Raw genomic sequence first — 228,772 nt, 5'->3', positions numbered from 1 at the left:
ACGTGCAGCCACACCGTCGTCGAGGTGGTCACCGACGACATGCCGTTCCTGGTCGACTCCGTCACCAACGAGCTGTCCCGTCAGGACCGCGCGATCCACGTCGTCGTCCACCCGCAGATGCTGGTGCGCCGTGACGTGACCGGGAAGCTGCTGGAGGTGCTGGACGCCGCGCCGGGCGACGCCTCCGGTGTGCCGCACGACGTGCTGGTCGAGTCCTGGATCCACGTGGAGATCGACCGCGAGACCGACCGCGACGACCTGAAGCAGATCACCGCGGACCTGCGCCGGGTCCTGTCCGACGTCCGCGAGACCGTCGAGGACTGGCAGAAGATGCGCGACGCCGCGCTGCGCATCGCCGACGAGCTGGCCGCGACCCCGCCCGCGCTGCCCGAGCAGGAGGTCGGCGAGGCCTGGGAGCTGCTGCGCTGGCTCTCCGAGGACCACTTCACCTTCCTCGGCTACCGTGAGTACGCGCTGACCACGGAGACCACCCCCGAGGGCGAGGAGGACGTGCTCACCGCCGTCCCCGGCACCGGCCTGGGCATCCTGCGCTCCGACCCGCAGCACCGCGTGGAGGAGTCCGAGAGCGGCCAGGCGGTCTCGCCGTCCTTCAACCGGCTGCCCGCGGACGCCCGCAAGAAGGCCCGCGAGCACAAGCTGCTGATCCTCACCAAGGCCAACAGCCGTTCCACCGTGCACCGCCCGTCCTACCTCGACTACATCGGGGTGAAGAAGTTCGACGCCGACGGCAACGTCGTCGGCGAGCGCCGCTTCCTCGGCCTGTTCTCCTCGGCCGCCTACACCGAGTCCGTGCGCCGCGTGCCGGTGATCCGCCGCAAGGTGCAGGAGGTGCTGGACGGCGCGGGCTTCTCGCCGGACAGCCACGACGGCCGCGACCTGCTGCAGATCCTGGAGACCTACCCGCGCGACGAGCTCTTCCAGACCGGGCCGGACGAGCTGCGCGAGATCGTCACCAGCGTGCTCTACCTGCAGGAGCGCCGCCGGCTGCGGCTGTTCCTGCGCCAGGACGAGTACGGCCGCTACTTCTCGGCGCTGGTCTACCTGCCCCGCGACCGCTACACCACGGGCGTGCGGCTGCGGCTGACGGACATCCTCAAGGAGGAGCTGAACGGCGTCACCGCCGACTTCACCGCCTGGAACACTGAGTCGGTCCTCTCCCGGCTGCACTTCGTGGTCCGCGTCGCGTCCGGCACCGCGCTGCCGCACCTGACCGAGCGCGACGTCGAGCGGATCGAGAACCGGCTCGCCGACGCGGCCCGCTCCTGGGCGGACGGCTTCGCCGAGGCGCTGACCTCGGAGTGCGGCGAGGAGCGCGCGGCCGAGCTGACCCGCCGCTACGCGCACGCCTTCCCCGACGGCTACCGCGCCGACTTCACGCCCCGCGCGGCCGTCGCGGACCTGCAGCACCTGGAGCGGCTGGGCGGCGAGGACTTCTGCCTCAGCCTGTACGAGCCGGTCGGCGCCGCACCCGACGAGCGCCGATTCAAGATCTACCGCACCGGCGCCCCCGTCTCGCTGTCCGCGGTGCTGCCCGTACTGCAGCGCCTGGGCGTCGAGGTCATCGACGAGCGCCCGTACGAGTTGCGCCGCGCCGACGGCACCCGCGCCTGGATCTACGACTTCGGGCTGCGCATCGACCCCTCGCTCGGCGACCTCGGCGACGACGCCCGTGAGCGCTTCCAGGACGCCTTCACCGCGACCTGGACCGGGCAGGCCGAGAACGACGGCTTCAACTCGCTGGTGCTGCGCGCCGGCCTGTCCTGGCGCCAGGCGATGGTGCTGCGGGCGTACGCCAAGTACCTGCGGCAGGCCGGCACGGCCTTCTCCCAGGACTACATGGAGGACACCCTCCGCAACAACGTCCACACCACCCGGCTGCTGGTCAACCTCTTCCAGGCCCGGCTCTCCCCGGACCACCAGCGGGCCGGCAGCGAGCTGACCGACGCCCTGCTGGAGGAGGTGGACGCCGCCCTGGAGCAGGTCGCCAGCCTGGACGAGGACCGCATCCTGCGCTCCTTCCTGACCCTGATCAAGGCGACGCTGCGCACCAACTACTTCCAGCGCGCCGACGGCGGCAGGCCGCACTCCTACGTGTCGATGAAGTTCGACCCGCAGGCCATCCCGGACCTGCCCGCGCCGCGCCCGGCGTACGAGATCTGGGTGTACTCGCCGCGCGTGGAGGGCGTGCACCTGCGCTTCGGCAAGGTCGCCCGCGGCGGCCTGCGCTGGTCCGACCGGCGCGAGGACTTCCGTACCGAGATCCTCGGCCTGGTCAAGGCGCAGATGGTGAAGAACACCGTCATCGTGCCGGTCGGCGCCAAGGGCGGCTTCGTCGCCAAGCAGCTGCCGGACCCGTCCGCCGACCGCGAGGCGTGGCTGGCGGAGGGCATCGCGTCCTACAAGACGTTCATCTCCGGTCTGCTCGACGTCACCGACAACCTGGTCGGCGGCCAGGTCGTGCCGCCGGCCGACGTGGTCCGCCACGACGGCGACGACACCTACCTGGTGGTCGCCGCGGACAAGGGCACCGCGTCCTTCTCGGACATCGCCAACGAGGTCGCCACCTCCTACGGCTTCTGGCTCGGCGACGCCTTCGCCTCCGGCGGCTCGGTCGGCTACGACCACAAGAAGATGGGGATCACCGCCCGCGGCGCGTGGGAGTCGGTCAAGCGGCACTTCCGCGAGATGGGCCACGACACCCAGAGCGAGGACTTCACCGTCGTCGGCGTCGGCGACATGTCCGGTGACGTCTTCGGCAACGGCATGCTGCTCAGCGAGCACATCCGGCTGGTCGCCGCCTTCGACCACCGGCACATCTTCATCGACCCCGTGCCGGACGCGGCGACCTCGTACGCCGAGCGCCGCCGGATGTTCGAGCTGCCGCGCTCCTCGTGGGCGGACTACGACACCAAGCTGATCTCGCACGGCGGCGGGGTCTTCCCGCGCAGCGCCAAGGCGATCGCGCTGACCCCGCAGATCCGCAAGGCGCTCGGCATCGACCAGCCGGTGGCGAAGATGACCCCGGCCGACCTGATGAGGGCGATCCTCAAGGCCCCGGTGGACCTGCTGTGGAACGGCGGCATCGGCACCTATGTGAAGGCCGCCACCGAGACCCACCCGGACGTCGGCGACAAGGCCAACGACGCGATCCGTGTGGACGGCGGCGAGCTGCGCGTCAAGGTCGTCGGCGAGGGCGGCAACCTGGGCCTGACCCAGCTCGGCCGGATCGAGTTCGCCCAGTCCGGCGGCCGGGTCAACACCGACGCGATCGACAACAGCGCCGGTGTGGACGCCTCCGACCACGAGGTCAACATCAAGATCCTGGTCAACGCGGTCGTCGCCGACGGCGACATGACGGTCAAGCAGCGCAACTCGCTGCTGGCCGAGATGACCGACGAGGTCGGCTCCCTGGTGCTGCGCAACAACTACGCGCAGAACGTGGCCCTGGCCAACGGCATGGCCCAGTCCGCCAGCCTGCTCCACGCCCACCAGCGCTACCTGCGCAAGCTGGTCCGCGAGGGCAAGCTGGACCGGGCCCTGGAGTTCCTGCCCTCCGACCGGCAGATCCGCGAGCGGCTGAACGCCGGTCACGGCCTGACCCTGCCGGAGATGGCCGTCCTCCTGGCCTACACGAAGATCACCGTGGCGGAGGAGCTGCTCGGCACCGGCCTGCCCGACGACCCGTACCTGCGGCAGCTGCTCGACGCGTACTTCCCCAAGGCGCTGCACGAGCGGTTCCAGGGGCAGATCGACGGACACGCGCTGCGGCGCGAGATCGTGACGACGGTGCTGGTCAACGACACCGTCAACACCGGCGGCACCACCTTCCTGCACCGCTTCAAGGAGGAGACCGGGGCCACCACCGAGGAGATCGTGCGGGCGCACACCGCGGCCCGCGCCATCTTCGCCCTGGGCGGCATCTGGGACGAGGTGGAGGCGCTCGACACGGTCGTGCCGGCGGACGTCCAGACCCGGATCCGGCTGCACTCGCGGCGGCTGGTCGAGCGGGGCACCCGCTGGCTGCTGAACAACCGGCCGCAGCCGCTGGCGATCGCCGAGACGATCGACTTCTTCCGCGAGGGCGTCGCCACGGTGTGGGCGGTGCTGCCGAAGCTGCTGCGCGGCGCGGATCTGGAGTGGTACGAGTCGATCCACGACGAGCTGACCGGCGCGGGCGTGCCGGAGGAGCTGGCGACGCGGGTCGCCGGGCTCTCCTCGGCCTTCCCGACGCTCGACATCGTCGACGTCGCCGACCGGACCGGCAAGGACCCGCTGGCGGTCGCCGAGGTCTACTACGACCTCGCCGACCGGCTGCAGATCACGCAGCTGCTCGACCGGATCATCGAGCTGCCGCGCGCCGACCGCTGGCACTCCATGGCCCGTGCGTCGATCCGCGAGGACCTGTTCGCGGCGCACGCCGCACTCACCCAGGACGTGCTGTCCGTCGGCAACGGCTCCTCCACCCCGGAGCAGCGCTACCAGGCGTGGGAGGAGTCCAACAGCGCGCTGATCGGGCGTGCCAGGACGACCCTGGACGAGATCCAGGGCTCGGAGACCTTCGACCTGGCGAACCTGTCGGTGGCGATGCGGACGATCCGCTCGCTGCTGCGCGCCCGCCGCTGACGCGTACGACCGCGACACGACGACGGCAGGGGCCGGGGAGCACGCTCCCCGGCCCCTGCCGCGTGGCGGGGCTCAGCCGACCCGGTACAGCCGCTCACCGGTGCGCGGGCCCTGGGCGACCTGGACGCCTCCCGGCGGGGCGGGCTCGCCGGGCGCGGTCATCACCCACTTCACGTGGTAGCGGCGGGCGATGTCCAGGCGCTGGTCCACGGGCGTGGAGGGGGCCAGGTAGGCGCGTACGTCGGCCTCGCGGCGCTCGCGGTCGGCCGCCGTGGTCGACGGGTCCGGCCAGGCCGGTGAGACGAGGAACGCGCCGTAGGCCGGCATGACGTGCGTCGGGTTGTACCCGTCGGTCAGGAGGACGTCGCCGGCGGCGATGTGCTCCTGCGCCCACAGGTAGCTGGGCCAGGTGCTCAGCCGCTGCAGGTGCAGCGCGGGCGGGACGTAGCGTGCCGGGACGACCGCGCCCGCCTGCGCGAGCAGTCCCGCGCAGGCCGCGACCGCCGCCAGCGGCGCCAGCACGCGGCGCAGCCCGGTCCACGGCGGGGCCTCGGCCAGCTCGATCGCCAGCGCGAACTGCAGTGGCACCAGCAGCAGCCCGAAGATCCGACCGAAGGAGTAGGAGCCGCTGAGCCAGCCGTAGGCGGCGACGGCGCAGTCCGCGGCGAACATCAGCACCAGCGGGTCGAAGCGGTTGACGCGCAGCCGGTACAGCAGGGCCGGCAGCCCGGCCAGGGCCAGGCCGTACCACTGCCACAGGTTCGCGTACAGCCGCTGGTGGACGTCGTCGACGGTGGGGTCGCCGAGGAGGGAGGAGAGGCTGAAGTAGGGCCACCAGGCGGCGACGGCGAAGGCGACCGCGCCGGTCAGCGCCCAGCGGCCGAGGACCCCGGCGGCGACCGGCATGCGCTGCATGCCGATGACGATGGCGAGCACGCCGATGACGGTGCCCATCGCCGTGAAGGGGTGCACCAGCAGCACGGTCCCGACGAGCAGCCCGAGCCAGGCGTGCAGCCAGGTCCCCGCGACGCCGCGCCGGGCCGCCCGCGCGGTGAGCGCCCACACCCAGAACGTCACGCCGACGGCGAAGGCGCTGGGGTAGGTCAGTCCCCTGATCATCGACTGCAGGCCGAGGAAGCCGCTCCACTCCTTGTACTGCGGCCCCCACAGCAGCACGAACGCGGCGAGCGCCAGCACCGGCGCCCAGCGCCGGCGGCTCAGTTCCCGGGTGAAGGCGCCGATGCCGGTGACGATCAGCGCCAGGTTGACCGGGCCGCAGCCCTTGAGCAGTTGCCAGCCCGGTACGCCGGTCAGCTTCGACAGCAGCCCCAGCACCACGGTGTACGGGGTGAAGTAGGGGCTGCCGGTGCCCGGCACGTCGAGCAGCGGGTTGGCCGGGTGCAGCCAGTCGGCGGCGATCCGCTCGATCGCGGCGGCGTGCTGGCCGAAGTCGGAGGCGAGGGGGGACTGCCAGGTGCGGTAGGCCACCACCGCCCAGAAGAGGGTGCCGAGGATCAGGTACGGCGTGGGCCGGCGCGCGTCCCGCAACTCGTACGCCTGGGTCCGCCAGTCCCGCTGGGTCAGCACGCCGGTCACCGCAGCCCTCCCGGCCCTCGTCCGCTCGCCACCTCGTCCCCTCGATGCTTGATCGTGAGGGGCGCCGCTGCATCCCGGCGGGGCCCGTATGGGGCGTCGCCAGGGCTGCGCTACGGCTGCGCGGCGGCCTCCTGCGGCCCGGAGCGCGGCTCCGCGGGCGGGGCGGCGCCGGCCAGGAGCGCCGGCGCCGGTGCGGGGGCGCGGGCATCCAGGGGCACGACGGGCAGCGGCTCGGTCTCGCCGAGGAAGACCCGCCGTACGACCCGCTCGGCGGCCCGGCCGTCGTCGAAGGCGCAGAAGCGGCGGCGGAACGCGGCCCGCAGCCGGGCCGCCTCCGGGCTGTTCCAGGTGCCGTCGCGGAAGGCCGCGATCAGCTCGTCGTCGCTGGTGGAGACCGCGCCTGGGGTGTCGCCCGGGGCGCCGGACAGCAGGTCGAAGTAGACGCCGCGGCTGGCCCGGTAGACCGGCCAGTCGTCGGCGTGGACGACGATGGGACGGTCGAGGAGCGCGTAGTCGAACATGATCGACGAGTAGTCGGTGACGAGGGCGTCGGCGGCCAGGCACAGCTGCTCGACCGATGGGTGCCGGGACACGTCGACCAGCAGCCCCTCCTCGTGCAGCGCCTTCAGCCGGGCGTCCTCGCCGTGGAAGTAGTGGATGCGGGTCAGCAGGACGAAGTCCTCGCCGAGCGCCCGGCACACCCGCTCCACGTCCAGCCGCGGCACGAAGTTCCGCTGGTAGTCGCGGGTCGTCGGCGCGTACAGGACCGCGGTGCGCCCGGGAGCGATGCCCAGGGCCGCGCGGGCGTGGGCGACCTCGGCGGCGCCGGCCGTCAGGAAGACGTCGTTGCGCGGGTAGCCGGTCTCCAGGTGCTGCCAGGAGGAGGGGTAGACGCGCTCCCAGATCTCGCTGGAGTGCGGGTTGGAGGACAGGCTGTAGTCCCAGCGGTCCACCCGTTCCAGCAGCCGGCGGAAGCTCATGCCCTTGGCCGAGGCGGGGTAGCGCTGCTGGTCGATGCCCATCTTCTTCAGCGGGGTGCCGTGGTGGGTCTGCAGGTGGACGCTGCCGGGCCGCTTGCGGACGTCGTTGGGGAAGTTGACGTTGCTGATCAGGTACGTCGCCCGGGCCATCAGCCGCCAGTAGCGCCGGGTGCGCGGCACCACGTAGTCCACGCCCTTGGGCACCCGCGGCACGTCGGACTTGCGGACCAGCCACACCCCGTGGACGCCCGGGGCGATCTCCCGCGCCTTGTGGTAGATCGCGGCCGGGTTGCAGAACACCCCGCGGTCCCAGTACGCCGAGTACACCGCGAGGTTGGGGTCGAGCGGCCGCCGCAGGTGGTAGGCGTACAGGGCGGCCTTGGCCCGCTGCGTGACCTGCCGGCGCAGCGACCGCCTGCGCCGGGTCAGTTCCTTGCGGGCCCCGCGCGGTACGTCTCCCAGGCGGGCCAGCAGCCAGCTGCCGCGGGCCAGCCGCGCGTAGCCGAGGGCCTTGTCGGCGGGCGGTGCGAAGCCCTCCGGGACGTGGCGGGCGTACCAGCGGGCCGCGAGCCGGAAGAACTCGCCGCGCAGCCGCGGCGGGATCCGGTCGGGGTTGCCGAGGCAGAACAGGAAGTGGCTGACGGCCCGTTCGAACAGCATCGGCCGCAGTGGCGCGAGGTGCTCGCGGCCGGGCGCGTCGAGGAACTCGAAGAGCCGGGTGTACTGGTCGAGGATGACGAAGTGGTTGCGGCCCGGGCTGCGGGTGCTGGCGCCGCTGCGCCGCTGCCGGTACTCCAGCACCACCCGGGCCAGGCAGGAGATCCGCTCGGCGCTGAGCATCGTCTTGTAGGAGACGAGGGCGTCCTCGTAGATGCCGTCGCTGAAGGAGAATCCGTGCTCCCCGTAGAAGGCGCGGCGGTAGACGCGGTTGGAGGTGATCGCGAACAGCCGCAGGAACTCGGGGCGTTCGGTGATCCGGAAGACATCGGTGCCGGCCGAGGCGAGCAGTCCCCCGAAGACGCTCTTCTCGGCGGCCTCCCACCAGTAGGTGCGCACATGGTCGAAGTAGAGGATGTCCGGATCGCCGTCCTGCTTCAGCCGCTCGGCGACCGCCTCCAGGGAGCCGGGGGCGAGGGTGTCGTCGCCGTCGAGGAAGAGCAGGTAGTCGCCCGTGGCGCGCTCCGCGCCGGTGTTGCGGGCCCGCCCCACGCCCTGGTTCTCCTCGTGGTGCAGCGCGATCACCCGCGAGTCGCGTGCCGCGTACTCGTCGAGGATGCGGCCGCAGTGGTCCGGCGAGCGGTCGTCGACCGCGATCACCTCGAGGTCGGGCAGTGACTGCGACAGCACCGAGTCGAGGCAGGCACGCAGATAGCCCTGCACCTGGTGGACCGGGACGATGACGGAGAAGCGGGGCATGTGGATCCTGGGTTCCCTCAGGGGCGGTGACGGTCGGGTTCGAGCAGCCGGTCGACGGCGCGGGCCGCCGCACCGCCGTCGTCGAGGTGGCAGAAGGTCGCGCGGAAGTGGGCGTACGCGTCGGCGCTGTGCCGTGCCACGGTGCCGAGGTCGCGCAGCGCGCCCGCCAGTTCGGCGGTCGACTGCAGGAGCGGGCCGGGGGCCTGGGCCTCGAAGTCGGGGTAGAAGCCGCGCAGGGTGTCGCGGAAGTGCTCCAGGTCGGGGACGAGGAAGAGCATCGGGCGGCCGGTGTTGGCGAAGTCGGCCGCCGGTGACGCGTAGTCGGTGACCAGGACGTCGGCGGCCAGCAGCAGCTCCGCCACGTCCGGGTGGGAGGACACGTCGCGCACGAACCCGGAGCGCGGGGTGCGGACGCGGTCGGCGACCAGGGGGTGCGAGCGGAAGAGCAGCACATGGTCGGCGCCCAGGGCGCGTTCGGCCTCCTCCAGGTCCAGGTACGGCGACATGCGGTAGTGCTCGGCGTCGTACGCCAGGTCGTCGCGGCGCGTCGGCGCGTACAGCACGACGGTGCGGTCCCTCGGGATCCGCAGCCGGTCGCGCAGCGCGGCGGCGACCTTGTCGCGGTCGTCGGCGAAGAGCACGTCGGTACGGGGCAGTCCCGTCTCGGCGACCGGGCCGTCGTAGCCGAGCGCGGCGCGCAGCAGCGGGGTGCTCTGGGCGTTCGGCGACAGCAGCAGGCTCCACTGGGCGCCCGGGTCGCGCGGCGGGCGCGGCAGGTGCACCAGGTCCGCGCACAGGGTCCCGGCGAGGTCCCGGCCGGTCCGCTTGAGGGGGGTGCCGTGCCAGGTCTGCAGCACGGTCTGGTCCGGACGGCGCACGAACCACGCCGGCAGGTGCGTGTTGGTGACGACGTAGCGGCAGCGGGCGAGCGCCTCGTACCAGGCCGCGCTGTGCAGCACGACGGGCCGTGCGGTCGCCGGCGGGGGAGCCTGGCCGTCCCTGACCACCCACAGGTGCTCCAGGCCGTCCGCCGCGCGGCGGCGCAGCAGTTCCTCGTGGACGGCGCGCGGCGAGTCCCCGTACGCCCGCCCGTCGAAGGCGCTGTAGAGCACCGCCTCGCGGCGCGGCAGGCCTCGGGTGCGGGGGTGGTGGTTCTCGCGCAGCACCCGCTGCCGGTACGGGCCGCGCTGCGGCTCGGGCACCGTGGACCGGGCATCGAGGAACAGCCGGTCGTGGAAGCGGCGGTCCACCGAGAAGGACTTGCCGCCCGCTTCCGCCGTCATCGGCAGCGCCTCGAAGACCCCGGGCGCGACCCGCACCGCCGCTTCCGTGCCGGCCCCGTCGCGCAGGTGCAGGTACCAGCGGCCGGCGGGCAGCGGGACGGTGCCGGCGAGGGACTCCAGCGTCCCGGGCCGCAGGGTGGCGGTGAACCGGCGCCCCTCGTGCGGGCCCGGCCCCTCCTCCGGTGGACGCGGCAGCGGCGGGATGGCGCTGGACGGCGGCGGGAGGCCGGGCCGCCGTCCCGGTACGCCGTCGGCCTGGACGGCGACGGCGTGCTCCACGCGGTGCGTGCCGTGCCGCAGCACCAGTTCGGCCGGGCCGGGCGCGGAGCCGGGGGCGAGGCGGCCGGCGACGACCAGGGCGCCCTCGGCGGTCCAGCCGATGGCGTCGGCCAACGGCTGCGGGGTGCGGTCGCGCAGCACCAGCTTCCCCGACGCCTTCGCCTCCACGAGCAGCCGCCGCGGCGTCCCCCCGAGGCGGGGGTCGGTGCCCAGGTCGTAGTGCCCGGCGGGCAGGGCTCCGTCGAGGTGGACGGGGTCGGCGTGCCCGGGGCGCAGCAGGGCGACGTCCCAGCTGTCGGTGTCCTCGGGACGGATCTCCTTCGGCCCGGCGTCCAGCGCGGGCCGGGCGCCCGCCAGGTCGGCGAGGGGCACGCGGGCCCGGCGGACGCCGTCGTCCGCCTCCCCGGAGGCCAGGGGCTCCAGCGGGTACTCCAGAACGGTGGGCGTCGCGGAGTGGGTCAGCCGTACCGCCGTGGCCTGTGGCGCGCCCGTGAAGTCCAGCTCCACCGAGGTGCCGTCGGCGGACGGCCGGTGCGCGGACAGCCGCCGCACCTCCGGCTCCACCGACAGGTGCAGCCGGCCCTGCCGGTAGTACGGCACGAGCCGCATGCCGCCGCCGGCCGCGTACGACGGCGGGGACGCCCCCGAGCCGGCGTCCGCGGCCCGCAGCCCCGCCCTGCGGATGACCCCCTTCGCCGCGACGACCACCCCGAGCCGCCAGCGGCCGCCGGCCCGGGGTTCGCCCTGGCGGCGGCCGGTGGTCAGCCGCGCCGGGTCGATCGTGATCTCGAAGCCCGACCAGTCGTAGCAGTGTTCCTCCTGGCGCGAGTTGAGGGTCGCGGCCGGCTCCTGCCGGATCCTGACCGGCAGCAGCACCACCTTCGCCCGGCGGCCGTGGCCGTGGACGGCGACGGCGGTGATGTGCGCGGCACCCTTACGGTCCGCGTCGATGTTGCGCAGGTAGGCGTAGCCGCGCAGGACGAGCCGGCCGTTCTCCCGCACCACCTCGCGCACCCGCGCCCGCACGGGGAAGTCCGCGCGCCGCAGCCGGGCCGCCGCGGCCGGCAGGGCGATCCGGCCGCCGTCCGCCCGGCGCAGCACCGCCCGCTTGCGCAGCGGCGGGCCGGCCACGCCGAAGCCGGCGGAGTTGCGCTGCTCGTGCTCGAGCACCGCCAGCAGGTCGTCGAGGCGGTCCTTGAGAATCAGGTGCCACTTGATGCGCAGCCCGGCGGGCAGTTCCGGGAAGAGGGTGGGGTCGACCCGGGTGAGCCAGTCCCGGCAGCGCTCCATGAAGACCCGCCGGTACTCGGGGCCGGCCATCGGGAGGGCGTCGATGAAGTAGAGCAGGTCGTCGGTGAGGACCGAGCGGTCGTAGGCCCGCTTGAAGGAGGTCCAGCGGGTGCGGGCCGGGTCGCCGAGGAAGCGGCTGACGTGGTCGACGGCGGCGATCCGGTCGCGTACGCCCTTGACGTCGGTGCGGCGCCGGGTGATGGAGCCCTCGCGGATCCGCCAGTAGTACACGTGTTCGTGGGCCACGTCGACGGCGTCGGCGAGGAAGTGCGCGGGGATGGTGAGCGGGGTGTCCTCGTAGAGCACGCCCTCGGGGAAGGCGAGGCGGTGCCGATCCCAGAAGGAGCGGCGGAAGACCTTGTTCCAGGCGACCCGGTCCGACAGCAGGCTCAGGTCCCGGGTGATGTGGGTGCCGGTGACGGTGCGGGTCATGTCCCGGTGCTGCCAGGCCTGGCTGCGGCCGTCGGCGGTCAGCCGCCACACGTTGCCGGTCGCGAAGTCCGAGCCGGAGCCGTCCAGCAGCCCCACCAGGTTCTCGTAGGCGCGCGGCGGCACGATGTCGTCGCTGTCCAGGAAGCAGAGGTACTCGGTGCGCGGATCGGCGTGCCGGGTGCCGGTGTTGCGGGCGTGGCCCAGTCCGCCGTTGTCCTGCCGGACGAGGCGGAAGCGGGGGTCGCGGTCGGCGAAGTCCTGGGCGATCCGCGGACCGGAGTCGGTGGAGCCGTCGTCGACCATGACCACGTCGAGCGCGTCGAAGGTCTGCGCGGCCACCGAGCGCAGGCATTCCTCCAGCCAGCTCTCGACGTTGTGGACCGGAACGACGACCGTGAGGCGGGGCGTGAGCGACACCATGGTGACGTGGCCCTTTCCGGACGAGGGCGACAGGGGCGTGCGGTTCAACTCGCGACCGCCTCCTCGGTCACCTCGCCTGCGCCTTTCGGGTGATCCACCGGGCGCGGGGGGCCGGTCCTGCTTACCCTCGGCCCTATGCCTCGGTTCAGCGTGATCGTCCCGGTATGGAAGGCACAGGGCTACGTCCGCGCGTGCCTGGAGTCGGTGCTCGGGCAGCGGTACGCGGACCTGGAGCTCATCGCGGTCGACGACTGCTCGCCCGACGGATCGGCCGCCGTCGTCGAGGAGGTCGCCGCCGCCGACCCCAGGGTGCTCCCGCTGCGGCAGCCCCGCAACGCCGGCGCGGGCCCGGCCCGGGACGCCGGCGCGGCCCGTGCCAGCGGCGACTACCTTCTCTTCCTCGACGCCGACGACCTCCTCGCGCCCGGCGCCCTGGCCGCCCTGGACGCACGGCTGCGGTCCACCGGCGACCCGGAGGTCCTGCTCTTCGACCACGACCGGCTCGACGTGTGGGAGCACCGCACGGAGAGCGGGGACGGGCCCTTCCTGCACGCCGCCGCCCTGGCCGGGCACGCCGTCTTCCGGGCCACCGAGCGACCCGAGTGCCTGACGGTCCTGCCCGCCGCCTGGAACCGGGTGGTGCGGCGCGACTACTGGGCCGGCTTCGGTTTCGGCTCCGGACCGTACGAGGACGTCCCGGTGGCGTACGAGATGCTGCTCGCCGCCCCGCGCATCGCCTGCCTGGACCGGATCTGCGTCACCTGGCGCGGACGCCGCCACGGCAGCTTCTCCAGCACGCCGGGCCCGCAGCACCTCGCCCTGGCCGACCGGTACGACACCCTGCTGGCCCGGCACGACCTGCCGGTGCTGCGCGCCGAGCGGGACCGGCGGCTCACGGCCGTCCTGGACGACCCCGGGCGGCTGCGCCCGCAGGACCGCGCCGCCTTCTTCCGCCGCGCCGGGCTGCCCGGCACCTTCGCCGCCCACCGCGCCGCGGAGCTGCGCGCCCACGCCGCCCGGCGGCTGCGCGCCCGCCGCAACGCCGCCGCCCGCGAGGCGTACCGAGGCTGGTACGCCCTGGAGCGCCGGCGCCCGCTCGACGACCACCTGGTGGTGTACGCGGCGTACTGGAACCGGGGGGTGCTGTGCAGTCCCGCCGCGATCTACCGCAAGGCCCGCGAGCTGGCCCCGCAGCTGCACGGGGTGTGGGTGGTCCGGCGCGGCGCGCAGGACGCGGTCCCCGAGGGCGTCGACCGGGTGGAGGCGAACTCGCGCCGCTACTGGGAGCTGCTGGCCCGCGCCCGCTTCCTGGTGAACAACGCCAACTTCACCGGTGAGGTCGTCAAGCGCCCCGGCCAGGTCTACCTGCAGACCCATCACGGCACCCCGCTCAAGCACATGGGCATGGACCTGCGCGCCCACCCGGCGGTGGCCAAGGGCATGAGCTTCCGCCGGCTGCTGGACCACGCGGACCAGTGGGACTACTCGCTGTCCTCCAACCCCCACTCCAGCGAGATCTGGGAGCGGGTCTACCCCGGCGGCTATCTGACGCTGCCCACCGGATACCCCCGCAACGACGCCTACTTCACGGCCGGCGCCGACGACGTCCGGCGGATCCGGGCCCGGCTGGGCATCCCGGACGGGGTCAGGGCGATCCTGTACGCCCCCACGCACCGCGACTACCAGCGGGAGTTCGTCCCGCAGCTGGACCTCGCCAGGCTGTGCCGGGCACTGGGGCGGGAGTACCTGGTGCTGGTCCGCGCGCACTACTTCCACTCCGGGGCCGGCCCCGCGGCGCTGCCGGAGGGGGCCCTGGACGTCTCCGCGCACACGCCGCTGGAGGAGCTGTGCCTGGCCTCCGACGCCCTGCTCACCGACTACTCGTCGCTGATGTTCGACTACGCGAGCCTGGACCGCCCGATCGTGGTGCACTGCGCCGACTGGGAGGTCTACCGGGCCGCCCGCGGGGTCTACTTCGACCTGGTCTCCGGGCGCCCCGGCGACACCCCGGGCGTCGTCGCCCGCGACGAGGCCGCGATCGCCACCGCCTTCCGCTCCGGGGCGTGGTCCTCGCCCGGGGCCGCCGAGCTGCGGGCGGCCTTCCGGGCCCGCTTCTGTCCCTGGGACGACGGCCGCGCCGCCGAACGCGTCGTACGGCGGGTGCTGCTGGGCGAGCCCGACCTGCTGCCCGTCCTCAAGCCGGACGAGCGCACCCCCGCCCCGCCGCCGGGCTGAGGGCTCAGGGGCGGGCCGGCGGGGCGGGGGTGCGGCGCTCCAGGGGGAGGACGGCGGGCTCCCCGCCGTCCTCGCCGAGGAAGACGCGGCGTACGACCCGCTCGGCGGCGTGGCCGTCGTCGTACGGGCAGAAGTGGGCCCGGAACGCGGCCCGCAACTGGGCGGAACGGGGGCCGCGCCAGGTGTCGGTGGTGAGGATCGACAGGAGCTCGTCCTCGCTGCGGGCGACCGGCCCGGGGGCTTCGGCGGTGATGTCGAAGTAGGTGCCGCGGGCGGCCCGGTAGGCCGTCCAGTCCCCGGCGTGGACCACGATGGGGCGGTCGAGACCGGCGTAGTCGAACATCAGGGGGGAGTAGTCGGTCACCAGGGCGTCCGCGGCCAGGCACAGCTCCTGGACCGAGGGGTGGGCGGAGACGTCCAGCACGGTGTCCGGCAGGCCCTCGGGCAGTGTGGCCGTACCGGCGTGGCCGTCCGGCGCGCGGTACAGCACCACATGGCCGGGGCCGAGTTCGCGGGCGAGGCGGACCAGGTCGACGGGCGGGTGGAAGCCGCGCCGGTAGTCGCGGTGGGCGGGGGCGTAGAGGATCGCGGTGGACTCCGCCGGGATGCCGAGGTCGGCGCGGATCCGCCGTACGTCGTCGGCGTCGGCGCGCAGCAGGACATCGTTGCCGGGGCGGCCGTGCTCCAGGGTGGTGTAGCCGGCGGGGTAGGCCCGTTCCCAGACCACCGTCGAGTGCCGGTTGGCGGACAGGCAGAAGTCCCAGCGGTCGGTGTGGGCGAGCATCCGGGCGAAGTCCCGGCCCGCCGAGGCGGCCGGGTGCCCCTGGAGGTCCAGGCCCGTGCGACCGAGCGGGGTGCCCTGGTGGGTGTGGAGGTTCACCTGGCCGCGCCGCTTGCGGTAGGCGTGCGGGAAGTTGACGTCGTTGACCAGGTAGGCGGCGCGCGCCAGCGCCGTCCAGTAGGCGGGTGAGCCGGGCTGGAGCCGGCGTACGCCGCGCGGCAGGGTGTGCGCGTACGCCGGGGTCGTGATCCACGCGGTGCGCAGGTGCGGCGCCAGGTCGCGGACGGCGGCCTCCAGGGCGGCGGGGTCGCCGCCGTAGCCGCCGTAGCGGCAGGCCGCGAAGACCGCGAGGTCCGGGTCGAGGGGGCGGTGCCGCTGGATCCGGTAGTGCAGCCGCAGGCCCGCCTCCCGGGCCGCCCGGGCGGTGTCCTTCGCCAGTCGCCGCAGCCTCCTGCGCAGCGTGTTGGCGGCGCGCACGGCGTCGAAGACCTGCCGCGCGCCGAGCCGTACGAGCAGCCGCCGGGTGCGGCCGGGGACGCCGTGCGGGCGGGGGCCGGGCTCCTGGGGCTGGTAGCGGCGGAAGTGGAGGCTGCAGCGCTGGAAGTACAGGCCGCGGGACGAGCGGGGCAGCCGGCCCGGTGTGTTGTAGACCGCCAGCAGGTGGTCGGTCATCCGGCCGAAGAGGGCGGGCCGCCAGCCGTCGAGGGCGGGGTTGCGGTCGAGGAAGGCGAAGACCCGGTCGTACTGGTCGAAGACGTCGAAGTGCCTGCTGCTGGTGGTGCGCAGGATGCTGCCCCGGCGGCGCTGCCGGTAGAGCACGCAGACCCGGTCGAGCACCGCGATGCTGCGGGCGGCGAGCAGCAGGGGGTAGGTCCAGGCGACGTCCTCGTACCAGCCGGGCGGGAAGGCGGCGTCGCAGCGCTGGACGAACTCGCGCCGGTAGGCCTTGTTCCAGGCGACCGGCAGCAGCCGCAGCAGCTCGGGGCGGTCGTCGAGGGGCCCGGCGGGGCGGCCGTCCTGGGCGAGCAGCGCGGCACGCTGGTTGCGTACGACGCGGCCGTCCCAGTAGGTGCGGGCGTAGTCGTAGACCAGCATGTCCGGCTCGGCGGTCTCCTTCAGGCGGTCGGCGAGCGCCTGCAGGGAACCGGGGGCGAGGGTGTCGTCGCTGTCGAGGAAGAGCAGGTAGTCCCCGGTGGCCCGGGCCGTTCCGGCGTTGCGGGCCGGGCCGAGGCCCACGTTCTCCTTCAGGTGCAGGACGGTCACCCGGCGGTCGCGTGCCGCGAAGGCGTCGAGGATGGCACCGCTGGCGTCGGGGGAGCGGTCGTCGACGGCGATCACCTCGAAGTCCGAGAAGCTCTGCCCGAGCACGGACTCCAGGCACTCGTGCAGGTAGGCCTGCACCTTGTGGACGGGCACGATGACGCTGAACCGGGGCAAGGCAGCACATCCGTAATGTCGGCTTACGCGGCGTATGCCCGTTATATCCCGGGCATGCGCCGCGTACGGCGACCCGTCCGGCGACGGAGTGTTGCCTCCTGACCTGCGGTGCTCTGCGGGGCTACTTCACGGCGCCCGCCATGACGCCGGAGACGAACTGGCGCTGGAAGGCGAAGAAGACGACCAGCGGGACCACCATCGACACGAAGGCCCCCGGCGCCAGGACGTCGATGTTGTTGCCGAACTGCCGGACCTGCTGCTGCAGCGCGACCGTGACCGGCTGGGAGCCGGTGTTGGAGAAGATCAGCGCCACCAGCATGTCGTTCCACACCCACAGGAACTGGAAGATGCCCAGCGAGGCGATCGCCGGGCCGCCCAGGGGCATGATCACGCGGGCGAACAGCCGCAGCTCGCCCGCGCCGTCCAGCCGCGCCGCCTCCAGCAGCTCCCGCGGGATCTCCGCGAAGAAGTTGCGCAGCAGGAAGACGGCGAACGGCAGGCCGAAACCGACGTGGAAGAGCACCACGCCGATGATGTCGCCGAAGATCCCGATCTCCCCGAACAGCTTCGCCACCGGGATGAGCGCGATCTGTACCGGCACCACCAGCAGCCCCACCACCAGGAGGAACAGCCAGTCCCGCCCCGGGAACTCCATCCAGGCGAAGGCGTAGCCCGCCAGCGCCCCGATCACCACCACCAGCACCGTGGCCGGCACCGTGATCAGCGCGGTGTTGACCAGCGACGAGGTGACGGCGTCATTGCCGAGCAGCTCCCGGTAGTTGGTGACGGTCAGCTGCGAGGGCGCGGTGAACACCTTCCACCAGCCGGAGTCGGCGATGTCCACCGGCCCCCGGAAGGAGGAGATCAGCAGCCCCACGGTCGGCATCAGCCAGAACAGGGCCACCAGCACGAGGAGGACCCTCAGCACCCCGCCGCCGGTGCGGGCCACGACCCGCGAGGCGAGGGACTGCCGGGCGGCGGCCGGAACGGCCCGCGCCTCGGCCGGTTCCGCCGGTTCCGCTGTGCCTGCGACGGTCGTCATCGTCGGGCCTCCCTGCGCAGTCGGCGGATGTTGAAGACCATGACCGGGACGACCAGCAGCAGCAGGATCACACCGATCGCGCTGCCCACGCCCTGGTCGTTGCCGGCCCCGAAGGAGGACAGGTACAGCTGCAGGGCCAGCACGTTGGCCTCGTCCTTCGAGGTGTCGGGGGCGACGATGTAGACCAGGTCGAAGATCTTCATCACGTTGATCATCAGTGTCACGACGACCACGACCAGCACCGGAGCCAGCAGCGGCACGGTGATCCTGCGGAAGACCTGCCACTCGTTGGCGCCGTCGATGCGCGCCGCCTCCATCAGCTCCCGCGGCACCCCGGCCAGCCCCGCCGCGATGAGCACCATGGCGAAGCCCGCCCACATCCACAGATAGGCCCCGATGATGGCGGGCGTCACCAGGGTGGGGCCGAGCCAGTCGACACCGTTGTACGGCTCCGCGAAGTTCGAGGCCGGAAGCCGCAGCCGGGCGCCGTCCGCCGAGGCGGGCAGCGAGAAGGTGCCGTCGGCGCCGGAGGTGGCGGAGGCCACCACCCGTCCCTCCCGCACGGCCTCGACCCGCACCCCCTCCAGCGCCTTCTCGCCGGCGTCGATCATCCCGGGCTCGCCGCCCCCGCCCGGCTTGAAGTCCAGCCACACGGTGCCGGTCACCCCGGGCCCGGCGGCGGCCTGCCGGGCGTCGGCGGTGCCCGCGGGCAGCTTCGCGGCGGGGACCCCGATCAGCGGCAGGCCCACCGCCGTCCCGTCCCCGGCGGCGTCCCGGGTGGTGTACGAGCCGCCGCCGGACGCCGCCAGAGCGCCGTTCGGCCGCGGCCGGGCCCCCGGGTACGCCGAGGACTCGGCGAAGGTGTCGTGGACGCCGACCACGACGGCGTTGGCCGCGCCGCGCGCCGGGTCCTGCTCGTACACCAGCCGGAAGATGATCCCGGCCGCCAGCATCGAGATCGCCATCGGCATGAAGACGACCAGCTTGAAGGCGGTGCCCCAGCTCACCCGTTCGGTCAGCACCGCGAAGACCAGCCCGAGGGCCGTGGCCAGCACCGGCGCCACGACCACCCAGACCGCGGTGTTCCGCAGCGCCGTCAGGGTGCTGTCGTCGCTGAAGACCGAGGCGTAGTTGTGCAGGCCCACGAAACCCGAACCCGCCTTGTCGAACAGGCTGCGCCAGGTGGTGTACCCGATGGGGTACACCACCAGCGCGCCCAGCAGCACCAGCGCGGGCAGCAGGAACAGTCCCGCCACCCAGCGCCGGGTGCCCATGACGCTCCTGCCCCCGGCGGAGGGCGTGCCGCCGTGAGCGGCCGGCCCCTTCGCCGTGGCCGCCGTCGCCATCGCGGCCGCCTAGCCGGCGTACGCCTTGGCGGCGTCCGCCTCCAGCTTGGCCTGCGCGCCGGCGACGTCGGAGGGATTGCGCAGGAAGTCCTGCAGGTCCTTCCACTCGCCCTTGCCCGCGGTCCCGCCGAAGGCCGCCGGGGCCTGGTCGGACATGTCGAAGCGGAAGTCGTCGCCCGCCGCGACCAGTCCCTCCGCGATCGATCGGGAGACCTCGTCCGGGTAGGCCGACAGGTCCAGCGACTTGTTCGGCGAGACGAAGCCGCCCGAGGAGGCCCACACCTTCGCCGCGTCGGTGGAGGCGAGGAAGGTCAGCAGCGCCTGCGCGCCCTTGGTGTCCTTCAGCGCCACGCCGACGTCACCGCCGCTGACCACCGGCGCCTTGCCGGAGCCCACCGCGGGGAAGGGGAAGACCCTGGCGTCCTCGCCGACCTTCGCCTTGGTGTTGTCCCCGATGAACGCGCCGACGAAGTCGCCCTCGTAGACCATGGCGGCCTTCGGCGGGTTGCCGGTGAAGGTCTGCGTCACCGACTTCGGGAAGTCGGTCTTGAGCGCGCCGCTCTGCCCGCCCGCGATCAGGTCCTTCTTGCCGAAGAGCCGGGCGAGGGTGGTGAGCGCGTCCTTCACCGAGGGGTCGGTCCACTTGATCTTGTGCTCGGCCAGCTGGTCGTACTTCTCCGGACCGGCCTGGGAGAGATAGACGTTCTCGAACCAGTCGGTGAGGGTCCAGCCGTCCGCGCCGCCGACCGATACCGGGGGAGTGCCCGACTCGAAGAGGGTCTCGGCGGTCTGGAGGAAGTCCTCCCAGGTCCCCGGCGGTTCGGAGATCCCGGCGTTCTCGAAGGCCGCTGTGTTGTACCAGACCAGCGACTTGTTGGCGGCCTTGGCGTAGACGCCGTACTGCTTGCCCTCGTACGCGCCGAGGTCCTTCCAGCCCGCGCTGAAGTTCTTGTCGAGCTGCTCCTGGACGTCGGAGGAGAGCGGCTTCAGCCAGCCCTTCTGGGCGAACTGCCGCAACACGCCGACCTGCGGCAGGAACGCCACGTCCGGCGGCTGGCCGCCCTCGATCTTCGTGCCGAGGAAGGTGGAGACGTTGTCGCCGGTCGGCACGAAGCCGACCTCGGCCCCGGTGCGCTTGGTGAACTCGTCCAGCACCTTCTGGAAGTTCTTCTGCTCCGGCCCGGTCCACACCGCCGCGACCTCGAGCTTCTGGCCCTTGAGGTCCGGCAGCGAGACGCTCCCGCTCCCGCCGGAACTGCTCCCTCCGCCGTCGGGGGTGCCCTTGTCGTCGTCGCCTCCGCCGCACCCGGCGGCCGTCAGCGCCAGGGCGGCCGTCGCCACGACGGCGATGACCGTCCGGCGTGTACCTCGCGTGCGCCTGCTGGATGTCCGCATCTGCCTGCCCATCCCCTCAGCGCGGACCCGCGCCGCGGTGGCAGCCCGCCGCATGGCCGTGGCAGCTGCGCCGGGCGTCCCGTCCCCGCGTCATCCGCTGTTCCGCGTTCAGTCCTACGCCCTGTCTGATAACCGCCGCAATAGCGCCTCAGCGCACGGCGGTTGGATCGTGACCGTCATGTGACCGGCCGTTCGGACGGGGGCGGGGCACCGGGGCGGATCAGAGCAGCGGCGGCACCGGATCGGCCGCCGCGGACTCCGCGGCCCGCTGCAGGGCACTGGCCAGCAGGGCGAGGTCGGTCGGGCCGTTGCCCAGTTCGCGGACCGGGCGGCGGGCCGGCGGATCGCCCATGCGGTCCCACTCCAGCGGGACCACCGTGGGCCGCAGGGTCGCCGTCCGCGGGATCCGGCCACTGACCCGGCCTGCCTGGAAGGCGGTGACGCCGCCGTCCGGCCGGCGCAGGTAACCGCGGCCGGGCAGGCCGTCGTCCACCGTCGCCGGATCCTCGACGGCGACCAGCAGCGCGGCCGACTCCGGCTCCTCGGTACGCAGCGCGATGCGCAGCCGCGCCGAGTCGTCGGTGTGGGTGCCCGCGGTGCGCTCGGGGCGGCCGGTCGCGGCGACCAGGTGGACGCCCAGGCGCTCGCCGTCGCGCGCCACGCTCTCCAGGGCGCGGACCACCGATCCCGCGGCGGGCCGGCCGGGGCTGCCGAGGGCGGGGGCGACCAGTACGTCGAAGTCGTCCACCACGACGACCAGCCGGGGCAGCGGCTCGGTGGTGCGGGTCCGCACCCGCACCGCGCCGCGCACCTGGGGGTCCGCCGCGGCGGCCGGGGCGTGGCCCGGCTCCGCCTGGCGCGGCACCACGGGCAGCCGGCGGCGCTCGTGCCACTGCCCGAAGTCGGCCCCGTCCAGCAGCTCGTCACGGCGCTTCAGCTCGGCCGTGAGCGCCTGCGCGAACTCGCGCATCCGCACCGGGTCGCAGGCGGACAGATAGGTGGAGACGTGCGGCAGGTCGGTGCAGGTGCGCAGCCCCTCGCCGCGTTCCGTCCCGGCGCCGTCGACGAGGACGAGGGCCAGCCGGTCCGGCCGCTCGCCGGCGGACAGGGCGGCGGCCACCGAACGCAGCAACTCGGTCTTGCCGGAGCCCGCCGCGCCGCCGACCAGCAGATGCGGTCCCTCGGCGACCAGGTCGACCAGGACCCGGCCCTCCGGCCCGGCGCCGAGGACGGCCGCGGCGGAGCCGCCCGAGGGGGCGGGCCCGGCCCAGCGGGTGGTGATCTTCGCGGGGGTGGCGAGCGCCAGGTCCAGCTCGTCCAGGAGCCGTGCCGTGGGCGGCAGGGCGGAACGTGTACGGCCCGGAGCGGCGTCGCCCTCGCGCAGCGGGGCGAGGGCCCGGGCGAAGCGCTCGGCCCAGGCCGCCGACACCGCCTCCATCGTCATGTGCTCGGGGCCGTGCGGCTCCATCCGCAGCGTCGTCGCGACGTCGCCCTCCAGCACGGCGACGGCGCCGCAGCGGGCGGCCAGCCGCTCCGGGCTCTCGGCCAGGCACAGCAGGTGCACCCCGACCGACGGCCCGGCGGCCGCGATACGGCCGGCGGCCTCGCGCAGGTAGGCCGAGCCCGGGTCGCCGTCCACCACCAGCAGCGTGTACGGGCCCTCGCGGCGCGCCGCGGCCTCGGCCACCTCCTCGGGGGTGGCCGTCGCCCAGCCCGTGCCGAGCGGGCCCTCCTCGATGCGCCGGACGACCTCGGTGACACGGGCCTCGGCCTGCTCCCGGTCCGAGGCCGCGAGCAGCCGGCAGTCCTGGCCGTGCGCCGGGCGCAGATGCGGCAGCCAGTACAGCCACCCCCACTCCTCGGCCCGCTGTTCGGCGGGACGGGAGCGGTCGGCGCTGATCAGGACGACCTCCAGCGCGCCGGGCGGATGCAGGGCGCACAACTGGGCGATCACCGAGCGGGCCAGCCCGGACAGCCGGGGACGCGGTCCGGCGAGGCCCAGCACATGGGTGTGCGGGTCGCGCAGGTCGACGGTGAACGGTACGGCGGGCAGGGTCCTGAAGCCGTCCTCGGCGGTCAGGTCCGCGGTGCCGAGCCGGACCGTGAGCAGGTCGGGATGGCCGAGGGCGCGCTCCCACAGCCGCGGTCCCGGCCCGAGCGCGGTGAGCAGCACGGCCGCCGGATCGGGCCAGCGCTCGCGCAGCGCCGCGGCGTCGGCCCGGTCGTACGTCGTCCCGCCGCCCTCGTGGCCGTCGGCGCCCGGGCCGCCACGGCCGGCGGTCAGGCGCCTGGCCCAGCTCCCTATCGCCCCGGCCATCCGGCTGCCGGCCTCCGCGGCCCGCCCGCCGCCGCGGCGGCCCTGGGGCAGCGCGACGGCGCGGGTCTGCTCGGACAGGCCGCGCTGCGGGGTGTCCCGCCGGACCGGGGCGCCCGGTGCGGCCTCCGCCCGGTCCTCCCCGGGCACGGGCGCGGCACGGGTGTCCGCGCCGACGCTCCCGGACCCGGTGCCGGTGGTCGTCGGGCCGTCGGAGGGCGCGGCGGCGCGCGGGCCGGGCCGCTCGGCGGCGCCGTCGGCGGGGTGCGCGGGCTGCCAGGTCGCCACGCGGCCGGTGTCCGGCCAGGAGGTCGGGGGGAGGGTCACCTGGAGGTGCCCCTCGGCGTCCGGGATGGCGGGGATGGAGGCGGGCGGCGGAGGGGCGGCCGAGCCGGGGGGCGCCGGCTCCAGGCGGAGGGTCGACTCGCCGATCCGCAGCAGCGCGCCGGCGGGGAAGGGGACCGCGCGCTCGCCCACGGGAGCGCCGTCCAGGGCGGTGCCGTTGGTGGAGCCGAGGTCGGCGACGGTGACCCGGCCCTCGCCGTCGACCGTGACGGCGCAGTGCAGCCGGGAGACGTCGGGGTCGTCCAGCGGCACGTCCGCGTCCACGGACCGGCCGACCCTGATCCGGCCGCCCTGCAGCAGGTGGACGCCGCCCGCGTCGGGCCCGCCCACGACGTGCAGCCGGGCGGCGGCCGCCGCCCGGCCGCCGTCGTGCCCGTCGGCGGGCGCGTGCAGCGACAGGACCGCGCCGTCGAGCAGCGGCGGCACCCCGAGGACGGCGGTCGCCGGGTCCAGTCGCTCGGCGCCCGCGTAGAGCGGGGGCGTGGACTTCCCGGCCCGCGCGGGCTGGCCGGAGCCACCCGAGCCGGACGCCAGGGCCCCGGCCACCGCACCGAGCGGGGTGCCCGCCGGCGCGGTGACGAGCACGTCGCAGGAGCGCGCCGTGCGGCCGCCGCGCGGCCCGAGAACGGTCAGCCGGATCTGCATCTCCGTCCACGGTCCCTTCTGCCCGGATCCACCGCGGCGCGGGCCCCCGACCCCACCCCGCCCTGCCCGGGACGTCGACACGTACAAGAGCGGACCGGCGGGCTCCCCTTGCTCAGCTGGACCAGCTTGCTCGGCGATACGCGATCCGCGACACGCATCCTCCCACCCGCCGCCGACAGCTCGCCGCCGGTGCCCATCTTTGCGATCTTGAATGGTCAGTATTGGGCAGAAAAAGCAACCAAACGACCGTACCCCGCGTCCTAAGCCCACACACGCCCCGTACCGGAACGCAGCCCCGCTCCCACGTGGCGGCACTACAGTGGGCGAGACAGGCCACGGACCAGGCCAAGATCCAGGGAGCGCGAACGTGCGGCCGGTAGGCAGCAGATACGAACTGGTGGAGCCGCTCGGGCGCGGAGCCACGGGCACCGTGTGGCGGTCCCAGGTGCGGGACACCGGCGAGACCGTCGCGATCAAGGTGCTCAAGGAAGAGCTGGCGAGCGACCCCGACATCGTCATGCGCTTCCTGCGGGAGCGTTCGGTCCTGCTGCGGCTGCGCCATCCGCACATCGTCCGGGTCCGCGACCTGGTCGTGGAGGGTGAGTTGCTCGCCCTGGTGATGGACCTGATCGAGGGCCCCGACCTCTACCGCCATCTGCGCGAGAACGGCCCCTTCTCGCCGGTCGGGGCCGCCCTGCTGACCGCCGCCGTGGCCGACGCGCTGGCCGCCAGCCACGCCGACGGTGTGGTGCACCGCGACCTGAAGCCGGCCAACGTCCTGCTCGCCACCGTCGCGGGCCCGGACGGCACCCAGCAGATGCACCCGATGCTGACCGACTTCGGCATCGCGCGGCTGGCGGACTCACCCGGCGTCACCCGCACCCACGAGTTCGTCGGCACGCCCGCCTACATAGCGCCGGAGTCGGCCCAGGGCCGTCCGCAGACCTCGGCCGTGGACATCTACGGCGCCGGCATCCTCCTGTACGAACTGGTCACCGGGCGCCCGCCCTTCAGGGGCGAGAGCGCGCTCGAGGTGCTGCACCAGCACCTGAGCGAGGAGCCGCGCCGGCCCTCCACCGTGCCCGAGCCGCTGTGGACGGTCATCGAGCGCTGCCTGCGCAAGGAGCCCGGGGAGCGGCCCAGCGCGGAGAACCTGGCGCGCGCCCTGCGCGTCGTCGCGGCGGGCGTCGGCGTGCACTCGTCCCCGGCGCAGTCCGAGGCGGCGCTCGGCGTCGCCGCGCTGCTCGCGCCGGACCCGTCCCCGGCCACCGTCCCGGACACCCCGCTCGTCCCGCCGGACGCCGCCGACCCCACGCAGGTGCTGCCGAACCGGTCGCCCGTCGGCGGGTACGACCCGTACGACCCCAATGCCGCCACCAGCGTCCTGCCCGCATCCGCCGCGGGCGCGGCCGACGCGACCCGGGTGATCCCGGGCGGCTCGGCATCGGCCGGGGCCGGCGACGGCACCCGCGTGATGCCGCCGGTGCCGGGCGGGCCGCCGGACTCCGGTGCCCCGCAGGGCCCGCACCCGTGGGAGTCGCAGCTCAACCGCGCCCGTGCGCGCGCCGAGCAGACCGAGATCCAGTACCTGGACCCGGAGCAGGACCCGCTGCGCCGCAGGCCGCGCCGGCAGGCCTCCCAGCAGCCGCAGTCGCAGCCGCCGCAGTCCCCGCAGGGGTACCAGCAGCAGCGGCCGCAGCAGCCCCAGTACCGGCAGCCGGCGCAGCCCGGCTACGCGCCGCAGCCGCATCCGCAGCAGTACGCCCAGCGGGCCCCGCAGCCGCAGCCCCAGCAGTACGCGCCGCGGCCGCAGCAGCAGCCCGCGCCGCGCTACGAGCAGCCGCAGCACCAGCGGTACGAGCCCCAGCGCCCGTCCGCGCCGGAGCCCGCCCCGTATCGCGAGCCGCGGCAGCGCAGCGCCAACCCGATGAAGATCCCGGGCCTCGGGTGCCTCAAGGGCTGCTTCACGATGATCATCGTGCTGATCGTGATCGTGGTGCTGGTCTGGTACCTCACCCCCGTCCCGGAGTGGCTGGACACCGGGAAGAGCCTGTGGGGCACCGTGAGTGACGGTGTCGGGGACTTCTGGGACTGGGTCTCGGGCCTCGGCGGCTCCTCGGGCGGCTCGGGGACCTCCGGCGGCACTCCGTAGGACCGCCGCGCACCCCTTCGGGGTCGGGCACGGCGCCGGGCACCGCCCGCGCAGTGCCGTCCCGCTGGGCCGGTGCCGTCAACGCCAACTGGCCCACCGTCACCTCCCCGTGGGGCCGGTGTTGGTGATTTGTCGACTTCTGGAGGGTGATTTCTCCCGGAGAAGCCGCACTCACCCCCGACAGGTTCCCCCAACCGGCTCGCATCCGCGTAGCTTTGTCGCCAACACGACGGCACGTCGGAGGAGTCGGAGCAGCCTTGGGACGGAAGATCGGCAGCCGCTACACCGCGCACCAGGTGCTGGGGCGGGGTTCCGCCGGCACCGTGTGGCTGGGCGAGGGCCCCGAGGGCCCGGTCGCCATCAAGCTGCTGCGCGAGGACCTCGCCTCCGACCAGGACCTCGTCGGCCGCTTCGTCCAGGAGCGCACGGCCCTGCTGGCGCTCCATCACCCGCACATCGTCGGCATCCGCGACCTGGTGGTCGACGGCTCTGACCTCGCGCTCGTCATGGACCTCGTCCGAGGCACCGACCTGCGCTCCCGGCTGGAGCGCGAACGCAGGCTCACCCCCGAGGCGGCCGTCTCCATCACCGCGGACGTCGCGGACGGGCTGGCCGCGGCCCACGCCGCGGGCGTCGTCCACCGCGACGTCAAGCCGGAGAACGTCCTGCTGGACTCCGCCGCCCCGCCCGGACCGGGCGGCGCGCCTCCGGCGCTCCTCACCGACTTCGGCATCGCGCGGCTGGTCGACTCCCCGCGCCGCACCCGGGCCACCCGGATCATCGGAACCCCCGACTACCTGGCCCCGGAGATCATCGAGGGCCTGCCGCCGCGCGCCTCCGTCGACATCTACGCCCTCGCCACCGTCCTGTACGAACTGCTCGCCGGCTTCACTCCGTTCGGCGGCGGCCACCCGGGCGCGGTACTGCGCCGGCACGTCACCGAGTCGGTCGCGCCCCTGCCGGACCTGCCCGACGAGTTGTGGCAGCTGCTCTCCCAGTGCCTCGCCAAGGCCCCGGCCTCGCGGCTGAGGGCGGCCGAGGTCGGCGCGCGGCTGCGCGAGCTGCTGCCCGCCCTCGCCGGGCTGCCCCCGCTGGAGGTGGACGCGCCCGGGGACCACCACGGCGAGGAGGTGTACGACCGGGAGTCCGGTTCGCTCGCCGAACCCTACGACCCGCCGGCCGACCAGCCGCGCGGCGCCGTGCCCCTGGTCCGCGGCTCGGCACCCGACTCGACACGCGACACCCACACCAGCATCAAGCTGCCCTCCGCGGAGGAACTGGCCGGCGGCCGGCCCGCCGCGGTGCCCGGCCAGCACGCCAGGCACCGCCACCGCGCCGTCCCCGACGCGCTGCAGCGCCGCCGCGTCAAGATCGGCGCCGCTGCGGCCGCCGCGCTGGTCGTCGGGCTCGGCGGCTGGGCGATCGCGTCCTCCGGCTCCGACGACGGCGGCGGCTCCAACAGCCGCGAGGACAAGCCGTCCGGACAGGCCTCGACCACCCCGACCGCGCCCACCGGCGCCGCCGCCTCCCCGCAGGGCGCCGTCAGCACCCCGGCGGGCACCACCGCCGAGCAGGCCGCGCTGAGCTGGTCCGGCTACACGGCCCTGCCCCGCTTCCCGGACCGCGGCGTCCACCCGGTCGGCGGCCCCCGCGCGATCTCCGTGTCCGGGACGACGCACGTCTTCACCCGGGGCAGCGACAAGAACGTCTGGTACCTGGCCTCCGGCACCTGGCACCGGCTCACCGGGATAAGCGTCGCCGACGACCCCTCGGTCGTCTCGTCGCGCGCCGGGCAGCTGGACGTCTTCGCCCTCGGCACCGACCACCGGGTGTACCGGCGAACCCTGAGCGGCGGCGCCTGGAGCGACTGGTACCAGGTCGACCAGCCCGCCCGCTTCACCACGACGCCCGCCGCCGCGTCCTCCGCGCCCGGCCGGATCGACCTGGTCGGCTGCTCCGGCGGCGACCTCGTCACCTCCTCCTGGGTCGAGGGCCGCTGGAACGCCTGGGCGCTGGTCCCCACCGCGGGCCGGGTCACCGCCGCCCCCGGCCTGGTCTCGGCCGCACCCGGCACCCTGGACGCCTTCGCCGTCCGCAAGGCCGACGGCGCCGTGCTGCGCCTGCCGTACGTGAACGGCGCGTGGCGCCCCTCCGAGATCGTCACCGGCCTCGACGCCACGGGCCGCCCCGAACCCGCCGTCTCCGGCGGCCGGCTCTTCGTCCTCGCCCCCGCCGACGACGGGGCCCTGGCGGCCGCCGTCTCCGACGGAGGCACGTGGGCGGCGGTGCCGCTGTCCGCCAGCACCCCCTCCCACCCCGGGCTGACCACGGCGGACGACACCCTGACCCTCTACCTCCGGCGCGCCGACGGCACGCTCGCCCACGCCTCGGCCCCCGTCCGGGCCTGAACGGCGAGGGGCTCAGGCCCGTCGGCCCGGCCCGCCCCGGCGCACCGGAGCGGCAACGCGCGGCGTGCCGGTACGCTGGGGGACGTGGCAGTCCTGGATGTATCCGAAGAGCTCAAGTCCCTCTCGTCGACCATGGCCTCGATCGAGGCCGTTCTGGACCTCGACAAGCTGAGGGCCGACATCGCCGTGCTCGAGGAGCAGGCGGCGGCGCCGTCGCTGTGGGACGACCCGGAGGCGGCGCAGAAGATCACCAGCAAGCTGTCGCACCTGCAGGCCGAGGTCCGCAAGGCCGAGGCGCTGCGCGGCCGCATCGACGACCTCGGAGTGCTCTTCGAGCTCGCCGAGGCCGAGGACGACGCGGACACCCGCGCCGAGGCCGAGACCGAGCTGGAGTCGGTGCGCAAGGCGCTGGACGAGATGGAGGTCCGCACCCTCCTGTCCGGCGAGTACGACGCCCGTGAGGCGCTGGTCAACATCCGCGCCGAGGCGGGCGGCGTCGACGCCGCCGACTTCGCGGAGCAGCTGCAGCGCATGTACCTGCGCTGGTCCGAGCGGCACGGCTACCCGACGGAGGTCTACGAGACCTCGTTCGCGGAAGAGGCCGGCATCAAGTCCACGACCTTCGTGGTGAAGGCGCCCTACGCCTACGGCACCCTCTCGGTCGAGCAGGGCACGCACCGCCTGGTGCGCATCTCGCCCTTCGACAACCAGGGCCGGCGCCAGACGTCCTTCGCGGGCGTCGAGGTGCTGCCGGTCGTCGAGCAGAGCGACCACGTCGAGATCGACGAGACCGAACTGCGCATCGACGTCTACCGCGCCTCCGGCCCCGGCGGCCAGGGCGTCAACACCACCGACTCCGCGGTCCGGATCACGCACATCCCGACCGGCATCGTGGTCTCCTGCCAGAACGAGCGCTCCCAGATCCAGAACAAGGCGAGCGCGATGAACGTCCTGCAGGCCAAGCTGCTGGAGCGGCGACGCCAGGAGGAGCAGGCCAAGATGGACGCCCTCAAGGGCGACGGCGGCAACTCCTGGGGCAACCAGATGCGTTCCTACGTTCTCCACCCGTACCAGATGGTCAAGGACCTGCGGACGGAGTTCGAGGTCGGCAACCCGCAGGGCGTCCTCGACGGCGACATCGACGGCTTCCTCGAGGCCGGCATCCGGTGGCGCAAGCAGCAGGAGCAGGGCGCCGGGGTCTGACGCTCCGTCATCTCCCAGGGATCATCACAACTGCCGCCCGATGGGTGGCAGTTGTGCGCTTTGGGTCACAGCACCATAAGCAACCGGGTGGCATAGTCGGCCAATCCCGGCATTGCGCTTGGAACGGCCTTGACGACGCTGTGAAATCTGGGAATCGTGATGCGCGGCATGCGTATGACTGGGGCGCGAGCGAACGGGGGCGAGCGCGGCCGGTGGCTCAGGCCCCGGCCTTGAACGTGCACCGCCCCGCAGGACGCTCCCCCTGTGACGCTGCTCCATTGACGAGAAGCTACTGGGGGTAGTTGCCAGATGAGCATGAAGAACACACGGCTGCGAGTGGCGCGTATAGCCGCCGCCGCGGTGATCGCGAGCGGTGCCTCGCTGACCGCCGCGGGCGCCGCCCAGGCCGTCGGCCTGGACATCGGCCTGAACGCCGGCGAGACCGAGGTCAGTGTCGGCGTCAACCTCGGTGGCGAGGAGACCGACGGCGGCACCGACGCCGGTACCGATGCGGGCGCCGACGCGGGCAACAGCATCTCTGGCGTCGACGCCGGTACGGACGCCGGTGCCGATGCGGGCGCTGACGCCGGTGCTGACGCCGGTGCTGACGCCGGTGCGGACGCTGGTGCGGATGCGGGCGCTGACGCCGGTGCGGACGCTGGTGCGGATGCGGGCGCTGACGCCGGTGCGGACGCCGGTGCCGACGCCGGTGCGGATGCGGGCGCTGACGCCGGTGCCGATGCGGGCGCTGACGCCGGTGCTGACGCCGGTGCTGACGCCGGTGCGGACGCCGGTGCCGATGCGGGCGCTGACGCCGGTGCTGACGCCGGTGCGGACGCGGGCGCGGACGCGGGCGCGGACGCGGGTGCCGACGCCGGTACGGGTGACAACGGCGGCAACGGCGACAACGGCGGCAACGGGAACGGCGGCAACGGGAACGGCGGCGGCAACGGCGCCGGCGGTTCCGGGACCGGCGGTTCCGACGGCGACGGCACCACCTGCACCCTCGACGGGGACAGCGTGACCTGCGCCGACAACACCAACACCGACAACGCCGGCAGCAGCGAGGTCGTCACCCAGGGTGACACCACGGAGGAGCTGGCCGAGACGGGTGCCGGCGACAGCCTGTTCCTGCTGGTCGGTGCCGCCACGATGATCGCGGGCGGTGTCGGCTTCCGCCTGATGCCGCGCCTGGTCGGCGGCGGCCGCAACACCGCCGTCTGAGGCCCGGGCCCGGACGGCAGCGCGCACCAGGGGCCCGCACCGCATGCGCCACATGCGGTGCGGGCCCCCGCATGTCCACGGAGGCCCGGGAACGCCGCAGGGGCCCGTAGCGCCGAGCGCCGCGGGCCCCTGTTGCATGCCGTATGTGTGTGCCGCGCTACACGGCGGCCTCGTGCACCACCCACGCCACCGCGAGCAGGGCGACCAGCAGAGCGATCAGGGCCGCCGGGGAGACGGCCGCGAAGGGGTTCTCCTGCTGCATGCGGGCGCGGTTGGCGCGGCAGACCGCGCAGCGGCCCTCGCTGACGGGGCCGGCGCAGTTGGCGCACACCAGTCGGTCGACTGTCATGCCGTCGCCTCCTCCCAGGCGGCCAGGCGGCCGCTCGATGAACAACGCGCGACAGGGGCGGTACGTTCCCGAGCCCCCCGACCACTGTGCCAGTTCCCGGGACACCCGGCGCGTCCCGCGCGATTCCCGCGACTCCGAAGAGTTACAGATGTGGCCAATGCCTGCTTTGTCCCCCGGTGGTCTGTGAATAAACCCGTCATCCCGGACCGCGGACTGCGCGGGCCGCGGCCATTCGCGTAAGGTCGCCTCCGATCCCCTGTATCCGGAGTGCGACCGTGATCCGATTCGACAACGTCACCAAGACTTACCCCAGGCAGAACCGTCCTGCACTTCGGGACGTGTCGCTGGAAATCGAGAAGGGTGAGTTCGTCTTCCTGGTGGGCTCCTCCGGCTCCGGGAAGTCGACCTTCCTGCGGCTGATCCTGCGCGAGGAGCGCACCGACACCGGCATGGTGCACGTGCTCGGCAAGGACCTGGCGCGGCTGTCCAACTGGAAGGTGCCGCAGATGCGCCGCCAACTGGGCACCGTCTTCCAGGACTTCCGACTGCTGCCCAACAAGACGGTTGCCGAGAACGTGGCCTTCGCCCTCGAGGTGATCGGCAAGCCGCGCGGCACCATCCGCAAGACGGTCCCCGAGGTGCTGGACCTCGTCGGCCTCGGCGGCAAGGAGGACCGCATGCCGGGCGAGCTGTCCGGCGGCGAGCAGCAGCGCGTGGCGATCGCCCGGGCGTTCGTCAACCGCCCCATGCTGCTGATCGCGGACGAGCCCACGGGAAACCTCGACCCGCAGACCTCCGTGGGCATCATGCGGCTGCTGGACCGCATCAACCGCACCGGCACCACCGTGGTGATGGCCACCCACGACCAGAACATCGTCGACCAGATGCGCAAGCGCGTCATCGAGCTCGAGAAGGGGCGACTGGTCCGCGACCAGTCCCGCGGCGTCTACGGCTACCAGCACTGAGCCGGGGCCCCGCCCTGCACACCGCAGCCTTCTGAAAGGACAACATGCGCGCCCAGTTCGTGCTCTCGGAGATCGGCGTCGGCCTCCGGCGCAACCTCACCATGACCTTCGCGGTCATCGTCTCCGTGGCCCTCTCGCTCGCGCTCGCCGGCGGCTCGTGGCTCGCCCGCGAGCAGGTCGACTCGATGAAGGGCTACTGGTACGACAAGGTCCAGGTGTCGATCTTCCTCTGCAACAAGAACGACGCCAAGACCGACCCCAACTGCACCAAGGGCGCCGTCACCGAGGAGCAGAAGCAGGACGTCGAGAAGCAGCTCAAGGCGCTGCCGCTGGTGGACAAGTACTTCCACGAGAGCGCGGAGGACGCCTACAAGCACTACAAGGAGCAGTTCTCCGACTCGCCGCTGGCCGACTCGCTCACCCCGGACCAGATGCAGGAGTCGTTCCGGGTCAAGCTCAAGGATCCGACGAAGTTCCAGGTCGTCGCGAGCGCCTTCCAGGGCCGCCCCGGCGTCCAGGAGGTGCAGGACCAGAAGGCCCTGCTGGACAACCTGTTCGGCCTGCTCAACGGCATGACGCTGGCCGCGCTGGTGGTGCTGGCGTTCATGCTCGCGGTGGCGATGATGCTGATCGTCAACACGGTGCGGGTATCGGCCTTCAGCCGCCGCCGCGAGACCGGGATCATGCGGCTCGTCGGCGCGTCCAGCTTCTACATCCAGATGCCGTTCATCATGGAGGCCGCCTTCGCCGGCCTGGTCGGCGGTGGCCTGGCCTGTCTGATGCTCCTCGTCGGCCGCTACTTCCTGATCGACCACGGCCTGTCGCTGCAGACCAAGGTGCCGCTGATCAACTTCCTCGGCTGGGGCGAGGTGGCCCAGGTGCTGCCGCTGGTGCTGGTGGTGGGCATGCTGATGCCCGCGCTTGCGGCCCTGATCGCGCTGCGCAAATACCTCAAGGTCTGATGCGCGCCAAGGGCGCTGTACGGCCAACTTTCCGTACAGCGCCCGCTTCTCGCCTAGACTGCCCGACGTGCTGAGCCACTGTCCGCCCGGGAGACCACGTCGCCTGTGCCGCGCCGCGGCGCTGACGCTGGTCTTCGGCGCGGTCCTGGCGACCGGTGCCGCGGCGGGCTCCTTCGGGGACCTCGGCAGGGGGTGGCGGACGCCGCCCCACTCCCGCATCCCGGCCGGCACGGTCGCCGACACCGACGAGATCGCCGAGGCGATCGCGGAGGGCAAGGTCGGCCCGCAGGCCGCGGAGGCCCTGGTCAGCCGGAGCGGCGACCGCTGGTCCTCCTTCTACACGGCCCAGGAGTACGAGGGCTTCCAGCAGTCCCTGGACGGCCGGTACGTCGGGGTCGGCCTGTGGGTGCGGCGCACCGAGGACGGCCGCATCGGGATCGACCGCGTCCAGTCCGGCAGCCCCGCCGCCCGGTCCGGTGTGCACGCCGGCGACCGGCTGACGAGCATCGACGGCACCGAGGTCACCGGCCGTCCCGTCACCGAGGTGGTCGCCCGGCTGCGCGGTTCCGACTCCGCCGGGACGCCCGTCTCGCTGGGCCTGCGGCGCGGGACACGCTCCTGGGAGATCTCCCCGCGGCGCGCGCTGCTGCCGACGGAGTCCGTACGGGTCCGGCATGTCCCCGGCGGCGTCACCGTCGTCACGGTGGACGCCTTCACCAAGGGCGTCGCCGAGCAGGTCGGCCGTGCGCTGGCCGGCCGGCCGGGTCACGAGGGCATACTCCTGGACCTGCGCGGCAACTCCGGCGGCCTGGTCACCGAGGCCGTCGGTGTGGCCTCCGCGCTCCTGGACGGCGGCCTGGTCGCCACGTACGACGTCCACGGCAGGCAGCAGGCGCTGTACGCCGCCGACGGCGGCGACACCGACACCCCGCTCGTGGTGCTCGTCGACGGCGGCACGATGAGCGCGGCCGAACTGCTCGCCGGCGCGCTCCAGGACCGCGGGCGCGCCGTCGTCGTGGGCTCCCGCACCTTCGGCAAGGGCTCCGTGCAGATGCCCAGCCGGCTGTCGGACGGCTCGGTCGCCGAACTCACCGTCGGCCACTACCGGCTGCCCGCGGGCCGTAGCGTGGACGGCCGCGGGGTCGAGCCCGATCTGTCGGTCACCGGCGGCGCGGACGCCGAGTCCGAGGCCCTCGAGGTACTGGACGGCCTGGGCGCGCCGGCCCGCTGACCGGTGCGCAAACCGGTACCCCCCGCCCCGCCGAGGTGCGACAATAGCCGCGCTATGGCAAAGGAAACGGGTCGCAAGCTGATCGCGCAGAACAAGAAGGCGCGGCACGACTACCACATCCTCGACACCTACGAGGCGGGCCTGGTGCTCACCGGCACCGAGGTGAAGTCGCTGCGCCAGGGACGCGCCTCCCTGGTCGACGGCTTCGGCCAGCTCGACGGCGGCGAGGCGTGGCTCCACAACGTGCACATCCCCGAGTACACCCAGGGGACGTGGACGAACCACTCGGCACGGCGCAAGCGCAAAATGCTGCTGCACCGGGCGGAGATCGAGAAGCTCTTCCAGAAGTCGCAGGAGACCGGTCACACGATCGTGCCGCTCGCCCTGTACTTCAAGGACGGCCGGGCGAAGGTCGAGATCGCGCTGGCCAAGGGCAAGAAGGAGTACGACAAGCGGCAGACCCTGCGCGAGCAGCAGGACCGCCGCGAGGCCGACCGGGCCATCTCGGCGGTACGCCGCCGGCAGCGCGGGCAGTGAACGCCGCCCGCGCCGCGGGCGCGGGAATGCGCTGGCCACCGTGCGCGTTGGTCACGTACGATGGCATCAGCACCACCGGACGGTGACCGCCCGGTGTGCAGCTTGAAAAATCAACATGGGGATGATCGGTTTCGACTGGGGATGTCGAAGCAGGGGAAGCGAGCCGAGGAAGCGGCAATGATCTCGTAAACCATATGCCGAAAACAATAATCGCCAATAACAAGAGCGATTCCTCCGCCTTCGCGCTCGCTGCCTAATTAGCAGCTAGCCGAAGACTCCGCGGAGTGTCAGCCCGGGGCTGTTCCCGACCCGGATCCTGGCATCAGCTAGGGGACTAAACCACTGAGTCCGGCCACGGGGCTCGGTGGGAAATCAAACAGTGGCTGGGCCTGTCGGCGGCTTGTCCGCGTGACTGCCGGGGCCGAGAAAAGCACAGCGGACTGCGCTCGGAGAAGCCCTGGTTCCGCACCACAGGACGCGGGTTCGATTCCCGCCATCTCCACTGACCCGACGGAAGGCGATGCCTGCCGCGCTCCGCGCGGCAGGCATCGCCTTCCGTCGTTTCCGGGTAGGTCCGGCAACGGTCTTCGGACGGCCCGTGGATGCACCGGTCACGTCAGTCCCGGCGCCGGGCCGCGCGCAGGGAGAGCGCCGCGACCAGCGCGGCGGTGGCCGCCGCGACCGCTGGTATCGCGTACGCGGGCACCGCGCCCCGGTGCTCCACGACGGACCCCGCCCCGAAGGAGCCCGCGGCGATGCCGCCCAGCAGGGCCGTGACGGCGAGCGTCATCCCCTCGTTGAGGCGGCCCGGCGGGACCCGGCGCTGGATCAGGGCCATCCCGTTGATCATCGTGGGCGCGGTGGCCATGCCCGCCAGGAGCAGCGCGGGGGCGAGCAGCCACAGGCCGCCGAGGGCCGCGGCGGGCAGCGGGCCGAGCATCAGGACGGCCATCAGGGCGACACTCGCCGCGAAGCGGCCGCCGTCGGTGCCGCGGGGTCGGCGCAGCCCGTAGAGCAGGCCCGCCGCGCAGGAACCCGCCGCCTGGAGGGCGAGCACCGCCCCGGCGGCGCCGCGGTGCCCCTGGGAGTCGGCGAAGGCGATCGTGGTGACCTCCAGGGCCCCGAAGACGGCTCCCGTCGCCAGGAACGTCAGCAGGACGGCCGGCACCGCGGCCCGCCCCGCACCCGTCCCCGCGGCTGACCCTGACCCTGACTCGGGCCGCGGCACCGGCGGCGGTTCGGTGCCGCGCTGCGCGGCGAAGAGCAGGATGCCGCCGAACAGCAGCAGCGCCCCCGCCAGCGTGCCGGCCTCGGGGAACAGCGCGGTGCACAGGAAGGCCGCGAGGACCGGGCCGAGCATGAAGCAGACCTCGTCCGCCGCCTGCTCGAAGGAGTTGGCGACGTGCCGGGCCCGCTCGTCGTCCCGGTACAGGTGCGCCCAGCGCGCCCGCGCCATGCCGCCGGTGTTCGGCGTCGTCGCGGTGGCGGCGTATGCGGCGAACAGCGTCCAGACCGGGGCGTGCAGCCGTACGCACACCGCCAGCGCGAGCGAGCCCAGCGCGGCGAGCCCCGCGGCCGGCACGGCCACCCGGGCCTGGCCGAGCCGGTCGGTCAGCCGGGCGGTCCAGGGGGCCACCACCGCCGTCGCGGCGAGCCCGGTGGCGGTGACCGCCCCGGCCAGCGCGTACGAGCCGTACGCCGCGGCGATCATGACGACCGCGCTGACGCCGAACATCCCCATCGGAAGCCGGGCCAGGAGGTTCCCGGTGGTGAAGGCCCGGGTGCCGGGCAGGGCGAAGAGCCGCCGGTAGGGGGCGGCGAGGGCGGGCGCGGTCATGCGACCACCCTCCCGGGACGCCCCCGGTGCGGTCCAACACCTGATCAGCGCCCACTGACGCGTTCCGGATGTGAATCGCGGACGTGTTCAATGGGCGGATGCCGCACGCCATCGACCCGCGCCTGCTCAGGGCCTTCACCGCCGTCGCGGAGGAACTGCACTTCACCCAGGCCGCCGCCCGGCTGCACGTCGCCCAGCAGGCGCTGAGCCGGGACGTCCGGCGGCTGGAGCGCGAACTGCGGGCCGAGCTGTTCGTCCGTACGACCCGCTCGGTGCGGCTGACCGCAGAGGGGGAGCGGCTGCTGCCGTACGCCCGGCGGGTCCTCGCCGCCCACGACGAACTTGCCGCCGCCTTCGCCCCCGCCGGCCGTCCGCTGCTCGTCGACATCGGCGCGCCCGTGGGCACCGGCCACCGCGTGCTGGCCGCCGCCCGCGCCGCCGCACCCGAACTCGAACTGACCGCGCGCTTCCACAGCGGGCTCACCGGCGCCGCCGCCGGGATCCTCGCGGGCCGCCTGGACGTCTCCTTCGGCCGCGCGGCGGGCCTGGCACCCGAGGTGCTGGACCGGCTGGAGCACCGACCGGTCCGCCACGAGCGGATGGCCGTCCTGCTCCCCGCCGACCACCGGCTGGCCCCGCTCGCCGAGGTGCCGCTCGACGGGCTCGCCGGGGAGTCCCTCTACGCCGCCGCCGGGAACCCGGACACCGCCGAGTGGACGGACCTCGCCCGGCGCCTCTTCCGGGGCCGGGGCATCCTCGTCGCCGCGCCCTTCCCCGCCATCGACGGCCCGGAGGAGTTCGTCCGCCTGGTGCGCAAGCACCGCTGGCCCGTGCTGGCCAGCACCGAGTTCATCGACCTGCCCGGCTTCGTCCTGCGCCCGCTCACCGGTCCCGTGCCGCTCGCCCCGGTCTCCCTGGTCTGGCGGCGCGGACTGCGCCACCCGGGACTGGACGCCCTGCTCGGCGCCGCGCGGCGGCTCGGCGCGGAGGAGGACTGGCTCGCTCCGCCCGATGGCGCCTGGCTGCCGGAGCCGGACGCGCGCGTCATGGCGCCCCCGGCGCTCACAGGGGGACCGGGCACCGGGTGAGAGCAAGGTTGCGTGACGGTCACCTCGGGCCATCGGGCGGAAACGCGGTGTTCCTACCGTCGTGGACATCACCCGACGAGCGACATCAGGGCCTGGAGGCGTCATGACTGCCGCGAGCACCACAGCACGCAAGGGCGGCCGCTGGATCGAGCGGTGGGATCCGGAGGACGAGGAGTTCTGGGAGTCCGACGGCCGCCGGGTCGCCCACCGGAACCTGCTCTTCTCCGTCCTGTCCGAGCACGTCGGCTTCTCGATCTGGACGCTCTGGTCGGTCATGGTGCTCTTCATGGGCCCGGAGTACGGCATCGACCCCGCCGGGAAGTTCTTCCTCGTCGCCATGGCCACGGCGGTCGGCGCCCTGGTCCGCGTCCCGTACACCTTCGCCGTCGCGCGTTTCGGCGGCCGCAACTGGACCGTCGTCAGCGCGCTCATGCTGCTGCTGCCGACGATCGCCGCGGCCGTCGTCATGGAGCCCGGCACCTCCTACGGCACGTTCCTCGCCGTCGCCGCGCTGACCGGGGTCGGCGGCGGCAACTTCGCCTCCTCCATGACCAACATCAACTCCTTCTTCCCGCTCCGGAAGAAGGGCTGGGCGCTCGGCCTCAACGCGGGCGGCGGCAACATCGGCGTGCCCGTCGTCCAGTTGGTGGGCCTGCTGGTCATCGGCACCGCGGGCGCCGGCCACCCCAGGCTGCTGCTCGCCGTCTACATCCCGCTCATCGTGGTCGCCGCAACGCTCGCCGCCCTGTCCATGGACAACCTGGCGCCCGTGCGCAACGACACGGGGGCGGCCGCGCTGGCGGTGAAGGACGGCCACACCTGGATCATGTCCTTCCTCTACATCGGCACCTTCGGGTCCTTCATCGGCTACAGCTTCGCCTTCGGGCTCGTCCTGCAGAACCAGTTCGCCCGCACCCCGCTGCAGGCCGCGTCCGTCACCTTCGTCGGCCCCCTGCTCGGCTCGCTGGTCCGCCCGGTCGGCGGACGTCTCGCGGACCGCTTCGGCGGCGCGCGGATCACCCTGTGGAACTTCCTGGCGATGGCCGCCGCCACCGCCGTGATCGTCCTCGCCTCGGCGCAGAAGTCCCTGGCGCTGTTCTCCGTCGCCTTCGTCGCCCTGTTCATCCTGACCGGCCTCGGCAACGGCTCCACCTACAAGATGATCCCGGGCATCTACGCGGCGAAGGCCGCCGCGATGGGGCTGACCGGCGAGGCCGCGGCCTCCTACGGACGGCGGCTGTCCGGCGCCGCGATGGGCCTGATCGGCGCCGTCGGCGCGCTCGGCGGCCTCGGCATCAACCTCGCCTTCCGGCAGTCCTTCCTCACCGGGGGCACCGGCACCCCGGCCTTCGTCACCTTCCTGGCCGTGTACGCGGCCTGCTTCGTGGTCACCTGGGCCGTATACCTGCGCAGGCCGGCGCCCGCCCCCGCCCCGGCCGCCGGGACCGGTGCCGTGGCCGAGCCGGAGCCGCGGCTCTCCTACGCGGAGGTTTAGCCCCGGCGAACCGCGTAACAACGGGGAAATGAACGCGAACCCGGACCGTCACCGGGGCTTGGAACCATGCGCGCAACGGGGCGCACGACTCCGGGACCCGGGACGGTCCCCGGCCTCCGTTGCACGTGTACCTCCGGCGGAGCGAGGCAGAGCCATGCAAGTGCGACACCCAGACGTCCTCCCCCTGGCGGGCTTCACGGTCGGCGTCACCGCGGCCCGCCGCGCCGACGAACTGTGCGCCCTGCTCGAACGGCGCGGCGCCGTCGTCATGCGGGCCCCCGCGCTGCGGATCGTCCCGCTGCCGGACGACACCGAACTGCTCGCGGCGACCAAGCGGCTGCTCGACCGCGGCCCCGACGTCGTGGTCGCCACCACGGCGATCGGCTTCCGCGGCTGGATCGAGGCCGCCGACGGCTGGGGCCTCGGCGAGGCCCTGCTGGAACGGCTGCGGCACGTCGAACTGCTCGCCCGCGGCCCCAAGGTGCGCGGCGCGATCCGCGCCGCAGGGCTCAGGGAGTCCTGGTCACCGGCGTCCGAGTCGATGGCGGAGGTCCTCGACCGCCTGCTGGACGAGGGCGTCGCCGGCCGGCGCGTCGCCGTCCAGCTGCACGGGGAGCCGGTGCCCGGCTTCAGCGAGGCCCTGCGCGCGGCAGGCGCCGAGGTCGTCGGCGTGCCCGTCTACCGCTGGATGCCGCCGCAGGACATCGGCCCGCTCGACCGGCTCATCGACGCGGCCCTCGTACGCGGGCTGGACGCGGTCACGTTCACCAGCGCCCCAGCGGCGGCCTCCCTGCTGGACCGGGCCGAACGCCGGGGCCTGCGCGGTGAGTTCCTCGACGCCCTGCGCCACGACATCCTCCCGGCCTGCGTGGGCCCCGTCACCGCGCTCCCCCTGGAGGCCCACGACGTCCCCACCGCCCAGCCCGAGCGCTTCCGCCTCGGACCGCTCGTCCAACTGCTCGCCGCGGAGCTCCCGGCGCGGGCGCGTCCCCTGCCCGTCGCCGGACGGCGCCTGGAGATCCGCGGCCACGCGGCCCTCGTCGACGGCGAGCTGCGCGCCGTCCCCCCGGCCGGGATGGCCCTGCTCCGCGCCCTCGCCCGGCGCCCGGGGTGGGTCGTCTCCCGGGCCGACCTGCTCCGGGTGCTGCCGGGGGCGGGGCGCGACGAGCACGCCGTCGAGACGGCGATGGCGCGGTTGAGGGTGGCGCTGGGGACGCCGAAGCTCATCCAGACGGTGGTGAAGCGGGGGTACCGGCTTGCGCTCGATCCGGCCGCGGACGCCAAGTACGCCTCCGCGTGACCCGGAGTGCCCCTTGCGGCCGTTGCTTGTGTGCGGGTTGTTCGCGCCTGCGGGCGGCTGCGCCGGGCTGTCCGGTCGTCGTCTGCGGGTCGTTCGCGCCTGCGGTGGGCGCCCACCCGCCCGCCCTCCCTCCCCCAGCCTTCGGCCGGGGGGACCCCCATCCGGCGCGGTCAGTGACCGCCTCGTTGCGTACGTTGTGGGGTCGGTGCCGCGTCGGCGCACTCCCCCAACCTTCGGCCGGGGGGACCCCCACAACGCTCGCGGTTCGGCCCTACGTCGTTCGGCGCCCGGGTCCGCCGCTCGTCGTTTCCGGGCGCACCCCGCCACACCCCCTCCGGTGTGTTGGGGCGCCTGACGGCCGGTGGGGGTGAGTAGGGCACTTGCGGCCACCCGGGTCCGGCTTCTGACCCCCCACTGGCCGTTGGTCGCCGAACGATACGGAGGGGGCGGGGGAGTTGGGGGCACCCCCGGCCGAAGGCTGGGGGAGGGCGGGAGGGCGGGGGAGAAACCCCGACAGCAACCACAACGGGCCCGCACACGGCGACACGGGGCACCCCGGGCCCTTCGGGAAGGCACGCGCCGAGTGGGCGGGACACGCCCGGTTGGCGTACGGTGACAGGCTGCCCCGTTCGCCGGGGCGGCGCGCGCTGCGCGTGACGTACCGAAGAACAAGAAGGGGGTCCTGCGTGGCAGCGGTCCGGGACACGGAGATCGCGGTCGAGCAGACGCATCTGGACCGGGTGTACGACCGGCTCGAGGAGAAGATCCACGAAGCCGAGTTCCTGATGGACGACGCAGTCAAACGCGGCCAGGTCGGGACGCCGGGCGCGCTCGCGGAGCGCGACGCACAGGTGTTCCGGGCGGGGCTGCATCTGAACCGGCTGAACTCGGAGTTCGAGGACTTCCTCTTCGGCCGGATCGATCTGCTCCTGGGCGAGGACGGCAAGAAGGGCCCGGACGGTGCGTACACCTCCGTGGAGCCCGCCGAGGACGCGATCCGGCCCGACGGGACGGCGGCGATCGCCGAGACCCTGCACATCGGCCGGCTCGGCGTGCTGGACGCGGACTACGCGCCGCTGGTGATCGACTGGCGGGCCCCGGCGGCGGCGCCGTTCTACCGGGCGACCCCGGTCGCGCCCGGCCGGGTCGTGCGGCGGCGCGTCATCCGCTCCAAGGGCCGCAAGGTGCTGGGCGTCGAGGACGACCTGCTGCGCCCGGAGCTGACGACGGGCCTGCCCGTGGTGGGGGACGGCGCGCTGATGGCCGCGCTGGGCCAGGCGCGCAGCCACACGATGCGGGACATCGTCTCCAGCATCCAGGCCGAGCAGGACGAGGTGATCCGGGCCCCCGCGGCCTCGGTCACCGAGGTGGCCGGCGGTCCCGGCACGGGGAAGACGGCCGTGGCCCTCCACCGGGCGGCGTACCTGCTGTACCAGGACCGGCGCCGGTACGCGGGCGGGATCCTGGTGGTCAGCCCGACGCCGTTGCTGGTCGCGTACACCGAGGGCGTGCTGCCCTCGCTGGGCGAGGAGGGCCAGGTCGCGATCCGCGCCGTGGGCTCGCTCGTGGACGGCGCCGAGGCGACGACCTACGACGATCCGGCGGTCGCCCGGATCAAGGGCTCGCTGCGGATGCTGAAGGTGCTGCGCAGGGCCGCCCGCGGGGTGCTGGAGTACGGGGCCGGTCCGGCGCGGTGCCCGGACCGGCTGCGGGTCGTGGCGTTCGGACGGCGGCTGGAACTGGACGCCGAGGAGCTGTCGGGGATCCGGCACGCCGTGCTGGGCGGGACGACGCCGGTGAACCTGCTGCGGCCCCGGGCCCGCCGACTGCTGCTGGACGCCCTGTGGCGCAAGGCCGGGCGCCGCTTCGACGATCCGGAGCTGGCCGCGGAGGAGCGGCAGGGCTTCGACGAGGACATCTCCACCGAGCAGGAGTTCGTGGACTTCCTGGCCGCGTGGTGGCCGGTGCTGACCCCGCGCGGGGTGCTGGCGGCGCTCTCCGACGAGAAGCGGCTGGGGCGCTGGTCGCGGCGGGTCCTGTCACCGCCCGAGGTGCGCCGGGTGGCGCGCTCGCTGCGCCGGCTGGACGTCGGGGGCAACGGCGCGCTGTCCGTGCACGACGTGGCGATGCTCGACGAGCTGGAGGCCCTGCTGGGCCCGCCGCCGAAGGTGCGCAGCCGCGAGGCCGATCCGCTGGACCAGCTGACCGGACTGGAGGAGGTCACCACCTTCGCCGACCGGATGGCGGGCGGTCGGCGCAGCCGGCAGGACCGGCTGGACGCGGAGCGCACCGAGTACGCGCACGTGATCGTCGACGAGGCGCAGGACCTCACCCCGATGCAGTGGCGCATGGTGGGCCGCCGCGGCCGTGCCGCGACCTGGACGGTGGTCGGCGACCCCGCGCAGAGCTCGTGGACCGACCCCGACGAGGCGGCCCTGGCCCGTGACGAGGCCCTGGGCACGCGTCCGCGCCGACGCTTCACGCTCACCGTGAACTACCGCAACCCCGCCGAGATCGCCGACCTGGCGGCGAAGGTGCTGGCGCTCGCCATGCCGGGCAGCGAGGCGCCGCGCGCGGTGCGCTCCACGGGGCTGGTGCCGCGGTTCGTGGCGGCCGCCGACGGGAGTCCCGGCGAGGCGGTCCGCGCGGAGGCGGAGCGGCTGCTGGACGAGGTCGAGGGCACGGTGGGTGTGGTCGTGGCCATGGGCCGCCGGGAGGAGGCCAGGGGCTGGCTGGCGGGGCTGGGCGAGCGCGTGGTGGCGCTGGGCAGCCTGGAGGCCAAGGGCCTGGAGTACGACGCGACGCTGGTCGTGTCGCCCGCGGAGATCGCGGACGAGTCCCCGGCGGGGCTGCGGGTGCTGTACGTGGCGCTGACCCGGGCCACCCAGCGGCTGACGGTGCTCTCCGGCCCGCGCGACCTGCCGGACGGCGCCGGCGTCCCGGACCTGCTGCGGGACTGACCCGCCCCATGACGACGGCGGGGCGCCCCTCTGGGAGGGGCGCCCCGCCGGACGTCTACGACACCGACCCGCCATGCTCGCCTCGCGGCAAGTGGGCGCTCGAAGCGCCTAAGGTTGGGCCCGGGGGCTTGGATCGAGCCGGTGCCTCACCCAGGCTAACAAACGATCCGGGATTGTCATTCCGTCTGTGTGCGCCGTTCCGGTGGCGGTCGGGGGAACATTAAGCACGCAAGCTTCCGTTGTCCCGCATCGCTACTCGACATTCTGTTGTAGGCCCCCGGGTTTACGCGTACCCGCCGGTAGGTGGCAGCATCGAGGGCGCACAAAGCAGCGACAGCGGAGGAACAGCGGCCATGGCAACGGCGCCGAGCGTCTCGTACTCAATCACGGTGCGGCTGGAGGTGCCCGCGAGCGGATCCGCGGTCAGCCAGCTCACCACGGCCGTGGAGGCCTCCGGTGGCGCGGTCCACGGCCTCGACGTGACCGCTTCCGGCCACGAGAAGCTGCGAATCGACGTGACGATCGCGGCCACGTCCACCGCGCACGCGGACGAGATCGTCGCCAAGCTGGCGCAGATCGAGGGCGTCGCGATCGGCAAGGTCTCCGACCGCACGTTCCTGATGCACCTCGGCGGCAAGATCGAGATGGCGTCCAAGCACCCCATCCGCAACCGCGACGACCTCTCCATGGTCTACACCCCCGGTGTGGCCCGGGTCTGCATGGCGATCGCCAAGAACCCCGAGGACGCCCGCCGGCTGACCATCAAGCGCAACAGCGTCGCGGTGGTCACCGACGGCTCCGCGGTGCTGGGCCTCGGCAACATCGGGCCGAAGGCCGCGCTGCCGGTCATGGAGGGCAAGGCGGCGCTCTTCAAGCGCTTCGCGGGCATCGACGCCTGGCCGATCTGCCTGGACACCCAGGACACCGACGCGATCGTGGAGATCGTCAAGGCGATCGCCCCCGGCTTCGCCGGGATCAACCTGGAGGACATCTCGGCGCCGCGGTGCTTCGAGATCGAGGCCCGGCTGCGCGAGGCCCTGGACATCCCGGTCTTCCACGACGACCAGCACGGAACCGCCATCGTGGTGCTCGCGGCGCTGACCAACGCGCTGCGCGTGGTCGGCAAGCAGGTCGGCGACGTCCGGGTCGTCATGTCGGGCGCGGGCGCGGCCGGCACGGCCATCCTCAAGCTGCTGCTCGCGGCGGGCGTCAAGCACGCGGTCGTGGCCGACATCCACGGTGTCGTGCACAGCGGCCGGGAGGACCTGGTCGCGGCCGGTCCCGAGTCGGCGCTGCGCTGGATCGCCGACAACACCAACCCGGAGGAGATCACCGGGACCCTCAAGGACGCGGTGCGCGGCGCGGACGTCTTCATCGGCGTCTCCGCCCCCAACGTCCTGGACGGCGCGGACGTCGCGGCCATGGCCGACGGCGCCATCGTCTTCGCCCTGGCCAACCCCGACCCCGAGGTGGACCCGGCGGTCGCCCGGGAGACCGCCGCGGTGGTCGCCACGGGCCGCAGCGACTTCCCGAACCAGATCAACAACGTGCTCGTCTTCCCGGGCGTCTTCCGCGGCCTGCTGGACGCCCAGAGCCGGACGGTGAACACCGAGATGATGCTCGCGGCGGCGACCGCCCTCGCGGACGTCGTCACCGAGGACGAACTCAACCCGAACTACATCATCCCGAGCGTCTTCAACGACAAGGTCGCGGGCGCCGTCGCCGGTGCCGTCCGCGAAGCCGCGAAGGCGCAGGGCCTCACCGCGACGTCGTGACGACGGAGCGTCATCGGGCCGTGCGCGACCCGCTTTTTGTGTGACTCTCCCGGGTGCCGGATTGGCGTTTCCCCCAGAAATAGGGGCAGGATGCGTACCTGGGCGGTGAGGGCCGCACCGCAGAAGCGCGATGAGCGTCTTCACAATGCGTCTTCCCCGACGGTCGACGTTGGGGGTTTCCATGCAAGGAGTACTTAGATGAACCGCAGTGAGCTGGTGGCCGCGCTGTCCGAGCGCGCCGAGGTGACCCGCAAGGACGCCGACGCCGTTCTGGCCGCGTTCGCCGAGGTCGTCGGCGAGATCGTCGCCAAGGGCGACGAGAAGGTCACCATCCCCGGCTTCCTCACCTTCGAGCGCAGCCACCGTGCCGCGCGCACCGCGCGCAACCCGCAGACCGGCGACCCGATCCAGATCCCGGCCGGTTACAGCGTGAAGGTCTCCGCGGGCTCGAAGCTCAAGGAAGCCGCCAAGGGCAAGTAGTTCCGCGACTACCGCGACATGTGAAAGGGCGGCCTCCCCGCGGGGAGACCGCCCTTCCGTGTGCTCCGGGGCGGGTGCCGGTCAGTTCGAGCCGGGCAGCTCGACCTTGGCGCCGAGCTTCTCCAGCTTCTGCATGAAGTTCTCGTAGCCGCGGTTGATCAGGTCGATGCCGTGCACCCGGGAGGTGCCCTGCGCCGCCAGCGCCGCGATGAGGTACGAGAAGCCGCCGCGCAGGTCGGGGATGACCAGGTCGGCGCCCTGCAGCCTGGTGGGGCCGCTGACGACCGCCGAGTGCAGGAAGTTGCGCTGGCCGAAGCGGCAGGGGGTGCCGCCCAGGCACTCGCGGTAGAGCTGGATGTGGGCGCCCATCTGGTTGAGCGCCGAGGTGAAGCCCAGCCGCGACTCGTAGACCGTCTCGTGGACGATGGACAGGCCCGAGGCCTGCGTGAGCGCCACGACCAGGGGCTGCTGCCAGTCGGTCTGGAAGCCGGGGTGGACGTCCGTCTCCAGGGCGATGGCGTTCAGGGGGCCGCCGGGGTGCCAGAAGCGGATGCCGTCCTCGTCGACCTCGAACGCGCCGCCCACCTTGCGGAAGACGTTGAGGAAGGTCATCATCTCGCGCTGGCTGGCGCCGCGGACGTAGACGTTGCCCTCGGTGGCCAGGGCCGCGCAGGCCCAGGAGGCGGACTCCAGGCGGTCCGGGAGGGCGCGGTGGTTGTAGCCGCCGAGCTTGTCCACGCCGGTGATGTGGATGGTGCGGTTGGTGCCCATCGTGATGATGGCGCCCATCTTCTGCAGGACGCAGATGAGGTCCTCGATCTCCGGCTCGATCGCGGCGTTGCTCAGCTCGGTGACGCCCTCGGCCAGGACGGCCGTCAGCAGCACCTGCTCGGTCGCGCCGACCGACGGGTACGGGAGCTCGATCTTGCAGCCGCGCAGGCGTTGCGGGGCCTCGAGGTACTGGCCCTCGGGACGCTTCTCGATCACCGCGCCGAACTTGCGCAGCACGTCGAAGTGGAAGTCGATCGGGCGGCCGCCGATGTCGCAGCCGCCCAGACCCGGGATGAAGGCGTGGCCGAGGCGGTGCAGCAGCGGGCCGCAGAACAGGATCGGGATCCGTGAGGAGCCGGCGTGCGCGTCGATGTCGGCGACGTTCGCGCTCTCCACCTTGGACGGGTCGAGCACCAGTTCCCCGGACTCGTCGCCGGCCTGCACCGTCACCCCGTGCAGCTGCAGAAGACCCCGCACCACTCGCACGTCGCGGATGTCGGGCACGTTGCGCAGCCGGCTGGGTTCGCTGCCCAGCAGCGCGGCCACCATCGCCTTGGGCACGAGGTTCTTCGCGCCGCGGACGTGGATCTCCCCCTCGAGAGGGGTGCCACCGTGGACAAGCAGTACGTCGTTAAGGCCGGTCATTGCTCTCGCGATCCTGGAGACGGGCAGAAAGGAAGCTCGGTCCCCGCAGGCACCAAGAAGAAATGGTATTCGGCCTTCCGGCGACAGGAAGAGGCCTGTGAGGTCCCACTCATGTAATGGCTTCGCTACAGCACCCTGTGCGTTCGCGTGATTCCGGACGGTGGCCGTCGCGGCGGCCCGCGCACGGCCCCCGGCGCGGAAAGGGCGCGGTTGCCACCCCGCGCGGCGGCGGAATGCGGGATCATGTTGACCATGACCGAAGTGTCATCGCTCACCGGCAGACTGCTCGTCGCGACGCCCGCGCTCGCGGACCCGAACTTCGACCGGGCGGTGGTGCTCCTCCTCGACCACGACGAGGAGGGGTCGCTCGGCGTCGTCCTCAACCGTCCCACGCCCGTCGGGGTCGGCGACGTCCTGGAGCCCTGGGCCGGTCTGGCGGGCTCGCCGCAGGTCGTCTTCCAGGGCGGTCCCGTCTCCCTGGACTCCGCGCTGGGCCTGGCCGTGGTGCCCGGTGAGCCGCGGGACGGCGAGGACGCGGAGCCGCTCGGCTGGCGCCGGGTGTTCGGCGCGATCGGCCTGGTGGACCTGGAGGCGCCTCCGGAGCTGCTCGCGGCCGAGATGGGCTCCCTGCGCATCTTCGCCGGGTACGCCGGATGGGGGCCCGGCCAGCTGGAGGACGAGCTCGTCGAGGGTGCCTGGTACGTGGTGGAGTCCGAACCGGGGGACGTCTTCTCCCCGGACCCGGACCAGTTGTGGCGGTCCGTGCTGCGCAGGCAGCGCAGCGAACTCGCGATGGTCGCGACGTATCCGGACGATCCGTCTCTGAATTAGGCTTGCGTGCCATGAGCACTCTCGAGCCCGAGCGCGGGGCGGGCACCGGCACCCTCGTCGAGCCGACCCCGCAGGTGTCGAACGGCGATGGCGACCACGAGCGCTTCGCGCACTACGTTCAGAAGGACAAGATCATGGAGAGCGCGCTCTCCGGATCGCCGGTGGTCGCGCTGTGCGGCAAGGTCTGGGTGCCCGGACGGGACCCCAAGAAGTACCCCGTCTGTCCGATGTGCAAGGAGATCTTCGAATCCATGCCCGTCGGTGGCGGGGACAAGGACAAGGGCGGCAAGTAGCGGCCGCCACGGCACCCGGCAGGTACGGCCGCGGCACGGCGGCCGTACCTCGCGCGTTCGGGGGGACATGGCGCAGGACGACGCCGTCACGGCGGACCGGGTCTTCGGGCTGTGCGAGCGGGGGCGCTTCGAGATGGCGCACTCGCTCGTCGACGACGCCTTCGTCGCCCGCAACGGCAGCTTCGGCTACCTCGTACGGGCCAGGGTCTTCGCGTACGAGCAGCGGGCCGACTGGGCCCGGGAGGCCGTCGACTGGGCGCTGGCGCACGCGGAGCCCGGCGACCCCGACCCGCCGCTGCTGGCCGGGCTCGTCCTGCTGATGCTCGGTGACGCGCACGCCGCCCTCGGGCTCGGGCGGCGGGTCGTCGCCGCCGATTCCCGCGAGTGGCGCGCGCAGGTGCTGGTCGCCGACTCCTGCCGGATGCTCTCCCGCCGTCCCGAGGCGGTCGCCGCAGCCCGGCGGGCGGTCCTGATCGCGCCGCGCGAGGCCGAGGCGCAGGTCGCGCTCGCCCGGGCGCTGGACCTGTCGTTCCGGCCGGCCGCCCGGGCCGAACGCCGCACGGTCGTCGCCCGGGCGCTGGACCTCGGCGCCTCGCCCGGCGACGTGGCGGGGCGGCGCCGGTGGCCGCGGGTCGTGCCCGCGCTGCTCGTGGCCGTGCTGGTGCTGTTCGCCGACCCGTGGGTGCTGGCCGGCGGGATGGCCGTCCTGACGGTGCTGGCTGGCGCGCTGTGGCTGCTGCAGGCCCGCCGCTCGGGCAGCACGGGCCGGGGACGGCTGCAGACCGTGCGCGCCCTGGCCCGGGCCGAACTGAACGGGGACCCGGCGCGTGCCCGGGCCGTGGCCCTCACCGCGGGGGCCTGGCTGCCCGTGCTCCCGTTCGCCGCCACCGGCCTGGCGGCCGCCTCCGCCGCCGACGGCACCCCCTGGCCGCTTCCGGCCGTCCTGGGTGTCGCGGCGGCCGCCGTCGCGGTGCTGCTCGCGGCCGCCAGCGCGGTGCGCTGGTGGTACGGCGACGCCTTCCTGCAGCGCGACTTCCTGCCCAGCCGGCACGCCGTCCTCCAACTGACCGCCGTCGTCGGCCTCGTCGGGACCGTCGTGGCGCTGTACGCGGCCGGAACCGCCTCCACGGCGCTGTGGTCCGCGGTGACCGTGGCGCACGTCCTGTGGTGCGTCGTCGGCGTGCTGATCCCCGCCCTCGCGCTGAACCGGGCCCGCCGGGCGGCCGGCTGAGGGCGGCTGGCTGGGGGCGGGCCGGAACGGGCCGGAAAGAGGCGGCGATTGGTCTATTCCAGTTGCCGCGAGGGCGGCAGGATGGTCGCCATGGACCTCATCCCGGCGCCCGTCGAGGCGCACCGGCACGCCGGCGGCGGTCATGTGGACCTCGGCCCCGGCACCACCCTGGACGCCGGCCCCGGCACCGAAGGGACCGCGCGCTGGCTGCGCGCCACGGTCGGCGCGGCCACCGGGCTCCCGCTGCTCCCGCCCCCCGCGGGCACGCCCGGCACGATCACGCTCCGCCTCGACCCGGACGTGGCCGAGCGCCTCGGAGCCGAGGGCCACCGTGTGACGGTGTCGGCAGCGGACGGCGTGCGCATCGAGGGCGGGGGAGCGGCGGGGGTGTTCTGGGGCGCCCAGACCGTACGGCAGTTGCTCGGCGCCGACGCCTTCCGCCGCGCGCCGCTGCCGGAACGCGCCTGGCGCCTGCCGCACTGCTCCGTCGAGGACGCCCCGCGCTTCGGCTGGCGCGGCGTACTGCTGGACGTGGCACGGCACTTCATGCCCAAGGACGTCGTCCTGCGCTACGTCGACCTGCTGGCCGCGCACAAACTGAACGTGCTCCACCTGCACCTGACCGACGACCAGGGCTGGCGGGTGGAGATCCGCCGCTATCCGCGCCTGACCGAGGTCGGCGCCTGGCGCACCCGCACCAAGGTCGGGCTGCGGGAGTCCCCGCTGTGGGACGAGCGCCCGCACGGCGGCTACTACACCCAGGACGACCTCCGCGAGATCGTGGCGTACGCGGCCGAGCGGCACGTCACGGTCGTGCCCGAGATCGACGTCCCCGGCCATTCGCAGGCCGCCATCGCCGCCTATCCGGAACTGGGCAACGCGGACGTGGTGGACACCGGAGCCCTGCCGGTGCTCACCGGTTGGGGCATCAACCCGAACGTGCTGGCGCCCACCGAGGCCACCGTGCGCTTCTACGAGAACGTCCTCGCCGAGCTCCTGGAGGTCTTCCCCTCGGAGTTCGTCCACATCGGCGGCGACGAGTGCCCCAAGGACCAGTGGCGCGCCTCGGCCGCCGTCCAGGCCCGCATCAAGGAGCTGGGGCTGCGCGACGAGCACGAGTTGCAGAGCTGGTTCGTCCGGCACTTCGACACCTGGCTGAGCAGCCGTGGCCGCCGGCTCATCGGCTGGGACGAGATCCTGGAGGGCGGACTGGCCGAGGGCGCCGCCGTCTCCTCCTGGCGCGGCTACGCGGGCGGGATCGCCGCGGCCCGGGCCGGGCACGACGTCGTGATGTGCCCGGAGAGCCAGGTCTACCTGGACTGGCGGCAGTCGGACCGCGAGGACGAGCCCGTGCCGATCGCGCACGTCCGCACCCTGGAGGACGTCTACCGCTTCGAGCCCGTCCCGGACGCTCTCACCGCGAAGGAGGCCGCCCACGTCATCGGCGCGCAGGCCAACATCTGGACGGAGACGATGGATTCGGTCCGCGCGGTGGACTACATGGCCTTCCCGCGGCTCGCCGCCTTCGCCGAGACGGTCTGGAGCAGGCTGCCCGCGCCCGCAGCCCGTGACCACGAGGGCTTCGCCGCCCGAATGTCCACCCACTACGGGCGACTTGACGCACTGGGGGTCGAATACCGGCCGCCGGGCGGTCCGCTGCCGTGGCAGCGGCGGCCGGGCGTCATCGGACGCCCGATCGAGGGGCCGCCCCCGATCGTGTGAGGCCAGCCACAACCCGGGGCCGGCCGGTGCGGGAGATGGCAGGGTGGTGGGGCCGATCACGGCAAGGCGCATGAAGGAGGCCATTCCCGTCGCAACCTGGAGAAAGCCGCGAACCGGACGGAGTTCCATCCGGAAGACGGGTTCTCCTTTGCGACCCTCGCGTTGATCACCCCGGAAGATGTGCCAGAGTTGCCACGTCCGGGCTGTCAGCACGTACCGTACGGCTACCGCACCGCGGACAGCCGGGGAAGGGGCAGCTGCGTGAGCACGTACGCACGGCAGGCAGCGCGCAATGTGGCGTTGCCGACCTCGCTCGACGAGGCCGTGGCGGCCTTGGCCGCCGCGCCCACCGCCGTGCCCGTCGCCGGAGGCACCGACCTCATGGCGGCCGTGAACTCCGGGCTGTTGCGCCCCGCGGGACTGGTCGGCCTCGGGCGGATCAGCGAGATCCGCGGCTGGCAGTACGCCGACGGCGCGGCGCTGCTCGGCGCCGGCCTCACCCACGCCCGCATGGGCCGCCCCGACTTCGCCGCGCTCATCCCCGCGCTGGCCGCCGCCGCGCGCGCCGCCGGGCCCCCGCAGATCCGCAACGCGGGCACGCTCGGAGGCAACATCGCCGGCGCCGCCCCCACCGGCGACTCGCTGCCCGTGCTGGCCGCCCTGGAGGCGTCCGTCCTCGTCGCCGGCCCGGACGGCAACCGCGAGCTGCCGGTCAGCCACCTGCTCACCGGCATGGACCCGCTGCGGCCGGGCGAGGTCCTGGCGTACGTCAGGGTCCCGCTGCTGCACGCGCCGCAGACCTTCCTCAAGGCCACCGGCCGCACCGGCCCCGGCCGCGCGATCGCGTCCGTGGCCGTCGTCCTCGATCCCGCGCGCCGGGGCGTACGCTGCGCGGTGGGAGCCGTAGCACCGGTGCCGCTGCGGCCGCTCGAGGCCGAACGCTGGGTCGCCGGGCTGATCGACTGGGATGGCGAGCGCACGCTGGCACCGGAGGCCCTCACGGCCTTCGGCGAGTACGTCGCCGCCGCCTGCATCCCCGACCCGCTGCCGGCCGCGGCCGACGGCATGGGGGGAACCCCACCCGCGGTCCCCGAACTGCCCCCCGCGGCCGTCCAGCTGCGGCGTACGGTGGCCGCACTGGCCCGCCGCGCGCTGGGGAGGGCACTGGCATGAGTGACGACGTGTACGACGACAGGACACCGGACGGGCGCATGACCGACCAGCCGCAGGCGGGGTCCCCCCAGCCGCACGGCGGGGGATTCACCCCGGGGCACGGGGTGTGGGAGCCCGTGCCCCACGGCGAGTACGACCCCGACCAGACCATGCACGTCTCCTTCGCGGCGCAGTTGTCCATGACCGAGCCGGGCGCCGACCCGCTCGCCGCCCCGGGCCACGGCTACGCCCCCGAGCCGCCCGCCGCGCCGATGACGGTCGCCCACACCGAGGCGCCCGCCGCCCCGGCCGCCGGAGAGGACGCGGCCACCACGTGGGCGATCCCCGTCGTGCGCGAGGACGTCGCCGCCGACGACTCCGGCGAGTACTCGGTGGGCGCCTTCATGCCCGCCCCCGACCCGGTGCAGCAGCCCTGGACCGCCCCCGCCGCCCCGCAGGCGCCCCCGGCGCCCCACGCGGGCCCGGCCGACGGCGGCTGGTCCCTGCCCGCGGACGCCACCGGCCAGTGGAAGCTGCCGCTGGCCCCGGACGGCGTCGCCGGGAAGTCCGGCGAGTACGGCTTCCCGCCCGCCCCCGCCCCCGCCTACGCGCCGGCCGACGCCTTCGGGGAGCCCCGGCCCGGGCAGGCCCCCGGCGACGACCTCGCGCACCCGCAGGAGCCGGCGGCGGAGCCCGCCGAGGACCTCGTGGCGGACCCCGCGGCGGCGGAGCCCCCCGCCCCGGAGGAGGCCGCCGGGGAACCCGGTGACGAGCCCGGCGCGGACGCGCACAGCGAGCACCCGGTGGACTCCTACGTCCTCAACGTCAACGGCACCGACCGGCCCGTCACCGACGCCTGGCTCGGCGAGTCCCTGCTCTACGTGCTGCGCGAGCGCCTCGGCCTCGCCGGCGCCAAGGACGGCTGCGAGCAGGGCGAGTGCGGGGCCTGCTCGGTCAAGGTCGACGGCCGTCTCGTCGCCTCCTGCCTGGTGCCCGCGGCGACCGCCGCGGGCAGCGACATCCGCACCGTCGAGGGGCTGTCCGCCGACGGGAGCCCCTCGGACGTCCAGCGCGCGCTCGCCGAGTGCGGGGCGGTGCAGTGCGGTTTCTGCATCCCCGGCATGGCGATGACCGTGCACGACCTGCTCGAGGGGAACCACAGCCCGACCGAGCTGGAGACCCGGCAGGCCATCAGCGGCAACCTCTGCCGCTGCTCCGGCTACCAGGGCGTCCTGGAGGCCGTCCGCCAGGTCGTGGCCGAGCGCGAGGAGAGCGCCGCGGACGACACCGCGGGCGACCCGGCGGAAGGCGTCCGCGTCCCGCACCCGCGCCCCTCCTCCGGAGGCCCGGCGTGAGCACCCCGAACCTCCTGACCCGGCACCACCTCCCCCCTCGCGGCAGCGAAAGGTACGCGCGATGACGGGCCCCGACGCCGCGACGGCCACCCCGGCCGTGGGCACCCCCCCGCCGGTCGCGACCGGCGCCGACGAGCAGCAGGCCGCGCCGCACGGCATCGGCGCCTCCCTGCCCGCCCCCGACAGCCTCGCCAAGGCCCAGGGCACGTACCCGTACGCCGCCGACCTGTGGGCCGAGGGCCTGCTGTGGGCGGCCGTCCTGCGCTCCCCGCACCCGCACGCCCGCATCCTGTCCGTCGACACCACGGAGGCCGTCGCGCTGCCCGGCGTTCGGGCCGTGGTGACCCACGAGGACGTCCCGGGCGACGCCATGCACGGGCGCCGCGTCGCCGACCGCCCCGTCTTCGCCAAGGACACCGTCCGGCACCACGGCGAGGCCATCGCCGCCGTGGCCGCCGACCACCCCGACACGGCCCGGCTCGCCGCCGCCGCCATCCACGTCGAGTACGAGGTCCTGGAGCCCGTCATCGACCCGGAGCGGGCCTTCTCGGCGCCCCCGCTGCACCCCGACGGCAACCTGATCCGGCACATCCCACTGCAGTTCGGCGATCCGGACGCGGTCGGCGAGGTCATCGTCGAGGGCCTGTACCGGGTGGGCCGCCAGGACCCGGCCCCCGTGGGCGCCGAGGCCGGCCTCGCCGTGCCCCGCCCCGACGGCGGCGTGGAGCTCTACGTCGCCTCCACCGACCCGCACACCGACCGCGACCTGGCCGCCGCCTGCTTCGGGCTGGAACAGGACCGGGTCAAGGTCGTCGTCACCGGAGTGCCCGGCGCGATGGGCGACCGCGAGGACTCCGGGGTGCAGATCCCCCTCGGGCTGCTCGCGCTGAAGACCGGCTGCCCGGTCAAGTTCGTGGCCACCCGCGAGGAGTCCTTCCTCAGCCACAGCCACCGCCACCCGACCCTGCTGCGCTACCGCCACCACGCCGACGCCGAGGGCCGCCTGGTCAAGGTCGAGGCCCAGGTGCTGCTGGACGCCGGCGCGTACGCCGACACCTCCGCCGACGCGCTGGCCGCGGCCGTGGCCTTCGCCGCGGGCCCCTACGTCGTCCCGCACGTCTTCGTCGAGGGCTGGGCGGTACGCACCAACAACCCGCCCTCCGGCCATGTCCGGGGCGAGGGCGCGATGCAGGTCTGCGCGGCCTACGAGGGCCAGATGGACAAGCTCGCCGCCAAACTCGGCCTGGACCCGGCCGAGATCCGCATGCGCAACGTCATGGCCACCGGCGACCTGCTGCCCACCGGCCAGACGGTCACCTGCCCGGCACCCGTCGGCGAACTGCTCAAGGCCGTACGCGACACCGACCTGCCCCCGCTGCCCGTCGACGACGACGAGTCCGAATGGCTGCTCCCGGGCGGCCTGGAGGGCGCGGGCGAGCCGGGCGCGGTGCGCCGCGGCGTGGGCTACGCGCTCGGCATGGTCCACATGCTCGGCGCGGAGGGCACCGACGAGGTCTCCACCGCCACCGTCCGCGTCCACGACGGCGCCGCCACCGTCATCTGCGCCGCCGTCGACACCGGCCAGGGCTTCGCCACCCTCGCCCGGCAGATCGTGCAGGAGGTCCTCGGCGTCGAGGATGTCCGCGTGCTGCCCTCCGACACCGACCAGCCCCCGGCCGGGGCCGCCGCCCGCGGCCGTCACACCTGGGTCTCCGGCGGCGCCGTCGAACGCGCCGCCAAGATGGTGCGCACCCAGCTGCTGCAGCCGCTCGCAGGGAAGTTCGGCATGTCGGCGGAACTGCTCACCATCGCCGACGGAAAGATCACCAGCTACGACGGCGTGCTCTCCACCACCGTCGAGGAGGAGCTGGCGGGCAAGGAGCTGTGGGCCACGGCCCAGTGCCGTCCGCACCCCACCGAGAGGCTCGACGACACCGGCCAGGGCGACGCCTTCGTCGGTCTCGCCTTCTGCGCCGTACGCGCCGTGGTGGACGTCGACATCGAACTCGGCGCGATCCGGGTCGTGGAGATGGCCGTCGCCCAGGACGTCGGCCGGATCCTCAACCCCGCGCAGCTGCGCGCCCGCATCGAGGCCGGGGTCGGCCAGGGCGTCGGCATGGCCCTCATGGAGGACCTCCGCGCGCCGCGCGGCGTCATCAAGCGGCCCAACCTGACCGGCTATTCGCTGCCCACGGCGCTCGACGCGCCCGCGATCCGCGTGGTCCGGCTCATCGAGGAACGCGACGTGCTCGCGCCCTTCGGGGCCAAGGCCGCCAGCGCGGTCCCCGTGGTCGTCTCCCCGGCCGCCGTCGCCTCCGCCGTCCGCGCGGCCACCGGCCGCCCCGTCAGCCGGCTGCCCATCCGCCCCCAGCACGCGGTCGTCCGCCCCCAGGGCTGACCCACCGCCACGCACGACGAAGGGCCCGGTCCGTGCGGACCGGGCCCTTCGTGCGGAGGCCGTGGCGGGAATCGAACCCACGTAACGTTCAGCTCCGTACGGACGCTTTGAACGCCGGAGCCGGCCAAACGGCCCTGGACGGCAGCGCACAGCGATGAACGAGACGAAACCGAGACGGGGGAGTGGTAGCGGAAGTTCACCTCCGGCGACTGTCATCGGCTCAGCCCTCGCCCCGAGTGCCTACCCGCCGCCCGCTCCGACTCGTCCGTGCCCGCCCCGACCCGCCGCGGCACCTGCCTCCGGGGCCGGCCGTCGCATCCTCCCCCGCTGCACCACAGATCCCCCGAGTAACTACACTTTGCATCCATGTCTTGGGACCCTCAACACGACGACCGTACGCCTGGCGCGAGCGGCCCCAATGGCGTGGACGCCGGAAACGGCGCCTATCGGGACAGTGGTGACATTCAGGGCCTACAGGTCATCTACCACCCGCACGGCGAGAGGGCCCAGGTGTACGACGCATACCTGGATCCGGCGGCGGCGCACGGCTGGCACGAGTCGGTAGCCACCGGTGACGGAGTTGCGCCCGAGGATGCCTACGGCCACCCCCAGGGCGCGTACGGTGACAGTCACGAGGTGTACCGGGGCGGCCACGACGCCCAAGAGGGGGGCCAAGGCACCCATGAGACCGGCCACGAGGCCTACGGCGCCGAGCCTGAGCACACGTCCCGAGACGACGGACACTCCCATGGCGCTGATGACGACCAGAACGACGCCGACCACGACGACGGCTCGGTCTTTGTCGATGCATCGGGCCGCCGCAGCCGGCTGATCCGCCGTGCGGGCCTCGCTGCCGCGGCGGTCTGCGTTGTCTTCATGGTCGCTCTGATCGCGGGATTGTTCAGTTCGGTGCCCTCTGGCGGCCCGCTTCCCTGGGGGCAGGACCAAGACCAGAACCAGGAACAGAAACGGGACGACTCGTCGACCGCCACGAACCAGCCCGGTTCGACCGTCGACCCCACCGCCGATCCGTCGCCCACGTCTGAGAAGTCATCTGGGGAGTCAGCGGCCCCGAGCCCATCGGTGAGCGCTTCCAAGATCGGTGGCGAGTCCAGGGAACCCACGACCAAGGCGCCCACGACCGCAGCCGCCCCCACTACGAGCGCGCCGGGCAGGGGGAACGCCGGCGACCCCCCCGGCCACGGCCAGGGATCGACCAAGGGGCCCAGGTGAGCCACCCGCAACGCAACACCGGAACCTCCCGTTCCACCGGCAGCAGTCGTTCCCGCCGCGTCAACCGCTCGGCCCGACCGTCTACGGTGACCCGCTCGACGCAGACGGCACCCAGAACCAACCGGCATGCCCTGCGGCGCGCTCGCCGAGGACACCGATCTGACGATGGCGCTGTGCCGCGCGGGCTGGCGGGTGGTGTACGAGGAGTCTGCGATCGCCTGGACGGAGGCGCCGTCCACCGTCCGGCAGCTCTGGAAGCAGCGTTACCGCTGGTGCTACGGCACTCTGCAGGCGATGTGGAAGCATCGCAGGTCGCTGGTCGAGACGGGGTCGGCGGGTAAGTTCGGCCGCCGTGGACTGACCTATCTCGCCGTCTTCCAGATGCTGTTGCCGTTGCTCGCTCCACTCGTCGATGTGTTCGCTGTGTATGGGCTGCTGTTCCAGAGCGTTGCCCAGGCCGGGGCCGTGTGGCTCGGCTTCACGGCCGTGCAGGTGCTCAGTGCCCTCTACGCGCTCCGCCTCGACAAGGAGAAGTTCGAACCGCTGTGGACCCTGCCGCTGCAGATCTTCGTCTACCGGCAGCTCATGTACCTGGTGGTGGTGCAGTCGGTAGTCACGGCGCTGCTGGGCAGCAGGCTGCGCTGGCACCGGATGCAGCGCACCGGTTCGGCGACGGACACGCTGCAGCGGCAGCCGGCGTGAGGTCGCACGGCCGGGCCGTGGCCGTCGGGGCGGCTCGGCGGGACGGGTCGCAAGGGACTTCGACCTCACCCGGACCGCGGCGTGGGACTGGGGAAGCAGGCCGACTCCGAGGCCGCTCGCGGCCTGACCAACACGCTGAACATGTCTTTCAAAGCGGAGCAAGTTCACCGAGCCATGGTTGACCTCACCGTGGCAGAGATTCGGCGACTCCTGCCGGTCGGAAGCAAACAAAGCGGTCAAGGCCCGGCCGCTCCCAGGTGCGACGGCCCCACGCGCAGTCGCCTCACCCCGACCGGGGTTCCGGGATGCCGAGATGCCGAGGGAACTGCAGGCCTCGGCAACGGTGCAAGGGAGTGGCCTGGCGGTACGACGCTTCGGGCCCTAGACTCCGTGCTTCCCTGACACCGCAGGCCCGGCCATCCCCGTACTCCCAGGGGTAGGGTGCCGCGCTCAGGGGCGACCAGGGAGCAGGGGGCCGACTCAGGAGACCGGGAAAGAGAACGACCCCCTTGACGACGATTCAGCACAGCCGTGCGGGCAGACGGCAGGCCATGCGCCGGATCCGCCCCCGGCGATCCCCCGCCATACCCCTGGCGGCACTGGCCTGGTTCGGCGCGGCAGCCACGCTGTGGGTGTGGTGGAGTAACACACCGTACGTGCCGCGGACCGCCGGCGACTGCCTGACGGCCGCCGGCCGGATCACCGGGCTGCTGTCCGGATATGTGACCGCCATCGTGATCGCGCTGATGGCGCGCGTTCCGTCCCTGGAGCGCCGGGTGGGCACCGACCGGGTCACGCGGTGGCACGCGATGAGCGGACGCTACGCGCTGTCCCTGGTCGTCGCGCACGTCGTGCTGATCCTCTACGGCTACGCGCTCCAGGCGGACACCGGCATCGTGGCGCAGACGGTCTCCGTCGTCACCGAGTACCCGGAGATGGTGAAGGCGACGGCCGGGACCCTGATCCTGCTGCTCGTGGGCCTTGTCTCGGCCGGCGCACTGCGCAGACGCCTGCGCTACGAGACGTGGTACTACCTGCACCTGCTCACCTATGCCGCCGTCTACCTCGCCTTCTGGCACCAGCTCGCCACGGGCGGCGAATTCGTGACGGGCACCGTCGCGCGCACCGCCTGGTACGCCCTGTACCTTCTGGCCGGCGCGCTGGTGCTCTGGTACCGCGTGCTCACTCCTGTACGGCTCAACTTCCGGCACCGCATGCGGGTCGAGTCGGTCGTGCAGGAGACGCCCGGCGTGGTGTCCGTGCTGATCCGCGGACGCCGGCTGCACAGGCTGGGTGCGGAGCCGGGGCAGTTCTTCCGCTGGCGGTTCCTGGCCGAGGGGCTGCGCTGGACCTCGAACCCGTACTCGCTGTCGGCGCCACCCCGGCCGGATCTGCTGCGGATCACCGTGAAGGCGGCTGGCGGGCACAGCGCGGCGCTGGCCCGGCTCCGCCCGGGCACCCGGGTGTGGGCGGAGGGCCCCTACGGGGCGATGACCGCGGGCCGCCGCAGCCGTGGCAAGGTGCTGTTGCTCGCGGGCGGCGCGGGGATCACGCCACTGCGGGCGCTGTTCGAGACCCTGCCCGGGGCGCCTGGGGACCTCACCCTGCTCTACCGGGCGCGCACGGCCGAGGAGCTCGCGCTCCGGGACGAGCTGGAGGCGATCGCGGACGCCCGCGGTGCGCAGCTGCTGTACGCGGTGAACAGCCCGGACGGCAGACGGCCGGCGATCACCGCGAAGAAGCTGCGAAGGATCCTGCCGGACATCGCCCGCCACGACGTCTACCTGTGCGGGCCGCCGGGTCTGGCCGAGGAGTCCCACGCCGCGCTCCGCGAGGCCGGCGTTCCGGACCGCCGCATCCACCACGAGTCCTTCGAGTTCTGAGCCCGGTGACCTCCGTGAAAAAGAAGCATTCGCTCCGTCGTGTCGTGCTCACCAGCGCCGCCACCGTCTCCGGCATCGTGCTGATGCTTGCGCTCAAACCCGGCACGGACCCGTCCGCCCATCAGGCCGGCGCTCCCTCCGCCCCGGTGACAGCGATCCCCTCCGCATCCATCGCCGCCTCCACGTCCACCCCCACCTCTGCGTCCGCTTCCCCGTCCGTGTCCGCCTCGGCGTCGGGGAGGGCAGGACACCGGCGCGCCACGTCGTCTCCGACCGCTTCGATCTCCCGCTCCGCCTCCACCGCACCCAGGAAGACCAGCACCGCCCCGTCCACCCCGAAGACCACCACGGCCGCGCCCACCACCCGTACCGTCACCGGTCCCACCGTGCAGACGAACTACGGGCCGGTCCAGGTGCGGATCACCCTCACCGGCACCAGGATCACGGGGGCGGCCGCCGTCCAGTACCCCGACGAGACCGCACGGAGCCGGGACATCAACTCCACCGCGGTTCCCAAACTCAACCAGGAGACGCTGGCCGCGCAGAGCGCGAACATCGACTCGGTGTCCGGCGCCACCTACACCAGCACGGGCTACAAGCAGTCGCTGCAGAGCGCCCTGGACCAGGCCGGTGTCTGAGCCCGCGCGCCTGCGCCACGTGGAACACGCCATGGGCACGGTCTTCTCCTTCGACGTCCGCGGCTTCACGCACCTCCCGCGCGTGCGCGCGGCGCTGGAGGAGTCGGTCGCCTTCCTCCACATGACCGACGCCGTCTTCTCCACCTACCGCTCCGACAGCCAGATCAGCCGACTTGCCCGCGGCGAGCTGGATCTGCGGAGTTGCGATGCCGAGGTGCGCGAAGTGCTGCGGCTGTGCGAGGAGGCCGAACGGCGGAGCGACGGCTGGTTCTCGGTCCGGTACGAAGGCCGGCCCGGCACCGGTCCCGACCCCACGGGCCTGGTGAAGGGCTGGGCGGTCGAGCGCGCCGCACGGACGCTCGCCGAGGCCGGCGCGGAAGCGGTGTGCGTCAACGGCGGCGGCGACGTCCAGACGGTGGGCGGTCCCTGGCGGATCGGGATCTCCGATCCCCTGACCCCTGGTGCGATTGCCGCGGTCGTCGAGGTGGGCGCCGATGCCCGTGAGACGGCCGTCGCCACGTCGGGCCCCGCCGAACGGGGCTGCCACATCCTTGATCCGCACACCGGGCGGCCGCCGGCCACTCGACTCGCCTCGATAACCGTCGTCTGCCCCACCCTCACCGCCGCCGACGCCTGGGCCACCGCCGCCTACGCCATGGGTGACGCGGCCCGCACCTGGCTCAGTGCACTCCCTGGCGCGCAGGCCTTCGCCGTCACCACCGGCGGTGGCACCTGGCACACGACCGGTTTCCCGGGGTCGGCCGGTACGGCCGACCCCGGGAAACCGGTACGGGTGCTACGGGGTGACGCGCAGCAGCAGGTTGGGTGATCCGCTGCCGGGGCCGGCGACCACTCCGGAGGTGGCCGCCGAGGTCAGGGCGCTCGCCACCTGGGAGGGCGAGGCCGACGGATGTCCGGCGAGATAGACGGCGGCCGCGCCCGTGACGTGCGGGGTCGCCATCGAGGTGCCGGAGATGGTGTTGGCGGCGGTGTCGCTGTTCTTCCACGCGGAGGTGATGGACGATCCGGGCGCGAACAGGTCCAGCCCAGAGCCGTAGTTGGAGTAGCTGGCCCTGGCGTCGGTGCTGGTCGTGGCGCCGACGGTGATCGCCTCGCTCACGCGCGCGGGCGAGTAGGAGGAGGCGTTCGCCCCGTCGTTGCCCGCGGCGACGGCGTAGGTGACCCCGGAGGCGATCGAGTTGCGGACGGCGGTGTCGATCGCGGTGTTGGCGCCGCCGCCCAGGCTCATGTTGGCCACGGCCGGCTTCACGGCGTTGGCGGTGACCCAGTCGATGCCGGCCACGACCTGGGCGGTCGTGCCCGATCCGGCGTTGTTCAGGACACGTACAGCGACGATCTTCGCCTTCTTGGCGACGCCGTACGAGGTGCCGGCGACGGTGCCCGCGACATGGGTGCCGTGGCCGTTGCCGTCCTGGGCGACGAAGTCGTTCTGGACCGCGTCGTAGCCGTAGGAGGCGCGGCCGCCGAAGTCGGTGTGCGTGATGCGCACTCCGGTGTCGATGATGTACGCCGTCACGCCGGCTCCGGCCGTGTCGGGGTACGTATAGCTGTTGTTCAGGGGGAGCGCCGCCTGGTCGATGCGGTCCAGTCCCCACGAGGGCGGGTTGGTCTGCGTGGCGTCGATGCTGACCGTGGCGTCCTGGATGACCTGGCCGACGGCGGGGTCCGCGGCGAGCCGCCCGGCCTCGGTCGCGGTCATGTGGGCCGCGTAGCCGTTGAGGGCGGCGCGGTAGGTGTGCTCGACCACGCCGCCGTGGCGGGTCACCACGCTCCGGCCCCCGGCCGCGGTCGATGTGAGTCCGGAACTCTTCTTGAGGATGACGATGTAGCTGTCCTTCACGGCGCCCTTGACGTCGGCGCCGATGATGCGGCCTTCGGCCGGTGCAGCCTGTGCGGGGGTTACCGCGGTCAGACCGAGGGCGGCGGCGGTCACCACCGCCGAGAACGCTGCGGCGATCCGCCGCTGGGTTCTGTGCGTCACTGCCATCGCGGGGGAGTCCTCCTGCAATCGCTGGTGCGTAGCGGGACGACCGACATCGTGATGCATCTGACGCGTACATTACAAGAGTGCCTTGGAGGGATCTGCCTCGCCGTAGGCCCCAACGGCTTGACGTTGATGCACTCCCCGGCGATCCGCGCGTTGAACGGAGACGGTGAAGACGAAGGGGCGGTACCCCGCGACGGCGAGATCTCTGCCCCTCCGGGTGGGACGTAACCCCGCGGCCACAGCGTCTTCAGAGTGTGGACGACGAACAGGATCTCGGATGAAGCGCCGGTACGAAGAGGAATTCATGGCGTTCGCCGCCGCGCGATTCGCACCTCTGTTCCGCTCCGCGTGCGTGCTCACCAGCGGTGATGTGCACCTCGCGGAGGACCTGGTGCAGGACACGCTCGGCCGGATGTACGCCAACTGGCGCAAGATCGCGCAGGTGGACGACCCGGCGGCCTACACCCACACCGTCCTCGTACGGACCTACCTGTCCTACCGCCGCCGGCGCAGCAACTCCGAGCGGCCCACCGACACGCTGCCGGACTCCGGTGCCGCCACCGAGCACGACGCCACGCTGCGGGTCGCGTTGCTCGACGCTCTCGGCAGGCTCTCCGCCCGGGACCGGGCCGTGCTGCTCCTGCGCTACTGGGAGGACCGCAGCGTCGAGCAGACCGCCGCGATCCTTCAGATCCGGCCGGGCGCGGTACGCAACCAGAGCATGCGCGCGCTCGCCCGGATCCGGGACCTTCTGGGCCACGACCTGTCCGAGCTCGTCAGCCCCTGAACCCGGTGCCGCGGCACCTACCTCGCCCTCTTCACCGACCTCCGAAACGCGGTGACCCGCCATGCCCATCGAAGAAGACTTCACCGAAGCCCTCCGCACCGCCATCCTGACCTTCGAGCCGCCCAACACCCCCTCACTTCTGCAGGCCTGCGTCCGAAACGGCCGGCGCAGGCGCCGCCGCCGCGCCGCGGCCGTCGCTGTGAGCGGAACAGCCGTGCTCGCGCTCGTCGGGCTCGGCACGACGGTCGTTCCCGGACTGCTGTCCGACCCGCGGACGGCCGACCACACCGGTCCGGCGGCCTCGGCCACGACCGGGTCGGCCACGCCATCAGCCACCCCGAAGCCGACCTTCACCGGCGCACTGCCCGCCGACCGCGCCCTTGCCACCATGACCGCGTTGCTGCCGAGGGGCCTGACCCATTCGAGCCCGCCCGGCGGCCGGCAGTCGGGCCAGCTGTGGGTGGACGACGGCCACGGCACGTCGCTGCTCGAGGTGCACGTCTCCCGGCAGGCCTCGACCGCCGCGATCCGCAGCCACGTCTTCGCCGGCACGACGCCCTTGGCCGACGGCACCCTGATCGCGACCCGGCAGGCGCCGCCCGGAACGGACCCCGGGCACGCGGCGGTGAACGTACTGCATCCTGACGGGCTCTACGTCACGATCATGGTGTGGCAGGCACCGAGCCAGAACACCCCCTCGACCCGCACCACGCCGATCCTGACACCGGCCCAACTGCAGGCCATCGCAACCAGCCCGCAGTGGCGGTAGCGCTCGCCCCGGCCGTGCGACGGCCCGGCACGATCACGGGTGCCGCCCCTTCGTGATGCCCGGTCAAGAAGATGGAGGCCGTGGCGGGAATCGAACCCACGTCACTCGATTTGCAGTCGAGCCCCTGAACCACTCGGGCACACGGCCTTGCGTCGTCGACGTACCCCGACCATAGAGGCGGCCCCCGGGAGGGGGTCAACGCCTCCCGGGGGCCCGCAACAGGACTGCCATACGCCGTTCACGAACCGCCGGGGGAGGCCGCGCCCGACAGGAACTCCTCCACCACCGGGCGGAACAGCTCGGGTTCGTCCACCCACGGGAAGTGCCCGACGGCGTGCAGCGGGCGCAGGCGGGCGTGCGGGAAGCAGGCCGCGACGACCTCGCCCGCGCGCATGCCGGTGACGGCGTCGCGGTCGCCGGTGACGACCAGGACCGGGCAGGTCACCTCGCGCAGCCGGGCCAGCACGGCGAGCCGGGCCGGCTCGTCCAGGCCCTGCCAGAAGCCGGCGCGGGGGACCGGGTGCAACTGACCGCCCTCGGCGGCGGCGTGGGCGCGCTGGGCCTCGCCCCAGTGGCCGTACGCCATCGGCGCGACGTGGAGCAGCAGCGTACGGACCCGGTCGAGGTCGTCGGCGGTCTCCAGCTCGGCGAGGGAGGCGACCGCCTCCGGCCACCAGGGTTCGGCGACCCGGCTCTCGAAGATCTCCCGGGCGTCGTCGGGCAGCTCGCCCTGCAGCCGGGAGCCCGGGGTGACCAGCACGAGGTGGGTCAGCCGCTCCGGGTAGGCGGCGGCGTACGCCTGCGCGGTCGCGGCGGCCGCGTCGTGCGCGAGCAGTGCGAAGCGCTCCAGGCCCAGGTGCCTGCGCAGCGCCTCCAGGTCCTGGGCGAGCCGCGGGAAGGAGTAGGCGAGCGGGTCGTCGGCCGGCGGGCTGCCTCCGGTGCCCCGGCTGTCCGGGACCACCAGGCGCCGGCCCCGGTCCAGGCCGCCCAGGTCGCCCAGGTAGGCGGCGTCACGCCCCGGGCCGCCGGCGAGCGCGAGCAGCACGGGCCCCTCGCCCCGATCCGTGTAGGCGAGCCGGCTTCCGTCGTACGAGGTGTAGTGCGGCATGGCCTACACCTTCCCTGCCTCGGCCGCCTTCTCCCGGCCCTGGGCCGAAAGGCCGACCGGGGTGCCAGGGGCAAGGAGCCGATTGACCCCTTACCCTGTCGTGGTGACCACCGCAGACACCGAGCCGGTATCCGGCCATGCAGGCATGCTCCTCGCCGCGCCGGACACCGGCACCGACACCGTTCTGGGCAGCCGCTACCGCGCGCTGACCCTCGCGATGGTCTCCGTCGTCCTGCTCATCGCCTTCGAGGCCACCGCCGTCGGCACGGCCATGCCCATCGCCGCGCGCGAGCTGGACGGACTGCAGCTGTACGCCTTCGCCTTCTCCGGCTACTTCACCACCTCGCTCTTCGCGATGGTCGTCAGCGGCCAGTGGTGCGACCGCACCGGCCCGCTGGCGCCGCTCGTCGCCGGCATCGGCGCCTTCGCGGCCGGTCTGGTCGTCTCCGGCACCGCCCAGTCCATGTGGCCGTTCGTGCTGGGCCGCGCCGTGCAGGGCATCGGCGGCGGGCTCGTCATCGTCGCCCTGTACGTCGTCGTCGGCCTCGCCTACCCCGAACGCCTGCGACCCGCGGTGATGGCCGCCTTCGCCGCGTCCTGGGTGCTGCCCTCCATCGTCGGCCCGCTCGTGGCCGGCACGGTCACCGAGCAGTTCGGCTGGCGCTGGGTCTTCCTCGCCATCCCGGCGCTCGTCGTGCTCCCGCTCCTCATCGGCATGCCCGCCCTGCGCCGCACCTCCCTGCAGCGGCCCCCGGACGACCGCAGGGCCCCCGACCGGCGCCGGCTCGGCCTGGCGCTCGCCGTCTCCGCCGGCGCCGGGCTGCTCCAGTACGCCGGGCAGGACCTGCGGCCGCTGTCCCTGGTCTTCGCGGTGGCGGGCGCCGTGCTCGTCGTCCCGGCAGCGCTGCGGCTGCTGCCCCGCGGCACCTTCCGCGCGGCCCGCGGACTGCCGTCGGTGGTGCTGCTGCGCGGTGTGGCCTCCGGCACGTTCCTCGGCGCCGAGAGCTTCGTCCCGCTGATGCTCGTCACCCAGCGGCACATGTCGCCGACGCTCGCCGGGCTCTCCCTGGCCGCCGGCGGCGTCACCTGGGGCATCGGTTCCTGGATCCAGGGCCGCCCCGGCCTCGAACCCCACCGCCAACGCCTCGTCGTCCTCGGGATGTTCCTCATGGCCGCCGCGATCGCCGGCGCCGCCCTGCCGCTCCTGGACGCCGCCCCCGCGTGGAGCGCGGCCGCCGCGTGGGCCGTGGGCGGCCTCGGCGCGGGCCTGGTCATCTCCTCCCTGAGCGTCATCCTCTTCAAGCTCTCGGCCCCCTCCGAGGCCGGTGCCAACTCCGCCGCCCTGCAGGTCTCCGACGCTCTGTCCAGCGTCGTCCTCGTCGCCGCCGCGGGCACCGTCTTCGCCGCCCTCGGCGGGGCGTCGGGCGCCTTCACGGCCGTCCTCCTCCCCATGGCCGTCCTCGCCCTCGCGGGCGTCGGCGTCGCGGCACGGCTCCGCCCGAAAACCGGATGAGGCGGGCGCGCCGGGGGGCTACCGTCCGAGTGTGAAAGAGCTGACCATCGTCTTCACCGACGCCGAGTGGGAGTCCCTGGCCGACCTCGCGGACGCGCACGGCGTGCCCGCGGCGGAGTTCGTGCGCACGGCGGTGCGGGCCCACGAGGCGGCCGAGGCCGCGCGCGTCCGCGCCGCGGGGGAGGCGTACGCCGCCGTCCACGCGGACCTGCTGCGCAGGCTGGGGGAGTGACGTGACCGTGCGCCACCTCACCCTCGCCGAGGTCACCGACCTCGCCCGCCTCGCCTGCGGCGGTGAGCCGCCCGCCATGCGCGAGCCCGGGCTGCTCGCGTCGGCCGTGCACCGTCCGCGGGCCCGGATGTTCGGCGTCGAGGCGTACGGGGACGACGTCTTCGCGGCGGCGGGGGCGCTGCTGCACGGGATCGCGGCGAACCACCCCCTGGTCGACGGGAACAAGCGGACGGCGTGGCTGGCGGCGGCGGTGTTCCTGGGGCTGAACGGGGTCGACCTGCGGTCGGCCGACCAGGACGCGGCGTACGACCTGGTCGTGTCGGTCGCGGCGGGGGAGGTCTCCGTCCCCGCGGTGATCGGTCACGCCTTGGCGGGCCTGGCGTCCCCCTGAACGGGTCTCCTCCCGGCGAGACAGCCACCCCCGCCCCGCCCTGCCGCAGGCCGATGCCCGCGCCTCGCCCCAGTAGGCTGTGACGGTTGTCGTACCCGACCCGTCACCGGAGACCGTGACTACCACCGCCCCGCACAGCGCCAGCAACTCGCACTCGCACCACCTGTCGCCCGCCTTCCCCGGCCGCGCCCCCTGGGGCACGGCCGGCAAGCTGCGTGCCTGGCAGCAGGGTGCCCTGGACCGGTACATCGCCACGCAGCCACGTGACTTCCTGGCCGTCGCGACGCCCGGCGCCGGCAAGACGACGTTCGCGCTCACCCTGGCCTCGTACCTGCTCCACAACCACCTCGTGCAGCAGATCACCGTCGTCGCCCCCACCGAGCACCTGAAGAAGCAGTGGGCGGAGGCCGCGGCCCGGATAGGCATCAAGCTGGACCCCGAGTACAGCGCGGGGCCGGTCGGGAAGGACTACCACGGGGTCGCGGTGACCTACGCGGGCGTCGGCGTACGCCCGATGCTGCACCGCAACCGCTGCGAGCAGCGCAAGACGCTGGTGATCCTGGACGAGATCCACCACGCGGGCGACAGCCGCTCCTGGGGCGAGGCGTGCCTGGAGGCGTTCGAGCCGGCGACCAGGCGGCTGGCGCTGACCGGGACGCCGTTCCGGTCGGACACCAACCCGATCCCGTTCGTGACGTACGAGGAGGGCAACGACGGCATCCGCCGGTCCTCCGCCGACTACACCTACGGCTACGGCAACGCGCTCGCCGACCACGTCGTGCGCCCTGTGATCTTCCTCTCCTACAGCGGCAACATGCGCTGGCGCACGAAGGCCGGCGACGAGATCTCCGCGCGGCTCGGCGAGCCGATGACCAAGGACGCGATCGGCCAGGCCTGGCGGACCGCGCTGGCGCCGACCGGCGAGTGGATCCCGAACGTGCTGCGCGCCGCCGACCAGCGGCTGACGGAGGTCCGCAAGTCCATCCCGGACGCCGGCGCCCTGGTGATCGCCACCGACCAGGACACGGCCCGGGCGTACGCCAAGCTGATCCGGGAGATCACGGGGCACAAGGCGACCGTGGTGCTCTCCGACGACACCGGGGCGTCCTCGCGGATCGAGGAGTTCAGCGCGAGCGACGACCGCTGGATGGTCGCGGTCCGCATGGTGTCGGAGGGCGTGGACGTCCCGCGGCTGGCCGTCGGGGTCTACGCGACGACGATCTCCACGCCGCTGTTCTTCGCGCAGGCGGTCGGCCGCTTCGTGCGGTCGCGCAGGCGCGGCGAGACGGCCTCGGTCTTCCTGCCGACCATCCCCACGCTGCTGGAATTCGCCGGCGAGATGGAGGTGGAGCGCGACCACGCCCTCGACAAGCCCAAGAAGGAGGGCGAGGAGGACCCGTACGCGGAGTCCGAGAGGGAGCTGGAGGAGGCCGAGAAGCAGCAGGACGAGGACACCGGCGAGCAGGACATGCTGCCCTTCGAGGCGCTGGAGTCCGACGCCGTCTTCGACCGGGTGCTGTACGACGGCGCCGAGTTCGGCATGCAGGCGCACCCGGGGAGTGCGGAGGAGCAGGACTACCTGGGCATTCCGGGCCTTCTGGAGCCGGACCAGGTGCAGTTGCTGCTGCAGAAGCGGCAGGCCCGGCAGATCGCGCACAGCCGGAAGAAGCCGGACGAGGAGGCGGACCTGCTGGAACTCCCCGCCGAGCGGCGGCCGATCGTCACGCACAAGGAGCTGCTGGAGCTGCGCAAGCGGCTCAACACGATGGTCTCCGCGTACAACCACCAGAGCGGCAAGCCGCACGGCGTCATCCACAACGAGCTGCGCCGGGTGTGCGGTGGTCCGCCGAGCGCGGAGGCGACGGCGGGGCAGCTCAACGAGCGCATCAAGAAGATCCAGGAGTGGGCGACCCGGATGCGCTGAGCGGCGGCCGCGCCCCCATGGGCGGTGCCCGGGGCGGTTGCTGATGGTTCGTCAGCAGTGATGTGAATCTTGCGGCGAGAGAGGTGATCCGGCGGAAGATTTACGTCCGGTACCTCCGCTACCTCAGTCGCGTGACCGGATTGTGGACGAAGTCTTCCGCTGAGCGGTACGCATCGCTACCGTTCGGCTCACGCAACGCGCCGTGGCAGAGCAGCCTCGGGGCGCCAGCCGGTACCGCCAGACCGGTGGCCTCTCCGCGCTCTGCCGCGGGACCGGCAGTGCTCCCGCCGTGAGAGATGAGCCGCCACTCACGAGAAGGGGGCGTCGTGACCGCGGAGACCTCTCAGACGCTCGATCGGGGCCTGCGGGTCCTGAAGCTGTTGGCCGACACCGACCACGGACTGACCGTCACGGAGCTGGCGGCGAAGCTGGGCGTCAACCGTACGGTGGTCTACCGCCTTCTGGCGACACTGGAACAGCACTCCCTGGTCCGCCGGGACCTCGGCGGACGCGCCCGGGTCGGCCTCGGCGTGCTGCGACTGGCGCACCAGGTGCACCCGCTGCTGCGCGAGGCCGCGCTCCCCGCCCTGCGCTCCCTCGCCGAGGACATCGGCGCCACCGCCCACCTCACCCTGGTCGACGGCACCGAGGCGCTGGCCGTGGCGGTCGTCGAGCCGAGCTGGACCGACTACCACGTCGCCTACCGCACCGGCTTCCGGCACTCCCTCGACCGCGGCGCCGCGGGCCGGGCGATCCTCGCCGGGCGCAGCGTGCAGCCGTACGAGCCCGATGCGCGGTGCTCCGAGGGCCCCGGCTACGTGCTCACCCACGGCGAGCTGGAGGCCGGGGCGAGCGGCGCGGCGGCCCCGCTGGTGGGCGTGCCGGGCATCGAGGGCAGCGTCGGCGTGGTGATGCTCGCCGACGCGATACCCGAACGGGTGGGTCCCCGGGTCGTCGAGGCGGCGCTGGAGGTCGCCGACGCCCTGCGGTGAGGGCAGGGTGCCGGGCCGGGGTGCCCCGGGCCCCGGCACGCCGGGCCGCCGCCGTGAACTACATTCACCCCATGCCTTTCGCCTCCGCCCGGAACCGGATCCTCGTCGTCTGCGCCGCGCTCGTGGCCGCGCTGCTGGCGGTGGCCCTGTTCGCGCCGCTGCCGATCTCGATCGTCGTGCCCGGGCTGACGGCCGACGTCCTCGGCGACGACCAGGGAAAGCCGGTGATCACGGTCACCGGCACGGAGACCCGTGACACCTCGGGGCAGCTGCGGATGACGACCATCGCGGCGACCAACCCGGACGCGGCGGTCCGCTTCGGTGACGTCCTGAAGGCCTGGTTCGCCACGGACCAGGCCGTGATGCCGCGCGACGCGGTCTACCCGACGGGCGGCACCGTCAAGGAGATCGAGCGGCACAACCAGGCGGAGATGACCGAGTCCCAGCAGGACGCCACCGCCGCGGCCCTGCGGCAGCTGCGGCTGTCCCCCTCGGACGTCAAGGTCACCCTGCACCTCGCCGACGTGGGCGGCCCCAGCGCGGGCCTGATGTTCAGCCTGGGCATCGTGGACAAGATCGAGGGCAACGGCCGCGGCGGCGACCTCACCGGCGGCCGCAGGATCGCCGGTACGGGGACGATCACCGCCGGCGGCAAGGTCGGCCCGGTCGGCGGCGTCCCGCTCAAGGAGCAGGCGGCCCGGCGCGACGGCGCGACGGTCTTCCTCGTCCCGAAGGCGGAGTGCGCCGACGCCAGGGCCGAACTCCCCAAGGGGCTGCGGCTGGTGCCCGTCACCACCCTCGACGGGGCGATCGACGCCCTCGTCGCCCTCGACAGCGGCGGCAAGGTCCCCAGCTGCTAGCAGCCGGTCAGGTGACCCGCCGTTCGTCCATGCGGCGCCAGGAGGGGAAGACCAGTGGGCACAGCGTCGCCAGGAGGTACGCCCCGCCCGTCGCCAGCAGAGCCGTGGTCAGCCCCGCGCCGTCCACCAGGTAGCCCGCGGCGAGGCCGCCCACCGGGGTGGTCAGCAGGACTCCCGCCCCCAGGGTGCCCAGGACGCGGCTGCGCAGCTCGTCCGGTACGTGCTCGAAGGTCACCGTCGACAGGATGGGGTTGAGCGCCCCCGCCGCGATGCCGCCCGCCACCATGGTGACCGCCAGGGCACCCCACCCGGGCACCCACGCGGCGACCAGGAACCGGGGCGCGCCGCACAGCAGGAAGCACAGCGTGTAGACCGGCCACCGCGGCAGGCGGTGGCCCAGCGCCCCGTACAGCAGCGCCCCGGCGAGCGCGCCGGCCCCGAAGAGGCCCGACAGCAGACCGAGTTGGACGGAGCCGCCGAGCTCCCGCTCGGCGTGCACGGGCAGCAGCACCGAACTCCAGCCCGCGTCCAGGCCGTTGGTGACCATGACCATCAAGGTGATGGCGAGCAGCAGCCGGGAGCGGATCAGGAAGGCGTAACCCTCGCGCAGTTCGGCCCGGTAGGTGCGCAGGGAGACCGGCGCCGCGTTCTTGGCGGGTTCGGCGCCCGCCAGCCCGCGGACGCCGAAGGCGATCAGCAGCGCGGAGACGGCGAAGGTCGCGGCGTCCAGCAGCAGCACCGTTTCCGCGCCCAGGACGGCGATGAGCACGCCGGCGGCCGAGGCGCCGAGCATCCGGGCGCCGCGAGAGGCGCCGTCGAAGTAGCCCGCGGCGCGTGCCAGCGGTGTCCCCGCCCGCTCGGCCAGTACGGGCAGCAGCACCTCGCGCGCCGTCTCGCCGGGGCCGTGGAAGAGCCCGCTGACGGCCATCAGCGCGCACAGCTGCCAGAACCGCAGGACGCCCGCGAAGTGGAGCAGCGGGATCGCCACGACGGCCACCGCGCACACCGCGTCCGACAGGACCGAGGACCTGCGCCGCCCGAAGCGGTCGATGACCGGACCGCCGAAGAGCGCGGAGACCACGACCGGCAGGGTGGCGCAGAAGGCCGCCAGACCCGCGCGGGCGGCGCTGCCGGTGGTCTGCAGCACGAACCACGGGACGGCGAGCACGGTGAGCGAATTGCCGCTGATCGAGACCACGTTGGCGGCCAGTACCAGCCGCAGCGGCCGTGGGTCGGGTGTCGGGATGCCCGGCGCGGTGGCGGCCGTGCCGTCGGATATGCCGGTCTCGGTGTCCAAGGTTCCCCCCGTGGTCAGGTCATTCCGCGGCACGCGGGAAGGCGTGCAGATGGACGTGGACGAGTGCGGCGTCGTCTCCGGTCTCGTCCTGGGTGCCGGGCCGTTCGGTGTCCGCGTCGCGGTAGCTCTCCACCACGGCGTGCAGCTCTGCCCGCAGGGCGCGGGCCCGCCCGGGTGTGAGCCGCAGGGCGAAGTCGCTGAGGTCGAAGGCCTCGCGCCACTGCGGCGACCAGCCGTCCAAAGAGTCGAGCCAGGCCTGAAGTTCCGCGGCGTGGGTGGCGGCGACCTCCCTGCCGAGCAGGCCGATGGCGGCGCGCACTTCGGGGTCGGCGTGGGCCAGGAAGCCCGCGGCGTTGAAGCGGGTGCCGCTGTGTGCGGCCTTCCACCAGCGCTCGCGGGCGGTGCCGCGCCCCGGGTCCTCCTCCACGAACCCGTACGCCGCCAGCTGCCGCAGGTGGTAGCTGGTGGCGCCGCTGGACTCGCCGAGCCTGGCCGCCAGTCCCGAGGCGGTGGCCGGCCCGTACTCGCGCAGGGCGGCGAGCAGCCGGATGCGCAGGGGGTGGGCCAGGCCGCGCAGGGTGCGCGGGTCGAGGCTGATGACGCCGGGGTCGGGGGCGCCGGCGGTGGGTTCGTCAGGCACGGGTTCACCGTAGAGTGTGCAAAGGCTTCTTTGCAATGCTTTCTTTGCATGGAGCACGGCGACACTCCGGCGGGACCCCCGCGCCACTCAGCCCTCCGTGATGAAGCCCTCCTTGACCAGCCACTCCTTGGCGACCTCGTGCGGGTCCTCGCCCTTCACGTCCACCTTCGCGTTGAGTTCCCGGCCGACCTCGGTGGTCAGCTTCGCGGACAGCGGGTCGAGCAGTCCGCGGATGGCCGGCCACCGCTTGAGCGCCTCGCTGTTGACGACGGGGGCGGCGTCGTAGTTCGGGAAGAAGTGCTTGTCGTCCTCCATCACCTCCAGGCCGAGGGAGGCGATCCGGCCGTCGGTCGTGTAGACCTCGCCCAGCAGGCAGGAACCCGGCTTGGCGATCTGGGTGTAGATGATCCCGGTGTCCATCTTGCGGATGGCGGAGGAGGGCAGGTCCATGCCGTACGCCTTCGCCATGCCGGGCAGGCCGTCCTCCCGCGAGGCGAACTCGTTCTCCACGCAGAGGGTGACGGCCTTGGGGTCCTTCCTCGACAGGGCGGCCACGTCGGACAGCGTCCGCAGCCCGTACGGGCGGTTCTTCTCCGGGCTGACGGCCAGGGCGTAGGTGTTGTCCAGGGTGGACGGCCGCAGCCAGATGATGCCGTGGCGGCGGTCGGCGTCGCGGACCGCCCGCCACTGCTGCGCCGGGTCGGCGATGGGCTCGTCGTTGCCCAGATAGGTGATCCAGGCGGTGCCCGTGTACTCGTACATGGCGTCCGCCGCACCGGACTTGATCGCCTCACGCGCGCCGATGGAGCCCTGGATGTTGGTGCGGTCCAGCACCTCGGCGCCGGCCGCCTTGAAGACCAGGCCGATCATCGAGCCCAGGATGATCTGCTCGCTGAAGCTCTTGGACGTCACCGTGAGCGAGGCGCCCTTCAGCGGCAGGCCCTTCCCCAGTGAGCCGGGGCGCACGTCGCCGACGAGCGGGCTGCCGCTCTTGAGCCCGCAGCCCGGCGCGCAGGCGAGCAGCACCAGGAGGCCCGCCGCCAGGGCCCGGCGGCGCATCAGCCCGTCTCCAGGCCGTGCGGACGCAGCAACTGCTCGGCCAGCGACGCCAGCCAGTCCACCAGCAGGGCCAGCACCACGGTGAGCACCGAACCCAGCACGAGCACCGGCATCCGCTGCGTGACGATCCCGGTGGTGATGATGTCGCCGAGCCCGCCGCCGCCGACGAAGGTGGCGAGTGTGGCGGTGCCCACGTTCAGCACGAGCGCGGTCCGCACGCCCGCCAGGATCAGCGGTACGGCCAGCGGCAGTTCGATCCGCGACAGCGTCCCGGCCGCCGACATCCCGATGCCGCGCGAGGCCTCGATCAGGGTGGGGTCGATGGCCCGCAGTCCCGCCATGGTGTTGGACAGCACCGGCAGCACCGCGTAGACCACCATGCCGACCAGCGCCGTACCGGGTCCGATGCCCAGCCAGACGACCAGCAGCGCCAGCATCCCGATGGCGGGCGTGGCCTGCCCGATGTTGGCGATCGCCGTGACCACCGGCGCGGCCGGACGCAGCCGCCGCCGGGTCAGCGCGACGCCGAGCGGGACGGCGATGACCAGCACCCAGAACGTCGAGATCGCGGTGAGCTTGACGTGCTGCCACAGCCGCACCCGGACGGTGTCGCCGACGAGGGCGTTCTCGGCGATGGAGTCGAGGGTGATGCCGGTGATCCACAGGTAGGTGGCGAGCAGGACGAGGGCGAGCACGACCGGGGTGACCAGCAACCGCCGCCAGGTCAGCCGCCGTACCGGTGCCCCGGAGGGCGGCCCCGCGGCGGGCCGGTCGCCGCGGCCCCCGCCGTCCGCGGGCTCCTCCGGGCCGGCCGGGACGCGCCCGGCCCCGGGAGCCGCCGCGGGACCGCCGGGGCCGCCGAGGCCGCCCGTCCCGCCCGTCCCGCCCGTCCCGCCCGGCGGTCCGGCGCCGGCGCTCATGCCCGCTCCCCCGGTTCGTGGTCGGAGCCCTCCTGCTCGGCCCTGGTCTGCGGCGCCCGCGACTCCTCCAGATCGTGCCGGTGCTCCAGGGCCGCCAGCCGGTCCTCCTCCAGCAGTTCGTGCACCGAGTTGAGCAGCGTCTCCATGTCCACCACCCCGGTGAACTCACCGCGCCGGCCGGTCACCGCGACCCGTCCACTGCTGTCGGTGAGGACCGCCTCCAGGGCGTCCCGCAGGGTCGCGTCCCGGGTCACGGTGTCGCCCACCAGCGTCCCGGCGCGGGCGAGCGAGCCCTTGGCGCGCATCAGGTCGCCGCGCCGCAGCCACTTGTAGGGGCGGCCCCTGCGGTCGAGCAGCAGCAGTTCGTTGGTCGTGGTCGCCTCCCGCAGCCGGTCGAAGATCGACTGCAGCGGGTCGTCCAGGCGCACCGTCGGGAAGTCGGCGACCCCCACGTCCCGTACCCGGGTCAGGTTGAGCCGCTTCAGCGCGGCCCCGGCGCCCACGAAACCGGAGACGAAGTCGTCGGCCGGATTGGTCAGGATCGCCTCGGGAGTGTCGAACTGGGCGATGTGCGAGCGCTCCCGCAGCACCGCGATGCGGTCCCCGAGCTTGATCGCCTCGTCGAAGTCATGGGTGACGAAGACGATCGTCTTGTGCAGTTCGTGCTGCAGCCTGATCAGTTCGTCCTGGAGGTGGTCACGGGTGATCGGGTCGACGGCGCCGAAGGGCTCGTCCATCAGCAGCACCGGGGGGTCGGCCGCCAGCGCCCGTGCCACCCCGACACGCTGCTGCTGACCGCCCGACAACTGGCGCGGGTAGCGGCCCCGGAACTCCCGCGGGTCCAGCCCCACCAGGTCCAGCATCTCCTCGACGCGGTCCCGGACCCGCGCCTTGGACCAGCCCACCATCCGGGGGACGAGGGCGATGTTCTCGGCCACCGTCATGTGCGGGAACAGCCCGGAGGACTGGATCGCGTAGCCGATCTTGCGGCGCAGCCTGACCGGGTCCATGTCGGTGACGTCCTCGCCGCCGATGCGGATGCGGCCCGAGGTCGGCTCGATCAGCCGGTTGATCATCTTCAGCGTGGTCGACTTCCCGCACCCGGAGGGCCCGACGAAGATCACCGTCTCGCCGGCCCCGATCTCCATGCTCACGCCGTCCACGGCCGGCTCCGCGCTGCCGGGGTAGCGCTTGGTCAGCTGCTCCAGTTCGATGGTCGCGCCCGACGCCTCAGCCACGGATCCCCCGGGGGATGGTGAGCCGCCCGAGCAGCACGTAGCAGGCGTCGAAGAGCAGCGCCAGGACGACGATGCCGATCGTCCCGGCGAGCACCTGGTTGAGCGCGTTGGCGCTGCCCAGCGAGGCGATCCCGCGGAAGATCTCGTTGCCGAGCCCCGGCCCGGAGGCGTACGCCGCGATCGCCGCGATGCCCATCAGCATCTGCGTCGCGACCCGGATGCCGGTCAGGATCGGGGGCCACGCCAGCGGCAGCTCGACCCGTGCCAGGGCCGCCGTCCGGGACATGCCGATGCCGCGGGCCGCGTCGACCAGCGCCGGGTCCACCCCGCGCAGCCCCACGATCGCGTTGCGGACCACCGGCAGCAGCCCGTACAGCGTCAGCGCCGTCACGGTCGGGGGGACGCCGAGCCCGAGCCACGGGATGAGCAGGCCGATCAGGGCCAGGGAGGGGATGGTGAGGACCGTCGCGGTGGAGGTGACGGCCAGCGCGGCGGCCCAGTCGCGCCGGTAGGAGAGCGCCCCGATCGCCACCCCGACCGCGGTCGCCAGCACCATGCACTGGAAGACCAGGCTGGCCTGCTGGTACGTGTCGATCAGCAACTGCTCGTGCCGGCTGGCGAGGTACTCCCAGAAGCTCACCCGGCATCACCCCTGCCGTCCCTCGGCCATGTGTCCGCGTCCTGTGCCGCCTGTCCGACCAGCGGGATGATCCGCAACGGGACCGGGTTCTCCATGACGATCGCCGTGGAGGCCCGCACGATGCCATCAAAGCCCACAACACGGTCGATCACACGTTGGAGATCGGCGTTCGAGCGGGCCACCAGCCGGCACAGCATGTCCCCCTGCCCGGTCGTGGTGTGCAGCTCCAGCACCTCCGGGACGCCCGCCAAGTGCGCGCGCACATCCTGTCCTTGCCCCTGCTTGATCTCCAAAGTCGCGAAGGCCGTCACCGGGTAGCCCAGCGCGGCCGGGTCCACCTGCGGACCGAAGCCGCGGATCACCCCATTGGCCTGAAGCCGGTCCAGCCGTGCCTGCACCGTCCCGCGCGCCACCCCCAGGCGGCGCGAGGCCTCCAGCACGCCGATGCGCGGCTCCTCGGCGAGCAGCTTGATCAGCCGTCCGTCCAGCCGGTCGATCCCCATGGCACCCCAGTCCCTCCTGTGACGGTGGTCACCGTGTACAGAATGCCGCCTATTTTCGCGGTACCGCTGTACAGAGTGCCCAGTCGATCAGGAAACTATTGCGCACCTTGAGGTGCCGGGCGAGGCTGCTGCCATGACTGAGACCCTGGATCACACTTCCCCGACCCCCGGCGACGCGGACCCGTTCCCGGTCAAGGGGATGGACGCGGTCGTCTTCGCGGTGGGCAACGCCAAGCAGGCCGCCCACTACTACTCGACGGCGTTCGGCATGAAGCGCGTGGCCTACTCCGGACCGGAGAACGGCAGCCGCGAGACCGCGTCCTACGTCCTGGAGTCCGGAAGCGCCCGCTTCGTCTTCACCTCCGTCGTCAGGGCCGCCACCGACCACGGCCGCTTCCTGGAGGAGCACGTCGCCGCCCACGGCGACGGCGTCGTGGACCTGGCCCTGGAGGTGCCGGACGTCCGCGCCGCCTACGACTACGCCCTCGCGCACGGCGCCACCGGCCTGGAGGAGCCCCACGAGGCCGGTGACGAGTACGGCACCGTCGTGCTGGCCGCCATCGCCACCTACGGCCAGACCCGCCACACCCTGGTCGAGCGCGGTGCCTACAAGGGCCCCTACCTGCCCGGCTACGTCGCCGCCGAGCCGATCGTGGAGCCGCCGGCCAAGCGGTTCTTCCAGGCGATCGACCACTGCGTCGGCAACGTCGAACTCGGCAAAATGAACGACTGGGTGACCTTCTACAACCGCGTCATGGGCTTCACCAACATGAAGGAGTTCGTCGGTGACGACATCGCCACCGAGTACTCGGCCCTGATGTCCAAGGTCGTCGCGGACGGCACGCTGAAGGTCAAGTTCCCCATCAACGAGCCCGCGATCGCCAAGAAGAAGTCCCAGATCGACGAGTACCTGGAGTTCTACGGCGGCCCGGGCGTCCAGCACATCGCCCTCGCCACCAACGACATCGTCGCCTCGGTCCGCGCCATGCGCGCCGCGGGAGTCGAGTTCCTCGACACCCCCGACTCCTACTACGACACCCTCGGCGAGTGGGTCGGCGACACCCGTGTCCCGATCGACACCCTGCGCGAGTTGAAGATCCTGGCAGACCGTGACGAAGACGGCTACCTGCTGCAGATCTTCACCAAGCCTGTCCAGGATCGCCCGACCGTCTTCTTCGAAATGATCGAGCGACACGGTTCGATGGGCTTCGGCAAGGGCAACTTCAAGGCGCTCTTCGAAGCGATCGAGCGCGAGCAGGAGCGTCGCGGCAACCTCTGATCGCCACCGCCGCGGACTCCGGCGCCGGACCATGCCTCCACGGGGGAGGGGCGTGGACCGGTGCCGGCCGCGCGTCAGAAGACGATCCGGAAGTTCCGGAGGGCCGTCACCACCGTCCAGGCCCCGAAGACCCACAGCGCCAGCGCGCCCAGCACCGCCCCCGTCGCGGCCCACAGCCCCGTGCGCGGCGGTCGCCGCAGCGCCCCGGCGAGCGCGCCGGCCACCGCACCGGCCGCCGGCAGGCCCGCGATCAGCAGGGCGGCGTTCTCCAGCGCCACCTTGGCCCGGTGGTTGCCCACCCAGTCCGTGGGGCTCTTGTGCTGCGCCGCGTCCGCCGCGCCCATCACCCACAGCACCACCGGCGGGGCGAGCAGCACGACCGCCCACACGCAGCGCACGGCGATCCCGCGCCCACGCCGCCGCGCCCGCGCCGTGCCCCCGGTGTCCGTCGTGTCCGTCACGGCGGTCATCCTCGCCGCGCCGCGCCCGCGCCACCATCCGTACGGATACTCAGAACGCCGCGAGCCCGCGCGGTGACGTGATCTTCCCCGGGCGGCGGCGCGGTGCGAAGCTGGACCCATGGGCGATCTCATCGACCGGCTGCGCGCTGGACTCCCCGACGAGGCCATCCTCGCCGATCCCGACGTCACCGCCTCCTACGCCAACGACATGGCCAGCTTCTGCCCGGCAGGAGCGCCCGCGGTGGTCGTCCTGCCGCGCACCGTGGAGCAGGTCCGGCACGTCATGCGGACCGCCACGGCCCTGCGGGTGCCCGTCGTGCCGCAAGGGGCCCGTACCGGCCTGTCGGGCGCCGCCAACGCCTCCGACGGCTGCATCGTGCTCTCCCTGACCAAGATGGACCGCATCCTGGAGATCGACCCCGTCGACCGCGTCGCCGTCGTCGAGCCGGGGGTCGTCAACGCCGCCCTGTCCCGAGCCGTCGCCGAGCGGGGCCTGTACTACCCGCCGGACCCCTCCAGCTGGGAGCAGTGCACCATCGGCGGCAACATCGGCACCGGCTCCGGCGGCCTGTGCTGCGTCAAGTACGGGGTCACCGCCGAGTACGTGCTCGGCCTGGAGGTCGTCCTGGCCGACGGGCGGCTGCTGCGCACCGGCCGCCGCACCGCCAAGGGCGTCGCCGGCTACGACCTGACCCGGCTGTTCGTCGGCTCCGAGGGCAGCCTCGGCATCGTGGTGCGTGCCGTGCTGGCGCTCAAGCCCGCGCCGCCCGCGCAGCTCGCGCTGGTGGCGGAGTTCGGCTCGGCCGAGGCGGCCTGCGCGGCGGTCTGCGACATCATGGCCGGCGGCCATGTCCCCTCGCTGCTGGAACTGATGGACGGCACCACCGTGCGCGCGGTCAACGAGATGACCAGCATGGGACTGCCCGAGTCCACCGAGGCGCTGCTGCTCGCGGCCTTCGACACCCCCGACGCGGCCGCCGACCTGGCCGCCGTGGGGGAGCTGTGCACCGCCGCCGGGGCGACGCAGGTGGTGCCCGCCGAGGACGCGGCGGAGTCCGAAATGCTGCTGCAGGCACGGCGGATGGCGCTGCCCGCACTGGAGCGGGTCTCCAGCGCCACGATGATCGACGACGTGTGCGTGCCGCGCGGCAGGCTCGCCGCGATGCTCGACGGCGTCGCGGCGATCGCCCGCAAGCACGATCTGACGATCGGGGTGTGCGCGCACGCCGGGGACGGCAACACCCACCCCGTGGTGTGCTTCGACGCCGCCGACCCCGAGGAGTCCGGACGGGCCCGCGAGTCCTTCGACGAGATCATGGCGCTCGGCCTGGAACTGGGCGGCACGATCACCGGGGAGCACGGCGTGGGGGTCCTGAAGAAGGAGTGGCTGGCGCGCGAACTCGGCCCGGTGGGCGTGGAGATGCAGCGCGGCATCAAGGCCGTCTTCGACCCGCTCGGCATCCTCAACCCGGGCAAGGTGTTCTGAGCCCCGGCTCCGTCCGCGGGGCCCCGCGGGCCGTCGCCTCAGGCGTCCGGCGGCTCGTCGGAGCCGTGCCAGGTCTCGCGCGTGCGGCGCTCGTCGCGCGCGCCCTCGCCGGCGGCCGGGGCGAGCAGTTCGTCCAGCCGCTCGTCCATCGACAGGTGGTCCAGCTCCGTCCCCGGCGGAACCACCCGCAGCGTGCGCTCCAGCCACGCCGCCACCGGGTGCGAGGACGCCTCCAGCAGGGCGGTGCCGTCCGGCGAGCTGAGGGCCATGCAGATCACGCTCCGCCCGTCCGTCTTGGTCGGCCAGATCCGCACGTCACCGTGCCCGCTCGGCCGGAACACGCCCTCGACCAGCAACTCCCGGGCGAAGGTCCAGTTGACGGGGCAGTTGGAGCCGATGTGGAAGGTGATGTGCACGGCGAAGGGATCCTCGGCCCGGTAGACCAGCCTGGCCGGGACGGCGACGCTGCGCTCGGGCGACAGCACCAGGTGCATCTCCAGCTCGCGTTCGACCACGGTGTGCATCTCGTCGTCCTTTCCTCGGCGCGAAGGCCCCTGGCGGTGCTGCGCGGCGGGTGCTGCGTGGGGCCCGCACCGGGAGAGAGCGCATACGGCCTTCACCATTACGCGGGTTCCGGGGATCGGGAGGACTTTCCCCGAAGGCCCGGCACACGCGAGATGGATGCGGTACACACGGAACGTCGCCGTCCGCCCCGTCCGGGGTGCGTCCGGTCGTGCGACGGTCCTCCCCTTCCCGTTCCCGCCCCCGCCGCGCCCACGGCTCCGCGGCGCGCACGTCCCCGTCCGTCCGAGGCGGTGTCAGTTCGGAAGCGTATCGGTTCGGTAGCCGGGATTTGCCCCGGAATGCCGATCCTCGCCCATGGATCGTTTCTTTCGTCCGCCCGACGCGTTCTTCGTTAGTGTCCTCCTTGCACGCCGGGGGACGGCGGGCTGGTCGAGCGTGTCGGTCGTGAGGGGAGTTGTCACGGATGACCTCCGGTAGCAGCGGCGGGAGTCTGCCCGGTCCCGGGTACTACCCGGACCCGTCCATCCCGGGCTACATCCGGTACTGGAACGGCTCCTCGTGGGTGCCCGGCACGAGCCGTCCCGCACCGCAGCCCGGGGAGGACCTCGCGCCGCCGTCCGGTGCCGCCGTGGCCGCCGCCGGGCCCGCGCTGGCGCCGCCGCCCGCGCCCCCCGTGCCGGAGGCCCCGGAGGCGGCCGCGACACCGCGGACCCCGGCGCTGGAGGAGTCCGGGCCGATGTTCCTGGACGAGGACCCGCTGGCGCCGCGGGCCGAACGCGGACCCGAGACCGTCACCGGGCCGCAGGCGCAGCAGGACCGACCGGAGCAGGCGCAGCAGCCGCGCCCCGCGGAGCGGCCCCGTCAGGAGTTCCGTGCGGAGCCCGCCCCGGAGCGGGCGTGGGCCGCCGACCCGGCCCGGCAGGACCCCTCTCCCCGCGTGTCATGGGGCACCCCCGAGCGCGCGGGGCAGCCCGCCGCACCGGCGCAGGCCGCGGCCCCCGCCCCGGCACGGACCGCCGCCCCCGCCCCCTCGCCGGCCCCGGCACAGACCCCCGCCCCCTCGCCGGCCCCCGCTCCCGCCCGGGCGGTCACCGCGCCGGCGGCCGCGGCCACCGCGTCCGCGCCGACCGAGAGCGCCGTGCCCGGGCAGCCGTCCGCGCCCGTCCCGTGGGCGCAGCAGGTGCACGACCTGGCCCGTCAGGTCCCGTCGCAGGGCGGGGAGGGCGCCGCGCCCGCTCCGTGGCGGCCGGTCGCCGACGACCCCTTCGCCTCAGCGCAGGAGCAGGCGCGTCCCGCCTCGCCGGTCAAGCGGCTGGCGGCCCGGCTGATCGACACCGTCGTCATGGGCGCGGTCGTCGCGGCCGCCGCGGTGCCGCTGGGTACGGCGGCGTACGAGCACCTGCGCGACAAGGTGGACGCCGCCCGGCTGACCGGCGAGGAGGTGACGGTCTGGCTGCTCGACGGCACGACAGGGGTGCAACTGGGCATCGTGGCGGCCGTCGTACTCGTCACCGGGCTGCTGTACGAGGTCCTGCCCACCGCCAAGTGGGGCCGCACCCTGGGCAAGAAGCTGCTCCGCCTGCGCGTGCTGGACATCGAGAGCCAGTACGAGCCCGGCTTCGGTCAGGCACTGCGCCGCTGGCTCACCCACACGGTGCTGGACGCGCTCGTGATCGGCTTCCTCGGGCTGATGTGGTGCCTCTTCGACAGGCCGTGGCGGCAGTGCTGGCACGACAAGGCGGCGCGCACCTTCGTGGCCCGCGAGCGCTGACACCCGAACGGCCCCCGCCGGAGGCGCGGCCGAATCGTCCGGGTTTCACTCGGGGCATGAGCACCGACCAGCCCGAGGACCCGTTCGCCAAGCCGCCCCGGGAGCCGTCCGGGCCCGCGCAGCCGCCGCCCGGGCAGTCACCCCCGCCCGGCGGGCAGCCACCGGGTCAGCAGCCCCCGCCCGGCGGGCAGCCGTACCCGCCGCCTCCACACCAGCCCCCGCCCGGCGGTTCGCCCTACGACCGGCCGCCCCCGGGCTACGGCGGCGGCGACCCGTACGCGAGCGGCCCGTACCCGGGCGACCCGTACGCGAGCGGCCCCTACGGGGCGGGCGAGCCCGACCCCCTGGCGGGGATGCCCCCGTTGGCGAACCGGGGGCGCCGGCTGGTCGCGCGCATCGTCGACGGGCTGATCATCGGCATCCCGGTCTACGGCCTCACCGGGCTGATCTGGAACTACGACTACAACGCCACGGGCGCGCTGTTCTCCCAGGGCGTGATCTACGCCGTGATCTACCTGGCCTACCAGGTGTTCATGCTCACCCGGTACGGGCAGAGCCTCGGCAAGAAGCTCCTCAAGGTGCGCGTCGGCATGCTCACCGACGGCACCAACCCGACGACCCCGGCGGCACTGAAGCGGGAGTCGGTCTACTCGCTGGTCCCGATCATCCCGTGCTGCGGTGAGATCTTCTGGATCATCGAGGTGCTCTGGTGCACCTGGGACAAGCCGTACCGCCAGTGCCTGCACGACAAAGCGGGGCAAACCGTGGTGGTTTCGGTGGAGTAAGGCACACTGTGGGGTGATCGTCGCAGGGCCGTGACCATCTGCGTCTATGCGCCGTCATGCCCGGCTGATTTACTCACCCCATGAGTTCGAATCAACCGCCTGGCTACGGTTACCCGCAGGGCGGCTCGGGGGATCAGAACCCGTACGGCCAGCAGCCGTACGGGCAGCAGCAGCCCCAGGGCCAGAACCCTTACGACCAGCAGCCGTTCCCGCAGCAGCAGCCCTACGCCTATCCGCAGCAGGGGTCCGGCTACGGCCAGATGCCCGCGGACCCGGCCCTGGCGGGCATGCCCCCGCTGGCCGGCAGCGGCCAGCGCTTCGTCGCGCGGCTCATCGACTGGGCCATCTTCCTCGTCGTGGGCATCGTCCTGGTGGCGGCGACCGGCACATCGATCACGGACACCGGTGCGTTCTTCGGCATCGAGGTGCTCGTTCTGGGTGCCGCGTTCGTCTACGAGGGCCTGATGCTCCAGTCGACCGGCCAGACGGTGGGCAAGAAGGTCATGAAGATCCGCGTGGCCAAGCTGGCTGACGGCAGCGCCCCTGGCGGGGCGGCCTGGGGTCGCGCCGCGGTTTCCTCGTTCCTCGGTGTAGTGCCCTGCGTGGGCTTCATCCTTTCGCCACTCAACTCCCTGTGGCACCTGTGGGACAAGCCGTACCGCCAGTGCTGGCACGACAAGGCGGCCAAGACCGTCGTCGTCAAGGTCTGACGCGCACGTCGAACACACGACGGCCCCGGAGCGTCCGCTCCGGGGCCGTCGTGTGTTCGACGTGCGGCGCTCAGCGCCGCAGCGAGTGCTCGCCCAGCCGCGCCTCGGCGGCGCCGCGGACGCGAGGGCGCGGGACCGGGTGCCGCTCGACGGGAGGTTCGCTCTTCGTGCGGCGCGTGCCGGCCGGGATCGCCGCCGTCACGGCGACCAGGACGCCGAGCGCCAGTCCCGCCGCGGCGATGACCGCCACCGCGACGCCCGATCTCGCCTCGGAGAGCAGCAGCATCGCGAGCGTGGAGAGCACCACGGTCGCGGAACCGTAGGTCAGCTGGGCGGGGGTGGGACGTGGCATGGCTGATCCGTCCTCATATGCGTCGGTTGTGGCGGAGCATCGGCCAGGGCCGTCTTCCGGTGGTTCGGACGCGGCACGCCAACCACCGACCCTACGGTGCGAGATGCCCGTACGGAACGCCTGGTAAGCGTGACCTAACCCACGGTGCGGAAGCACGGGGGGCGCACGGGGTCGCATCGCGATCTTCCCGGGCCCAACGATAATGCGGCAAAAGATACTTGCTCAGGCCGCAGTGTCCGCTATGTGCAACGGACCGGTCGCTCACCGTACTTGTCGGTCATGGCCAAGTCAAGATCTGTCTTTTCACGCGTCACTCCGGTGCAATGGCTTCACCCTAGGGAGGTCATTACATCGTGAAAAGCCAACGACGGACCATCAGATCCGCCGCTCTGGCCGTGGCGATCGCCGCGATAGGCGCCACCGCCTTCCCCGTCGCGGCAGCCCAGGCCGACTCGCAGGCCGATCGCGTCGTGCGCCACGACCCGGCCAAGGCGGAGCGTGTCGAGCACGATCTGAAGGGCCCGCTGAGCGAGCGTCAGGCGGCTCAGCGCCAGCAGGCGATCGAGCAGGTCATCACCGGCAAGTCCAAGGTCGAGGAGCGCGGCTCCTCGGACGTGGTCAAGCTGGGCAAGAACAAGTACGTCGAACTCGCGCGCGAGAAGACCGACAAGATCTTCGTGATCCTCGCGGAGTTCGGCACCAAGACCGACCCCGCGTACGGCGGCACGCCCGGTCCCGCGCACAACGAGATAGCCAAGCCCGACCCGCGCACGGACAACAGCACGGAGTGGCAGGCCGACTACAACCGGCAGCACTTCCAGGACATGTACTTCTCGAAGGCCAAGGACACGGAGTCCATGGCCAAGTACTACGAGAGGCAGTCCTCCGGCCGCTACTCGGTCGCCGGCGAGGTTGCCGACTGGGTCAAGGTCGACTGGAACGAGGCCCGGTACGGCAGCAACAAGTGCGACACCTGCACCTGGAACCTCGTCGCGGACGCCGTGAACAAGTGGGTCGCCGCGCGCAAGGCCGCCGGTGACAGCCCCGCCACGATCAAGGCGAAGCTGGCCGAGTACGACCAGTGGGACCGCTACGACTACGACGGCGACGGCAACTTCAACGAGTCCGACGGCTACATCGACCACTTCCAGATCGTGCACGCCGGCGAGGACGAGTCCGCCGGCGGCGGCGCCCAGGGCGAGGACGCGATCTGGGCCCACCGCTGGTACGCCTTCGGCACCGACGCCGGCGCCACCGGCCCCCAGGGCAACCCGCTCGGCGGCACCCAGATCGGCGACACCGGCGTCTGGGTCGGCGACTACACCGTCCAGCCGGAGAACGGCGGCCTCGGCGTCTTCGCCCACGAGTACGGCCACGACCTCGGTCTGCCGGACCACTACGACACCACCAACACCGCCGAGAACTCCACGGGCTTCTGGACGCTGATGTCGTCCGGTTCGTGGCTGGGCACCGGCAAGGACGCCATCGGCGACCTGCCCGGCGACATGACGGCCTGGGACAAGCTGCAGCTGGGCTGGCTGAACTACGCCACCGCCAAGGCCGGCAAGATCTCGGCCACCACCCTGGGTGTCGCGGAGTACAACACCGCGAAGAAGCAGGGCCTGGTCGTCACGCTGCCGAAGAAGACCGTGACCACCGCGCTGGCGGCCCCGGCCGAGGGCGCGAAGCAGTGGTGGAGCGGCAAGGGCAACGACCTGAGCAACACGCTCACCCGCGACGTCGACCTCACCGGAAAGACCTCGGCGAGCCTGTCCCTCAAGGGCTGGTACGACATCGAGGAGAACTACGACTACCTCTACACCGAGGTGTCCACCGACGGCGGCTCCACCTGGACCGCCCTCGACGGCACCATCGGCGGCGCCCCGCTCCCGCGCGACGCCAGCGACAAGCCCGCCCTGACCGGCACCGCGGCCTCCTACCAGGACATGGTGCTCCCGCTGGACGCGTACGCGGGCCAGTCGGTCAAGCTGCGCTTCCGCTACCAGTCCGACGGCGGCGTGGCCCAGAAGGGCTTCCTCGCCGACGCGATCACCCTGACCGCCGACGGCGCGACCGTGTTCAGCGACGGCGCCGAGTCCGGTGACAACGGCTGGACCGCGAAGGGCTTCTCGGCCAAGGGCGCCACGTTCTCCGAGGACTACGCGCAGTACTACATCGCGGAGAACCGGCAGTACGTCTCCTACGACAAGACCCTGAAGGTCGGCCCGTACAACTTCGGCTGGGCCGCCCCCAAGGACAACTGGGTCGAGCACTACGCGTACCAGAACGGCCTGCTGATCTGGCTGTGGGACACCTCGCAGGACGACAACAACGTCAGCGAGCACGCCGGTTCCGGCCGGATCCTCCCGATCGACGCCCACCCCAAGGCGCTGAAGTGGGCGGACGGCACGGTCATGCGCAACCGCATCCAGGCCTACGACTCCACGTTCACCAAGGCCGGCACCGACGCGATCACCCTGCACAACAAGGGTGTCGCCACCAAGATCGCGAGCCAGCCGGGTGTCTCGGTCTTCGACGACAAGAACTCCTACTGGTCGTCGGCGAACCCCACCGGCAGCGTGAAGGTCTCCCCGACCAACACGCGCATCACGATCCTTCACGAGGCCAAGGACGGCAGCACCGTCACCCTCCTGGTCAGCCCCTCCAAGAAGTGATCACGCGCCACCCGAAGTGACCTGATCGGCCCCCGTCCCCTGGTGGACGGGGGCCGATCCGCTCACCATGTGCGTATGGCCAGCGGCGGTTTCACCAGGCTTCCCAGCGGCGTCGTCGTCGTGGCCCTCCGGTTGCCCTCGCCCGGCGGGGCCCCGGACGAGTACATAAGGGTCCTCGTCGTCGCGGTCAACCGGCAGCGCGCGCTGACCCGCCTGCGCAACCTGGGCTTTCGCGCCGCCCGCCTCGTCGGCAACATGGAGCCGCCGACGTCCGACGAGATCAACGCCGTCCTCCACCACCCCGACGGCCTCGTCTGGCGCCGCATCCCCTCGGCCCCCGCCGCCGCCTGGCAGTCGATCGCGGCACTGCTGGGCCCGACCGTCCGCCGCTGAACCCGGGGAGTCCCGGGCGTCAGGCCTGTTCGCGGACGACCGGCTCCCCGGACAGTTCGGCGCCGGCCGCGCGCAGCTCCTCCAGCGCCCGCTCGGTCGTCGCCGCCATGACACCCGCGGTCAGGTCGAGCAGCACCCGGGTGCGGAAGCCCTCCCGCACGGCGTCCAGCGCGGTCGCCCGTACGCAGTGGTCGGTGGCGATGCCGACCACGTCGACCTCGGCCACGTGGCGTTCGCGCAGCCACTGGGCCAGCCCGGTGCCGTTCTCGTCGGCGCCCTCGAAACCGCTGTACGCACCCGCGTACGCGCCCTTGTCGAAGACCGCCTCCACCGCGCCGGAGGCGACCGCCGGCGCGAAGTTGGGGTGGAAACCGACCCCCTCGGTGCCCGCGACGCAGTGCCGCGGCCAGGTGTGGACGAAGTCTGGGCGCTCGGCGAAGTGGCCGCCGGGGGAGACGTGGTGGTCGCGGGTGGCCACGACGTGCTGGTAGCCGGCCGCGGCGTCGCCGACGAGGTCGGTGATGGCGGCGGCGACCTCGGCGCCGCCGGCGACCGCCAGGCTGCCGCCCTCGCAGAAGTCGTTCTGCACGTCCACGACGATCAGTGCGCGGTGCATGGCCTTCGGTCCTTTCCCGTCGATGTCGCTTGGCGACCGCGGTGAGCGGCGCCCCGCGGCGGCGGACGCCGCCGCGGGTCAGTGGGTGATGTACTCGGTGTGCAGCACCGGCTCGCCGCGCGACAGCTGGTTCGCGGACAGCGGCAGTCCGGCGCGGGTCTCGATGTGGCGGGTGCGGGCGGCGTCCAGCGGCTCCCGGTGCACAATGTCGCCGCCCAGCACCAGCGGCACCAGCAGCTGCCGGTCCGCCAGCGGCCCCGGCACCGGCCCGGTGCCGATCACCTCGGCCTCGGCGACCCCGTCGGCGTCCAGCCGCCGGGCCGCCCACTTGCGCCCGCCGATGCTGGTCTTGCCGCCCATGGACTTCTTGGCGACCGGCACCAGCGGCGCGTCGGGGTCGTCGGAGGTGGCGCGGGCGACCAGCTTGTAGACCATCGAGCAGGTCGGCTGCCCGCTGCCGGTCACCAGGGAGGTGCCGACCCCGTACGCGTCGACCGGCGCCGCGGCCAGTGAGGCGATCGCGTACTCGTCCAGGTCGGAGGTCACCACGATCCGGGTGTTCTTCGCCCCCAGGTCGTCCAGCTGCTGCCGGACCCGGTGGGCGAGCAGCAGCAGGTCCCCGGAGTCGATGCGCACCGCCCCGAGCTCCGGTCCGGCGATCTCCACTGCGGCGCGGACGGCCGACGCCACGTCGAAGGTGTCGACCAGCAGGGTGGTGCCGCGGCCGAGCGACTCGACCTGGGCGCTGAAGGCGTCCCGCTCGTCGTCGTGGAGCAGGGTGAAGGCGTGCGCGCTGGTGCCGATGGTCGGCAGGCCGTAGCGGAACCCGGCGGCCAGGTTGCTGGAGGAGGCGAAGCCCCCGACGTAGGCGGCGCGGGAGGCCGCCACCGCGGCCAGCTCGTGGGTGCGGCGGGCACCCATCTCCATCAGCGGCCGGCCCGCCGCGGCCACGGCCATCCGGGAGGCGGCGGCCGCGATCGCCGAGTCGTGGTTGAGGATCGACAGCACCACCGTCTCCAGCAGCACCGCCTCGGCGAAGGTTCCCTCGATCCGCATGATCGGCGAACCGGGGAAGTACACCTCCCCCTCGGGATAGCCGAGGATGTCGCCGCGGAAGCGGTAGTCGGCCAGCCACTCCAGGGTGGGACCGTCCACCACGCGCTCCCGCTCCAGGAAGGACAGGATGCGGTTGTCGAAGCGGAAGTTCTCCACCGCGTCCAGCACCCGGCCGGTGCCGCACACGACCCCGTACCGCCGCCCCTCGGGCAGCCGGCGGGTGAACACCTCGAACACCGAACGGCGGTGGGCGGCGCCGCTGCGCAGCGCGGCCTGCAGCATCGTCAGCTCGTACCGGTCGGTGAACAGCGCGGTGGAGGGGACCATGACGGGCAGCCCCAGGTCTGCAGTGCTCATGTCTGAGGATGCTACCCCCAACTCTCGTCAGAGTGACGATTTCTCGGGGGCCGGTTTCCCTGCGGGCACCGTCTGGTGACAGCATGGGTCACGTGAGTGTCGCCCCCGCAGAGATCGAACGGACCGAGTCGCGCGAGGCCCCCTTCGAGGCGCCGTCACCGGACGTTCCCTGGGTGACTGTCGTCCACAACGACCCGGTCAATCTGATGAGCTACGTGACCTATGTCTTCCAGGCGTACTTCGGCTACCCGAAGGACAAGGCCACCAAGCTCATGCTCGACGTGCACCACAAGGGCCGTGCCGTGGTGTCCAGCGGCACGCGCGAGGAGATGGAGCGCGACGTGCAGGCCATGCACGGTTACGGGCTGTGGGCCACTCTGACGCAGGACCGCTGAGGCCGCGAGACCACCGAGACCACCGAGCCCCTGAGGGACGGCTGATACAGACATGCCCGGGTACTTCCAGACCGCTGCCGCAGGCGGCGCCGCCGTCGCGCTCGACGAGGTCGAGATCTCCATCCTGCGCAGCCTGGCCGTGCAGCTCCTGGAACTGATCGGCCCCGGCGAACCCGCCGGCGGCGCCGAGCCGGCCGACCCGCTGGCCGAACTGTTCGCCGAGGGCCCCACCCGGCCGCCGCAGGACCCGGCGCTCGCCCGGCTGTTCCCGGACGCCTACGAGGAGGAGGCGGACTCCTCGGACTTCCGCCGCTACACCGAGATCGACCTGCGCGCCCGCAAGCGCGACGACGCCCTCGCCGTCGTCCGCAGCCTCGACGCGCTCACCCCCGGCGGCGACGGGGGAGCGGTGCTGACCCTCGACACCGCGCAGGCGCGCCAGTGGCTCGGCACCCTCAACGACCTGCGGCTGACCATGGGGACCCGCCTCGAGGTCAGCGACGACGAGGACAGCGAGCTGTACCGGCTGCCGGACTCCGACCCGCGCAAGCCGCTCGTCATGGCCTACCTCTGGCTCGGAGCGCTCCAGGAGAGCCTCGTGGAGACCCTCATGCCGTGATCCGCGAGGGCGTCCGTTCGCTCAGACGACGCTCAATTCCGGATAACGATCACGTCACCCCACCCGACCGCATTCCCATTCGGCGCACCTTTTGTCTGCTTCTCCTTGTGTCGTGTGCCACATTTGCGCTGCGTGCCCGGCGCACACCCCGTGATACGAATCCTCGACCACCGGCCGTGACGCCACCCCTGTCGCGGTCGGTCGCGTGGCCGGCTGACCCCGGCGTGCACCTCCACCATCCGGGGGGATCGGAACCCGATCCGGGCCGCCACGGCCGGACGGGCATGGAGAAAGGCACAGCACCATGACCTCGACGCAGGTCGAGCAGTACGAATCCGGCGGCGGCGCCACGGGGATCGCGCCGGAAGAGGGCTACAAGCGCGGACTCAGCGCCCGTCAGGTCCAGATGATCGCGATCGGCGGCGCCATCGGCACCGGCCTGTTCTACGGCTCCAGCACCGGCATCGCCGCCATCGGGCCCAGCCTGATCGCCTGCTACGCGGGCGCCGGCATCGTCATCTTCTTCATCATGCGGGCCCTCGGCGAGCTCCTCACCTACCGTCCCACCTCCGGCAGCTTCGCCGACTACGCCCGCGAGTTCTTCGGGCCGTTCGCGGGCTTCGCCACGGGCTGGTCGTACTGGGCCCTGTGGGTCACCGCCTGCATGTCCGAGGTCACCGTCGCGGGCGCCTACATCAACTTCTGGTGGCCGTCGGTCCCGGTCTGGTCCACCGCCGCGGCCGCCCTCGTGGTGCTGTTCGTCGCCAACCTCGTCTCCGTCAAGATCTTCGGCGAGCTGGAGTTCTGGTTCTCCACGATCAAGGTCACCGCGATCATCGCGATGATCGTCATCGGTGTCGGCATCCTGACCTTCGGCTTCTCCTCCGCAGGCGACACCGCCTCCGTCACCCACCTGTGGGCCGACGGCGGCTTCGCCCCCAGTGGCGCCTGGCAGGCCATGCTCGCCATGCAGGGCGTGATCTTCGCCTACCTCGGCGTCGAACTCGTCGGCATCACCGCCGGCGAGGCGGAGAACCCCAAGCAGACCCTGCGCAAGGCGATCAACACCCTCCCGGTCCGCATCGGCGTCTTCTACGTCGGCACGCTGATCGTCCTGCTGTCGGTCTTCTCCTGGACCAGGTACACCCCGGGCGTCAGCCCCTTCGTCCAGGTCTTCGTCCAGGTCGGCATCCCCGGCGCCGCGGGCATCATGAACTTCGTGGTCCTCACCGCCGCCCTGTCCTCCTGCAACTCCGGCATCTACTCCACCGGCCGCATGCTGCGCGGCCTGGCCGTCAACGGCGAGGCCCCCAAGGCCGTGGCGAAACTCAGCGACCGGCAACTCCCGCTGCCCGCCCTGGTCATGTCCACCCTCGTCATGGGCATCGGCGTGATCGTCAACGTCGTCTCCCCGGGCAAGGCGTTCGTCTACATCACCTCCGTCGCGACCTGCGCCGGCCTGTGGACCTGGATCATGATCCTCGCCGCGCACCTGCGCTACCGCGCCAGGGTCCGCGCCGGCCTGCTGCCCCCCTCCGACTTCCGCATGCCGGGCGCACCGGTCACCAACTGGATCGCCATCGTGGCGCTGCTGTCCGTCGTCGTCCTGATGGCGACCGACGCCGACACCCGCCTCGGCCTGTACGTGTGGCTCGTCTGGTCCGCCGTGCTCTGCACCGGCTACCTGGTCCTCAGGCGCCGCGCCCCCGGCGACGCCGCCGCGGCCCCCGCCCGGGGATAGCCCCGGGGGACCCCGTCCGAGCCGGCGGCCGCCGTACACCCCCGTACGGCGGCCGCCGCCCTCGCAACGGGGCCCGAACGCGCACCCCTTTATCCTGACGACCATGCTGACCATCACCCGTGCCCTGCACGACGCACTCGTCGCCCACGCGCGCGCCGACCACCCGGACGAGGCCTGCGGAGTGATCGCGGGACCGGCCGGCGCCGGCCGGCCCGAACGGCACATCCCGATGCTCAACGCGGCCCGCTCACCCACGTTCTACGAGTTCGACTCCACCGACCTGCTGAGGCTCTACCGCGAACTCGACGACCGCGACGAGGAGCCGGTGGTCATCTACCACTCCCACACCGCCACCGAGGCCTACCCCTCGCGCACCGACATCTCCTACGCCAACGAGCCCGGCGCCCACTACGTGCTGGTCTCCACCGCCGACACCGACGACGCCGGCCCCTTCCAGTTCCGCTCGTTCCGCATCCTGGACGGCGAGGTCACCGAGGAGCCCGTCGAGATCGTCGACTCCTACATCTGAGACGTCACGGTCCGTATCGTGGGACGCCCATCTCTGGAGCCCCGGGGGAATCGATACGATGACCCCATGGTTTCCCTCGACGTGAGCAACAAGGCGCCGGGCACGCTGCTCGTGGCGCGGCTGCACGTCGACCTGTGCCGCCTCGCCAGCGCGGCATGTCCGTGCGCCTGAGCACCGCCAGCCCGCGCATCCCCGCCTTCCCGCCGTACTCACGCACCCCTTGGAGCCGACGCATGGCCATCGAGGTCCGCATCCCGACCATCCTCCGCACCTACACCGGCGGCGCCAAGGCCGTCGAAGGCAGCGGCAGCACCCTCGACGAACTCCTCGCCGACCTCGACACCCGTCACGCCGGCATCCGCGAGCGGATCGTCGACGCGGGCGAACTGCGGCGCTTCGTGAACGTCTACCTCAACGACGAGGACGTCCGCTTCCTCGACGGCATCGCCACCAAGCTCACCGACGGCGACAGCGTCACCATCCTCCCGGCCGTCGCGGGCGGCAGCGGCCTGCCGGCCGACCGCGTCGGCGGGCGCTGATGCGGTACGACAGCCCGCTGGCAGCCGTCGGCAACACCCCGCTGGTACGGCTGCCGCGCCTGTCCCCCTCCGCCGAGGTCTCCGTCTGGGCCAAGCTGGAGGACCGCAACCCCACCGGCTCCGTCAAGGACCGCCCGGCCCTGCACATGATCGAGCAGGCCGAGCGCGCCGGGCGCCTCACCCCCGGCTGCACCATCCTGGAACCCACCTCCGGCAACACCGGCATCTCCCTCGCCATGGCGGCCAGGCTCAAGGGCTACCGCATGGTCTGCGTCATGCCCGAGAACACCTCGTCCGAGCGGCGCGAGCTGCTCACGATGTGGGGCGCCGAGATCATCCCCTCCCCGGCCGCGGGCGGCTCCAACACCGCCGTACGCGTCGCCAAGGAACTCGCCGCCGAGCACCCCGACTGGGTGATGCTCTACCAGTACGGCAACCAGGACAACGCCGGCGCCCACTACGCCGGCACCGGTCCCGAGATCCTCGCCGACCTCCCCTCCGTCACCCACTTCGTCGCCGGACTCGGCACCACCGGCACCCTCATGGGCGTCGGCCGCTACCTGCGCGAGAAGGTACCCGGCGTGCGGATCGTCGCCGCCGAGCCCCGCTACGACGACCTCGTCTACGGACTGCGCAACCTCGACGAGGGCTTCATCCCCGAGCTCTACGACGAGTCCGTCCTCACCACCCGCTTCTCCGTCGGCTCCGAGGACGCCGTCCGCCGCACCCGCGAACTGCTCCAGCAGGAGGGCATCTTCGCGGGCGTCTCCACCGGAGCCGTCCTGCACGCCGCCCTCGGCGTGGCCCGCAAGGCCGAACGCGCCGGAGAACACGCCGACATCGTGTTCGTCGTCGCCGACGGCGGCTGGAAGTACCTGTCGACCGGCATCTACACCGCCGAGTCGACCGAGGCGGCCGTCGCCGCCCTGCACGGCCAGCTCTGGGCCTGACCCTCCCTCCACGGCGCCCTCGACCCGTCGGACTTCCGGCGACGAGGGCGCCGTACTGGTGATTCCGCCCACAACGGGGCTCCGCGGAGGAGCAGGCGCACGCCGTGCGCCTTACGCTCAAGGCACATGGCGGGTCGCTCCCGCCCCTCCCCCCTCCCCCTGCGGAGCGGGGGCGTCGTGGCGCGCCACCGCAAGACCCCCGGAACAATCCACGGAGGTTTCTGCACATGAAGCTCACCGTCGTCGGCTGCTCGGGTTCGTTCCCGTCCGCGGAATCGGCCTGCTCGAGCTACCTCATCGAGGCCGACGGCTTCAGGCTGCTCCTCGACATGGGCAACGGTGCCCTCGGCGAGCTGCAGCGCCACTGCGGTCTCTACGACCTCGACGCCATTCTGCTCAGCCATCTGCACGCCGACCACTGCATCGACATGTGCGTGTACTTCGTCGCCCGCTACTACCGGCACGAGGGCGGTCCCGCCCACGCCATCCCCGTCTACGGGCCCGAGGGCACCGAGCGGCGGCTGGCCGGCGCGTACGGGGACGTGCCCGACGAGAAGTGCATGAGCGAGGTCTTCGACTTCCGCACCCTCGAACCCGGCACCTTCCGCCTCGGCCCCTTCACCATCACGGCGGACGTCGTCAGCCACCCCGTCGAGGCGTACGGCTTCCGTGTCGAGCACGCCGGTCGCGCCATCACCTATTCGGGTGACACCGGTCCCTGCGACGCGCTGCAGACCCTCACCGAGGGCACCGACCTCTTCCTGTGCGAGTCCTCCTTCACGTACGGCAAGGAGGACATCCCCGATCTGCACCTCAACGGCCGCGAGGCCGGCCAGTACGCGGACCGGGCGGGCGCCGGGCGCCTGGTGCTCACCCACATCCCGCCGTGGACCGACCCGCGGATCGCCCTCGAACACGCCCGCGAGGTCTACGACGGCCCGGTCGAGGTGGCGAAGGCCGGCGCGGTCTACGAGGTCTGAGCGTCCCGCTCCCACGCCCTCCCCGAGCAGCACGAAGCCCCCGGAACCAGACGGTTCCGGGGGCTTCGACGTGTGCGGCGCCCGGCGCTACGCCTTGATGAGATCCTCGATCTCCTCCTCGGGCTCGCGGCCCGGGGTGGGGAGGTTGAACCTGGTGATCGCGAAGCGGAAGACCACGTAGTAGACGGCCGCGAACACCAGGCCGATAGGGATGATCAGCCATGGCTTGGTCGACAAGTTCCAGTTGAGCAGGTAGTCGATGGCACCGGCCGAGAACGTGAAGCCCGTGTGCACCCCGAAGGCCCAGGTCACGGCCATGGAGACCGCCGTGAGGACCGCGTGGATCGCGTACAGCAGCGGAGCGATGAACATGAAGGAGAACTCGATCGGCTCGGTCACACCGGTCACGAAGGAGGTCAGCGCCAGCGAGAGCATCATGCCCATGACGGCCTTGCGGCGCTCCGGGCGGGCCGTGTGCGCGATGGCCAGGGCGGCGGCCGGGAGGCCAAACATCATGATCGGGAAGAAGCCGGTCATGAACTGTCCGGCGTGAGGGTCGCCGGCGAAGAAGCGGGTCAGGTCGCCGTGGACGACGGTGCCCGCGGAGTTGGTGAAGTCACCCAGCTGGAACCAGGCCACCGAGTTCACGAACTGGTGCATGCCGACGGGGATCAGGCCACGGTTGATCAGGCCGAACAGCGCAGCGCCGAAGGAGCCGAGATCGGTCATCCACTCGCCGAAGCTGCTGATGCCCTCACCGATGGGCTCCCACACCAGACCGAAGAAGACGCCGACCAGGACGCCGACGAACGCCATGATGATCGGCACCAGCCGGCGGCCGTTGAAGAAGCCGAGCCAGTCCACCAGCCGCTTGCGGTGGTAGCGCTGCCACAGGACGGCGGACAGCAGGCCCATGATGATGCCGCCGAGGACGCCGGGATTGTTGTAGGTGGCCGCTACGTCGGCGCCTGCCTGAACCTTGGCCTCGGTGACCGGGAAGGCCTTGAGCACGTTGCTGTAGACCAGGAAGCCGACCACCGCGGCGAGCGCGGTCGAACCGTCGGCCTTCTTGGCGAAGCCGATCGCGACGCCGATGCAGAACAGCAGCGGCAGGTTGTCGAACACGGCACCGCCGGCGGTCGCGAACACCGACGCGACCTTGTCCCAGCCGAGACCGTCCGCGCCGAACACGTCGGGCTGGCCGAGACGGAGCAGAATGCCCGCCGCCGGCAGGACGGCGATCGGCAGCTGCAGGCTGCGGCCGACCTTCTGCAGGCCCTGGAAAAGGCCGGAGCCCCGCTTCTTCGCTGCGGGGGCCGCCGACGCGGTGGCGGTTGTCATGGGGGGGGTCCTCCTGGTCTAAACCACCGAGTGGTGTAGACCAGTATTAACACGTAAGCAACGCGTCAAGGAAAGCCTCCTCCGATGTGGTCTAGACCACAATCCCGAGCGTGGCCCCCCGGCTACGGCTTGACGTTGTCCCGTTCCATCCCCTCCGCGACCTCCTCCGGCTCACGCCCCGGCGTCGCCAGGTCGAACCTGGTGATCACGAAGCGGAACAGCGCGTAGTACACCGCCGCGAAGACCAGCCCGATGGGGGCGATCAGCCACGGCTTCGTCGCCAGGTTCCAGTTGATGACGTAGTCGATCAGCCCCGCCGAGAACGTGAACCCGTCGTGCACGCCCAGGCCCCACGTCACCGCCATGGACACCCCGGTCAGCACCGCGTGGATCGCGTACAGCGCCGGCGCGATGAAGAGGAACGAGTACTCGATCGGCTCGGTGATGCCCGTCACGAACGAGGTCAGCGCCACCGACAGCATCAGCCCCCCGACCTCCTTGCGGCGGGACGGGCGCGCGCAGTGCGTGATGGCGAGGGCCGCGGCCGGCAGGGCGAACATCATGATCGGGAAGAACCCCGAGGTGAACTGCCCGGCCGTCGGGTCACCCTGCAGGAAGCGGTTGATGTCCCCGTGCACCACCGTCCCGTCCGGCTTGGTGAAACTGCCGAACTGGAACCACACGAAGACATTGAGGAACTGGTGCAGCCCCACCGTCAGCAGCGCCCGGTTCGCCACCCCGAAGATCCCCGCCCCGTACGAGCCGAGGTCCGTGAGCCACTGGCTGAACGCGGTGAGCCCGGCGCCGACCGGCGGCCAGACGAACACGCACAGCACCGCGAAGACGATCGCGACGAACGCCATGACGATCGGCACGAGCCGGCGCCCGTTGAAGAAGCCCAGCCAGTCCACCAGCTTCGTGCGGTGGTAGCGCTGCCAGAAGAAGGCGGTCAGCAGCCCGATCACGATCCCGCCGAACACCCCCGGGTTCTGGTACGCCGCGGGCGCCGCCTCCGCCGGCGTCCCCGGCGGGATGCACGCCCCGCTGATGGTGCTCGTCGCCAGGAAGACCGTCCCCTTCGGGCAGTCCTGCGGGAACTGGTGCAGCACCCCGTAGTAGACGAGGAAACCCGCGACCGCGGCCAGCGCCGTCGAGCCGTCGGCCTTCTTCGCCATGCCGATCGCGACACCCACCGCGAACAGCAGCGGCAGCCCCAGCGAACCGTCCAGCAGGGCGCCGCCCGCGCCGTCGAAGACATCGGCCACCGCGTTCCAGCCCAGGCCCTGGGGGCCGAAGACGTCGTCCTGGCCCAGCCGGTTCAAGATGCCCGCCGCCGGCAGCACCGCGATCGGCAACTGCAGACTGCGCCCCATCTTCTGCAGCCCCTGGAACAGCACGGAACCCCGTGTCCGGCTCGGACGCGGGGCGGCCGCGGCAGCGTCCGAACCCATGGGAGCACCTCCCGGCAGGTAATGTGGTGTAGACCAGTTGCGGCGCGGCTGGGACACTCATGCATCCCCGCGAAACCGGTCCACCACTGCATTACGGTGTGAAATCGGACCGAACGGCCGAGACCAACCAGGAGTACAGATGGCCAGCAAGGCAGAGAAGATCGTCGCCGGGCTCGGCGGGCTCGACAACATCGAAGAGGTCGAGGGCTGCATCACCCGTCTCCGCACCGAGGTCAAGGACGCCTCGCTCGTCGACGAGGCCGCGCTCAAGGCCGCCGGAGCCCACGGCGTCGTCAAGATGGGCACCGCCATCCAGGTCGTCATCGGCACCGACGCCGACCCCATCGCCGCCGACATCGAGGACATGATGTGACCCGGCACTGACCGCCGGACCACCCCCCCACCTCACCCGCAAGGGGCCCGTTCCCGAACCGGCACGGGCCCCGGGCCGCGCTACGACTAGGCTCGACGCCATGTCTCGTATCGACGGCCGCACCCCCGAAGAGCTCCGCCCCGTCACCATCCAGCGCGGCTGGAGCAAGCACGCCGAAGGATCCGTCCTCGTCTCCTTCGGCGACACCAAAGTCCTCTGCACCGCCTCCGTCACCGAGGGCGTCCCCCGCTGGCGCAAGGGCAGTGGCGAAGGCTGGGTCACCGCCGAGTACGCCATGCTGCCCCGCTCCACCAACACCCGCGGCGACCGCGAGTCCGTCCGCGGCAAGATCGGCGGCCGCACCCACGAGATCAGCCGCCTCATCGGCCGCTCCCTGCGCGCCGTCATCGACTACAAGGCGCTCGGCGAGAACACCGTCGTCCTCGACTGCGACGTCCTCCAGGCCGACGGCGGCACCCGCACCGCCGCCATCACCGGCGCCTACGTCGCCCTCGCCGACGCCGTCACCTGGATGCACGGCCGCAAACTCGTCCGCGCCAAGGCCCAGCCCCTCAACGGCACCGTCAGCGCCGTCAGCGTCGGCATCATCGACGGCATCCCCATGCTCGACCTCTGCTACGAGGAGGACGTCCGCGCGGAGACCGACATGAACGTCGTCTGCACCGGCGACGGCCGCTTCGTCGAGGTCCAGGGCACCGCCGAGGGCCAGCCCTTCGACCGCAAGGAACTCAACAACCTCCTCGACCTCGCCGTCGCCGGCTGCGCCGAACTCGACGCACTCCAACGCGCCGCCCTCGTCGAACTCGAACAGATCGCCAAGGGCTGACAAAGAAAAGGTCTGCAAAGCGCAACTTCAGGACGGCGCGGTGCGTAAGTAAAGGTATGCACCCACGCACCCGCCGTCTCGCGGCGCTCGCCATCGCGGCCGCCCTCGGCACCACCGCCCTCATCGGCTGCAGCGCCGTCGACGCCGTCGACAAAGCCCTCGACTGCGCCAACGTCGCAGCCCAGGTCGCCACCGACGTCCAGAACCTGCAGAACGCCGTCAGCAACGCCGGCAACAGCCCACAGGACGCCGCCAACGCCCTCGACCAGATCGCCGACCACCTCGCGGACCTCGGCGACAAGACCGGCAACGCCGACGTCAACACCGCCGTCGACAACCTCCAACAGGCCGTCGAGAACGCACAGAAGGCCGCCGAGAACGGCGACGTCCCCGACATCACCCCCGTCGCCGACGCCGCATCCGAACTCTCCAAGGTCTGCACCCCCGGCTGACGGGATAATCGGACCATGCCGCACACCCGCCTGGTCCTCGCCACCCGCAACGCCCACAAGGTCGCCGAACTCCACGCCATCCTGAACGACGCCGGACTCGGCGTGGAGCTCGTCGGCGCCGGCGCCTACCCCGAAATCCCCGACATCCGCGAGACCGGCGTCACCTTCGCCGAGAACGCCCTCCTCAAGGCCCACGCCCTCGCCCAGGCCACCGGCCTCCCCGCCGTCGCCGACGACTCCGGCCTCTGCGTCGACATCCTCGGCGGCGCCCCCGGCATCTTCTCCGCCCGCTGGGCCGGCAAGCACGGCGACGACCGCGCCAACCTCGAACTCCTCCTCGCCCAGCTCTCCGACATCGACACCCCGCACCGCGCCGCCCACTTCATGTGCGCCGCCGCCCTCGCCCTCCCCGACGGCACCGAACGCGTCGTCGAGGGCCGCCTCCTGGGCACACTGCGCTTCGAACCGCACGGCACGAACGGCTTCGGCTACGACCCGATCCTCCAGCCGCTGGGGGAGTCCCGGACCTGCGCCGAACTCACCGCGGAGGAGAAGAACGCCATCAGCCACCGCGGCCAGGCATTCCGGGCGCTGGTGCCGGTGGTGCGGGAACTGGTGGGATGAGTGCGTGAGGACGTGGCCTGCGCATCCAATCCTTGGATTCGCAGGCCACGAGTGGTGCGGCGGAAGGGATTCGAACCCTCAAGCCCGATCAAGGGCCACAGATCCTAAGTCTGCCGCGTCGCCGTTGCGCCACCGCCGCTAGCCGCCACCCATGGTAACGGGTGGCGGCTGCGGGAACGCATACGGTTTACCGGGTCGGTGGGCGCCTGCCTCCCCGGCACCATGTGTCGGTGACGGCATGGCAGTTCGGGCAGAGCAGACGTAGGTTCTCCGCCCGGTCGTCCAACCGGTCGCCGTTGATGTGATCCACTTCCAACGTCAACGGCCTGCCGTGCCAGCTTTCGCCGGTGCCGCACTGTGCGCACTGGGAGGGTGTGCCGATTTCGGCGAGGGCCCTCCGCAGCAATACGGCTTTGGTGCGGTAGCCGTCGGTGCGTGCGACCAGGATGGCGGCCGCGGGCTTCCTGGCGTTGGGTCCGTTCCTGTTGCCGTGTGCCTGTCCCAGGAAGTGGTGGGTGTCCAGACCGTCCGCGGCCAGCCATGCGCGGAGCATGGCGCGCGTGCGGGTGTTGTCCGGTCTATCGAGCCGGCGGAGGGTTTCGGCCACGGAGACGGAATGTGCCACTGCCGCGCGGAGTTCCTCGTGCGTGGGGCGGGGGCGCTTGCGGCCCCTGCCGGAAGAGGGCCTGTGGAAGTGGGAGACGTCGATGCCGAAGTCCCCGAACCGCTTCTCCAGGTAGGGGTGCAGCTTTCCGTAGGGGGTCCTGCCGAGGAACGCCACGACTTCCCTCATGGAGTGGCATCTTTCAGCAGCCGCCTCGAGCAGTTCGCGCGTGTACGGGGCCCCGGCGCTCACCGGACCACGCCCCGGTCGCGTCGTTTGCCTCGGCCCCGGTAGGTGTCGGTCGTCGCGTGACAGTTGGGGCAGAGCAGGCGGAGATTGGCCAGGCGGTTGTCCCGCCAGTTGCCGTCCAGGTGGTCGACCTCCAGGGACAGCGGGCGACCGCACCACATGGGATCGGTTCCGCAGAGGGCGCAGCGCTCCGCGATGCCGCGGGCCAGCATCGCCCGCTTGAGCCGGTCGCTGTGCACGCGACGGGCCGTGTCCGTCTCTTGTTTGACCAGGATCTCCTTATGTGTCCGTCGACCGGGGCCACGAGGCCGGGTCGCGAAGTGCGAGGTGTCGATGCCGAATCCGCGAATGCGACGGCTGATGTGCGTGTGCTGTCCGCCGACGGCCTCCACGCCGAGGCGGCGCAGCACTTCGTACATGTTGGCCGATGCGGCGACTGCTTCGGCGAGGAGCTCACGGGTCCAGCGACCGCCCTCGCGTTCGAAGTGCGAGGTGTCCACGCCCATGCGTCTCATCCGCTCCCGCAGGTAACAGCGCGTCGGACTCCTGGGGTCAACGCCCAGTTTCGTCAGCATCTCCGACAGCGTCCGTGACGACGCCGCCGTCTCCGTCAGCAGTTCACGGGTGTAGGGGCTTGCGGGCATTGATATCCCCTCATGCGATCGCGTGTTGCACTTTCGCACGTTTTAACGACCCGCTTGTACGACGGTTACGCCGACCGGGATACGCCGAAGGGCGCCCGGCGTGTCGCGCCGGGCGCCCTTCGGCGTGAGCGGAGGAGGCTACGCGTCCTTGAGGGCCTGGCGCTGGTGGCCGAGGCCGTCGATCTCGAGCTCGACGACGTCGCCGGCCCGGAGGTAGGGCTTGGGCTCGGGGCGGCCGAGGGCGACGCCGGCCGGGGTGCCGGTGTTGATGACGTCGCCGGGGTAGAGGGTCATGAACTGGCTGACGTAGCGGACGACTTCGGCGACCGGGAAGATCTGCTCGGCCGTGGTGCCGTCCTGCTTGAGGTCGCCGTTGACCCACAGCCGCAGGCCCAGCGCCTGGGGGTCGGGGATCTCGTCGGCGGTGACCAGCCAGGGGCCGAGGGGGTTGAAGGTCTCACAGTTCTTGCCCTTGTCCCACTGGCCGCCGCGCTCGATCTGGAAGGCGCGTTCGGACACGTCGTGGGAGACGGCGTAGCCGGCCACGGCGGCGAGGGCCTCGGCCTCGTCGGCGGCGTAGCGCAGTTCGCGGCCGATGACGACGGCGAGTTCGACCTCCCAGTCGGTCTTGAGGCTGCCGCGGGGGACGAGGACGGTGTCGTCGGGGCCGACGACGGTGTCGGGGGCCTTCATGAAGAGGATGGGCTCTTCGGGGACGGCGGCGCCGGTCTCGCGGGCGTGGTCGTGGTAGTTGAGGCCGATGCAGACGATCTTGCCGATGCGGCCGAGCGGGGGGCCGACGCGCAGGTCCGCGGGGTCGAGGGCGGGGAGGGTGCCGTCGGCGGCCGCGGTGCGGATGCGGGTGAGGGCGTCCGTGTCGGCGAGCAGGGGGCCGTCGATGTCGGGGGTGAGGGCGGACAGGTCGCGCAGGGTGCCGTCCTGGTCGAGCAGGGCCGGGCGTTCGGCTCCGGCGTGGCCGACTCGCAGCAGCTTCACAAGACTCTCCGGGTGTGGTCGGGGGTGGCGGTGGTCAGGGCCTTGGCCGTGTGGGGCGTCATGTCCGATGGGGGCGGTCATCGGAGGTCTTGGCTGATCCTCCAGCGGCGGGGGTGGCGTCCGCAACCCCTTGACCATGGTGTGGACGGTGGAGCCAGGCGCGTTCGGCGGCGGTCCAGGCGGTGGAGGTGGCGATGTAGAGCCCGGCGGCCGGGGGGACGAGCGCGGCGGTGACGAGGGTGCCGAAGGAGAGCAGGGGGAGGTGCTTGGCGAGGCCTTCGGCCTCGGGGGCGGCCTTGCGGGCGCGGCGGTAGGTCCAGCAGGCGACGGCGGCGACCGCGACGAGGACGGCGGCGTGCAGGGCGCCGGCCTCGGTGGCGGCGATCCGGGCGGTGGAGGAGGCGTGGTAGAGCACGAAGAAGGCGGGGAGTTGCAGGAGGGTCGGCAGGATGCCGGCGAAGGGGGAGGAGTCTTCCCGGGTGTGGAGGGCGGTGAGGGCGCGCTGGAGTTCCCGGGGGTCGTGCGCGTGCTTGCGGCGCAGTTCGGCGACGCGTGGGGCGAGGGCGGCGCGGGCCTTCTCGCCGCGGGCGGCGGCGCGGGCGAGGGGGTGGAGGGCGAGGCGTACGAGGAGGGTGACGAGGACGATCGCGGCGGCGGGTGCCGCGGCGTGTCCGGTGAGGGGGGTGAGGGCGTGGGTGAGGCGGAGCAGGGCGTGCGTGAACACGGACATGGGGGTGGGACCCTCCGCGGGTGTCGTCGTGCCGGTCGGAATGGGCGCGGCGTGACGGGGCGCGGTGGGGCAGCGGATGCCGTGGTGCGGTGGCGGTGGTGTTGCCCCTAGGCGGCCGTCGGGAAGGGGCGGCCGGGGGCCCTGGGGCGTGGGCGGCCGGAGGCGTCGGGGTCGCGCTGGGGGAGGAAGGCGGTGCGGTGTTCGCGGTCGCGCAGCGCGGTGCGGACGCGTCCGCGGGGTACGGGGGCCGCGGTGGCCGAGAGGCGGAGGGCGCTGCCGAGCAGGAGGGCGACGGCGGCGGTGGTCGCGGCGGCGGCGACGGTGGCGGTGAGGCCGGTGTGGGTGAGCAGGAGGCCGGTGAGCAGGAGCAGGAGTGCGCTGCCGTGCAGGCGTGCGGCTGCGGCGGTGCTGCGGATCACTCGGGCTGCTCCTTTCGTTCGTTCCGCTGGGGATGACGTACGGGGGGTCAGCGTGGTTCCGCGGCGGCGAGTCCGCCCCGGACGACGAGGCGGTGGGTGGAGGTGAGTTCGGGGGTGCAGGTGGTGAGGGTGATGTAGTGGCCGGGGCAGGTCAAGTGGCGGCGGGGGTGGACGGTGCTGTGGGGGACCGGGGGCGGTGGTGCGGGGGATGGTCTGCCGGACGGCGTAGGTGTGGCGCGTGGTGGCCGTTTCGACGACGAGGGTGTCGCCGCCGGGTCGGAGGCGGTCGATGCGGCGGAAGGGTTCGCCGTGGGTGTTGCGGTGGCCGGCGAGGGCGAAGTCGCCGGGTCGTCCGGGCTGGGCGGTGTTCGGGTGGTGGCCGGCGTATCCGTGGTCGAGGACCTTGGTGCGGTTGATGCCCTCGGCGATGGGGGCGGTGACGCCGATGCGGGGATGCGGAGGACGGCGTAGGCCTGGGAGAGCCGCTTGGTGCCGGTGCCGGTGCGGGTGCGGGTGCCGGTGCGGGTGCGGCCGGTGGTGCGGGTGTGGTTGGCGGGGGCGGCGCGGCTGCCGGCCACGGATTGGTCCGATGTCTCTGGGGTGGGGTGGCGGGGGTGCCGGCGCGGCCCCATCGGCGTTCCAGGGTGGTCACGCGGTCCACGAGCAGCAGCAGGACGGCGCCGAGGGTGAGGGCGGCTTCGCCGGCGCCCCACGGCGCGCGTCCGTGCCGGCGTGGCGGGGGCGCGGCGTGGCGGGGGTGGAGGTGGGGGTGGGGGCGGGCATGCCGGCACGGTAGATGACGCAGCGTCAGATCCCCGGGCTCGCGGCCCCGCCCGCATCGCGCCTCGGCCCCGCTACCCCGCGAAGAGCCGGGACACGGAGTAGATGACCAGACCCGCCAGGGCGCCGACGACGGTGCCGTTGATCCGGATGAACTGCAGGTCGCGTCCGACGTTGGCCTCGATCTTGCGGGTGGTCTGCTCCGGGTCCCAGCCGGCGATGGTGTCGGTGATCAGCGCGGTGATCTCGTCCCGGTAGGTGGTGACCACATAGACGGCGGCGTCCTCCAGCCAGCCGTCGATCTTGGCGGTCAGCCGGGGGTCCTCCGTCATCCGCGCGCCCAGGGACAGCAGTGAGGCCCGGGCACGCAGCCGCAGTTCGCTGCGTTCGTCCTCGGCCGCGGCGACGATCATGCCGCGGACCGATCCCCACGCGGACTCGATGAGGTCCTGGACCTCGTTGCGGGCGATCAGGTCCTTCTTGAGCCGCTCGACGCGGGCACGGGTGTCGGGGTCGGACTGCAGCTCGTCGGCGAAGTCGGCCAGGAAGCGGTCGATCGCCTCGCGGGCGGGGTGCTCCGGCATGTCCCGCATCTCCGCGGTGAAGCGCACGAGTTCCTTGTAGACGCGTTCGCCGACCCGGCGGTCCACGAAGCGCGGGGTCCAGCCGGGGGCGCCGCCCTGGACGGCGTGCATCACCGAGTCGGAGTGCTCGACCAGCCAGTCGTGGGCGCGGATGCAGACCAGGTCGACCACCCGCCGGTGCCCGCCGTCGGCGACGACGCGCTCCAGCATCTTCCCTATGCCGGGGGCGATCTCCTGGGCGTCGGCGCGCCGGGTGATGGCCTCGCCGACCACTGCCTGGACGTCCGAGTCGCGCAGCACGGTCAGGGCGCCGCGCAGCGCCGCGGCGCCCTGTTCGGTGACGCGGTCGGCGTGCTCGGGGTGTTCCAGCCAGGTGCCGAGGCGCCGGGCGATGCCGACCTTGCGCAGCCGGGTGCGGACGACCTGCGGGGACAGGAAGTTCTCGCCGACGAAGTCGCCGAGGGTGCGGCCGAGCGCGTCCTTCTTCGTGGGGATGATCGCGGTGTGCGGGATGGGCAGGCCGAGGGGCCTGCGGAAGAGCGCGGTCACCGCGAACCAGTCGGCGAGCGCGCCGACCATGCCCGCCTCGGCGGCCGCCGCTACATAGCCGGACCACGCGCCGGCCCCCGCCGACTCGGCCCATCTGGCCAGCGCGTAGAGCGCGGTGGCCACCAGCAGCAGGCCGGTGGCGATCACCTTCATACGTCGTACGCCGCGCCGCCGGCCCTCGTCGGCGGGGCTGTACGAGAACGCCGGAGTCGGGTCTTGGTCCGATCCGGTCACCGGAGCCGTTTTCATCCGCCGCATCCACTCCTTCCGCGTATCGTCCACACCACACTCTTCGAGTGGAACGAACAACGAGTTCCCGGCGTCCGACAATGCAGACGGGCAGGCCCGACGCCTCCATGGGATCATGGCGGCAGCGGATCGCGCCGGTTTCCCGCCCTTTGATCCCAGGAGTGAAGCACCGCATGGCCAGATCGACGGGTTATGCACTGCTCGCCGGAATTGTCGCGCTGGCCGCGGTCATCTCCGCCGCGATGCTCGTCACCGCCGGCCGTACCGACGCCTCCGGCCGCTCCGGCGGGCCCCTCGCGGCGGCCGGAATGCCCGGCGTACCCAACCAGGCGGCGCCCGCGGCGTCCGGTTCGTGGGTGGGCACCTGGTCGACGTCCCCGGTGGGCGGCGAGCCGAACGTGCCGGACGGCTACGCGGGGTGGTCGATCCGCAACGTGGTGCACACCAGTGTCGGCGGCACCTCGGCGCGCATCCACCTCTCCAACCTCTTCGGCCGCACCCCGCTGCAGATCGGCCGGGCGACGGTCGCCGTCGCGGCGGCCCCGGGGTCGCCGGCGGCGGCGCGCGGCACGATGCGGTCGCTGACCTTCGGCGGGCGGACGCAGGTGCGGGTCCCGGCGGGTGGCAGCGTCGTCAGCGATCCCGTGCGCCTGGCCGTTCCGCAGACGGCGGACCTGCTGGTGACGACGTACACCCCGCAGGTCTCGGGCCCGGTGACGTACCACCCGCGGGCGCAGCAGACCTCGTTCATGGCGTTCGGCGAGCGCGCCGCGCGCACCGACGGCGCCGCGTACACCACGCGGACCCCGTACTGGCGTTACGTCACGGGCGTGGACGTCTTCACGCGGCAGGCGGCCGGGTCGGTGGTGCTGTTCGGCGACTCGATCACCGACGGCATCACGTCCACCCCGGGCGCGAACCACCGCTGGCCGGACCGTCTGGCGACGCGGCTGCGCGGTTCCGGGGACCGGGGGCTGCGGCTCGGCGTCCTCAACCAGGGGATCAGTGGCAACCGGGTGCTGCGCGGCGGCGAGAACGGCGGCAATCCCAGCGGCCTGAGCCGCCTCGAACGTGACGCGCTGTCCCAGACCGGTGTCCGTACGCTCGTCGTGGAGCTGGGCATCAACGACGTGCTGCGGCCGCCGCAGCGGACCGGCGCGCGGGAGATCGTCTCCGGGCTGCGGGAGATCGTGGCGCGCGGTCGCGAGCGCGGGCTGCGGGTGCTGGGCGCCACGCTGGCCCCGTGCGGGGGCCACGCCGGATACAACGCGCACACCGAGGCGGTGCGGCAGCAGGTGAACGCCGCGATCCGGGCGGGCACGGTGTTCGACGAGGTGATCGACTTCGACCGGGCGCTGCGCGACCCGAACCGCCCCTCCGCGCTGCTGCCCGCCTACGACTCCGGCGACCACCTGCACCCCAGTGACGCCGGTTTCCTGCGCATGGCGGAGACTGTGCAGTTGTCGCTGCTCAAGGGCGGCGCGGCGGCCAAGGTGTGACGAGTACGGACGGACGGCGACACCCATGACGGACCACGCGGGCGGGCTGACCGGCTACGCCGAGCACTTCGGCGAGCCCGAGGGCTACCTGGACTTCGCCCGCTACGGTCCGCCCTCGCGGGACGTGCTGGACGCGACGGCGGCCGCCCTGGCGGCGTCGGCGGAGGCCGACCACACCACCGTCAACGACCTGATGCGGGCCGAGCCCCGGGCCCGGGCCGCGGCGGCACGGCTGGCGGGCACGGACACCGGGCACGTGGCGCTGCTGCCCAACGCCTCCACCGGGATCTTCCACGCCGCCTTCGGCGTGCCCGGCGGCGCCGTCCTGGTGCCGTCGGCCGACTTCCCCGCCAACCACTACCCGTGGCGGCGTGCGGCCGCCCTGGGCCGGGCGGTGCCGCGCTGGCTGGACGGCGCGCCGACCCCGGACGCGGTGCGCGGGGCGCTGACGGACGAGGTGGTGGCGGTCTCGGTCAGCGCCGTGGACTTCCGCACCGGCTACCGGGCCGATCTGGCGGCGCTGCGCGAGGTGATCGGCGACCGGCTGCTCGTGGTGGACGCGATGCAGGCGTTCGGCGTCGTCGAGCTGCCGTGGCAGGCGGCGGACGTGGTCGTGGCGGGCGGCCAGAAGTGGCTGCGGGCCAGCTGGGCGACCGGTTTCGCGGCGCTGTCGGACCGGGCCCTGGAGCGGCTTGAGCCCACGCTGACGGGGTGGACCGGGGTCGAGGACGTCGCCGTCTTCGACGACACCGAGCACCCGGTGGCGCCGGACGCGCTGCGCTGGAGCATCACCAATCTGAGCCCGGTGACGGCGGCGGCCTTCGCGGCGGCACTGGAACTGGTCGAGGGCGTCGGGGTCGCCGCGATCGAGGGGCATGTGGCACGCCGGGTCGACGAGCTGATCGAGGTGGTCCGCTCGGCCGGCGGGCAGGTGCTGTCCCCGGTGGCCCGTGCCGTGCGGGCGGGCATCGTGTCCTTCGCGGTGCCCGACGTGGACCCGGCCCAGGTCGCCAAGGCGCTGCACGAGCACGGGGTGACCCCGTCGGTGCGGGCGGACTCCGTGCGGCTGTCGGCGCACGCGTCGACCACGGCGGGCGCGGTCGAGCGGGTGCGCGCGGCGCTGGCCTCGCTGCGCTGACCCGCCGCGCGGGACCCCGCCCGGCCCGCCCCGGATTGCCGTGCGGCTCCGGCCGGGAACGCCCCGGTGCCGGGGGAGGCTCCTGCGGACGACCGGCGGCCGCCGCCGACGGCTGCCGTGCCCCGCAGGTCGCGGCACCCCGTCCCGTCGCCCCTTGCCGGCACGGGGTGCCCGGGCGCCGCCTGGAGGAGCAGGCGAGCCTGCCGGGCCCGCGACGATCGTGGCCGCGGGCAGCCGCCGGGGCTGCCCGCGGCCGGCGGCCTCAGGCGGGGGCGGCGCTGCTCGCCGCGTACATGCGGGCGATGACGTCCTCGATGGCGGGTTCGCGTACCGACAGGTCGACGACGCCGTGCCGCGCGGCGAGTTCGGCGACCAGCGGTGCCGCGCTGGCGGCAGCGGGGAAGGCGATCCACTGCCGGGGGCCTTCGACGCGTTCGCAGCGCGCGCCCGGCAGTTCCACCGGCGGCAGCTCCCGTTCGAAGTCGACGACGAGGGTGCGCTCGCTGTCGCCGGCGGCGTGCAGCCCGTCGAGGCCGCCGTCGTACACCAGGCGGCCGTGGTCGATGACCATGACGCGGCCGCACAACTGCTCGATGTCGGTGAGGTCGTGGGTGGTGAGCAGCACGGTGGTGCCCTGCTCGGTGTTGACGGTCCGCAGGAACGCGCGGACCTTCGCCTTGCTGACGACGTCCAGCCCGATGGTCGGCTCGTCGAGGTAGAGCACCTCGGGGTCGTGCAGCAGCGCCGCGGCGATGTCGCCGCGCATGCGCTGGCCGAGCGAGAGCTGCCGTACGGGGACGTCCAGGAGCGGCGCGAGGTCGAGCAGGCCGACGCAGCGGTCGAGGTTGCGGCGGAAGCGGGCGGCGTCGATGCGGTACATGCGGCGCACGAGTTCGTAGGAGTCGCGCAGCGGCAGGTCCCACCACAAGGTGGTGCGCTGGCCGAAGACGACGCCGATGCGGCGGGCGAGCCGGGTCCGTTCGCGGGACGGGTCGATGCCGGCGACGCGCAGGCGGCCGCCGCTGGGGGTGAGGATGCCGGTGAGCATCTTGACGGTGGTGGACTTGCCGGCGCCGTTGGGCCCGATGTAGCCGACCACCTGGCCGGCGGGGACGGTGAAGGAGATGCCGTCCACGGCGCGCACCTGCCGGCGCTCCCTGCGCAGCAGGCCGGTGCGGCGGCGTACGTCGAAGACCTTCTCGACGCGGTCGAGTTCGATGAGGGCGGTCATGTCGGGCATCAGCTCCCGGTGCTCCGGTACGAACGAAGGCCCGCCCGCCAGGCGGCGCCGGACAGGGCGCAGCAGGCGACGGCGACCAGGGGCGGGGTGAAGTCCACCCAGCCGGGCAGGCCCAGGGGGTCCTGGCGGCCCAGGATGCGCAGCGCGGGCAGCCAGTTGACGAAGGCGAGGGGCACCACGAAGGTGACGCCGCGCACGAGTTCCTTCGCGAACACCGACGGCGGGTACTGCAGCAGGGTGGCGCCGCCGTAGGTGAAGGAGTTCTGCACCTCCGAGGCGTCGCCGGCCCAGAACTGGAAGGCCGCGCCGGCGACGAAGACCGCGCCGAAGATCCCGGCGCCGCTGAGCAGCATCATCGGCAGCAGCACCAGGTCCAGGGCGGTCCAGTGCAGTTCCAGACGGGTCACCGACCAGCCCAGGACGAGCAGTCCCTGGACGATCCGGCCGATCCGGCGCAGCGCGAAGCGGTCGGCGGCGACCTGGGCGAGGACGGGCACGGGCCGTACCAGGAGGGTGTCGAGCGTGCCGTCCCGGACCCGGCCGCCGAGCCGTTCCATGCTGCCCAGGGCGAGGTCGGCGAGACCGAAGGCGGTGCCCGCGGTGCCGTAGAGGAAGGCGACCTCGGGAAGGGAGAAGCCGCCGAGCCGGTCGACCTGGGAGAACATCAGCAGGATCGCGAGGAAGTCCAGGCCGGTGGCGGCGAAGTTGACGGCCGCGCTCATCACGAACGACGCCCGGTACGCCAGGGCCGAGCGGGTCCACATCCACACGATCAGCCCGTAGGCGCGCAGTGCCTCAGCCACCCTGGACCACCACCTTGCGGGTGGCCGCGGACTGCAGCAGCCGTCCCGCGCCGAGCAGGAGGACCGCCCAGGTGGCCTGGAAGGCCAGGGCGGCGGCGAGGGCGCCGCCGGTGTGCCGGCCGAGCAGGATGTCGGCGGGCACCTGCAGCAGCGCCGACCAGGGCAGCAGCAGGGCGATCGAGGAGAGGCCGCCGGGGAAGGCGTTGAGGGGCAGCAGCATGCCGGAGAAGAAGAGGGTGGACAGGCCGGAGACGGCGACGATCCCGGTGCCGTCCATGAGCCAGAAGACGCTGAGGACGACGAGGTAGCGCAGGGCGAAGCTGACGAGGACGCCGAGGGCGACCGACAGCAGGAAGAACGCCCAGGTGGCGGGGGAGGCGGGGAGGGCGAGGTCGAAGGCGAGGGCGCCGCAGGCCATGGGCACCGCGCCGCGGGCGAGCAGCTGGTAGCCGGCCCGGCCGAGGTCGGCGGCGAGCCACCAGGCCTGCAGGTCGGCGGGGCGGTGCAGGTCGACTGCGATGTCGCCGCTGCGGACCCGCTCGATCAGTTCGTCCTGGAAGCCGCCGCCCATGAGGGAGGACGTCGCGAACAGCGCCTGGCCGATCCAGACGTACGTCAACGCCATGGACTGGTCGTAGCCCCCGAGGTGGGGCCGTTCGTGCCACAGGGCGATGTAGGTGTATGCGGTGATGAAGCCGAAGACGGTGTTGGTGAAGACGCCGGCCGCGGTGGCCACCCGGTACGTGGCGTGGCGCCGGAAGCCGCTCGCCGCCACGGTCGCGTACAGGCGCATGGTCCCTCCTTCCGGTGTGGGGAACGGGTTCGCCCGTCCGCGCGCAAGCGCCCGACCTTACTCGCGGTGACCGCCGTCTGCCACGGAGTTTTCACCCGGCGGGGTGGAGGGCGTCACGCTTTCGGCCTGTCACAGGCTTGTCACGGATGCACGGCGATGACCCATTTTGTCCTGATGGTGGGAAAGTGTCCGCCGGGTCGTACGGCACGATTGACCCAAGATGTTCCCGCCGCGGCACAACCCTCGGCGGCCGCGGAGGAGTCAGTACAGACATGAGCAGCAGCAACGCTTCCCCCGGCGGCTGGGAGAACCAGCCCTCCGGCAAGAAGCCGAAGCGCACCGGTGCCCGCAGGCTGATCCCGAGCTGGCGTGCGGTGCTCGGCGCGTTCCTGCTGGTCGTGCTGGCGTGCGCGGGGGCGTTCATCATCGGCTACCAGCTGGTCGACATCCCCAAGGCGAACGCGGGCGCGGTCGCGCAGAGCAACGTCTACCTGTACTCCGACGGCACCCAGCTGGTCCGCGACGGCGCGGTCAACCGCGAGAACGTGGGCCTGGACCAGGTGTCCGAGGTCGCCCAGCACGCCACCCTCGCCGCCGAGGACCGCAATTTCTACCACGAGTCCGCGGTCAGCCCGAAGGCGATGCTGCGCGCGGGGTGGAACACGGTCACCGGCAAGGGCAAGCAGTCCGGTTCGACCATCACCCAGCAGTACGTCAAGAACTACTACCTCAACCAGGAGCAGACGGCGGTCCGCAAGGCCAAGGAGTTCTTCATCGCGATCAAGCTGGACCGCGAGAAGACCAAGGAGGAGATCCTCGAGGGGTACCTCAACACCAGCTACTACGGCCGCAACGCCTACGGTGTCCAGGCCGCCGCCCAGGCCTACTTCGGCAAGGACGCCGACGAACTCGACGCCGCCGAGGGCGCGTACCTGGCGACCCTGCTCAACGCGCCCAGCGAGTACGACATCGTGGCCCACCCGCAGAACAAGGCCAAGGCGGAGGCCCGCTGGGACTACGTGCTGGACGGCATGGTCAAGGAGGGCTGGCTGAGCGAGGGCGAGCGCGCCGGGCTGGAGTTCCCGAAGCCGCACAAGGCCAAGGCCGCCACCGGGATGTCCGGCCAGCGCGGCTACCTTCTCGAGGCCGTCAAGGACTACCTGTACGAGGCGAAGATCCTGGACGAGGAGACGCTGCGCTCCGGCGGGTACCGCATCACCACCACCATCGACCGCAAGAAGGAGAAGGCCTTCGTCAAGGCGGCCGAGGAGCAGCTGCTCGACAAGCTCAAGCCGAAAGTGCGCAAGGCCGACAAGTACGTGCGGGTCGGCGGGGCGTCCATCGACCCGGCCACGGGCAAGGTCGTCGCGATGTACGGCGGCGTCGACTTCACCAAGCAGTTCGTCAACAACGCGACCCGCTCGGACTACCAGGTGGGCTCCACCTTCAAGCCGTTCATCTTCGCCTCCGCCGTGCAGAACGACTCCACCACCCAGAGCGGCCGGCGCATCACCCCGTACACCGTCTACGACGGCCGCAACAAGCGCGAGGTGATCGGGCCCGACGGCCCCACCGGCTACGCCCCGGCGAACGAGGACGACGTCTCCTACGGGTCGATCACGGCCACCAACGCCATGGACAAGTCCGTGAACTCGGTCTACGCCCAGATGGCGCAGGACGTCGGCCCGGGCAAGGTCAACGACACGGTGCGGGCGCTGGGCATGCCGGAGAAGGTGAAGCTGGTGACCAGCCCGGCGATGGCGCTGGGCACGATGACGGCGAGCCCGCTGGACATGGCGCAGACCTACGCGACGCTCGCCAACCACGGCCGGTACGTTCCGTACACCATGGTCGTGAAGATCACCAAGAACGGGCAGGACGTGCAGCTGCCCACCCGCCGGCCCACGCAGGCCGTGCACCGCGAGGCCGCCGACACCACGACCTCGATCCTGCGTTCGGTGGTCCGGGGCGGCACCGCCACCGCCGCGCAGGCGGCGGGCCGGCCCGCCGCGGGCAAGACCGGCACGGCGGAGGAGGACAAGGCCGCCTGGTTCGCCGGCTACACCCCGGACCTGGCGACCGTCGTCGCCGTCATGGGCCAGGACTCCCAGACCGGCGCGCAGAAGAGGCTGTACGGCACCACGGGGCTGGCCCGCGTCAACGGCGGCGGGTATCCCACGCAGATCTGGGCCCAGTACACGGCCGACGCGCTGAAGGGGAAGCCGGCGAAGAACTTCAAGCTGCGGCTGGAGCCGGGTGCGCAGGCCCCGCCGACCACCACGGCCCCGCCGACCACCACCGCCCCGCCGACCACCACCGCCCCGCCGACCGTCACCGCCCCGCCGGAGTCCTCCGAGCCGCCGGGCACGGAGGAACCGCCCACCAGCGAGGAGCCGAGCGAGCCCGGCGGCCCGACCAGCCCCGGCGAGGACGGCGGCACCGACGACGGCGGACTGCCCATCGGCGGCCTGGACGGCGACCCCGGCGGCGGGGACGACTTCCCGTAGCAACGGACCGCACCGGGCGCCGCCGGGGACCTCCCCGGCGGCGCCCGGTGCGTTGCGTTGCGCTGCGACGCGGTGCGGCGCCGCTCAGTGCCCCGAGGTCGCCTTCAGGCCGACCACGGACACCAGCAGCAGGCAGATGAAGAAGATCCGGGCGGCGGTCGCCGGCTCGCCCAGCACCACGATGCCGAGCACGGCCGCGCCGGCCGCGCCGATCCCGACCCACACCCCGTAGGCGGTGCCGATCGGCAGCGTCCGGGCCGCGTACGACAGCAGCAGCATGCTGGCCACGATGCCGAGCCCCGTGCCGACGCTGGGCCACAGCCTGGTGAAGCCGTCGGTGTACTTCATGCCGACCGACCAGACGACCTCGAGCAGGCCGGCGGCACACAACAGGACCCATGCCATGACGGGCACCTCCACGATCCTCGGGGGGTCAGGGGGTGCGTCGTCTTTGCATGGGCCCTGGTACGGCGCGTCTCGTCAGGGTACGGACCCGACGATAACAAATTCAGAGGTACAGGCCGGTGGAGTCCTCCGAGCCCTGCAGCCGCTCCGCCGCCACCGCGTGCAGGTCCCGCTCCCGCATCAGTACGTACGCCGTACCGCGCACCTCGACCTCGGCCCGGTCCTCCGGGTCGAAGAGCACCCGGTCACCGACCTCCACGGTCCGTACGTTCTGCCCCACCGCGACCACCTCGGCCCAGGCGAGCCGCTTGCCGACGGCCGCCGTGGCGGGGATCAGGATGCCGCCGCCGGAGCGCCGCTCGCCCTCGGGGACGTCGGAGCGCACCAGCACGCGGTCGTGCAGCATGCGGATGGGAAGCTTGTCATGCGTATTCGAACTCACAGGTACGACGTTACCGGCGGCGCCGGCGCAGCGAGAGCCCGGCCACCACCGCGACCAGTGCCACCGCCGCCACCGCGACCGGCACGATGCGCTCCACGCGGGGCGCGCCGTCCTCCGCCACGAAGTGGCCCCGCAACTCGGTCACACCCCGGTTCACCGCCACGTACGCGCGGCCCGCGGTGCGGTCCACCGCCGAGCTGACCTTCGCCTTGGCGTCCGCCGCGATCGTGCTGGGATGCACCCGCACCGCGATCTCGTCCAGCGTCGCGGCCAGCGCCTGCCGCTTGAGGGCGATGTCCGCCTCGATCTGAGCAGGACTCCTGCCATCCGACACTGCTCCGCCTCCATCGTCCTTGTCGACCGGTACCGTGCAGACAGTCTGTCAGCCCGCCCGTGCCGATGCCCGTCGGCACCCCGAACCGGAGAACTGCACCATGAGCGAGCGCCTCCAGCCCGGCGACACCGCCCCCGCCTTCACCCTTTCCGACGCCGACGGCAACGAGGTCTCCCTCGCCGGTCACGCGGGCCGCAAGGTCATCGTGTATTTCTACCCGGCCGCCCTCACGCCCGGCTGCACCAAGCAGGCCTGCGACTTCACCGACAACCTCGACGTGCTCGCGGGCGCCGGCTACGACGTCATCGGGATCTCGCCCGACAAGCCGGAGAAGCTGGCGAAGTTCCGCGAGAAGGAGTCCCTGAAGGTCACCCTGCTCGCCGACCCCGACAAGTCGGTGCTGACCGCGTACGGCGCCTTCGGCGAGAAGAAGCTGTACGGCAAGGTCGTCACCGGCGTGATCCGCTCCACCGTCGTCGTCGACGAGCAGGGCAGGGTCGAGCACGCCTGGTACAACGTCAAGGCCACCGGGCACGTCGCCAAGCTCATCCGCGACCTCGGGGTCTGACGCCCCGCCGGCCGAAACGGTCACGCCCGGGTGTGCGAGCCGATCAGCGCCGCGTACACCACGACGTTCGCCGAGTAGGACTGGGTGGCGTGGTCGAAGGTGCCGCCGCAGGTGATCAGCCGCAGCTCCGGGCGGACCCCCGAGCCGTACACCCGGTCCGGGCGGAAACCCGTCTTGTCGACGATCTCCACGCCCTCGACGGCGAACTCGGCGACCGAGCCGTCCGAGCGGGTGACCTCCACCAGGTCGCCCTTCGTGACCGTGCTCAGGGCGTAGAAGACCGCCGCCTTGCTGCGGGTGTCGACGTGGCCGACGATCAGCGCCGCCCCCGCGTCCCCGGGGGCGGGACCGCGCCCGTACCAGCCCGCGACGTCCGGCGTGCTGAACGGCGGCGGGTCCACCGCGCCGTCGGCGGTGAGCCCGCGCTCCACCAGCTTGGCGTGGATGCCCGCCGAGCGGATGTCGATCCGCAGCGGGCGCGCCGGGGGCAGCGGCGTGTGCGCCGCGTACACCTGGGCGGGCCGCCCGGCGGCCCCCGCTGTCGCGGCCGGTGCGGGGGCGCCGACCCCGGAGCCCGGCAGGCCGGGGTGGACGTATCCGTTCAGCCACGCCGCGGAGAGCACCACGGCGGCCGCGAGGGCCGCGACGGTACGCGCCTGCACCGGGTCAGTCCCGGGTGCGGCGGCGGTGCACGACCAGCCCCGCGGCCCCTGCCACGGCCAGCACGCCGGCCGCCACGACGCCGGGCACGCCCGCGGGCTGCTGCTCCGCGGCGGCCTGATGGGCCGCCATGGCGCCGCCGCCCGCGGGGACGGGGGCGGACGGGAAGCCGGAGGCGGCCTCGGTGACCGCGAGCGTGCCTTCGTGGGACTTCCCGTCACAGGTGATGGAGACCCGGTAGGAGCCCGGGGTCAGCCCGGAACGGACCACCGCGGAGGCGTACATCCCGCCGTCGCTCGCCGGGGCCAGGGTGACCGGGGTGACGAACGCGGAGGAGCTGACGGTGCCGGTCTTGGCACGGTCACACTGGTCGGTGCGGACGTCGACGTCGGCGCCGGGGCCGGCCGTGCCCGGGGTGATCCTCACCGGGCCGCTGCCTACGCCCCCTACGCCGCCGACGCCTCCCACGCCCCCTACGCCGCCGACGCCTCCGGTGCCTCCCACGCCGCCGGTGCCTCCCACGCCGCCGACCCCGCCGGTGCCGCCGTCGTCCGGACCGCTGCCCGAGCCGTTGTCCTGGCGGCCGTCGTCGTCCCGTCCGGAGCCGTCGCCGCCGTCATTGTCGCGGCCGCCGTTGTCGCGGCCGGAGTCGTCGTCATCGTCGTTGCCGCTGTTCTGGCGGCCGTTGTCGCGGCCCGAGTCATCGTCGTCATCGTCGTTGCCGCTGTTCTGGCGGCCGTTGTCCCGGTCGTCGTCGCCCTTCGTGCCGAACTGCAGGAGGGGATTGCCGCTTCCGCCGTCGTCGTCACCGCCGCCCCCTCCACCGCCCCCGCCGAACTGGAAACTGGTCCCGCTGGAGTCGTCGTCCGGCCCGTCGTCCGCCACGGCCGCGGGACCGCACAACACGATCAGCGTCGCCGCGGCGGCGGCACACAAGGGAACGCGGGTGGCCCCCAGGACAGAGCCCATGATCACAACCTCCACTCACCCGGGCTCATGCCGTCGGATTGGTCGGCCCCGGTATTTCGAAGGTCCCTTCCCGGGCGGGCCTTCGCATGCGGTGGTGCTCCGGACGGGTCGGGGGGTCGCCCGGACCGGCGAATCCGGGGCGGACACCGCGCGCATGTGCACAGGTCACCCGGCCGGACTAGAGTCCGCAGCCATGACAGCGCGCAAGCCCATCGAATCCTGGCTCACCGACATGGACGGCGTCCTCATGCACGAGGGCATCCCGGTGCCCGGCGCGGACGCCTTTATCAAGCGGCTGCGGGACTCGGGCCGCCCGTTCCTCGTCCTGACGAACAACTCGATCTACACCCCCCGCGACCTGGCGGCGCGGCTCAGCCGCATCGGCCTGGACGTGCCGGCCGAGAACATCTGGACCTCGGCGCTGGCCACGGCCCGCTTCCTGGACGACCAGCACCCCGGCGGGACGGCGTACGTCATCGGCGAGGCCGGCCTCACCACGGCCCTGCACGACGCGGGGTACGTGCTGACCGACCACGAGCCCGACTTCGTGATCCTGGGCGAGACGCGGACCTACTCCTTCGAGGCCCTGACCAAGGCCATCCGCCTGATCAACGCGGGGTCCCGGTTCATCGCCACCAACCCGGACAACACCGGTCCCTCGCCCGAGGGGGCGCTGCCCGCCACCGGCTCGGTGGCCGCACTGATCACGAAGGCGACGGGGAAGGACCCGTACTTCGTCGGAAAGCCGAACCCGCTGATGATGCGCACCGGCCTCAACACCATCGGCGCGCACTCCGAGACCTCCGCGATGATCGGCGACCGCATGGACACCGACGTGCTGGCGGGCCTGGAGGCCGGGATGCAGACCTTCCTGGTGCTGACCGGCCTGACCAGGTCGGGCGACATCGACCGCTTCCCGTACCGGCCGACCACCGTCGTGGACTCCATCGCGGACCTCGTCGACCTCGTCTGACGACGACCTGCCCCCGGCCGCGACCGGCCGGGGGCGGCGGGGCGGCGCGAGGCCTCCAGGGCGTGAGACGTTCACCGGTCGATCACCGGACGGGCGGCGGGAGTCGGGTACGGCGGAGCAGGCTCTCCCCGCATTTCCGCAGCGATCTCGGAAGGGCGTCCACCGATGCTGTCCCGCACACCTCACCGCGGCCGGTGCCCGGGCGCAGCTGATGACCGACAACGGCGCCGCCGACCTGTACGGGGACGGCGAGGAGGCCAAGGACCTCGGCCGCCCCGAGTTGGCAGAAGTCCCGCAGCACCTGGGTCACCCTCGGCGGCCGAACCTCAGGGCCGCACCGCCCACGACCATGAGCACCCCGGCGCCCGTGAGCATCAGCGCGGGCGCCCGGTGCGGGTCGCCGGTGGCGGCGAGGCCCGGGGCGGCGCGGGGGGCGCTCTCGCCGCCCTTGCCCGGGACGGGGGCGCCCCCGGGGTCGCCCGCCCCAGGTCCGGTCCCCGGTCCGGCCTCCGGCCCTGTCTCCGACGAGGGCTCCGGTGCCGGCGAGCCGCCCGGCCGGGTGTCCGGCCCCTGCCCGGGTCCGGTGCCGGTGCCCCCGTCCCCGCCGCCCGGCAGCCCCTCCTCGCCGGTCCGGCCGGGGCGCGGGGACTGCGGCCCGGTTGTGGCGTCCCGGGACGGCACGACGTCGAAGTCGTAGCCCTCGGACTCCCCGACCCAGTCGCCGTCGTCACCGCGGCGCTCCATGATCGTGGCCGACGCCGTGACCCGTCCGGCGGGCGCCGGCGCGGTGAAGCGCAGCCGCAGCGCGATCGACACCTTCCGGCGCGACGGCAGTGTGGTGCCCGGCCCGTTCTCACCGCCCACCACGGCGATGTTCTCGTCGTTGTCCGTGTGCTGGACGGCCACCGGCCGCCAGGAGCCGTCGCGTGCGTTCCCGGCTTTCGCGACGGGGTCCGCCACCCGGTACTCCAGGACGATCTGGTCGGCCGTCAGCCGCCTTCCCCGGTCGACGAAGACGAGGACCGGGTGGACGTCGCGCAGTCGCTCGCGCGAGGTGTTCTCCAGTTCCACCCGGAACTCCCGGGGTCCGGCCCCCGCCGTGTAGGTGTGGGGGCCGCCCAGCAGCCGGGCGGTCACCGGGAAGGCCTCCGCGGCCGCCTGGGGGGCCGCCGCCACGATCGCGGCCGTCGCGACGGCCAGAGCGCTGCACCACCTCATGGGCAGTGAAGCTCTCACGGTCATCCGCTGATATCACCGCGCGACGCCGTGGCGGCCCGCCCCCCGCACCCGTACGGGCGGCCGGCCCACCGCCGTCTGGCCGAAGAGCGGCGCGAGCGCCAGCAGCGCGGCCCCCTCGGCGACCACGCGCCGCCCGGCCGGGGCGACGATGACCGGCACCGTGCGTCCGGCCGCGCGCAGGGTCCGAGGGTCCATGGCGGCGGCCACCTCGCGCGCGAACAGCCCGGGGTCCGCCAGCACCGTACGGCCGCCCAGCACCACCCTGTCGAGGTCCAGCAGGGAGACCAGATTGGCGGCGCCGACGCCGAGCAGCCGCGCGGCCTCCGCCGCGTCCCCGCGGCCGACGGCGGCCAGGCACAGCGCCTCCAGGCAGCCCCGGTTGCCGCAGGCGCACACCGGGCCGTCCGGGGCGACCGCCTGGTGACCGAACTCACCGGCGCCGGTGCGGGCGCCGCGGTGCAGGGCGCCGTCGAGCACGAGGCCCGCGCCGAGCCCCGTCCCCAGGTGCAGATAGCCGAACGAGTCCCCGGCGCCCTGGCCCGGCCCGGCGCCGGCGGCCGCGTCCCCGCCGGGCGGGAGCACGGCGAGCGCCGCCGCGTTGGTGTCCTTGTCCAGCACGACCGGCAGCCCGAGCCGTTCGGCCAGCGCGTCGCGCAGCGGGTAGCCGTCCCATCCCGGCAGGCCCGTGACGCGGTGCAGCACCCCCGCGGCGTGGTCGAGCGGGCCCGGGCAGGCGAGCCCCGCGCCCAGCACCGCCCCGTCGGCGCCGGGCGTGGCCCGGACGGTCTCCCGGACCACCCCCGCCACCGCCTCCAGCACCTCCCCGGCCGGGCGGCCGAGGTCCAGCGGCAGGGTCCTGGCGTCCGCCACGCCGCCCGCCAGGTCGGCGAGCACCACCGTCAGTTCGTCGCGGTCGAGGTGCACCCCGGCGGCGTACCGGGCGCGGCGCGCCAGCCGCAGCAGGGTGCGCGGCTTGCCGCCGGTGGGGGCGCCGCGTCCCGCCTCGTCGACCAGCCCGTCCGCCCGCAGCCGTGCGGTGATCTTGCTGACGGCCTGCGGGGTGAGCCCGGTGCGCTCGGCCAGTTCGAGACGGCTGATGCCGGTCCCCGCGCCGCCCGTCGCCGTCCGCAGCAGGCCCAGGACGAGGGCGGTGTTGTGGCTGCGCAGCGCGGGCAGGTTGGCCCCGGAGATTCCCCTGTTCACGCCCCCATTGTCGGGCTCCCTTGCACTTTGGCAACAGCGTTGCTTAAGTGGTCGCATGTCTCCCGCACCCCTTCGCGTCGGGCTGGTCGGCTACGGTCTGGCCGGTTCGGTCTTCCACGCCCCGCTGATCGCCACCACCGACGGCCTCGTCCTTGACACCGTTGTCACCAGCAACCCGGAGCGCCAGGCGCAGGCCCGCGCCGAGTACCCGGACGCCCGTCTGGCCGACCACCCGGACGAGCTGTGGAAGCGCGCCGGAGAGCTCGACCTGATCGTCGTTGCCTCGCCGAACAGGACCCACGTCCCGCTGGCGACCGCCGCGCTGGAAACCGGGCTCGCGGTCGTCGTCGACAAGCCGGTCGCCGGCACCGCGGCCGAGGCGCACGCCCTCGCCGACCTCGCCGACGAGCGCGGCCTGCTGCTCTCGGTCTTCCAGAACCGCCGCTGGGACAACGACTTCCTCACCCTGCGCGGGCTGCTGGAGCGCGGCGAACTGGGCGACGTGTGGCGCTTCGAGTCCCGCTTCGAGCGGTGGCGGCCGAGCCTGAAGGGCGGCTGGCGCGAGTCCGGCGACCCCGCCGAGGTCGGCGGCCTGCTCTACGACCTGGGCAGCCACCTCGTCGACCAGGCGCTCACCCTCTTCGGCCCCGCCGTCAGCGTGTACGGCGAGCTGGACGTGCGCCGGCCCGGCGCCCAGGTGGACGACGACGCCTTCGTGGCCGTCACCCATGCCGGGGGAGTGCGCTCCCACCTGTGGATGAGCGCCACCACCGCGCAGCTCGGCCCCCGCTTCCGGGTGCTCGGCAGCGCCGCCGGTTACGTCAAGCACGGCCTGGACCCGCAGGAGGCCGCGCTGCGCGACGGCGCCCGTCCCGCGCCCGGCGCCGTGTGGGGCACCGAACCGGAGGCCGAATGGGGCCTGCTGGGCGCCGGCGACGACGTGCGCCCCGTGCCCACCCTGCCGGGCGGGTACCCCGCGTACTACGCCGCCGTCGCCGCCGCGCTGCGCGAGGGCACCGCGCCGCCGGTCACCGCCCGCGAGGCCGCCGACGCGCTCACGGTCATCGAGGCGGCCGCCGTCTCGGCCCGCGAGGGACGGACCGTGACGCTCACGCCGAAGGTCTGACCCCCGCGACTTTCGAGGTGTACAGCGCCCGGCCCGCGGTCCGCTCCTCCCGGAGCCGCCGGCCGGGCGCTCCTCACCCTCGGGCGCCGGGACCGCGGGAGTGGTCCGGCGCGTCAGGGGAGGGGCGCTGGGGTCGCCCCGGACCGTCCGGTTCGGGTAGCCGGGCGCGGAAGCGCACCAGCACCGCGCCGTCCGCGGTGTGGTGCACCCGCACCCCGTCCAGCGGCTCGCCCGTCCCGGAGCCGGTCAGCGCGCGGCAGAGGCGGGTGGGGCCGTCCGGGGACGGCGGCTGCGGCGGTACGCCGACGAGCCCGTCGGGCGGCCGCTGGTAGCCGGTGTCCGTCACGCACACCGAGCAACGGGCGCCGTCCACGCCCAAGGTGACGCGGAACCGGCGCGCCTGCCCGTACGCGACGACATAGCCGCAGGCGACAGCGACGGCCTCGGCCACCCGCGTCGCCGCGGAACCGTACGCCAGGGTCTCCAGCGCCGCCCCGCTCATCCGGGCGGCCAGGGCGTCGCTGCCGGGGGCGCGTTGCAGCGAGAAGGTCCAGGAGACGTCGAACGCGGATCTGCGCGGATCGGACAGGGACAGTCGTGAGGAGGCCGCGAGCTTGGCCATGGCCGGACCACGTCCTGAAGGCGTAGGAGGCACTTCCGGCGACCGGGGTCCTGGGCCGCCCCGTCAGGCTAGAACACCTGAACGCGGCGGGGCTAGGGCGTGTCGGGGGCGCGTGTGCGGCGCGCGCGTCAGGCCGCGGGCTCCGGCCAGTCAGGCAGGATCGTGAAGCTCCGGGTCAGCCGCGTCGCCCGCAGCGTGCGCAGGGTGAACTCGTCCCGGCACACCAGCCGTACGCGCCCGGAGTGCTCCTCGGCGCGACGCCGGGCGCGCACCAGCGCCGACAGGCCGCTGCAGTCGATGAACTCCACCGGCCGCAGGTCCACCACGATGTCCGGGCGGTCGGCACCGGTCAGCGCGTCCAGGGCGGCGGACACCCCCGGCGCGGTGAGGACGTCCACCTCGCCGCCGAGCGTCACGAGGGTGCTGGACCCGTCGGTGTGCCGGTGGATCCGGGGCGTGGTGTCTGTGGCGTCGTCGGACATGGGACGTCTCCGGGAACGGGAGCCTGGCGAGTGCGGCAGGGACGGGAACGGGACGGGACGCCACCGGGGTCCGGGGTGGTGGGTCCAGCCTATGCCCGGCGCGCGGGCACCGGCCCGGCCGAGGACGAATACCGGACGTCCCCGCCGGCGGATCAACTGCCGTGCCCCCGGAGGGCGTCGGTGTCGACCGTGCCGTCCACGACGCCCAGGGCAAGTTCCGCCAGCCGTACCCGGCGGGTGCGCGCGTACCGCCGCAGCGCCGTGAACGCCTCGTCCACGCCGACGCCCCAGCGTTCCGCCAGCACGCCCTTGGCCTGCTCCAGCACGACCCGGCTGTCCAGCGCGGCCTGCAACTGGGCGGCCAGCGACTCCTGGCGCTGCCGGGTCCGCTCCTGGAGTATCCCGATGGCGGCGGCGTCCGCGAACGCCCGGGCCAGTGCCACGTCGGAGCCCGGAGGATCCCCGGGCGCCCCTCGGAACAGGTTCAGCGCGCCGATCACCTCCGCCCGGCGCCGCAGCGGTACGGCGTACGTGGCGTGGAAGCCGCGGTCGCGGGCGAGCGGGGCGAAGCGCGGCCAGCGGTCGTCGCAGCGTGCCAGGTCGGGGGCCGTGACCACGTCGCGGCCGCGGTAGCAGTCCAGGCAGGGTCCCTCCTCCCGCTGACGCAGCAGGAGTTCGCCCGCCCCGCCGCAGCCGGCCGCGGTCCGCAGCTCGCCGCGCCCGTCGTCCAGCAGCAGCCCTGCCGCCGTCACGTCCAGCAGCTCCACGCAGCGGTCGGCGACCCGCTCGAGGAAGACCCCCACGTCGAAGTCGACGTCCAGGGTGTCGGCAAGCTCCACGAAGACCTCGGCGAGCCGCAGCTCGCGCGCCCTGTACGTCGGGTGCTCTGTCACGTCCGGCTCCAGCCCTCGGCGGCCACGGTTTCGCCGGGGGATTCTGCCATGCGGACAAGGCGCGGCATTCGACCTCAAAGACGCCGACTGACCTGATACGAGGACCTGTTGGAGGTTCGGTATGTCAGGATTGGCGGCGACCGGTCTCGTCCCGCCATCCAAGGGGGAGTGGATGTTCGGCACCAACACCGGCCGGCTGCGCAGAGCGGCCTGCGCCGTGTCCGCCGCCGGACTGCTCTCCGCGGCGCTCGGCGGCTGCTTCGGCACCGGCACGCCCGGGGGGAGCCAGGGCAAGGGCGACGGCGGGAGCCCCGAGACCATCAGCACCGCGGGCGCGCCGTTCTGGGTCAACCCCGACACGCCCGCGGCCCGTCAGACGGCGCAGTGGCGCAAGAACGGCCGGGAGGGCGACGCCGAGCTGCTGGAACGCATCGCCGGCCGGCCCGTCGCCGAGTGGATCGGCCAGGACGACGCCGGACAGCGGGCCCGGCGCTACACCGAGGCCGCCGCGCGCGACGGCCGGGTCCCCGTGCTCGTGCTGTACAACATCCCGCACCGCGACTGCGGCCAGTACTCCCAGGGCGGCGCCGCCGACGGCGCCGCGTACCGCGCCTGGGTGGACGAGGTCGCGGCCGGCATCGGCGACCGCGAGGCGCTGGTGGTGCTCGAACCCGACGCCCTCACCCACATCGTCGACGGCTGCACACCGGCGGAGTTCCACGACGAGCGCTACGCCCTGCTGACCCACGCCGTGGACACCGTGGGCGCGTTGCCGCGCGTGCGCGTCTATCTCGACGCCGGCAACGCCGGCTGGGTCAGTGATCCCGCGCGCCTGGCGGGCCCGTTGCGGGCGGCCGGCATCGCCGGGGCCGACGGCTTCGCCCTCAACACCTCGAACTTCTACACCACCGCCGCGAACACCGCGTACGGCAGGAAGCTGTCGGCGCGGCTCGGCGGCGAGCACTTCGTCATCGACACCAGCCGCAACGGCCGCGGCCCCCTCGACGGCGCCCACGACGAGGCCTGGTGCAACCCGCCCGGCCGGGGACTGGGCACCCCGCCCACCACCGACACCGGTGACGAACTCGTCGACGCCTACCTGTGGATCAAGCGCCCCGGCGACTCCGACGGCACCTGCAAGGGCGGGCCGCAGGCCGGTGACTGGTGGCCCGAGTACGCCCTGGGACTGGCCCGGCGCGCGGCCTCCTGACCGCGCGCCGGGCCCCTCCCGTCAGGTCACCCGCACCCAGCGCGCCTCGGAGGGCGTGCCCTCCTCGTCGGTGACGACCAGCATGTACCAGCCCGGCGGCACGATCGACGGGTCCTCGGGGACCGTCACGCTGACCGACCCCTCGCCGTGCTCCACGTCCAGCGCGATCGACCGCTGCTCCACGTCGGTGGCGTGGGTGACCGCGCTCGGCCGCATCAGCCGCGCCGTCTCGATGTGCTCCGCGTACGCGGTCGCGTAGGTGGCCGTACCGCCGCGCCGGACGGCCGCCGGGCCCGCGCCGAGCGAAGGCCGGGAGTCCCGGTAGTGGTACGGCGGGGTGTAGACCTCGATCCGCTGCTCGAAGAAGCCGGGCTTGGTGTCGGCCGCGTCGCCGAAGAGCGGGTTGGAGCCGAAGACCGCGACCCGGCCGTCGGGCAGCAGCAGCGCCTCGGAGTGGTAGTTGCGGCCCACGGACGGGGCGGCGGCCTCACGGAAGGCGTTGTCCGCCGGGTCGTAGATCTGCGCCCGCAGGATGTCGCTGCCGCCGCGGCCCCGGTAGTCGCGGGAGCCGCCGGTGGTGAACAGGGTGTCGTCCGGCAGGATCACCGTGTTCAGGTAGCGGGTGGGCTCGGGCAGATCGGGGCCCCGCGTGTACCGCGGGTCCGCGGCGTCCAGGTCCACCACGGCGGTGCGGGTGGTGGAGGAGCGCGACTCGCCGACCCCGCCGCCGCCCAGCACCATCACCTTCTGGTCCTGCGCGGGCGGCAGCAGCACCGAGCCGGCCGTCTCCAGGTCCTTGGCGTCCTTCAGCCCGTGGACCTCGGTGAAGCGGTTGGTGCGCAGGTCCCACACGCCCGGGACCCGGCCCTCGTCCGCCGGCCCGTACCCCGCGTTGGCGCCCGAGTAGAAGACCTTCCCGCCCTTCATCAGGAAGAGCGCCGGGTAGGTGGGGAAGTAGCGCTCGTTGGTGTACGTCCACCTCCGGGTCCCCGGGTCGTAGATCTCGTTCTTGCCGGGGACGACCTGGCCGATGTCGTCCAGCCCGGAGACCGAGAGCACCCGGCCGTCGGCGAGGGTGACCAGCGTCGGGTACCAGCGGGCCTCGTTCATCGGGTCGACCGGGACGTAGCGCTCGGCGACCGGGTCGAACTCGTAGGCCTGCCTGATCCCCTGGAAGTCCTTCTTGTCGAGGCCGAGCTTGGTGGCCAGCCCGTAGAAGTTCGCCCCGTCCTCGCCCGGCAGCCCCTGGATCGTGTACTGCGCCGCGGTGTTGACGATGCCCTCCTCGCCCTTGACCAGCGACTGCACGAACACCCGCGCCTCACTCGCCGTCACGGTGACCTTGCCGGTCCGGGCGTCGACGGTCTTCTTGGCGCGGGGCACGTTGACGGGGAACTCCGACCGGAACGAGCGGCCGTTCTCGTTGTTGACGAAGACCGTGCCCTTCGGGAAGTTCCGCGGCTTGTCCGGGTCCTCGTTCTTGATGAGCATCGCGCCGCCCGCCCGGTCCACGGCCTCCTTGAGCTTCTCGTAGCGGGCGGTGCCGCCGGCCACCAGCAAGGTCCCGTCGGCCAGTTGCGTGTGCCCGGCGCAGAACATGTCCTTGGGGGTGTGGATCTCCCTGAAGGTGTTCTCGGCCGGGTCCCAGAGCACGCTCTTGAACGACTTGGCCTTGAAGTTCCGCTCGTCGTTGCCGGAACCGGCGATCAGCAGCACCTTGCCGGTGCGCAGCAGCGCCGCGTGAATGGCGTTGACGCGGAACTCCTCCGGGACCTCGACCAGGTCCCAGTGGCCGAACTCGGCCTTGTACCCGGGCTGGTTGATCTTGTAGTCGTGGTACTTCGCGGTGGAGTAGCCGTAGATCGCGGGCGCGTTCATGCCCGCGAGCACACCCACGGCCGCACCGCCGACGGCCATCTTCCGCAGTCTGCGGCTGGGTCGGTAGCTCATCGGGCGGCACTCCTGGAACGTACGAGGGACAGGGACCAGACGGCGACCGGTGCCAGCGCCAGGAGGAACGCCAGCGTGGCCCACGTGCGCATCGCCACGTGGGTGTGGCCGTTGAGGAAGCTGGCGGCGAGCGAGCCGCCGAAGACGAGCAGCCAGAACAGGTGGATGCGGAAGGTCGACAGCAGCCGGTCCGGGCTCGCGGAGTCCCCCTTGGGGGTGACCACGAATCCGCTCTTGCGCCGCAGCACCGCGTCCATCAGCGAACGGGCGTAGATCGGCGCGGACAGCGCCGACATCACCATGCCCGCCGCGCCCGAGGAGCCCTCCGGTTCGTGGGGGCTGACGTTGTGCCGCCGGTTCCAGACGTACAGGCCGATCTGCAGTGCCGCGGCGTCGCTGTACAGCATCATCCAGACCTCGGAGTCGATCTGGATGCCGGAGGCGCCGAGGCCGAGGAAGAGCGCGCAGCTGAGACCGCCCAGCACCCAGTTGACCGCCGTCATGGGGTAGTAGACGACCATCAGCGAGTAGTTGAGCAGGCGCCCGGGGGAGAGGGTGAACGGCACCTTCCAGAACTGCTTGATGAGCGTCTCGTAGGTGCCGCGGCTCCAGCGCAGCTGCTGGGTGAAGAAGTCGGTCCAGGAGGACGGCCCCTCGCCGACGGCGAGGACGTCCGGGGTGTAGACCGAGCTCCACTTGCGGCCCGTGGCGGGGTTGCGGTGCCGGTGCAGTTCCAGGCCGGTGGCCATGTCCTCGGTGATGGAGTCGTACAGCCCGCCCACGCTCTTGACGGCGCTGATGCGCACCGCGTTGTTGGTCCCGACGAACATGGGGGATCCGTAGCGGTTGCCGGCCCGCTGGATGAGCGCGTGGAAGAGGAACTGCTGGCTCTCGGCGGCCTTGGTGACCGCGCTGTCGTAGTTGCCGTAGACCTGCGGCCCGACGACGAAGGCGACGTCCGGGTCGCGGAAGTAACCGAGCATCCGCTCCAGGAAGTTGGGGAGCGGGACGTGGTCGGTGTCGACGGAGGCGAAGAAGTCGTAGTCGTCGCCGTGGGCGTCGAGCCAGGCGTTGTAGTTGCCGTGCTTGGTGCGGGCGCGGAAGGCGCCACTGGGCCGGTTCCAGCGTTCGACGCCCATGCGGGAGAAGTGGCGTACGTTCAGACGCTCGCACAGGCGCTTGACGTCGGGGTCGTCGCCCTCGTCCAGGAGCCAGATGTGCAGGGTGCCGCGGTGGCGCAGGCGGACCGCGGCCTCCAGTGTCGCCCGCACCATCGCCAGCGGTTCCTTGCCCGGGACGAAGGTGGTCACGAAGGCGACCTTGCTGCCCTTCTCGGGGACCACGGGTACCGGATCGCGCGCGACGAGCGTCGCGTGGGCGTTGGACGTCACGTTGATCAGCCGGAAGAGCTCGATCAGGCCGATGGATATCAGCATCACGGCGTCGCAGGCGACCATCCAGCCCGGCGCGTTCTCGCGGCGGGTCCAGTGGGCCGGCTGCATCAGCCAGACGAGCAGCACCGCCGAGAGCACCGGGGCCGCGCCGAGCAGCAGTGCCGCGCGTATCCGGTGGGGCTCCTCCGAGAGCAGGCTGCGGTACTTCACCCGGTACGGGACGCCGGGCTCCGGTTCGGTGAGCGGGCCCGCGAGTCTGCTGTAGTGCTCGTAGTCGTAACGGGGCGCGACCGCGCCGGGGTCCGGCCGGGACGGGCCGGAGCGGGACTGCTGGGGTATGACGGGCACGGGTGTTCCGGCCCGAGGGTCGGTGGTGTACTGCTGGACGCCGGGTGTCGGCGGCATGTGGATGCTCCCCCCGAAGCATGTCGCGCCGCTGTCGCGGCGGTGTTGGTGCCCCGGGCGCTGCGGCCCCCCGCCCCCGGGGCATGCGTGGGCGTTCTGTGGCCTCCGGGTCGCGTGAGGCTGGCTATGACTCGTCAACGACCGGACGACCGAGAGGTAACGCCTGAATTCACCCCCCCCGCCCCCTGAGGGCCGTCCCCCGGCCCCACGCGAAAATGCCGCCGAAACGGACCCGTTCGTTCACCGGTAAGGGTGCATAGGTCCGTTTGGCGCATACATGTCCTGCGGTCCAAGCCTCCCTGAATGCCCGTATTGATCGCAAGGTGTGAAACGAGTTGTTAACCGGTCGTATGGGCGATTTGGTCCCGTTGTGGGTGGTTGGCCGGCGGCAGGGCCGTACGGCCGCGCGGCGCTCGCCCCGGCCGGCGGCTCAGGACTCGTCGGCCGCCTCGTCCTCGGCCGCCGGCGCCCCCATCCGGGCCAGCAGCAGGGCGACGTCGTCGTCGGGTGACTGCAGCCCGGCGCCCAGGACGACGTCGCAGGTGTCCTCCAGCGTGCGGCGGCGGCTCTTGAGCTTGAGGACGCGCATCAGCGTGCGCAGTCCCACGTCGATGGACTGCCGCCGGTCCTCGACCAGCCCGTCGGTGAACAGCGCCAGCAAGGTGCCCTCGGAGAGCTTGCGCTCCACCGTGCGGAAGCGGATCCCGCCGACGCCCAGCGGCACCGCGCTGGGCAGGTCGATCAGCTCGGCGCGGCCGCCCGGCGGCACCAGCACCGGCGGCAGGTGCCCGGCGGTGGAGAACTGGCAGCGGCCCGTCGCGGGGTCGCAGACGGCGTAGACGCAGGTGGCGATGAAGTCGCCCTCGGCGCTGCCGGTGATGTTGTCGAGGTGCGCCAGCACCTCGTGCGGCGGCAGGTCGAGCCGGGAGAACGCCCGGGTCGCCGTGCGCAGCTGGCCCATGATCGCCGCCGCGTGCAGGCCCTTGCCCATCACGTCCCCGACGATCAGCCCGACCTTTCCGTCCCGCAGCTGCAGGACGTCGTACCAATCCCCGCCGACCTCGCGGACGGCGGGGATGTAGCGGGCGGAGATCTCCATCCCGTCCACGCGCGGCGGCTCGTGCGGCAGCAGACTGCGCTGGAGGGTGAGGGCGGCGTTGCGCTCGCCCGCGTACAGCCGCGCGTTGTCGATGGAGATCGCGGCCCGGGCGGCCAGCTCCAGCGCCAGGGTCCGGTCCTCGTCGTCGAAGGGCTTCTGGTTGCGGGTGCGGAACATCCCGACCACCCCCAGCACCTCGCCGCGGGCGATGAGCGGCGCGGCGAGGTAGGAGTGCGCCCCCGCCCGTCTCAGTTGGGCGGCGGCCCGGTCGTCGCGGGCTATGCGGCTCAGCATGCGGCTGCTCACCCGGTGCACGACCACCGGCAGTCCCTCCCGCACGGTCTTGGTGATCAGCCGGTCGTCGGTGTACCGGGCCAGCTCGCCGACCGGGTCGACGGCGCCGATCGCCTCGCCGGAGTCGGCGGCCGCGACGGCCAGCGCCCGGAACTCGGCGGACTGCTGGGCGCGCACCTTCGGCACCGGGCCGCCGCGCAGCACCTCGTCCAGCACGTCGACGGTGGCGATGTCGGCGAGCGTCGGCACGACCACCGAGGCCAGCTCCTGCGCGGTCTGCTGCAGGTCCAGCGTGGTGCCGATCCGGGTCCCGGCCTCGGCGATCACCGCGAGCCGCCCACGGGCCTCGGCGATCTCCTCGGCCGCCTGGTGGCGCTCGGTGAAGTCCGCGATCGAGGCGGCCAGGCCGAGCACCCGCCCGGTGGCGTCCTGGATCCGGTAGTACGAGATCGACCAGGCGTGGTCGTGCTCCTGGTCGGCGTAGGTCCTGACCACCGTGTCGTGGTCCAGCAGCGGTTCCCCGGTCTCCAGCACCTCCCGCATCCGGGCCTCGATCGCCCGGAACTCCGACCCCCGCGAGATCTCGCGCACCCGGCGCCCCAGCATGGCGGCGGCGGGCAGGCCGTGCAGCTCCTCCATGGCCCGGTTGACCCGGACGATCCGCAGGTCGGTGTCGAAGACGGCGAGCCCGATCGGGGACTGGTCGACGAGGCTGCTGGACAGCGCCATGTCCGTCTCCACGCGGCGCACCGTGGAGAGGTCGGCGCCCAGGCCCAGCGCGTAGACGCCGCCGTCCACGTCGTGCATCCGCATGTTGCGGAACTCGACGTCGCGGGTCGTGCCGTCGGCGTGCACGATCGGGAACACGCCCTGCCAGATGGCACCCGCCCTGACCTGCTTGAACAGCTCGGTGACCAGCTCCAGCTTGTCCGGCGCCACCAGCAGCAGGCCCGCGTTCTGGCCGAGGGCCTCGGCCGCCGAGTAACCGAACAGCCGTTCTGCCTCCGGGCTCCACAGCACGATGTGACCGGTGCGGTCCAGCACCATCGCCGCGACCTGCAGAAGGTCGAGCAGGCCCCCGGGCGAGGCGGCCCCTGGACTCGGCCGGGCCTCCCTGCCCGTGCCGGGCGGCGGCGGATCGTGCGCGCGCATGGCCTCCTCGTGAGCCCCCGTAGAGCTCTCACATCGTCGTTACGGGATATTTTCGCACCGAGTCAACCGGGGCGCCGCCGTGGTCGCACAAATGAGCGAGGGCGCCCTTCCCGAAGGAAGGACGCCCTCTCGCTGTGCGCCGCCAGGGACTCGAACCCCGAACCCGCTGATTAAGAGTCAGCTGCTCTGCCAGTTGAGCTAGCGGCGCTCACCGACAGAGAGGATCCTACCCGACCTGTGGAGGTGCTTCCGACCACGTCGTCCAGGAGCGCGGGGTCGTCGTCCAGCCAGCCGAGGCGGACCATCTTCACCCCGGCCTGGAACCGGCTGTCGGCCCCTATCTGCTGCATCAACTCGGCCACTATCCGCCGCACCGTCCGGTCCGACAGCCCCAGCTTCCGGCCGATCGCCTCGTCCGTCAGCCCCGAGGCGAGCAGCCGGACGACCTCGCGGTGGCGCGCGGCGGGGGCGGCGCCGACGTCGTCGGTGAACAGGTCCGAGGCCGCGGCCCAGCAGTGCTCGAACATCTGCCGCAGCACGGCCACCATGGCGGGGCTGCGCAGGACCATGGCGGAGCCCCTGTCACCGTCGCCCGTGCCTTCGTCCAGTCCGAGCGCCGGAACGACGGCGAGAGTGTGGTCCACGATGATCATCTTCATGGGCAGCGTCGCGGCCGTCCGCACCTCGCCGCCGTCGTTGACATAGGTCCGCAGGTGTGCGCGGACGTTCGGCACGGCCGCCGCCGTGGCGAGGTAGATCGAGCGCTGTCGGACGCCGCGGTTGAAGAGTTCCCGATTGCGGTCGTCGGCTTTGAACAGGGGTATCTCCCCTGGAACGGTGGGGTGTATCGAGAGGATCTCGGCCGTGGCCGTGCTGGCACCTTCATCGAGGATCGCGGCGATCTGAGCCGGCTGGGCGGCGACCTCGATCCGGGCCTCGGTCAAGTGCCGCATGTGCACCGGCAAGAAGTCGCCGGCCACCTGGCTGAGCGCGGAGTGAGCCTCCGTGATCGTCCTGACCAGTGCCTCGGTGCGCTGCCGGCTGCCCTCGACCAGCTGGGCCATGGCGGTGGCGGGGGAGTGCACGGACCAGCCGCTGCGCGAGGAGGGGAACCTGGTCGTGAGGCCGAAGGACGTGAGCGCCTGGAGGGCGTCATCGAGCTCTGCAGGGGACCAGCCGGTGAGAGAACAGACGCTTTCAGGTGTCCAGTCGGCGTCGGCCAGCGCCAGGGCGTAGAGTTCCTGCGCCCGGGCGCGCAGAAGGTCGTCGTCGGTCACTGCCCGCACCCCCAATGCTTCACGTCACCCCCGGCTTCGATCAGGTTAAGGGGCGGGGCTCGTGTATGGACCCTTCGGGGCCCATCCGGTCCCATGTGTCCGCATAGGGCCATGTCCGAATCCGGAACGCGAAAACTACAGACCAGCGGCTTCCGATCCGACAGAATTCAGTCAGCCGTACGGTTCCTCCAGACCGGAGTAGCGCCCTCGGTCCCGCAAAACCCCAGCTCACACCTCCTGGACAGGTCTGCCATGTCATCGATTCGCCGCAACGTCATTCGTGCCGTAGTGGGTGTCGTCGCCGCCGTCTCATTGGGGCTGATCGGAGCGGCTACAGCTTCCGCCCAGCCCGTCCCGGGTGACCTCACCTGGGCGGTTGCCAACGATCTCACCTGGTAAATCCGGCGGGCAGTACCTCCAAAGACAACAACACCCCCCAAAGCCACACCCCCTCCCCCCACGCTGATGGGCCCGGCATACCTCCCCCCTCTTGCCGGGCCCTTCAGCATGCCCGCGTGCGGACGGGTGTCCGCGGGTTCGGCCCGTGCCGGCCGGGAGCGGCGCCAGGGTCGGCGGCGGTGGTCATGAGCACCCCCTCCGACCCCGTATGATTGTCCTGCACGCGCCGCTAGCTCAACTGGCAGAGCAGCTGACTCTTAATCAGCGGGTTCGGGGTTCGAGTCCCTGGCGGCGCACAGCGACAGGGCGCCCCTCCTCCGGGAGGGGCGCCCTTCGTCGTGTTCCGGTGCGTGCGGCGTGCCGTACGGCGTCAGAGGGTCAGCGAGAGCAGCACCGGCGCCGCGCGCTCGTTGAGGGTGTCGGCCGCGCCCTTGAGGCGGTGTGCCTGGGTGACTGGCAGGGAGAGGGCGAGGCAGCCGACCGTCTTGCCGACGGTGATCGGGATGGCGGCGCAGACCGTGCCGATCGCGTACTCCTGGAGGTCCAGGGTGGGCGTGCTGGCCGGCTGGCTCTCCAGCTTGGTCAGCAGCAGCTTCTCGCTGATCGTGGTCTTGGAGGTGAGCCGCACGATCTTGTGCCGGGACAGGTGGTCGCGACGCCCGTTGAGGTCGAGTTGGGTGAGCAGGCACTTGCCGACCGCGCTGGCGTGGGCGGCGAAGCGGAAGTCCACCCACTCGTTGACCTTGGGTGCTTCCGGGCCGTCCGCGAAGTCGACGATCTTCACCTCGCCGTCGTCGTAGCGGCTGAAGTAGACGGCGGCGCCGACCTCGTCGCGCAGCGTCATCAGGATCTTCTTGATCTTCTCGCCGAGCGCCAGGTCGCGGCTGGCGCTGCCCAGCAGGACCAGCGACTCGCCGACCGCGTAGCCGCCGCCGGGCAGGGCGTTGAGATAGCGCTCGCGGTTGAGCATGGCGAGGAGTTGGCCGAGATAACCGATGGGTACCCCGATCTCGCGGGCGAGCTGCTCGGCGGTGACGCCGTTCCTGTGCTTGTCCACGGTCTCGAGCACGCGCAGTGCGTGCTGGACCGCGTAGACCGGCGCGACCTGTCGGTGCTCAAGCGCCACGGTGTCCCCCTACAGGTGTGACCGTTTGCGTCCTTGCTGTAGCTGCTGGTCACGGCTGCCGGTCATGACAGCCGGGCCCGGCAGCCGGGCCGTATTCCACGATAGCCTCAATGTGGTTTGCAGTAACGCCCGTTGGCGCTTTATGTGGCGGGCCGCAGGCGTATACGCAGGAACGCGCCACTCTGGCATATGCCAAGGGCACGGACCAATTTTTCGTCAGAGCACCGCACCGAGGAATTCCCGGGTCCTGCCGTGCTCCGGAGAGCCGAAAATCCGCTCCGGCGGGCCGGACTCGACGACCCGTCCGCCGTCGAACATCAGTACGCGGTCCGAGACGTCCCGGGCGAACCCCATCTCGTGGGTGACGCACAGCAGGGTGATGTCCGTGCCGCGGGCGATGTCCCTCAGCACGTCCAGTACGCCGGCCACCAGTTCGGGGTCGAGCGCCGACGTGACCTCGTCCAGCAGCAGGATGTCGGGCCGCATCGCGAGCGCCCGGGCGATGGCCACCCGCTGCTGCTGGCCACCGGAGAGCCGGGTGGGGTGGGCGTCCTGCTTGTCGGCGAGTCCCACCAGTTCCAGCAGCCCGCGGGCGCGCTCGGCGGCCTCGTCGCGGTCCATGCCGAGGACGTGCACCGGGGCCTCGGTGATGTTGTCCAGCACCTTCATGTTCGGGAAGAGGTTGAAGTGCTGGAACACCATGCCGATCCGCCGACGTCTGGCGCGCAGGTGCCGCTCGTCGGCCGGCACGAGCCGGCCGCCGCGGCCCGGCATGTGCGAGAAGGGCTCCCCGTCCACATGGACGACGCCCTCGGTGACCCGCTCCAGGGTCATCAGCAGCCGCAGGATGGTCGTCTTGCCCGAACCGCTCGGGCCGATCAGGGTGACGCGCTCGCCGCGGCCGACCTCCAGGTCGAGGTGGTCGAGCACGGTGTTGTCGCCGTACCGCTTGACCACCTGGTCGAAGCGGACGGCCGGCGCCGCGGCGCCGGACTCGGTGGGGGCGGGGGACTCGTCAGTGAGCAAGGCGCTTCTCCAGCTTCCGCATGAGGATCGAGGTGGGGCAGCTCGCGACCAGGAAGACCAGGGCGGCGAGGGTGAACGCCTCCAGGTAGGCGAAGTGGTCACTGCCGAAGCGGTTCGCCTCGTGCACCATCTCGTTGACGGTGATGACCGACAGGAACGGCGTCTCCTTGAACATCGAGATCACGTAGTTGCCGAGGGCGGGCACGATCTTCCGCACCGCCTGCGGCAGCACCACGGCGAACCACGTGCGCACGGGCGGCAGGGACAGTGCGACGGCCGCCTCCCACTGCCCCTTCGGCACCGCCTCGATGCCCGACCGGTACACCTCCGAGGTGTACGTCGCGTAGTGCACGCCCAGCACGGTTGTCCCGATCACGAGCGGGTCCAGCCCCGGGACCAGCACCCACACCGCGAACAGCTGGATCATCACCGGCGTCGAGCGCACGAACTCCACGGCCGCCCGCAGCGGCAGCGTCACCCAGCGGCCGGCCGCGCGCCGCAGCACCGCGATGCCCAGGCCCAGCACGATGGCGAGCAGCGAACCGAACACCGTGGCCAGCAGGGTGATCCCGAAGCCGTGCAGGATCAGCGGCAGGCCCTCGCGGGCCGTCTCCCAGCTCCACATCAGGCCCGACCTCCCGCCGGCTGTCCGAGCCGCGCTTTGGCCACGGACTCCAGGCCGTTCATGGCCAGCGTGAGCGCGTACGCGAGGGCGAAGTAGATCACCAGCAGCAGCAGGTACGCCGTCGCGGTGTCACCGGTGGTCGAACGGAGCTGGTCCATCTGGAAGGTGACGTCCGAGATGGTGATCAGCGACATCAGCGGGGTGCACTTCAGCAGCTGGATCAGCAGGTTGTTGAAGGGCGGGATCATCTGCGGCCAGGCCTGCGGCAGGACCACCAGGCGCATCCGCTGCCACGGCGTCATGCTGAGCGCCACCGCGGCCTCCCGCTGCCCGCGGGGCACGGCGTCCAGGGCGCCGCGGACGACCTCCGAGCCGTACGCCCCGTAGTTGAGCCCGAAGGCGACCACGGCGCAGGCGAGCGGCACGAGCTTGAAGCCGAGGATCGGCAGCGCGAAGAAGAGCCAGAACATCTGGACGTACAGCGAGGTGCCGCGGAAGAACTCCACGACCACCCGGGAGCTCCCGCGCACCAGCAGCCGCCGCGAGCGTGCCATGAAGCCGAGGACGAAGGCGAGCAGCAGCGCGAGCGCCGCGCCCAGGACGGTGGCCTGGACGGTGACCCACAGACCCGCCCCGACACTCGGCAGCGAGTGAGTGAACTCCGTGAGGCCGGACAGGTGTTCACCGGCGTGGAAGGCATACGGATACGAGGACAAGGCGCCGCCTCAGGCCTGGCACAGCTGGGCGGTGCGCAGCGTCGCCGGCGGGACCTCGGCCTTGGTGAAGCCGTACTTGCCGATGAGGGAGGTGTAGCGGCCCGGGTCGGCGGTGATCTTCCCCAGCTCCTTGTTGAAGGCGTCGCGCAGGCCCTTCGCGCCGGGCCGGAACACCGCGCCGCCCGGGCTGTACTGCTTGCGGCCGCCGACCACCGGCAGGAAGGGGTCGAGCACCTCCACCGCGGCGCCCTCGTTGGTGCGGGCCAGCCAGCGCAGCGAGATCCCGGTCAGCGCGAAGGCGTCGATCCGGCCGGCGAGCAGCGCGTCCACCCCGTCCTGTTGCTTGGCCAGGGACTTCACCGAGGTCAGCGGCACCCCGGCGGCGTCCGCGTAGCCCGCCTCGACCGCCGCGCTCAGCACGCCGACGGTGGCCTTCTCGCGGGCGCAGGACACCAGGTCGCTCAGGCCCTTGGGGTTGCCCTCGCGGACCATCAGGGCGGTCGGCGAGACGAACTCGGGCTCCGAGAAGATCACCTTCCGGCAGCGGTCGGGGGTGATCGCCATCCCGGCGCTGACCACGTCGAAGCGGTCGGCCGTCAGGCCCGGTATGAGCGCGCCGAAGTCGGTGAGCGTGGGCCGCAGTTCCGGCACGCCGAGCGCCTTGAAGATCTCCCGGTGGAGGGTGGGCGCCTCGCCGGCCAGGTCGTTGCCGTCCCGGTACCCGTAGGGTGCCTCGCCCGCGAAGCCGACCCGGACGTACCCCTGCTTCCTCAGCCTGGCCAGCAGATCCCCGTCGCCGGTGGGCGCACCGGTGCCGGCCTGCGTACGGCTGCACGCCGCCAGCAGCCCCGGGACCGCCGCGAGACCGCCGACGGCCGCGGTACGGGAGAGGAAACCCCTGCGGGACAGTGAACTGCGCTCCGACATGAACCAGACCTCCGGTAGTTCGCTTCCGCGCGGCGCGGTGACCGCACGAGGGCCGCGCCTACCCCGGCGTACGGGGGGCATTCATGCGAATCTGGTGGGGTACCCGATGTCCGGAACGTCCGCGGGAGGCAGGGAGCTGCCATGAGCGACAGCACCGAAGGGAACGGCAAGCGCGAGCAGCTGGTCGTGGAGCGGGTGCCGAAGGCACTGCTCGTCGGCGGCCGCTGGCGGCCGGCGAGCGACGGGCGCGAGTACGAGGTGGAGGACCCGTCGACCGCGCGGCCGCTGTGTGCCGTGCCGGACGCCGGGGCCGAGGACGCCAGGGCCGCGATGGACGCCGCGGCCGCGGCGCAGGACGGATGGGCGGCCACGGCGCCGCGTGAGCGCGGCGAGATCCTGCGCCGGGCCTTCGAGCTCATCGTGGAGCGGCAGCAGGAACTCGCCCTGCTGATGACGCTGGAGATGGGCAAGCCGGTCGCCGAGTCCCGCAGCGAGGTCCTGTACGCCGCCGAGTTCTTCCGCTGGTTCTCCGAGGAGGCGGTGCGGATCGAGGGCGGCTGGCGCACCGCGCCCGACGGCAACGGCCGGATCTGGGTGATGCGCCGGCCCGTGGGCCCGGCGCTGCTGATCACGCCGTGGAACTTCCCCATGGCGATGGGCACGCGCAAGATCGGCCCCGCCGTCGCCGCGGGCTGCACCATGATCGTCAAGCCGGCCCACCAGACGCCGCTGTCGATGCTCGCCCTCGCCGAGATCCTCGGGCAGGCAGGGCTGCCGGACGGCGTCCTCAACGTCCTCACCACCGCACGCCCCGCGGAGATCAGCGACCCTTTGACCGACGACCCGCGGCTGCGCAAGCTCTCCTTCACCGGCTCCACGGGAGTCGGCCGCAAGCTCATCGAACTCAGCGCGCGGCAGGTGCTGCGGACCTCCATGGAGCTGGGCGGCAACGCCCCGCTCATCGTGTGCCGGGACGCCGACCTGGAGAAGGCCGTGGAGGGCGCGGCCGTCGCCAAGATGCGCAACATCGGCGAGGCCTGCACCGCCGCCAACCGGATCTACGTCCACCGCGAGCTGGCGGAGGCCTTCACCGGGCGGCTCGCCGAGAAGCTGGGCTCCATGGTCGTCGGCCGCGGCACCGAGCCCGGCACCCAGGTCGGCCCGCTCATCGACGGCGCTGGCCTGGACAAGGTGGACCGCCTGGTGCGGGACGCCGTCTCGGCCGGGGCCCGCGCGGTCACCGGCGGCGCCCCGCTCTCGGACCGCCCCGGGTACTTCTACCCGCCGACCGTACTGGCCGACGTGCCGACGGACGCGGCGATGCTCCGCGAGGAGATCTTCGGCCCGGTCGCGCCGGTCGTCACCTTCGAGGACGACGACGAGGCCCTCCGGCTGGCCAACGACACCGAGTTCGGCCTGGTCGGCTACGTCTTCACGGAGAGCCTGCGGCGCGGGATCCGCTACGCCGAGGAGCTGGAGACGGGCATGCTCGGCCTCAACAAGGGCGTGGTCTCCACGCCGGCGGCGCCCTTCGGCGGGGTCAAGCAGTCCGGGACCGGGCGCGAGGGCGGATCCGTGGGGATCGACGAGTACCTGGAGATCACGTACGTGGCGGTGGACGTCTGACGGGCGACCGGTGTCCGCCGCCGCCCACGGCACCCGCCGGTCCGGATGGCGGAGGATCGTCCTCGTGGCGGGCTACCAGGACGGCTGATCCCCGCGCCGCCCGGTCGCACCGGCGGCCGGTGTCCCGCACCGGCCGCCGCACGCGAGACGGTCAGGCGCCGCCGGGCAGGCCGTACGCGTCGGCGATCAGCTCGTAGGAACGCAGCCGCGCGGAAGGCGTGTGGGCGTTGGCCGTGATCATCAGCTCCTGGGCGCCCGTACGGCGCACCAGCGCGTCCAGGCCCTCGCGGACCGCGTCCGGCGTGCCGTGCACCACGTTGCCGAGCCACGCGTCGACGAAGTCCCGCTCGGCCGGGCCGAACTCGTACGCCTCCGCCTCCTCCGGGGAGGGCACCAGGCCCGGGCGTCCCGTGCGCAGCCGCAGCATGGCCAGGGCGCCGCTGAGCACCTGCCGGCGGGCGTCCTTCTCCTCCTCCGCCGCCAGTGCGGCGACGCCGATCAGCGCGTACGGCTCGTCCAGCACCTCGGAGGGCCGGAAGGACCTGCGGTACATCTCCAGCGCCGGTTCGGTGTTCGCCGCGGAGAAGTGGTGGGCGAACGCGAAGGGCAGGCCCAGGACCGCGGCCAGCCGGGCGCTGAAGGTGCTGGAGCCGAGCAGCCAGATCGGCGGGCGCGCGGACGACTGCACGCCGCCCGGCACGGTGCCCTGCACGGGACCGGGGATGGCGTGGATGCGGGCGTAGGGGTGGCCGTCGGGGAAGTCGTCGTCCAGGAAGCGGATCAGCTCGGACAACTGCTGCGGGAACTCGTCGGCGCCCTCGTTCAGCCGGTCGGTGCGGCGCAGCGCGGCGGCGGTGGCGCCGTCGGTGCCGGGGGCACGGCCGAGGCCGAGGTCGATCCGGCCCGGTGCCAGGGCCTCCAGGGTCCCGAACTGCTCGGCGATGACCAGTGGCGCGTGGTTGGGCAGCATGACCCCGCCGGAGCCGAGGCGTATGCGCTCGGTGTGGGCGGCGAGGTGGGCGAGGATCACGGCGGGGGAGGAGGACGCGACCCCGGGCATCGAGTGGTGCTCGGCGACCCAGTAGCGGTGATAGCCGCGGGCCTCGGCGAGCCGGGCCAGTGCGACCCCGGCGACGAGGGCGTCCCTCGCGGTCAGGCCGCTGCCGACGCCCGCCAGGTCGAGGACGGAGAGCGGGACGGGTGCGCTGCCGAGGGTGGTGCCTCGTACCGGGTCGTTCGTGTCCACGTGCCTGTGTCGCCTCCTGCGGCCGGTTCCTTGCCTACGGCAACGAGAAACCGGGCAGCGGCTCCGGCTATTCCCCGGGTTCTTCGCCGGGTGCCGGTCCCCGGCCCGGCCCGTCGCCGCGCAGCGCGGCGATGTCCTCGGGCGGCACGGGACGCGAGTAGAGCCACCCCTGCCCGGTGTCGCAGCCGATCCGGCGCAGCCGCTCCGCCTGCTCGGCGTTCTCCACGCATTCGGCGGTCACGGTCAGCCCGAGCCGGTGGGCGAGCTGCACCAGCGCCTCGACGATCGTCTCGTCGGCCGGGTTGGGGTGCAGGCCGTCGCGGAAGCCGTGCACGAAGCTGCCGTCGAGCTTGAGCGCGGAGACCGGCAGCCGGCTGAGGTAGGCCAGGTTCGAGTAGCCGGTGCCGAAGTCGTCGATGGCGATGCGCACACCCATCTCCTGCAGGGCGTGCAGCGCCTGCAGCGGCCGGCCGGCCGAGCCCATCACCGCCGACTCGGTGAGTTCCAGTTGCAGCAGCCCGGCCGGCAGCCCGGTGTCGTCGAGGATCTCCGCGACGTCGGCGACCAGGTCGGAGTCCCAGACCTGGCGCACGGCGACGTTGACGCTGACGAAGATCGGGTCGTCCGGCCAGTCCTTCTGCCACTGCCGGGCCTGGCGGCACGACTCGGCGAGCACCCAGCGGCCGAGCTGGACGATGGAGCCGTTCTCCTCCGCCAGCGGGATGAACCGGTTCGGCCCGAGCAGCCCGAAGTGCGGGTGCTGCCAGCGCACCAGCGCCTCGACCCCGCGCAGGCTGCCGCTGCCCAGCTCGACCAGCGGCTGGTACTCCAGCGCGAACTCCCCGCGCTCCACGGCCTGCCGCAGGGTGCTGGACAGCGCCTGCTTGGTCATCCGGTGGGCGTTGCGCTCGGGGTCGAAGAGCGTCCAGCGGGCCTTGCCGTCGGCCTTGGCCCAGTACAGCGTGGTGTCGGCGGCCTGCATGATGCCCGTGGCGGTGGCCCCCGCGGCCTCGCGCTCGACGACGCCGATGCTCGCCGAGACCGCCAGGCGCTGCCCGGCGAGGTCGAACGGCAGTTGCAGCGCCGTCAGTACGGAATCGGCGAGGCCGGTGGCCTGCCCGGTGCCGGTGGAGTCCTCGACGAGGACGGCGAACTCGTCCCCGCCCAGCCGGGCGACGAGGGTCCCGCTCCGCGCGAGGCGGGCCGCGCAGTCCGACAGCCGTCCGGCGACGGCTTCGAGCAGCCGGTCGCCGACCCGGTGGCCGAGGGTGTCGTTGATGGCCTTGAAGCCGTCGAGGTCGAGATAGCACAGGCCGATCCGGCCGGTGCGGCTGTCGGCGCCCTGCAGCGCGGTGGCGAGGCGCTCGAAGAACAACTGCCGGTTGGGGAGCCGGGTGACCGGGTCGTGCATCCGCAAGTGGCGCAGCTGCTCCCGCAGTTCCCGGGTCTCGCCCAGGTCCTCCACGGACATCAGCGCTCCGCCGGGGACGGGCACCACGACGACCTCGGCCCAGACCGTGCGCCCGTCCGGTCCGCACACGGGTCTGGTACGGCGCAACTCCCCGCGCCGCCCGGTCAGCACGTCCTCGTACTCGGCGTACTCCGGGCTCTCCCCGAGCGGGGTCGCCTCGCCGCCGGCGCCGGTGAAGCCGACCAGCTCGGCCGCGGTGCGGGTGGCGAGCAGCACCGGGTCCGCGCCGAGCAGCTCGCCGAACGCCGGATTGGCCTCGCGCACCCGGCCGTCGGAGTCGACCAGCGCCATCGGCAGCCGCGCCACGTTGAAGGCGGCACGGTAGTCGCGCACCTCCGGGGCCGACCGTTCCCGGGCTGACCGTTCCGGGGCTGACCGTTCCGGGGCCGAAGCATGACGCTGAGTGACCGTCGTGGCCGTCGCCTCGGGTTCGAGGTCCGGGCCTCCCGAGGGTCCGCCCACCGCTGGCTCCCGCATATCTGTCGTCTCGCACACATGGTCGTGGAGGAATCGAATGACCGCCAAGAGGCGGCGTTCATGCTGGAAATGTGCCGATCATAGACGTTGGGGAATTGGCGCGGCCACCGCCGTCGTGGTGATTCTCGGCACGTGGCAGACGATCTTGATCATTTGTGATGAGCCACTGAATTCCATTGATCGATTTCAGTCACTCATTACGCACTGTAGTGATCGGACCGTAACCCGGGCGGCGCAGCACAACAGGGCAAAACGTAGCAAACCGTAGCAGCGTGATGTGGGTGTCCCGACCCCGTACGGGAGGTCCACGTGCCGCTGTCAGGGCTACCCATACGTGCGCATCGGCGATTCCGCCGGAGCGTCCGCGGGCATGCCCACGGTGGGCTCCGGGCGGTCGTCGCCGCCGTCAGCGTCTTCGCGGCCGTCGTGGCGTGGACGCTGGTCACCGGCCCCGCGGCGGGGGGCTCGGACTCCTCGCTGTGCGCCCTGTCGCGGACCCGGGCCCACCACTCCGAGGGCGTCAGCGCCTGGAACGCCGCCTACCCGAGGGCCCGTGGCGACGTTGACGCGCTGATGGTGTTCCTGGCGTTCCCCGACGCCGCCCCCACTATCAGCCCGGGCGAACTGGCGGCCGATCACTTCCCGGCCACCGCCGACTTCTTCGCGCGGGCCTCGTACGGCACCTTCCGGCTGCGGCCGCGCCTGCTGCCGCACTGGCTGCGCATGCCCGCGCCGTCCACCGCGTACGGCATCGGCCGTGACTGGAGCCCCGCCCTGCGCGCCCGCTACCTGCGCGACGCCGTGGTGGCGGCCGACGGGCAGGTGGACTTCTCCCGGTACGGGGTCGTCTACCTGGTCGCCGACCCCGACGCGCCGGGCGTCGACCCGGACGCCACCAAGGTGGTCAACCTGGGCCGGCCGGTCCAGGTCGACGGCGCGGACCTGCACCGCTTCGTCACCGTCTTCGAGGGCCACCCGCCGGACATCAACGTGCTGGCCCACGAGACCGGGCACGCCTTCGACCTGCCCGACCTCTACTACCGGCCGCCCGCGGGCAGCAACGCCGACTGGGACACCCACGTCGGCGACTGGGACCTCATGGGCAGTCAGTTCGGGCTGTCCCCGGACTTCTTCGCCTGGCACAAGTGGAAACTGGGCTGGCTCCGGCAGTCGCAGGTCCGCTGCGTCACCGAGGGGGGCACGCACACCTTCCGCCTGAGCCCTGTGGAGCAGCCCGGCGGCACCAAACTGCTGGTGCTGCCCGCGGGCCTGGAGGGCGCCGTCGCCATCGAGGCCCGCGCCGCCCTCGGCAACGACCGCCTCACCTGCAGCCAGGGCGTGCTGATGTACCGCGTCCGGGCCGACGTGTCGTCAGGCGACGGCCCCGTGGACGTCGTCGACGCCCACCCCGCCAGCGACGGCTGCCGGGAGTCCTCGGTGTACCCGCCGCTGGCCGACGCGCCGCTGCGGACGGGGGAGACGTACGCCCTCGGCCGGTCGGCGCGCGTCCACGTCGCCGACCGCCACTCCGACGGGTCCTGGACCGTCCAGGTCACCCAGGGCTGAGGCGATGCGCGGTCCCCGGGCACTCGCGGTCGTGGCGACGCTCCTGCTCGCGGCCGGCAGCACCGCCGTCACCGAGGGCGTGCCCGCCGCGGCCCCGCCGGCCGACCGCCCCTGTGCGCTGCGCGCCGCGCCGGGCGTCACGATGTCCGAGGGGTTCGGCGGCGCGGACGGCCGCCAGTTCGCCCGCGCCACCGGCGAGGTGCGGGCCCTCACCCTGCTCGTCGACTTCCCCGACAAGCACGCCCCGTACAGCGCCGCCGAGCGCTACAGCGAGTTCTTCCCCGCCGTGCGGCACTGGTTCTACCGGGCCTCGTACGGGAAGCTGCGCTACGTCTCCACGCCGGTGCTGCGCTACATCCGCATGCCGAAGCCCTTCCACTCGTACGGAATAGGGCGCGGTTACGGCTGGCGCACGCACACGGCCATGATGCGGGACCTGCTGCGCGTCGCCGACCGGCAGATCGACTTCTCCGGGTACGACCTGGTCAACGTCCTGGTGACGCCCAACGCCGGGCCGCCCGCCGAACAGGCCGTCCTCTCGGTGACCTGGACCGGTGCCTCGGCCGTCACCACCGACGACGGCACGGGCCTGGACCGGGTCTCGCTGGTCTACGGCCACGACCAGTCGGGCGCGCGGGTGCTCAGCCACGAGAACGGCCACGCCTTCGGGCTGCCCGACCTGTACTCCGTCGAGGACTTCGGGCACACCGACACCCTGGCCGGCCAGTGGGACAGCATGTCCCTGGACTGGGGGCTGCAGGGCGACCTCTTCGCCTGGCACAAGTGGCGGCTGGGCTGGCTCGACGACTGGCAGGTCGTCTGCGTCCGCGACCCGGGCGCCCGCTCGGTGCACCTCACGCCGGTCGAGGTGCCCGGCGGCCGCAAGGCGGCTGTCATCCCCCTCGGCCGGACCCGGGCGTACGTGGTCGAGGCGCGCGCCGCCCGCGGCAACGACAGCGAGGCCTGCCGCGAGGGGGTGCTGGTCTACCAGGTGCGCACCGACGTCGACTCGGGGCGCGGGCCCGTCACCGTCGAGGACGCCCACCCGCGCACGACCGCCTGCGAGTACAGCAGCGCCACCTTCAACGCCCTCAACGACGCCCCTTTCTCCTCCGGGGGACGCTTCACCGACCGCGCCCGCGGCCTCACCGTCGAGGTCCTCGGCCGCGACCCGGACGACGAGGGCTGGACCGTGCGGATCACCACCTCGCGCCCGCTGTGGGACGGCCCCTAGGGCACCCCTAGGGGCCGGCGTTCGGGATGCGCGGCCGGCGGCCGAAGAGGTGGCCGGACATGACGAAAGGCGCCCTCCCGATGGGAGAGCGCCCAGGTCAACGGCCTTGCCGTGAGTGCGCCGCCAGGGACTCGAACCCCGAACCCGCTGATTAAGAGTCAGCTGCTCTGCCAGTTGAGCTAGCGGCGCTCGCTGACGTCGTAGACATTAGCATCCGCTTGCGGGCGGGTGAAAATCGATAATCAACCGGCCTCCGCGCGGGCCGCGCGGACGCAGGCCCACAGCAGGACGTCGGCCCCGGGGAGCCAGGGACGGCGGGTGTCGGGGGCCACCAGCCAGCGCGAGCGGCCGTGGCCGGTCTCGCTGTACGGCGGGGGCAGCGCCACCGAGTCCCCGGCGCCGTGGCACAGCACCGGTGGCACCGCCGGCCCCCACTCCTCCCAGGTCAGCAGCGAGGGGAGGCGTCCGGCGGTGCCCGGCTCGGCGAGCAGCAGCAGCCGGCCGCGCAGTGTGGCGGCCGGTCCGGAGCCCGGACCCGCGGACCACAGGTGCTCCAGGACCCGGCGTCCGAACAGGGCCGGGAGGTTCACCGCGTCGAAGGCCGTCCCGCACGGCAGCACGCTGGGCGCCGTGGGCCGCGCGGACCACAGGGCGCGCACGCTGCGCGGGAAGGCGCTGGCGGAGGCGAGCCAGTCGGCCCCGTCGGGGGTGGGGTACTGCGCGTACGGATATGGGTGGGAGGCGGACTCCGGCACGCCCCCCGGCCATGTGTGCCACTGCCAATCACTCATGACCCATACAACTACCGTGAGTGAACGTTTCGCTACACGACATCGCCCGAAGGCCGGACACGCCCGCCATGTGTCGGGTACCTTGCCCCGAACGCATATGCCAGGTGCGCCGTCAGGACAGCGCCGCGTCCCCGCCCCGCATCAGGCCCTCGCCGAACTCGATCATCCGCTTGGCGTAGTCCTCCGACCAGCCCGCCTGCTCACCGATGGCGGCGGGGGTCAGCCGGTCGAAACGCTTGGGGTCGGCCAGCTGGGCGGCGGCCATGGCCTGGAACTCCGTCGCCCGGTCCGCGGCCGCGCGGAAGGCGAGGGTGAGCTCCGACGCGCGGCCCAGGAGCTCACGGGGGTCCTCGATGGACTCCAGGTCGAAGAAGTGCTCCTCGTCCTCGGCCAGGGCGGCGGGCTCGAACAGCAGCTGGGCGGGTTTCAGGCGAGGGGCGGGCTGCTTTCCCGCCGCGCTGTGAGCCGACTGCGGCTCGGACATGAACGTACCTCCAGGATCGTCGGCGCCTTCCATTGTCCCGCCCCGCGCAAGAGTGCCCCGGGCGGACGGCGGGCGCGCTACGGCCGCCAGGTCACGCGGTGCTCGGACAGGTGCGCCAGCACGGCGTGGTTGGCCTCCCAGCCGTCCGGGAACTTCACCGTCACGCCCAGCTGCACCGGCTCCGTCGAGGGGTGCTCGTCGAGCAACTCCGAGACCCCCGCCCGGCACACCATGATGCAGGCGTGCCGGTGACGGGAGGCCAGCACGCACAGGCGTCCGGTCTCCAGATGGAACGCGGTGGCGTCGGGGCGCCCCGACAGCGGGTGCAGCACCACGGTGACGTCGAACTCCCGGCCCTGCAGCCGGTTGGCGGTGTCGACGGTGACTCCTGTCACCCCCAGGTCGGCCAGCGCCGCGCGCACCGCCGCCGCCTGGTCGCGGTGGGCCGTGCCCACCGCGATCCGGTCCGGGCCCACCGGGGCGGTGCCCCGTTCGGAGACGGCGACGCCTTTGCGGTCCAGCAGCCGCCGGACGACCAGCGCGATCGCGCGCACCGCCTCGGGGTCGGTCCGCGGGGTGCGCCGGGCGGGCAGCTCCAGCAGCCCCCAGCCCGAGGCGGCGGCCTCGTCGACCACCCGGTCCAGGCCCGAGCCGTCACCCGGCACGCCGAAGGACAGCCGCCGGTCCCCGTGGCCGGTGCCGCTGCGGAACGGGGTGTAGGGGTAGAAGGCGTCCGAGACCAGCGGTGCGGCGGAGGCGGGCAGCCGCCAGGACACCGGCAACCGGTGCTGCGGCAGCCCCGGGTTGTGGGCCAGCAGGGTGACCACCGCGCTCGCCGACGGGTCGTAGCTCAGCCCCGCCCACTGCTCGGCGCCGACCACGCTGAACGGGTCCAGCTGGCCGGGGTCGCCGACGAACAGCGCCCGCTCGAACAACCCGGCCACCTGCAGCAGCGCGTCCGAGCGCATCTGGTACGCCTCGTCGACGATGGCGTGCCGCCAGGGCTCCACGTCCTTGACGAAGGCCCACTTCGCGGCGGTCGCGATCACCACCTTGGCCCCGGCGAGGTCGGCCGCCTTGGCCGACTTCAGCACCGCCTCGTGACGGTCGAGCACCGGGTCCGGCAGCGAGTCGCTGCCGTGCAGCCGGCCGATCGGCAGCCCGGGGTCGGCGGTCGCCAGCCGGTCCACCAGGTCGTCCACCTGAGCGTTGGTCTGGGCGACCACCATCAGGGACTCGCCGGCCGCGACCAGCTCCTGCGCGGCGCGCACCACCAGCGTCGACTTGCCCGCGCCGGGCGGGGAGTCCACGACGACGCCGCGGTGCGTCCCGTGCAGGGTGTCGTGCAGGATCCGCTCGGTCGCGGTGCCGGCCGCGCGGGCGGCGTCGCTCACCGGGCTCACAGATAGTCCTCCGTGGTCGCGGGGTCGGGGCTCTCGGCGAGGGCGACGGCGGCCGCGGGTGTGTCCGCGGTGGCGGTCGCCGCCGCGGCGGCGACCGGGGGCCCGCCGTGGGTCCAGGGGGTGTCCTCCGGCTCCGGCAGCCCGGCGCCGCCGCGCGGCGCGTGCTCGAACAAGGTCCAGCAGACCTCGTCCCCTTCCTCCGGCACCGTGCCGGGATCGGGGACCTTGCCGCGGCCCATGCCGTTGACCACCCGCAGGAGCAGCGCCCCGGAGCCGGCCCATTCCACGAACCGGGCCTGCTGGGTACGGCCGTCCGGCAGCGCGCGGTAGAGCTTCGCGTCCTCGTCCAGATGCGGCCGGTCCTGTGTGAGGACCGTCACCAGCGGACGCGGCTTGGGCACCTTGCCCTCGCTCATGGCCATCTCCACCCGGTCGACCCGGCCGGCGAAGGCCTCCCCGGCCAGCCGCCGCCCGGCCATCACCAGCGGGTCGTCCAGTGCCTCCTGGGCCTCCAGCCGCACCTGCGCGGTCTCCCGGCCGGCGAGCTTCTGGGCCGCCGACACGGCGTCGTCGCGGCGGGGCTGCGGCGGCTCCCCGGCGCGCACCCGGTCGCGGTGGGAGGTGTACGACCAGCGGTCCCGCTTCCAGCGGTCCGCGACGTGGGAGCCCTCGGGCAGCTCGCGCAGCAGGTCCATCGAGCGCCACACCGCGTCCCAGGTCGGGCGCATCTGGCCGGCCAGCAGGCGGGCGATCTCCTCCCCGGCCCCGGTGATCCCGGCGTCGTGGCGGGCGGTGGCCGGGGCGAGCACCGTGTTGTCGAAGACGGGGTCGGTCGCGGGGCCGGCCGGCGGGAACACCAGCAGGCCGTCCGGGCCCCGGTGGGACTCCGCCCGGCGGGCGGCCTCGATGCCCGCCATGCCCTCCGGAGGCTCGATCCAGGCCAGCAGGGCGCCCAGGTGCTGGTCCTCGAGGTTGCTCTGGCCGGTCGCCCAGTGCCGGGAGAGCAGTTCGGTCGCGGACAGCAGCAGCGCGGAGCCCGGGGTGCGCGCGCGTTCCCCGTAGTGGGTGAGCCAGCGGCCGAGCAGGGGCACCCGGGCGGGCACCGGATGCGGCTCGTCGGGGTCGTCCTCGGCGGTGCGGCGGAAACGGGTGGAGCGCCCGAGCAGACGCACGTACTCCATGGCGGGGGTGTTCGCGACCACGATCTGGGGCGCGTCCGCGCAGACCTCCGACTCCTCCCGGTTGCGGGTCGCCGGCTCGGTCTCCGTGTCGTCCGCGTAGGACTCCAGATAGGGCAGCACCACCTGTGCCAGCTCGGCCAGGAAGGCGAAGCGCAGATCGCGGTCGCGCGGCTGCGGCACCGCCAGCAGCCGGGGCTCGTCCCGGTCCGTGCCGACCAGGGCGCCCAGCGGGGCGCCCACCTCGCCCGCGGTGGTCAGCGGGACGAGGACCAGCGGCCGGTCCGACAGATGGCGGTGGCGCACCGTCGCGAGCGGGGTCGCCCGGCCGGTCGCCATGGCCTCCGCCCGGGCCAGCACGGAGATCAGCGACATCCCAGCGCCTCCGCCCGCAGGGCGTGCGCCCGCCGCAGCGCGGCGACCGCGGGGTCGTCGGGATCGCCCTCGGTGCCCAGCGCGGCCGCCAGCACCTGCTCCACCTCGGTCAGCGCGCCCAGTTCACCGCGCACGCCGCGGCCGAGGACCTCCACCGCGCCGCAGGCCCGGGCCTGTTCGCGGCAGTGGAAGGACAGCTCGCAACTGGCCAGGCACTCGGGCGCGTACGCCGCGGGAAGCTGGTCGACCGCGTCGGAGAGCTCTGCGGCGGGGCGGGTCGCCGTCCGTCCGTCGTCGGCGAGCCGCAGGTCGAAGGTCGTGCCCTCGGGCAGGGAAGCGGCGATCTCCTCGATCCGCGTCAGCCGGGTCAGCTGCCGCCGGGTGACCGACAGTTGCTTGCGGACGTCGACGAACTCCGCGGCGGGCAGGTTGGAGAAGTCCTTGGGGCACACCAGCAGCACCCGGTGCTGCGGGGTGCCGAACCCCAGCCGCTCCAGCGCCAGGACGTACACCGCGGCCTGCCGGGCGGCGGCGCCGACCTTCACCGCGTCCGCGGAACCGTCGAGGATCGGGAAGGACTTGACCTCCACCACCGTCCACGAGCCGTCCGGCCGCACGGCGATGGCGTCCGGTTCGAGGTAGACGGGGGAGTCCGCGACCTCGAGCACCAGCAGGGGGTGGTCGAGCAGCGTCCACCGGCCCGCCGCCGTCGCCTCCTTGAGCGCGAGGCGGGTACGGGCCACCCGGCCCTCGGGGCCCGGTGCGGACAGGTCGGGCAGCGCGGCCTCCGTGCTCTCGGGCGCGCCCAGCAGGCGCAGCAGTTCGGCGCACCCCTCGGCCTTCACCCGTGCCTCGAAGGCATGGCCCCGTACGAAAGCGAACTGGGACTGCCCGAAGGGCGCGGGGTTGCCCAGCACGCGGGCCACCGCCGCCTTGTCCACCCCCGCGGCGTCCATCAGCGCCCGGCGCCGGCACCCGGGGTTCGCGGCGAGCGCCGCCAGGGCGCGCGCGTCCATGGGGCGCGGCACGGTCGTCGGGCCACGCAGCGCGGCCAGCCGCTCTCGCAGATCGTGCGTAGTGCTCACCCGCGCAAGTCTCGCACCACCCACCGACAACGTGGGCCACAATACGGACGCCGCCGGTCCGCGGCCCAGGACCCGGTGTCAGCGCCGCGGTTCGACCGCAGGCGCCGGCAGGATCCCCACGTCCGCCGGGGCGACGTCGCGGGAGGTCGCGACGACCGTGGAGGAGGCGTGCCGCGGTGCCGCGAACCGGGTGCGCGCGGCGTCCCGTGTGAGGTCCACCACACGCAGCGCGGGGCGCGCCAGAAGGAGTCCGACGCCCATCACGGCGACGCCGGCCAGGGCGTCCAGCAGGTAGTGGTTGGCGGTGCCCATGACCACCAGGGTCGTGCCGAGGGGGTAGAGGACGCCCAGGGCGCGCACGAAGGGCGTGCGCCCGTGGCGCCAGAGCATGATGCCGCACCACAGCGACCAGCCGACGTGCAGGCTCGGCATGGCGGCGTACTGGTTGGTCATCGCGCCCAGCCCGCGCGGCGCGCTCGCCTCCGCGCCCCACCAGCCGTACGAGCCGTACTGCGCCATGGTGTCGACGAAGCCGTGTCCGGCGGCCAGCAGCCGCGGCGGGGCGGTGGGCATGAGCGTGAAGCCGATCAGCCCGATCAGGGTGGACACCAGCAGCCAGGTGCGGGCGAGGCGGTAGACGGTCGGCCGCCGGCGCCACAGCCAGACCAGCACCAGCGGGGTGACCAGGTAGTGGAGTGAGGCGTACCAGAAGTCGGCGGGAACGCCGAGCGCCCGGTAGCGGCTGAAGAGGGAGTTGAGCCAGCGCTCCGGGTCGATGCTCAGCGCGCTTTCCAGGTGGAGTACGGCGATGCCGTGGTCGACTGCCCGGCCCACGTCGCCGCGTACGAGGAGGCGGCCCGCGGTGTAGAGGCCGTAGACCACCGCGATCAGCGGCAGCTCGGTCCACCAGCGGAGCCCGCCCCGGTAGGCGGACGCCCGCGGGGCGGTCATGCTCATGGTCATCCGGCCGTTCTCCCCCCATCTCTCCCTTTGAGAGTCACATCGGATTACCGTACGACGTACGCTAAGCAACCTGGGCACCGCCCCCGCCTATTCCCTTCACCCCCGATTCGTCCTGGATTCAAACAACCGTGCTCGGGAAGGCGTGCGAAAAGACGCCCCGCCACCTCCCCGGGTTGCCCCGGAACGCGGGAGAATCAAGGAAACCGCTCAACCTCCCGACCGCTCACCCACGATTCCCCCCGACCGGACACACATCCCTCATGACTGTCACTCCGCCGGCCCGCTCCCCACGGCGCCGCGTCCCCCGTAACACCCTGAACCCGGACCGCATCCTCGACGCCGCCGTAGCGCTCCTCGACCGCCACGGGCCCGAGGCCTTCACCATGCGCGCGCTCGCCCAGGAGCTCGGCGTCGGCACCATGGCCGTCTACTCCCACTTCAAGGGCAAGGACGAGATCATCGACGCGGTCAACGAGCGACTGCTCGGCGAGATCGAGCTGCCCTCGGGCACCGGCCCGCCGCGCGGGCAGCTTATTGAACTCTGTGTCGGCATGTATCGGCTTTTCAGCGAGCATCCGTCCGCGCTCCAGTTGCTCACGAGCCGCCCGCTGCGCGGAGACGAGCCCATCGCCGTCATCGACCGCATGCTCTGCATGCTGACCACCGCGGGACTGGACCCGTCCGCCGCCGTGCGCGCCCAAGTGGCGCTGATGCAGTACACGGTCGGCGCCGCCCTGTGGGTGGTGCGCCGCAAGCGCGCGGAGTGCGAGGAGGCCGAGGCCGGGCTGCGCGAGAAGATCCGCAGCCGGCTCGCCGACCTGCCGCCGGACAGCTATCCCTCGCTCGTGGGCCTGGCCCCCGAACTCGTCGCGGCCCAGCAGTCGGGCCAGGCGCAGTACGAGGCCGGGCTGTCCGCGCTGCTGGACGGCCTGATCCGCGCATAGCCCGCGCACATGGGAACGCCCCGGCCGGGGCGGGGTGCTGAACTGCCGGCCGGGGCGCCCGTGTGGGGGGCGGAAATGGTCGCGTGCGCGGCCTCAGCCGCCGTGGGCCGCGAAGGCCTTGGAGCGGGCGCCCGCGTCCCCGGTCACCTCCCGGAGGACGGCGACCCCCAGGGTGGGACGGCGGTGGTGAGAGTTCCGACGCCTCTTACGTCTATTACGACTACTGCGACGTCTACTGGGGTTGACCCGCCGGTCGCGGGATCCGGCCGGAGCCCCGGCCGGGTCCCGAGCGGCGGTGGCCCACCGGAGTGGCCCACCGGAGCCCGCCGCGGTTCAGGCCTCCGTGGTCGCGGCGGGGCGCCTCAGCCGCCTGCGGCGCACCACCCGGTGGTTGCGCTTGCCGCCCGTCGCGAGCGGACGCAGCGCGATCCACACCCGGATCTCCGCGTCTCCCAGCACCGAGGCGCCCAGGCGTACGTCGCCCCCGGTCGATTCCGCGAGGCGCCGTACGATGTCGAGCCCCAGGCCCGTCGAACCGTCCCCGCCCGCGCCCTGGCCGCGCCGCATCGCGGCCGCCGGGTCGGAGATGCCCGGGCCGGCGTCGGAGACCAGCACGATCACCGCCTCCTGGCTGCTGTGCACGTCCACCGCGAAGGCCGTGCCCTCCGGGGTGTGCCGGAAGACGTTGCCGAGCATCGCGTCCAGCGACGCCACCAGATCGGTCCGGAACACCGGTACCCGCACGGGGTGTTCGACGCCGGCGGTGCTCACCTCGCGCCCCTGGTCCTCGGCGAGCGCCGACCAGAAGGCCATCCGCTCCCGGATCACCTCGGCCGCGTCGCAGCCCACCGCGACCGGCTGGGTCTGCGTCTGCTGGGCCCGCGCGGTGCGGATGATCTGGTCCACCTCGCGCTCCAGCTGGGCCACCGCGTGCCGGGTCTGCTCCCCGGCCGGACCGTCGCCGAGCGAGGCGGCGTTGAGCCGCAGCACCGTCAGCGGGGTGCGCAGCCGGTGCGACAGGTCGGCGGCCAGCTCCCGCTCGTTGGCGAGCAGTTGCACCACCTGGTCCGCCATCGCGTTGAACGCCACGGCGGCGGAGCGCAGTTCGGCCGGGCCGTCCTCCGGGACGCGTACGGTCAGGTCCCCGCGGCCCAGGCCGTGCGCGGCCTCCGCGAGGCGCTTGGCGGGGCGCACCATGCGGGTGCCCAGCCGGTCCGCCACGGCCACCGCACCGACGATCAGGGCAACGCCGACCAGCGCCAGCACCGCCCAGGCGGCGGTGACCCCGCGGCTGACCTCGCCGTCCGGCACGAACACCTCGACCACCGCCACCGACCCCGAGCTGACCGCGGTCGGCTGCAGCAGGGCGTAGCCCCCGGCCACCGGGACGGTGGAGGCCCGGCCCAGCTCCGAGGCGCGTTCCAGGTCGGCGTCCGGCGCGTGCGGGTCGCCGATCCGCACCCCGGCCGTGCCCTCGGTCGCCGGCACCCGCACCGCGATCCGCCCGTCGGCGCCCGCCTGGGTGGAGGCCACCGCCCGCTCCAGCTGGATGCGGTCGGTGGTGATCGCCAGCGCCGGGCCTATCGCCGCGGCCTGCCGTTCGGCATTGCCGATCGCCCGGTCACGGGCCATCTCCTTGACGGTGAGCGCCAGCGGCACCGCGAAGGCGACGACGACCATGGCCGTCACCGCGACGCAGACCTTGACCAGCGCCCACCTCATCGCGGTGGCTCCAGCTTCACTCCCACCCCGCGCAGCGTGTGCAGGTAGCGCGGCCGGGCCGCCGTCTCGCCCAACTTGCGGCGCAGCCACGACAGATGGACGTCGATGGTCTGGTCGTCGCCGTACGACTGCTGCCACACCTCGGACAGCAGCTCGCGCCGCGCCACCACCACGCCCGGCCGGGACGCCAGGAAGGACAGCAGGTCGAACTCACGGCGGGTCAGGTCCAATGGGGCCCCGTCCAGGACGGCCTGGCGGCGCAGGACGTCGATCTGCAGCCCGCCCACCCGCAGCACCCGGTCCGCCTCGTGGGTGCGGGAGCGGCGCAGCACCGCCGTCATGCGGGCCGACAGGTGCTCGACCGAGAACGGCTTGATGAGGTAGTCGTCGGCGCCCGCGTTGAGCAGCCGCACGATCTCCGACTCGTCGTCCCGCGCCGTCGCGATGATGACCGGCACGTCCGTGATGCCGCGCAGCATCTTCAGCGCCTCGGCCCCGTCCAGGTCCGGCAGGCCGAGGTCCAGGATCACCACGTCGAAACCGACCTGCGCGACCTCCCGCAACGCCTCCAGGGCGGTGCCCACGCTCCGTACGGTGTGCGCGGCCTCGGTGAGGTGCCGGATGAGGGCGGAGCGCACGAACTGGTCGTCCTCGACCACGAGCACACTTGCCATGGCCCGCAACCTAGCCCATCAGGGGGATGCCGGTGGGCGCGAGCACGTCAGGACGGGAAGCGCAACCCCCGGCTCCGTTCCAGGGGTGCGTCCGGCACCATGGGCGGATGCGAAAAGGGCTGGCGCACGCCGGAGCGTGGACGCTCGCCACGAGCGCCGCCGTCGCGCTGTCGTGGTTCGGCGTCCACCACGTGCTGGCGGGCACGGCCTACGACCCGCCCCGGGCCCTGCCGATCTCCGAGCCGGTCGCGGAGAAGGTCCCCGCCCCCACGCGGTCCCCGGACGGCGCCGCCTCGGACCGGGCCGCCGGACCCCGGGTCACGCCCCGCACCAGCCCCTCCACCGCCCCCGCCCGCCCGCGCGGTTCGGCCACGCCCGCCAGGACCTCCTCCGCCGACACCGGCAACGTGCACGGTTACACGGTCGAGGGCGGACGCGTTGTGCTCGACCTCGGCGAGACCTCCGCGACCCTGGTCTCGGCGACGCCCGACTCCGGCTGGGAGATGAAGGTCCGGAAGCAGCCTGAGTGGATCCGGGTCGACTTCGTCTCGGCCACCACGACCTCCTCGCTCTTCTGCACCTGGAACGGGCACCCGCCCACGGTCGACACCTACAAGGCGCAGAACACGGGCGGTTAGCGGAACACCGACTCCGGGGGGACGGGGGAGGCCGCCGCCGTGGCGTCCGTGACCGCAGCCGCGCCGCCCGCGAAGGCCTCCAGGTCCCTGCCGTGCTCCACCCGCCCCGGGTGCGGGTCGGAGGCCACGCGCCGGGTGAACTCCGCGACGGGCAGCTCGCCGTCCGCGGCCACCAGGATCACGTTGCCGAAGCGCCGTCCCCGCAGCACGGCGGGATCCGCCGCCAGGCACGCGTGCCGGAAGCACGCCCGCACCGTCGCGATCTGCGCCCGCAGGAACTCCAGCCGTCCGCCGTCCGCCACATTGGCGGCGTAGAGCCCGCCGGGCGCCAGCGCGTGCCGCACCTGCGCGAGGAACTCCGTGCTGGTCAGGTGGGCGGGGGTGCGGGCCCCGCCGAAGACGTCCGTGATCACCAGGTCCGCCCAGGCCTCCGGGACCTTGCCCAGGCCCTCGCGGGCGTCGCCGCCGCGCACCTTGATGCGCCAGGTGCGGTCCCAGGGCAGCTCCCGCCGCACCAGCTCGACCAGCGCGGTGTCCAGCTCCACCACCTGCTGCGTCGAGCGCGGCCGGGTCGCCGCGGTGTAGCGGGCCAGGGTCAGCGCGCCGCCGCCGAGGTGCAGCACGCGCAACGGGCGGCCGGGCGGGGCGGCGAGGTCGACGACGTGGCCGAGCCTGCGCTGGTAGGAGAAGTCCAGGTGCTCCGGGTCGTCGAGGTCGACGTGCGACTGCGGTGCCCCGTCGATCAGCAGCGACCAGCCCCGTGGCCGGTCCCGGTCCGGCACGAGCTCGGCGAGGCCTCCGCCGACCTGCTCGCGTATGCCTTCGGGTGCCTTCGTCGTCCTCGTCCTGCGCGGTGCCATGCCACCCAGTATGGGCGGCGGGCGCAGGGCCGGCTCAGAGCCGGTCGGCCAGCTCGATCATCCGGGCCGCCTCGCCGAGGGCGTCACGCAGCACCGCCGGGTCCGTCACGGCGGTGTCGTTGCGCGGCGGCACGAGCCAGCCGGTGCCCGCCACCGGCGGCTCCCGCAGCTCGCCGGGGACGGTGAAGCCGCCGCCCGCGGTCTGCGTGCAGGCGCTGCCCGGCAGGTCCCAGCCGTCGGCCGTGCCGGGCGGCACCAGGAAGCCGAGGCTGTCACCCGAGCTGTCGTGCAGCACGGGCCCGAGGCCGGTCCGCAGGCGCAGGATGTCCACGGCCTCCAGTCCCTGCCGGGAGGGGACGGTGACCAGGTCCCATGGCTCGTCCAACAAGGCGAATCCTCCTTGGGGTCGGACGGTGGGTCGCACGATGGATTGCACCGTGTCCAACGCGCGCGGACGTCAACAGCTACGCCTCCCTGACGCCGTCAGGGGTGGCGTTTCATGGCGAATGGAGGGTGAGATATCCCTTTTGTAGCCAAACCCCCGGTACGCGGACCCTCTCAGCGAGTACGGTCGTCGCGCCGCCACCCGGCACCGCACCGACCGTCCAACGGGAGCCCGGCGATGGACTCGTCACCTTCCACCCCCAACACAGCCTTCCGGCGCCTGCGCGGAGACCGGTCCCCCGGTGAGTTCGCCGCCGCCGTGCGCCGCGCGGGGCGGGACATCGGCGAGCAGGTCAGCTGCGACGCGCGCTACATCGGCCGCGTCGAGTCGGGTGAGATCCGCTGCCCCAACTACGCCTACGAGCGGGTCTTCCGGCACATGTTCCCCGGGCGCGACCTCGCCGACATGGGCTTCGAACCGCGTGAACTGGTCCGCGGCCGGCGGATCCCGGCGGCCGCGGCCCCCCGGCCGGCCCCGCGGCCGAGCCCGTACGAGACCGAGACCGACGAGGAGAGCGACGTGCTGCGTCGCGCGTTCATGACCGGCGGCCCGGCCGCCATCGCCACCACCCTCGTGCTGGGGCCCGCCGCCGTGGCGGAGACGGTGCACAAGGTCGGCAGACCCCAGGCCCGGGCCGTCCGCGCGGCCGTCCGCGAGATCCGCCTGCACGACGACCGGCACGGCGCCGGCGCGCTCTACCGCCAGGCCGGCCACTCCCTCGGCGCCGCGTACCGCCTCCTCGACGAGGGCACCTACAGCCAGGCCGTCGCCGAGGACCTGATGGGCGGTGCCGGTGAACTGGCCATCTCCGTCGGCTGGCTGGCCCACGACTCCGGGCGCCTGGCCGACGCGCGCTCCTTCTACGGCGAGGCACTCGCCACCGCCCGCATGGCCGGCGACCGCGCCCTGGAGGCGCACGCCTTCTGCAACGCCTCCTTCCTCGCCCGCGACGCCGGCCGCTCCCGCGAGGCGGTCCGCGCCGCCCAGGCCGCCCAGCAGGCCGCCCGCCACCTCGGCTCGCCCCGCCTGCTCTCGCTGCTCGCCCTCCGCGAGGCGGGCGGCTGGGCCGGCCTCGGCGACCGCCCCGGCTGCGAACGCGCTCTCGCCCGCGCCCACACCCTCTTCGGCCGAGGTCCCTGCGCCGCGGACCCGGAGTGGATGACCTTCTACGGCGAGGCCGAACTCTCCGGCCTGGAGGCCCAGTCCTGGTCCGCCCTCGGCGACCACCACCGTGCCGCCGAGCACGCGCGGCGCGCGGTCGGCCTGCAGGCCCCGCACTTCACGCGCAACGCCGCGCTGTACACCGCGGAACTCGCCAACAACCTCGCCTCGGCCCGCCGGGTCGACGAGGCCACCGACGCGGGCATCCGCGTCCTCGACCTCCTGGGCGGCGTCCAGTCCCCGCGCGTGCGGGGCATGCTCGCCTCTGCCGCGCAGACCCTCCAGCCGTACTCCCGGCGCCCGGACGTCGCGGAGTTCCTGCGCCGGCAGGCGCAGTCGCGCAGCGCCTGACCCGGCGAGCCCGCGCGCGCGGCATGTGTGCGGACTCGCGCCGACCGGCCCATTACCGGAACGGGCCGCAGGCCCCTCTAGCCGTCGGCGAGTTTGTAGTCGTAGTAATCCGCGGGCCCCGTGAGGACGGCCCGGAAGTAAAGCGGTTCGCCGTCCGTGTCGAGAGGGACTTCGTGCCCGGCAACCCGCGTGAACCCCAGGGACAGCCCGGGTACGAAAGCGTAGAGCCGCTCGTCCAGCGTGAGTCCCATGCCTTCGAGCCGTTCGAGCAATTGCCGGGCCGGGGTGCGGAAGACGTCGAGGCCCCGGAAGGTGACGTTCACCTCCTCGGGGCCCGGCCGCGGGATCCACACCTCCGCGGAGGTGAGGGCCTTGCCGTCCCTGAGAGTGAAGGTGATCTCGAACTGCGGATGGACGGCCAGCACCTTCATGGGGCGGAAGACGCTCGGAGCGTCCTCGTCCTGCACCTGGATTCTTCCGAGTCCGGCGGCCGCTTCCTTGACATCCGCCGCCGGCATGCCCAGCGGAAATCCGGTAATGCCGTTCGGCGGGTCCAGTTCGATGTCCATGCGCGTCATTGTTACGGCCACCGCCGTCCCCTATCGCTGCGGCCGGACGGCGACGCCGGCGCGGCGGTAGGCGCCGTACGACATGGCGTCGCTCCCGTCGAGCAGGATCACGTACGCGCCGCCCCGCGCCCAGCGGACGTGCCGGGTGGCGTCGATGTCCGGGTACGGCCAGGGGCCCGCGGCTTCCGGCTCCCCGAGGCGCTCGCGCAGCAGCGCCGCCACCCGCAGGTACTCGGCGTCGTAGTCCGCCGCCGTCGCCTCGCCCCGTACGTCCGGGCGGCTGTGCCAGGGCCCGAACTCGTCGTCCCACTCGGCCGGGTCCTCGGGGTCGGCGAAGAACGCGAAGGGGTGCAGGACGTAGCTGCCCGCACGGCACCCGGTGTGGGCGCACACGGCGTCGCGGGAGCCGTCGTCCACGCAGCCGGGAGGATCGCCGAGCTCCAGCCACCACTCGTCGACGTCTTCCTCGCCCCCGGGGAGGAACTGGATCTCCCACCAGCCGATGTCGGGCCCCTCCTCCTCGTCCTCCACGACCTCCCAGCCGTTGGCCACGAACGCGTCCTCGACCGCCCGGCGGCTCCATGGCAGGTCCGCCAGCGCGACCATCCGGTCCACGAAAGCCTTGTCCGCGTCGAAGAGTTGTACGGCCATGACGCGTGACCCTAGCGGTCCGGCCTAGGCTGCCCCCATGCCTGGACCGCAAATGCCGCAGATCCGTGCCTTCGTCGTCGCCTTCGCCCGCCGCCAGGCCGCGCGCACCGTCGAGCTCCCCGGCGGCTTCGCCGTCCTCGACGACGCCTACGCGCACTCGCACGGCAACAACCACGTGGTCGTGGACGGCGACGTCGACCCCGAGGCGCTGCCCGTCCTCGCCGACGAGGCGCTGGGCCACCTGAAGCACCGCGCGATCACCGTCCTGGACGACACGACGGGCACCGCCTGCGCCGGGCCCCTGATCCGCGCCGGCTACCACCACTCCGCCGAGCTCGTCATGCTGCACACCGGCCCGGTCCCGGACGGCGGTCGCGCGGAGGAAGTGGACCTCGACGCCTTCCGCGAACCCCTCGCCCGGCGCTGGCGCGGCTTCCTCCCGGAGGCGGGTGAGGACGTCGTCCGCCAGCTCGTCGACCGCCGCGAGATCCGTCACCGCGGCGCGGACGTCGTCCGTTTCATCGGGGCGCGAACACCCGAGGGCGACGTCGCGTCCTGGGCGGACCTCTACATGGACCGTGCGTCGGGCACCGCCCAGGTCGAGGACCTCATCACCGCCGAGGCCCACCTCGGGCACGGCTACGCGGACGCCGTCCTGTCCACGGCGCTGCGCCAGGCCGTCGACGCCGGCTGCGCCACCCGCTTCCTGGTCGCCGACGCGGACGACTGGCCCCGGCTCTGGTACGGCCGCCGCGGCTTCACCGTCGTGGGCCGCTTCCACAGCTTCGGACGCGGCTGACGGTGCCCTTCCGTAGTCTTGTGGACACGGAGAGTGCGGGGGTGGGTGCGGATGAACGGCGAGGCGACCCGGCCGCCGATGGCGTGGCGGTACTGCGGCAACCAGGTCAAGCTCTGGCGTGAGCAAGCGGGCGTCACACGCGAGCAGTTGGCCCGCGAGGCGGCGTACGGCTACGAGACGGTGAAGTCCATGGAGCAGGGCCGCCGCCGGCCCAGTTCCCGTCTGCTCCAGGTCGCGGACCAGCTGTGCGGGGCGGGAGGCAAGCTCACGGCGGCGCAGGAGTTCCTGAAACCGGAGAGGTTCCCCGAGCGCACACGTGAGTTCATGCAGGCGGAAGCCGAGGCGATCGCGCTGTACGGGTACGAGCCGTTGCTCGTCCCGGGGTTGCTGCAGACCGAGGCGTATGCCCGAGCGCTGATGGGCAACAGTTGCCCGCCGCTCGACGACGCGACGATCTCGGAACGAGTCGCGGCGCGGTTGGAGCGGCAGGAGAAGCTGCGGCGGAAACCCACGGCGTTGTTCGGGTTCGTGCTCTACGAGGCGGCCCTGAGGACGGGCGTCGGAGGCCCGGAGGTGATGAGACGGCAGTTGGAGGCCCTGCTCGCCGTGGGCCTACTGCGCAACGTCTCCGTTCAGGTGCTGCCAGCCGACCGCGTGGCGTATCCGGCGCTCAGTGGCTCGCTGGTGCTCCTGGAGACGGAGGAGCACGAACATCTCGCCTACGTGGAGGCGCAGGAGACCAGCGCCCTCTACAGCGAATCGATGAAGGTGAGCCGGCTGGCGCAACGTCATGGAATCATCCGCATGCAGGCCCTCGGTGTCGAGGAGTCGGCGCGGTTCATCGGCGAGGTGGCGGAGGCCCTATGAGAACCCGGCTGGTGTGGTTCACGTCCAGCTACAGCGACGACCAGGGAGGCAACTGCGTCGAGGTCGCCACCACCCCGCAGCGCGTGCACGTCCGGGACAGCAAGGACCCGGACGGCCCCGCCCTCTCCTTCACCCCCGCCGCCTGGGCGGAGTTCCTCCGCGACGTGGGACGGGACGCGGCGCCCCCCTCCGAATAGTGCGCCGCGTCCCGCCGGTCCGTCAGGACGCGGTGTCAGCCTCCGCCGCGTCGGGGAGCGCGCCCGTGCGGGCGACGCCCGCGTACCACAGGGCGCTGGACTTCGGGATGCGCTCCTGGGTCTCGTAGTCGACGTAGACCGCGCCGAAGCGCTTGTCGTACCCGTACGCCCACTCGAAGTTGTCCATCAGCGACCACAGGAAGTAGCCCCGCACGTCGGCGCCGTTGCGCACGGCGCGGTGGACCGCCTCCAGGTGGACGCGCAGGTACTCCACCCGCTCCGGGTCGTGCACGGCGCCGTCGGGGCCCACGGAGTCCTCGTAGGCCGCGCCGTTCTCGGTGATGAGCAGCGGCAGGTCGGGGAACTCGCGGTTCATCCGCATCAGCAGGTCGTACAGGCCCGTGGGGTCGACGGACCAGCCCATCGCGGTCCGTTCGCCCGGGGGCTGGTGGAAGGCGACGTCGTCCGCGCCCGGCCAGGGGGAGAACTCGCTGGAGCCGTGGCCGTCGCTGCGCGGCCCGTCGACGGAGGCGCCGTCGGACACCAGCGTGGGCGTGTAGTAGTTGATGCCGAGCACGTCCAGCGGGTGGCGCTTGATCGCGGCGAGGTCGCCGTCCTGGACGAAGGACCAGTCGGTCAGGCCGCGGGTGTCCTCCAGCAGGTCCTGCGGGTACGCGCCCTTGAGCAGGGGGCCGGTGAAGACCCGGTTGCCGACGGCGTCGATGCGGCGCGCGGCGTCCACGTCGGCGGGGGAGCCGGTGAGCGCGCGGACCTGGTGCAGGTTGAGCGTGATGCCGAGCTGGGCGCGGGCCGGGAGGACCGAGCGCAGGGCCTCGGCGGCGCGGCCGTGGCCCAGGTTGAGGTGGTGGGCGGCGCGCAGGGCGGCGACCGGGTCGGTGCGGCCAGGGGCGTGGACGCCGGAGCTGTAGCCGAGGAAGGCGCTGCACCAGGGCTCGTTGAGGGTGGTCCACAGCTGGACGCGGTCGCCGAGTGCCTCGCCGACGATCCGGGCGTACTCGCCGAAGCGCTCCGCGGTGTCGCGGGCGGGCCAGCCCCCGGCGTCCTCGAGCTCCTGCGGCAGGTCCCAGTGGTACAGGGTGACGGCCGGCTGGATGCCGTGCTCCAGCAGCTCGTCGGTGAGCGCGCGGTAGAAGTCGAGGCCGCGCTCCACCGCGGGACCGCGGCCGGTGGGCTGGACGCGGGACCACGAGACCGAGAACCGGTAGGCGCTCAGGCCGAGGTCGGCCATGAGGCGCACGTCGTCACGGAACCGGTGGTAGTGGTCCGCGGCGACGTCGCCGGTGTGGCCCTCGAAGACCTTGCCGGGGGTGTGGCTGAAGGTGTCCCAGATCGACGGGGTGCGCCCGTCCTCGGCAGCGGCGCCCTCGATCTGGTACGCGGCGGTGGCCGCACCCCACAGGAAGCCGGGCGGGAACTGGTGGCCGCCTACCGCGGCGGTGCCGCTCGCTGCGGGACGAATGTCGGACGCTGTCATACGGGAGCGCTCCCATCGGAACGAGTGAACAAGAGGAGTAAGGGGGGAGGGCCGCGGCGGGGCGAGGGGGTCAGCCCTTGACCGCGCCCTGCATGATGCCGCCGACGATCTGCTTGCCGAAGATCACGAAGACCAGGAGCAGCGGGAGCGTGCCGAGCAGCGCGCCGGCCATGATGACGGACTCGTCGGGGATGTAGCCGCGACCGAGGCTGGTGAGCGCGACCTGCACGGTCGGGTTCTCCTGGGTCAGCGCGATGATCGGCCAGAAGAAGTCGTTCCAGGCAGCGACGAAGGTCAGCATGCCCAGGACCGCCATCGCGGGCCGGGCGGCCGGGAAGACCACGTGCCAGACGATCCGCAGGCTGCTGGCGCCGTCGACGCGGGCGGCCTCGATGATCTCGGTGGGCAGTGCCTGGGAGAGGTACTGCCGCATGAAGAAGACACCGAAGGCGCTGACGAAGGTCGGCAGGATGACCGCCTGGAGGTGGTTCGTCCAGTCGAGGTCCGCGATCCACAGGAACAGCGGCACCACGCTCAGCTGCGGCGGCACCATCATGGTGCCGATGGTCAGCATCAGCAGGAAGTTCTTCATCTTGAACTGCAGCTTGGCGAAGGCGAAGCCGGCGATCGTCGAGAACAGCACCGTGCCGAGGGTGATGCTGCCCGCGACGATGGCCGTGTTCAGCAGCGCCGTGCTGAGGTTGGCCTCGGTCCACGCGGTCTGCAGGTTGCTGAAGAGGTTCGAGCCGAACCAGAACGGCGGCGGGGTCTGCGCCAGCCGCGAGTTCGTCCGGGAGGCGGCGATCGCGGTCCACACCAGGGGGAAGAGCGATATCGCCGTGAAGACGATCAGCACGATGTAGGTGAACGGGCCCGCGTGCAGCTGCCGTCCGGCCTTGGGCGCCCCAGGGGTGCGGCGCTTGGCCTTGGGGGGCGCGTCCGCCGGTTCGGCCGCCTGATCCGTCGGGTTGGTCGAGATGGTGGCCATCGTCGTCACCCCTCGTGGTTCTTGCGCAGCCAGCGGGCGACCAGCCCGTTGACGGCGGCGATCAGCAGCAGGAGCAGGAACATGGCCCAGGCGATGGCCGAGGCCCGCCCGAGGTGGTAGTTCGTCCAGCCCTGCTCGTACAGGTAGAGGCCCAGCGTCTGGAACTGGTGGGAGGAGCCGCCCTTCTCACCGCCGGGGCCGCCGAAGAGGAACGGCTCGCCGAACAGCTGCGTGGCGCCGATCGTCGAGACGACGATCGTGAAGAGGATCGTCGGCCGCAGCATCGGGATGGTCACGTGGCGGAACTGCTGCCAGCGCGTGGCGCCGTCCAGCGCGGCGGACTCGTACAGGTCGTGCGGCACGGCCTGCATGGCGGCCAGGTAGATCAAGGTGTTGTAACCGGTCCAGCGCCAGATCACGATCGACGACACGGCGATCTGCGAGGACCAGGTGCCCGCCCGCCAGTCGATGTGGTGGCCGAACCCGAGGTGCTCCAGCACCCAGTTGATCATGCCGTAGTCGGTGCCGAACATCAGCGTGAAGACCAGCGTCGCGGCGGCGACCGAGGTGGCGTACGGGGTGAGCATCGCGACCCGGAAGAAGGTCGAGCCGCGCAGCTTGTAGTTGAGCAGGTGGGCCAGGCCCAGCGCGATCAGCAGCTGCGGGACGGTCGAGATCACACCGATGGTGAACGTGTTCTTCAGGGCGTTCCAGAAGAACTCGTCCTCCAGCAGACGGGTGTAGTTGTGGAAGCCGACGAACTCGCGCGCGTCGAGGTTGGTCAGCTCCACCCGGTAGAAGGAGGACCAGCCCGTGTAGATCAGCGGGAAGAGGCCGAAGGCGGCGAAGAACAGGAAGAAGGGCGAGACGAAGGCGTACGGCATCGCCTTGACGTCCCACCGGTAGCGGCGGCTGCGCCAGCGGCCGCGTCGCTCGTCACGTGCGTCGCGCGGACGGTCGGAGCCGCCGCGCGGGGCCGCGCCCCCCTCGGAGGGGGGCGCGGTCACTGCGGTCATGTCGGAGATCTCCGAAGCCATGCGTGTCACTGGTCCAGTGCGTTGTCGATTTCCTTCTCGGCAGCCGCCCAGCCCTGAGCAGGGGTCTTGCCCTGCTGCTCGACCTGCAGGATGCCGACGTCGGTGATGGCCGTGTAGATCTGCTGGTCCTTCGGACCGATCACCAGGGTCGGGATGCTCTTGGCGGCGTCGGCGAAGATCTGGCCGATCGGCGCGTTGTTGAAGTACTCGTGCTTGGCGTCCTTGACCTCGGGCAGGTCATAGGCGCCCGGGGCGCTCGGGAAGCTCGCCTGCTTGGCGAAGACCTTGGCCTGCTGGGCGGGGGCGGTCAGCCACGCGGCCAGCTTGACGGCCTCTTCCTTGTTCTTGCCGGCCGAGGGCACGCCCACGAAGGAGCCGCCCCAGTTGGCGGGCTTCGGCGCGGCGGCGACGTCCCACTTGCCCTTGCCCGCGTCGCCGGCCTTCTCCTGGATGTAGCCGAGCATCCACGACGGGCAGGGGAGCGACGCGAAGCGGCCGTTGGCGAAGCCCTGGTCCCAGGCCTTGTCGAACAGCTTGAGCTTGGCGGTCATCTTGCCGGTGGTGGCCTCCATGGCCAGGTTCCAGGCCTCCTTCACGGAGGGGCTGGTCTTGTAGATGACCTTGCCGCTGCTGTCGTAGTAGCGCTCGGAGGCGGAGTTGCTGATCGCCTGGTAGAGACCGGCGGAGGAGTCCAGGAACGTGGTGCCCTTGGGCGCGTTCTCGGTGTAGGTCTTGCCCGCGTCCAGGTACTTGCTCCAGTCACCGGCCCACAGCTTGCCGACCTCGGCGCGGTCGGTGGGCAGACCCGCCTTCTTGAACAGGTCGGTGCGGTAGCAGATGGCCATCGGGCCGATGTCGGTGCCAAGGCCGACGGTCTTGCCGTCGGGGGTGCTGGCCTGGGCCCACTTCCAGTCGAGGTAGTTCGACTTCTCGACGCCCGCGGCCTTGGAGAGGTCCTCGAACTTCGCCGCCTGGGTGGCGACGATCTCGTTGATGTTGCCGACCTCGATGGCCTGGATGTCGCTCAGGCCGCTGCCGGCGGCGAGGTGGGTGAGGAGCTGCGGGTAGTAGGCGTCGTTCCGCTCGATCACGTTCTCCTTGATCGTGATGTTCGGGTGCGCCTTCTCGTACTCCTCGTACAGACCGGCCTGCTTGTAGCCGAAGACACCGAAGGTGCCGACCGTGAGGGTGATCTTGCCCTTGCCGTCGCCCTCCGAGCCACCCGCCTTCGCGGGCGCGTCGCTGTCCTTGGAGCAGCCGGCGAGCAGGCTCACTCCGAGCGCCGCCACTGCGGTTATCGCTACGGCCGCGGTACGGCCTCGTGGCCGGGACGACTTCCTTGTCGTGCGCATTCGGGTCCTCCGGGATACGTGCGGGAAGTGTACGTGTTCGCTAGTGTGGGAGCGCTCCCACATGTGATGTGTTGAAGAGTCTCCGTTCCCCGATGAGGTGTCAAGGGAGCAGACGCTCTAAGTTGGCGCAGTTACCACCTCGTGATTGGGAGGCCGTAATGGTGATCGGCGGACGGCGCAGCGGAAGGCCGACGCTTGAGGAGGTCGCCGCGCGGGCCGGAGTGGGCCGGGGCACCGTCTCCCGGGTGATCAACGGATCACCTCGGGTGAGCGACCATGCCAAGGCCGCGGTCGAGGCCGCCATCGCCGAGCTCGGCTACGTCCCCAACCGCGCGGCGCGCGCCTTGGCGGGCAACCGTACGGACGCGATCGCCCTGGTCATCCCGGAGGCCGAGACCAGGCTCTTCGCCGAGCCGTACTTCTCGGACATCATCCGGGGCGTGGGCGCCGAGCTTGCCGACACCGACATGCAGCTGCTGCTCACACTGCTGCGGACGCCCAAGGAGCGGCAGCGCTTCGCCCAGTACCTCACCGCCCACCGCGTCGACGGCGTCCTGCTGGCCTCGGTGCACGAGGACGACCCGCTGCCCGACCTGCTGGAGCAGCTGGAGATGCCGACGGTGCTGAGCGGCCGCCGCTCCGACCTGGAGTCGGTGTCCTACGTCGACTCCGACAACGTCGGCGGCGCCCGCTCGGCGGTCGCGCACCTGCTGGGGCTCGGGCGCAGGAGCGTCGCGACCATCACCGGCCCCCTGGACATGTACGTCGCCCGCTGCCGCCTCGACGGCTACCGCCAGGCGGTCGAGGGCGCGGGGCTGCTCCACGACAACGCGCTCGTCGCGGCCGGTGACTTCACCGAGGAGGGCGGCCGCGCCGCGATGCGGGCGCTGCTGGAGCGCCGCCCCGGCGTCGACGCGGTCTTCGCGGCCTCCGACGTCATGGCCGGCGGCGCGCTGCAGGTGCTGCGCGAGAAGGGCCGGCGCGTGCCCGACGACGTGGCGCTGATCGGCTTCGACGACTCCGCCATCGCCCGCCACACCGACCCGCCGCTCACCAGCGTGCGGCAGCCGATCGAGGAGATGGGCCGCACCATGGCGCGGGTGCTGCTGGAGGAGATCGCGGCGAGCACCGCCACCCGCCGGCACGTCGTGCTGTCGACCGAGCTCGTGCGCCGCGAGTCCGCCTGACGGCCGCGCGGCCGGAGCGCCCCCGGGGGGGGGGAGTGAGCCCCGTCACGTGAGGAGGCTCACGGTGTGACATGGGCCCACGAGGGCGTCAACCAGGGCTCTTTGTCATACCCCTCTCCTAAAATCAAGGCATGCCACCGACCGTTCTGGACCGTCGATCCGTCGAAGCCGCCAATGAGGCCATACGGCGGTACGTCGCGGGCCGGCGCACCTGGTCGCGCGCCGAACTGGCCGAGCTGGACCGCCTCCGCGGGATCTGGCAGGCCGCCCGCCAGGGCCAGGGCGACGCCCCGGCCGGCCGCCTTCCGGGCGAGGAGTGATCCCGCCCCGGCAATGCCGACAGAAGATGTCGGGTATGCCGGGGAGCATGGCGGCATGACGACCAGCTGGACAGACCTCGAAGAAGCACAGCCCGGACTCGCCGAGGCCGTGCGCACCCGATTCGGCGGCTACAAGCACCACGTCCTCGGCACCCTCCGTGCCGACGGCTCACCGAGGCTCAGCGGCATCGAGGCCGAGTTCCGGTTCGGCGAACTGTGGCTCGGCATGATGCCCGGCTCCCGCAAGGCCCTCGACCTGCGGCGCGACCCGCGCTTCGCGCTCCACGTCAACCCCGGCCCCGGCACCTCCATGGACGGCGGCGACGTGCGGATCTCCGGACGCGCCGTGGAGGTCACCGACCCGGCGGCGATCGCCCGCTTCACCGGCGAGGTGACGGTGCCCGCGGGGCCCTTCCACCTCTTCCGCGCCGAGATCGCCGAGGTCGTGCGCACCTACGTCGAGGACCCCGACCTCGTCCTGCAGGTGTGGCGGCCCGGCGCCCCGTTGCGCACGATCCGCCGCGGCAACGACGAGTCGCCCCCGCGCACGGACGGCTGACGCATCGTCAGGCCTTGGGGAAGGGGCTGTCCCCGCGCGCCACGGCCGCGACGAGCCCGGTGAAGTACTCCTGCACCAGCTGGTGGAGCTGGTGGCCGAAGCTGATCCGCGCCACCCCCAGCTCCGCCAGACGCGCCGGCGAGGGGCCACCGGGCCAGGACAGCACGTTCACCGGGCGGCCGTCCACGGCCTCGACGACGGCCCTGACGGCCGTCTCGTCCAGCGCCCCGATGGGGTAGACGCAGTCCGCGCCGGCCTCCAGGTACGCCCGCATCCGGTCCGCCGCGTCCGCCAGCCGCTCCGCCGGGCCGCCCGCGCCTCGGACGAAGCGGTCCGTCCGGGCGTTGATCACCAGATCGGGGTCCGCCGCGCGCAGGCCCGCGAGGTACTCCGCCTGCTCCCCGGCATCGGCCGGCGCCCCCGTGCGGTGGTCGGTGTCCTCCAGGTTGCAGCCCACGGCACCGGTCGCGGCCAGCCGCTCCGCCAGCTCCGCGGGCCCCATCCCGTAGCCCCGCTCCATGTCGGCCGTCACCGGTGCGGGGACGGCCCGGGCGATACGGGCGACCGCGGCGAGCATCTCGTCCGCGGGCGTCCCCTCCCGGTCCTCGTACCCCAGGGCGGGCGCCACGGCCGCGCTCCCGGTGGCGACCGCCGGGAAGCCCGCGTCGGCCACGGCGCGGGCCGAGGCGCAGTCCCAGACGTTCGGCAGGACCAGCGGGTCGCCCGGCACGTGCAGGGCGCGCAGCCGGGCGGCGAGGGCGGTGCGGGAAGGCTCGGTGCTCATGCACTCCACGCTACGAGCGCGGGCACCGGCCCGCCGAGGGCCATTCACCGCCCGCGAGGCGGGGCCACTTCAGGTGCGCGGTACGCCGGGGTGCCGCAAGCTGGACGGGTGAGCACCACCCCGATCGTCGTGTCCCCCGTCCAGGCCGGGGACCCGCCCTTCCGCATCGTCCAGATCGACGGGCAGCCCGTCGGCATCGCCCACGACCTGCTCGACGTCGTCCGGATCGCCCACGACGCCGGCCGGAAGCACGTCGACTTCGACGATCCGCAGGCCGTGCGCTGGCTCGGCGGGGGCAAGTACCACTGGTCCCCGTGAGGACCGCGGGACCTCCGGTCCCGCACACGGTTGCGTAAGATCCACTTCCCACGGTTGGGTGGTCCGCATGACTCGGACCCTCTACCTCTTCGCCGGCGCCGCCCCTCCCGTCTTCGACGTCGCGCGGGTCATCGAGGACGCCCAGGTGCGCGGCTGGAACGTCTGCCTCGGTCTGACGCCCACCGCGGCCCGCTGGCTGGAGCCGAGTCTGGACGGACTGGCGGCGCTGACCGGCCGCCCCGTGCGGCACCAGTACCCGCTGCCCGGCCATCCCGAGGTCTGGCCCCCGGCCGACGTGATCCTGGTGGCCCCGGCCACCTTCAACACGATCAACGGATGGGCGCTGGGCCTCACGGAGACGTTCGTGACCGGCACCCTCGCCGAAGGCATCGGCAAGCGCGTCCCGATGGTGGCGATGCCGTCCGTGAACGCCGCGCTCATGCAGCACCCGCAGTTCGAGCGCTCGCTGGAGATCCTGCGCACCGCCGGGGTCACGGTGCTGTTCGCGGACGCCGGGGCCGGGCCCGAGTACCCCTGGCAGCCGGCGCTCGCGGCGGCCGAGGCGGTGGCTGGCTAGAGGTGCCCAGGCCCGGGACGGGGGCCCGGGCGCCCGGTGGCCACCGGGCACACGACGAGGGGCCGGTCCGTTTTCACGGACCGGCCCCTCGTCGATCAGGGTGAGTGACGGGACTCGAACCCGCGGCATCCTGGACCACAACCAGGTGCTCTACCAGCTGAGCTACACCCACCATGACCGGTGCTTGCTATTGCTTCCCACCGGCCGAGAAAAAGTGTACAGGGTCCGGAGGGGTGCTCGCTGCCACGTTTTCCGTGGGTCTCTCACTCCACCGTTTCCGCAGGCAGGACGTACTTCGCGGCGATCGAGCGCGCCGTGTCGGTGTCGGGTCCCGGCTGCGGCACGAAGACGGCCTCGCGGTAGTAGCGCAGCTCCGCGATGGACTCCCGGATGTCGGCGAGGGCGCGGTGGTTGCCGTTCTTCTCCGGGCTGGCGAAGTAGGCGCGCGGGTACCAGCGCCGGGCCAGCTCCTTGACGGAGGAGACGTCGACGATCCGGTAGTGCAGGTGCTGTTCGAGCGTGGGCATGTCCCGGGCGAGGAAGCCGCGGTCGGTGGAGACCGAGTTGCCGCACAGCGGCGCCTTGCGGGGTTCGGCCACGTACTGGCGGATGTAGTCCAGGACGAGCTTCTCCGCCTCCTCCAGGGTCACGCCGCCGTCGAGCTCCTCCAGCAGGCCGGAGTTGGTGTGCATCGTGCGGACGATCTCCGGCATGCTCTCCAGGGCCTCGGCCGGCGGACGGACGACGATGTCCACCCCCTCACCGAGCACATTGAGCTCCGAGTCGGTGACGAGCGCCGCCACCTCGATCAGAGCGTCCTGGGCCAGGGAGAGCCCGGTCATCTCGCAGTCGATCCACACCATCCGGTCGTTCATACGTCTCACCCTACGGGGCGATCCCGTGGAGCAGGCATGGTCGCGCTGCGGCTGCGCCCCTCACGGGCGTCCCGATCACCCCGCGGACGCCGGGAGCCGTGCGGCTCACGGGGCTCGAAACGGCTGCCCGCCTGCTCCGGGATGCGCGCCGCGTAGGGCGGTTCGCCGTCGGTCTTGAGTGAGGCCGCCCCCGCCCCTGGCTGGCCGGGGATCTGCAGCACCCCGCCGTGACCGCGGTCCGCCGCGGCCGCCGGGCCGCGGCGCGGGACCGGGACGCCGCCCGCCTCGGCGCCGCGCGGTTCGCGGGTGGCGGCGAGCGCGCCGGAGTCCGGCTCGTCCTGCGGGCGCCGGGCCCGGTAGGCGGCCCGGTACGAGGCCGGGGAGGAGCCGAGCTGGCGGCGGAAGTGGCCGCGCAGGGCGACGGGCGAGCGGAAGCCGCAGCGGGCGGCGACCTCGTCGACCGAGTAGTCGGAGGTCTCCAGCAGCCGCTGGGCCTGCAGGACGCGCTGGGTGATCAGCCACTGCAGGGGCGCGCTGCCGGTCAGCGTGCGGAACCGGCGGTCGAACGTGCGGCGGCTCATGTAGGCGCGGGCGGCGAGGGTCTCCACGTCGAACTGCTCGTGCAGGTGCTCCAGCGCCCAGGCGACGACCTCGGCGAGCGGATCGCCGCCGATCTCCTCGGGTAAAGAGCGGTCGAGGTGCCGGGGCTGGCCGCCCCAGTCCCCGCGCCGCGGCGGCACGACCAGCCGGCGGGCGAGCGCGTTGGCGGCCTCGCCGCCGTGGTCGCTCCGTACGACGTGCAGGCACAGGTCGATGCCGGCGGCGGTGCCGGCGCTGGTGAGGACGTCGCCGTCGTCGACGAACAGCTCGCGCGGGTCGACGTGCACGGACGGGTAGCGCTTGGCGAGCGTCGGCGCGTACATCCAGTGCGTGGTGGCGGGGCGGCCGTCCAGCAGTCCCGCGGCGGCGAGCACGAAGGCGCCGGTGCACAGCCCGATGATGCGGGCGCCCTCCTCGTGGGCGCGGCGCAGCGCGTCCAGCGCCTCGGCGGGCGGGGGCTGCGAGATCGAGCGCCAGGCGGGGACGACGACCGTGCCGGCCCGCGACAGCGCCTCCAGCCCGTACGGGGCCGACAACTCCAGCCCGCCGGTGGTGCGCAGCGGGCCGTCCTCGCCGGCGCAGACCAGCAGCCGGTATCGGGGCACGCCCGCGTCCTGGCGGTCGATGCCGAAGACGGAGAGCGGGATGGAGCTCTCGAAGATGGGGCCGCCGCTGAACAGCAGTACGGCCACGACCTCCTGACGGCGCCGTGCCGACAACTTGCGCGGCCCGCGCCCCTGTTGGGCGGCGGCGGCCGGGCCTGACGGAACGGAGGTGCTCACCGGGGCGCCGGACGCTCCCGGGACGTGCGGGACGGCCGGTGTCCCCGTCGGCGCGGACGGTGCGGTGGACATGCCGGCGGCCGACTGGATCTCCGCCATGGTGCCGGTCCTGGACTCCTGTGTCATGGAGCTCAAGCCCCCCTCGGTCGTCTGGTCCTCTCGGTCCTGCACGGGTCCCCCGCCGTTGTCGCTCAAGATCGAATCTACTGGTTCCGCTGTACCCGCAGTGGCAAGTTCACCACCTGCCGGTATGTCGACATGACCACGTGGCGTGAAGCATTCGATCACGAAGCGTTCCCTTCGTGAAGTGTGCCTTCCGGGAGTGGAACCGGCGCACAGCGTCCGTGCGCCCCCTCATTCCGCTTCCGCCCCGGTGGCGGCGGGGGTTGTGGGACATGATCCCAAGTCCCGCCGCACTACGGGAAGTTGGCCGAAATTGATGGGAAGTATGGTACGCACCCCTGGTCAGCGCTCCGTCGTACGCCCCCTGAGTGGCCGGGGAACGAGTGCGCCCCCGTTGCCCCGTGCGGCCGGGAGGACGATTCCGGATATGGCCGGAGGCGGACAGCGGGAGTGGGCCGGGCGCGGGGTGACTTGTCCGATTGGCGGCGGGGCGTTGCGCTCGGCCGCCGGCTCCGGCATTCTCCTGGAAACTCCGGGGTAGGGGGACGCTGTGAGGGCGCCTGCGCATCTGTGCAGGGGCCCGCACTCGCCGTACTCTGGAGTCAGCGGGAAGGGCAGCCCCTTACCGGTCGAAATCAGGCCGGTCCCGCGGCCCCCGCACTGTTGTTGTCCGCCCACTCGGCGCTCCCGGCGCCGACCTTGCCGAGAAACCGCATCATGGCCGGTTACGAGCTCCCCGAGCCCGCCGACGGAAAGCCGCTCGCCGAACCGGCGGCGGTGCCGGAGGCGGACTGCGAGGCGCGCACTTCCTGTGATCCCGCCTTCCGGCACGGCGTGGTCGTCGGTTTCGACGGCTCCGTGTCGAGTGAACGGGCCCTGTCCTACGCCATCGGCATGGCACGCCGTTCCGGTTCCGCACTGATCATCGTGCACGTCGCGAACCGGCTGCCGGCGACCGTGTGGGCGGGCTGCGAGCCGCCCGTCTTCGTCGACGTCCCCGACCACAGGACCGAGGTGCTCGGCCTGGAACTCGCCTGCGCCGACCACCTGTCGGAGGTGCCGTGGATCCTGGTCGAGCGCGGGGGCGACATCTGCCACGAGCTGGAGGAGGTCGGCCGGGAGTACGAGGCCGACGCCATCGTGGTGGGCGGGACGCACGGGATCATCGGCAAGATCTTCGGGTCGGTCGCCGGGCGCCTTGCGCGCCGCGCTCAGCGGCCTGTCGTGGTCATTCCATAACGATTCGGTGCACGACGCCGTGAATCCGGTCTCCACGGGATTGCTTGTGCCCTTGTGAAGGGTATCTCATCTGCAGTTTCTTCCCTCGTACCCGAAGGGGGCCCGCGGTGGACAACGACGTCTCCACGGCACGCACCGCAGGAGCCGGCGCAACGGCTCTGGGATATCTGACACTCGGCCTGACGCTGATCGCCTACGGGCTGCTCAGCACCGGCGTATTCGACGGCACCGCGGCGGCGGACGCCGCCCGGCTCGCACTGGTCGTCGGCGGCGTCACGCAATTCGTCGCCGGCATGTGGGAGTTCTACGGCGGCAACGGCTTCACCGGCACCGCCTTCGCCTCACTGGGCGCCTTCTGGGTGACCTGGTCGGCGGGGTCCGGTGTGAGTGCGAGCAAGGAGGCCGCCGGGCTCTTCATGCTCCTGTGGGCGCTGCTGGCGCTCAGCCTGACGATGGCCGCCTGGCAGATGGGCGGCGTGGCGCAGGCCGTCTTCGGGCTGCTGACCGTGTCCACGGCCCTGTCCGGCGTCGCGGCACTCGCCTCCAACGGCGGCCTCGGCAAGGTGGGCGGCTGGGTCGGCCTCGCGGCCGGCGCGGTGGCCTGGTACGGCGGGACGGCACTGCTCACCAACGCCGCCTGGGGCCGGCGCGCCCTCGCCGACGGCTGGCGGCTGTCCATGCCGCACCGCGGGCACGCCGCCTGAACGGCGGGTAACACGGCAGCGAGGCCCCCCGCGCCTTCGGGCGCGGGGGGCCTCGTCGTCACGGATCCCCGAGGGGGCTACTCGACGGTCACGGACTTCGCCAGGTTGCGCGGCTTGTCGATGTCCCGGCCCAGCGCCAGCGCCGTGTGGTACGCCAGCAGCTGGAGCGGGATGCCCATCAGGATCGGGTCGAGCTCGTCCTCGTTCTTCGGGACGAGGATCGTGTGGTCGGCCTTCTCCTGCTCCCGGTGCGCGACCGCCAGGATGCGGCCGCTGCGGGCCTTGATCTCCTCCATCGCGGCGCGGTTCTTCTCCAGCAGCGAGTCGTCCGGGACGATCGCGACCGTCGGCATCGCGGGCTCGATCAGGGCCAGCGGGCCGTGCTTGAGCTCGGAGGCCGGGTACGCCTCGGCGTGGATGTAGGAGATCTCCTTCAGCTTCAGGGACGCCTCCAGCGCGACCGGGTAGCCGCGCACCCGGCCGATGAACATCATCGACTTGGCCTCCGCGTATTCGGCGGCCAGCTTCTTGATGTCCTCCTCCTGCGCCAGGATCTCCTGGATCTGCTCGGGCAGCGCGCGCAGGCCCTCGATGATCCGCTTGCCGTCGGCCACCGACAGGTCGCGGATGCGGCCCAGGTGCAGGGCGAGCAGCGCGAAGGCGACGACGGTGTTGGTGAAGCACTTGGTGGAGACGACGCAGACCTCCGGGCCGGCGTGCACGTACACGCCGCCGTCGGTCTCCCGGGCGATCGCGGAACCCACCACGTTCACCACGCCGAGGACGCGGGCGCCCTTGCGCTTGAGCTCCTGCACCGCCGCGAGCACGTCGTACGTCTCTCCGGACTGCGAGACGGCGATGTAGAGGGTGTCGGGGTCCACGACCGGATTGCGGTAGCGGAACTCGGAGGCGGGCTCCGAGTCGGCCGGGATACGGGCCAGGCCCTCGACCAGCGAGGCGCCGATCATCCCGGCGTGGTAGGAGGTCCCGCAGCCGAGGATCTTCACACGGCGGATGCCGCGGGCCTCGCGGGCGTCGAGGTTCAGGCCGCCCAGGTGCACGGTGGAGAACTTGTCGTCGATCCGGCCGCGCAGCACGCGGTCGACCGCGTCGGGCTGCTCGCAGATCTCCTTGTGCATGTACGTGTCGTGACCGCCCATGTCGTAGGAGGCGGCCTCCCACTCCACGGTCTCGGGGGTGGCGGTGGTGCGAGTGCCCGAGGTGGTGTACGTGCGGAAGTCGTCCGCCTTCAGGGTGGCCATCTCGCCGTCGTCGAGGGTGACGACCTGGCGGGTGTGCGAGATCAGTGCGGCGACGTCGGAGGCGACGAACATCTCCTTCTCGCCGATGCCGAGGACCACCGGCGAGCCGTTGCGGGCGGCGACGATCCGGTCGGGGAAGTCGGCGTGCATGACGGCGATGCCGTACGTGCCCTCGATGACCTTCAGCGCCTCGCGGACCTTCTCCTCCAGGGACGCGGCCTGGGAGCGGGCGATGAGGTGCGTGATGACCTCGGAGTCGGTCTCCGAGGCGAAGACCACGCCGTCGGCCTCCAGCTTGGCGCGCAGTTCGGAGGCGTTGTCCACGATGCCGTTGTGGACGACGGCGACCTTGCCCTCGGTGTCGAGGTGCGGGTGCGCGTTCACGTCGCTGGGGGCGCCGTGGGTGGCCCAGCGGGTGTGGGCTATGCCGGTCGTACCGGCGAAGCGCTTGGGGACCCGTGCCTCCAGCTCACGGACCCGGCCCTTGGCCTTGACGGCCTTGAGCCCGCCGGACTTGCCGGCGATCACGATGCCCGCGGAGTCGTAGCCGCGGTACTCCAGTCGCTGCAGGCCCTCCAGCAGCAGCGGGGCGACATCACGCTTCCCGATGTAGCCGACGATTCCACACATGTTTCCGTCCCTCCCGGTCGCTCGAGGCGGCCCGGTCTCACTGTCAGCCGTAGACGATGCGGCGCAGCTGCCGCAGGGAGTACGCGGGCGCGGTGACCGCCCGGTGCGGCAGCTCGGCCGTGATCCGGTCGAAGATCTCAACGTTCTGCAGACCCTTGGCCTGCAGCTCGCGGTGGCGGCGCCGTACGAAGTCCTCGGCTGTCTCGTCGAAGTACGCCAGGACGTCGAGGACCACCCGGGCGGCCTCGCCGCGTTGCAGCGGCGTGGTCCGCACCAGGTGGTCGACAAGGTCGTCGTGGGTCGTCCGGCGTTCGAGCACCGGTCGATACTGAGGGACGGAGGAGGCTGATCGCAAGATCTCTGCCCGATTTCGGGCAGGGAAGCGGCGAAAACTACGCTGGAAGGCCGAGCTCGCGCGCGATCAGCATGCGCTGCACCTCGCTGGTGCCCTCGCCGATCTCCAGGATCTTGGAGTCCCGCCACATGCGGGCGACCGGGTACTCGTTCATGAAACCGTATCCGCCGTGCACCTGGGTGGCCTCGCGGGCGTTGGTGACCGCGATCTCCGAGGAGTAGAGCTTGGCCATCGCCGCCTCCTTCTTGAAGGGCTCGCCGGCGACCAGCCGGGACGCCGCGTCGCGCCAGGCCAGCCGGGCGGTGTGGGCGCGGATCTCCATGTCGGCGAGCTTGAAGGCGATCGCCTGGTTGCCGCCGATCGGGCGGCCGAAGGCCGTGCGCTCCTTGGCGTAGGCGACCGACTCGTCCACACAGCCCTGCGCCAGCCCGGTGGCCAGTGCCGCGATGGCGATCCGGCCCTCGTCCAGGATGCGCAGGAACTGGGCGTAGCCCCGGCCCTGCTCACCGAGCAGGTTGGCGGCCGGCACGCGGCAGTCGGAGAAGGACAGCTCCCGGGTGTCGGAGGCGTTCCAGCCGACCTTGCTGTACTTCTTCGAGACGGTGAAGCCCGGGGTGCCGGACGGCACGATGATCGAGGAGATCTCCGGGCGGCCGTCCTCCTTCCGTCCGGTGACGGCCGTGACCGTGACCAGCGCGGTGATGTCGGTGCCCGAGTTGGTGATGAAGCTCTTGGTGCCGTTGATCACCCACTCGTTCGTCGCCTCGTCCAGACGGGCCGTGGTGCGGGTGCCGCCGGCGTCGGAGCCGCAGTCCGGCTCGGTCAGCCCGAAGGCGCCCAGCTGCTCGCCCGAGGTCAACCGCGGCAACCAGGCGCGCTTCTGCTCCTCGGTGCCGAAGCGGAAGACCGGCATGGCGCCGAGCGAGACCCCCGCCTCCAGGGTGATCGCCACGGAGGAGTCCACCCGGGCGAGCTCCTCCAGGGCGATGCAGAGGGCGAAGTAGTCGCCGCCCATGCCGCCGTACTCCTCGGGGAAGGGCAGCCCGAACAGGCCCATGCGGCCCATCTCGCGGATGATCTCGTAGGGGAACTCGTCGTGCTCGTAGAACTCGCCGATCTTCGGCGCGACGACGTCGTGCGCGAACTCCTCCACCGTGCGGCGGAGTTCCTCGTACTCGGCGGGGAGCCGGTGGGCGGTCGTCATGGCTGTGGTCACTCCTGGTGGGAGAGGGCGCGGACGGTACGGGACGGGCTCGGTCGGCCCAATTGCTCCGCCATCCACACGCTGGTGGCGGTGAGGCGGCTGAGGTCGACCCCGGTCTCGACGCCGAGGCCGTCGAGCATCCAGACCAGGTCCTCGGTGGCGAGGTTCCCGGTGGCGCTCTTGGCGTAGGGGCACCCGCCGAGGCCGCCGGCGGAGGCGTCGACGACGGTCACGCCGTGCCGGAGGGCGGCCAGGGTGTTGGACAGCGCCTGGCCGTAGGTGTCGTGGAAGTGGACGGCGAGCCGCTCGACGGGCACGTCCAGGCCGCCGAGGGCGTCCAGCAGCGCCACGACGTGGCCGGGGGTCGCGACGCCGATGGTGTCGCCGAGGCTGAGCTCGTCGCAGCCCAGGTCGTACAGCCGGCGGGCCACCGCGGCGACCTGCGGGACGGGTACCGCGCCCTCCCAGGGGTCGCCGAAGCACATCGACAGATAGCCGCGCACCCTCGTCCCCGCCTCCTTGGCGGCGGTGACGACCGGCGCGAACATCTCCAGGGACTCCTCGACCGTGCGGTTGAGGTTGGCCTTCGCGAAGGACTCGGTCGCGCTGCCGAAGACGGCGACCTCGCGCACCCCCAAAGCAAGCGCCCGCTCGAGCCCGCGGCGGTTGGGCACCAGCACGGGCAGCCGGATTCCGTCGCCCAGGTCGTCCAGCAGCGGCATGAGCTGCTCGGCGTCGGCGAGCTGGGGCACCCACTCGGGGCGCACGAAGCTGGTCGCCTCGACGGTGGTCAGCCCGGCGTCCGCCAGGCGGTGCACGAACTCCGCCTTGACCTCGGTGGGCACCGTGGCCTTCTCGTTCTGCAGCCCGTCGCGTGCGCCGACCTCGTGGATGCGCACCCGCTGCGGCAGCCCGTCCAGGGGCACGGACATGGGCAGCCCGGGGGTTCGCTCGACGGCCGTCATTCCGCCTCCTCCCGGTGCGGGGTGACGACGGCGAGCACCTGGTCCATGGCGACCGTGCTCCCCGGGGTCACGTCGATCTCGGTGACGGTGCCGTCGTGCGGGGCCGTGATGAGGTGCTCCATCTTCATGGCCTCCACCACCAGCAGGCTCTGGCCCGCGGTGACCTCGTCGCCCTTGGCGACCTTGACCACGGTCACCGTGCCCGGCATGGGCGCGGCCAGGGTGTCGACCCCGCCCGCTCCGGCGCCGCCGCGCAGCGCGGCCTCGACCGGGTCGTACGGCTGCAGGTGCCAGCCGTCGCCGTCCCTGCCGAGCCAGTCGCCGGCGTGGTCGAAGGAGTGCGTGACGCCGTCCCACTCGACGGTGATCCGCTGCCCGGTCTCCGGCAGCAGCCGGGCCCGCAGCGGTGCGCCGTCGCCGACCCGGACCTCGGCATCGCCCGCGGGGCCGCGGGTGCGCACCCGTACGGCGTCGGCACCGGGGACGCGCAGCCAGTGGTCGGTCCAGACGGGCTCCCCGCCGAGCCGCCAGCCGCTCGGCACGGAGAAGGGGTCGGTCCAGCCGCCGGCCGCCGGCTCCAGGGCGGCCTGGCGCAGCAGCGCGGCCGCCGCGTACACCTCGGCGGGCACCTCGGAGGGCACCAGACCCGCCAGCTCCCGGTCGATCAGGCCGGTGTCCATCTCGCCGGAGACGACGTCGGGGTGGGCCAGGAGGCGGCGCAGGAACCCGGTGTTGGTCTCCAGGCCCAGCACGGTCGTCCCGGCGAGGGCGGCCCGCAGCCGGCGCAGCGCCGTCGGGCGGTCGGGACCGTACGCGATGACCTTGGCGAGCATGGGGTCGTAGGACGTGCCGATCTCACTGCCGGCGCTGAGCCCGGAGTCGACGCGCACGCCCTCGCCGGCCGGTTCGTCCAGCGCCAGCACGGTGCCCGCCGACGGCAGGAAGCCCCGCGAGGGCACCTCGGCGCAGATCCGGGCCTCGACGGCGTGCCCGGTCAGGGCGACCTCCTCCTGCCCGAACGACAGCCGCTCGCCCGCGGCGATCCGCAGCTGCCACTCCACCAGGTCCAGCCCGGTGACCAGTTCGGTGACGGGGTGCTCGACCTGGAGGCGGGTGTTCATCTCCATGAAGCAGTAGGCGGACGGGTCGGCGCCCGGGACGATGAACTCCACCGTGCCCGCGCCGACGTAGCCGCAGGACAGCGCGGCCTGCACGGCGGCGGCGCCCATGGCGGCCCGGGTCGTCTCGTCCAGCAGGACCGAGGGGGCCTCCTCGATCACCTTCTGGTGGCGGCGCTGCAGCGAGCACTCGCGCTCGCCGAGGTGCACCACGTTGCCGTGGCCGTCGGCCAGCACCTGGATCTCGATGTGCCGGGGGCGGTCGATCCACCGTTCCACCAGCAGGGTGTCGTCCCCGAAGGAGCCGCGCGCCTCGCGGCGGGCGGCGGCGATCTCCTCGGCGAGCAGAGCCGTGTCGCGGACCAGGCGCATGCCCTTGCCGCCGCCGCCCGCCGACGGCTTCAGCAGCACCGGGGTGCCGATCTCCAGGGCGGCGGCCGTCAGCTGCTCGTCGGTGAGGCCGCTGCCATTGCTGCCCGGCACCACCGGGACCCCGGCCTCGCGGACGGTCTCCTTGGCGCGGATCTTGTCGCCCATGAGCTCGATGGCCCGGGCGGGCGGCCCGATGAAGGCGAGCCCCGCGTCCGTGCAGGCGCGGGCGAAGGCGGCGTTCTCGGCGAGGAACCCGTAGCCGGGGTGGACTGCCTGGGCGCCGGTGCGGGCGGCCGCCTCCAGCAGCCGCTCGATCGACAGATAGCTCTCGGTGGCGGCCGCGGGGCCGATGCGCACGGCGGTGTCGGCCTCGCGCACATGGCGGGCACCGGAGTCGGCGTCGCTGAAGACGGCCACGGAACGGATCCCGAGCCGCCGCAGGGTGCGGATGACGCGGACGGCGATCTCGCCGCGGTTGGCCACCAGGACGGTGTCGAACATCGCTGACATCACAGTGCTCCCCTACATCCGGAAGACGCCGAAGCCCGGCGCCTGCGGATCGCGTTGCGGAATCGGCGCGTTGGCGCAGGCGGTCAGGGCCAGTCCCAGCACCTGACGGGTCTGCAGGGGGTCGATGACCCCGTCGTCCCACAGCCGGGCCGTCGCGTAGTAGGCGTTGCCCTGCTCCTCGTACTGGGCGCGGATGGGGGCCTTGAAGCCCTCCTCGTCCTCTGCCGCCCAGGTGTCGCCGGCGCCCTCGATCTGGTCGCGCTTGACGGTGGCCAGCACGGAGGCGGCCTGCTCGCCGCCCATGACGGAGATCTTGGCGTTGGGCCACATCCACAGGAATCGCGGCGAATAGGCGCGGCCGCACATCGAGTAGTTGCCCGCGCCGTAGGAGCCGCCGATGACGACGGTCAGCTTGGGCACCCGGGTCGTGGCCACGGCGGTGACCATCTTGGCGCCGTGCTTGGCGATGCCACCCGCCTCGTACTGGCGGCCCACCATGAAGCCCGAGATGTTCTGCAGGAAGAGCAGCGGGATGCCCCGCTGGTCGCACAGTTCGATGAAGTGGGCGCCCTTCTGGGCCGATTCGGAGAACAGGATGCCGTTGTTGGCGACGATCCCCACCGGATGGCCGTGGATCCGCGCGAAGCCGGTGACCAGGGTCGTGCCGTACTCGGCCTTGAACTCCGCGAAGCGGCTGCCGTCGACGAGGCGGGCGATCACCTCGCGGACGTCGTAGGGGGTGCGCGAGTCCACCGGGACCGCGCCGTAGAGCCCGGCCGGATCGACGGCGGGCTCCTCGACGGGCCCGACCGTCCAGGGCAGTTCGCCGCGGGCGGGCAGGGTCGCCACGATGTTCCGCACGATGCGCAGCGCGTGGGCGTCGTCCTCGGCGAGGTGGTCGGTGACGCCGGAGGTGCGGGAGTGCACCTCGCCGCCGCCGAGCTCCTCCGCGGTGACCACCTCGCCGGTGGCGGCCTTCACCAGCGGCGGGCCGCCGAGGAAGATCGTGCCCTGGCCGCGGACGATCACCGCCTCGTCGCTCATCGCGGGGACGTAGGCGCCGCCCGCCGTGCAGGAGCCGAGGACGGCGGCGATCTGCGGGATGCCGCGCGCGGACATGGTGGCCTGGTTGAAGAAGATCCGCCCGAAGTGGTCGCGGTCGGGGAAGACCTCGTCCTGTTTCGGCAGGAAGGCGCCGCCGGAGTCGACCAGGTAGACGCACGGCAGCCGGTTGTCCAGGGCGATCTCCTGGGCGCGCAGGTGCTTCTTGACCGTCATCGGGTAGTACGTGCCGCCCTTGACGGTGGCGTCATTGGCGACGATCACGACCTCGCGGCCGGAGACCCGGCCGATCCCGGCGACGACGCCGGCGGCCGGGGCCTGGCCGTCGTACATGCCGTCGGCGGCCAGCGGGGCGAGCTCCAGGAAGGGGGAACCGGGGTCGAGCAGCCCGTCCACCCGGTCGCGGGGGAGCAGCTTGCCGCGCGCGGTGTGCCGGGCGCGGGCCTTCTCGCCGCCGCCGAGCGCGGCGGCGGCGAGCTTCTCGCGCAGCCGCGCGGACAGCTCGGCGTGCGCCTTCTCGTTGGCGCGGTAGGCCTCGCCCGCCGGATCCGCGGTGCTGGCGAGGACGGGTGCTTCCATGTCACGGGCCCCCGGAGGAGTTAGCGGTCGTTAACGTGTTGTCGACCACGTTAGCGGTCGTTAACACGGCTGTCTAGAATGGTAGGACGATGAGATCGCGGGGGGCGTCCACAGGCCGGGCGCCTCGCGGAAAGGTGCGGTGTGGAGCCCACGAGGACGGCTGCCAGGGCGGCCAGCGGCAGGCGCGACCAGATCCTGAGGGAGGCCGCGCGGCTCTTCGCCGAGCGCGGGTTCCACGGGGTCGGCGTGGACGAGATAGGGGCGGCGGTCGGCATCAGCGGCCCCGGGCTGTACCGGCACTTCGCGGGCAAGGACGCGATGCTCGCCGAGCTGCTCGTCGGGATCAGCGGCCGGCTGCACTCCGCGGGCCGCATGCGCGTCGCGGAGGCCGACGGCGCGGCCGCGGCGCTGGACGCCCTGGTCCGCGGGCACATCGACTTCGCCCTCGACGACCGGGCGCTGATCATCCTGCACGACCGCGAGCTGGACCGGCTCCGCGACTCCGACCGCAAGCTCGTGCGCCAGCTGCAGCGCCAGTACGTCGAGCAGTGGGTCGCGGTCGTCCGCGAGGTCCATCCCGGGGCGGCCGAGTCCGAGGCCCGCGCGGCCGTGCACGCCGTCTTCGGCCTGCTCAACTCCACCCCGCACCTGGGGCCGCACGGGGGACTGCCCGGCCGCGCGGCGACCGCCGTGCTGCTGCACCGGCTGGCCCTGGGCGCCTTCGCCGCTCTGGACAGCACGCACAACCGGGAAGTAACTTACTGAGCGCTTGCTTATCGCTCGGGTGCAGAGGAGGCGCCAAGTGCGTCGCACGGTTTTCAACGAGGACCACGAGGCCTTCCGGGAGACGATCCGGGACTTCATCGCCAACGAGGTCGTGCCCGTCTACCCCGAGTGGGAGGAGGCGGGGTACCCGCCCCGCGACTTCTACCGGCGCCTGGGCGAGCTGGGCATCTTCGGCATCGAGGTGCCCGAGGAGTACGGCGGCGCGGGCATCACGGGCTGGAAGTTCAGCGCGGTGGTGACGGAGGAGTGCGCCCGCGCGGGCGTCAGCTTCGGCAGCAGCGGCGTGCACACCGGCCTGGTGCTCCCGTACCTCCTCGAGTTCGCCGGCGACGAGCAGAAGAAGCGCTGGCTGCCGGACTTCATCAGCGGCGACATGATGACCGCCATCGCCATGACCGAGCCCGGCACCGGCTCGGACCTGGCCGGTATGACCACCACCGCCAGGCTCTCCGAGGACGGCACCCACTACGTCCTCAACGGCGCCAAGACCTTCATCACCGGCGGCGTGGTCGCCGACCGCGTGCTGGTCGTCTGCCGCACCTCGCCCGCCACCCCGGAGGACCGCCGCCGCGGCCTGTCGATCCTCGTGGTCGACACCAAGAGCGAGGGCTACGCCGTCGGCCGCAAGCTGGAGAAGATCGGCCTGCGCACCTCCGACACCGCGGAGCTGTCCTTCACCGACGTCAAGGTCCCCGTCGAGGACCTGCTCGGCGAGGAGGGCAAGGCCTTCTCCTACCTGGCCCACAACCTGCCGGTCGAGCGCCTCGCGATCGCCGTCGGCTCCTACGCCCAGGCCGACGCCGCCGTCCGCTTCGCCACCCAGTACGTGCGCGACCGCAAGGTCTTCGGCAAGAGCGTCGCCGAGTTCCAGAACACCAAGTTCGTGCTCGCCGAGTGCGCCTCCGACGTCGACGCCATGCAGGCCGTCGTCGACCGCGGCCTGGAGGCCCACGAGCACGGCGACTTCACCGCCGCCGACGCCGCTCGCGCCAAGCTGTTCTGCACCGAGACCGCGGCCAAGGTCATCGACCGCTGCCTCCAGCTGCACGGCGGTTACGGCTACATGCTGGAGTACCCGATCGCCCGCCTGTACGCGGACAACCGCGTGCACCGCATCTACGGCGGCACCAGCGAGGTCATGAAGTCGATCATCGCCAAGTCGATGGGGCTGTGACCGGCCGGTCCGCCGACCCCGAGAGACGCACGTGACCAACCACGCACTGCAGTCCCTGCTCGACCTGCTCGACCTCGAGCGGATCGAGCAGGACATCTTCCGCGGCGCCAGCCGCCCCGCCGTCGTCCCCCGCGTCTTCGGGGGCCAGGTCGCCGCACAGGCGCTGGTCGCGGCGGGGCGCACGGTCCCCGAAGGACGCGACGCCCACTCCCTGCACGCCTACTTCCTGCGCATGGGCGACCCGGGCGCGCCGATCGTCTACCAGGTCGACCGCATCCGTGACGGCCGCTCCTTCACCACCCGCCGGGTGGTCGCGGTGCAGCACGGGCAGCCGATCTTCCACCTCTCGGCGTCCTTCCAGACGTACGAGGACGGGCTGGACCACCAGGAGCCGATGCCGCCGGCGCCGGACCCGGAGACCCTGCCCACGGGCGAGGATCTGCTGCTCCCGCACCGGGACCGGTTCCCCGACCCCTCGGTCGTGGACCGCCTCCTGGAGGCCAGGGCCGCCGTCGACCTGCGCTACGCCGACGCCCCGCCGTTCCTCGCCGCCGGGGACGGGCCGCGTGAGCCGCGCTCCCAGGTGTGGTTCCGCACCAACGGCAAGCTCGCCGACGATCCGCTGCTCCACGTCTGCCTCGCCACCTATGTGTCGGACATGACGCTGCTGGACTCCGTCCTGCTGGCCCACGGTCGCGGCGGCTGGGCCGTCGGCGACGTGGTGGGCGCCAGCCTGGACCACGCCATGTGGTTCCACCGGCCGTTCCGCGCCGACGAATGGCTGCTGTACGACCAGCAGAGTCCCTCCGCCTCCGGCGGGCGCGGGCTGGGCACCGCGCGGATCTACACCCAGGACGGGCGGCTCGCCGTCTCCGTCATCCAGGAAGGCGTGGTCCGCGTACCGCGGGGCTGATCCACCGGTCACAGGTCGCCGGGGCGGTCACCGGCAGGCGTCCGTCGGCAGTGTCGCCCGCACCAGGAAGCCACCGTCCGGCTCGGGGCCCGCGTCCAGGGTGCCGCCCAGCGCGGCGGCGCGCTCGCGCAGCCCGGTCAGGCCGGGCGCGGCGCAGGCCCGGCCCCACGGCATCGGGCCCCGGGACGCCGGCAGGACGACGGCCCCGGAGCCCGCCGGGAAACGGTGGGCCACGCCTCCTCGGGGGCGGGGCCCCGCTGTCACGCGGAGCCGGTCAGGCCCGCCGCCTCCAGCAGGTAGGCGGTCATCGGGTCGTAGTGGCGCGGGTCGGTGACGTGGTCGTCGAGCGGGACGGTCACCGAGACGGTGCCCTCCGCCTCGGCGAGGAAAAGCGCCGGGTCGTTGCAGTCGGCGAAGCCGATCGCGTCGATGCCGCGCTGTCCGGCGCACCCCGCCCAGCCGTGGTCGGCGACGACCAGGTCGGGCAGCGGCCGCCCCTGCGCGGCCAGCCCGTCCAGGACCGCCGCCATCGGGTTCGGGGAGTGGGTGTGCCACAGCGTGGCGCCGCGCTCCAGCATGGCCACGTCGCAGAACTGGAAGACGCCGCCCTCGTCGGTGGACAGCCCGCCGGGGATCGCCACGACCTCGGCCCCGGCGGCCCCCACGGCCGCCGCGAGGGTCCGGTGGACGTCCAGCAGACCGCCGGGGTGGCCGGTGGCGAACAGCACCCGCTGCCCGCCCTCCACGGCCTTGCAGAGCATCCGGGCGGCGCGGTCCAGGGCGCTGATCGTCAGCTCGGGGTCGATGGTGTCCTGCCCCCGGAGGTGCGCGGGGTCGGCCACGACCCCGCAGCGCTCGGCCATGACCGCCAGCACCGCCTCCTCGTCCGTCCAGCGGTCGCCGAACTCCAGGCCGAACCAGTAGTGGCGGTCGCCCTCCGCGAGTCTGCGGTAGTGCGAGCGGTTGTTCTCACGGGGAGTGGCGACGTCGCCCGCGATGCGCGTGCGGACGAGGTGGTCGGCGAGGGCCTTGCGGGACGGCGCGGTGACATGGGGCAGCATGACCCCCATTGTCGCCTGCTGTCGGACGTGCGTGCGGGCGGCCGCCGATCGACGCCGGTCCGTTACCTCCTGCCGGGGCGTCAGGACGCCCGCCGCCGTGGGGCGTACGGGTTCACAGCCAGCGCAGCGCGAACCACAGTTCCATGCGTACGTCCGGGTCGTCCAGGTCCGCCTCCAGCAGCGCCGCCGCCCGCCCGATGCGCTGGCGCACGGTGTTGCGATGCACCTCCAGCGCGACGGCCGTACGGTCCCAGCTGCCGTGCAGACCGATCCAGGTGCGCAGCGTCTCCACCAGGGCGGGCGAGTCCTTCACCGGCGCCAGCAGTTCCTCCGCGCTCGCCCGGGCGTCGTCCGGGGTGACCAGCGCGGTCATGCCGGGACCGGCTCCGCGGTGGACCGTCAGCGGCGCACGGGTGCCGATCGCCCGGCGCAGCGCGGCCGCGGCCTGTGCGTCCCCGGTGACGAGGGCGGCCAGCGCCACGGGGCCGCTCACCCCGAGGGTCCACCCCGGCTGGGCGGTCACCTCGCGGGCGCCCGGCAGCAGCAGGCGTACGACCGCGTCACCCGGCTCGACCAGCGCGGTGCCCAGCGCCGTACCGAGGGCGGCGGCCGCCAGGGGTCCGGCCGGGCCGCCGCGTCTGCGGGCGTGGACGACGGCCCACCGGGATCCGGGTCCCAGCAGCGGGGCGGCCTCCTCCGGGGGCGCGCCCAGCAGCAACCGGACCAGTGCCGCGGACCGGCCCGCCTCCGCGCTGCCCAGGTGCGGCCCGGTGAGCAGGGAGAGCAGCACGGCCGCGACGTTGGCGACCGCGTGGTCGCCCGGATCGGGACGGCCCGTCGCCAGGACGAGCGTCGGCCGCTCACTCGGTGCTCCTCCGGCGAGGGCGTACGCCGACAGCCGCGTCCCGGCGTGGGAGTCGGTCGCCGACGACGGCCTGTGCGCGTCCGGAGCCGGGCGGACCACCCGGGCGAGCCGGACCGCCGCCGCACGCGCCCCGGGGTCCGGGGCGGCGCCCGCCGCGTACACCTCGGAGCCGTCCGCGGCGATCAGCGCGGCCCAGGCGCCCAGCCGGCCGGCGAGCCTGCGCAGCACCGAGGGGACGGGATCAGGGCGCGCGGCGGCCGCGGCGAGGGCCTGCTGCGCCTCGGTGACGTGCCGCAGCTCGCGGACCCTGGCCTCGCCCATGGCCTGCCAGACCGCCCGCGCGACGGCGGTGAAGGGCGTGCGCGGCGGCACCTCCACCAGCGGCAGGCCGTGCCGGTCACAGGCGGCGAGCAGCGCCGCCGGAGTCTCGTCGTGCACCGGGGCGAGGCCGAAGCCGAGCGCCGACGCCCCCGCCTCGACCGTGCGCGCCACGTAGCGGTCCAGATAGGCGCCGGCGCCCTGCGCCGACGCGAAGTGCACCCCCGCGGTCAGCAGCAGCTCCCCGCCGAGCAGATAGGGGAAGGGGTCCTCCATCTCGCTGGTGTGCACCCACTGGACGCGGACGTCCCTCTCGGCCGCTGACGGCCCCGCGACCTGGCGCAGCCCGAGGTCGGGCAGGGCGAGCAGGGCGGCAAGGGGGATCGGCGGGGTGGGCGGGGTGGCCGAAGGGGGGTCCTGACGCGGGGGAGTCATGTGCGATTCCTCCATCCAGACCTGCGGGAATGGAGGAAACGTACACTTCAGCGCCTCCTCCCGGCCACCTATCGTCACCGCAGAGGAAGCCAGCGGCTGCGCCGCGCTACCGATGGAGGAGGGCTCATGGCCGTCGACTACGCTGTGATCATCGCCTATCTGGCCGGCATGCTCGCCGTGGGCTGGTGGGGCATGCGCCGCGCCAGGTCCAAGAGCGAGTTCCTGGTCGCCGGCCGCAGGCTGGGCCCGTCGATGTACTCCGGCACCATGGCGGCGATCGTCCTCGGCGGCGCCTCCACCATCGGCGGCGTCGGCCTCGGCTACCAGTACGGCCTGTCCGGCGCCTGGATGGTCTTCACCATCGGTCTCGGACTGCTGGCGCTGAGCGTCTTCTTCTCGGCCCGCATCGCCCGCCTGAAGGTCTACACCGTCTCCGAGATGCTCGACCTGCGCTACGGCGGCTCGGCCGGAGTCATCTCCGGCGTCGTCATGTGGGCGTACACGCTGATGCTCGCCGTCACCTCGACCATCGCCTACGCGACGATCTTCGACGTCCTGTTCGGCCTGGACCGCACCCTGGCGATCATCCTGGGCGGCGCCGTCGTCGTGGCGTACTCCACGCTGGGCGGCATGTGGTCGATCACGCTCACCGACATGGTGCAGTTCGTGGTCAAGACCCTCGGCGTGCTGGTGCTGCTGCTGCCGATCGCGGTGGTCAAGGCGGGCGGCTTCGCGGAGATGAAGGCGCAGCTGCCGACCGAGTACTTCGCCCCCCTGGGCATCGGCGGACAGACGATCTTCACCTATGTGCTGATCTACACCTTCGGCATGCTCATCGGACAGGACATCTGGCAGCGGGTGTTCACCGCCCGCAGCGACAGGGTCGCCAAGCTCGGCGGCACCGTCGCCGGTGTCTACTGCCTGGCGTACGCCATCGCCGGCGCCGTCATCGGCACCGCCGCCAAGGTGCTGTACCCCGATCTGGCCGCGGCCGACGACGCCTTCGCCACCGTCGTCAAGGACGCGCTGCCGGTGGGCGTGCGCGGCCTGGTGCTGGCCGCCGCGCTCTCCGCGGTGATGTCCACCTCCTCCGGTGCGCTGATCGCCTGCGCCACGGTGGCCAACAACGACATCTGGTCGCGGCTGCGCGGCGTGGTCGGCCGCGGGCGGGACGACGAGGGCGCCCACGACGAGGTGGCGGGCAACCGCGCCTTCATCCTGATCATGGGTGTGGCCGTCATCGGCATCGCCATCGCGCTCAACAACGTCGTCGAGGCGCTGACCGTGGCCTACAACCTGCTCGTCGGCGGGCTGCTGGTGCCGATCCTCGGCGGACTGCTCTGGAGGCGCGGTACCGCACCGGGCGCCCTGTCCTCGGTCGTCGTCGGAGGCGTGGCCGTCGTCGGCCTGATGGCCTGGAAGGGCATCCTCGCCAACGAGCCCGTCTACTACGGCCTGCTGGCCTCCCTGGTCGCCTACGTCGCGGTGAGCCTCGCCACCAAGCCGACCGACGCCGCCGTGCTGGCGGCCTGGCGGGAGCGGCTGGCCGGACGGACCCCCGTCCCGGCCGCCGAGGGAACCGTTCCGGTCGGATAAAGTCGCAAAGCGAGCAGAACGCAACGAAGCGTACGAAAGAAGGCAGTTACCCATGAGCAGCACCGAGCCGCGCGGCCCCATCGACTCCTCCCGCACCCCGCGGTACGCCGGTCCCGCCACGTTCGCGCGGCTCCCGCGCCTCGACGAGGTCGGCACCACCGACGTCGCCGTGGTCGGTGTGCCCTTCGACGCCGGCGTCTCCTACCGCCCCGGCGCCCGCTTCGGCGGCAACGCGATCCGCGAGGCCTCCCGCCTCCTGCGCCCCTACAACCCGGCGCAGGACGCCTCGCCCTTCGCGCTCGCCCAGGTCGCGGACGCCGGTGACATCGCCGCCAACCCGTTCGACATCAACGAGGCCGTCGAGACCATCCAGGCCGCCGCCGACGACCTGCTCGACACCGGCGCCCGCCTGATGACCCTCGGCGGCGACCACACCATCTCGCTGCCCCTGCTGCGGGCCATGGCCCGCAAGCACGGACCGGTCGCCCTGCTGCACTTCGACGCCCACCTCGACACCTGGGACACCTACTTCGGGGCCGAGTACACCCACGGCACCCCGTTCCGCCGGGCCGTGGAGGAGGGCGTTCTCGACACCTCCGCACTCTCCCACGTCGGCACCCGCGGCCCGCTGTACGGCAAGCAGGACCTCACCGACGACGAGAAGATGGGCTTCGGCATCGTCACCTCCGCCGACGTCTACCGGCGCGGCGCCGACGAGGTCGCCCAGCAGCTGCGCGAGCGCATCGGCGACCGCCCGCTCTACATCTCCATCGACATCGACGTCCTCGACCCGGCGCACGCCCCCGGCACCGGCACCCCCGAGGCCGGCGGCATCACCTCCCGCGAGCTGCTGGAGATCCTGCGGGGCCTGGCCTCCTGCAACCTGGTCTCCGCCGACGTCGTCGAGGTCGCCCCCGCCTACGACCACGCCGAGATCACCAGCGTCGCGGCCTCCCACACCGCGTACGAGCTGACCACCATCATGACCCGGCAGATCGCGGCGGGCCGCGCATGAGTGAGCGGAACGGCGGCGACCTGGTCGTCGAGTCCCTGGAGGCGCTCGGCGCGACGACCGTCTTCGGGCTGCCCGGGCAGCACGCGCTGGGCGCCTTCGACGCGCTGCGGCGCTCGAAGCTGGAGTACGTGGGCCTGCGCGTGGAGAACAACGCGGGTTTCGCCGCGGACGCGTACGCCCGCGTCACGGGCGGCGCCGCGCCGCTGCTGGTCTCCACCGGCCCCGGCGCGCTGATGACGCTCGCCGCGCTCCAGGAGTCGGCCGCCGCCTCGGCGCCGGTCGTCGCCATCGGCAGCCAGGTGCCGGTCGCCGGCCTCGGCGGGGGCCGCCACGGCTACCTGCACGAACTCGCCGACCAGAAGGCGTCGTTCCGCGACATCGTCAAGTCGGTGCACACCGTCCGCACCGCCTCCCAGATCCCCTCGGCCCTTGCCGCCGCCTGGGAGTCGGCCCTGACCGCGCCGTACGGGCCGGTCTGGGTGGAGATCCCGCAGGACGTGCTGCTCGCCCCCGTCACCGTCCCGCCGGTCGGGGAGCTGAGCGCCGAGCCCCGGCCACTGCCCCCGCGTGCCGAGCTGGTCGCCGAGGCGGCGGCGCTGCTCTCCCGCGCCGAGCGGCCGGTCGTGCTGGCCGGCGGCGGGGTCGTGCGCGCGGGGGCCGAGGCCGAGCTGCGCACTCTCGCCGAGCGGCTCGACGCGCCGGTGGCCTGCACCTTCGGCGGCAAGGGAGCGTTTCCCTGGGAGCACCCGCTGTCGCTGCGGAGCTGGCTGGAGGACCGGCACACCACCGGCTTCCTGGAGGATGCCGACGTCCTGCTGGTCGTCGGCTCCGGGCTGGGCGAGCTCTCCTCGAACTACCACACCTTCCGCCCCCGAGGCCGGGTGATCCAGGTCGAGGCCGACCTCGGCAAGCTGGAGTCCAACCACCCGGCGCTCGGCATCCACGCCGACGCCCGGCTCGCCCTCGGCGCGCTCGCCGCGGCCGTCGGCGAACGCCGCGACGAGGGCGCGCCCGCGGCGGTGGCGGCCCTGCTGGAGCGGGTCCGGGAGCGGATCGACGGCCAGGACCTCGGCCTGGAACAGGGCGTACTCGCCGCCGTGCGGGACGCGCTCCCGGAGGACGCCCCCAGCTTCTGGGACATGACGATCCTCGCCTACTGGGCCTGGTCCGCGTGGCCGGGCCCGATGCACTCCGCCCAGGGCGCCGGCGGCCTCGGCTACGGCTTCCCGGCGGCGCTCGGTGCGGCGGCCGCGGACCGCACCCGGCCCGTGCTGGCCGTCTCGGGCGACGGCGGCGCGATGTACTCGATCGCCGAGCTCGCCACGGCCCGGCAGTACGGCCTGCCCGTCACCTGGCTGATCGTCGACGACGGCGGCTACGGCATCCTGCGCGAGTACATGACGGACGCCTTCGGCGAGGCCACCGGCACCGAGCTGGCCCGGCCGGACTTCGTGGCACTCGCCGGGGCCTTCGGCGTCCCGGCGGTCCGGACCGGTCCCGAGCGGCTGCGGGACGACCTCGCGGACGCCCTCGCGGCGCCCGGCCCCTCCGTGGTCGTGCTCCCCGCGCACCTGCGGATGTTCGCGCCGACCCACCTGGGGTGACCGGGCGCGGCCCGGCCCCGGCCGCGCCCGCCCGTCCCACCGGGCGAAACGTTTCGGTGTGCTGTGTCGTAGGACCTCCGCCCGAGCGCTGTCGGACCCTCGTCGTAGTTTTGTTGCGGGAGGATGAAATACGCACTCCAGCGCGTTGTGATCCTCCGGCAGCAGGACGGACGGAAGGACACCGGGTGGCGGCGAAGGACGACGAAGCGAAGGCCGGGCAGGCGGTGGCGGCCGAGGGCTGGCTGCGGCGGCTCATGCGCTACTGCTGGCGCTACCGGGGGAACGTGGGTCTCGCGCTCGGTTCCTCGCTCGCCGGCATGGCCGTGATGGCGCTCGTGCCGCTCGTCCCCAAGCTGATCATCGACGACGTCATCGTCAAGCACGACAAGCCGCTCGGCCCCTGGGCGGCCGTGCTGATCGCCGCCGCGGGCGTGGTCTACCTGATGACGTTCCTGCGGCGCTTCTACGGCGGCCGGCTCGCCCTCGACGTGCAGCACGACCTGCGCACCGACATGTTCCACTCGCTCACCCGGCTGGACGGCGCGCGCCAGGACGAGCTCAACACCGGCCAGGTCGTCGGCCGGGCCACCAGTGACCTGCAGCTCATCCAGGGCCTGCTCTTCATGGCGCCCATGATGATCGGCAACGTCCTGCTGTTCGTCCTGTCGATCGTCGTGATGTTCGTGCTCTCGCCGATGCTGACCCTGATCGCCCTCGCCGTCGCGCCCGCCTTGTGGTTCCTCGCCGACCGCAGCCGCAAGCGGCTCTTCCCCGCCACCTGGTACGCGCAGGGCCAGGCCGCGGCCGTCGCCGGGATCGTGGACGGCTCGGTGACCGGCGTCCGCGTCGTGAAGGGCTTCGGCCAGGAGCAGCAGGAGATGTCCAAGCTGCGCTCGGTCAGCGAGCGGCTCTTCGCCGGCCGGCTGCGCACCATCAGGCTCAACGCCCGCTACAGCCCCGCCCTGCAGGCCGTGCCCTCGCTCGGGCAGGTCGGCATGCTGGCGCTCGGCGGCTGGATGGCCGTGCGGGGCCAGATCACCCTGGGCACCTTCGTCGCGTTCTCGACCTACCTCGCCCAGCTGACCGGCCCGGTGCGCATGCTCACGATGATGCTCACCGTCGGCCAGCAGGCCCGGGCCGGCGTCGAGCGCGTCACCGAACTCATCGACACCCGCCCCAGCCTGGAGGAGGGCGCGGGGCAACTGCCCCGCGAGGCCGCGGCCACGGTCGAGTTCGACCACGTCAGCTTCGGCTACGACCGCACCCGCCCCGTGCTGGACGACTTCTCGCTCACCGTCGAGCCCGGCGAGACCGTCGCCGTCGTCGGCGCCTCCGGCAGCGGCAAGTCGACCGTCTCGCTGCTGCTGCCGCGCTTCTACGACGTGACCGGCGGCGCCGTCCGCGTCGGCGGCAGCGACGTGCGCGACCTCACCTTCGACTCCCTGCGCGACGCCATAGGGCTGGTGCCCGAGGACAGCTTCCTGTTCTCCGACAGCATCCGCGCCAACATCGCCTACGGCCACCCCGACGCCACCGACGAGCAGATCCTCACCGCGACCCGGCACGCCCAGGCGCACGAGTTCATCAGCGCCCTGCCCGAGGGGTACGACACCGTCGTCGGCGAGCAGGGGCTGACCCTTTCCGGCGGTCAGCGCCAGCGCGTCGCTCTGGCCCGCGCCATCCTCACCGACCCGCGGCTGCTCGTCCTCGACGACGCGACCTCCGCCGTCGACGCCCGCGTCGAGGCGGAGATCCACGACGCGCTGCGCGAGGTGATGGCAGGCCGCACGACCCTGCTCATCGCCCACCGGCGCTCCACCCTCGCCCTCGCCGACCGGATCGCCGTGCTGGAGGCCGGCCGGCTGGTCGACGTGGGCACCCACGAGGAGCTGGAGGCACGCTGCCCGCTGTACCGGCGGCTGCTCACCGACCCCGACGAACTCGGCTCGGACGTCGTCACGCACGATCCGGCGGGCGAGGTCGTGCCGCTCACCGAGTGGCCCGGCGAAGGCGCGGTCGCGGACCCGGCGGCACGTCCCGCCGCCGCGGCGCCCGCGGACGGCGGCGTGACCGCGGCCCTGTGGCCGCGGGACCGCCGGCACCGCGACGAGGACACCGGGCGGTCGCAGGCGGCACCCTCCCCGGCCGCCGTGCGCGGCGGCCCGGGCGGCATGGCCTCGGCCATGGCCGGGATGCCCGCGACCCCCGAGCTGCTGGCGCAGGTGGCGGCGCTGCCCCCGGCCCTGGACACCCCGGACGTCGACGAGCACGCGGCGGCCTCCGTCGAGAAGGACTTCGGCCTGCGCAGTCTGCTGCGCGGCTTCCGCGGCCCCCTGCTGCTGAGCCTGGTGTTCGTCGCGGTGGACGCGCTGGCCGGGCTGCTGCTGCCGGTCCTGATCCGGCACGGCATCGACTCCGGAGTGCGGCAGGCCGCGCTCGGCGCCGTCTGGGCGGCCGCGCTGCTGGGCCTCGCGGTGGTCGTCGCGCAGTGGGCGGCGCAGTGGGGCTCCACGCGGCTGACCGGCCGGACCGGCGAGCGCGTGCTCTACACGCTCCGGGTGAAGATCTTCTCCCACCTGCACCGGCTCGGGCTCGACTACTACGAGCGCGAACTGAGCGGCCGCATCATGACCCGGATGACGACCGACGTCGACGCGCTGTCGACGTTCCTGCAGACGGGTCTGGTCACCGCGCTGGTCAGCGTGCTCACCTTCCTGGGCATCCTGGTCGCGCTGCTGGTGATCGACGTGCAGCTGGCGCTGATCGTCTTCGCCACCCTGCCGGTGCTCTTCGTCGCCACCTGGGTCTTCCGCCGCAAGTCCGTCAAGGCCTACGAGCTGGCCCGGGAGCGCGTCAGCGTCGTCAACGCCGACCTGCAGGAGCACGTCGCCGGGCTCCGCGTCGTACAGGCCTTCCGCGGCGAGCGCGGCGGCGCCGTGCGCTTCGCCGACCGCAGCGACGCCTACCGGCAGGCGCGCGTGCGCGGCCAGTGGCTGATCTCGGTCTACTTCCCGTTCGTGCAGCTGCTGTCCAGCGTCGCCGCCGCACTGGTGCTGATCGTCGGCGCCCAGCGGGTCGGCGCGGGCACGCTCACCGCCGGCGCCCTGGTGGCGTACCTGCTCTACATCGACCTGTTCTTCTCGCCCGTCCAGCAGCTCTCGCAGGTCTTCGACGGCTACCAGCAGGCGTCCGTGTCCCTGGGCCGTATCCGCGAGCTGCTGCGCACGCCGACCGCCACCCCGCCCGCCGAGTCCCCGCGGGGCGTCGACCGGCTGCGGGGCGAGATCACCTTCCGCGACGTGCACTTCCGCTACATCGAGGACGGCACCGAGGCGCTCTCCGGGATCGACCTGCGGATCCCCGCGGGCCAGACGGTGGCCTTCGTCGGTGAGACGGGCGCGGGCAAGTCGACCCTGGTCAAGATGGTCGCCCGGTTCTACGACCCGACCTCGGGCGCCGTCCTCGTCGACGGCCAGGACATCCGCGAACTCGACCTGACCGCCTACCGGCAGCGGCTCGGCGTCGTCCCGCAGGAGGCCTACCTCTTCGAGGGGACGGTCCGCGACGCCATCGCCTACGGACGGATGGACGCCACCGACGCCGAGGTGGAGGCCGCGGCGCGCGCCGTCGGCGCCCACGACATGATCGCCACGCTGGACGGCGGCTACCTGCACTCCGTCTCCGAGCGCGGCCGCAATCTCTCCGCCGGACAGCGCCAGTTGATCGCCCTGGCCCGCGCCGAACTGGTCGACCCGGACGTGCTGCTGCTCGACGAGGCGACGGCCGCCCTGGACCTGGCCACCGAGGCACTGGTCAACCACGCCGCCGACCGGCTCGCCGTACGCCGCACCACCCTGGTCGTCGCCCACCGGCTGACCACCGCCGCCCGCGCCGACCGGGTCGTCGTCCTCGACCACGGCCGGGTCGTGGAGGACGGCACGCACGAGCAACTCCTCGCCGCCGACGGCCGGTACGCCGGGCTGTGGCGCACCTTCGTCGGCGAGGACAAGAGCAGCGAGGCCGTCGCCTAGGCGGCCGCCCTTGTCGCGTCCGCGGCCCGGACCCCGGTGGTCCGGGCCGCCGGTCTTTGCCCGACGCCCCCTGGCGGCAGGCCACTTCCTCCTCATAGGTTCACGGGCGACGCCCGTCGAACCCCGAAGGAGGGGGCATGCGCAACGCGCTCAGATGGCTGCTGGCGCTGGTGCTGCTCATAGGCACCGCCGGCGGTGGAGTCGCCACCGCGACCGCTGACGAGCCGGACATCAAGGACCGCATCCTGGCGATACCCGGGATGAGCCTGATCGAGGAGAAGCCGGTCACCGGCTACCGCTTCTTCGTCCTGAACTACACGCAGCCGGTGGACCACCGGCACCCGTCCAAGGGGACCTTCCAGCAGCGGATCACCGTGCTGCACAAGGGGACCGACCGGCCCACGGTCTTCTACACCTCCGGCTACGGCCTCTCCACGACCCCCTCCCGCCGTGAGCCGACGCAGATCGTCGACGGCAACCAGGTCTCGATGGAGTACCGCTTCTTCACCCCGTCCCGCCCGGCGCCCGCCGACTGGTCCAAGCTCGACATCTGGCAGGCCGCCAGCGACCAGCACCGCATCTATCGTGCGCTGAGCCGGATCTACGCCGAGAACTGGCTCGCCACCGGCGCCAGCAAGGGCGGCATGACGGCCACGTACTACCGGCGCTTCTACCCGGGCGACATGGCCGGCACGGTCGCCTACGTCGCTCCCAACGACGTGGTGAACGACGAGGACTCCGCCTACAGCCGCTTCTTCCGCACCGTCGGCACCGCCGACTGCCGGGCGCGGCTGAACGCCGTGCAGCGCGAGGCCCTCGTGCGGCGGGGCGAGATCGTCGCCCGCTACCAGAAGTACGCCGCGGACAACGGGCTGACCTTCACCACCGTGGGCAGCGCGGACAAGGCGTACGAGAACGTGGTGCTGGACCTGGTGTGGGCCTTCTGGCAGTACCACCAGCAGGCGGAGTGCGCGGACGTGCCCGCGGCGTCCGCCACCACGGACGCCATCTACTCCTTCGTCGACTCCGTCTCCGGCTTCGACTTCTACACCGACCAGGGCCTGGAGTACTACACGCCGTACTACTACCAGGCGGGCACCCAGCTCGGCGCCCCGACCTTCGCCACCCCGCACCTGAAGGGCCTGCTGCGCTACCCCGGGATCTACCAGCCGCGCTCCTACGTGCCGCGCTCGATCCCGATGCGCTTCCAGCCCCGGGCGATGCACGACGTCGACTCCTGGGTGCGCCACCACGCGGAGCGCATGCTCTTCGTGTACGGGGCCAACGACCCGTGGGGCGCCGAGCCGTTCCGCCTCTCGCGCGGCGCGCACGACTCGTACGTGATGTGGGCGCCTGGCGCGAACCACGGCGCGGTCATCGGCGCGCTCGGCGAGGCCGACCGTGCGAGGGCCACCGCCGAGGTGCTGGAGTGGGCCGGGGTCGCCCCCGCGGCCGTGCGTGCCGACCCCGAGTCGGCCCGGCCCCTGGCGGCGTACGACGCCAAGCTCGACAAGAGCACCGAGGCCGCAGGCCGGCTGCCCTTCTGACCGGCTGCCTTTCTGCAGCCGCCCTTCTGACCGGCTGTCAGAGCCGGCGGGCGCATCCCACGCCCGCCGGCCCGCCGCCCACCCCGACGTACAGGGCCGTCCCGGCGGGGCAGGACCCGCGGCCGCGGGCCAGCTCCACGACCCGGAACCGCGGGGCGTGCGGGCCCGAGCCGTCGCAGGGCGTCTCCTTCACCCGGCCCTTGTGCGGGACGTGTAGACGCAGTCGCCCGCGATCGTCCGCGGCCCGCCGCCCCCGCCCGGGTCCCCGGGGTGCGGGGCCGCCAGGTTGCGCATGCAGGCGTAGCCCTGGGGGCGGGCGTTGGTGACGGTGAGCAGGAAGTCCGTGGTCGGCGGGCAGCGGTCGCCGGCCCGCGCGGCGGCAGGGGGAGCGGGCGAGGGCGAGGCGGGCAGCAGCCCGTAGAGCCGCCTGACGACGCGGGCCCGGGCGCCCGGGTCCGAGCACACCACCTCCCGGTAGGCGCCCACCCGGTCGCCGGCCGCGCAGTCGCCCCGGTCGAGGAAGACCGCGCCGTGCGTGGCCGGCGAGAGCGCCGGGCCCGCGGCCCCGCTGCCCGTTCCGCCGGGGACGGGCGAGCAGGCGGCGAGCAGCACGGCGACCAGCCATGCCGCTCCCAGCAGTTGTCCGGACAACACGCGCATGGCGGCCCCCCACCCGTCCCCCGGGCGAGTTGCCCGTTTTCGGCAGGATAGGTGGCGTGGCCCCTCAGCGGGAGGGGCCGCCCCGCGCGCTCAGTACCGCAGGCCCCAGCCGACCGGGTAGAGCGTCCGTGACGGATCGTCCGCCGCCGGAACCGCCACCGGGAGCTTCCCGCTGGGCCGTACCTTGCCCGCCATCACCCGGGCCGCCGCCCGCATCGACACGTCCGTCCAGCCGTAGGCGGCCAGGGACGCGGCCACCCCGTCCAGCCGGGCGACGTCGTACGGGTTGCGGATCGCGAGCTGCACCACCGGAACGCCGGTCGCGACGAGTGCGGCCACCAGGGCGATCTGGCCCGTCGACGCCCCGGTGACGTTGTACGTGGCCACCACCACGGCGTCCTTGTCCCGCGCGGCGGCCACCGCCCGGTCGATCGTCGCCTGCGCCGGCGCGGTGCCGGTCGACAGGACCTCCGCGGTGTGCCCGAGCCCGGTCAGGGCCGCGCCGAGCACCGCGGTGGGCGGGCCGCCGGTGCCCGAGGGCGCGGCCGGATCGGCGCCGACGACCAGCAGCCGCCGGTGGGCGGGCAGCGGCAGTGCTCCCCGATTCGCCAGCAGGGTCACGGTGCGTTCGGTGATCCGGTCGGCGTCGGCCAGGTGGCCTCGGGTGCCCACCACGCGGTCCACGCCGCGGTGGGTGACGTACGGGTCGTCGAGCAGCCCGCGCCGCGCCTTGAGCATGAGGATCCGGGTCAGGGACTCGTCGAGGCGTTCCTCGGTCAGCTCGCCGGACCTCACGGCGGCCAACACCCCCTGCCAGGCGGTCTCCATGACCGGCGGGTTGAGCAACTGGTCGGCGCCGGCCTTCAGGGCGAGCACCGGGACCCGGTCGTCCCCGTACTTCTGGCGCACGCCCTCCATGCCGAGGGAGTCGGTGACGACCACGCCGTCGTAGCCGAGTTCCTCGCGCAGGATGCCGGTGAGGATCGGCCGGGAGAGCGTGGCGGGGTCGCCGGAGTCGTCGAGGGCGGGCACCAGGATGTGCGCGGTCATGATCGAGTCGATGCCGGCGGCGATCGCGGCCCGGAACGGCGGGGCGTCCAGGCGCCGCCATTCCTCCAGCGAGTGCGTGATGATCGGCAGTTCGAAGTGGCTGTCGGTGCCGGTGTCGCCGTGCCCGGGGAAGTGCTTGGCGGTGGCGACGACCCCTGACCGCTGGTAGCCCTCCACCTGGGCGGCGACGAGCGCGGCCACGGCCTTCGGGTCGGCGCCGAACGAGCGCACGCCGATGACCGGGTTGGCGGGGTTGACGTTGACGTCGGCGACCGGCGCGTAGTCCTGGGTGATGCCCATCGCGGCCAGTTCGGCCCCGGCGACGGCCGCGGCCCGCCGGGCGTCCCGGGTGCTGCCGCCCGCGCCGAGCGCCATCCCGCCCGGGAAGAGCGTGGCGGGGGAGCCGACCCGGGCGACGGCGCCGTGCTCCTGGTCGGTGGAGATCAGCAGCGGTATCCGGGAGGACCGCTGGATGCCGTTGGAGAGGTCGGCGATCTGGTGCGGATCGCGGGTGTTGTGTGCCCAGGCGAAGTAGATGATGCCGCCGACGTGGTACTTGGCGATCAGCTCGGCCGCGTTGGAGACCCCGATCTCGGCCTGATTGGCGGCGACGTCGGCCGGATCGGGGGCGGTGGCCGAGTGGCCGTACACGCGCATGACGAAGAGCTGGCCGATCTTCTCCTCGATGCTCATGCGGTCGATGAGCGCACGGACGCGTCTGCGGTCGGCCGCGGCCGCGCTCGCGGTGCCCGGGACGCCGAGGGCGAGGGCGGTGGAGGCGGCCGCGGCGGCACCGAGCACCGTGCGACGGGACGGTTGGGGACGGTTGTGCATGACGGACTCCTTCCGGCAGGAGGTGGGGGGCGTGCTGAAAGAAACCTTCAAGCACACACGCTTAGCCGGAAAGTTATTGTCAGTCAATGAGTTGGGCACGCTCCGGGACGAGCCGGGACGGCACCGCGAGCACAGCGGCGTAGTGCTGGACCTGGATGCAGCGCTTGGTCTCGTCCCCGGTGGGCGCGGCCGACAGTTCCCGCCGTCCGATGGTCAGGACGGCTCCGGTGGGCCCGCAGCCCGTCAGCACGAAGCCGAAGCGCCGCTCGTCACCGCGCCGCGGATGCCGTGCCAGCTGTTCGCGCAGCGCGGCCGCCCCCTTGCGGGGCAGACCGGCGAGGAAGGCGTCGAGCTGCCGCGCCGAGGTGACCTCGGAACTACGCCGGCCGCCCGGCTCTCGCATGTCCTCCAGACCGCCGAACGCCACCGTGCTCCCGGGGGCGGGCGGATCGGCCCGGGGATCCGCCTCCTGCGCGAAGCGCGGCCGCTTCGGCATCCGGTCGCGCGGCACCTCGAACACGGCGACCACCCGGTTGGCGACGAGGCACTGGCCCGTCGCGGTCTGCGCGAGGCCGAGCGCCAGCCGGTCGCCGCTCCGGAAGAGGACGGCGTCCTTCGTGCGGTTGCAGCCGGTGGTCCGGGTCCAGGCGACCAGCACCGAGCGGGAGAAGTCGGTCCGCGCGGCGCGCCGCGCGATGTCGTCGGCGATCTCCGGTGCCGACTTCATGAAGTAGCCGGGGAAGCGGCTCAGGTCGCGCTCCCCGTCGAGGACGGTGTGCACCGCGGGTACTCCGCGTGTGGTCTCGGTGAAGTACACGCGGCGGGTGGAGACCGTCCCGCCGGCCGGGAGGGATCGCGGGGTGGACGCCGAGGCGGACGGCGCCGGGTCCGCGGGCGCGGAGGCGATCGCGGAGGTGGAGGGGCCGCCACCGGCGTTGTCGTAGGGGGGTACGCCGGTGGCGGGCTGCTGCCGGCCGCAGGCGGCGGAGAGGGTTGTCAGCGACGCAGCCAGCAGCGTGGCCGACACCGCTTTGCGGAGACTCCCGGGCAGCAGGCCGGTTGGACGGGGCCGGTACGGAAACGGTTCCCTGCGGGTGGGTGACATCCGCCCATGGTCACGCAACGACCCGGGGGTAGTGAACGCGCAACGCCCGGACCGTCTCCGTGATGGCCGGACGTCGCGACGCTCCCGTCCGCCACAAGGCGTACAGCCGCCGCACCGGCGCCGGCTCCAGCGGCACCACGACCACACCGTCCGGCACCGGACCGCGTCCCAGCCGCGGCACCAGCGCGATCCCCAGCCCGGCCGCCACCAGCGCCAACTGCGTCTGGTACTCGGCGACCTGGAACGCCAGGTCGGGCTCGGTGCCCGCCTCCCGCAGGGTCCGCACCAGCCAGTCGTGGCAGACGTGCCCGGGCGGCTGGCAGATCCACCGCTCGTCGACGACGTCCTCGCGGACGAGCGCCGCGCGCGCCGCCAGCGGATGCGCGGCGGGAACCAGCACGTCGCAGTGGTCCTCGCCGATCACCACCCGCTCCAGCCCCTCGGGGGCCGGCAGCGGGGCGATGTCCCAGTCGTGCACCACGGCCAGGTCCACGACACCGCGGGAGACCAGGTCGACCGACAGGTGCGCGCCCTCCTCCACCAGCCGCAGCTCCAGCGACGGGTGGGCGGCCGTCAGCCCGGCCAGCACCTCGGGGAGCAGGCCGCGCGCCGCGGTCGGGAAGGCGGCCATGGTCAGCCGCCCGGTGGGCCGGCCGCGCCGCTCCTCCAGCGCGACCTCGGCGCGCTCCACGATCGCCATCAGCTCCTGCGCGGTCTCCGCCAGCAGCTGCGCGGCCTCGGTCAGCGCCACGCCGCGGCCCTGCCGCTCCAGGAGCGTCGTACGGGTCTCCCGCTCCAGTTTGGCGATCTGCTGGGACACAGCGGACGCGGTGTAGCCGAGGGCCGTGGCCGCCGCCCCCACCGATCCGTGCACATGCACGGCGTGCAGCGCCCGCAGCCGGGCCAGATCCAGCATCCGTTCACCTCGTCATCCCGGCGCCAGGGGCGCATCGTTCAGCAACACTGAATCCGACAGTGCAGCAACACTCGCTAGTGCTTAAGAGTATGGTGCCCGATGCTGGAGCGATGCGACCGGCACACCTCGCCCTCGCGGTCCTCGTCGCCGCGGTCTGGGGCGTCAACTTCGTGGTCATCGAGGTGGGACTCGGCCACTTCCCGCCGCTGCTCTTCTGCGCCCTGCGCTTCCTGGCCGCCGCAGTGCCGGCGGTCTTCTTCGTCCGCCGGCCCGGCGTCCCCCCGCGCCGGATCGTCGCCGTCGGACTCGTCCTCGGCGTCGCCAAGTTCGGCCTGCTCTTCATCGGCATGGACCAGGGCATGCCTGCCGGGCTGTCCTCGCTGGTGCTGCAGGTCCAGGCCGTCTTCACCGCCCTCCTCGCGGTCGCCCTGCTGGGCGAGCGGCCCGGCCGGCTCCGGACGGCCGGCATGGGCTTCGCCTTCGCGGGGATCGCCGTCGCCGCGTACGACGAGGGCGCCTCCGGCCCGATCGGCGCGTTCGTGCTGGTCGTCGCGGCCGCCGCCTTCTGGGGGCTGTCCAATGTGCTCACCCGCCGCGCCGCCCCGCCGGACGCGCTGAGCTGGATGGTCTGGGTGAGCCTCGTCCCGCCGCTGCCGCTGCTCGCCCTCTCCCTGGTCGTCGAGGGCCCCGCGGCGGACGTCGCCGCGCTGCGCGGTCTCGACTGGAGCGGCGCCGGTGCGATCCTCTACGTCGCCTGGATCACCACGGTGTTCGGGTTCGGCGCCTGGGGCTTCCTGCTGCGGACGTACGACGCCTCCGCGGTGGCGCCGTTCTCCCTGCTCGTCCCGGTGTTCGGCATGACATCGGCGGCCATGCTGCTGGACGAGGGAGCCGGCCCGCTGCGCTGGACGGCCGCGGTGCTGCTGGTGGGCGGCGTCGGAGTGACGTCGCTGGGGTCGCTGGGGTCGCTGGGATCGCCGGGCTCGATCCGGCCGGGCCGGGGCGCGGGCGCGGGTGAGGGCGAGGGCGCCCGGCTCAGGCGGACTCGCCGAGCAGCCGCAGCAGATGCGCACGCCCCCGCGACAGCAGCTCCGGCAGCGCCCGCACCTGCGGGTACCGGCGCTTCTCGTACTCCCAGCAGAGCCAGCCGTCCCAGCCCGCGCGACTGAGCACCTCCACCGTCCCGGCCAGCGGCAGCGCCCCGTGGCCGAGCGGCAGCGGAGTGGTGTCCTGCGCCGAGGAGATGTCCTTGACCTGCACGTAGCCCAGGTAGGGGGCGAGCACCGGATAGGTGTGCTCGGGCTGCTCCCCGCCCAGCCACGGGTGCATCACGTCCCAGAGCGCACCCGCGTGGTGATGGCCCACCAGCCCCAGGATCCGCGCCACGTCCGCGCCGGTCCGGTGCGAGTCATGGGTCTCCACCAGGACCCGCACGCCGGCGTCCGCCGCCTCCGCGACCACCGCCGCCAGCCGGCGGGCGGCCCGGGTGTCGGCGGCGTCCACGTCGTCGTCACCGGCGCCGGGGAACACCCGTACGTAGGGGGCTCCCAGGTCGGCGGCGAGGCGCACGTGGTCGCGCAGGCCGCGCAGCGCGGGGGCGTCCTCGCCGGGAGCGGCCACCTGCACGTGGGAGGCGACCGCCAGGACCGCGACACCGGCGTCCCGGAACTTTCCGGCCACGTCGGCACGCTGCCGTTCCGTCAGGCCGCTGTGCACCGGCTCCTCATGGCCCGCCCGCAGCTCCACGCCGTGGTAGCCGTGCTCCGCGGCGAGCCGGACGACGTCCGGCAGGGGGAGCCCCGGCACGCCGAGGGTCGAGAACGCGAGCTTCACTTTTCGGACGTTACAGCACCAGCCGCCAGTCCTGCCCGACGAGATCCCGGCCGAAACTGCGGTGCGGCTTCTCCCCGACGAGCTCGAAACCGGCCGCCTCGTAGATCCGCCGGGCGGAGACCAGGACGTCGTTCGTCCACAGCACCAGCTCGCGATGGCCGGCGGCGCGGGCGTGCGCGACGCAGGCCTCCACCAGCCGGCGGCCGATGCCGTGGCCCCTGGCCGCCGGGTCGACCAGCAGCAGGCGCAGCCGTGCCGTGCCGGGCGCGTCGTCGCGTACGCAGAAGACGCATCCGGCGCGTTCGCCGTCCAGCTCGGCGATCCACGCCCGCTCGTGGCCGCCCGCGACGATCCGGGCGACGAGGGTCTCGTACTCGGCGTTCCAGCCGTACTCCTCGGCGTAGACCTCCGCGTTGCGCTGGACCACCCAGCCGAGGTCACCGGGGCGCGGCTCGCGCAGCCGGACCCGGGCCCCCGGAGGGGCTTTTGCGGCGGCGCCGCCGAGGACGTCGCGGACGGTGCGCATGGCCTGTGTCAGGCGGGCTCGGTCCTTCGGGGCGAGTCCGCTGACCATGGACGCGACCGCCTCCCGCGACCGGTCCTCCAGGAGCCGGGCGGCCTCCCGGCCGTCGGGTGTCGGCTCCACCCGCTGCCGCCGGGCGTCCCGTGGTGACGGCGCGCGGGTCACCAGCCCCCGTTCCTCGAAGGCCGCCAGCATCCGGCTCAGCTGCCCCGCGTCCACCGAGAGGGCCGTGCGCAGGTCGGCGGCGTCCAGCCCGCCGCCGGCGGCGTGGGCGAGCTCGTAGAGCACGCGGGCCTCGGTGAGCGTGTACGGGGTGTGCAGATGGCGGCTGTAGTCGAGCGCGCCGATGAGGTTGGTGTAGAAGCGGTTGAACGCCCGGATCTCCTGGACGGTCACGGCGGGCTCCCTCCGGAATTCTTTGACTGGGTCAAAGGTATCCCCGCCGGGTGTTCCTGAACAGGTGCCGGCGCGCCCCCGCGGGCGGCTACGCGCCCTTTCGCGGTGCCGCCGTCGACGCCCGCACCATCAGCTCCGTCCGCACGGTCGCCAGCCCGCCGGGAGGCGCCGCCTGACGCCCCATGACCAGCCGCCCGGCGCGGGCGCCGGCTTCCTGCAGCGGTATGCGCACCGTCGTGAGCGCGGGCGCGGCGTCCACACTGAAGGGGAGGTCGTCGAAGCCGGCGACCGAGACGTCCTCGGGGATGCGCAGCCCGCGCTCGCGCAGCGCCGCGCAGACGCCGAGCGCCACCGTGTCGTTGGCGGCGACGACCGCGGTGAGCGCGGGCTCGCGGCGCAGCAGCTCCAGTGCCGCGTCGTAGCCGGAGGAGCGGTCGTAGTAGCCGTGCACGGTGAGGCGGTCGAGCTCCGCGGGGGAGCCCGCGAGCCCGGCCTCGGCCAGGGCGGCGCGGTGGCCCTCCAGACGGTGCCGGGTGGTGCTGCGCTCCGCGGGGCCGGCGACGTAGCCGATGGTGCGGTGGCCGAGGGCCAGCAGGTGCTCGGTGAGGCGCTGCGCGCCGCCGCGGTTGTCGAAGGCGACGGTCATCACGGAGTCGGCGGCGGGGCCGGCGATGTCGGCGAGCTCCGGCACGGGCGGGCGGCCGCACAGCACGATCCGGGTGCCGGAGGCGGAGAGCCGTGCGAGGCGGCCGGCGACGGCCGTGCTGTGGCCGGTGCCCTCCACGGCGCCCCCGGTGAGCACCACGCCCGCGGCGCGCTGCCGCTCCAGCAGGGTCAGGTAGTTGAGCTCGGCCTCGGGAGAGCCTCCGGTGTTGCAGACCACGGCGAGCTTCCCGGTGCCCGCGGGCAGCCCGGAGGGCTGCTCGGCGCCGCCGCTGATCTCGCCCTGCACGGCGCTGGCGATCAGCCCGAAGAAGGGGTCGGCCACGTCGTTGACCAGTACCCCGACGAGGTCGGAGGTGGCCGCGGCCAGCGCGCGCGCGTGCCCGTTGACGACGTAGTGGAGGTCGTCGACGGCCCGCAGGACCCGCTCGCGCGTACTGCCCGCGACCGGATAGTTGCCGTTGAGGACACGCGACACGGTCGCGGCGGACACTCCGGCGCGCGCCGCCACGTCGGCGAGGGTCACTGCCATCTCGTCTGTTTCCTCCGGGTCGGTCCTCCCCGGGCCCTCCGCCCGTGGCCGCACATGTTCTCACCTCGGGGGCCGGTGGGGGAGCGGAGTCGCGCGGCAACTTGCCGGGGGTCCTCCAGCACTGTGGGGCCGCGAGGGGGGAATGCGCTTTCTGCCGCTGTTCCGTAGCCATGACGCGCTGTCGCCGCCGCCGTCCGGACCCCGATCCGGAGCCCTCGGACGCCGGCCGTCGGTGCCTCTGCGGCGCCGTCGCGCGGGCGCCGGCGGCCGGGCGGTCGATGGGCGCACGCCGCACCACCGCGACCGCGTCCGGTTCGTCGCGCCGAAGTCCCCGGCCCGGCGGGCGCATTGTCTGCGGGGTGAGCGCCGATCAGCTGCGGTGCACCGGGCGCGGCCCTCCGTAGGGCCTCGCCGGCATCCGGGCCGCCTGCGAGGAGCAGCTCGCCGTCGTCGAGGGCGCGGGCTCGCGGGCCGTCCTCATGGCCTCGCGCGCGCCGGCCGCCGTCGCGAAGGGCCCCGAGGGCCACCTGGAGGTCTGCGGCCATCTGCTGCGCCAGGCCGCCGGGCCCGTCGTACTGCTGTGGCCGGACCCGAGGTGGAGATCTCCAACCCCGCGCTGTGGGCCCGGAACGGGGCCGAGAAGCCGGCCGAGACGGTCGCCGGGTACCGCCGGCACGTGTTCTGAGAAATCTCTGAAAATTTCTTCCGGAAGCCGTGCAACCATCCCTGGGGCCGGTGTGTCTACGTAGCGTCAAGACCTGGAGGGGGGCCTCACAAGGGTCTTGAGTGGGGGAGAGCGTGGCGCCCGGAGGGGGCTCGGGGCATCGCGCAGAGGGAGGGGAACGCCAAAGGGGTCCGGCTTGCCGGACCCCTTTCGCCATGTTCGCCCGGTCCGGTCCGCTCGGTCCGCTCGGTCCGCCCGGGCCGCCGCGGCTCAGCGTTTCTCGCGGGCCCGCCGGGCCAGCACCGCCGCCATCACGGGGATCACCGTCTCCAGCGCCGCCGAGACCGCCTCGACCGGGAGCCCGGTCCGCTTGGCCACCGCCCGCGCCGCCGGGGCGGCGACCTTGGCCAGTACGGCGGCCAGCACTCCGCGGCCCGGTTCCCGCCCCGTACCGCCCTGCAGCCCGGCGAAGCCGATGGCGGCCGCGGGCAGCGGCTCGGGCTCGTTCGCGGCCTGCTCCATGGCCTGGCACAGCTCCGCGGTGCCGCCGGGCGTCACCGCGTCGTCGGTCAGCACCCCCGTGATCGAGGCCACCGCGCTCCCCACGACCTGCTGCGCCTGGTCGGCGTCGGTCCCGAGCAGCATGGTGATCTCCCGGAGCCGGTCGTCCCCCAGCTCCTCCAGTACCTCGTCCTTCAGCGGTCGGTCGCTCATGGTCGGGACGCTACGCGCGATTCGCCCGCCCGGCCCGCCGACCGCAGCCGGACGGATGTACGGCCTGGATGCATCTAGAAGGGCACGCCGCAGCGCAGGATCACGTTGGCGTACGGCCGGGACTCGCCGGTGCGGACGACGAGGCGGGCCTGCCGGGTACGGGCCTTGAACTCCTCGTGCGGGACCAGCTCCAGGTCGGGGAAGGCCCCGTCGAGCCGGGCGGTCACCTCGGGATTGTGCTCGCGGACCTCCTTGGCCGCGATCGCCCCCTCCACCACCAGTTCCTCCAGCAGGCCGTCGAGGACCTCGGAGAAGGACGGCGTACCGGCCCGGAACGCGAGGTCGACGACGATCGGCCCGGGAGGGATCGGGAGCCCCGCGTCGCAGACCACCACCAGGTCGGTGTGGCCCAGCACGGCGATGGCGCCCGCCAGATGGCGGTTGAGGATTCCGGACTTCTTCACAGCTGACCCACTTCTTCGAGGGTGGGGAAGGATTCCTGCGCACCCGGCTTCATGACGGCCGCGGCGCCCACCCGCACCGCGAACCGCACGGCGGTCACCAGGTCGTCGCCCGCGCCCAGCCGCCAGGCCAGCGCCCCCGTGAAGGAGTCGCCGGCGCCGGTGGTGTCTACGGCCGCCACGCGCGGGCTGGGTATGCGCACGGTGCCGTCCGCCGTCGCGGCGAGCGCGCCCGCCGCGCCGAGCGTGACGACCACCGAGCGCGGGCCGAGCGCGAGCAGCCCGGCCGCCCACGCCTCGGGGGTGTCCCCGGCCTCCGGACCCAGCAGGACGCGTGCCTCGTGCTCGTTGACCACGATGGGGTCGCAGCCGGCGAGCACCTCCCGCGGCAGTGGGGCGGGGGGCGAGGGGTTGAGCACGATCCGCGTGCCTGCCTCCGTGGCCGCCGCCACCGCGGCGGCCACGGACTCCAGGGGGATCTCCAGTTGCAGCGAGACCACCCTGGCGGCGGCCAGCAGCTCGCGCGCACCGGTCACGTCCGCCGGGGTGAGCCGGGCGTTGGCGCCCGGCGACACCACGATGCTGTTGTCACCCGAGGGGTCCACGGTGATCAGCGCGACGCCGGTGGGGGTGTCGCCGCTGAGGACGCCGGTGGTGTCGACGCCGGCCGACGTCAGCGAGCCGGTGAGCAGCCGCCCGTGGGCGTCGTCGCCGACCCGCGCGAGCAGGGCGGTACGGGCGCCCAGGCGGGCCGCGGCGACGGCCTGGTTCGCGCCCTTGCCGCCGGGGTGGGTGGCGAGGTCGGAACCGAGGACCGTCTCACCGGCGTCCGGGCGCCGGTCGACGTGGATCACCAGGTCGGCGTTGGCCGACCCTACGACCAGCAGGTCGTGGCCGTGCATCTGCGTGTCCCTTCGGGTGTTCAGCCGGACCGGTCGTCCGTCAGGAGGAGAATTCGGTGACGTTCTTCTCGGTGACGACCTTGACCGGGACCTTCACCAGGCTGTTGAGCTTCTCGCCCTTGGCGGCCTTCACCGCGTTCTGCACGGCCAGCTTGCCGAGTTCCTTCGGCTGCTGGGCGACGGACGCGAAGAGGGTGCCGCCCTTGACCGCGGTGAGGCCGTCGGGGGTGCCGTCGAAGCCGACGACCTTGACCGACTTGCCGGCCTTGTCGCCGAGCGCCTTGATGGCGCCGAGGGCCATCTCGTCGTTCTGGGCGAAGACGCCGGTGACGTCGGAGTGGGCCTGCAGCAGGTTGGTCATGACGTCCAGGCCCTTGGTGCGGTCGAAGTCGGCGGCCTGCTGGGCCACGACCTTGATGCCCGGGTAGGCCTTGATGCCCTCGTTGAAGCCCTGGCCGCGCTCGTTGGCCGCGGAGGTGCCCGCGGTGCCCTGGAGGACGACCACGGTGCCCTTGCCGCCCAGCGAGTCGGCCAGGGTCTTGGCGGCGAGCCGGCCGCCGGCGACGTTGTCGGAGGCGACGGTGGTGGCGAGCTCGGCCTTGTTGACGCCGCGGTCGGCCGCGACGACGGGGATGCCGGCCTTGTTGGCGGCCTTCACGGAGGGGCCGGCCGCGTCGGAGTCCACCGGGTTGACGATGATCGACTTCACGTTCTGGCTGGTGAAGTTCTGCAGCTGGTTGGCCTGCTGCGACGCGTCGTTCTGCGCGTCGGTGACGGTCAGGTCGACGCCCTCCTTCTTCGCCTCGGCCTGCGCGCCCTCCTTCAGCTGCACGAAGAACGGGTTGTTGAGAGTGGAGACCGACAGACCCACCTTGACGTCGGAGGACGAGCCGGAGCCGGAGTTGCAGGCGGTCGCGGTGAGCGCGAGGGCGGCGACGGCGACGGTGGTGGCGGAGATGAGCTTGGTGCGCATGGAAGTTCCTTGCTGGTGTGGTGCGGAGAAGAAGAAGGGGTCTGGGGTGCGCGCGGCGGTCAGCCGCGGCGGCGCAGCGTGTCGAGCAGGACGGCCAGCGCGATGACCGCGCCGATGACGACCTGCTGCCAGAAGGCGGACACCGACAGCAGGTTGAGGCCGTTGCGGAGGACGGCGAGGATCAGCGCGCCGATCAGGGTGCCGGACGCCTTGCCGACGCCGCCGGAGAGGCTGGCGCCGCCGATGACGACCGCCGCGATGGCGTCCAGTTCGTAGCCGTAGGCCGCCTGAGGCTGCGCCGAGGCGAGACGGGAGGCGAGGACGATGCCGGCGACCGCGGCGAAGAGGCCGGACAGCGCGTAGATGATGATCTTCTGGCGCTTGACCCGGATGCCGGAGAGGCGGGCCGCCTCCTCGTTGCCGCCGATCGCGTACATGGCGCGGCCTATGTAGGTGCGGCCGAGGATGATCGCCGTGGCGGCGCCCGCGACGATCATCACCAGGACCGGGACGGGCAGCCAGCCGCCGATGGTGTCGCCCAGGTGGGAGACGGAGTCGGGGAAGGCGATGGGGCTGCCCTGGGAGATGACCAGGGTCAGGCCCCGGCCGATCGAGAGCATCGCGAGGGTCGCGATGAACGGCGGCAGCTTGCCGAAGGAGATCAGCAGGCCGCTCAGCAGGCCGCTGGCGACACCCGTGGCGACGGAGAGTACGACCGCCAGCCACACCGGCAGGCCCGCCGAACTCGCGCTCCAGGCCAGTACCGTCGCCGAGAGCGCCGCGACCGAGCCCACGGACAGGTCGATCCCGGCCGCGACGATCACGAAGGTGGAGCCGAAGGCGAGAATGGCGACGACGGCCGCCTGGACGCCGACGTTGAGCAGGTTCTGCGTGGACAGGAAGTCGCCCGAGAGGAACGACAGTGCCACGAGCAGGACCACCAGGGCGCTGAGCGCGCCGTTGTTGAGGAGCACACGGCGTGCCGCGGCGACGCCGCCCGTGTCCGTACTGCTTTTGAGCGTGTCAGTGGCCACGGGAGCCCTCCACATCCTTCGTTGCTGTTGCGTTGCCGCCCTCGGTGGGCGCTGTACCGACGGCCAGGGCCATGACGGAGTCCTGGGTGGCCTCGTGCGCGGGAAGTTCACCGGCGATCCGGCCCTGGGACATCACCAGGACGCGGTCGCTCATGCCCAGGACCTCGGGGAGGTCGCTGGAGATCATCAGCACCGCGTGGCCGGAGGCCGTGAGCTGATTGACGAGCTGGTAGATCTCGACCTTGGCGCCGACGTCGATGCCCCGGGTCGGCTCGTCGAGGATGAGCACCTTGGTGTCGGCCAGCAGCCACTTGCCGATGACGATCTTCTGCTGGTTGCCGCCCGACAGGGTGCGCACGTGCTGGTGGAGCCCGGCCATGCGGACCTTGAGCTGCCCCGAGATCCGGTCCGCCGCCTTGCGCTGCCCGGCCCGGTCGACGAACCCGGCGCGGGTCGCCCGGCCGAGGGTGACCAGGCCCAGGTTCTCCTGGATCGTGGCGTCCAGCACCAGGCCCTGGCCCTTGCGGTCCTCGGGCACCAGGCCGATGCCCGCGTCCATGGCGGCGTTGACGTCGTGGCGGCGCAGCCGCTTGCCCAGTACCTCGATCGTCCCGGAGTCGTACGGGTCGGCGCCGAAGACCGCGCGGACGACCTCGGTGCGCCCGGCTCCGACGAGCCCGGCCAGGCCCACGACCTCGCCGGCCCGCACCTCGAAGGTCACGTCGCGGAAGACGCCGCCCCGGGTGAGGCCCTCGACCCGCAGCAGGGGCGCGCCTGCTTCGGCGCGCTCGCGGGGGTACTGCTGCTCGATGCTGCGGCCCACCATCAGCCGGACCAGTTCGTCCTCGGTGGTGCTCGCGGGCACCTGGGCGACGCTACGGCCGTCGCGAAGGACGGTGACGCGGTCGCCGAGGGCGGCGATCTCCTCCAGATGGTGGGTGATGAAGACGATGCCGACGCCGTCCTCGCGCAGCTGGCGCACGATCCGGAAGAGCTTGTCGACCTCCTCGCTGGTGAGGACCGCGGTCGGCTCGTCCATGATCAGGACGCGCGCCTCCAGGCTGAGCGCCTTGGCGATCTCCACCATCTGCAGGCGGGCGATGCCCAGTTCGGAGACCGGGGTGCGCGGGTCGACGTCGATGCCGACCCGTTCCAGCAGGGCGGCGGCGTCCGCGTTCATCTGCTTGCGGTTCACCAGGCCGAATCGGCGCGGCTGGCGGCCCAGGAAGATGTTCTCGGCGACGCTCAGCGCCGGGACGAGGTTGAACTCCTGGTAGATGGTCGCGATGCCCAGTTTCTCGGCGTCCTGCGCACCATGGATGCGCACTTCGCCGCCGTCGACGAGGATCCGGCCCTCGTCGGGGCGGTTGGCGCCGGAAAGCATCTTGATCAAGGTGCTCTTGCCCGCGCCGTTCTCGCCGAGCAGGACGTGCACCTCGCCTCCGCGCAGGTCGAAGTCGACGCCGTCGAGGGCCACCACACCGGGGAAGACCTTGCGGACGCCCTCCATGCGGAGGAGCTCGGGGCTGCTCGTGCTCAACGGGGGCTCCTTTCGGACGCGCCGCAGGAGCGGCGGACAACGAGACGGGCGGACACGGTGACCGACGGCGCCGGCCTGCCCTCCACCCGGTCGATCAGCGAGCGGACGGCCGCGCGGCCGAGATCGCCGGTGGGCTGGGCGATCGCGGTGATCGGCGGATCGGTGTGGAGGAACCACGGGATGTCGTCGAAGGCGGCGAGCGCGATGTCGTCGGGCACCCGCAGGCCGCGGGCGCGGATCTCGTCCATGGCGCCGAGCGCCATCAGGTTGTCCGCGGCGAAGACGACGTCGGGCGGGACCGGCAGGTCCAGGAAGCGGGCTATCGCCCGGCGCCCGCTGTCGGCCTGGAAGTCGCCCTGGCCGATGTACTCGTCGGGCAGCGGCAAGCCGAAGGCGGCCAGCGCCTCGCGGAAGGCCCGCACACGCTCGCGGCCCGTGGTGGTCGCGGCGGGGCCCGCGATGATCGCCGGCCGGCGGTGGCCCAGACCGTGGAGGTGGGCGACCAGGTCGCGCACCGCGTCGAAGCCGTCGGTGCGGACCACCGGGACGTCGTTGCCGATGCCGGGGATCCAGCGGTCGACGAAGACCATCGGGGTGCCGGAGCGCACCGCGTCCAGGATCAGCGGGGAACCGCCGTCGGTCGGGCTGACCAGCAGCCCGTCGATGCGGCGGTCCAGCAGCGTGCGGATGTGGTGGTCCTGCTGCTCCGGCCGCTCGTCGGCGTTGCCGATGATCACGCTGTAGCCCAGTGCCCTGGCCTCGTCCTCCACCGAGCGGGCGAGCTCGGTGAAGAAGGGGTTCAGCACGTCGCTGATGACCAGGCCGAGGGTCCGGGTCTGGTCGGTGCGCAGGGAGCGCGCCACCGCGTTGGGCCGGTAGCCGAGTTCGGCCACGGCCTCCAGCACCCGTGTGCGGGTGTCCGGGCGGACCGCCGGGTGGTCGTTGAGCACGCGGGAGACCGTCGCGACGGAAACACCGGCGCGTGATGCCACGTCCTTGATGCTCGCCACCCGTCCCACCTCCTCGTGGAATCGATTACAAAGAGGATTGGAATCGATTACACGCTCCGAGGCAAGAGCGTGAAACCGGATCGTTACATTCCGGGGGGTCGACCGGGTGGAGTTGTCCACAGGCCCCGACGGCCTGTCGGGGCCGGGCGGTACCGTCGGACCACGACGCAGATCCGAGGAGGTGGCCCGCGCCGTGGGGGAGTTGAGACCGGCCGTCGTCGAGGGCGTCCTCGAGCGGATCACGTACGCGAACGAGGAGAACGGGTACACGGTCGCCCGGGTCGACACCGGCAGGGGCGGTGGCGACCTGCTGACCGTGGTCGGCTCGCTGCTGGGCGCCCAGCCGGGCGAGTCGCTGCGCATGGAGGGCCGCTGGGGCTCCCACCCGCAGTACGGCAAGCAGTTCACCGTGGAGAACTACACCACCGTCCTGCCCGCGACGATCCAGGGCATTCGGCGCTACCTCGGCTCGGGGCTGATCAAGGGCATCGGCCCGCGCATCGCCGAGCGGATCGTCGAGCACTTCGGCACCGACACCCTGGAGGTCATCGAGCGCGAGCCGGCCCGGCTGGTGGAGGTCCCCGGGCTCGGCCCCAAGCGCACCAAGCTGATCGGCGCCGCGTGGGAGGAGCAGAAGGCCATCAAGGAGGTCATGGTCTTCCTCCAGGGGGTCGGCGTGTCCACCTCGATCGCGGTGCGGATCTACAAGGAGTACGGGGACTCGTCGATCTCCGTGGTCAGGAACCAGCCCTACCGGCTGGCGGCCGACGTGTGGGGCATCGGCTTCCTCACGGCGGACCGGATCGCGCAGGCCGTCGGCATCCCGCACGACAGCCCCGAGCGGGTCAAGGCCGGTCTCCAGTACGCGCTGTCCCAGGCGACCGACAACGGCAACTGCTTCCTGCCCGAGGAGCAGTTGCTGTCGGACGCCGTGAAGCTGCTCCAGGTGGACACCGGCCTGGTCATCGACTGCCTCGCGGAGCTGGCCGGCGAGGAGGGCGTGGTGATCGAGCCCGTGCCCGCCCCCGACGGCGGTGGCGACCCGGTGCGCGCGGTGTACCTGGTGCCCTTCCACCGGGCGGAGATCTCCCTGGCCGGCTCGCTGCTGCGGTTGCTGCGCGGCACGGAGGACCGGCTGCCCGCCTTCCGCGACGTGGACTGGGACAAGGCGCTGACCTGGCTCGCCGAGCGGACGGGCGTGGACCTCGCGCCCGAGCAGCAGGAGGCGGTGCGGCTGGCGCTCACCGAGAGGGTCGCCGTGCTGACCGGCGGCCCGGGCTGCGGCAAGTCCTTCACGGTCAAGTCCGTGGTGGCGCTCGCACAGGCGAAGAAGGCCAAGGTCGTGCTGGCGGCGCCGACGGGCCGGGCGGCCAAGCGGCTGGCCGAGTTGACCGGGGCCGAGGCCTCCACGGTCCACCGGCTGCTGGAGCTCAAGCCGGGCGGCGACGCCGCGTACGACCGCGAGCGGCCCCTCGACGCCGATCTGGTCGTCGTCGACGAGGCCTCGATGCTCGACCTGCTGCTGGCGAACAAGCTGGTCAAGGCCGTGCCGCCGGGGGCCCACCTGCTCTTCGTCGGCGACGTGGACCAGCTGCCCAGCGTCGGCGCCGGCGAGGTGCTGCGCGACCTGCTGGCAGAGGGGAGCCCGGTCCCGTCGGTGCGGCTGACCCGCGTCTTCCGGCAGGCCCAGCAGTCCGGCGTGGTGACCAACGCGCACCGGATCAACTCCGGAGCGCATCCGGTCACCCAGGGGCTGGACGACTTCTTCCTCTTCGTGGAGGAGGACGGCGAGGAGACGGCCCGGCTCACGGTGGACGTGGCGGCGCGCCGCATCCCGCGCCGGTTCGGCCTCGACCCGCGCCGTGACGTCCAGGTGCTCGCCCCCATGCACCGCGGTCCCGCGGGCGCCGGCGTGCTGAACGGCCTGCTTCAGCAGGCGGTCACCCCGGCCCGCCCCGACCTGCCGGAGCGGCGCTTCGGCGGCCGGACCTTCCGTGTCGGCGACAAGGTGACACAGATCAGGAACAACTATGAAAAAGGCGCCAACGGCGTCTTCAATGGAACCGTGGGGGTCGTCACCTCCCTGGACACCGTGGAGCAGCGGCTCACCGTACTGACCGACGAGGACGAGGAGATCCCCTACGACTTCGACGAGCTGGACGAGCTGGCGCACGCCTATGCGGTGACGATCCACCGGTCACAGGGCAGCGAATATCCCGCCGTCGTGATCCCTGTCACCACCGGGGCGTGGATGATGCTCCAGCGAAACCTGCTCTATACCGCCGTTACCCGGGCAAAGCGATTGGTGGTGCTCGTGGGGTCGCGCAGGGCGATCGGCCAGGCGGTCCGCACCGTCTCCGCAGGCAGACGCTTCACGGCTCTCGACCATCGGCTGGCGCGCGCGGCAAAATAGGCACTGGGTGCCACCATTCGGCTCCTCGATCGACCCCGAGTGCACGTGGTCACGCCAAATGGGGGACAGTAGGGGTAGTCAGGGCACCTACAAACCTCGAAGAAGAGGCACGACGTCGGTGAGGGAATGACGTGAGCGACAACTCTGTAGTACTGCGGTACGGGGACAGCGAGTACAGCTACCCGGTGATCGAGGGCACCGTTGGGGACAACGGCTTCGACATCGGCAAGCTGCGTGCCAACACCGGCCTGGTCACCCTGGACAGCGGCTACGGCAACACCGCGGCCTACAAGTCCGCGATCACCTACCTCGACGGCGAGCAGGGAATCCTCCGCTACCGCGGGTACCCCATCGAGCAGATCGCCGAGCGCGGCTCCTTCCTGGAGACCGCGTACCTTCTCATCAACGGTGAGCTCCCCACCGTCGACGAGCTCGCCGCCTTCCGCGGCGACATCACGCAGCACACGCTCCTCCACGAGGACGTCAAACGTTTCTTCCAGGGCTTCCCGCGGGACGCCCACCCGATGGCGATGCTGTCCTCCGTGGTCAGCGCGCTGTCGACCTTCTACCAGGACAGCCACAACCCGTTCGACGAGAAGCAGCGCTACCTGTCGACGATCCGGCTCATCGCCAAGCTGCCGACGATCGCGGCGTACGCGTTCAAGAAGTCGGTGGGCCACCCCTTCGTCTACCCGCACAACGACCTCGGCTACGTCGAGAACTTCCTGCGGATGACCTTCGCCGTGCCCGCCGAGGAGTACGAGCTCAACCCGGTCGTCGTCGACGCCCTGGACAAGCTCCTCATCCTCCACGCGGACCACGAGCAGAACTGCTCCACCTCCACCGTGCGTCTGGTCGGCTCCTCGCAGGCCAACCTGTTCGCGTCGATCTCCGCGGGCATCAACGCCCTGTGGGGCCCGCTGCACGGCGGCGCCAACCAGAGCGTGCTGGAGATGCTGGAGGCCATCCAGGCCGACGGCGGCGACGTGGACGCCTTCATCCGCAAGGTGAAGAACAAGGAGGACGGCGTCCGCCTGATGGGCTTCGGGCACCGGGTCTACAAGAGCTTCGACCCCCGGGCGAAGATCATCAAGGCCGCCGCCCACGACGTGCTCTCCGCGCTCGGCAAGTCCGACGAGCTGCTGGACATCGCGCTGAAGCTCGAGGAGCACGCCCTCAGCGACGACTACTTCGTCTCGCGCAACCTGTACCCGAACGTCGACTTCTACACCGGCCTGATCTACCGGGCCATGGGCTTCCCGACCACGATGTTCACGGTGCTCTTCGCGCTCGGCCGGCTCCCCGGCTGGATCGCCCAGTGGCACGAGATGATCACCGAGCCGGGCTCCCGGATCGGCCGTCCGCGCCAGGTCTACACGGGCGTCGTCGAGCGGGACTACGTCCCGGTCGAGGCCCGCTGACGCGAGCGCCCCGCGCAAAGAGAAACGCCCCGCGCCGAATCCCCCCACGGGTTCGGCACGGGGCGCTCCCGTTTCCCGGAGCGGATCCCCCCACGGGTCCGTACCGGGCGTTCTTTGGGTGCGCTCGCCCAGCCGGGACCAGCCACCCGGGAGGGCCGCTCAAAGCTCTCCGGGCAGTTCGCCCCGGCATGGCGACCGGGCTGTCCCCCAAAGACAACCCGCTCATCATCTCACCGAGTCCGCCGGGAGCCCGGTGTCTTCGCTCGGTTAGACCCCCTCGTAAACCAAAAGGTTACGTTCCAGCCAGTGTGATCTCGGTCATGTCTACGCATCTTCTACGCCATCCGCATCATGGCTGACCCCCGTGTCGGTCGCGCACCCGGGGTCCCGTAACGTGCTGTCCCTCCTGGAGGGGCGGAGCGTGATGTCGCAGAACGCAAGTGTGGGCCGGCACGTCGTGGTGACCGGCGGGGGAACGGGCATCGGCCGGTCGGTGGCCACCCTCTTCGCCGAGGCCGGCGACCATGTGACCATCGTCGGCCGGCGCCGCGAGGTGCTGCGGGCCACCGCCGACGACCTGCGCTCCAACCGCGGTTACGACGTCACCCCGGTCGTCTGCGACCTCGCGGATCCCGACGACGTGGAGGCGACCCTCGCACGGCTGCCCCGGCGCATCGACGTCCTGGTCAACAACGCGGGCAGCCGCGAACTGGCGATCGGGGCCGGCCCGCACGGCGTGCTGGCCCGCTGGCGCGGTGATTTCGAGCGCAACGTCCTCACCGCCGTCCTGCTGACCGAATCCGTACGTGACCGGCTTCCCGAGGGCGGCCGGGTCATCACCGTCACCTCGGTGGCCGCGCTGCGCGGCGGAGGCTCCTACGGGGCTTCCAAGGCCGCCCTGCACGCCTGGAACCACTCCCTGGCGGCCCAGCTCGGTCCGCAGGGCGTGACGTGCAACATCGTCGCCCCGGGCACGGTGGCGGGCACCGAGTTCTTCGGCGCCCGGCTCGACGCCGCCGAGCTGACCCGCAGGGCCGGCCGGACCCTGGTCGGCCGGGTGGGGCGGCCCGAGGACGTCGCCTCCGCGGTGGTCTTCCTCGCGTCACCGGAGGCGGGGTTCATCACCGGGGAGATTTTGCAGTGCAACGGCGGCGAGCTGCTCGGCCGCTGAGCCGCCGGACGCCGGACGCCGGACGCCGGGGCCGGGGCCGCTCGGGCCGCTCGGGCCGCCGGGAGTACGCCCGGCGTACTCCCCGCGCCAGAGCCGGAGCCCCCGGTCCCGTACCTGAGGATGAGGCGCCCCCGGGAAAACCCTGGGAATGCCCCGATCCCGGCGAAATCGCCTTGCCCCCTTCGTCGCGGCCCTGCGAGCTTTGGGGCCTGGGACGGGACACGCGGGGCGGGGAAGAGGGGCGGCCGTATGGACGTTTCAGGCATGGTGTCGGCCCTCGACTTCACCGCGGGCCTCGAGGGGTACCTGCGGGACGGACACGTCTTCTGGGCGTACGCGGTGCTCGCCGCCACCACCGCGCCGCCTCTGGTGCCCAACGCGGCGCTCCTGGTCACCGGGGGCGTGCTGGCCGCCCAGGGGCGGCTGTCGCTCGCGCTCGTCCTGCTGGTCGTCGCGGGCAGTGCCCTCGTGGGCGACCTGCTGATCCACCGCACCGGCCGGGCCGTCAGCGGGAAGGTCCTGACCAGGCTCTACCGGCGGCCGCGCCGCCGTGCGCTGCTGGAGTGGGCCAGCGTCCGGATACGGCGGCACGGCGTGCCCTTCGTCATCGCCGTCCGCTTCCTGCCCAGCGGGCGGGTGGTCGGCGGCCTGTCGGCGGGCATCGTGCGCTATCCGGCCCGCCGTTACCTGATCGGCGCGGGCGTGGCCGAGGCGGTCTGGGCGACGTACTCGGTGGGCCTGGGCTACTTCGGCGGGCTCGCCGTGTCCGACTCGCTGTACGCCGTCGCGCTGGGCCTCGGTGTCTCCCTGGCCGTCGCCGGGGTCGGCAGCGTGGCGCAGATGGTCTCCGGGCACCGCTCGGCCCGGGCGGGTGCGGCGCCCTCCGGCCGCGTGGTGGCTTCCGGTGGCGTCGTGCCCGGCGGTGCGGGCGCTCCGGAGGCGGACGCCCCGGACGGGGAGTCGGCTGACCGGGCGCTGCGGGGCTGAGGCGGGCCGCCAGGGGAGTGGGGGACGTGCGTCCTGTTCTCAGGCGGTGGCGGTGGCGGTGGGGGCCGGGCCGGGATCGGTTATCGCGACGGCCCCGGTGCCGAGGTACGGGGCGAGGTAGCCGTAGAGCGCGGCCTTGACCTCTGCGACGTACGCGTCCCGCTCGGCGCCCTCGTGCGCCAGGACCAGGGCGAGGCCGGCCTTGAACAGCCCGAAGGCCATCGCGGCCACCCGGCCCCGCTCGGCGGCCGACAGGGCGGGGGCGCGCAGGCCGAGCAGGTTCTCCACGCGCTCCAGCAGGGAGCTGTGCAGCACGTCGTGCTCCATGACGACCGTGCCGGGGACGTCGCTGTCGTGGACCAGGGCGAGGAAGGCGGGGTTCTGGCAGTTGAACTCGATCATCGGGTCGACGATGACCTCGAGCATCTCGCGCAGCGGAAGCGAGGCGTTCTCGGGGGTGAACAGCTCGCCGTGCCCCTCGCGCATCCGCTGGTTGAGGATGCCGCCCAGCTCGATGGCGATGGCCTCCTTGTTCGGGAAGAACTGGTAGAGCGTGCCGGGTGACACGCCCGCCTCGCGGGCGATCGCGTTCGTGGTGGCCGCGGTGTAGCCGACCTTGCAGAACACTCCGGCGGCCGCCTCCAGCAGCTGCGCCACGCGCCGTTCGCCGCGGGCCTGCCGGCGTCGAGGCCTCTGCTCCTCAGGCACGTGTAATCCCCAATCACTGTTGACAAACGCGAGTGGTCGCTCGCATTCTGAAGAAACGCGAGTGATCGCTCGTGTTCGCCATTTTACGGCGGTTCCTCAGGGGAGGGGACACCTCTGCCATGTCCGATGTCAACCGCGAGCGCCCGCCGAAGGGCTGGACACGGGCCATGACCGCCCGCCCACGCCTCACCCTGCTGCTGGCGCTGCTGTTCACCGCCCTGGCGGTGGTCGCGGGCAGCGGTGTGGGGGACCGGCTGCGCGGTGGCGGATGGGAGGCCCCCGGCTCGGAGTCCGCCTACGCGGCCGAGGCGCTGGACCGCTACTTCCCGGATGCGCAGCCCAATCTGATCCTCCTCGTCGACGGCCGCGGCGCCGGTGTGGACTCCCCGGAGGTGGCGGCCGGGGGACGGGAGCTCGGTCGCCGGCTCGCGGCGGACAAGGACGTCACCGGAGTCACCTCGTACTGGACGACCGGGGCGCCCACGCTGCGCGCGGAGGACGGCCGGGAGGCCGTGATCGCCGCGCGGATCGGGGGTGACGACGACGCCGTCGCCGAGGCGGTCGAGCGCCTCGCCCCCGAGTACCGGGGCAGGCACGGTGCGGTGGAGGTCGAGGTCGGCGGTATGGCCGCCTTCCGCAACGAACTGCAGACCACGATCCAGGAGGACCTGGCCCGCGCGGAGCTCATCGCCCTGCCGGTCACCCTCCTGTTGCTGGTCATGGTGTTCGGCAGCGCCGTCGCGGCCGTACTGCCGCTGGGCGTCGGCATCGTGGCGATCCTGGGGACCAACGCCGTGCTGCGGGGCCTCACGGCGTTCACGGACGTCTCGATCTTCGCGCAGAACCTCACCACGGCACTCGGCCTCGGACTCGCCATCGACTACGCCCTGTTCGTCGTCCGGCGCTTCCGGGAGGAGCTGGACACCGGCGCCGACCCGCTGACCGCGGTGGGCGCCACGCTGCGCACGGCGGGCCGCACCGTGCTCTTCTCCGCCCTCACCGTGGCTGCCGCGCTCTCCGCGATGTTTCTCTTCCCGCAGTACTTCCTGCGCTCGTTCGCCTACGCCGGTATCGCCGTGGTGCTGCTCGCGGCGGCGGCGGCGCTGGTGATCCTGCCCGCCGCGCTGCTGCTGCTCGGGCAGCGGATCAACTCCCTCGACCTGCGCCGCGTCCTGCCGCGCCGCCGGAGCGGCGAGGCCGGACGGGAGCCCGGCGCGGGATACGCGCGGCTTGCGCGGCTGGTGATGCGCCGTGCGCCGCTGTTCGCGATCGGCACGGTCGCCGGGCTGGTCCTGCTCGGGCTGCCCTTCCTGCAGGTGCAGTTCGGCACCGCCGACGACCGCCAGCTGCCGGCGACGGCGGAGGCGCACGTCGTGCAGCAGCACATACGCGACGGCTTCCCCGGCAACCCGGGGGGCGCGATCACCGTGCTCGCCGAGGGCCGTCCCACCGCGGAACAGCTCGGCGACTACAGCGGCAGGCTGTCCGCGCTGCCCGGGGTGGTCGTCGTCGACGGACCGGCCGGCCAGTACGCGCAGGGCCGTCGGACCGCGGCGCCCGGTCCGGCGCAGGCGGCCCGGGCCACCGACGGCGCGGCGTACCTGACCGTGCTGCCCAAGGCGGAGTCCGTGGACGAGGCGAGCCAGGACCTGGTCGGCAGGATCCGGTCGGTAGACGCCCCCTTCAAGGCCTCCGCCACCGGCACCGCGGCCCAGCTGGTCGACACCAAGGAGGTCATAGCCGACCGCCTGCCCTGGGCGGCCGCCCTGATCGTCGCGGTGACGCTCCTGCTGGTCTTCCTCCTCACCGGCAGCGTGGTCATCCCGCTGCAGGCCGTGCTGCTCAACGCGCTGAGCCTCACCGCCATGTTCGGCGCGGTGGTGTGGGTGTTCCAGGACGGCCACCTGTCCGGTGTGCTCGACTTCACCGCGACGGGAAGCATCGAGACCACGCTGCCGGTGCTGATGTTCTGCGTCGCCTTCGGACTCTCGATGGACTACGGCGTCTTCCTCCTGTCGCGCATCAAGGAGGAGCACGACCGCACCGGTGACCACCGTGCGGCGGTCGTCTTCGGGGTGCGCCGCACCGGTGGCCTGATCACGGCGGCCGCGGTGATCCTGGCGGTGGTGATGGTGGCCATCGGCACCTCCCGGATCGCCAACACCAAGATGCTGGGTCTGGGGATCGCGCTCGCCGTGCTCATGGACGCGATGGTGGTGCGCACCCTGCTCGTGCCCGCCGTGATGCGGCTGACCGGACGGGCCACCTGGTGGGCGCCGCGGCCGCTGAAGGCGCTGCACGACCGGTTCGGGCTGAGCGAGGGCGGGGACCCCGGCAGGGTCCCCGGGCAGGAGGAGCCCGTACCGGACCCGGACCCGGACGCGAACCGGGACCTGGAGCCGGAGCCGGCCCGCTCGGGCTGAGCGGCGGCGAAGCCGGCGTCAGCCGGACTCCCGGCGCCCGCGGTTCCCGGGGCGCCGGGAACTCCACAGACGGATGGTGTCGGCGTACCAGAACGGCTTGCCGCCCTCCACGACGTCGGGGGGCGGCAGATGCCCGTGCTTGCGGTACGAGCGCACGGTGTCGACCTGCACCCGGATGTGAGCGGCGATCTCGGCATACGACCAGAGGCTCCGGTCCGTCATCTCCCACGCACCTCCCATCCGCCGGCCTCGGGGGGTGGCCGGCCTCGCCGGGACAACGACATGCGATCAGGGGCGGAAGGGGCTGTTGATCATCTGTGACGCGGAGCCCGCGTAACGGTGACAAATGTGGCGGACGCATGACCGGCCTCCCCGATTGTCGGAGAAACGGCCCGGGGGCGGAAGGCCGTGCCCTGTTGGCGCGCTCCACCCGGCCGTCCGTACGCGTAGCCGCCATCCGGGCATCCTGGGGAAGGCCACGTCCGGGCGCCAGGCGCCGGGCGTAAGGTCGGTGGCGTGACCTCGACGAATCCTTTCCTCAGCCCGAGCACCCTGCCGTACGAGCTGCCGCCGTTCGCGGACATCCGCGAGGAGCACTACCTTCCCGCCTTCGAGCAGGGGATGGCCGAGCAGCTCGCGGAGACCGAGGCCGTCGCCGCGAATCCGGAACCGCCGGGCTTCGAGAACACGATCGTCGCCCTGGAGCGCTCCGGAGACCTGCTCGACCGCGTGTCGAAGGTCTTCTTCAACCGCGCCAGCGCAGACACCGGTCCGGGCATCCAGGAGATCGAGGCCAGGATCAACCCCGCGCTCGCCGCCCACGCCGACGCCATCCACCTGAACCCGGCCCTCTACTCCCGGGTCAAGGAGCTGTACGGGACGCGGTCGGAACTCGGCCTGGACGCCGAGTCGCTGCGACTGCTGGAGCGCTACCACACCCGTTTCGTGCGCGCGGGCGCCGAGCTCACCGAGGAGGGCCGCGAGCGGCTCAGGGCGCTCAACGCGGAGATCGCGGAGGCCTCCACGGCCTTCGAGCAGAACCTCTTCGCCGACACCAAGGCCGCCGCCCTCGTGCTCGACAGCGCGGACGAGCTGGCCGGGCTCTCCGCCGACGCCGTCGCCGCCGCGGCGGCCAACGCCACCGCCCTCGGCCACGACGGCAAGTACGTCCTCAGCCTGAAGAACTTCTCCAACCAGTCCGAGCTGGCCTTCCTCGACGACCGCGCCCTGCGTGAGCGCCTGCTGACGGCCTCGCTCGGCCGCGGTCTGACCTCCAACCGCGAACTCACCGTCAGGCTCGCCCGGCTGCGCGCCGAGCGAGCCGCCCTGCTCGGCTACGAGAACCACGCCGCGTACGTCGTCGCCGACCAGACCGCGGGCACCCCCGAGGCCGTGACCTCCCTGCTCGCACGTCTTGTCCCGCCCGCGGTCGCCAACGCCGAGCGCGAGGCGGCCGCCCTGGCCGCCGCCTCCGGCCTGGAGGACTTCTCGGCCTGGGACTGGACCTACTGGTCGGAGAAGGTCCGCAAGGCGGAGTACGACATCGACACCGCCGCCATGCGCCCCTACTTCGAGCTGGACCGGGTCCTCCGGGACGGCGTCTTCCACGCCGCGGGCCAGGTCTACGGGCTGGGCTTCACCGAGCGCACCGACCTCGCCGGCTACCACCCCGACGTCCGGGTCTTCGAGGTCTCCAACGCCGACGGCTCGCCCCTCGGCCTCTACCTGGGCGACTACTTCGCCCGCGCCTCCAAGCGTGGCGGCGCCTGGATGAACAGCCTGGTGGACCAGTCGGCGCTCTTCGGCCGCAAGCCCGTGGTGGTCAACAACCTGAACGTCGCCAAGCCCGCCGCCGGCGAGCCCGCGCTGCTCACCTACGACGAGGTCAACACCCTCTTCCACGAGTTCGGCCACGCGCTGCACGGCCTGTTCTCCGAGGTGCGCCACCCCTTCTTCTCCGGTACGGCCGTCCCGCGCGACTTCGTCGAGTACCCCTCCCAGGTCAACGAGATGTGGGTGACCTGGCCGGAGGTGCTGGCCCACTACGCCCGCCACCACGAGACCGGTGAGCCCATGCCCGCCGACCTGGTGGACCGTATGGAGGCCGCGGAGCGCTTCGGCCAGGGCTTCCGCACGGTGGAGTACCTCTCGGCCGCCGTCCTCGACTGGGCCTGGCACACCATCCCGGCCGGTCATGACCCCGGCGACGCCGAGGAGTTCGAGGCCGCCGCCCTGAAGGAGGCCGGCCTCGCGCTGCCCGCGATCCCACCGCGCTATCGCAGCACCTACTTCGCGCACATCTTCGCCCACGGCTACAGCGCCGGGTACTACTCGTACATCTGGAGCGAGGTGCTCGACGCCGACACCGTGGAGTGGTTCAAGGAGAACGGCGGCATGCGGCGCGAGAACGGCGACACGTTCCGCCGTGAACTGCTCTCCCGCGGCGGCAGCGTCGATCCGCTGGCCGCGTTCGAGGGCTTCCGGGGCCGGGCGCCGCGCATCGAGCCGCTGCTGACGCGCCGGGGTCTGACCGGCTGACCTCTCCGGGGATTCTCTCCCGGCGGAAGGGGGGCGTCCGTACCGCCGTACGGCCGCTCCCCGCCGAGCCGGTGGCCGGCGAGGCCCGGTCAGCGAACCCGATCGGAACCCTGACGCAGACGTATCAGGAATGATCTATACCGGATCGGTCACGGCCGCATTACAGACAGCTCTTGTCTCTGCGCGCATGGTGAAGCTCTGCCACGGTGTCTTCACATCCGAGCCTCAGGGGGTTCACCATGTCTCAGCCGTCGCACGCCTCGCCACCGGGTCACTACCCACCGCATCAGGAGCCGGACTGGAGCCGGCCGCCGAAGAAAAAGGGTGCAGGGAAGATAGTCGGATTCGGGGTCGTCGCCATCGTTGTCATCATCGGCGGCAGCGTCGCCTTCGCACTCAAGACAGGTGAGGACAAAGGTGGTACGGGGAACGACTCCCCGGCCAGCGCGTCCCCGGCGGGGGACAGCGGCCAGAAGGCGGCCCCGCGGGACGCGAAGGTCACCTCGTGCGGCCTCGCGGGCTTCAGCAAGTGGCCCAGCGCCGAGGTGACCGTCACCAACCACAGTTCGGAGACCTCGGACTACCAGGTGCGCATCGAGTTCGTGGACGCCGGTGGAGGCCACATCGCCGAAGCCGTCGCGAACACGACGGACCTGGCCCCGGGGGACGCGGTCGACACGAGCGCCCAGGGGGCCGAGGCGGCCTCCGGCGACATCGATTGCAAGGTCATCGAGGTGCTGCGCAAGGCGAGTTGACCCCTCGCCTGCCCTGCCGGCCGCCGGGGCGAGAGCGCGGCGCGATCCGCCGCCCCTGGGCGCTGGTCACTCCGGCCGGCATTCCGGCTCCGGACCCCGCGGAACGGGACCGCGGGGTCCTTCCGCTTCCCGTCCGGGCAGCCGCCGTGCGGGCGGCAGTCGAAACCCCCGGCGGCATCGTGGAGGACGGCCCCACCACGGCCGTGCCGGGAGCCCGATCGATCCCCGGACGGCCGACTACGTGGAGGGCCGGTTCGGGTAAGGGGTGGCCATGGCTTCTGACACGCCCCCCTCGCAGCCGCGGCCGGTCCGCGGGGTCCTCGCCGTCGTCGGCTCGGCCGCCGACGGCGTCGAGACCCTGCGCGAGGGCCTCGTCCTGCCCGCGATCGCCCGCGGCTGGCGCGTCGCCGCCACGCTCACCCCGACCGCCGCACGCTGGCTGCGGGAACGGGACGAGATCGGGCGGCTTCGCGATGTGACGGGCCTGCCCGTACGCGACCGGTCGCGGCTCCCCGGCGAGCCGCGGCCCCATCCGGCCGCGGACTGCTGCGTACTGGCCCCGGCGGGCGCCAACACCCTGGCCAAGCTCGCCCTCGGTATCGCCGACAACCAGGCCCTGACCCTGCTCGCGGAGGTCCTCGGCACCCCGCACGTGCCGCTCGTGGCCGTTCCGGCCGTCACCGCGGCCCACGCCCGCCACCCCGCCTGGCCCCGCCATCTCGCCACCCTCAGCGAGGCGGGCGTCCACCTCGTGGACGACCCGGAGGTACGGCCCCTGCCGGAGCCGGGCGAGGAGCCCGGCGGACGCGGCCTTCCCTGGGCCCGGGTCCTGGACGCGCTGGACCGCCTCACGCCCACGCGATGACGGGGCGCACCCGTCAGCACGCGGGGTGCCGGGCCCACCGCGCTCGCGGGAGCCGGTTCGCCCCCGGGCCTAGGCGGGGTCCTGGACGTCCTCCGCCGGGAAGGCCTCGTCCTCCCCGAAGTCCGGGGCCTGGAAGGGATTGGTCGCCGGAGGCGGCGACGCCGCGGTCGCGCCGCGGGGCTGCCCTTCCAGGGCGGAGAACAGCGACGTCTGGTCGATGAGAGGTTTCCCTTTCGTTACAGACCCTTGAAGGGGCCTGGCGTGCCGAGACCCGGCACAGTGGTCCTACAGCTTGGTCATCTTGGCGTACGGGCTCGCGACCCGCACTTGGGCCGAGCCGAAATCGACGAGCGCCGCGACTCCGTCGTCGACGCTGATCACCCGGCCGAGACCATAGATGTCGTGTGTGACCTGGTCACCGACGGCGAAGTGCTTGGGAGCCGACGTGGCCGGGGCCTTGAAGGGGCTGGTAGGCAAGTGACGCTTCGGTGCAGCAGGCTTTGTCATCGTCCCCAGTATGCACCCACGTCATGGTCGGGTGGCCGAGTCCCCGCGACGGGAGCAGGTGATCGTCGGACGTCAGTCCGACAGGGGCCTGGCCAGGCGGCCGGCCGGCAGACGGGCGGGTCAGCATCGAAGGAGGCGGAAGGGCCCGTACCCTTCATAGTGTCTACGGCGTCACATAGCGGGCGCCAAACACTGGAGGCCATACCCCGTGCTGATTGCACAGCGTCCGTCACTGACCGAAGAGGTCGTCGACGAGTTCCGCTCCCGGTTCGTGATCGAGCCGCTGGAGCCGGGCTTCGGATACACCCTCGGCAACTCGCTCCGCCGCACACTTCTGTCCTCGATTCCGGGTGCCGCTGTCACCTCGGTCCGGATCGACGGCGTCCTGCACGAGTTCACGACCGTGCCGGGTGTCAAGGAGGACGTCACCGATCTCATCCTGAACATCAAGTCCCTGGTCGTCTCCTCGGAGCACGACGAGCCGGTCGTGATGTACCTGCGCAAGCAGGGTCCGGGTGTGGTCACCGCCGCCGACATCGCGCCGCCGGCGGGTGTCGAGGTGCACAATCCCGATCTGGTGCTGGCCACTCTGAACGGCAAGGGCAAGCTGGAGATGGAGCTGACCGTCGAGCGCGGTCGCGGCTACGTCTCGGCCGTGCAGAACAAGCAGCAGGGCCAGGAGATCGGCCGTATTCCGGTCGACTCGATCTACAGCCCGGTGCTCAAGGTCAGCTACAAGGTCGAGGCGACCCGTGTCGAGCAGCGCACCGACTTCGACAAGCTGGTGGTCGATGTCGAGACCAAGCCCGCGATGCGTCCGCGTGACGCGGTGGCCTCGGCCGGCAAGACCCTGGTCGAGCTGTTCGG

196 protein-coding genes, 6 tRNA genes, 1 other RNA gene, 6 pseudogenes and 1 riboswitch (1 of these 210 cut by a window edge) are annotated in these 228,772 nt (G+C 72.8%); of the genes and pseudogenes, 99 read left to right on the top strand and 110 right to left on the bottom strand.

The window, feature by feature from the left end:
* Positions 1–4,644 carry the 3' portion of an NAD-glutamate dehydrogenase gene (locus B085_RS0139420; RefSeq protein WP_018564106.1) on the top strand. It extends 285 nt beyond the left edge of the window, so only the last 4,644 of its 4,929 coding nucleotides appear in the window; its start codon lies beyond the left edge, outside the window; it ends in the stop codon at positions 4,642–4,644.
* Between the two features lie 72 nt (positions 4,645–4,716).
* On the opposite strand, the gene B085_RS0139415 is transcribed toward B085_RS0139420, so the two are convergent.
* From B085_RS0139415 to B085_RS0139405, 3 genes are all read right to left on the bottom strand, one after another.
* The gene (locus tag B085_RS0139415; protein ID WP_018564105.1) at positions 4,717–6,240 is read right to left on the bottom strand and encodes a hypothetical protein; all 1,524 of its coding nucleotides are present in this window, start codon (positions 6,238–6,240) and stop codon (positions 4,717–4,719) included.
* A 110-nt stretch (positions 6,241–6,350) separates the two neighbouring features.
* Entirely contained in the window at positions 6,351–8,636 is a 2,286-nt protein-coding gene (locus tag B085_RS0139410) for a bifunctional glycosyltransferase/CDP-glycerol:glycerophosphate glycerophosphotransferase (protein ID WP_018564104.1), read from the bottom strand.
* Between the two features lie 17 nt (positions 8,637–8,653).
* Positions 8,654–12,388, bottom strand: a complete 3,735-nt coding sequence (locus B085_RS0139405) for a CDP-glycerol glycerophosphotransferase family protein (RefSeq protein WP_018564103.1) — start codon at positions 12,386–12,388, stop codon at positions 8,654–8,656.
* An 87-nt stretch (positions 12,389–12,475) separates the two neighbouring features.
* On the opposite strand from B085_RS0139405, the gene B085_RS0139400 reads away from it, so the two are divergent.
* Positions 12,476–14,575: a bifunctional glycosyltransferase/CDP-glycerol:glycerophosphate glycerophosphotransferase gene (locus tag B085_RS0139400; protein WP_026251909.1), complete on the top strand. Its 2,100-nt coding sequence runs from the start codon at positions 12,476–12,478 to the stop codon at positions 14,573–14,575.
* A 4-nt stretch (positions 14,576–14,579) separates the two neighbouring features.
* Here B085_RS0139400 and B085_RS45225 read toward each other — a convergent pair whose 3' ends face one another.
* From B085_RS45225 to B085_RS0139375, 5 genes are all read right to left on the bottom strand, one after another.
* The gene (locus B085_RS45225) at positions 14,580–16,793 is read right to left on the bottom strand and encodes a bifunctional glycosyltransferase/CDP-glycerol:glycerophosphate glycerophosphotransferase (RefSeq protein ID WP_018564101.1); all 2,214 of its coding nucleotides are present in this window, start codon (positions 16,791–16,793) and stop codon (positions 14,580–14,582) included.
* Between the two features lie 121 nt (positions 16,794–16,914).
* Positions 16,915–17,835, bottom strand: coding sequence for a carbohydrate ABC transporter permease (locus B085_RS0139390; protein ID WP_018564100.1), 921 nt, complete (start codon positions 17,833–17,835; stop codon positions 16,915–16,917).
* Positions 17,832–19,109 carry a carbohydrate ABC transporter permease gene (locus B085_RS0139385; RefSeq protein ID WP_018564099.1) on the bottom strand — a complete coding sequence of 426 codons (1,278 nt, stop codon included), beginning with the start codon at positions 19,107–19,109 and terminating at the stop codon, positions 17,832–17,834. The genes B085_RS0139390 and B085_RS0139385 overlap by 4 nt, the downstream gene beginning before the upstream one ends.
* Before the next feature lie 81 nt (positions 19,110–19,190).
* Positions 19,191–20,576, bottom strand: a complete 1,386-nt coding sequence (locus B085_RS0139380) for an ABC transporter substrate-binding protein (RefSeq protein WP_051102283.1) — start codon at positions 20,574–20,576, stop codon at positions 19,191–19,193.
* A 220-nt stretch (positions 20,577–20,796) separates the two neighbouring features.
* Positions 20,797–23,880 carry an FtsK/SpoIIIE domain-containing protein gene (locus tag B085_RS0139375; RefSeq protein WP_018564097.1) on the bottom strand — a complete coding sequence of 1,028 codons (3,084 nt, stop codon included), beginning with the start codon at positions 23,878–23,880 and terminating at the stop codon, positions 20,797–20,799.
* 367 nt (positions 23,881–24,247) lie between these two features.
* Between B085_RS0139375 and B085_RS0139370 the strand changes: the two genes are divergently transcribed.
* The 4 genes and pseudogenes from B085_RS0139370 (at position 24,248) to B085_RS49865 (ending at position 30,867) form a co-directional block, all read left to right on the top strand.
* Positions 24,248–26,032, top strand: coding sequence for a serine/threonine-protein kinase (locus tag B085_RS0139370; RefSeq protein WP_018564096.1), 1,785 nt, complete (start codon positions 24,248–24,250; stop codon positions 26,030–26,032).
* 257 nt (positions 26,033–26,289) lie between these two features.
* Positions 26,290–27,543, top strand: a pseudogene (locus B085_RS51335) (serine/threonine-protein kinase); the annotation flags it as partial.
* Between the two features lie 981 nt (positions 27,544–28,524).
* A complete protein-coding gene (gene prfB / locus B085_RS0139360) occupies positions 28,525–29,643 on the top strand; it encodes a peptide chain release factor 2 (RefSeq protein WP_026251907.1) in 1,119 nt (372 codons plus the stop codon).
* 309 nt (positions 29,644–29,952) lie between these two features.
* Complete coding sequence (locus B085_RS49865; RefSeq protein ID WP_026251906.1) at positions 29,953–30,867, top strand: hypothetical protein; 915 nt, start codon at positions 29,953–29,955, stop codon at positions 30,865–30,867.
* A 157-nt stretch (positions 30,868–31,024) separates the two neighbouring features.
* Here the strand turns inward: B085_RS49865 and B085_RS0139350 are convergent, their stop codons facing one another.
* Positions 31,025–31,216 (bottom strand): hypothetical protein, encoded by a 192-nt coding sequence (locus B085_RS0139350; RefSeq protein ID WP_018564092.1) that lies wholly within the window; start codon positions 31,214–31,216, stop codon positions 31,025–31,027.
* A gap of 275 nt (positions 31,217–31,491) precedes the next feature.
* On the opposite strand from B085_RS0139350, the gene ftsE reads away from it, so the two are divergent.
* The 5 genes from ftsE (at position 31,492) to ssrA (ending at position 35,416) form a co-directional block, all read left to right on the top strand.
* Entirely contained in the window at positions 31,492–32,181 is a 690-nt protein-coding gene (gene ftsE / locus B085_RS0139345; RefSeq protein WP_018564091.1) for a cell division ATP-binding protein FtsE, read from the top strand.
* 44 nt (positions 32,182–32,225) lie between these two features.
* Positions 32,226–33,143, top strand: coding sequence for a permease-like cell division protein FtsX (ftsX, locus tag B085_RS0139340; protein WP_018564090.1), 918 nt, complete (start codon positions 32,226–32,228; stop codon positions 33,141–33,143).
* 67 nt (positions 33,144–33,210) lie between these two features.
* Positions 33,211–34,374 carry a S41 family peptidase gene (locus tag B085_RS0139335; protein WP_018564089.1) on the top strand — a complete coding sequence of 388 codons (1,164 nt, stop codon included), beginning with the start codon at positions 33,211–33,213 and terminating at the stop codon, positions 34,372–34,374.
* Positions 34,375–34,428: 54 nt separating this feature from the next.
* The gene (gene smpB, locus B085_RS0139330; protein ID WP_018564088.1) at positions 34,429–34,911 is read left to right on the top strand and encodes an SsrA-binding protein SmpB; all 483 of its coding nucleotides are present in this window, start codon (positions 34,429–34,431) and stop codon (positions 34,909–34,911) included.
* A gap of 117 nt (positions 34,912–35,028) precedes the next feature.
* Positions 35,029–35,416: a transfer-messenger RNA gene (gene ssrA, locus B085_RS46330) on the top strand.
* A gap of 111 nt (positions 35,417–35,527) precedes the next feature.
* Here ssrA and B085_RS0139325 read toward each other — a convergent pair.
* Positions 35,528–36,748, bottom strand: a complete 1,221-nt coding sequence (locus B085_RS0139325) for an MFS transporter (RefSeq protein WP_018564087.1) — start codon at positions 36,746–36,748, stop codon at positions 35,528–35,530.
* Between the two features lie 98 nt (positions 36,749–36,846).
* Between B085_RS0139325 and B085_RS0139320 the strand changes: the two genes are divergently transcribed.
* From B085_RS0139320 to B085_RS0139295, 6 genes are all read left to right on the top strand, one after another.
* Positions 36,847–37,836, top strand: coding sequence for a LysR family transcriptional regulator (locus B085_RS0139320; RefSeq protein ID WP_018564086.1), 990 nt, complete (start codon positions 36,847–36,849; stop codon positions 37,834–37,836).
* Between the two features lie 103 nt (positions 37,837–37,939).
* Entirely contained in the window at positions 37,940–39,331 is a 1,392-nt protein-coding gene (locus B085_RS0139315; protein ID WP_018564085.1) for a nitrate/nitrite transporter, read from the top strand.
* Positions 39,332–39,485: 154 nt separating this feature from the next.
* Entirely contained in the window at positions 39,486–40,631 is a 1,146-nt protein-coding gene (locus B085_RS0139310) for a uroporphyrinogen-III synthase (RefSeq protein WP_037733308.1), read from the top strand.
* Positions 40,632–41,317: 686 nt separating this feature from the next.
* Positions 41,318–43,591, top strand: coding sequence for a HelD family protein (locus B085_RS0139305; protein WP_018564083.1), 2,274 nt, complete (start codon positions 41,318–41,320; stop codon positions 43,589–43,591).
* 353 nt (positions 43,592–43,944) lie between these two features.
* Complete coding sequence (locus B085_RS0139300) at positions 43,945–45,366, top strand: NAD-dependent malic enzyme (RefSeq protein ID WP_018564082.1); 1,422 nt, start codon at positions 43,945–43,947, stop codon at positions 45,364–45,366.
* Positions 45,367–45,564: 198 nt separating this feature from the next.
* Complete coding sequence (locus B085_RS0139295) at positions 45,565–45,846, top strand: HU family DNA-binding protein (RefSeq protein WP_018564081.1); 282 nt, start codon at positions 45,565–45,567, stop codon at positions 45,844–45,846.
* Between the two features lie 81 nt (positions 45,847–45,927).
* Here B085_RS0139295 and murA read toward each other — a convergent pair whose 3' ends face one another.
* Positions 45,928–47,262, bottom strand: a complete 1,335-nt coding sequence (murA, locus tag B085_RS0139290; RefSeq protein ID WP_018564080.1) for a UDP-N-acetylglucosamine 1-carboxyvinyltransferase — start codon at positions 47,260–47,262, stop codon at positions 45,928–45,930.
* A gap of 252 nt (positions 47,263–47,514) precedes the next feature.
* Here murA and B085_RS0139285 point away from each other — a divergent pair, with 252 nt between their 5' ends.
* The 10 genes from B085_RS0139285 to B085_RS0139240 all read left to right on the top strand — a co-directional run bounded on the left by B085_RS0139285 (position 47,515) and on the right by B085_RS0139240 (position 60,062).
* Positions 47,515–48,093, top strand: a complete 579-nt coding sequence (locus B085_RS0139285; protein WP_026251905.1) for a YqgE/AlgH family protein — start codon at positions 47,515–47,517, stop codon at positions 48,091–48,093.
* A gap of 11 nt (positions 48,094–48,104) precedes the next feature.
* On the top strand, positions 48,105–48,386 hold the full coding sequence (locus B085_RS0139280; protein WP_018564078.1) for a DUF3039 domain-containing protein: 282 nt from the start codon (positions 48,105–48,107) through the stop codon (positions 48,384–48,386).
* 67 nt (positions 48,387–48,453) lie between these two features.
* Complete coding sequence (locus B085_RS0139275) at positions 48,454–49,617, top strand: hypothetical protein (protein ID WP_018564077.1); 1,164 nt, start codon at positions 48,454–48,456, stop codon at positions 49,615–49,617.
* A gap of 90 nt (positions 49,618–49,707) precedes the next feature.
* Complete coding sequence (locus tag B085_RS0139270; protein WP_018564076.1) at positions 49,708–51,339, top strand: beta-N-acetylhexosaminidase; 1,632 nt, start codon at positions 49,708–49,710, stop codon at positions 51,337–51,339.
* A gap of 261 nt (positions 51,340–51,600) precedes the next feature.
* Positions 51,601–52,512, top strand: coding sequence for an FAD binding domain-containing protein (locus tag B085_RS0139265; protein WP_051102278.1), 912 nt, complete (start codon positions 51,601–51,603; stop codon positions 52,510–52,512).
* Positions 52,509–53,846 (top strand): (2Fe-2S)-binding protein, encoded by a 1,338-nt coding sequence (locus tag B085_RS45220; protein ID WP_018564074.1) that lies wholly within the window; start codon positions 52,509–52,511, stop codon positions 53,844–53,846. The genes B085_RS0139265 and B085_RS45220 overlap by 4 nt, the downstream gene beginning before the upstream one ends.
* Before the next feature lie 61 nt (positions 53,847–53,907).
* Positions 53,908–56,244: a xanthine dehydrogenase family protein molybdopterin-binding subunit gene (locus B085_RS0139255; RefSeq protein WP_018564073.1), complete on the top strand. Its 2,337-nt coding sequence runs from the start codon at positions 53,908–53,910 to the stop codon at positions 56,242–56,244.
* Positions 56,245–56,610: 366 nt separating this feature from the next.
* Positions 56,611–57,477 carry a hypothetical protein gene (locus tag B085_RS0139250; protein WP_158689916.1) on the top strand — a complete coding sequence of 289 codons (867 nt, stop codon included), beginning with the start codon at positions 56,611–56,613 and terminating at the stop codon, positions 57,475–57,477.
* A 126-nt stretch (positions 57,478–57,603) separates the two neighbouring features.
* Positions 57,604–58,179, top strand: coding sequence for a glycosyltransferase family 2 protein (locus B085_RS0139245; RefSeq protein ID WP_018564071.1), 576 nt, complete (start codon positions 57,604–57,606; stop codon positions 58,177–58,179).
* Between the two features lie 551 nt (positions 58,180–58,730).
* On the top strand, positions 58,731–60,062 hold the full coding sequence (locus B085_RS0139240) for a ferric reductase-like transmembrane domain-containing protein (RefSeq protein WP_051102277.1): 1,332 nt from the start codon (positions 58,731–58,733) through the stop codon (positions 60,060–60,062).
* A 121-nt stretch (positions 60,063–60,183) separates the two neighbouring features.
* Here the strand turns inward: B085_RS0139240 and B085_RS51330 are convergent, their stop codons facing one another.
* The gene (locus B085_RS51330) at positions 60,184–60,438 is read right to left on the bottom strand and encodes a hypothetical protein (RefSeq protein ID WP_018564069.1); all 255 of its coding nucleotides are present in this window, start codon (positions 60,436–60,438) and stop codon (positions 60,184–60,186) included.
* A 10-nt stretch (positions 60,439–60,448) separates the two neighbouring features.
* On the opposite strand from B085_RS51330, the gene B085_RS51325 reads away from it, so the two are divergent.
* Together B085_RS51325 and B085_RS0139230 are read left to right on the top strand one after the other, a co-directional pair.
* Complete coding sequence (locus B085_RS51325) at positions 60,449–60,700, top strand: FMN-binding protein (RefSeq protein WP_018564068.1); 252 nt, start codon at positions 60,449–60,451, stop codon at positions 60,698–60,700.
* Between the two features lie 31 nt (positions 60,701–60,731).
* Complete coding sequence (locus B085_RS0139230) at positions 60,732–61,529, top strand: FAD:protein FMN transferase (RefSeq protein WP_018564067.1); 798 nt, start codon at positions 60,732–60,734, stop codon at positions 61,527–61,529.
* Here the strand turns inward: B085_RS0139230 and B085_RS0139225 are convergent.
* Positions 61,497–62,708 (bottom strand): S8 family peptidase, encoded by a 1,212-nt coding sequence (locus tag B085_RS0139225; RefSeq protein WP_018564066.1) that lies wholly within the window; start codon positions 62,706–62,708, stop codon positions 61,497–61,499. The two genes, B085_RS0139230 and B085_RS0139225, sit on opposite strands and share 33 nt — an antisense overlap.
* Positions 62,709–62,985: 277 nt before the next feature.
* Here B085_RS0139225 and B085_RS0139220 point away from each other — a divergent pair, with 277 nt between their 5' ends.
* Together B085_RS0139220 and B085_RS0139215 are read left to right on the top strand one after the other, a co-directional pair.
* On the top strand, positions 62,986–63,495 hold the full coding sequence (locus B085_RS0139220) for a SigE family RNA polymerase sigma factor (RefSeq protein ID WP_018564065.1): 510 nt from the start codon (positions 62,986–62,988) through the stop codon (positions 63,493–63,495).
* Positions 63,496–63,556: 61 nt separating this feature from the next.
* Positions 63,557–64,264 carry a hypothetical protein gene (locus B085_RS0139215; RefSeq protein WP_018564064.1) on the top strand — a complete coding sequence of 236 codons (708 nt, stop codon included), beginning with the start codon at positions 63,557–63,559 and terminating at the stop codon, positions 64,262–64,264.
* A 72-nt stretch (positions 64,265–64,336) separates the two neighbouring features.
* Here B085_RS0139215 and B085_RS0139210 read toward each other — a convergent pair.
* Positions 64,337–64,411 (bottom strand) — tRNA-Cys (locus B085_RS0139210).
* Positions 64,412–64,502: 91 nt separating this feature from the next.
* Positions 64,503–65,372 (bottom strand): alpha/beta fold hydrolase, encoded by an 870-nt coding sequence (locus tag B085_RS0139205; protein WP_018564063.1) that lies wholly within the window; start codon positions 65,370–65,372, stop codon positions 64,503–64,505.
* Between the two features lie 145 nt (positions 65,373–65,517).
* Between B085_RS0139205 and B085_RS0139200 the strand changes: the two genes are divergently transcribed.
* The 6 genes from B085_RS0139200 (at position 65,518) to B085_RS0139175 (ending at position 71,284) form a co-directional block, all read left to right on the top strand.
* The gene (locus B085_RS0139200) at positions 65,518–66,885 is read left to right on the top strand and encodes an MFS transporter (protein ID WP_078620266.1); all 1,368 of its coding nucleotides are present in this window, start codon (positions 65,518–65,520) and stop codon (positions 66,883–66,885) included.
* A 31-nt stretch (positions 66,886–66,916) separates the two neighbouring features.
* Positions 66,917–67,117 (top strand): hypothetical protein, encoded by a 201-nt coding sequence (locus B085_RS0139195; protein ID WP_018564061.1) that lies wholly within the window; start codon positions 66,917–66,919, stop codon positions 67,115–67,117.
* Between the two features lies 1 nt (position 67,118).
* A complete protein-coding gene (locus tag B085_RS0139190) occupies positions 67,119–67,508 on the top strand; it encodes a type II toxin-antitoxin system death-on-curing family toxin (protein WP_018564060.1) in 390 nt (129 codons plus the stop codon).
* Positions 67,509–67,623: 115 nt separating this feature from the next.
* On the top strand, positions 67,624–69,432 hold the full coding sequence (locus B085_RS0139185; protein WP_018564059.1) for a DEAD/DEAH box helicase: 1,809 nt from the start codon (positions 67,624–67,626) through the stop codon (positions 69,430–69,432).
* Positions 69,433–69,758: 326 nt separating this feature from the next.
* Positions 69,759–70,424, top strand: coding sequence for an IclR family transcriptional regulator (locus tag B085_RS0139180; RefSeq protein ID WP_018564058.1), 666 nt, complete (start codon positions 69,759–69,761; stop codon positions 70,422–70,424).
* A 71-nt stretch (positions 70,425–70,495) separates the two neighbouring features.
* The gene (locus B085_RS0139175; protein WP_026251900.1) at positions 70,496–71,284 is read left to right on the top strand and encodes a S16 family serine protease; all 789 of its coding nucleotides are present in this window, start codon (positions 70,496–70,498) and stop codon (positions 71,282–71,284) included.
* Between the two features lie 7 nt (positions 71,285–71,291).
* Here B085_RS0139175 and B085_RS45205 read toward each other — a convergent pair whose 3' ends face one another.
* The 7 genes from B085_RS45205 to B085_RS45200 all read right to left on the bottom strand — a co-directional run bounded on the left by B085_RS45205 (position 71,292) and on the right by B085_RS45200 (position 77,581).
* Positions 71,292–72,530 (bottom strand): MFS transporter, encoded by a 1,239-nt coding sequence (locus tag B085_RS45205; RefSeq protein ID WP_078620265.1) that lies wholly within the window; start codon positions 72,528–72,530, stop codon positions 71,292–71,294.
* A gap of 70 nt (positions 72,531–72,600) precedes the next feature.
* Positions 72,601–73,221, bottom strand: a complete 621-nt coding sequence (locus tag B085_RS0139165) for a winged helix-turn-helix domain-containing protein (protein ID WP_018564055.1) — start codon at positions 73,219–73,221, stop codon at positions 72,601–72,603.
* 87 nt (positions 73,222–73,308) lie between these two features.
* Positions 73,309–74,280, bottom strand: a complete 972-nt coding sequence (locus B085_RS0139160) for a glycine betaine ABC transporter substrate-binding protein (protein WP_026251899.1) — start codon at positions 74,278–74,280, stop codon at positions 73,309–73,311.
* Complete coding sequence (locus B085_RS0139155) at positions 74,280–75,200, bottom strand: ABC transporter permease (protein WP_018564052.1); 921 nt, start codon at positions 75,198–75,200, stop codon at positions 74,280–74,282. Before B085_RS0139155 ends, B085_RS0139160 begins: the two co-directional genes overlap by 1 nt.
* Entirely contained in the window at positions 75,197–76,438 is a 1,242-nt protein-coding gene (locus B085_RS0139150) for a betaine/proline/choline family ABC transporter ATP-binding protein (protein ID WP_018564051.1), read from the bottom strand. The genes B085_RS0139155 and B085_RS0139150 overlap by 4 nt, the downstream gene beginning before the upstream one ends.
* Positions 76,431–77,078 (bottom strand): ABC transporter permease, encoded by a 648-nt coding sequence (locus B085_RS0139145; protein WP_018564050.1) that lies wholly within the window; start codon positions 77,076–77,078, stop codon positions 76,431–76,433. The genes B085_RS0139150 and B085_RS0139145 overlap by 8 nt, the downstream gene beginning before the upstream one ends.
* Positions 77,075–77,581 carry an Lrp/AsnC family transcriptional regulator gene (locus tag B085_RS45200; RefSeq protein WP_018564049.1) on the bottom strand — a complete coding sequence of 169 codons (507 nt, stop codon included), beginning with the start codon at positions 77,579–77,581 and terminating at the stop codon, positions 77,075–77,077. Before B085_RS45200 ends, B085_RS0139145 begins: the two co-directional genes overlap by 4 nt.
* A gap of 133 nt (positions 77,582–77,714) precedes the next feature.
* On the opposite strand from B085_RS45200, the gene hppD reads away from it, so the two are divergent.
* On the top strand, positions 77,715–78,860 hold the full coding sequence (gene hppD / locus B085_RS0139135) for a 4-hydroxyphenylpyruvate dioxygenase (RefSeq protein ID WP_018564048.1): 1,146 nt from the start codon (positions 77,715–77,717) through the stop codon (positions 78,858–78,860).
* A gap of 74 nt (positions 78,861–78,934) precedes the next feature.
* Here the strand turns inward: hppD and B085_RS0139130 are convergent, their stop codons facing one another.
* Complete coding sequence (locus B085_RS0139130) at positions 78,935–79,321, bottom strand: hypothetical protein (protein ID WP_158689915.1); 387 nt, start codon at positions 79,319–79,321, stop codon at positions 78,935–78,937.
* 118 nt (positions 79,322–79,439) lie between these two features.
* Between B085_RS0139130 and B085_RS0139125 the strand changes: the two genes are divergently transcribed.
* Positions 79,440–80,807: an FAD-binding oxidoreductase gene (locus B085_RS0139125; protein ID WP_018564046.1), complete on the top strand. Its 1,368-nt coding sequence runs from the start codon at positions 79,440–79,442 to the stop codon at positions 80,805–80,807.
* 38 nt (positions 80,808–80,845) lie between these two features.
* Here the strand turns inward: B085_RS0139125 and B085_RS0139120 are convergent, their stop codons facing one another.
* The gene (locus B085_RS0139120) at positions 80,846–81,331 is read right to left on the bottom strand and encodes an SsgA family sporulation/cell division regulator (RefSeq protein WP_018564045.1); all 486 of its coding nucleotides are present in this window, start codon (positions 81,329–81,331) and stop codon (positions 80,846–80,848) included.
* Between the two features lie 464 nt (positions 81,332–81,795).
* Between B085_RS0139120 and B085_RS0139115 the strand changes: the two genes are divergently transcribed.
* The 3 genes from B085_RS0139115 to B085_RS45195 all read left to right on the top strand — a co-directional run bounded on the left by B085_RS0139115 (position 81,796) and on the right by B085_RS45195 (position 84,598).
* Complete coding sequence (locus B085_RS0139115; RefSeq protein ID WP_018564044.1) at positions 81,796–83,103, top strand: RDD family protein; 1,308 nt, start codon at positions 81,796–81,798, stop codon at positions 83,101–83,103.
* Positions 83,104–83,159: 56 nt separating this feature from the next.
* Entirely contained in the window at positions 83,160–83,888 is a 729-nt protein-coding gene (locus B085_RS0139110) for an RDD family protein (RefSeq protein ID WP_018564043.1), read from the top strand.
* 80 nt (positions 83,889–83,968) lie between these two features.
* On the top strand, positions 83,969–84,598 hold the full coding sequence (locus B085_RS45195) for an RDD family protein (protein ID WP_018564042.1): 630 nt from the start codon (positions 83,969–83,971) through the stop codon (positions 84,596–84,598).
* Positions 84,599–84,668: 70 nt separating this feature from the next.
* Here the strand turns inward: B085_RS45195 and B085_RS0139100 are convergent, their stop codons facing one another.
* On the bottom strand, positions 84,669–84,950 hold the full coding sequence (locus B085_RS0139100; RefSeq protein WP_018564041.1) for a hypothetical protein: 282 nt from the start codon (positions 84,948–84,950) through the stop codon (positions 84,669–84,671).
* 353 nt (positions 84,951–85,303) lie between these two features.
* On the opposite strand from B085_RS0139100, the gene B085_RS0139095 reads away from it, so the two are divergent.
* Both B085_RS0139095 and B085_RS0139090 read left to right on the top strand, forming a co-directional pair.
* On the top strand, positions 85,304–87,625 hold the full coding sequence (locus B085_RS0139095; protein WP_026251897.1) for an immune inhibitor A domain-containing protein: 2,322 nt from the start codon (positions 85,304–85,306) through the stop codon (positions 87,623–87,625).
* Positions 87,626–87,700: 75 nt separating this feature from the next.
* Positions 87,701–88,018 (top strand): hypothetical protein, encoded by a 318-nt coding sequence (locus tag B085_RS0139090; protein WP_018564039.1) that lies wholly within the window; start codon positions 87,701–87,703, stop codon positions 88,016–88,018.
* 19 nt (positions 88,019–88,037) lie between these two features.
* On the opposite strand, the gene B085_RS0139085 is transcribed toward B085_RS0139090, so the two are convergent.
* Both B085_RS0139085 and B085_RS0139080 read right to left on the bottom strand, forming a co-directional pair.
* Positions 88,038–88,634 carry an isochorismatase family protein gene (locus B085_RS0139085; protein ID WP_018564038.1) on the bottom strand — a complete coding sequence of 199 codons (597 nt, stop codon included), beginning with the start codon at positions 88,632–88,634 and terminating at the stop codon, positions 88,038–88,040.
* A 78-nt stretch (positions 88,635–88,712) separates the two neighbouring features.
* On the bottom strand, positions 88,713–90,047 hold the full coding sequence (locus tag B085_RS0139080) for a nicotinate phosphoribosyltransferase (RefSeq protein WP_026251896.1): 1,335 nt from the start codon (positions 90,045–90,047) through the stop codon (positions 88,713–88,715).
* A gap of 83 nt (positions 90,048–90,130) precedes the next feature.
* Between B085_RS0139080 and clpS the strand changes: the two genes are divergently transcribed.
* The 8 genes from clpS (at position 90,131) to B085_RS0139040 (ending at position 95,800) form a co-directional block, all read left to right on the top strand.
* Positions 90,131–90,442, top strand: coding sequence for an ATP-dependent Clp protease adapter ClpS (clpS, locus tag B085_RS0139075; RefSeq protein WP_018564036.1), 312 nt, complete (start codon positions 90,131–90,133; stop codon positions 90,440–90,442).
* 52 nt (positions 90,443–90,494) lie between these two features.
* Positions 90,495–91,061, top strand: a complete 567-nt coding sequence (locus B085_RS0139070; RefSeq protein WP_018564035.1) for a DUF2017 domain-containing protein — start codon at positions 90,495–90,497, stop codon at positions 91,059–91,061.
* 304 nt (positions 91,062–91,365) lie between these two features.
* Entirely contained in the window at positions 91,366–92,802 is a 1,437-nt protein-coding gene (locus B085_RS0139065; protein ID WP_018564034.1) for an amino acid permease, read from the top strand.
* 103 nt (positions 92,803–92,905) lie between these two features.
* Positions 92,906–93,331, top strand: coding sequence for a Mov34/MPN/PAD-1 family protein (locus tag B085_RS0139060; protein WP_018564033.1), 426 nt, complete (start codon positions 92,906–92,908; stop codon positions 93,329–93,331).
* A 66-nt stretch (positions 93,332–93,397) separates the two neighbouring features.
* Positions 93,398–93,502 carry a putative leader peptide gene (locus B085_RS51800; protein WP_018564032.1) on the top strand — a complete coding sequence of 35 codons (105 nt, stop codon included), beginning with the start codon at positions 93,398–93,400 and terminating at the stop codon, positions 93,500–93,502.
* A gap of 62 nt (positions 93,503–93,564) precedes the next feature.
* Complete coding sequence (locus tag B085_RS0139050; RefSeq protein WP_018564031.1) at positions 93,565–93,870, top strand: MoaD/ThiS family protein; 306 nt, start codon at positions 93,565–93,567, stop codon at positions 93,868–93,870.
* The gene (locus tag B085_RS0139045) at positions 93,870–94,820 is read left to right on the top strand and encodes a PLP-dependent cysteine synthase family protein (RefSeq protein ID WP_018564030.1); all 951 of its coding nucleotides are present in this window, start codon (positions 93,870–93,872) and stop codon (positions 94,818–94,820) included. The genes B085_RS0139050 and B085_RS0139045 overlap by 1 nt, the downstream gene beginning before the upstream one ends.
* Before the next feature lie 227 nt (positions 94,821–95,047).
* Positions 95,048–95,800, top strand: a complete 753-nt coding sequence (locus tag B085_RS0139040) for an MBL fold metallo-hydrolase (protein WP_018564029.1) — start codon at positions 95,048–95,050, stop codon at positions 95,798–95,800.
* Between the two features lie 87 nt (positions 95,801–95,887).
* Here the strand turns inward: B085_RS0139040 and B085_RS0139035 are convergent, their stop codons facing one another.
* Both B085_RS0139035 and B085_RS0139030 read right to left on the bottom strand, forming a co-directional pair.
* Positions 95,888–97,141 carry a PTS transporter subunit EIIC gene (locus tag B085_RS0139035; protein ID WP_018564028.1) on the bottom strand — a complete coding sequence of 418 codons (1,254 nt, stop codon included), beginning with the start codon at positions 97,139–97,141 and terminating at the stop codon, positions 95,888–95,890.
* Positions 97,142–97,263: 122 nt separating this feature from the next.
* Positions 97,264–98,592, bottom strand: coding sequence for a PTS transporter subunit EIIC (locus B085_RS0139030; RefSeq protein ID WP_018564027.1), 1,329 nt, complete (start codon positions 98,590–98,592; stop codon positions 97,264–97,266).
* Between the two features lie 139 nt (positions 98,593–98,731).
* On the opposite strand from B085_RS0139030, the gene B085_RS0139025 reads away from it, so the two are divergent.
* The 4 genes from B085_RS0139025 to rdgB all read left to right on the top strand — a co-directional run bounded on the left by B085_RS0139025 (position 98,732) and on the right by rdgB (position 100,888).
* A complete protein-coding gene (locus B085_RS0139025) occupies positions 98,732–98,965 on the top strand; it encodes a glucose PTS transporter subunit EIIB (protein ID WP_018564026.1) in 234 nt (77 codons plus the stop codon).
* Positions 98,966–99,065: 100 nt separating this feature from the next.
* Positions 99,066–99,812 (top strand): ribonuclease PH, encoded by a 747-nt coding sequence (rph, locus tag B085_RS0139020; protein WP_018564025.1) that lies wholly within the window; start codon positions 99,066–99,068, stop codon positions 99,810–99,812.
* 56 nt (positions 99,813–99,868) lie between these two features.
* On the top strand, positions 99,869–100,264 hold the full coding sequence (locus B085_RS0139015; RefSeq protein WP_018564024.1) for a hypothetical protein: 396 nt from the start codon (positions 99,869–99,871) through the stop codon (positions 100,262–100,264).
* A 15-nt stretch (positions 100,265–100,279) separates the two neighbouring features.
* Positions 100,280–100,888 carry an RdgB/HAM1 family non-canonical purine NTP pyrophosphatase gene (gene rdgB, locus B085_RS0139010; RefSeq protein ID WP_018564023.1) on the top strand — a complete coding sequence of 203 codons (609 nt, stop codon included), beginning with the start codon at positions 100,280–100,282 and terminating at the stop codon, positions 100,886–100,888.
* Positions 100,889–100,940: 52 nt separating this feature from the next.
* Here rdgB and B085_RS0139005 read toward each other — a convergent pair.
* From B085_RS0139005 to B085_RS45185, 8 genes and pseudogenes are all read right to left on the bottom strand, one after another.
* Positions 100,941–101,027 (bottom strand) — tRNA-Leu (locus B085_RS0139005).
* Between the two features lie 48 nt (positions 101,028–101,075).
* Positions 101,076–101,744, bottom strand: coding sequence for an HNH endonuclease (locus tag B085_RS0139000; protein ID WP_018564022.1), 669 nt, complete (start codon positions 101,742–101,744; stop codon positions 101,076–101,078).
* Positions 101,741–102,385: an HNH endonuclease signature motif containing protein gene (locus B085_RS0138995; RefSeq protein WP_026251895.1), complete on the bottom strand. Its 645-nt coding sequence runs from the start codon at positions 102,383–102,385 to the stop codon at positions 101,741–101,743. Before B085_RS0138995 ends, B085_RS0139000 begins: the two co-directional genes overlap by 4 nt.
* A 138-nt stretch (positions 102,386–102,523) precedes the next feature.
* On the bottom strand, positions 102,524–103,381 hold the full coding sequence (locus B085_RS0138990) for a fumarylacetoacetate hydrolase family protein (RefSeq protein WP_018564020.1): 858 nt from the start codon (positions 103,379–103,381) through the stop codon (positions 102,524–102,526).
* 58 nt (positions 103,382–103,439) lie between these two features.
* The gene (locus B085_RS0138985; RefSeq protein WP_018564019.1) at positions 103,440–104,111 is read right to left on the bottom strand and encodes a YidC/Oxa1 family membrane protein insertase; all 672 of its coding nucleotides are present in this window, start codon (positions 104,109–104,111) and stop codon (positions 103,440–103,442) included.
* Positions 104,112–104,218: 107 nt separating this feature from the next.
* Positions 104,219–104,530, bottom strand: coding sequence for a DUF6412 domain-containing protein (locus B085_RS0138980; RefSeq protein ID WP_018564018.1), 312 nt, complete (start codon positions 104,528–104,530; stop codon positions 104,219–104,221).
* A 267-nt stretch (positions 104,531–104,797) separates the two neighbouring features.
* Positions 104,798–104,947 (bottom strand): annotated as a pseudogene (locus B085_RS51320) (sortase domain-bontaining protein); the annotation flags it as partial.
* 437 nt (positions 104,948–105,384) lie between these two features.
* Entirely contained in the window at positions 105,385–106,692 is a 1,308-nt protein-coding gene (locus B085_RS45185) for a DUF445 domain-containing protein (protein ID WP_234018749.1), read from the bottom strand.
* A gap of 173 nt (positions 106,693–106,865) precedes the next feature.
* Between B085_RS45185 and B085_RS0138955 the strand changes: the two genes are divergently transcribed.
* Positions 106,866–108,191 carry an SGNH/GDSL hydrolase family protein gene (locus B085_RS0138955; RefSeq protein WP_018564013.1) on the top strand — a complete coding sequence of 442 codons (1,326 nt, stop codon included), beginning with the start codon at positions 106,866–106,868 and terminating at the stop codon, positions 108,189–108,191.
* A 25-nt stretch (positions 108,192–108,216) separates the two neighbouring features.
* Positions 108,217–109,329 carry an aminotransferase class V-fold PLP-dependent enzyme gene (locus B085_RS0138950; protein WP_018564012.1) on the top strand — a complete coding sequence of 371 codons (1,113 nt, stop codon included), beginning with the start codon at positions 108,217–108,219 and terminating at the stop codon, positions 109,327–109,329.
* A gap of 262 nt (positions 109,330–109,591) precedes the next feature.
* Here B085_RS0138950 and B085_RS0138945 read toward each other — a convergent pair whose 3' ends face one another.
* Genes B085_RS0138945 through B085_RS0138935 form a run of 3 tightly spaced genes read right to left on the bottom strand, consistent with a single transcriptional unit; the run spans position 109,592 to position 112,165 of the window.
* The gene (locus B085_RS0138945) at positions 109,592–110,569 is read right to left on the bottom strand and encodes an ABC transporter ATP-binding protein (RefSeq protein ID WP_018564011.1); all 978 of its coding nucleotides are present in this window, start codon (positions 110,567–110,569) and stop codon (positions 109,592–109,594) included.
* Positions 110,569–111,372, bottom strand: coding sequence for an ABC transporter permease (locus tag B085_RS0138940; protein ID WP_018564010.1), 804 nt, complete (start codon positions 111,370–111,372; stop codon positions 110,569–110,571). Before B085_RS0138940 ends, B085_RS0138945 begins: the two co-directional genes overlap by 1 nt.
* On the bottom strand, positions 111,365–112,165 hold the full coding sequence (locus B085_RS0138935; RefSeq protein ID WP_018564009.1) for an ABC transporter permease: 801 nt from the start codon (positions 112,163–112,165) through the stop codon (positions 111,365–111,367). The genes B085_RS0138940 and B085_RS0138935 overlap by 8 nt, the downstream gene beginning before the upstream one ends.
* 272 nt (positions 112,166–112,437) lie before the next feature.
* Here B085_RS0138935 and B085_RS0138930 point away from each other — a divergent pair, with 272 nt between their 5' ends.
* Complete coding sequence (locus B085_RS0138930; protein WP_018564008.1) at positions 112,438–114,672, top strand: transglycosylase domain-containing protein; 2,235 nt, start codon at positions 112,438–112,440, stop codon at positions 114,670–114,672.
* An 84-nt stretch (positions 114,673–114,756) separates the two neighbouring features.
* On the opposite strand, the gene B085_RS0138925 is transcribed toward B085_RS0138930, so the two are convergent.
* The 3 genes from B085_RS0138925 to B085_RS0138915 form a co-directional block, all read right to left on the bottom strand.
* A complete protein-coding gene (locus tag B085_RS0138925; protein WP_026251893.1) occupies positions 114,757–115,077 on the bottom strand; it encodes a DMT family transporter in 321 nt (106 codons plus the stop codon).
* Positions 115,078–115,111: 34 nt separating this feature from the next.
* Positions 115,112–115,173, bottom strand: a riboswitch (guanidine-III (ykkC-III) riboswitch).
* 7 nt (positions 115,174–115,180) lie between these two features.
* Positions 115,181–115,519, bottom strand: a complete 339-nt coding sequence (locus B085_RS0138920; RefSeq protein ID WP_026251892.1) for a GroES family chaperonin — start codon at positions 115,517–115,519, stop codon at positions 115,181–115,183.
* A gap of 10 nt (positions 115,520–115,529) precedes the next feature.
* Positions 115,530–115,853: a DUF3618 domain-containing protein gene (locus B085_RS0138915; protein WP_018564005.1), complete on the bottom strand. Its 324-nt coding sequence runs from the start codon at positions 115,851–115,853 to the stop codon at positions 115,530–115,532.
* Positions 115,854–115,953: 100 nt separating this feature from the next.
* On the opposite strand from B085_RS0138915, the gene bcp reads away from it, so the two are divergent.
* On the top strand, positions 115,954–116,421 hold the full coding sequence (bcp, locus tag B085_RS0138910; RefSeq protein ID WP_018564004.1) for a thioredoxin-dependent thiol peroxidase: 468 nt from the start codon (positions 115,954–115,956) through the stop codon (positions 116,419–116,421).
* Positions 116,422–116,441: 20 nt separating this feature from the next.
* Here bcp and B085_RS0138905 read toward each other — a convergent pair whose 3' ends face one another.
* Positions 116,442–117,083 (bottom strand): class F sortase, encoded by a 642-nt coding sequence (locus B085_RS0138905; RefSeq protein ID WP_018564003.1) that lies wholly within the window; start codon positions 117,081–117,083, stop codon positions 116,442–116,444.
* Between the two features lie 4 nt (positions 117,084–117,087).
* Positions 117,088–118,050 (bottom strand): hypothetical protein, encoded by a 963-nt coding sequence (locus B085_RS0138900; protein WP_158689914.1) that lies wholly within the window; start codon positions 118,048–118,050, stop codon positions 117,088–117,090.
* A gap of 193 nt (positions 118,051–118,243) precedes the next feature.
* On the opposite strand from B085_RS0138900, the gene B085_RS0138895 reads away from it, so the two are divergent.
* The gene (locus B085_RS0138895; protein WP_018564002.1) at positions 118,244–119,023 is read left to right on the top strand and encodes an HAD-IIA family hydrolase; all 780 of its coding nucleotides are present in this window, start codon (positions 118,244–118,246) and stop codon (positions 119,021–119,023) included.
* 306 nt (positions 119,024–119,329) lie between these two features.
* On the opposite strand, the gene B085_RS48365 is transcribed toward B085_RS0138895, so the two are convergent.
* Positions 119,330–120,241, bottom strand: a complete 912-nt coding sequence (locus B085_RS48365) for a hypothetical protein (protein WP_051102275.1) — start codon at positions 120,239–120,241, stop codon at positions 119,330–119,332.
* A gap of 33 nt (positions 120,242–120,274) precedes the next feature.
* Complete coding sequence (locus B085_RS45175; RefSeq protein ID WP_018564001.1) at positions 120,275–121,465, bottom strand: ROK family transcriptional regulator; 1,191 nt, start codon at positions 121,463–121,465, stop codon at positions 120,275–120,277.
* 55 nt (positions 121,466–121,520) lie between these two features.
* Here B085_RS45175 and B085_RS0138880 point away from each other — a divergent pair, with 55 nt between their 5' ends.
* The gene (locus B085_RS0138880) at positions 121,521–122,591 is read left to right on the top strand and encodes a Gfo/Idh/MocA family oxidoreductase (RefSeq protein WP_018564000.1); all 1,071 of its coding nucleotides are present in this window, start codon (positions 121,521–121,523) and stop codon (positions 122,589–122,591) included.
* A gap of 73 nt (positions 122,592–122,664) precedes the next feature.
* Here the strand turns inward: B085_RS0138880 and B085_RS0138875 are convergent, their stop codons facing one another.
* The 3 genes from B085_RS0138875 to B085_RS0138865 form a co-directional block, all read right to left on the bottom strand.
* Positions 122,665–123,213 (bottom strand): hypothetical protein, encoded by a 549-nt coding sequence (locus tag B085_RS0138875; RefSeq protein WP_018563999.1) that lies wholly within the window; start codon positions 123,211–123,213, stop codon positions 122,665–122,667.
* A gap of 128 nt (positions 123,214–123,341) precedes the next feature.
* Positions 123,342–123,695 (bottom strand): STAS domain-containing protein, encoded by a 354-nt coding sequence (locus tag B085_RS0138870; protein WP_018563998.1) that lies wholly within the window; start codon positions 123,693–123,695, stop codon positions 123,342–123,344.
* A 152-nt stretch (positions 123,696–123,847) separates the two neighbouring features.
* Positions 123,848–124,588 (bottom strand): GAF and ANTAR domain-containing protein, encoded by a 741-nt coding sequence (locus B085_RS0138865; RefSeq protein ID WP_018563997.1) that lies wholly within the window; start codon positions 124,586–124,588, stop codon positions 123,848–123,850.
* 172 nt (positions 124,589–124,760) lie between these two features.
* Between B085_RS0138865 and B085_RS0138860 the strand changes: the two genes are divergently transcribed.
* Complete coding sequence (locus tag B085_RS0138860) at positions 124,761–125,798, top strand: glycoside hydrolase family 6 protein (RefSeq protein ID WP_018563996.1); 1,038 nt, start codon at positions 124,761–124,763, stop codon at positions 125,796–125,798.
* A 21-nt stretch (positions 125,799–125,819) separates the two neighbouring features.
* Here the strand turns inward: B085_RS0138860 and B085_RS0138855 are convergent, their stop codons facing one another.
* From B085_RS0138855 to B085_RS52070, 5 genes are all read right to left on the bottom strand, one after another.
* Positions 125,820–127,748, bottom strand: a complete 1,929-nt coding sequence (locus tag B085_RS0138855; protein WP_018563995.1) for a kelch motif-containing protein — start codon at positions 127,746–127,748, stop codon at positions 125,820–125,822.
* Positions 127,745–129,547 (bottom strand): glycosyltransferase family 2 protein, encoded by a 1,803-nt coding sequence (locus B085_RS0138850; protein WP_018563994.1) that lies wholly within the window; start codon positions 129,545–129,547, stop codon positions 127,745–127,747. The genes B085_RS0138855 and B085_RS0138850 overlap by 4 nt, the downstream gene beginning before the upstream one ends.
* A 430-nt stretch (positions 129,548–129,977) precedes the next feature.
* A complete protein-coding gene (locus tag B085_RS0138845) occupies positions 129,978–132,092 on the bottom strand; it encodes a SpoIIE family protein phosphatase (protein WP_018563993.1) in 2,115 nt (704 codons plus the stop codon).
* A 135-nt stretch (positions 132,093–132,227) separates the two neighbouring features.
* A tRNA-Lys gene (locus B085_RS0138840) sits at positions 132,228–132,300 on the bottom strand.
* On the bottom strand, positions 132,263–132,619 hold the full coding sequence (locus B085_RS52070) for a LuxR C-terminal-related transcriptional regulator (protein WP_392614640.1): 357 nt from the start codon (positions 132,617–132,619) through the stop codon (positions 132,263–132,265). The genes B085_RS0138840 and B085_RS52070 overlap by 38 nt, the downstream gene beginning before the upstream one ends.
* 1,372 nt (positions 132,620–133,991) lie before the next feature.
* On the opposite strand from B085_RS52070, the gene B085_RS0138825 reads away from it, so the two are divergent.
* A tRNA-Lys gene (locus B085_RS0138825) sits at positions 133,992–134,064 on the top strand.
* Positions 134,065–134,138: 74 nt separating this feature from the next.
* Here B085_RS0138825 and B085_RS0138820 read toward each other — a convergent pair.
* From B085_RS0138820 to ehuB, 5 genes are all read right to left on the bottom strand, one after another.
* On the bottom strand, positions 134,139–134,894 hold the full coding sequence (locus B085_RS0138820) for an IclR family transcriptional regulator (RefSeq protein ID WP_018563992.1): 756 nt from the start codon (positions 134,892–134,894) through the stop codon (positions 134,139–134,141).
* A gap of 216 nt (positions 134,895–135,110) precedes the next feature.
* Positions 135,111–135,920, bottom strand: coding sequence for an ectoine/hydroxyectoine ABC transporter ATP-binding protein EhuA (ehuA, locus tag B085_RS0138815; protein WP_018563991.1), 810 nt, complete (start codon positions 135,918–135,920; stop codon positions 135,111–135,113).
* Positions 135,910–136,545 carry an ectoine/hydroxyectoine ABC transporter permease subunit EhuD gene (gene ehuD, locus B085_RS0138810; protein WP_018563990.1) on the bottom strand — a complete coding sequence of 212 codons (636 nt, stop codon included), beginning with the start codon at positions 136,543–136,545 and terminating at the stop codon, positions 135,910–135,912. The genes ehuA and ehuD overlap by 11 nt, the downstream gene beginning before the upstream one ends.
* Complete coding sequence (gene ehuC / locus B085_RS0138805; RefSeq protein ID WP_026251888.1) at positions 136,545–137,222, bottom strand: ectoine/hydroxyectoine ABC transporter permease subunit EhuC; 678 nt, start codon at positions 137,220–137,222, stop codon at positions 136,545–136,547. The genes ehuD and ehuC overlap by 1 nt, the downstream gene beginning before the upstream one ends.
* A 48-nt stretch (positions 137,223–137,270) precedes the next feature.
* A complete protein-coding gene (gene ehuB / locus B085_RS0138800; RefSeq protein WP_018563988.1) occupies positions 137,271–138,188 on the bottom strand; it encodes an ectoine/hydroxyectoine ABC transporter substrate-binding protein EhuB in 918 nt (305 codons plus the stop codon).
* 141 nt (positions 138,189–138,329) lie between these two features.
* Here ehuB and B085_RS0138795 point away from each other — a divergent pair, with 141 nt between their 5' ends.
* On the top strand, positions 138,330–139,814 hold the full coding sequence (locus B085_RS0138795; RefSeq protein WP_018563987.1) for an NAD-dependent succinate-semialdehyde dehydrogenase: 1,485 nt from the start codon (positions 138,330–138,332) through the stop codon (positions 139,812–139,814).
* Between the two features lie 151 nt (positions 139,815–139,965).
* Here B085_RS0138795 and B085_RS0138790 read toward each other — a convergent pair whose 3' ends face one another.
* Positions 139,966–141,060, bottom strand: coding sequence for an LLM class flavin-dependent oxidoreductase (locus tag B085_RS0138790; RefSeq protein ID WP_018563986.1), 1,095 nt, complete (start codon positions 141,058–141,060; stop codon positions 139,966–139,968).
* A 67-nt stretch (positions 141,061–141,127) separates the two neighbouring features.
* The gene (locus B085_RS0138785) at positions 141,128–143,008 is read right to left on the bottom strand and encodes a putative bifunctional diguanylate cyclase/phosphodiesterase (protein WP_026251887.1); all 1,881 of its coding nucleotides are present in this window, start codon (positions 143,006–143,008) and stop codon (positions 141,128–141,130) included.
* 426 nt (positions 143,009–143,434) lie between these two features.
* Here B085_RS0138785 and B085_RS0138780 point away from each other — a divergent pair, with 426 nt between their 5' ends.
* Both B085_RS0138780 and B085_RS0138775 read left to right on the top strand, forming a co-directional pair.
* Complete coding sequence (locus B085_RS0138780; RefSeq protein ID WP_018563984.1) at positions 143,435–144,574, top strand: M6 family metalloprotease domain-containing protein; 1,140 nt, start codon at positions 143,435–143,437, stop codon at positions 144,572–144,574.
* 4 nt (positions 144,575–144,578) lie between these two features.
* Positions 144,579–145,808, top strand: a complete 1,230-nt coding sequence (locus tag B085_RS0138775; RefSeq protein WP_018563983.1) for a M6 family metalloprotease domain-containing protein — start codon at positions 144,579–144,581, stop codon at positions 145,806–145,808.
* Between the two features lie 116 nt (positions 145,809–145,924).
* Here B085_RS0138775 and B085_RS0138770 read toward each other — a convergent pair.
* The 7 genes from B085_RS0138770 to B085_RS45165 all read right to left on the bottom strand — a co-directional run bounded on the left by B085_RS0138770 (position 145,925) and on the right by B085_RS45165 (position 152,087).
* A tRNA-Lys gene (locus B085_RS0138770) sits at positions 145,925–145,997 on the bottom strand.
* A gap of 53 nt (positions 145,998–146,050) precedes the next feature.
* Complete coding sequence (locus B085_RS45170) at positions 146,051–146,599, bottom strand: bifunctional DNA primase/polymerase (RefSeq protein ID WP_051102273.1); 549 nt, start codon at positions 146,597–146,599, stop codon at positions 146,051–146,053.
* A gap of 112 nt (positions 146,600–146,711) precedes the next feature.
* Complete coding sequence (locus B085_RS0138760; RefSeq protein ID WP_018563981.1) at positions 146,712–147,083, bottom strand: hypothetical protein; 372 nt, start codon at positions 147,081–147,083, stop codon at positions 146,712–146,714.
* Between the two features lie 77 nt (positions 147,084–147,160).
* Positions 147,161–148,486, bottom strand: coding sequence for an AAA family ATPase (locus tag B085_RS0138755; RefSeq protein WP_018563980.1), 1,326 nt, complete (start codon positions 148,484–148,486; stop codon positions 147,161–147,163).
* Positions 148,483–150,039 carry a hypothetical protein gene (locus B085_RS0138750; RefSeq protein ID WP_018563979.1) on the bottom strand — a complete coding sequence of 519 codons (1,557 nt, stop codon included), beginning with the start codon at positions 150,037–150,039 and terminating at the stop codon, positions 148,483–148,485. The genes B085_RS0138755 and B085_RS0138750 overlap by 4 nt, the downstream gene beginning before the upstream one ends.
* A complete protein-coding gene (locus B085_RS0138745) occupies positions 150,030–151,055 on the bottom strand; it encodes a hypothetical protein (protein WP_018563978.1) in 1,026 nt (341 codons plus the stop codon). The genes B085_RS0138750 and B085_RS0138745 overlap by 10 nt, the downstream gene beginning before the upstream one ends.
* A gap of 147 nt (positions 151,056–151,202) precedes the next feature.
* Positions 151,203–152,087: a phosphatase PAP2 family protein gene (locus tag B085_RS45165; protein ID WP_018563977.1), complete on the bottom strand. Its 885-nt coding sequence runs from the start codon at positions 152,085–152,087 to the stop codon at positions 151,203–151,205.
* A 260-nt stretch (positions 152,088–152,347) separates the two neighbouring features.
* Between B085_RS45165 and B085_RS0138735 the strand changes: the two genes are divergently transcribed.
* Positions 152,348–153,031, top strand: coding sequence for a TetR/AcrR family transcriptional regulator (locus tag B085_RS0138735; protein ID WP_018563976.1), 684 nt, complete (start codon positions 152,348–152,350; stop codon positions 153,029–153,031).
* 333 nt (positions 153,032–153,364) lie between these two features.
* Here B085_RS0138735 and B085_RS0138730 read toward each other — a convergent pair whose 3' ends face one another.
* The gene (locus tag B085_RS0138730) at positions 153,365–154,753 is read right to left on the bottom strand and encodes a sensor histidine kinase (RefSeq protein WP_018563975.1); all 1,389 of its coding nucleotides are present in this window, start codon (positions 154,751–154,753) and stop codon (positions 153,365–153,367) included.
* Complete coding sequence (locus tag B085_RS0138725; RefSeq protein WP_018563974.1) at positions 154,750–155,427, bottom strand: response regulator transcription factor; 678 nt, start codon at positions 155,425–155,427, stop codon at positions 154,750–154,752. The genes B085_RS0138730 and B085_RS0138725 overlap by 4 nt, the downstream gene beginning before the upstream one ends.
* A 107-nt stretch (positions 155,428–155,534) precedes the next feature.
* Here B085_RS0138725 and B085_RS0138720 point away from each other — a divergent pair, with 107 nt between their 5' ends.
* Entirely contained in the window at positions 155,535–156,065 is a 531-nt protein-coding gene (locus B085_RS0138720) for a hypothetical protein (RefSeq protein WP_018563973.1), read from the top strand.
* Here the strand turns inward: B085_RS0138720 and B085_RS0138715 are convergent.
* Positions 156,062–156,925 (bottom strand): spermidine synthase, encoded by an 864-nt coding sequence (locus B085_RS0138715; protein ID WP_018563972.1) that lies wholly within the window; start codon positions 156,923–156,925, stop codon positions 156,062–156,064. The genes B085_RS0138720 and B085_RS0138715 overlap by 4 nt on opposite strands.
* A 34-nt stretch (positions 156,926–156,959) precedes the next feature.
* The gene (locus B085_RS0138710; protein ID WP_234018751.1) at positions 156,960–157,352 is read right to left on the bottom strand and encodes a hypothetical protein; all 393 of its coding nucleotides are present in this window, start codon (positions 157,350–157,352) and stop codon (positions 156,960–156,962) included.
* A 195-nt stretch (positions 157,353–157,547) separates the two neighbouring features.
* Here B085_RS0138710 and B085_RS0138705 point away from each other — a divergent pair, with 195 nt between their 5' ends.
* Positions 157,548–158,882, top strand: a complete 1,335-nt coding sequence (locus B085_RS0138705; protein ID WP_018563970.1) for a hypothetical protein — start codon at positions 157,548–157,550, stop codon at positions 158,880–158,882.
* 77 nt (positions 158,883–158,959) lie between these two features.
* On the opposite strand, the gene B085_RS0138700 is transcribed toward B085_RS0138705, so the two are convergent.
* Both B085_RS0138700 and B085_RS0138695 read right to left on the bottom strand, forming a co-directional pair.
* Entirely contained in the window at positions 158,960–159,451 is a 492-nt protein-coding gene (locus B085_RS0138700) for a hypothetical protein (RefSeq protein ID WP_018563969.1), read from the bottom strand.
* Positions 159,452–159,481: 30 nt separating this feature from the next.
* Positions 159,482–160,102 (bottom strand): hypothetical protein, encoded by a 621-nt coding sequence (locus B085_RS0138695; RefSeq protein WP_018563968.1) that lies wholly within the window; start codon positions 160,100–160,102, stop codon positions 159,482–159,484.
* 37 nt (positions 160,103–160,139) lie between these two features.
* Between B085_RS0138695 and B085_RS0138690 the strand changes: the two genes are divergently transcribed.
* From B085_RS0138690 to B085_RS0138680, 3 genes are read left to right on the top strand one after another with little or no spacing between them, the layout of a single operon-like run.
* Positions 160,140–160,901, top strand: a complete 762-nt coding sequence (locus tag B085_RS0138690) for a GNAT family N-acetyltransferase (protein ID WP_026251883.1) — start codon at positions 160,140–160,142, stop codon at positions 160,899–160,901.
* A 51-nt stretch (positions 160,902–160,952) separates the two neighbouring features.
* On the top strand, positions 160,953–161,768 hold the full coding sequence (locus B085_RS0138685; RefSeq protein ID WP_018563966.1) for a helix-turn-helix domain-containing protein: 816 nt from the start codon (positions 160,953–160,955) through the stop codon (positions 161,766–161,768).
* Entirely contained in the window at positions 161,765–161,965 is a 201-nt protein-coding gene (locus tag B085_RS0138680) for a DUF397 domain-containing protein (protein ID WP_018563965.1), read from the top strand. The genes B085_RS0138685 and B085_RS0138680 overlap by 4 nt, the downstream gene beginning before the upstream one ends.
* 22 nt (positions 161,966–161,987) lie before the next feature.
* On the opposite strand, the gene B085_RS0138675 is transcribed toward B085_RS0138680, so the two are convergent.
* The 4 genes from B085_RS0138675 to B085_RS0138660 all read right to left on the bottom strand — a co-directional run bounded on the left by B085_RS0138675 (position 161,988) and on the right by B085_RS0138660 (position 166,837).
* Complete coding sequence (locus B085_RS0138675; RefSeq protein ID WP_018563964.1) at positions 161,988–163,460, bottom strand: GH1 family beta-glucosidase; 1,473 nt, start codon at positions 163,458–163,460, stop codon at positions 161,988–161,990.
* Positions 163,461–163,530: 70 nt separating this feature from the next.
* Positions 163,531–164,448 (bottom strand): carbohydrate ABC transporter permease, encoded by a 918-nt coding sequence (locus B085_RS0138670; protein ID WP_018563963.1) that lies wholly within the window; start codon positions 164,446–164,448, stop codon positions 163,531–163,533.
* Between the two features lie 5 nt (positions 164,449–164,453).
* Positions 164,454–165,485 carry a carbohydrate ABC transporter permease gene (locus B085_RS0138665; RefSeq protein WP_018563962.1) on the bottom strand — a complete coding sequence of 344 codons (1,032 nt, stop codon included), beginning with the start codon at positions 165,483–165,485 and terminating at the stop codon, positions 164,454–164,456.
* Between the two features lie 5 nt (positions 165,486–165,490).
* Positions 165,491–166,837 carry an extracellular solute-binding protein gene (locus B085_RS0138660; RefSeq protein ID WP_026251882.1) on the bottom strand — a complete coding sequence of 449 codons (1,347 nt, stop codon included), beginning with the start codon at positions 166,835–166,837 and terminating at the stop codon, positions 165,491–165,493.
* A 158-nt stretch (positions 166,838–166,995) separates the two neighbouring features.
* Between B085_RS0138660 and B085_RS0138655 the strand changes: the two genes are divergently transcribed.
* The 3 genes from B085_RS0138655 to B085_RS0138645 all read left to right on the top strand — a co-directional run bounded on the left by B085_RS0138655 (position 166,996) and on the right by B085_RS0138645 (position 168,903).
* Entirely contained in the window at positions 166,996–168,024 is a 1,029-nt protein-coding gene (locus tag B085_RS0138655) for a LacI family DNA-binding transcriptional regulator (RefSeq protein ID WP_018563960.1), read from the top strand.
* 131 nt (positions 168,025–168,155) lie between these two features.
* On the top strand, positions 168,156–168,344 hold the full coding sequence (locus B085_RS45160; RefSeq protein ID WP_018563959.1) for a hypothetical protein: 189 nt from the start codon (positions 168,156–168,158) through the stop codon (positions 168,342–168,344).
* A gap of 55 nt (positions 168,345–168,399) precedes the next feature.
* Entirely contained in the window at positions 168,400–168,903 is a 504-nt protein-coding gene (locus tag B085_RS0138645; RefSeq protein WP_018563958.1) for a pyridoxamine 5'-phosphate oxidase family protein, read from the top strand.
* Between the two features lie 7 nt (positions 168,904–168,910).
* On the opposite strand, the gene B085_RS0138640 is transcribed toward B085_RS0138645, so the two are convergent.
* Positions 168,911–169,687: an isocitrate lyase/PEP mutase family protein gene (locus B085_RS0138640; protein ID WP_018563957.1), complete on the bottom strand. Its 777-nt coding sequence runs from the start codon at positions 169,685–169,687 to the stop codon at positions 168,911–168,913.
* Between the two features lie 108 nt (positions 169,688–169,795).
* Between B085_RS0138640 and B085_RS0138635 the strand changes: the two genes are divergently transcribed.
* Together B085_RS0138635 and B085_RS0138630 are read left to right on the top strand one after the other, a co-directional pair.
* Positions 169,796–170,005 (top strand): hypothetical protein, encoded by a 210-nt coding sequence (locus tag B085_RS0138635; RefSeq protein WP_018563956.1) that lies wholly within the window; start codon positions 169,796–169,798, stop codon positions 170,003–170,005.
* 67 nt (positions 170,006–170,072) lie between these two features.
* The gene (locus B085_RS0138630) at positions 170,073–170,582 is read left to right on the top strand and encodes a flavoprotein (RefSeq protein WP_018563955.1); all 510 of its coding nucleotides are present in this window, start codon (positions 170,073–170,075) and stop codon (positions 170,580–170,582) included.
* Between the two features lie 99 nt (positions 170,583–170,681).
* Here the strand turns inward: B085_RS0138630 and B085_RS0138625 are convergent.
* The 3 genes from B085_RS0138625 to B085_RS45155 all read right to left on the bottom strand — a co-directional run bounded on the left by B085_RS0138625 (position 170,682) and on the right by B085_RS45155 (position 172,965).
* Positions 170,682–170,754 (bottom strand) — tRNA-His (locus tag B085_RS0138625).
* A gap of 91 nt (positions 170,755–170,845) precedes the next feature.
* On the bottom strand, positions 170,846–171,457 hold the full coding sequence (gene orn, locus B085_RS0138620; protein ID WP_018563954.1) for an oligoribonuclease: 612 nt from the start codon (positions 171,455–171,457) through the stop codon (positions 170,846–170,848).
* Between the two features lie 5 nt (positions 171,458–171,462).
* On the bottom strand, positions 171,463–172,965 hold the full coding sequence (locus B085_RS45155) for a helix-turn-helix domain-containing protein (protein ID WP_234018747.1): 1,503 nt from the start codon (positions 172,963–172,965) through the stop codon (positions 171,463–171,465).
* Between the two features lie 714 nt (positions 172,966–173,679).
* Here B085_RS45155 and B085_RS0138610 point away from each other — a divergent pair.
* On the top strand, positions 173,680–174,201 hold the full coding sequence (locus B085_RS0138610; RefSeq protein ID WP_018563952.1) for a universal stress protein: 522 nt from the start codon (positions 173,680–173,682) through the stop codon (positions 174,199–174,201).
* 107 nt (positions 174,202–174,308) lie between these two features.
* Complete coding sequence (locus B085_RS0138605) at positions 174,309–174,905, top strand: acetate uptake transporter (RefSeq protein WP_018563951.1); 597 nt, start codon at positions 174,309–174,311, stop codon at positions 174,903–174,905.
* Between the two features lie 77 nt (positions 174,906–174,982).
* Here B085_RS0138605 and glmS read toward each other — a convergent pair whose 3' ends face one another.
* The 6 genes from glmS to B085_RS0138575 all read right to left on the bottom strand — a co-directional run bounded on the left by glmS (position 174,983) and on the right by B085_RS0138575 (position 182,962).
* A complete protein-coding gene (glmS, locus tag B085_RS0138600) occupies positions 174,983–176,797 on the bottom strand; it encodes a glutamine--fructose-6-phosphate transaminase (isomerizing) (protein WP_018563950.1) in 1,815 nt (604 codons plus the stop codon).
* A 43-nt stretch (positions 176,798–176,840) separates the two neighbouring features.
* Positions 176,841–177,116 carry a hypothetical protein gene (locus tag B085_RS0138595; protein ID WP_018563949.1) on the bottom strand — a complete coding sequence of 92 codons (276 nt, stop codon included), beginning with the start codon at positions 177,114–177,116 and terminating at the stop codon, positions 176,841–176,843.
* 73 nt (positions 177,117–177,189) lie between these two features.
* Positions 177,190–178,356, bottom strand: a complete 1,167-nt coding sequence (locus B085_RS0138590) for an acyl-CoA dehydrogenase family protein (RefSeq protein WP_018563948.1) — start codon at positions 178,354–178,356, stop codon at positions 177,190–177,192.
* Positions 178,357–178,364: 8 nt separating this feature from the next.
* Positions 178,365–179,321 (bottom strand): hydroxymethylglutaryl-CoA lyase, encoded by a 957-nt coding sequence (locus B085_RS0138585; protein WP_018563947.1) that lies wholly within the window; start codon positions 179,319–179,321, stop codon positions 178,365–178,367.
* Positions 179,318–181,312 carry an acetyl/propionyl/methylcrotonyl-CoA carboxylase subunit alpha gene (locus B085_RS0138580; protein WP_018563946.1) on the bottom strand — a complete coding sequence of 665 codons (1,995 nt, stop codon included), beginning with the start codon at positions 181,310–181,312 and terminating at the stop codon, positions 179,318–179,320. Before B085_RS0138580 ends, B085_RS0138585 begins: the two co-directional genes overlap by 4 nt.
* A gap of 21 nt (positions 181,313–181,333) precedes the next feature.
* On the bottom strand, positions 181,334–182,962 hold the full coding sequence (locus tag B085_RS0138575; RefSeq protein ID WP_018563945.1) for a carboxyl transferase domain-containing protein: 1,629 nt from the start codon (positions 182,960–182,962) through the stop codon (positions 181,334–181,336).
* A gap of 141 nt (positions 182,963–183,103) precedes the next feature.
* Between B085_RS0138575 and B085_RS0138570 the strand changes: the two genes are divergently transcribed.
* Genes B085_RS0138570 through B085_RS0138560 form a run of 3 tightly spaced genes read left to right on the top strand, consistent with a single transcriptional unit; the run spans position 183,104 to position 185,835 of the window.
* On the top strand, positions 183,104–183,727 hold the full coding sequence (locus tag B085_RS0138570) for a TetR/AcrR family transcriptional regulator (protein ID WP_018563944.1): 624 nt from the start codon (positions 183,104–183,106) through the stop codon (positions 183,725–183,727).
* 37 nt (positions 183,728–183,764) lie between these two features.
* Positions 183,765–184,922, top strand: a complete 1,158-nt coding sequence (locus B085_RS0138565) for an acyl-CoA dehydrogenase family protein (RefSeq protein WP_018563943.1) — start codon at positions 183,765–183,767, stop codon at positions 184,920–184,922.
* A 31-nt stretch (positions 184,923–184,953) separates the two neighbouring features.
* Positions 184,954–185,835, top strand: coding sequence for an acyl-CoA thioesterase (locus B085_RS0138560; protein ID WP_018563942.1), 882 nt, complete (start codon positions 184,954–184,956; stop codon positions 185,833–185,835).
* Positions 185,836–185,862: 27 nt separating this feature from the next.
* On the opposite strand, the gene B085_RS0138555 is transcribed toward B085_RS0138560, so the two are convergent.
* The 3 genes from B085_RS0138555 to B085_RS0138545 form a co-directional block, all read right to left on the bottom strand.
* Positions 185,863–186,069 carry an ATP-binding protein gene (locus tag B085_RS0138555; RefSeq protein WP_018563941.1) on the bottom strand — a complete coding sequence of 69 codons (207 nt, stop codon included), beginning with the start codon at positions 186,067–186,069 and terminating at the stop codon, positions 185,863–185,865.
* 26 nt (positions 186,070–186,095) lie between these two features.
* Positions 186,096–186,905: a phosphatase gene (locus B085_RS0138550; protein ID WP_018563940.1), complete on the bottom strand. Its 810-nt coding sequence runs from the start codon at positions 186,903–186,905 to the stop codon at positions 186,096–186,098.
* A 103-nt stretch (positions 186,906–187,008) separates the two neighbouring features.
* Positions 187,009–188,514 carry a PucR family transcriptional regulator gene (locus B085_RS0138545; RefSeq protein WP_018563939.1) on the bottom strand — a complete coding sequence of 502 codons (1,506 nt, stop codon included), beginning with the start codon at positions 188,512–188,514 and terminating at the stop codon, positions 187,009–187,011.
* Positions 188,515–188,640: 126 nt separating this feature from the next.
* Between B085_RS0138545 and B085_RS0138540 the strand changes: the two genes are divergently transcribed.
* The 5 genes from B085_RS0138540 (at position 188,641) to B085_RS0138520 (ending at position 198,307) form a co-directional block, all read left to right on the top strand.
* Entirely contained in the window at positions 188,641–190,110 is a 1,470-nt protein-coding gene (locus B085_RS0138540) for a sodium:solute symporter (protein ID WP_018563938.1), read from the top strand.
* 52 nt (positions 190,111–190,162) lie between these two features.
* Positions 190,163–191,125, top strand: a complete 963-nt coding sequence (gene speB / locus B085_RS0138535; protein WP_018563937.1) for an agmatinase — start codon at positions 190,163–190,165, stop codon at positions 191,123–191,125.
* On the top strand, positions 191,122–192,729 hold the full coding sequence (locus tag B085_RS0138530; protein ID WP_018563936.1) for a thiamine pyrophosphate-binding protein: 1,608 nt from the start codon (positions 191,122–191,124) through the stop codon (positions 192,727–192,729). The genes speB and B085_RS0138530 overlap by 4 nt, the downstream gene beginning before the upstream one ends.
* Positions 192,730–192,983: 254 nt before the next feature.
* The gene (locus tag B085_RS0138525; RefSeq protein ID WP_051102280.1) at positions 192,984–196,760 is read left to right on the top strand and encodes an ABC transporter ATP-binding protein; all 3,777 of its coding nucleotides are present in this window, start codon (positions 192,984–192,986) and stop codon (positions 196,758–196,760) included.
* A gap of 137 nt (positions 196,761–196,897) precedes the next feature.
* Positions 196,898–198,307 carry a S28 family serine protease gene (locus B085_RS0138520; RefSeq protein WP_018563934.1) on the top strand — a complete coding sequence of 470 codons (1,410 nt, stop codon included), beginning with the start codon at positions 196,898–196,900 and terminating at the stop codon, positions 198,305–198,307.
* Between the two features lie 37 nt (positions 198,308–198,344).
* Here B085_RS0138520 and B085_RS51795 read toward each other — a convergent pair whose 3' ends face one another.
* From B085_RS51795 to B085_RS0138500, 5 genes are all read right to left on the bottom strand, one after another.
* Entirely contained in the window at positions 198,345–198,500 is a 156-nt protein-coding gene (locus B085_RS51795) for a hypothetical protein (protein WP_324603901.1), read from the bottom strand.
* Complete coding sequence (locus B085_RS45150; RefSeq protein ID WP_051102271.1) at positions 198,497–198,967, bottom strand: hypothetical protein; 471 nt, start codon at positions 198,965–198,967, stop codon at positions 198,497–198,499. The genes B085_RS51795 and B085_RS45150 overlap by 4 nt, the downstream gene beginning before the upstream one ends.
* 90 nt (positions 198,968–199,057) lie before the next feature.
* Positions 199,058–200,851, bottom strand: a complete 1,794-nt coding sequence (locus tag B085_RS0138510) for a glycoside hydrolase family 3 protein (RefSeq protein WP_018563933.1) — start codon at positions 200,849–200,851, stop codon at positions 199,058–199,060.
* Positions 200,852–200,930: 79 nt separating this feature from the next.
* The gene (locus tag B085_RS0138505; protein WP_018563932.1) at positions 200,931–201,878 is read right to left on the bottom strand and encodes a hypothetical protein; all 948 of its coding nucleotides are present in this window, start codon (positions 201,876–201,878) and stop codon (positions 200,931–200,933) included.
* Positions 201,879–201,966: 88 nt separating this feature from the next.
* The gene (locus tag B085_RS0138500; protein WP_018563931.1) at positions 201,967–202,872 is read right to left on the bottom strand and encodes a LysR family transcriptional regulator; all 906 of its coding nucleotides are present in this window, start codon (positions 202,870–202,872) and stop codon (positions 201,967–201,969) included.
* 110 nt (positions 202,873–202,982) lie between these two features.
* Here B085_RS0138500 and B085_RS45145 point away from each other — a divergent pair, with 110 nt between their 5' ends.
* Complete coding sequence (locus B085_RS45145) at positions 202,983–204,041, top strand: EamA family transporter (protein ID WP_018563930.1); 1,059 nt, start codon at positions 202,983–202,985, stop codon at positions 204,039–204,041.
* On the opposite strand, the pseudogene B085_RS51315 reads toward B085_RS45145, so the two are convergent.
* The 3 genes and pseudogenes from B085_RS51315 to B085_RS0138480 form a co-directional block, all read right to left on the bottom strand.
* A pseudogene (locus B085_RS51315) lies at positions 204,022–204,618 on the bottom strand (sugar phosphate isomerase/epimerase family protein); the annotation flags it as partial. The gene B085_RS45145 and the pseudogene B085_RS51315 overlap by 20 nt on opposite strands.
* 97 nt (positions 204,619–204,715) lie before the next feature.
* On the bottom strand, positions 204,716–205,624 hold the full coding sequence (locus B085_RS0138485; RefSeq protein WP_018563928.1) for a bifunctional helix-turn-helix transcriptional regulator/GNAT family N-acetyltransferase: 909 nt from the start codon (positions 205,622–205,624) through the stop codon (positions 204,716–204,718).
* Positions 205,625–205,712: 88 nt separating this feature from the next.
* A complete protein-coding gene (locus B085_RS0138480) occupies positions 205,713–206,819 on the bottom strand; it encodes a LacI family DNA-binding transcriptional regulator (protein WP_018563927.1) in 1,107 nt (368 codons plus the stop codon).
* Positions 206,820–207,157: 338 nt separating this feature from the next.
* On the opposite strand from B085_RS0138480, the pseudogene B085_RS51310 reads away from it, so the two are divergent.
* Positions 207,158–207,412, top strand: a pseudogene (locus tag B085_RS51310) (DUF993 family protein); the annotation flags it as partial.
* 341 nt (positions 207,413–207,753) lie between these two features.
* Here B085_RS51310 and B085_RS0138470 read toward each other — a convergent pair.
* The 7 genes and pseudogenes from B085_RS0138470 to B085_RS0138445 all read right to left on the bottom strand — a co-directional run bounded on the left by B085_RS0138470 (position 207,754) and on the right by B085_RS0138445 (position 214,117).
* Positions 207,754–208,197, bottom strand: coding sequence for a DUF937 domain-containing protein (locus B085_RS0138470; protein WP_018563925.1), 444 nt, complete (start codon positions 208,195–208,197; stop codon positions 207,754–207,756).
* Between the two features lie 74 nt (positions 208,198–208,271).
* Positions 208,272–208,661, bottom strand: coding sequence for a D-ribose pyranase (rbsD, locus tag B085_RS0138465; protein WP_018563924.1), 390 nt, complete (start codon positions 208,659–208,661; stop codon positions 208,272–208,274).
* Positions 208,658–209,560 (bottom strand): ribokinase, encoded by a 903-nt coding sequence (gene rbsK, locus B085_RS0138460; protein ID WP_018563923.1) that lies wholly within the window; start codon positions 209,558–209,560, stop codon positions 208,658–208,660. Before rbsK ends, rbsD begins: the two co-directional genes overlap by 4 nt.
* Positions 209,561–209,600: 40 nt before the next feature.
* Positions 209,601–210,464, bottom strand: a pseudogene (locus tag B085_RS52065) (D-ribose ABC transporter substrate-binding protein); the annotation flags it as partial.
* A 133-nt stretch (positions 210,465–210,597) separates the two neighbouring features.
* Positions 210,598–211,567: pseudogene (locus B085_RS52060) on the bottom strand (ABC transporter permease); the annotation flags it as partial.
* On the bottom strand, positions 211,557–213,077 hold the full coding sequence (locus tag B085_RS0138450) for a sugar ABC transporter ATP-binding protein (protein WP_037733316.1): 1,521 nt from the start codon (positions 213,075–213,077) through the stop codon (positions 211,557–211,559). The gene B085_RS0138450 and the pseudogene B085_RS52060, both read right to left, overlap by 11 nt.
* Before the next feature lie 26 nt (positions 213,078–213,103).
* Complete coding sequence (locus tag B085_RS0138445; RefSeq protein ID WP_018563921.1) at positions 213,104–214,117, bottom strand: LacI family DNA-binding transcriptional regulator; 1,014 nt, start codon at positions 214,115–214,117, stop codon at positions 213,104–213,106.
* 193 nt (positions 214,118–214,310) lie between these two features.
* On the opposite strand from B085_RS0138445, the gene B085_RS0138440 reads away from it, so the two are divergent.
* From B085_RS0138440 to B085_RS45135, 4 genes are all read left to right on the top strand, one after another.
* Complete coding sequence (locus tag B085_RS0138440; RefSeq protein ID WP_234018744.1) at positions 214,311–216,530, top strand: ATP-dependent RecD-like DNA helicase; 2,220 nt, start codon at positions 214,311–214,313, stop codon at positions 216,528–216,530.
* A 131-nt stretch (positions 216,531–216,661) separates the two neighbouring features.
* Complete coding sequence (locus B085_RS0138435; RefSeq protein ID WP_018563919.1) at positions 216,662–217,951, top strand: citrate synthase; 1,290 nt, start codon at positions 216,662–216,664, stop codon at positions 217,949–217,951.
* A gap of 424 nt (positions 217,952–218,375) precedes the next feature.
* Positions 218,376–219,122: an SDR family NAD(P)-dependent oxidoreductase gene (locus tag B085_RS0138430; protein WP_026251880.1), complete on the top strand. Its 747-nt coding sequence runs from the start codon at positions 218,376–218,378 to the stop codon at positions 219,120–219,122.
* A 249-nt stretch (positions 219,123–219,371) separates the two neighbouring features.
* Positions 219,372–220,109: a DedA family protein gene (locus B085_RS45135; protein WP_234018743.1), complete on the top strand. Its 738-nt coding sequence runs from the start codon at positions 219,372–219,374 to the stop codon at positions 220,107–220,109.
* A gap of 39 nt (positions 220,110–220,148) precedes the next feature.
* On the opposite strand, the gene B085_RS0138420 is transcribed toward B085_RS45135, so the two are convergent.
* Complete coding sequence (locus B085_RS0138420) at positions 220,149–220,817, bottom strand: TetR/AcrR family transcriptional regulator (protein WP_026251879.1); 669 nt, start codon at positions 220,815–220,817, stop codon at positions 220,149–220,151.
* A 119-nt stretch (positions 220,818–220,936) separates the two neighbouring features.
* On the opposite strand from B085_RS0138420, the gene B085_RS0138415 reads away from it, so the two are divergent.
* On the top strand, positions 220,937–223,240 hold the full coding sequence (locus tag B085_RS0138415) for an MMPL family transporter (protein WP_018563915.1): 2,304 nt from the start codon (positions 220,937–220,939) through the stop codon (positions 223,238–223,240).
* An 18-nt stretch (positions 223,241–223,258) separates the two neighbouring features.
* Here the strand turns inward: B085_RS0138415 and B085_RS0138410 are convergent, their stop codons facing one another.
* Positions 223,259–223,462, bottom strand: coding sequence for a hypothetical protein (locus B085_RS0138410; RefSeq protein WP_018563914.1), 204 nt, complete (start codon positions 223,460–223,462; stop codon positions 223,259–223,261).
* A 294-nt stretch (positions 223,463–223,756) separates the two neighbouring features.
* Between B085_RS0138410 and B085_RS0138405 the strand changes: the two genes are divergently transcribed.
* From B085_RS0138405 to B085_RS0138395, 3 genes are all read left to right on the top strand, one after another.
* On the top strand, positions 223,757–225,778 hold the full coding sequence (locus tag B085_RS0138405) for a M3 family metallopeptidase (protein WP_018563913.1): 2,022 nt from the start codon (positions 223,757–223,759) through the stop codon (positions 225,776–225,778).
* 239 nt (positions 225,779–226,017) lie between these two features.
* Positions 226,018–226,533 (top strand): FxLYD domain-containing protein, encoded by a 516-nt coding sequence (locus tag B085_RS0138400; RefSeq protein WP_018563912.1) that lies wholly within the window; start codon positions 226,018–226,020, stop codon positions 226,531–226,533.
* 271 nt (positions 226,534–226,804) lie between these two features.
* Entirely contained in the window at positions 226,805–227,398 is a 594-nt protein-coding gene (locus tag B085_RS0138395; RefSeq protein WP_018563911.1) for a flavoprotein, read from the top strand.
* 285 nt (positions 227,399–227,683) lie between these two features.
* On the opposite strand, the gene B085_RS0138390 is transcribed toward B085_RS0138395, so the two are convergent.
* On the bottom strand, positions 227,684–227,905 hold the full coding sequence (locus tag B085_RS0138390; RefSeq protein WP_026251878.1) for a hypothetical protein: 222 nt from the start codon (positions 227,903–227,905) through the stop codon (positions 227,684–227,686).
* A 208-nt stretch (positions 227,906–228,113) separates the two neighbouring features.
* Here B085_RS0138390 and B085_RS0138385 point away from each other — a divergent pair.
* A partial coding sequence (locus B085_RS0138385; RefSeq protein ID WP_018558892.1) for a DNA-directed RNA polymerase subunit alpha occupies positions 228,114–228,772 on the top strand: 659 nt, incomplete at its 3' end.

This window comes from Streptomyces sp. BoleA5 (assembly GCF_000373665.1).
GTDB lineage: Bacteria > Actinomycetota > Actinomycetes > Streptomycetales > Streptomycetaceae > Actinacidiphila.
This window is presented reverse-complemented; position numbering and strand designations above follow the sequence as displayed.

Excerpts from the sequence above, each read along its gene's own strand:
- B085_RS0139280 (WP_018564078.1), top strand. The coding sequence starts at position 48,105 with ATGAGCACTCTCGAGCCCGAGCGCGGGGCGGGCACCGGCACCCTCGTC.
- B085_RS45145 (WP_018563930.1), top strand. The coding sequence starts at position 202,983 with ATGCGACCGGCACACCTCGCCCTCGCGGTCCTCGTCGCCGCGGTCTGG.
- B085_RS0139050 (WP_018564031.1), top strand. The coding sequence starts at position 93,565 with ATGGCCATCGAGGTCCGCATCCCGACCATCCTCCGCACCTACACCGGC.
- B085_RS0138530 (WP_018563936.1), top strand. The coding sequence starts at position 191,122 with ATGAGTGAGCGGAACGGCGGCGACCTGGTCGTCGAGTCCCTGGAGGCG.
- B085_RS0138500 (WP_018563931.1), bottom strand. The coding sequence starts at position 202,872 with ATGCTGGATCTGGCCCGGCTGCGGGCGCTGCACGCCGTGCATGTGCAC.
- B085_RS0138640 (WP_018563957.1), bottom strand. The coding sequence starts at position 169,687 with ATGAGCACCGAGCCTTCCCGCACCGCCCTCGCCGCCCGGCTGCGCGCC.
- rdgB (WP_018564023.1), top strand. The coding sequence starts at position 100,280 with ATGCCGCACACCCGCCTGGTCCTCGCCACCCGCAACGCCCACAAGGTC.
- B085_RS0138925 (WP_026251893.1), bottom strand. The coding sequence starts at position 115,077 with ATGGCATGGGTCCTGTTGTGTGCCGCCGGCCTGCTCGAGGTCGTCTGG.
- B085_RS0139030 (WP_018564027.1), bottom strand. The coding sequence starts at position 98,592 with ATGGGTTCGGACGCTGCCGCGGCCGCCCCGCGTCCGAGCCGGACACGG.
- B085_RS0138955 (WP_018564013.1), top strand. The coding sequence starts at position 106,866 with ATGGCCAGATCGACGGGTTATGCACTGCTCGCCGGAATTGTCGCGCTG.
- B085_RS0139085 (WP_018564038.1), bottom strand. The coding sequence starts at position 88,634 with ATGCACCGCGCACTGATCGTCGTGGACGTGCAGAACGACTTCTGCGAG.
- B085_RS0139100 (WP_018564041.1), bottom strand. The coding sequence starts at position 84,950 with ATGCCACGTCCCACCCCCGCCCAGCTGACCTACGGTTCCGCGACCGTG.
- B085_RS0139375 (WP_018564097.1), bottom strand. The coding sequence starts at position 23,880 with ATGCAGATCCGGCTGACCGTTCTCGGGCCGCGCGGCGGCCGCACGGCG.
- B085_RS0139300 (WP_018564082.1), top strand. The coding sequence starts at position 43,945 with ATGGCAACGGCGCCGAGCGTCTCGTACTCAATCACGGTGCGGCTGGAG.
- B085_RS0139115 (WP_018564044.1), top strand. The coding sequence starts at position 81,796 with ATGACCTCCGGTAGCAGCGGCGGGAGTCTGCCCGGTCCCGGGTACTAC.
- B085_RS0138690 (WP_026251883.1), top strand. The coding sequence starts at position 160,140 with ATGCCTGGACCGCAAATGCCGCAGATCCGTGCCTTCGTCGTCGCCTTC.
- B085_RS45220 (WP_018564074.1), top strand. The coding sequence starts at position 52,509 with ATGAGTGACGACGTGTACGACGACAGGACACCGGACGGGCGCATGACC.
- B085_RS0139040 (WP_018564029.1), top strand. The coding sequence starts at position 95,048 with ATGAAGCTCACCGTCGTCGGCTGCTCGGGTTCGTTCCCGTCCGCGGAA.
- B085_RS48365 (WP_051102275.1), bottom strand. The coding sequence starts at position 120,241 with ATGAGGTGGTGCAGCGCTCTGGCCGTCGCGACGGCCGCGATCGTGGCG.
- B085_RS45135 (WP_234018743.1), top strand. The coding sequence starts at position 219,372 with ATGGACGTTTCAGGCATGGTGTCGGCCCTCGACTTCACCGCGGGCCTC.
- B085_RS0139065 (WP_018564034.1), top strand. The coding sequence starts at position 91,366 with ATGACCTCGACGCAGGTCGAGCAGTACGAATCCGGCGGCGGCGCCACG.
- glmS (WP_018563950.1), bottom strand. The coding sequence starts at position 176,797 with ATGTGTGGAATCGTCGGCTACATCGGGAAGCGTGATGTCGCCCCGCTG.
- B085_RS0139315 (WP_018564085.1), top strand. The coding sequence starts at position 37,940 with ATGACTGCCGCGAGCACCACAGCACGCAAGGGCGGCCGCTGGATCGAG.
- B085_RS0138520 (WP_018563934.1), top strand. The coding sequence starts at position 196,898 with ATGCGCAACGCGCTCAGATGGCTGCTGGCGCTGGTGCTGCTCATAGGC.
- B085_RS0139025 (WP_018564026.1), top strand. The coding sequence starts at position 98,732 with ATGGCCAGCAAGGCAGAGAAGATCGTCGCCGGGCTCGGCGGGCTCGAC.
- B085_RS0138700 (WP_018563969.1), bottom strand. The coding sequence starts at position 159,451 with ATGGACATCGAACTGGACCCGCCGAACGGCATTACCGGATTTCCGCTG.
- B085_RS0139245 (WP_018564071.1), top strand. The coding sequence starts at position 57,604 with ATGCCCTGCGGCGCGCTCGCCGAGGACACCGATCTGACGATGGCGCTG.
- B085_RS0138705 (WP_018563970.1), top strand. The coding sequence starts at position 157,548 with ATGGACTCGTCACCTTCCACCCCCAACACAGCCTTCCGGCGCCTGCGC.
- B085_RS45170 (WP_051102273.1), bottom strand. The coding sequence starts at position 146,599 with ATGAGTGATTGGCAGTGGCACACATGGCCGGGGGGCGTGCCGGAGTCC.
- B085_RS0138935 (WP_018564009.1), bottom strand. The coding sequence starts at position 112,165 with ATGCGCCTGTACGCGACCGTGGCGGCGAGCGGCTTCCGGCGCCACGCC.
- B085_RS0139275 (WP_018564077.1), top strand. The coding sequence starts at position 48,454 with ATGGCGCAGGACGACGCCGTCACGGCGGACCGGGTCTTCGGGCTGTGC.
- B085_RS0139320 (WP_018564086.1), top strand. The coding sequence starts at position 36,847 with ATGCCGCACGCCATCGACCCGCGCCTGCTCAGGGCCTTCACCGCCGTC.
- B085_RS0138670 (WP_018563963.1), bottom strand. The coding sequence starts at position 164,448 with ATGGCCACCATCTCGACCAACCCGACGGATCAGGCGGCCGAACCGGCG.
- B085_RS0139325 (WP_018564087.1), bottom strand. The coding sequence starts at position 36,748 with ATGACCGCGCCCGCCCTCGCCGCCCCCTACCGGCGGCTCTTCGCCCTG.
- orn (WP_018563954.1), bottom strand. The coding sequence starts at position 171,457 with ATGAACGACCGGATGGTGTGGATCGACTGCGAGATGACCGGGCTCTCC.
- B085_RS0138760 (WP_018563981.1), bottom strand. The coding sequence starts at position 147,083 with ATGTCCGAGCCGCAGTCGGCTCACAGCGCGGCGGGAAAGCAGCCCGCC.
- ehuB (WP_018563988.1), bottom strand. The coding sequence starts at position 138,188 with ATGTCGGAGCGCAGTTCACTGTCCCGCAGGGGTTTCCTCTCCCGTACC.
- clpS (WP_018564036.1), top strand. The coding sequence starts at position 90,131 with ATGGGTCACGTGAGTGTCGCCCCCGCAGAGATCGAACGGACCGAGTCG.
- B085_RS0138775 (WP_018563983.1), top strand. The coding sequence starts at position 144,579 with ATGCGCGGTCCCCGGGCACTCGCGGTCGTGGCGACGCTCCTGCTCGCG.
- B085_RS0138860 (WP_018563996.1), top strand. The coding sequence starts at position 124,761 with ATGTTCGGCACCAACACCGGCCGGCTGCGCAGAGCGGCCTGCGCCGTG.
- hppD (WP_018564048.1), top strand. The coding sequence starts at position 77,715 with ATGACTGAGACCCTGGATCACACTTCCCCGACCCCCGGCGACGCGGAC.
- B085_RS0138870 (WP_018563998.1), bottom strand. The coding sequence starts at position 123,695 with ATGTCCGACGACGCCACAGACACCACGCCCCGGATCCACCGGCACACC.
- B085_RS0139160 (WP_026251899.1), bottom strand. The coding sequence starts at position 74,280 with ATGCGCCGCCGGGCCCTGGCGGCGGGCCTCCTGGTGCTGCTCGCCTGC.
- B085_RS0138395 (WP_018563911.1), top strand. The coding sequence starts at position 226,805 with ATGGCTTCTGACACGCCCCCCTCGCAGCCGCGGCCGGTCCGCGGGGTC.
- B085_RS0139060 (WP_018564033.1), top strand. The coding sequence starts at position 92,906 with ATGCTGACCATCACCCGTGCCCTGCACGACGCACTCGTCGCCCACGCG.
- B085_RS0139215 (WP_018564064.1), top strand. The coding sequence starts at position 63,557 with ATGCCCATCGAAGAAGACTTCACCGAAGCCCTCCGCACCGCCATCCTG.
- B085_RS0139110 (WP_018564043.1), top strand. The coding sequence starts at position 83,160 with ATGAGCACCGACCAGCCCGAGGACCCGTTCGCCAAGCCGCCCCGGGAG.
- B085_RS0139250 (WP_158689916.1), top strand. The coding sequence starts at position 56,611 with ATGTCTTGGGACCCTCAACACGACGACCGTACGCCTGGCGCGAGCGGC.
- B085_RS0138715 (WP_018563972.1), bottom strand. The coding sequence starts at position 156,925 with ATGGCACCGCGCAGGACGAGGACGACGAAGGCACCCGAAGGCATACGC.
- B085_RS0139015 (WP_018564024.1), top strand. The coding sequence starts at position 99,869 with ATGCACCCACGCACCCGCCGTCTCGCGGCGCTCGCCATCGCGGCCGCC.
- B085_RS0139230 (WP_018564067.1), top strand. The coding sequence starts at position 60,732 with ATGGGCACGGTCTTCTCCTTCGACGTCCGCGGCTTCACGCACCTCCCG.
- bcp (WP_018564004.1), top strand. The coding sequence starts at position 115,954 with ATGAGCGAGCGCCTCCAGCCCGGCGACACCGCCCCCGCCTTCACCCTT.
- B085_RS0139350 (WP_018564092.1), bottom strand. The coding sequence starts at position 31,216 with ATGACAGTCGACCGACTGGTGTGCGCCAACTGCGCCGGCCCCGTCAGC.
- B085_RS0138945 (WP_018564011.1), bottom strand. The coding sequence starts at position 110,569 with ATGCCCGACATGACCGCCCTCATCGAACTCGACCGCGTCGAGAAGGTC.
- B085_RS0139240 (WP_051102277.1), top strand. The coding sequence starts at position 58,731 with ATGCGCCGGATCCGCCCCCGGCGATCCCCCGCCATACCCCTGGCGGCA.
- B085_RS0138430 (WP_026251880.1), top strand. The coding sequence starts at position 218,376 with ATGTCGCAGAACGCAAGTGTGGGCCGGCACGTCGTGGTGACCGGCGGG.
- B085_RS45150 (WP_051102271.1), bottom strand. The coding sequence starts at position 198,967 with ATGCGCGTGTTGTCCGGACAACTGCTGGGAGCGGCATGGCTGGTCGCC.
- B085_RS0138900 (WP_158689914.1), bottom strand. The coding sequence starts at position 118,050 with ATGGGCTCTGTCCTGGGGGCCACCCGCGTTCCCTTGTGTGCCGCCGCC.
- B085_RS0139090 (WP_018564039.1), top strand. The coding sequence starts at position 87,701 with ATGGCCAGCGGCGGTTTCACCAGGCTTCCCAGCGGCGTCGTCGTCGTG.
- B085_RS0139035 (WP_018564028.1), bottom strand. The coding sequence starts at position 97,141 with ATGACAACCGCCACCGCGTCGGCGGCCCCCGCAGCGAAGAAGCGGGGC.
- B085_RS0139120 (WP_018564045.1), bottom strand. The coding sequence starts at position 81,331 with ATGCACACCGTGGTCGAACGCGAGCTGGAGATGCACCTGGTGCTGTCG.
- B085_RS0138730 (WP_018563975.1), bottom strand. The coding sequence starts at position 154,753 with ATGAGGTGGGCGCTGGTCAAGGTCTGCGTCGCGGTGACGGCCATGGTC.
- B085_RS0138415 (WP_018563915.1), top strand. The coding sequence starts at position 220,937 with ATGTCCGATGTCAACCGCGAGCGCCCGCCGAAGGGCTGGACACGGGCC.
- B085_RS45185 (WP_234018749.1), bottom strand. The coding sequence starts at position 106,692 with ATGAAAACGGCTCCGGTGACCGGATCGGACCAAGACCCGACTCCGGCG.
- B085_RS0138585 (WP_018563947.1), bottom strand. The coding sequence starts at position 179,321 with ATGACGGCCGTCGAGCGAACCCCCGGGCTGCCCATGTCCGTGCCCCTG.
- smpB (WP_018564088.1), top strand. The coding sequence starts at position 34,429 with ATGGCAAAGGAAACGGGTCGCAAGCTGATCGCGCAGAACAAGAAGGCG.
- B085_RS0138550 (WP_018563940.1), bottom strand. The coding sequence starts at position 186,905 with ATGGGGGTCATGCTGCCCCATGTCACCGCGCCGTCCCGCAAGGCCCTC.
- B085_RS45195 (WP_018564042.1), top strand. The coding sequence starts at position 83,969 with ATGAGTTCGAATCAACCGCCTGGCTACGGTTACCCGCAGGGCGGCTCG.
- B085_RS0139080 (WP_026251896.1), bottom strand. The coding sequence starts at position 90,047 with ATGAGCACTGCAGACCTGGGGCTGCCCGTCATGGTCCCCTCCACCGCG.
- B085_RS0138450 (WP_037733316.1), bottom strand. The coding sequence starts at position 213,077 with ATGGAGGGCGTCCGCAAGGTCTTCCCCGGTGTGGTGGCCCTCGACGGC.
- B085_RS0139410 (WP_018564104.1), bottom strand. The coding sequence starts at position 8,636 with ATGCCCCGCTTCTCCGTCATCGTCCCGGTCCACCAGGTGCAGGGCTAT.
- B085_RS0138510 (WP_018563933.1), bottom strand. The coding sequence starts at position 200,851 with ATGCACAACCGTCCCCAACCGTCCCGTCGCACGGTGCTCGGTGCCGCC.
- B085_RS0139200 (WP_078620266.1), top strand. The coding sequence starts at position 65,518 with ATGCTCCTCGCCGCGCCGGACACCGGCACCGACACCGTTCTGGGCAGC.
- B085_RS0139380 (WP_051102283.1), bottom strand. The coding sequence starts at position 20,576 with ATGCGGACATCCAGCAGGCGCACGCGAGGTACACGCCGGACGGTCATC.
- B085_RS45155 (WP_234018747.1), bottom strand. The coding sequence starts at position 172,965 with ATGACACAGGAGTCCAGGACCGGCACCATGGCGGAGATCCAGTCGGCC.
- B085_RS0139045 (WP_018564030.1), top strand. The coding sequence starts at position 93,870 with ATGCGGTACGACAGCCCGCTGGCAGCCGTCGGCAACACCCCGCTGGTA.
- rbsK (WP_018563923.1), bottom strand. The coding sequence starts at position 209,560 with ATGCACGGCCACGACCTGCTGGTCGTAGGGTCGGCCAACGCCGACCTG.
- B085_RS0138630 (WP_018563955.1), top strand. The coding sequence starts at position 170,073 with ATGACTCGGACCCTCTACCTCTTCGCCGGCGCCGCCCCTCCCGTCTTC.
- B085_RS0138665 (WP_018563962.1), bottom strand. The coding sequence starts at position 165,485 with ATGGCTTCGGAGATCTCCGACATGACCGCAGTGACCGCGCCCCCCTCC.
- B085_RS0138675 (WP_018563964.1), bottom strand. The coding sequence starts at position 163,460 with ATGACAGCGTCCGACATTCGTCCCGCAGCGAGCGGCACCGCCGCGGTA.
- B085_RS0138855 (WP_018563995.1), bottom strand. The coding sequence starts at position 127,748 with ATGAGCTACCGACCCAGCCGCAGACTGCGGAAGATGGCCGTCGGCGGT.
- B085_RS0138470 (WP_018563925.1), bottom strand. The coding sequence starts at position 208,197 with ATGAGCGACCGACCGCTGAAGGACGAGGTACTGGAGGAGCTGGGGGAC.
- murA (WP_018564080.1), bottom strand. The coding sequence starts at position 47,262 with ATGACCGGCCTTAACGACGTACTGCTTGTCCACGGTGGCACCCCTCTC.
- B085_RS0138995 (WP_026251895.1), bottom strand. The coding sequence starts at position 102,385 with ATGCCCGCAAGCCCCTACACCCGTGAACTGCTGACGGAGACGGCGGCG.
- B085_RS0138610 (WP_018563952.1), top strand. The coding sequence starts at position 173,680 with ATGGCCGGTTACGAGCTCCCCGAGCCCGCCGACGGAAAGCCGCTCGCC.
- B085_RS0138545 (WP_018563939.1), bottom strand. The coding sequence starts at position 188,514 with ATGACTCCCCCGCGTCAGGACCCCCCTTCGGCCACCCCGCCCACCCCG.
- B085_RS0139205 (WP_018564063.1), bottom strand. The coding sequence starts at position 65,372 with ATGCCGCACTACACCTCGTACGACGGAAGCCGGCTCGCCTACACGGAT.
- B085_RS0138680 (WP_018563965.1), top strand. The coding sequence starts at position 161,765 with ATGAGAACCCGGCTGGTGTGGTTCACGTCCAGCTACAGCGACGACCAG.
- B085_RS0139295 (WP_018564081.1), top strand. The coding sequence starts at position 45,565 with ATGAACCGCAGTGAGCTGGTGGCCGCGCTGTCCGAGCGCGCCGAGGTG.
- B085_RS0138540 (WP_018563938.1), top strand. The coding sequence starts at position 188,641 with ATGGCCGTCGACTACGCTGTGATCATCGCCTATCTGGCCGGCATGCTC.
- B085_RS0138655 (WP_018563960.1), top strand. The coding sequence starts at position 166,996 with ATGGTGATCGGCGGACGGCGCAGCGGAAGGCCGACGCTTGAGGAGGTC.
- B085_RS0138525 (WP_051102280.1), top strand. The coding sequence starts at position 192,984 with ATGCGCTACTGCTGGCGCTACCGGGGGAACGTGGGTCTCGCGCTCGGT.
- B085_RS0139385 (WP_018564099.1), bottom strand. The coding sequence starts at position 19,109 with ATGGGCACCCGGCGCTGGGTGGCGGGACTGTTCCTGCTGCCCGCGCTG.
- B085_RS0138875 (WP_018563999.1), bottom strand. The coding sequence starts at position 123,213 with ATGGCCAAGCTCGCGGCCTCCTCACGACTGTCCCTGTCCGATCCGCGC.
- B085_RS0139270 (WP_018564076.1), top strand. The coding sequence starts at position 49,708 with ATGGACCTCATCCCGGCGCCCGTCGAGGCGCACCGGCACGCCGGCGGC.
- B085_RS0138725 (WP_018563974.1), bottom strand. The coding sequence starts at position 155,427 with ATGGCAAGTGTGCTCGTGGTCGAGGACGACCAGTTCGTGCGCTCCGCC.
- B085_RS0138750 (WP_018563979.1), bottom strand. The coding sequence starts at position 150,039 with ATGTCGCTGATCTCCGTGCTGGCCCGGGCGGAGGCCATGGCGACCGGC.
- speB (WP_018563937.1), top strand. The coding sequence starts at position 190,163 with ATGAGCAGCACCGAGCCGCGCGGCCCCATCGACTCCTCCCGCACCCCG.
- B085_RS0138735 (WP_018563976.1), top strand. The coding sequence starts at position 152,348 with ATGACTGTCACTCCGCCGGCCCGCTCCCCACGGCGCCGCGTCCCCCGT.
- B085_RS0139155 (WP_018564052.1), bottom strand. The coding sequence starts at position 75,200 with ATGAGCGCCGGCGCCGGACCGCCGGGCGGGACGGGCGGGACGGGCGGG.
- B085_RS0138795 (WP_018563987.1), top strand. The coding sequence starts at position 138,330 with ATGAGCGACAGCACCGAAGGGAACGGCAAGCGCGAGCAGCTGGTCGTG.
- B085_RS0138400 (WP_018563912.1), top strand. The coding sequence starts at position 226,018 with ATGTCTCAGCCGTCGCACGCCTCGCCACCGGGTCACTACCCACCGCAT.
- B085_RS49865 (WP_026251906.1), top strand. The coding sequence starts at position 29,953 with ATGAGCATGAAGAACACACGGCTGCGAGTGGCGCGTATAGCCGCCGCC.
- B085_RS0138880 (WP_018564000.1), top strand. The coding sequence starts at position 121,521 with ATGTCTCCCGCACCCCTTCGCGTCGGGCTGGTCGGCTACGGTCTGGCC.
- B085_RS0138695 (WP_018563968.1), bottom strand. The coding sequence starts at position 160,102 with ATGGCCGTACAACTCTTCGACGCGGACAAGGCTTTCGTGGACCGGATG.
- B085_RS0139175 (WP_026251900.1), top strand. The coding sequence starts at position 70,496 with ATGCCTTTCGCCTCCGCCCGGAACCGGATCCTCGTCGTCTGCGCCGCG.
- B085_RS0138590 (WP_018563948.1), bottom strand. The coding sequence starts at position 178,356 with ATGACGACCGCCCACCGGCTCCCCGCCGAGTACGAGGAACTCCGCCGC.
- B085_RS45200 (WP_018564049.1), bottom strand. The coding sequence starts at position 77,581 with ATGGGGATCGACCGGCTGGACGGACGGCTGATCAAGCTGCTCGCCGAG.
- B085_RS0138745 (WP_018563978.1), bottom strand. The coding sequence starts at position 151,055 with ATGGACGCGCGCGCCCTGGCGGCGCTCGCCGCGAACCCCGGGTGCCGG.
- B085_RS0139070 (WP_018564035.1), top strand. The coding sequence starts at position 90,495 with ATGCCCGGGTACTTCCAGACCGCTGCCGCAGGCGGCGCCGCCGTCGCG.
- B085_RS0138575 (WP_018563945.1), bottom strand. The coding sequence starts at position 182,962 with ATGGAAGCACCCGTCCTCGCCAGCACCGCGGATCCGGCGGGCGAGGCC.
- B085_RS0138390 (WP_026251878.1), bottom strand. The coding sequence starts at position 227,905 with ATGACAAAGCCTGCTGCACCGAAGCGTCACTTGCCTACCAGCCCCTTC.
- ftsX (WP_018564090.1), top strand. The coding sequence starts at position 32,226 with ATGCGCGCCCAGTTCGTGCTCTCGGAGATCGGCGTCGGCCTCCGGCGC.
- B085_RS0139225 (WP_018564066.1), bottom strand. The coding sequence starts at position 62,708 with ATGGCAGTGACGCACAGAACCCAGCGGCGGATCGCCGCAGCGTTCTCG.
- B085_RS0139220 (WP_018564065.1), top strand. The coding sequence starts at position 62,986 with ATGAAGCGCCGGTACGAAGAGGAATTCATGGCGTTCGCCGCCGCGCGA.
- B085_RS0138410 (WP_018563914.1), bottom strand. The coding sequence starts at position 223,462 with ATGACGGACCGGAGCCTCTGGTCGTATGCCGAGATCGCCGCTCACATC.
- B085_RS0139310 (WP_037733308.1), top strand. The coding sequence starts at position 39,486 with ATGCAAGTGCGACACCCAGACGTCCTCCCCCTGGCGGGCTTCACGGTC.
- B085_RS0139400 (WP_026251909.1), top strand. The coding sequence starts at position 12,476 with ATGCCTCGGTTCAGCGTGATCGTCCCGGTATGGAAGGCACAGGGCTAC.
- B085_RS0138930 (WP_018564008.1), top strand. The coding sequence starts at position 112,438 with ATGAGCAGCAGCAACGCTTCCCCCGGCGGCTGGGAGAACCAGCCCTCC.
- B085_RS0138895 (WP_018564002.1), top strand. The coding sequence starts at position 118,244 with ATGACAGCGCGCAAGCCCATCGAATCCTGGCTCACCGACATGGACGGC.
- B085_RS0139390 (WP_018564100.1), bottom strand. The coding sequence starts at position 17,835 with ATGACGACCGTCGCAGGCACAGCGGAACCGGCGGAACCGGCCGAGGCG.
- B085_RS45160 (WP_018563959.1), top strand. The coding sequence starts at position 168,156 with ATGCCACCGACCGTTCTGGACCGTCGATCCGTCGAAGCCGCCAATGAG.
- B085_RS0139255 (WP_018564073.1), top strand. The coding sequence starts at position 53,908 with ATGACGGGCCCCGACGCCGCGACGGCCACCCCGGCCGTGGGCACCCCC.
- B085_RS51800 (WP_018564032.1), top strand. The coding sequence starts at position 93,398 with ATGGTTTCCCTCGACGTGAGCAACAAGGCGCCGGGCACGCTGCTCGTG.
- B085_RS0138645 (WP_018563958.1), top strand. The coding sequence starts at position 168,400 with ATGACGACCAGCTGGACAGACCTCGAAGAAGCACAGCCCGGACTCGCC.
- B085_RS0138480 (WP_018563927.1), bottom strand. The coding sequence starts at position 206,819 with ATGGCAGTGACCCTCGCCGACGTGGCGGCGCGCGCCGGAGTGTCCGCC.
- B085_RS0138580 (WP_018563946.1), bottom strand. The coding sequence starts at position 181,312 with ATGTTCGACACCGTCCTGGTGGCCAACCGCGGCGAGATCGCCGTCCGC.
- B085_RS0138785 (WP_026251887.1), bottom strand. The coding sequence starts at position 143,008 with ATGCGGGAGCCAGCGGTGGGCGGACCCTCGGGAGGCCCGGACCTCGAA.
- B085_RS45165 (WP_018563977.1), bottom strand. The coding sequence starts at position 152,087 with ATGACCATGAGCATGACCGCCCCGCGGGCGTCCGCCTACCGGGGCGGG.
- B085_RS0138850 (WP_018563994.1), bottom strand. The coding sequence starts at position 129,547 with ATGCCGCCGACACCCGGCGTCCAGCAGTACACCACCGACCCTCGGGCC.
- B085_RS0138720 (WP_018563973.1), top strand. The coding sequence starts at position 155,535 with ATGCGAAAAGGGCTGGCGCACGCCGGAGCGTGGACGCTCGCCACGAGC.
- B085_RS52070 (WP_392614640.1), bottom strand. The coding sequence starts at position 132,619 with ATGTTCGAGCACTGCTGGGCCGCGGCCTCGGACCTGTTCACCGACGAC.
- B085_RS0138985 (WP_018564019.1), bottom strand. The coding sequence starts at position 104,111 with ATGTCCGTGTTCACGCACGCCCTGCTCCGCCTCACCCACGCCCTCACC.
- ehuD (WP_018563990.1), bottom strand. The coding sequence starts at position 136,545 with ATGTGGAGCTGGGAGACGGCCCGCGAGGGCCTGCCGCTGATCCTGCAC.
- B085_RS0138950 (WP_018564012.1), top strand. The coding sequence starts at position 108,217 with ATGACGGACCACGCGGGCGGGCTGACCGGCTACGCCGAGCACTTCGGC.
- B085_RS0139125 (WP_018564046.1), top strand. The coding sequence starts at position 79,440 with ATGGGCGATCTCATCGACCGGCTGCGCGCTGGACTCCCCGACGAGGCC.
- B085_RS0139285 (WP_026251905.1), top strand. The coding sequence starts at position 47,515 with ATGACCGAAGTGTCATCGCTCACCGGCAGACTGCTCGTCGCGACGCCC.
- B085_RS0138845 (WP_018563993.1), bottom strand. The coding sequence starts at position 132,092 with ATGCGCGCGCACGATCCGCCGCCGCCCGGCACGGGCAGGGAGGCCCGG.
- B085_RS0138685 (WP_018563966.1), top strand. The coding sequence starts at position 160,953 with ATGAACGGCGAGGCGACCCGGCCGCCGATGGCGTGGCGGTACTGCGGC.
- B085_RS0138660 (WP_026251882.1), bottom strand. The coding sequence starts at position 166,837 with ATGCGCACGACAAGGAAGTCGTCCCGGCCACGAGGCCGTACCGCGGCC.
- rph (WP_018564025.1), top strand. The coding sequence starts at position 99,066 with ATGTCTCGTATCGACGGCCGCACCCCCGAAGAGCTCCGCCCCGTCACC.